The following is a 230,686-nucleotide window of genomic DNA, read 5'->3' as shown; positions in this document are numbered from 1 at the left end:
TGGACGCCCCCACACTTCTGGGCCTTAGCCCTATATCGTCGTGACGACTATGTGCAATCTGGATTGCCAATGTTGCCAGTGACACACGGTGAGCGTTTTACCCTGCTCAATATCCTCTTGTATACCCTGATATTGATTGCGGCAACTATGCTGCCTTATATTTATGGCATGAGCGGCATGGTGTATCTAGTTTCCGCAATTATTCTTGGCTTCATGTTCTTGGGCTATGCGATTGCTTTATTTATTTCTTATAGCGATGAGCTGGCTAAGAAAACTTTCCGCTTTTCAATTACCTATTTGTCTTTGCTCTTTGCAGCGTTGCTCATAGATCACTACTTCCTCTGAGATGAATATTACTTTTTTGCGTAACTGCTGTTTTGCTGCTTTTCTAATTGCATTAACCGCTTGCAGCCCAAAGCCAGAGTTTAAAAACATCGATATTACTGGTAGCACTGCCTTTGGTAAGGACTTTAGTTTGGTAGATCCAGATGGTAGAGAAAGAACGCTCGCAGACTTTAAGGGCAAGGTCGTGGTGATGTTCTTTGGCTATACACAGTGCCCAGATGTTTGCCCAACCACCCTCACTGAAATGCAGCAAGTCATGACCCTATTGGGGTCTCAATCGGATAAAGTGCAAGTGCTTTTTGTGACCGTTGATCCTGAGCGAGATACCGCTGCCATTTTGAAGCAGTATGTGCCAGCTTTTGATTCTCGTTTCTTGGGTTTACGTCCAGCCGATGAGGCTGCTTTAGAAAAAGTCGCCAAGGACTTCAAGATTTATTACAAGAAGGTTCCGGGAATTAGTCCGGGCTCCTACACAATAGATCATACGGCCGGCAGCTATGCATTTGACCCAGAGGGGCGCTTGCGTCTCTACATCAAGCATGCTCAAGGCCCTGAGACCTTGGCGCATGACTTGAAAGAGCTTTTAAAATAATTGTGTTTGGTATGGCTGAAGAAGCTTAGGCTGCTTCAGCTTGCAACATGCCGCGCATCTTTTTGAGGGCTGCCGTCTCAATTTGACGAACACGCTCTGCTGAGATGCCGTATTCAGCGGCGAGGTCATGCAATGTCTTCGTGCCGTTACCATCTGCATCCATTGCTAACCAACGTGACTGCACAATATTACGACTGCGCTCATCTAGAGCCATCAAGGCTTGATCTAGCTTGGGGCCTTGTAGTGCGTCAGTCTCATTGCTGGCAATTCGCTCCGTAGGCTCTTGGCTATTATCGGCAAGCCATTGAATCGGGGCATAGGCCGCATCTTCATCAGTGTCATCGCCTTCCAGAGCAACATCTCCGCCGGCAAGACGCATTTCCATTTCTTTAACGTCTGAACCTTTAACATCAAGTGCTTTAGCTAAAGCTTCTACTTCGCCCGGAGTAAGCGCGCTCAAAGTTGGTTTATTACTACGTAAGTTGAAGAACAACTTGCGTTGTGCTTTAGTCGTTGCCATTTTAACTAAGCGCCAGTTCTTGAGAATGTACTCATGAATCTCTGCCTTAATCCAATGAATTGCGTATGACACTAAGCGTGCACCATTATTTGGGTCGTAACGCTTAACGGCTTTCATCAAACCAATATTGCCTTCTTGAATCAAGTCGGCATGCGGAATGCCATAACCGAGATATTGACGAGCAACAGAAACAACGAGGCGTAAATGCGAAAGCACTAATGTCTTAGCGGCATCGACATTTTCAGTGCGGCGAAATTCCTGCGCAAGATGCAGCTCTTCTGCAGCGCTCAGCATGGGTACGCGATTCACGTACGCAATATAAGAATCAAGAGTGCCAACCCCAAGGGATGGCAGCATCGGAAATGCAGACGCCGCTGCAGCCTGCGCTACAGGCAGCCTTTGCATATTCGGTTTGTCAGATTTCTTTTGAACCATTTTTTAAAAAGATGTGGTGTTAATAAAGCTCTATTTTAGCACTCCTGTCAAGAGAGTGCTAATGGTTTTTAATAACTATAAGTCACTGATTTAATTGAATAATTCAGATGAATATCGCTTAGCTGTGAATGGCGCTAAATCATCAATTCCCTCGCCCTTGCCTAGGGCCAATATGGCTGGCTTTCCTCCTTCTTGGAGGGTATGTGCCAGGGCGCAGATAACGCCACCCTTAGCAGTGCCATCTAGCTTCGTAACGATGATTCCAGTAAGACCAAGGGCCGCATGGAAGGCCTTTACTTGACTCAAGCCGTTTTGACCAGTATTGCCATCCAGTATTAGCAGGGTATGGTGTGGTGCGCCAGGAAGGGCTTTGCCGATCACACGCTTTACCTTCTTGAGTTCTTCCATGAGGTGGTCTTGAGTGGCAAGGCGACCAGCAGTATCAATAATCAGGATATCGTTTTTACGAGAGATTGCTGAGTGGATGGCGTCATGAGCAACTGCAGCGGCATCACCGCCTTCCTGAGTAATGACGTCTACCTGATTGCGACTACCCCATTCTTGTAATTGATTCCGGGCAGCAGCTCTAAATGTATCTCCTGCAGCCAAGAGAACAGATTTTCCTTGAGATTGAAAGAGCTTACAAAGTTTGCCAATAGTGGTGGTCTTGCCAGCTCCATTGACTCCCACAACTAGCCATATCTCCGGGATATTGGCTTTGATAGATTCAAAAAGAGGGTTTGGGGAGGGCTCTAATGCTTTTAGTAGGGTGCTTACTTCTTCAATGAGAAGCGTTTGTAGCTCTTCAGGACTAGAAGCTTTTTCTGATTTAGCAGCTTTGCGAAGCTTACCTATCAATTGCTCAGTCGTAGGTAGGCCCACATCACTTTGAATTAGTGATTCTTCCAAAGTATCAAACCAAGCTTCATCTGTTTTGCTTGACTTGAAAAGGGATCCGAGGGTTTTACGTAAGCCGAACATAATCGATACAATTTAAACCTTGCATCTTATCAATTTAATTCTTGGGATATGGTGATTTAGCAGATGCGTAGCAATTTACTCCGAATTTCCTTTTTAATTTTACTGTTTACCCAAATGTCTTGGGCTGCCAGTAGTGATTCTGCGGATACTCATGAATTCACTCTCAATAATGGATTAAAGCTGATTATTCGCGAGGATCATCGGGCACCTACAGTCGCCCATATGGTTTGGTATCGCGCAGGCTCGATGGATGAGGTGAACGGCCGCACCGGAGTTGCACACGTACTGGAACATATGATGTTCAAGGGAACTCATCAAGTGAAGGCCGGAGAATTCTCTCGATTAGTGGCTGCTGTTGGGGGGCGCGAGAATGCATTTACTTCCCGTGATTACACAGCGTATTTTCAGCAAGTTGAAAAATCCAAGCTAAATGAAGTTATTAGGCTTGAAGCAGATCGCATGTCTAATCTTAACTTTGACGACGCAGAATTCTTAAAAGAAATTCAGGTAGTGATGGAAGAGCGCCGCCTGCGTACTGAAGATAATCCGAGCAGCCTCTTAAATGAATCCCTCATGGCAACTGCCTATATGAGTTCGCCTTATCGTCATCCGGTTATAGGCTGGATGAATGATCTACAAAACATGAAAGCTGCCGATGCACGCGATTGGTATCGTAGTTGGTATGCCCCCAATAATGCAACCGTTGTCATCAGCGGCGATGTGGATCCTAGGCAAATTTTGGCAGTAGTTGAAAAGTATTACGGTGCCATTGCTACGCATGATTTGCCGGTACGTAAGCCGCAAATTGAGCCGCCCCAAAAAGGGGTTAAACAATCACAGGTGAAAGCTCCAGCTGATAGCGCTCAATTATCTATGGCCTGGAAGGTCCCACGCCTGGAGCCCGGTAAGCTTGATGATCCTGAGCCTTATGCTCTTGAACTTCTAACCGCTGTGCTCGATGGTTATGACAATGCACGTCTCAATAGAAAACTGGTTAAGCAAGAAAAAGTCATAAATGATGTTGGGGTTTCTTATGACATGATTTCTCGGGGGCCGGAATTATTTCTCATTAGCGCCTCTATGGCAAAAGGAAGAACTGTTGCCCAGGCTCAAGCAAGTATTCATAAAGCATTAGATGAGTTAAAGCAAAAAGGAATTTTAGAGTCGGAACTTAAACGTATCAAAGTAAGAATTCTTTCCGATCAAATTTATAAGCGGGACTCTATTTTTGGTCAGGCAATGGAAATTGGTACCACCGAGATGGCAGGATTTTCTTGGCGAGATATTGATTACATATTAGAGAAGATGCAATCGATTACTCCAGAGCAGGTACAGGCGGTTGCTAAAAAATATTTAGTGGATGAAGGCCTAACGATTGCCGTACTCGATCCTCAAACCCGTAAATCTGAAGTTAGCAAGGGGGATAGATAATGAATTCCCTCAAAAAAAGCATTGCAGTTTTCTTCTTGGCATTTGGCTGCTTTGGTGTGGCCCACGCAATTTTACCGATTGAAAAGCTTGATAGCTTTAAGGGTGCTAAAGGGTTTTTAGTTCAAACTAAGACGCTACCGATGGTCGATATTGAGATCAGTACCGATGCTGGCGATCGCTATGACCCGGTTGGCAAGAGTGGCTTGGCAGATATGGTGGCGGGTCTGATGAATTATGGAGTAAAGGGCGATCAAGGTTTGTTGAGTGAAGCTCAGATTGCCGATGAGATTGCTGATTTGGGTGCCAATATTGGTTTATCAGTTAGTGGCGAGCGTGCGATCTTACGTATACGTAGCTTAAGTAGAAAGGATTTACGAGAGCGGGCGGTGAAATTAGCCGCGGCAATGTTGAGTTCCCCTACTTACGATGTAAAAATTCTTCAGCGAGAAAAGCAAAGGACGATTACCAGTTTGCTCGAAGCAGAAACCAAGCCAGAGTTTGTCTTAGAGCGGCGTTTTACGAAGTCGGTATATGGTGATTACCCACTTGGGAACACGCCAACGGTTAAAACAATTGCTGCGGTAAGTGCTAATGATTTAATGCAGTTTCATAAACAGTTTTACCGTAGTGATCGCATGATTGTAAGTATTGTGGGTGATGTCGATCGAGTGCAGGCAAATGAAATCATGCAGACTCTATTGCAAAAGATTCCACAATCTGGAGCTCCAATTGCCAAGTTGCCAGAGTTGCAGCGTTCCCCAGTAGAGCCCTTAGCACAGCGTGAGATTCAGATTCCCTTTGATTCACAGCAAGCACATATTGCGATGGGAATGACAGCAGTCACTCGCAGCAACCCAGATTACTTTCCTCTTTTGGTCGGTAATTACGTATTAGGCGGTGGTGGTTTTGTGTCTCGCTTGATGACTGAGGTGCGCGAGAAACGCGGGCTTGCTTACAGTGTCTTTAGTTATTTTGCCCCTGGCAAAGACACTGGTATTTTTCAGGCCGGCCTCCAGACTAAGGGTGATCAGGCTACGACAGCACTTGAGGTAATGAATTCAACCATTGCCAGATTTATTGCTGATGGACCAACTCCCTCCGAGCTCATTGCAGCTAAATCTAACTTGGTAAATGGCTATCCATTGCGAATTGATAATAATCGTAAATTATTGGATAACGTTTCATCAATTGCCTGGAATAATTTACCGCTCGACACGATGGAGATTTGGACCAAGCAAGTGGAAGCAGTTACTTTGGAGCAAGTGACTGCTGCTTTCCAAAAATATCTAGCGATGGATCGCATGAGGATTGTGGTCTTGGGAGCGCAAAATAAATAAGTCTGCAAAAGCTTTAAGGACAGAGCCGCCCAAGAAAGTGCGCATCATTGGTGGCGTGTGGAGAAGTCGTTTACTAACTGTTTTGGATTTGCCTGGTTTGCGCCCGACCACGGATCGGATTCGAGAAACCCTATTTAATTGGCTTGGTCAGGATTTAACAGATTTGTCTTGCTTAGATTTATTTGCTGGTACTGGTGCATTGGGTTTTGAGGCGGCTTCCCGGGGTGCTGATGTAGTAGTGCTGTTAGAAAAAGATAAAAAAGCCCATGCAAGCCTCATGAGTAATTTTTCTGCGCTGCAATCATCTCCAGTGACCGGTAAAGTAGAAATTCTGCAAAGGGATAGTTTGGAGTTTTTAAAGCAACAGGCCGATCGCTCCTGTAATTTGATTTTTATCGACCCCCCTTTTCAAGATTCGAGCTTATTGGATCGGACTGTGATGGAGGCAGGCCGGATTTGTGATGATGCTCGTGGGGGTGGCATTTATGTCGAATTTCCCTCCAATCGTCCCATAGAGGAGATAGAGGCCCTATTACCAGACTGGCATTGTGGAAAATACTTAGAGGCGGATCAGGTAAAAGCCTGTCTATTTCGGGGTGGAAGAGGCTAAACTCTTGCCTGTAGCTGATAAAGCCTTAGGAGCATTATGACTGTCGCTGTATACCCAGGAACATTTGATCCCTTTACTCGTGGGCACGAGGATTTGGTGCGTCGCGCATCCAGTATCTTTGATACGTTGATTGTCGGTGTTGCCTCAAGTCGTAGCAAGCACCCTTTCTTTTCATTAGAAGAGCGCCTCGATATTGCCACGGAAGTGCTTAGTCATTATTCCAATGTGAGGGTGGTTGGATTTGATGGCCTGTTAAAAGATTTTGCTCGTGAGCACAATGCTCGTGTGATTGTTCGAGGCTTGCGTGCGGTTTCTGATTTTGAATATGAATTTCAGATGGCCGGCATGAATCGCTATCTCTTGCCCGATGTTGAAACTCTCTTCTTAACGCCCTCTGATCAGTACCAGTTTATCTCGGGTACTTTTGTGCGTGAAATTGCATCTATGGGTGGTGATGTTAGCAAATTTGTTTTCCCATCTGTTGAAAAGTGGTTGGTTGAAAAAATGGCACGCAATAGCCAGATTAAAAAGTAAGCCCAGTAAGCATATATGGCCTTAATGATTACGGATGAGTGCATCAACTGTGATGTGTGTGAGCCTGAGTGCCCCAACGATGCAATTTATATGGGGCTTGAGATTTACGAGATCAATCCTGATAAATGCACAGAATGTGTTGGCCATTACGATGCACCTCAGTGTCGTCAGGTCTGCCCAGTAGACTGCATTCCTTTTAATCCACAACACACAGAGTCTCAAGAGCAGTTAATGGCGAAATTCAAGCTACTGACTGCAAGTAAAAAAGCAAACGCCACTTAGCCTTTGGAGTGCAGTTCCAGCATGGCAGTTTGAGTATCGCCTTTCATAAATAGCGGCAAGATTTGAAGGCTATTTTCAATGCTGGCATCAATCAGTTTTTGTTCTGCTGCTTGTGGTCTGCGCAATACATAATCTGCGACATCCATTGCGCGGCCATCGCCAGCTGTATCTCGAGGATGGCCAATGCCTAGGCGAAGACGCCAGTAGTCTGGCGTACTGAGGTGGGCTTGAATATCTTTTAGTCCATTATGGCCACCAGTACCACCACCTAATTTAATGCGTGCAGTTCCAGGCTTTAAATCGAGCTCGTCTTGTACAACCAAAATATCTGCAGGGCTGATCTTATGAAAGCGGCACAGTGCACCCACTGCTTGACCGCTGAGATTCATATAAGTGCTTGGCTTCAGTAGAAAAAGATCTTCAGCCTCCCATTTTGCTTTTGCTACTTTTCCATGAAAACGTTTTTCAGGCTCAAAGCGGATATTGAATTGTTTTGCCAGGGCATCAACAAACCAGAAGCCAGCGTTATGCCGATCTTCTTCGTGTTCGTCACCAGGGTTGCCAAGGCCAACAATTAATTTAGTCATGGTGGGAGTTTAAGGTCTAAGAAGCTTTTCTACAAAAAGGAAAAAAGAAAGCCCGCTTGCGCGGGCCTTCTTGATGCAAAGAATGCAGCTTAAGTGAATTAAGCCTTATCTTTACCAGCGTCAGATGCAGGAGCGGCAGCAGGAGCTGCGGCAGCAGGAGCAGCCTCTTCAGTCTCAGTAGATTTAACGGCTGGAATACGTGCGTTTGCAAGTACTGGGTTTTCTTGTTCAACATGCAACACCAAGCTAACCCCTTTTGGCAAAGTCAGATCTTTAGCGTGAATTGAATGACCTACTTCGATTTTGCTCAAGTCAACTTCGATGAACTCTGGTAAGTCTGCTGGTAAGCAAGAAATTTCGAGGTCATTGAGAATATGACTAACAACGGCACCTTGCAATTTCACGGCAGCTGAGGTGTCAGCATTAGTGAAGTGCAATGGAACGCGCATATGAACTTTTTCACTAGCTGATACGCGTTGGAAGTCGATGTGCAATACCAATGGCTTGAATGGATGCATTTGGTAATCACGTAACAACACCTTTTGTGCTGCCCCGCCGATTTCCAAATCTAGAATGGATGAGTGAAATGCTTCCTTGCGGAGAGCATGAAACAGTGCGTTATGGTCTAACTCAATAACAGCCACTGGATCTTTACCACCGTAAACGATTCCCGGAGTTTTCCCGGAATTGCGCAGACGGCGGCTCGCACCCGTTCCCTGTACGCTTCTTTCAAAGGCAACTACTTTCATATTAAATTCCCTAGTTAAGGTTAATTTCCGTTCGCGACCAAACAGAAAAGCCTTCGATTATATCTTGGGATAGGGGGTTTTTGCCTACAGATGATCAAAAAACGCTTAATAACTGCCAAAAAATGGGGTAAAGCGATACTTTTTGGCTTATTCGGCAAACATCGACATGACCGAGTCGCCCTTGCTGATGCGAGAAAGGGTTTCCGCCAGAATGGGGGCTACGCTTAATTGGCGTATTTTGGCCACTTTGGTGGCTTCAGGGGTCAGTGGGATGGTATCGGTAACTACCAATTCATCTAATTCAGAGGCGGCGATACGGGCTACTGCGCCGCCAGATAAAACCGCATGGGTACAGTAGGCGGTAACACCCTTAGCGCCACGCTCTTTAAGTGCTTCGGCAGCTTTACAAAGAGTTCCGCCGGTATCGATGATGTCATCCATGATGACGCAATGACGACCTTCAACTTCACCAATCAAATGCATTACTTCAGAAACATTTGCCTTAGGGCGGCGCTTATCAATAATGGCTAAATCAGTACCGAGTTGCTTGGCCATTGCGCGAGCACGCACAACACCGCCAATATCTGGTGAGACGATGATGAGGTCTTTTTGGGTCTTCTGTGCCTCGAGGTCCGCCAAGAGAACAGGTGAGGCATATATATTGTCTACCGGGATGTCAAAGAAACCCTGAATTTGGTCAGCATGTAGATCCATGGTTAGAACACGCTCAATACCGGCAACCGATTGGAGCATATTGGCCACGATGCGCGCTGAGATTGCCACACGTGCAGAACGTGGGCGACGGTCTTGGCGGGCATAACCAAAATAAGGAATGACTGCAGTGATGCGACCAGCTGACGCACGCTTGAGCGCATCAATCATGATCATCAGCTCCATCAAGCTGTCGTTGGTTGGCGCACACGTTGATTGAATGACAACAACATTTTTACCGCGCACGTTCTCTTGAATTTCTACTTGGATCTCGCCATCAGAAAAGCGGCCTACAAAAGCTTTTCCCATTGGGAGATGAAGTTCTTTGGCGACAGCCTCAGCCAAAACAGGATTTGCGTTGCCTGTGAATAGGGTCAGTAAATCTGAGTGAGTAGAGGCAGTCATAGGATTAAGGGCTTAGTCGGGTCAAAAGGTTATCTTTATCATTTCTACAGTATTTGGCAGGGGAAGAAGGATTCGAACCTTCGCATGCTGGAATCAAAATCCAGTGCCTTAACCAGCTTGGCGATTCCCCTACAGGTCAATCTGAAGAAACCAAATTGTAAGCGGGATTCTTATTTAAGCCCCGAACAATCCGACCTACCCATCCTTTTGGAAGATTTTGCAAAAGATTATCTAGTTTTGCGGTATCGGTCTTAGGGTCTAAGACGGCAAAAACGCTACTTCCAGAACCGGACATGCGGGGCTCTGATCCCGCTACTGCCTGGCTAATCCAATCCAAAGCTTGCTTCACTTCAGGACAAATCCGCACCGCTACTGTCTGACAATCGTTTGATAATTCCGACCATGGCGACGCAAGAAAGCCATCAATTGTAATCTGAGCATGGTTTCTGGTCAAATGTGGGTCTTGAAAAATGCTTGCTGTGGCGATGCTCTGCTGGGGAAAAATCACCAAAAAATCTCGATTTTCTAGCTCAAGCCCTTGGATTTTTTCGCCAACCCCTTCTACAAAAGCATTTTGACCATAGATAAAAAAGGGCACATCGGCGCCAAGCTGGAGGCCTAGCTTGGCTAAAGTTGCTCTATCGAGTTGAAGCTTCCAAAGGGTATTTAGCCCAATCAAAGTAGTTGCTGCATCAGAGGACCCGCCACCCAACCCTGCACCCATCGGAATTTCTTTCTGAAGATCGATTTCAACCCCGCCAGGGAAGCTACAAAACTCTTTTAATAATTTGGCTGCACGAACAACTAAATCTTGTTCTGGCGGCACCTCGGGTATTGGATTGATACGACGAACTTCATTCTCTGGAATTGCTTTGAGAGAGATGGTGTCGCACCAATCAATCAGCTGAAAAACAGATTGAAGTAAGTGATAGCCATCAGCTCGGCGTCCAACGAGGTGGAGAAAAAGATTCAGCTTTGCTGGTGAGCGAAGCACCAAAATGTTGTTACTCATTCGGGTGATCGAATACCAATCGAATATCAATCGACCCAATGTTGGAGCTGCGGGTCATTGTGAGCTTATCTAGGCGCTTGTTGTTGCCCCAGGTGTAAATCAACTCCCAACCATCTTGACTAATTTTGCTCACTTGGCCTTTAGGGTTTCTTTCAACGCTGGCCTCGCTACCTGGCCTTACTTCTCCGCTGAGCCAATTTGATAGACCCCTTGCAGGCAGTGGCAGTCCTAGCGTGTTTTGAACTAAGGTATCTGCATCAATTGCAGTAACTACTTGACCATCGCGCTCTAAGGTTGCTTCGCCAGGAGTGATTGTAATTTTTGCGATCGAGCCACCAACAGGATTGCGAATTTCTAAAATATCTTTAAGTGCATCTTGAGTTAAGGTAAAGCCACCCGAGCCGCCTTGATTTTGCGATTCAGTGATGCCGATTACTTTGACTGCGAAACGCCCATCCCATGAGCCCTGAGGAGCTTGTTCCGGGGTCGACCAGTCTGGTTTTAAACGCTTTAAAGTTTCCTTAAGGGTCGGGTTGTTGGCATCTAGCTTTTGACCTTGGCGCCATATATCTTCAGCCTCAGTACGGCGGTTCATGGCCCACAGGACCTCTCCAGCATGGGCTGCAATATCGGCCTCAGGTTTCATTGTAAAAGCTTGCTGTAGTTGCTCTAATGCCAGCGTATTTTTACCGAGTCTAAAGTTGACCCAGCCTAAGCTGTCTAAGATGAAGCTATCTTTTGGGGATAGTTGATGTGCTTTGCTGATGAGCGCCAATGCTTCAGGAAGTTTGATATTGCGATCAGCTAATGAATAGCCGAGCGCGTTTAAAGTATTCGCATCGTTTGGATGCTTGCGCAAAATATCACGCAAGGTTTTTTCCATGACATCATTGCGCCCCACTTTTTCTGCAGACATGGCGTAGGAGTAAAGTAGGCCAGGATCTTTTGGCGAGACCTTGACGGTTGATGCAATTTCGTAGAAGGCGCGCAAGGCTTCGTTTTCATCTTTAGCTTTAGCCAGCAGTGCTTGCAGTTGTAATAAGGTGTTTTCTTGTTGTGCAGGAGTTTGTTGTCGTAGCAAAGTGATGGCTGGTTTAACAGCATGAGACCATTGGTTATTTAAAACAAGGAGGGTGATCAGCACTTCTTTGGGTTTTGTTTCAGAAGATGGTGATAATTCATCCCAAGTTTTTGCGGCCTGCAGCGCTAACTCAGGTGAGCCGCCGCCGATGGCGATTTCCATCGCCCTTTGAGCCAGACGAGGATCTTTGTATTGGCGAGCCATTTCCAGATAGGTGTTGTAAGCCAGTCCAGCCTCACCTCGTTGAAGTGCAATTTCTGAAGCAAGTACCTCAAATACGCCCTCTCCGCTCTGCAAACCACTTGCTTGCGCCTGGGCTTGACTTGAAAAGACTGCTCCGCTAGATAGGGCCAAAAGGAATAAGCCCAGCAAATAGGGCTTGCGTGTAAATTTGCTCATAAGCACATTCTAATCTGCGAATCTACAATCCATTTATGCCAGAACTTCCAGAAGTAGAAGTCACCAGATTAGGAATTGCCCCCCACCTTGAGGGGCGGAAGATCAGCGCCGTCAAAGTGCTGGATGGGCGCTTACGCTGGCCTGTCCCTAGCAATTTGCCTAAGATTTTGACTGGTCAAAAGGTTCAGTCGATCAAGAGGCGTGGAAAATACCTGCTTCTCGAAATGGAGACGGGCCACTTACTCATTCATTTGGGCATGACTGGGACTTTGCGGGTCTTGCCGAGCTCCGATACCTTAAAGACGCATGATCGAGTTACCTTTGAGTTTGGTGATTTGAGTCTGCGATTGCATGACCCTCGAAAATTTGGCGCCGTGCTATGGCATGCCAACACAAAAGGCCCGCTGGAGAAAAATGCGCTTTTGCAAAAATTAGGCGTTGAGCCTTTTTCAGATGAGTTCTCGGGCGAGCTGGGGGCAGATATTCTTTATAGGACATCGCGCAAACGTACCGTTGCTGTTAAGCAATTTCTATTGGCAGGACAAGCTGTCGTTGGTGTTGGCAATATTTACTGTTCTGAAAGTTTGTTTGAGGCGGGAATTCATCCTGCGAAGGAAGCAGGTAAGCTGAGCAAACCACAATGTACTCGTTTGGCAAATGCCGTAAGACTGATTCTTAAAAAAGCCATAGCCGCTGGCGGAAGCAGTTTGAAAGATTTTGTAAATAGCGAAGGTGATCCAGGCCACTTCATGGTGCAAACCAAAGTCTATGACCGCAAAGACCTGCCCTGTAAGGTTTGCAAAACGCCGATCGCGCAAATTGTTCAGGGGCAACGCTCCACCTATTTCTGTCCCCAATGTCAAAAACGCTAATCAATACTTTTTCAAAAAAGCTTATTACTTGGCATGGTGTCAGCGGCCGTTCAGGATTGCCTTGGCAGGGGAATCAGGACCCTTACGCAGTTTGGGTTTCCGAAATCATGCTACAACAAACCCAAGTTGCGACAGTACTAGAGCGATATCCTCGTTTTATGAAACGCTTTCCAACGGTCAAGAAATTAGCTGCAGCTGATATCGATGAGGTGTTGGCTGAATGGGCGGGCCTAGGCTACTACTCTCGTGCTCGAAACTTGCATGTATGTGCAAAACAGGTGATGCAGGAATTTTCTGGCAAGTTTCCAAGCGACCCAATCTTGCTTGAGCGCTTAAAGGGTATTGGTCGATCAACAGCGGGCGCCATTGCTGCTTTTGCTTTCCGAGAGCGCGCAGCAATATTGGATGCCAATGTCAAAAGAATTTTTGCACGTTTGTTTGCGGTTGAAGGTGCGATACAGGATAAAGCGGTAAATGACCGTCTATGGCAATTAGCAACCGACTTATTGCCGAGTCAATCAGAAAACATGCCGGTCTATACGCAGGCCTTAATGGATTTTGGTGCTACTTGGTGCACTGCGCGTAAGCCAGTATGCATAGGTATCGAGAAAAAATGCCCATTTGCAAAAGATTGTCAGGCGAACTTGAGTGATCAGGTTCTTGCTTTGCCGCAAAAGACACTGAAGGCAAAGTCACCAGAGTTTGACTGCGACATGCTATTGGTGAGAGCGGGAAATTTTGTTCTCCTACAAAAGCGACCTAGTAAGGCGATTTGGGGCGGACTATGGTCTTTGCCTGAGTCGCCCTGGAGACCAAGGACTGAGAGGGCTCATAAGTCCGCTCAAGGGCTCAAAGCGCTGCTTTCTATCGCATTACTAGAAGAAAATATTTCTGGTTTGCTTAAATCTTTCAAGGGATTGAAGCAAGGTAATCAAATTAAACATATCTTTACCCATCGTCGTTTATGGATGCAGATATGGGAATTGAGCTCTTCAAATACCGTGGAATTTTCTAACTCTAATTTGAAGTGGGTATCTCTTAGCCAATTAGGGCGATATGGCTTGCCGCAACCAGTTAAAGTTTTGCTGTTGGGATTGAGTCCAGCTCGCGATGGCGATCTAAAAAATTAATCTGTAGAGCAGTCAAATCTTTTTGTGCACGGAAGTGTTCGCTTATACGATTGACTAGGTAGACTGAGCGATGTTGACCGCCAGTGCAACCAATAGCTACCGTTAAATAGCTACGACCATCTGCAATATAGTGGGGTAACCATTTATCAATGAATTGAATAATGTCGCTTTCCATGCTAACTACTTCGGGAATCTTTTCTAAAAATTCTTGTACAGGCTTGTCTTTGCCGGTGAGCGGTCGCAAGACTTTATCGTAGTGCGGATTGGGCAAACAGCGCACATCAAAGACTAGATCGGCTTCGCTGGGAACACCTTTTTTGAAGCCAAAGGATTCAAAAATTACGGAAAGTCCAAAGGGTTTCTCTTTGAGGAAATCTTGGATCCACGAGCGCAGAGCGTGTGCAGGTAAATTGCTTGTATCGATACTATGGGCCTGGGCGCGCAGGGGCTCAAGTAAGTTGCGCTCTCTATCAATCGCCTCAATCAGGGTTGCTGACTGTGATTGCTGAATATTAGTTGATAAGGGGTGGCGTCTACGGGTTTCTGAAAAGCGCTGTACTAATGTATTGGTATCAGCGTTTAAGAAAACGATTCTTACTTGATGATTCCGACGCAAATTCTCTAGAATTGAAGGTAAGTCAGCGATAGTTTGGCCGCGACGCGCATCAATTGCAACTGCTACTCGTTCGCTATTCTCTTTTTCGAGGGTGGTGATGAGACTCTCAAGGAGGGAGACTGGGAGATTGTCTACGCAGTCATAACCAGCGTCCTCAAAAGCCCTGAGGGCAACTGATTTACCCGAGCCAGAGATCCCGGTAATCAGATTAATTTGCATAGCTTAGAGCAATCGCCCTTGTGACTTCACTGAGTCTGCTTCGGCATTCATTTGCATGCGTTGACGCTCAATAAATTCTTTCAGGGTATCAATGCCACGTAATTGCAAAATCGTATTGCGTACAGCAGCTTCAACTAATACCGCCAAATTTCGTCCTGCAGCCACCTGAATTTTTACAGTCCGAATTGGAATACCCAAGACATTAATATGTTGGGCTTCCAGGGGCAATCTTTCAAACTCTCCATCCGTTCTTCGAACCAACTGAACAATGAGGCGTAATTTAAGTTTGCGACGCACTGCGGTTTCACCAAAGATGGTACGAATATCTAGCAGGCCTAAGCCGCGAACCTCAAGCAAGTTTCGCAGGATGACAGGGCAACGACCTTCAATGTAGTCTGGACCAAGACGGGCAAAGTCAACAGCATCATCAGCCACTAAACCATGTCCCCGAGAAATCAGCTCCAGACCCAATTCACTTTTACCTAAACCCGAATCGCCGGTCAGTAAGACACCTAAACCCAGGATGTCCATGAAAACGCCATGCATCGTGATTTGAGGTGCACCAATTTTGGTTAGGTAGGTACGAAGATGGTCAATCACCTCTGCCGCAGAGATTTGCGTTGTAAATAAGGGAGTGGAAGAGCGTTGACAAAAGAGTTGAAGATCTGCATCTGCAGTCTTGCCGTCGGCCACAATCACACATGGCGGTGTCCTGGAGATTAAGTTGGCGATCTGCTCTTGTCTTTGTTGGGCTTCTAGCGCAGCATGGTAGTCCACTTCTTGCTCACCAAAAATTTGGATACGACTTGGGTGAATCAGATTTAAGTGACCCACTAAGTCTGAGCTAGCTGCAGCTGCCTTGACTGCCTCAGCTGGGAAAGTGCGATCTGCGCCTTCTAGTCCGCCAATCCAGGAAAGCTTGAGATCTGAAACGTTGTCATCAAAAATCTGCTGCGCAGTTACTCCCTCAAGGAGCAAAGGTTGAATCATTTTGCTGTACCCCATTGTTGTAAAAGCTCGCACACTTTTAGTGGGTCATCTGTAGAAGATAGGAATTGACGGGTATCCGCATCAGACAATAGTTGTGCGATGGAGGACAAAATTTCTAAATGCTGTTGAGTTGCCTTTTCAGGAACCAATAAAAAAATCAGAATCGCTACTGGTTCGCCATCAGGAGCGGCAAATTCAATTGGATTTGTTAGCCTCATGAAGGCAGCGCTTGGTTGTTTTAAGCCCTTAACTCGTCCATGGGGGATTGCAACCCCAGCACCAAGTGCAGTGGATCCTAAATCCTCACGTGCATTCAGGAAAGCCACCACAGAGGCAGCATCAATTCCTACTTTTTGAGAGAACAGATCTCCGGCTGCTGCAAATGCATCAGCCCTGCTTGTAGCGGGGTTGCCTAATGCAATGCAGTCAGGAGTAAAAAGATTGGTCAGGGCATTCATTGAATTGATTATAGGTGTCCTGACGATAGGGATTACTCAAATCGTTTTTCGTGATGATGATCTTGGATCTTTTCTTTGTGTTTTACAACTTGGCGCTCTAGCTTATCTACCACGGCATCCATGGCGTGGTAGAGGTCGGCGTTATGAGCTTCGGCAAATAATTCTTTGCCCTTGAGATGAATAGTAATTTCGGCACTCTGACGCAGTTCTTTCTCTTTGGCGTTATCAACCACAAGAAAAGCAGAGGCATCGATTACATGGTCAAAGTGCTTACGAATTTTGGCCATCCCAGCCTCAAGGTGTGATCGCATTGCTGGGGTTACTTCCAGATGGCGGCTATTAATTTTCAGATTCATCAGCATCTCCTCTTATAAACGCGTGCGCATGCTCAAGCCTAGGGTGCGCCGCAAGCCCCTGAAATCGTTTGAGTGGTATTTTGGGAAAGAAACTTCATGAACCTCCAGCGTATCAGCGAATTTACTGAAAACCAAGAGGGAAAAGCATTTTTATTAGTTAAACAGCCCAGAAGGCCGCCTAGATTACATCCGGAAGTTTTCGCCTAGATAGACCCTGCGGACGGCATCGTTTCGGATAATTTCATCTGGCTTGCCTTCAGCCAAGACGCTACCTTCGCTGATGATGTAGGCGTGGTCGCAAATGCCTAGAGTTTCCCGAACGTTATGGTCGGTAATGAGTACGCCGATCTGGCGGTCTCTCAAGAATCGTACGATGCGCTGAATTTCCCCAACGGCAATCGGGTCAACACCAGCAAATGGCTCGTCTAGCAAGATGAACTTGGGCTGAGATGCTAAGGCTCTGGCAATCTCAACCCTGCGACGTTCTCCCCCAGAAAGGGAGAGGGCTGGGTTGTTTCGCAGGTGGCTAATTTGTAGTTCACCTAAGAGTTCATCTAGACGGCTCGCAATTTCAGCTTTAGTTAGCGGTTTGCCACCCTGTGCTTGCAGTTCGAGGACGGCTTGAATATTTTCAGCAACATTGAGTTTTCTGAAAACCGAAGCTTCTTGGGGGAGATAAGACAAACCCATGCGAGCTCGCTCATGAATGGGTAAATGCGTGATGTCAGCACCATCCAAAATAATATTGCCACCATCAAGGGGAACCAAGCCAACAATCATGTAAAACGAAGTTGTTTTACCTGCACCATTGGGCCCGAGCAAACCGACGACTTCGCCACATTTCACTTCTATGGAAACATCACGAACTACTGTTCTGGAGCCATATCGCTTTTGTAGCTTGTGAGCACTTAGGGTTGCTGGGCTATTGGTTTGAGCTGAATCCGTTGTCATTTCTCTAATGTAGCTTTTCGTCTTGGTGAAAGGATTGCTCTAGCTAAAGGCAAATCATCCGGCTTTGCATCTGCTGGAGGCGTCACCCGATAGTACTGCTTTACATCATCGTACTCAATTTTCCAGCCGCGTAATTGGTCTAGCATTTGCATATTCAGTAGGCGCTTGAGGCTAGCGTCTCCTGTTAGTGTCAGAAATTCGGTTTTAGCGTTGTAAGTAACCTGATGGGCAAGGCCCTGCATAAATTCATCTGCGGAACCTTCGCGACGCTGTCTGAAACTGGCCGTGTCATCTGGCGCTCCTTTAACGTCAACAAACTCATAGCCTTCGGGGTCAACTTGAATATGACCCTCTTCACCGGTTACAAGAATGCTGCCTTTGATCAGCAGCACTTGACCATTGAGATCATAGATTTGTTTGACGTCATTTACGGAAACTTTTTCCGCCTCAAGAATAATAGGTTTATCTTGATCCGCTTTTTCTGCATGGACAAATCCAGCAAGCCCTAAGCCAAGCACCAAAATAAAAGCAATTGAGTTGAGCGAAGTGCTGCCTCTAGCGATCATTTACTGATTCCCTCGCGGTGCTCGCTCAATGCGCCCCTTCACTTGACCGGAGAGTGTCATGCTTTGTTCGACATTATTAAAAACGCCGCCTTCAGTGGAATGCATCACAGACATACCTTGCTCAAGCGTAATAGGCCTATCGGTTTCGATAATGTCATCATTAATAAGCACCTTAAAATAGCTTGAAGATGCCAACATACGAAGGGTGGCTGGTTCCGTCACTGTAGCCGCCTGCGCAGGTCGAAAGATGGTGGCGTTATCGATAAGATCCAGAACTGTGAGATCTCCATCAAGATGACCGGTATCAGATTTGACTGTTACTGGTGCCTTATCGAGCTGAAAGAGGCGCATACGAGGAGTCAAAATATCGATTGAGGCGTCATCATCATAGTGAGTCACTTGTTTCCCCAAAATTCGATACTTAGTATTACCAAGTTCATTCAATGCAGAGAGAGCCCCATCATGAATGGTGTAATCGGGCTCGTGCAGTCTCGCGCGTTCAAGCGCAGACTTTTCAGGGGGCGTATTTTTTCGTACCAACCAAAAAGTTGCTAGGGTTAATGCGCTCATCAAAATCAAGGGCATCAGTCGCAATAGAGTGCGCCCAATGCCAAGTTTGATCTGTTGAGAATTCAATTGCATTGATTAGTTACGCGCTTTATTGAGCAGATCATCATAGCGGTTTTGTGACTTTAGGATGAGGTCACAAACTTCTCGTACAGCGCTATTACCACCACTATTGTTGGTTACAAAATGTGCGAATTCTTTAACCGCCTCATGACCTTGCGCTGGACAGATCCTCAATCCAGCACTTTTCATCATCTGCAAGTCTGGCCAATCATCGCCCATGACAGCGCAGTCTGAGGCAGAAAGATTCAGGGATTTAACAACCTGATCCAAGGCAAGGGCTTTATTTTCTACGCCCATATGCACCTGTTTAATCCCTAGCTCTTCACAGCGAGCTAAAACCATCTTTGTATTTCTGCCGGTGATGATGGCTGTTGGTATCCCGCATTGCTCTAACAATTTAATGCCCAGACCATCCTGAATATCAAATGCTTTGAGTGACTCTTTGCCATCGCTCCCAATCCATACTTGCCCGTTGGTTAAAACGCCATCGACATCTAAAACCAATAGCTTAACTTTGCTGGCACGATCCCACGCTTGCGGATATTGAGTGAGAGGATTGGTTTGATGGGTATTAAAAGCGCTAGGCATAGAGAATCAACTAGATTGGGGGCTAAATAACTTTTGCTGCAAATAAGTCATGGAGATTGAGCGCGCCTAATAGTTGGCCATTGCTGTCGGTAACCACTAAGTGGTTAATGCGATGCTTTTCCATCATCTCAATAGCCTCTTCTGCAAGCAACTCCGGTGGAATAGTACGCGGACCAGGTGTAGTGGCAGTTTTCAAGGTAATGCCATCTAGATTGGTTTTCTTCTCCAATAAGCGACGCAGATCACCATCAGTCAAAATTCCGAATACCTTTTTGTCTTTATCTAGGGCGACTACCATCCCCATCCGTTTAGCGGTCATCTCTAGCAAAGCATCTTGCAGCGAGGCTTCAACAGAAATTTTAGGAGTGTCATCAAAGCTACGCATCACCTCGCTAACGTGCATCAGTTGTTTGCGACCTAGTCTGCCACCTGGATGTGAGCGAATGAAATCTTCCGCTTCAAAACCTCTTGCATCTAAGAGTGCCACAGCCAGTGCATCACCCATTGCTAAAGCTGCAGTGGTGCTCGTTGTTGGTGCAAGGTTGAGTGGGCAAGCTTCTTTCTCGACACTAGTGTCGAGATGTGCGTCTGCTAATTTTGCAAGGGATGAGCTCGGCGCTCCAGTCAGGGCAATGAGTTTTGCCCCTGTGCGCTTAACGATCGGAACGATAGTTAATAGTTCCTCAGTCTCACCAGAGTTTGAGAGGGCAACAAAAACATCATCCCTTGTCACCATCCCTAAGTCACCATGACTTGCTTCGGCAGGGTGGACAAAAAAAGCAGGGGATCCAGTGGAAGCAAAGGTGGCAGCAATTTTGCGGGCGATATGCCCAGATTTGCCGATTCCAGAAACAACGATTCTGCCTTTGCAACCATGAAGCAGTTCAACTGCAAGAACTAGTGCATCAGCATTAGCCCCTTCAAGGCGGTCGCGCATGGTTTGCAGTGCAGCAGCCTCAATCGTGAGGGTGTCGCGCGCAAGCTTTAGGGTTCGTTCACGAGTCTTAGCTATCATCGAGTAAGTATATGCCGTCAGTCCTTCAGTTAACTCTCATTCTCTTGGCCTCTGGTGTGGCCGGAGTGGTTATTTTCCGCTATTTTGGCTTACCCCCTATTTTGGGCTATTTAGCCATTGGGGTGCTGATTGGTCCGAATGCCTTGGGCTTAGCGAGTGACTCGGCCACAGTCCATTATTTGGCTGAATTTGGGGTAGTTTTCTTGATGTTCTCGATTGGCCTGGAATTTAACCTGCATAAGCTGCGGGCGATGCGTAAGATCGTATTTGGCCTTGGAGCTAGTCAGGTGGCCTTGACAATGTTCTTGGCAGTCCCAGCCAGCCTCCTGATGAACTGGATTTACCCTATCTCTTGGTATGCAGCTATTGCCCTGGGTGGAGCTTTGGCCATGTCATCTACCGCGATTGTGACCAAACTTATTTCTGATCGCGCGGAATTAGAGACCGAGCACGGCCGTAATGTTGTTGGTATTTTGCTGTTCCAGGATTTGGCAGTGGTCTTCTTGTTGATTCTGTTGCCATCACTAGGCAAGAATTCGGCAGACTTATTTGTTGCTCTAACAACGGCAGCAATTAAGATTACTGTGGCATTAGTCCTGATTTTCTTTATTGGTCAAACGCTGATGAGTCGCTGGTTCAGGTTGGTAGCCAAGTTGCGCTCTCAAGAATTATTCATGCTCAATCTCCTATTGATTGTCTTGGGTATGGCAGGGCTAACCGAGCACTTTGGTTTGTCTTTGGCCTTAGGGGCTTTCTTGGCAGGTATGTTGATTTCAGAAACACCATATCGCCACCAGGTCGAAGAAGACGTTAAACCCTTCCGCGATGTGTTGCTTGGACTGTTCTTTATTACGATTGGCATGCTGCTGGATTTCAATGTGATTTACGAACAGTGGATGTTGGTTCTAGCCTTATTAATAGGCCCTCTGGTGTTTAAGTTTGGCTTGATCGCAGTGCTTTCTAAAGCCTTTGGCTCAAGCACGGGCATCTCAATCCGAACGGGCCTATGCCTGGCTCAAGCGGGTGAATTTGGATTCGTTTTACTCACTCAAATTGATGGCTTGGATTTAATTGATCCAACCTTAAGTCAAGCAGTATTGGCAGCAATGCTGTTATCGATGTTCTGCGCACCTTTCTTAATTGAATACAGCGATCGTATTGCCATGCGGTTTTCTAGTAATGAATGGTTATTGCAATCACTTGCTTTGACGCGCGTTGCAGCCAAGAGTGTACGTAATGAAAACCACGTAGTGATTTGTGGATTTGGGCGCTCAGGCCAAAGTTTGGCACGCATGCTCGATCAAGAAAAAATTCCTTACATTGCCTTGGATTTAGATCCTGATCGGGTCAAAGAAGCGGCCGCCGCTGGTGACAACGTTGTCTATGGCGATGCTAGTCGTGAAAATTATTTGATTGCCGCTGGTTTATCTAGAGCAAAAGCGGTAGTTATTACCTATGCCGATACTGGAGCAAGTTTGCGAGTATTGCGACAGGTTGAGCATCTGCGCCCGGGAATGACAGTATTGGTGCGCACTAGAGATGATGCCGATATTGCTAAATTGCAAGCGGCTGGTGCCACTGAAGTTATTCCTGAGTTGATTGAGGGTAGTCTCATGATTGCCTCCCATGTTTTGCTGATCATGGGCGTTCCGATGCGCAAGGTGGTTCGACGCATTACTACTGCTCGTGAAGAGCGTTACAGCCTATTGAGGGGTTACTTCCGCGGTTCGGCTGATAATGACTTTGGGTCCAATGAGTCTTGGCGTTTACATTCAATTACTTTGTTGCCGCACTCACAGGCAGTTGGCAAAACCCTGGGCGAGCTCGACCTTGAGAATGAAGGCGTTAGTGTTCAGGCAGTGCGTCGCAAAGGTCGAAATGCCGATTATGTGAAGTTAGATCCTAGTCCTGACTTGCAGTTGGAAGCCAATGATATTTTGGTGATCTCAGGTAATTCAGAGGCAACCGATTTAGCTGAGGCTAAGTTACTCTGAGATCAATCAATCGCGTTTATTACTGCGATTATTTTTTCTTCTTAGCGGCAACAAGTTTTCGGGTTAGTAATGGCGCCAAGTAGTGGCCAGTAAAGCTAGATTCATTTTTTGCGACATCTTCCGGTGTTCCAGTGGCAATAATTTGTCCACCACCGGCGCCTCCTTTAGGGCCTAGATCAATAATCCAGTCCGCAGTCTTAATGACATCTAAGTTGTGCTCAATGATGACGATAGTATTACCTTGTTTCTTCAATGTTTGAATCACCGTCAATAACAGTTGAATGTCATGGAAATGTAAGCCAGTGGTCGGCTCATCCAAAATGTATAGGGTTCTGCCCGTATCTCGTTTTGATAGCTCAAGAGAAAGCTTGACGCGTTGAGCCTCGCCGCCAGACAAAGTGGTAGCGCTTTGCCCAAGCTTCACATAACCAAGACCAACATCTAAGAGCGTTTTTAGTTTGCGTTTAACAACTGGAACCGCTTCAAAAAATTCATGGGCTTGCTCGATAGTCATCGAGAGTACTTCATGAATATTCTTGCCTTTGTAGCGAATGTCCAGAGTCTCACGGTTGTAACGTTTGCCATGACAAACGTCGCAAGGCACATAAACGTCAGGCAAGAAGTGCATTTCTACTTTGAGAACGCCATCACCCTCACAAGAATCGCAACGTCCACCTTTGACGTTAAAAGAAAAGCGGCCAGCCTCATAGCCACGCTCACGTGAAGCGGGAACACCGGCAAAGAGCTCACGGATAGGAGTAAATAGGCCAGTATAGGTAGCTGGATTAGAGCGCGGGGTTCTGCCAATCGGTGATTGATCAACGCTAATGACTTTGTCAAAATGCTCTAAACCTTTCATTGAATCATGCGCTGCAGGCTCTGCATTAGAGCCATAGAGGTGTTGAGCTACCGCATGGTGCAAGGTATCGTTGATGAGTGTAGATTTGCCAGAGCCTGAAACTCCAGTCACGCAAGTGAGTAATCCCACTGGAATCTTGGCATGCACTGATTGCAAGTTATTGCCACGTGCACCAATGATTTCTAGGAATCGGTCATTTGCTGGAATGCGTTTTTCTGGGACTGCAATCGCTTCACGACCCGCAAGATAGGCCCCGGTAAGTGAGTTTAGATTAGCCTCAACTTCAGCAGGGGTTCCTTGAGCAACGATCTCGCCTCCATGAACACCTGCACCTGGGCCAATATCGATCACCCAATCTGAAGCGCGAATCATGTCCTCGTCATGCTCAACCACTAAGACGCTATTGCCTAAATCACGCAAGTGTTTCAGGGTTCCAATTAAGCGATCGTTGTCGCGCTGATGCAGGCCAATCGAAGGTTCATCAAGAACGTACATGACTCCAGTTAAGCCTGAGCCAATTTGGCTGGCCAGGCGAATACGCTGTGCTTCGCCGCCAGAAAGAGTATCGGCACTTCGTTCGAGCGAGAGGTAGTCAAGGCCTACGTCATTTAAGAAGCGCAGACGTGCGCCAATCTCTTTAACAATCTTGTCAGCAATTTCGCGTTTGGCACCTTTGAGTTCGAGCGTTTCAAAATATTCTTTGGCTTCTTTAAGCGGCAGAGCGCTGATTTCATAAATAGCGCGTGATTGTTTCTTCTCGCCTACTTTGACAAAGCGAGCCTCCTTACGCAAACGACTACCGCTGCACTCAGGACAGGATTGTACATTTTGATAGCGTGATAGCTCTTCGCGTACCGTCATAGAGTCAGTTTCACGATAACGACGTTCAAAGTTGGCGACGATGCCTTCAAAAGCATGTTCACGAATACTGTTTTTGCCACGCTCATTGATGTACTCAAAGGGAATAGTGACATCACCAGAACCAAGCAAGATGAGGTCTTGTTGTTTCTTGGAAAGCGTTTCAAATGGCTTCTCAACATCAAAGCCACCATGTTTTGCAAGTGTTTGCAGCAGTTTGAAGTAGAACTGATTGCGGCGATCCCAGCCCTTAATGGCGCCAGAAGCGAGTGATAAATCAGGGTGTGCAACGATGCGCTTAGGATCAAAGAAGGATTGATGTCCAAGGCCATCGCAGGATGGACAAGCGCCCATTGGATTATTGAAAGAGAAAAGACGTGGCTCTAGTTCTTGCAGGGAATAAGAGCAAACAGGGCAAGCGAATTTGCTTGAGAAGATCATCTCCTTGCCACTATCCATATCCACAATCATGGCTTTGCCATCCGCGAGACGCAGTGCTGTCTCGAATGATTCTGCGAGACGCTGCTGAATATCTGGCCGCACTTTAATACGGTCTACCACTACCTCAATCGAGTGCTTATCGTTTTTCTTTAGTGTTGGCAATTGATCTACTTCAAAAATTTCTGCTTTAGCAGCATTTGCTGTGCCGCCGCCGGAGCGTACTCGGAAGCGCACAAAGCCTTGTGCCTGCAGGTCCTGGAAGAGGTCGACGAATTCACCTTTGCGCTCGCTCACTACGGGAGCAAGAATCATCAACTTGGTATCTTCTTTCATTGCCAGCACGGTGTCGACCATTTGTGAAACGCTTTGGGCTTCTAGTGGAAGATCGTGGTCTGGGCAATGGGGTGTGCCTGCGCGCGCAAATAACAGACGTAAGTAATCGTGAATTTCAGTCACAGTGCCGACGGTTGAACGTGGGTTGTGACTGGTTGCTTTTTGCTCAATGGAAATTGCAGGCGATAGACCTTCGATCGTATCGACGTCTGGTTTTTCCATCAGCTGTAAAAACTGGCGGGCATATGCTGAGAGTGACTCCACATAACGACGTTGACCTTCGGCATACAGGGTATCAAAAGCCAAGGAGCTCTTGCCTGAACCAGATAAGCCAGTCAAGACGACTAGTTTCTCTCTAGGAATGTCTAGATTGATGTTTTTGAGGTTGTGGGTGCGGGCACCGCGGATCTTGATTTCGTTATTCATGATTTTTTTGTGTAACTTGTTAATATAGCTCTTTCCCATGAATTCTTCTGAACTTCGCTCCACTCTGGCCTTAGCAGGCATCTTTGGCCTCCGCATGCTGGGCTTATTTTTGCTTTTGCCGGTCTTTAGTATTCATGCGCGCGGCTTGCCGGGCGGGGAGCATGCCCTTTGGGTGGGTTTGACCCTTGGGATCTTCAATATTATTCAAGCCTGTTTCTATATCCCCTTGGGCCGCCTATCCGATCGAATTGGGCGTAAGCCGGTTGTTTTATGGGGGCTTTCCTTATTTGTGGCAGGGGCTTTGATTTGCGCAGCCAAAGATGACCTGCTATGGATCGCCATTGGGCGCGGGGTCATGGGTGCTGGGGCTGTATCAGCAGCAATTTCTGCCTGGGTGGCGGATTTAACCCGCGAACAGGTGCGCACCCGAGCCATGGCCTTAGTAGGAGGCAGCATTGCCCTCTCATTCGCACTGTCGCTGGTAATCGCTGCACCAATTTATAAAGTTATCAGCCTTAGTGGAATATTTATCGTCCTCGCGATTTTGGGTGTACTTGCGATGTTTGTGACCTACTATGTATTACCAACCAGCAAGCCTGAAGCCAAGGTCCAGCAAGCCTCATTGAAAGAGGTTTTCTTTCGTCCAGAGTTGATGCGCTTGAATCTCGGAGTTTTTGTATTGCACGCTACTCAAGTAGCAATGTTCTTGGTAGTTCCGCGTTTATTAGTTCAGGCAGGATTGCCACTCTCATCTCATTGGGAAATTTATCTTCCAGTTGTACTCATCTCATTTGTATTGATGGCCCCTGCAATCATTTACGGCGAGAAGAAACAGCGCTTACGTTCTGTATTGCTGGCGGCTATCGTTCTATTATTTATTGCTGAATCATTATTTACTCAAGCTACATCGGTAATGATGATTGCTCTTGCGCTATTGATTTACTTTGTAGGATTTAACCTGTTAGAAGCTTTGCAACCCTCTTTGGTGTCGCGATTTGCAAAAGAATCTAAAGGTACTGCATTAGGTGTTTACAACACAACTCAGTCAATTGGCCTCTTTTCAGGGGCTGCTATTGGCGGCTATTTGATGGATAGCCATGGTGATTTATCGGTCTTTATGATGGGTGCGGCACTCTTAGTGTGCTGGCTTATAATTGCTTGGTCGATGGGTGAAATGCCAACGCGAGCAACAGATTCAAAGGACCTAGCCACAAAGACATAACCGCAGCTTCATCAATTAAAGCGAGCAGTTTATTTTTAGCAGCAATAACAGCAGTATTTTTCTTCGGGAGACAACATGGCTTCGGTAAATAAAGTCATCATCGTAGGTAACGTAGGACGCGATCCAGAAACGCGTTATATGCCAAGCGGCGACGCCGTTACAAACATTTCAGTAGCAACATCTGATCGCTACAAAGATAAGCAAACTGGCGAAATGAAAGAAACCACAGAATGGCATCGTGTTGCATTCTTTGGCAAGCTTGCAGAAATTGCGGGTCAGTACCTTAAAAAAGGTTCACAGGTTTATGTTGAAGGTCGTTTGCGTACTCGTAAATGGACTGATGCAAGTGGGCAAGAAAAGTATTCCACTGAGATCGTTGCAGAAACTATGCAAATGCTTGGTGGTAAGCCAGTAGGCGGAAGTGGTGATGGTGGTGAGAGCTATAGTCGCTCAAAGCCGGCTGAGCAGTCTGCTCCAGCATCATCAAATGCCGCATCGCTTGGTGCAATGGATGACGATATTCCATTTTGAGTAATGCCAACTAGCGCGGCAATTGCCGTAATAGCAAAAACCTCTTCTAGGATTTCCTACAAGGGGTTTTTATTTGCCTACTGTCTTGCGTGCCGAACGTTCTCGGGCCAAGGAGAATTGTGATCGGTGCGAAAAGGGTTGATATCTAAGCCACCTCGTCTTGTATAGCGGGCATATACCGATAACTTTTCTGGTTTGCACTCACGCTTGATGTCGGCAAAGATGGTCTCGACGCAATGTTCGTGAAACTCACCGAGTTGTCTAAAGCCAATGAGGTAGCGCAGTAAGCCTTCCTCGAGAATTGGCCTGCCTTGATAACGGATTTGTACACTTGCCCAGTCTGGCTGGCCCGTCACGGGACAATTCGATTTGAGCAGGTGTGAAACTAGGCATTGTTCGATGGGGCCAAAAGATTCGTTGACACCTAATAGTCTTGGATCTGCCGGCAAACTTGGGTCAATCTCAATATCAAGACGATCCATCAAAATGCCCCCCATCTCCTGCATTCCTTTTTTAGCAATGGTTTCGGTTGGATTCATCCGAGTGGTGATCTTGCTGCCGGCGACTGTCGATAAATCATTGATGAGTCGCTCTTTAACTTCATTCTCATCCTCAAAGTGCGCACTGTTGAGGCTATTCAGATAGAGCTTGAAGGATTTGGACTCAATCATATTGGGAGAATCTGCGGGGATCTGAAACTCCGCCAAGGCAATTTGTGGCTTACCTTTTTTATTTAGCCAGCTCAGCTCAAAGGCATTCCAAATATCAACGCCAACAAACGGTAAAGCTTGATTCTCTTTGAGGCCTAGCTTCTTGCGGTTCTCAGATCTCGGGATGGGAAATAGCAAACTGGGATCGTATTGATCTGGGTATTGAGTTGATTGTCCAAGTGGAAGTGTAGCCATTGCGGAAGCTTGCCTTGTTATTTGCTTTTTGGTTTATTGGATACACCAGATACAACATGACCGGTAGGCGCAACCGATGCAGCAGATTGGCAGTGACCAGTTTGATCATCAAAGAAAAAGTCTGGCTCGAATTCTCTTAAGAACTCGCTCTTCGATAAGCCGCCCAAGAACATAGCCTCATCAACATCAATACCCCATGCCATTAAGGTGCGAATGGCACGTTCGTGAGCAGGAGCAGAGCGTGCGGTTACTAGTGCAGTGCGAATGCGCATACCGTTCTCGCTGGTAGAGCGCTGTAATCTGTGTAACGCTTCGAGTAAGGGTTTAAAGGGGCCTGGAGGTAGTGGGATATCCACTTTCCTGCTTTCATGATCCACAAAAGCCTCTAACCCTTTTTTCTGGAACACTTGTTCAGCTTCATCGGAGAAAAGCACTGCGTCTCCGTCAAATGCAATGCGGATTTCATTTGGGTGGGACTCGGCAGTTTTACTGGATTCTGGATAGACGCGTGCTGCTGGAAAGCCTGCATCAATCGTGGCCCTCACATCATCTTCATTGGCAGACAAGAAAAGATTTGCATGCAGTGAGCGCAGATAATGATAAGGAGGGCGGCCTCTAGTGAATACACCGCGCTCGAGATGTAATCCATGGTGCTCAGCGGAGCGGAATACACGTAAGCCGCTAACTGGGTCATTGCGAGAAAGAATCACTACCTCAACACGTTGCTCACCTTCCTCATTAAAGGCTAAGAGTTTCTTTACCAGTGGGAATGCCACGCCTCTTTGAGCGGCCTCACTAAGACGCTCAAGCTGTAATTTCATGTAAGCGCTGTCATCCGTCGATTCGAAGATGCGATTTTCTTCCTCGAAATCAAACAGGGCGCGCGATGAAATCGCTACGACAAGTTTTCCGGTGAGCGTGTATGACATTGATAAATTGCGTTTTAGGTATCTAACATTATTTGAGGAAAAGGCGATATGCTGGGTTATGACTTTCATCCCAATGCGGGTAGCCCAATTTTGCTAAAAAGGTCTGAAATTTTTTCTGCTCATTCTCGGGAACTTGAATACCAACTAGGATGCGACCATAGTCCGCACCATGATTGCGGTAGTGAAACAGGCTGATGTTCCAGTTGGGCGCCATGCTGGTGAGGAATTTCATGAGCGCACCTGGACGCTCTGGGAATTCAAAGCGGTAGAGCAATTCATCTTTAGCGAGCGCAGAGTGGCCGCCAACCATATGGCGCAAGTGAGACTTGGCCAATTCATCATGCGTGAGGTCTATCGTTGCAAACTTGGCTTTACGAAAATGTTTTGCAATTGCTTCGCTATCTCCAGCCTTTTGGGTGCTGATACCAACGAAGATGTGGGCTTCACTTTGATCGCCAATGCGATAGTTAAATTCAGTCACATTACGCTTGCCAAGTAATTCACAGAAGCGCTTGAAAGAACCGCGCTCCTCGGGAATCGTTACTGCAAAGACCGCTTCACGGAATTCGCCCACGTCTGCGCGTTCTGCTACAAAGCGTAAACGGCTAAAATTCATATTGGCACCGCAAGCAACTGCTACAAGGGTTTTCTTCTTGATGCGCTTTTTTTCAACATACTTTTTCATGCCTGCAATGGCTAGGGCGCCAGCTGGCTCCAGGATGCTGCGGGTGTCAGTAAAGACATCATTAATGGCCGCACAGATTTCATCGGTATCAACGGTGATGATTTCATCAACCACTTTTTTGCAGATGCGGAAAGTTTCTTTACCAACGAGTTTGACTGCGGTGCCGTCAGAGAATAAGCCAACATCTTTCATCTCAATGCGTTTACCCGCTTTGAGGGATTGATTCATAGCGTCAGAGTCAGAAGCTTGAACGCCAATGACTTTGGTTTTTGGGCTCACCGCTTTGACATATTCGCCGATGCCAGCAATTAAACCGCCACCACCAATTGCTACAAATACTGCGTCGATTGATTCTTGGTATTGTGCAAAAATTTCTTGGGCGATTGTTCCTTGTCCCGCTATTACATCGGGATCATCAAATGGATGAACAAAAGTCAGACCCCGTTTTTTGCCTAGAATCTCTGAATGTTTGAAGGCGTCGCTATAGGACTCGCCATGGAGGATGATTTCTACCCAAGCACCACCCCTGGCTTTAACTGCATTAATTTTGACGCTTGGCGTCGTAATCGGCATCACAATGACAGCCTTACACTTCATTTTGGCGGCTGAAAGGGCTACCCCTTGAGCATGGTTGCCAGCAGAAGCAGCAATCACACCGCGTTTTAGGGCTTCTGGGGGTAAATGGGCCATCTTGTTATAGGCGCCTCGGAGTTTGAAGGAGAAAACCGGTTGGTTATCTTCCCTTTTTAGGAAGACCTGGTTGCCCAAACGTTTTGTTAGTTCGGGGGCGAGCTGGAGCTCGGTTTCCCTGGCTACGTCATAGACGCGAGCCGATAAAATTTTCTTTAAATAGTTCGTTGCCATCCAATGAGCGTACCACGGATGACCCCTAAGCCCTTAGATTTGCAAGGGTTTATCCCTTCGGGGAGCAGCTTTCACCTTTTCCTGCCACTATCAGGTTCGCTCAATTAAAATGCTTATTTATCAAATATGTTGCTATGAATGCTCCACTAGCTTTGAACCAGTTGTTGGACGCTGAGGCGGGTTCCCCCCGGCTGCGCGAAATTCCTTACAACTACACCTCCTTTTCTGATCGAGAGATTGTTATTCGCTTATTGGGCGAGGAGTCTTGGCGCGTTCTCAATGATTTGCGTGGGGTGCGGCGCACTGGCCGCTCGGCGCGGATGTTATTTGAAATCTTGGGCGATATTTGGGTGGTTCAACGCAACCCTTTTTTGCAGGATGATTTATTAGATAGCCCTGTTCGTCGCAAGCAATTGATTGATGCTTTATGGCATCGCTTGGGCGAAGTCAAAAAACGAAATAGTGGTGACTCAGCCGATCAAGTAGAGATTTTGTTGAATGCTGCTTACCGTGCCATCGACAGTTTTGAAAACGGCTTCAAAGAAGTGGAGCAAATTCGTAAGCGCGCTCGCAAAGAATTGGGCCGCCATACCGCTAGCGACAATATCTGTTTCGATGGTGTATCACGTGCTGCACACGTCACTGATGCAACTGACTGGCGTGTTGAGTTTCCACTCGTTGTTTTAAAGCCCGATTACGAATCTGAAATTCCGGGCCTAGTAAAAGCGTGTGTTGAATTAGGTCTGACGATTATTCCTCGTGGAGGTGGTACTGGTTATACCGGTGGCGCTATTCCTCTGTATGCCATGTCTGCGGTAATTAATACTGAAAAATTAGAAGATATCGGCGGGGTTAAATCCAAGCGGCTACCTGGCCTTGAGCATGAGGTGTCCACGATCTTCACAGGTGCTGGAGTTGTAACCCGTCGTGTATCCGATGCTGCTGAGCATGCTGGACTAGTGTTTGCGGTTGATCCTACATCCGCTGACGCAAGTTGTATCGGCGGCAATATTGCCATGAATGCTGGTGGCAAAAAAGCTGTTTTATGGGGCACTGCACTCGATAATTTGGCTAGCTGGCGCATGGTGGACCCTCAAGGTAACTGGTTAGATGTGGAGCGTCTTGAGCACAATCTTGGCAAGATTCATGATGTTGCAATCGTTCGTTTCCAGTTAACCTGGTCTGATGGCAATAGTGAGCCAGGCCAGCGCATTCTGAAAACAGAATTACTAGAAGTTGAAGGTAAGCGTTTCCGTAAAGAAGGTTTGGGTAAAGACGTTACAGATAAGTTTTTGTCTGGTTTGCCTGGCGTACAAAAAGAAGGTTGTGATGGATTAATTACCAGCGCAACTTGGATACTGCATCGCATGCCAAAGTATATGCGCACTGTATGCCTTGAGTTCTTTGGGCAAGCGCGAGAAGCAATTCCTAGCATTGTTGAAATCAAGGCTTATCTTGACGGCTTAAGTAAGCAGGGTGGCCCGATTTTGGCCGGCCTTGAGCACTTGGATGATCGTTACTTGCGGGCAGTTGGTTACTCAACAAAATCTAAGCGCAATAGCTTGCCTAAGATGGTCTTGATTGGCGATATTGCTGGTGACGATGAAGAGGCTGTTGCAGCTGCGACCAGCGAAGTGGTTCGTATGGCGAACTTACGCGTTGGCGAAGGCTTTGTGGCGGTTAGTGCAGAAGCTCGTAAGAAATTCTGGTTAGATCGCGCTCGTACAGCAGCAATTGCGCGCCATACCAATGCATTTAAGATCAACGAAGACGTCGTAATTCCTCTCCCGCGCATGGGCGAGTACACCGATGGCATTGAGCGCATCAATATTGAGTTGTCTCTCAAAAATAAATTACAAGTACTGGACGGCCTTGAATCCTTCTTGAAAAAGAGTGCTTTGCCACTGGGCAAAAGTGATGCGGAATATGAGATTCCCACAGCAGAGATTTTGGGAGATCGAGTTCAGCAGGCCCTGGAGCGGATTACTCAGGTGCGAAGTCGCTGGGCTGATTGGCTTACGCAGATGGATACTTATTTCCCGCAACTGCAAAACTATAGCTTGCGTGCCTCGTGGAAAGAAGAAGTGCGCACTGAGCTGCGTATCATTTTTGGCGGCTTAGCATTTGAGCCGATTCTCGCTGAGCTAGAAGCAATCCATAAAAATATTTTACGCAAACGCGTATTCGTGGCCTTGCATATGCATGCTGGTGACGGCAATGTACATACCAATATTCCAGTTAACTCTGACGACTATGAGATGTTGCAGGATGCCCATCGTGCAGTAGATCGCATCATGAAATTGGCGCGTTCCTTAGATGGAGTAATTTCTGGTGAGCACGGTATTGGAATTACTAAGCTTGAGTATTTAACAGAGTCTGAATTAAAAGACTTCCGTAGCTATAAGAATCGTGTGGACCCAGAGGGTCGCTTTAATAAGGGCAAGCTGATGCCACACGCGGATCTGAGTATGGCCTATACGCCGAGCTTTGGCTTAATGGGCCATGAGTCGATCATCATGCAGCAAAGTGATATCGGTGCAATTGCGGATAGCGTGAAAGATTGCTTGCGTTGTGGCAAGTGCAAACCTGTTTGCTCTACCCACGTCCCACGTGCAAATCTTTTGTATAGCCCACGGGACAAAATCCTGGCCACTTCCTTATTAATCGAGGCTTTCTTATACGAAGAGCAAACCCGCCGCGGAGTTTCGATTCGCCACTGGGAAATGTTTGATGACGTAGCAGCGCATTGCACGGTTTGCCATAAGTGTTTAACGCCTTGTCCAGTCAAGATTGACTTTGGTGATGTGACAATGAATATGCGCAATCTCCTACGCAAGATGGGTCAGCAACGTTTTAATCCTGGTACAGCGGCGTCGATGTTCTTCTTGAATGCGACCAGCCCAGAAACGATTCATTTAGCCCGCAAGACCATGATTGGTTGGGGTTACAAGTTACAGCGCTTAGGTAATGATGTATTGCGCAAGTTTGCTAAACAGCAAACAGCGCATCCACCAGCAACTGTTGGCAAGCCGAGCATCAAAGAGCAGGTGATTTTCTTTGTAAACAAGAAAATGCCTGGCAATTTGCCCAAGAAAACTGCTCGCGCCTTATTGGATATCGAGGACGCGAATTATGTGCCCATTATTCGTGATCCAAAAACAACTTCTGCAGATACTGAGGCAGTTTTTTATTTCCCTGGTTGCGGTTCTGAGCGTCTGTTCTCACAGGTGGGCTTGGCAACTCAAGCCATGCTTTGGAATGTTGGTGTGCAAACAGTATTGCCACCGGGTTACTTGTGCTGCGGCTATCCACAGCGTGGTAATGGTGACTTCGATAAAGCTGAGAAGATGATTACTGACAATCGCGTGTTATTTCACCGCGTTGCCAATACACTGAACTACCTGGACATCAAGACTGTAGTAGTTTCTTGTGGCACTTGTTATGACCAATTGGCTGGCTATCAATTTGAACAGATTTTCCCTGGTTGCCGCATTATCGATATCCACGAGTTCCTGGCAGAAAAAGGAGTCAAGCTCTCTGGAGTAAAGGGCGTGAAGTATATGTATCACGACCCCTGTCACTCACCAATGAAATTACAAGATCCTTTAAAGACTGTAAACGAGCTGATTCAATTGGAAGATGGTAAAGCGATTGCGAAGAATGATCGTTGCTGTGGTGAGTCCGGAACATTGGCCGTTACCCGTCCTGATATTTCTACTCAAGTGCGTTTCCGCAAGCAGATTGAAATGGAAAAGGCTGCAAATGATTTGCGTAAAGATAATTTCACTGGCGACGTCAAAGTATTAACAAGTTGCCCATCTTGCTTACAAGGCTTAACTCGCTTTGATGCCGATAGTGATACCACTGCGGATTACATCGTGGTTGAAATGGCTCAGAAATTACTTGGTGAAAACTGGATGCAAGATTATGTCGCCAAGGCAAATCAAGGCGGCATTGAAAGGGTATTGGTTTAATGATTCCTAGTAATATCGTCGTGCACCAGCAGTCTAAAGTGCTTGAACTCTCTTATGAAAACGGCAATACCTATCGCCTCCCATTCGAATTGTTGAGAGTGTTGTCACCGTCTGCTGAGGTTCAAGGCCATGGACCGGGACAGGAAACATTGCAAACCGGTAAACGAGATGTTTTGATTGCCAATATTGAGCCCGTTGGGCATTACGCATTAAAGCCGAGCTTTTCGGATGGGCATGATTCAGGCCTATATTCTTGGGATTATTTGCAATTCTTGTGCGAGAACCAGGAACAGTTGTGGAATGAGCATTTGGGAAAATTAGCAGCAGCAGGCCTTGATCGTGATGCACCGATGATTCAGGCTGGCCATTCTTGTGGAAGTCATTGATGAGTAAAACCCACTTCGGTTATCAAAGTGTTGATGAGACTGAAAAAGCTGGCAAGGTTGCTGAGGTTTTCCATTCGGTAGCCAGTAAATACGATGTGATGAATGACCTAATGTCATTTGGCCTGCACCGTATATGGAAAAAAATGACGATTGCTCGCGCAAATGTCCGCCCTGGACAAAAGGTCTTAGATATTGCAGGAGGCACTGGCGATCTTGCGGCAGCATTTGCAAAAGCGGCTGATTGGGGTTGTAATCCTGATGCACAAGTTTGGTTAAGCGATATCAATGCCTCCATGTTGGGGGTTGGTCGTGATCGTTTATTAGATCGCGGCATGGCTTTACCTTGTGTGCAATTTGATGCCGAGAAGATCCCGTTTCCGAATAATCATTTTGATGTCGTTACAGTGGCATTCGGCTTGCGCAATATGACCCATAAGGATATTGCTCTAGGTGAAATGCGTCGCGTGATTAAGCCGGGTGGAAGGGTCCTTGTATTGGAATTTTCAAAGCCGGATGCCTTCTTACAGCCCGTATATGACACTTATTCATTCAAGGTTTTACCTTGGCTTGGTGAGAAGATTGCACAAGATTCGGAAAGCTATCGCTACTTAGCAGAATCGATTCGGATGCACCCTGATGCCCAAACCCTCAAAGAAATGATGTTAGGCGTTGGTTTTGATGAGGTAGAAACCCACAGGATGACTGGGGGTATCGTTGCCTTACATATTGGTATTAAATACTAATAGTTGTATAGTTTTTAAGCTCTTAAAAACTAAAGAAGTTCAGCAGTTATAAGAAGGGGTAAATATAAATGAATCAACATTTTTTCAAAGCAGTTCTATTAAGCCTTACTTTGATATTCGCATCCGTTGGTCAAGTTGATGCTGCTCGTTTGGGTGGCGGTAAAAGCATGGGGCGCGCGCCTAGTGCGCCAATGCAACGACAAGCTACTCCGGCTCAAAAGCCAGCGCAACAGGCTCAGCCAACTGCTCCAGCCACAGCCCCGCAAGCACCTGCACCTAGTCGCTTTGGCGGCATGGGTGGCCTCTTGGGTGGCTTAGCCGCTGGCTTGGGTATCGGCTATCTCTTGTCTCATTTTGGCATGGGGGAAGCGGCATCCTCATTGATTACTGGCTTGTTGATTGCAGCCTTGGCAGGGTTTGTGATTATGTTCGTCATTCGCAAATTACTCCCTGCAATGTCTAGCCCTGGCACCACTGCTAATTTTCCTACTGGGATGCAGCGAACCAGTGTTGAGCAAGCTCCCATACAAGAGCCCGCCTTCACGCCTGCTGCAAATGCATTTGGCGGTATGAGTACTGAGCCACAAGCGTTTCAATCGACATTGCCACCGGGTTTTGATGAGCATGCTTTTTTAGAGAATGCGAAGCAATACTTTGCAACTTTGCAAAAAGCTTGGGATCAGGGTGATCTGGCCTCTTTGCGTGAATTTACAACGCCCGAGATGTTCTCCACAATCCAGCAAGATTTAGCGGGTCGCACAGACAGCACTAATCAAACGGATGTGGTTACTATTAATGCCCGACTCATTGGTATTGAGACCGCTGACGCGCATTATTTCTGCAGCGTTCAGTTCAGTGGCATGATTCGTGAGCAGCAAGGCGCTCCGGCAAGTGATTTCTCCGAAATCTGGAATCTAAGCAAGCCTGTTGAGGGTCCTGGGGGCTGGGTACTAGCGGGTATCTCCCAGTTGGTTTAAGCTCTAGGTACTTTCCATTGGAAAACCCGCACTAGTGCGGGTTTTTTACACTCATGAACACGCATTTATCTTCTGCCCATATGATTGCTGCCGGCGCTGCCTATCGCGGGATGAATCATGTATTGAGTAGTGAGTCTTGGGCATTATCTGAATTAGCTAAACATGCTGGTAAAACAATTTTGCTGAAGTTACCTTTGGGTAATTTTTGCTTTGAAATTGCTACAACTGGCTTATTAAATGCCTTGGAAGAGATTGATAGCCCTTCCTTAACCTTAGAAGTTTCAAGCAAGGCCTTAAGTGATTTAGTAGTGAGCTCAGGCAGTTTGCGTGAGCAAGCTTTTAAAGCCGTAAAGATTGGCGGCGATGCAGACTTAGCTCAATTAATAGGGCGTTTAGCTGGCCAACTCCGCTGGGAGTATGAGGAAGATTTGGCTCAATTAGTTGGTGATGCGCCTGCGAACTTTGCCGTCAAGCAAGGTAAGAAATGGGTTGCTGCATCTCGTTCTGCTGCCTCTGATTTGCTGGACAATGTTGTGGAGTATGTCAGTGAAGAGAGAAAAGTGCTTTTGAACAAACGAGACTTTATTACTTACAAAGCCGAATTAAGTGACTTGCGTGAATTTGTAGATCGCATGGAAAAACGTATTCAACTCTTAGAGCAAAAGGCTAAATAAATCGTGTGTCGAATTGCTCGTCTTTGTTTTATTTTCTTTACCGCTTGGCGTTATGGTCTATTGCCGCTCTTGCGCGATATTCTTAAACCAGGAATTGGTAGAGGCATACTCACGGTTGTCTGTTGGACCTCGCCGGGTGGCAACTTGCCTAGGGGTGAGCGTATTCGTTTGACGCTCGAAGCGCTTGGACCGATCTTTGTTAAATTTGGACAAGTCCTGTCAACACGTCGAGATTTATTGCCGGAAGATATTGCTAATGAATTAGCAAGGCTACAAGATCAAGTCCCCCCATTTTCCAATGAAGAATCGCGTCGCTTAATTGAGGAAGCGCTTGGCCGGCCGATTGAGGAAGTTTTTATTAGTTTTGACGCCACACCAGTAGCAAGTGCCTCAGTTGCGCAAGTGCACTTTGGGATCTTGCGCGCCACCCAAAAACATCCTGAGTGGGATCGTAAGGCTGTCGCAATCAAAGTTCTGCGTCCTGGTATTTTGCCGGTGATTGAGGGTGACTTGGCCTTAATGTATGACTTGGCTAGGATTATTGAAAAGAGTTCTGAAGACGGTCGTCGCTTAAAGCCCCGCGAGAACGTTGCTGAGTTCGATACTTACTTGCATGATGAATTAGATTTAATGCGTGAAGCTGCTAATGCGAGTCAGTTGCGCAGACAGTTTGCGGACTCGCGTCAGTTGATGATCCCTGAGATGTATTGGGACTTGTGTCATACCAACGTCATGGTGATGGAGAGAATGTATGGCATCTCTATTGGAAGAACTGTAGAGTTACGAGCGGCTGGGGTGGACTTTAAAAAATTAGCCGCCGATGGCGTGGAGATATTTTTCACGCAAGTGTTTGAATATGGATTTTTCCATGCAGACATGCATCCCGGAAATATTATGATTAGCTTGGAGCCAGAAACTTTTGGACGTTTTATCTCTTTAGACTTTGGTATTGTTGGTGCACTGAGTGAGTCTGATAAGAATTACCTGGCATTAAATTTCTTAGCCTTCTTTAATCGTGACTACCGTCGCGTTGCAGAGCTACATATTGAATCTGGATGGGTGCCCGCTAATACACGCGTTGAAGAATTAGAGGGCGCAGTGCGTTCAGTGTGCGAGCCTTACTTTGATCGGCCACTTAAAGAAATTTCTCTTGGCCTTGTATTAATGCGTTTATTCCAAACATCGCGCCGCTTTAAGGTAGAAATTCAGCCCCAGTTAACGCTGTTGCAAAAAACCCTTTTGAATGTTGAGGGTCTAGCACGTCAATTGGATCCCGATCTAGATCTATGGAAAACTGCTAAGCCGATTCTAGAAAAATGGATCAGCCAGCAATTGGGCTGGCGTGGACTAATAGATGGCTTAAAGGAAGAGGCACCCGCTTGGGCCAAGATTCTGCCAACTTTGCCTCGCTTAATTGCCGATAGTTTGACCCAAGGCAGAAATCAGACAAAAGACCAAAACGGTGAGTTAGAGGTTTTAAAGGCTCTTTTGCTCGAGGAAAGGCGCACTCATCGCCTAATCGTGGGGGCTTTGCTCTTTGCCGGTGGTTTTTTAGTCGGAATTTTGATCATCGGCTTAGGCATTTATTAGTCTTTCGCTCTTTACACTCTAAACCGCTAAAATAGCGGGCTAGGCAGAACACATGAAAAAATACTTTATCGCAGGCATCCTTGTTTGGGCACCACTAGCAGTCACCGTTTGGGTGATTGGCTGGGGATTAGGTTTGCTTGACGGTGTATTTGGTTCAGTGATGCACGCCATCATTGTGGTTCTTCCAAGCGATGCTGCATTGGATATGCAGCATTTTCGCGATCTTCCAGGCGTGGGAATATTGATTGTAATTGCGGTCATTATGTTTACCGGATTGCTTGCGATTAGTTTTGCAGGCCAATGGTGGTTGAAGATCTGGGATAAGCTTGTTAATCGCATTCCAATTGTGCGTTCGATCTACTCCAGCGTTCAACAAGTTTCGTCAACCTTATTTTCTGGAAGTGGCCAAGCCTTTAGTAAGGCTTTGTTAATTCGTTACCCCCATGCTGATTCTTGGGCGATTGCATTTCAAACCGGTGTACCCGCAAGAGAAGTGACCGCTAAATTGGGCGAGGATTATGTCAACGTATTCCTGCCAACCACCCCGAATCCCACCTCTGGTTTTTTCATGATCGTGCCGCGTGTACAAACGATCGAACTTGAGATGAGTGTAGAAGAGGCTTTGAAGCATATTGTTTCAATGGGCTCTGTGCCACCCAATAGTTCTAGTGGATTGACTACACCCCAGTCACCACACCATTTTTGATTTATAGGAAATTGTTATGTTGATGCGAAGCCATACCTGCGGACAGGTAACCGATTCACTGATTGGTAAAGAAGTCACCCTTGCTGGATGGGTTAATCGCCGTCGTGACCACGGGGGCGTGATCTTTATTGACTTACGCGACCGCGAAGGTTTTGTGCAGGTAGTCTGCGATCCAGATCGCCCTGAGATGTTTGCTTTAGCCGAGCAAGTACGCAGCGAGTTCTGCATTCAGATTAAAGGACTCGTGCGTGCGCGTCCTGCTGGTACTGAAAATAACGAACTCATTAGTGGAAAAGTAGAAATACTGTGTCATGAACTTGTGATTTTGAATGCATCCGTGACCCCGCCATTCCAGATCGATGATGAAAATTTATCCGAGACTACTCGCCTTACTCATCGCGTATTAGACTTGCGTCGTCCTCAGATGCAAAAGAATTTACGTTTGCGTTACAACGTTGCAATGGAGTGCCGTCGTTACTTAGATGATGCGGGCTTTATCGATATTGAAACCCCGATGTTGACTAAGAGTACACCAGAAGGTGCACGTGATTACTTGGTTCCTTCGCGAGTGCATGATGGTCAATTCTTTGCCTTGCCACAATCTCCGCAGTTATTTAAGCAGTTGTTGATGGTGGCTGGCTTTGACCGCTATTATCAAATTACCAAATGCTTCCGTGACGAAGATTTGCGCGCGGATCGTCAACCTGAATTCACGCAGATTGACTGTGAAACTGCATTCTTAAGCGAATTAGAAATTCGTGAACTCTTTGAAAACATGATTCGTCATATTTTTAAGAAAACGATGAATGTGGAATTGCCTAACCCATTCCCAACCATGCCTTATTCAGAGGGAATGGCACGTTTTGGCTCTGACAAGCCAGACTTGCGTGTGAATTTTGAGTTCACTGAGTTGACCGATTTGATGAAAGACGTTGATTTCAAGGTCTTCTCAGGAGCGGCCAACCAAGAGGGTGGCCGTGTAGTGGGTTTATGCGTACCGGGCGGCGCCGAGATTAGTCGTAGCGAAATTGATGACTACACCCAATTTGTCAGCATTTATGGTGCCAAAGGTTTAGCCTGGATTAAGGTGAACTCCATTGCTGAAGGTCGCAATGGTTTGCAGTCTCCGATTGTGAAGAATTTGCATGATGCAGCGATTGAGGGCATTTTGAAACGTACCGCTGCCAAAGATGGCGACATTATTTTCTTCGGTGCTGATAAAGAAAAAGTAGTGAATGATGCGATTGGTAACTTACGTCTGCGTATTGGCCACTCAGCTTGGGGGAGGGAGCATGGTCTCCTTACTGAAGGCTGGAAACCATTGTGGGTAATTGATTTCCCAATGTTTGATTACGACGAAGGTGAAGCGCGTTGGGTTGCTTGCCATCATCCGTTTACAAGCCCCAAAGATGAGCATATGAAGTATCTGGAATCTGATCCTGGTAAGTGCTTGGCCAAAGCCTATGACATGGTTCTAAATGGTAGCGAAATTGGTGGTGGCTCGGTACGTATTCACCAAGAAGCTGTTCAGAGTCAGGTATTCCGCGCCCTGAAGATTGGTGCCGAAGAGGCGCAGGCCAAGTTTGGGTTCTTATTGGATGCGCTGCAATACGGCGCTCCCCCTCACGGCGGTATTGCGTTCGGTTTAGATCGTATCGTGACGATGATGACTGGTGCTGAATCAATTCGTGACGTGATTGCCTTTCCTAAGACACAGCGTGCACAGTGCTTGTTAACACAAGCTCCTAGTGCTGTAGATGAGCGTCAACTGCGTGAATTGCATATCCGTTTGCGTCAAGCGGCACCAGCTGCATAAATAAGCCAATTAATACCTAGCCCCATTTTGAAAATCCCGATCTCGGTTTTAGTTGTTATCTACAAATCGAATAGGGATGTTTTATTAATAGAGCGTGCAGATCGCTTGGGGTTTTGGCAATCGGTTACTGGTAGCTTAGATGCGCCAGAGGAGGATCTCGCCTCCGCCGCAACCCGCGAGGTCTTTGAAGAAACTGGTATAGCCGTAGAAAAACTGCCTGCCGGCTCTCTTGTCAATATGCATCATCAGATTGAGTACACGATTTATCCAGAGTGGCGCTTTCGTTATGCGCCTGGCGTTACCCGTAATATCGAACATTGGTTTGCTCTTCAGGCTCCAGAAAATATTCAAATTCAGCTTGCTCCTAGAGAGCATGTGGCATATCAATGGCTACCATTTGAAGAGGCTGCTCAGAAATGTTTTTCTCCCAGCAATGGCGAGGCTATTCTGAAATTATTCTCAGGTAATAAGGAATAAGATAGGGCGATGAGACATTCATCGGGCCATCACAATAGCTTAGATTCAAAAACACCACAAAGGGGTGATTGGCGAGTCATAAGTGATCTGCTTCCTTATCTCTTGGAATACCGCTTTCGGGTCATCGTTGCGCTAAGTTGCCTTATCGCCGCAAAAGTTGCCAATCTTGGTATCCCCATTTTGATGAAAGAGTTAATTGACTCTTTAGATATCAAAGCGGACTCCCCTCAAGCTCTATTGGTTGTTCCCCTTGGCATCATCCTTGCTTATGGCTTATTAAGAATTTCCGCTTCTTTATTTACGGAACTACGTGAGGCGCTATTTGCCAAAGTAACTCAGAATGCAGTACGCAAAGTCGCGCTTCAAGTATTTGAACATCTACATTCATTAGCGCTGAGCTTTCATCTAGCTAGACAGACCGGTGGGGTAAGTCGCGATATCGAGCGCGGAACACGTGGTATTCAGTCACTCATTTCTTACTCGCTCTATAGCATACTGCCGACACTCATTGAATTCTGTTTGGTGCTGGGCTACCTTGCTTACTCCTACGATATTTGGTTTGCAGCGATTACCTTAATCGCGCTAGTGCTCTATATTATTTTTACTATCGTCGTCACTGAATGGCGCGCCCATTTTCGTCGCACCATGAACGATATGGATTCAAAGGCCAATCAAAAGGCAATTGATTCCTTATTAAACTTTGAGACTGTAAAGTATTTTGGAAACGAAGCTTTTGAAGCCAGTCGTTACGACGAGAATTTATTACGCTATCAAACGGCGGCAGTAAAGTCTCAGAAGACTTTGGCAGTTCTAAATTTAGGACAGCAAATCATTATTGCTGTTGGACTGATGTTGATTCTGTGGCGTGCCACAATTAGCGTCGTTAATGGAGCAATGACCCTGGGCGACTTGGTCTTGGTAAATACTTTGATGATTCAGTTATACATACCTTTGAACTTCTTAGGCGTGATTTACCGAGAGATCAAGCAGGCATTGACTGATATGGATCGGATGTTTTCTTTGCTCAATACCGATAAAGAAATTGCAGACTCACCAAATGCTAAGCCATTGCGAATTGAGCACCAAGATCATGGACCAGATGTATGTTTCGAGAACGTCTCGTTTCACTATGAAGCAAAACGTGAAATTCTGAATAATGTGAGTTTCAGCATACCAGCAGGTACTATTACTGCGGTAGTGGGTCAAAGCGGCGCTGGCAAGAGCACTTTGGCAAGACTGTTATTCCGTTTTTATGATGTGCAGTCTGGAAAAATCTTCATTGATCATCAAAATATCCAAGATGTAACGCAAGCTAGCTTGCGTAAAGCGATTGGTATCGTTCCGCAAGACACAGTTCTATTTAATGACACTATTGGCTATAACATTGCTTATGGCGATCCTTCTGCCTCGATTGAAGAGGTGCAAGAGGCTGCTAGAGCTGCACAAATTGATCGCTTTATTAAGCGTTTGCCAGATGGTTACGATACTCAGGTGGGCGAAAGAGGTTTAAAGCTCTCTGGTGGTGAGAAGCAGCGCGTGGCAATTGCTAGAACGCTCCTGAAGAGGCCTGCAATGTTGATATTTGATGAGGCCACCTCTGCTTTGGACTCCAAAACAGAAAGAGCATTTCAGGAAGAATTACTGAGTTTGGCTAAAAACCGCACTACCCTCATCATTGCGCATAGGCTGTCGACCATTATTCACGCAGATCAAATCTTGGTGATGGATCATGGGCAAATCGTGGAGCGGGGTACCCATCTTCAATTGCTAGCGGCTCAAGGTAGGTACGCTGAGATGTGGCAAATGCAAGAACGTGCTGCTCTTGATTAGAATAGTCTGATGAGACAGCAAAATATCTTAAAAAATGCTTTTGCAGCTGCTGTAGCTGTAGCTGACCCCCAAGTCATTGTTCCGCAATATTTAGCCGAGATATTTCCTGCTGGCCAAGAGCCTAGAGGGCGATGCTTAGTAGTCGGTGCTGGTAAGGCGAGTGCATCAATGGCTAGCGCTTTAGAGATCTATGCGCAAGCGCACTGGCCCCAAGTAAATCTAGAAGGGGTAGTGTTGACTCGTTATGGACATGCATCATCTACTAAACACATTCAAATTATTGAAGCGGGTCATCCGGTGCCCGATCAAGCGGGCATGGATGGCGCCAAGGCGATATACGCATTAGCCAAGCAACTTGAGCTGGGCGATGTATTGATTGCTTTAGTTTCCGGCGGGGGTTCAAGTCTGCTAACGCTGCCGCAAGAAGGTATCTCCATTGAGGATATGCGCCAGACTACTGAGGCGCTTTTGCGCAGCGGCGCTCCAATAGAGGAGATGAATATTGTCCGCAAACATTTATCTGCAATTTTGGGTGGTAATTTGGCAAGAGTTGCTATTGAGCGTGGCGCACGGGTAGAGGCACTACTGATCTCTGATGTGACAGGCGATTCACCTGCCGATATTGCTAGTGGTCCTTGTGCGGCTGATTACTCAACTTACCAAGATGCCTTTGCTATCTTTGAAAAATATCACTTAGGCAAAGACGACATTCCTGTTTCAGTATTAAATCATCTGCAACAAGGCCTTGCAGGAGAAAAGCCAGAGACCTTAAAAGAGGCTGATTTGGTAAATGCCCAAGTGGCAAACCATGTCATTGCAACAGCTTATAAAAGTTTAGAGGCTGCGGCTGATTATGTTCGTAGCCAAGGTTATGAACCCATTGTTCTGGGGGATACGATTACCGGTGAAGCTCAAGCAGTCGGCATCAGTCAGGCGCAATTGGCTAGAGAGCATTTATCTAAGTTGACTGATAAGCCTATTGCGATTATTTCTGGAGGCGAATGTACTGTCACTATTCCTGCGGGCGTTAAAGGTCGGGGTGGGCGTTGTAGCGAATACCTACTCTCACTCTTTGCGGCCTCAAAAGATCTGCCTAATTTGGCGGCTTTAGCTGCCGACACCGATGGTATTGACGGTAGCGAAAAGAATGCTGGTGCTTGGTTTACAGGCAATGTTCGCGCGGGGAGTATGGCCAAAGGGATTGCGCCGGAACCATTTTTAGCCATTCATGATTGTTATGGTTTTTTTGCAGAATTAGATGCTTTAGTGGAAACTGGCCCTACGCTAACGAATGTCAATGATTTCCGTATCATTTTGCTTAATACATCATATGTCTAATAGCCCTACTCAAATTCAACTGATTCAGCCTGACGATTGGCATTTGCACATTCGTGATGGTGAAGTCATGAAAGATGTTTTGGTTGATACTGCGCGCCAGTTTGCGCGCGCGATCATCATGCCGAATTTAAAGCCACCCGTCACTACCGTAGACTTGGCTAATGCTTATCGCGATCGGATTGAATCTAGTCTGAAATCTTTAGGCGTTAGCAGCTTTACTCCGTTGATGACTTTGTATCTCACGGATAATACTTCGCCTGACGAAGTGCGCAAAGCTAGAGTAGAAGGTATTGCTGGTTTTAAGTTGTATCCTGCAGGCGCTACCACCAATAGTGATGCGGGGGTTAGCGATATCAAGCGCTGCTATAAAGTTTTGGAGGCAATGCAAGCAGTGGGTATGCCGCTTTTAGTCCACGGTGAAGTGACGAGTTCCGAGATCGATATCTTCGACCGTGAAGCAGTCTTCATTGACACAGTGCTTGAACCATTGCGCAAAGATTTTCCGGCACTCAAAATAGTGTTTGAACACATTACAACTAAACAAGCTGCGCATTATGTGCGCGATGCTTCAGTTCCTGGTAATACTTTGGCAGCTACAATTACTCCACAGCATTTACTCATGAATCGCAATGCGATTTTTGCTGGCGGCATTCGTCCTCACAATTATTGTTTGCCTGTGCTTAAGCGTGAAGAGCATCGTGTAGCATTATTAGATGCTGCTACTAGTGCTAGCCCGCGTTTCTTCTTGGGTACCGATAGTGCTCCACATGCTAAGGGTGCCAAAGAAGCAGCCTGTGGTTGTGCTGGTTGCTATAGCGCATTCAATGCCCTCGGCTTATACGCTGAAGCATTCGAGAGTGTTGGCAAGTTGGATAAATTAGAAGGCTTTGCAAGCTTTTTTGGCCCCGATTTTTATACTTTGCCCCGTAATAGCAAAAAAATTACACTCACCAAACAAGCGCACAGTATTCCTGCTGAGTTGCCGTTAGGCGCTGAAACTATTGTTCCGCTGCGCGCTGGCGAAACCATTGCTTGGTCGTTAGCCTAATTCCACCACCATTCTTTTTGCAAGCCAATTTGCTCTGACTGCGTTAGACTGCAGGCGCAGAGTCAATTGGGCAATCGCCGCTTCTTTATTGAGGGGGAGGAAAGTCCGGACTCCATAGGGAAGGGTGATGGCTAACGGCCATCCACGGTGACGTGAGGAATAGGGCCACAGAGACGAGCGTATTTAGTTACGGTGAAACGCGGTAACCTCCACCCGGAGCAATCCCAAGTAAGCAGGCGATGAGGCGTCCCGCTGAGTCTGCGGGTAGGGAGCTTGAGCCGTCAGGTAACTGCCGGCCTAGAGGAATGATTGCCCCTAGATGAAAGTCTAGGCGACAGAATCCGGCTTATCGATTGACTCTGCACTTATTCTGAAATGACTTCGATGCTGTAAGTTAATTCAGCTGTTTTTGCCAACATCGCGGTGGCAGAGCAATATTTTTCATGCGACAGTTTGACGGCTCGATCCACTTTGGCCTGGTCAAGATCCTTGCCTTTAACTATGAAGTGCAAATTGATCTTAGTGAAGACTTTGGGGTCTTCTGTAGCCCGTTCAGCCTGAAGGGTGACATCGCAGGCGCTAATAGCCTGACGAGCTCTTTGTAGGATTAAAACCACATCAAACGCAGAGCAACCCCCTGTACCAGCCAAAAGCAGCTCCATTGGCCGAGGAGCTAGATTTCTGCCTCCCGCCTCAGGGGCGCCATCCATATTTAACAAGTGACCACTGCCGGTTTCTGCAGAAAAAGCCATCCCGCTGTTACCTAGCCAAGATACTCGACATTCCATATTAGTGATTCCTAACTTACTAAATTAATCAATATTATCAATAGTTTACCAATATTAATAGACCTCTGGTAGGCAGCTATTTTGGTTTAAAAGCATCAAAAAATTGATTTCGGTCAATTTTCTTGCATCGCACCATAATTATCTATACAATAACCATATTGGTAGTCAGTCTTATAGAAGACTTTGACTTTCCTCCCAGTGTCTCCTCCACCCAAACATCGGTGGATTCCAACCCAGGACTAGTTCCTGGGTTTTTTTTGGGTTACAATTCAAGGCTTTACTGAATTACCGAACCAGTCAGCGGTAATTGTTTTACCAATTAGATTGCAGAATCTGCGAGCTTGCAAACATAAGCAGGGCCAAGGTGGACGTAGTTTGGTTGGAGTAATTTTTTGACTATAACAATTTGAGAAATCATGAAAACTTTTTCTGCAAAATCCCATGAGGTAGTGCATGAATGGTTCGTGATTGACGCTACGGACAAAGTCCTCGGTCGTGTCGCCAGTGAAGTGGCACACCGTCTACGCGGCAAACACAAGCCTGAATACACCCCACACGTTGATACTGGCGACTTTATTGTCGTCATTAATTCTTCTAAGCTGCGTGTCACAGGCACAAAAGGCTTGAACAAGATCTATTACCGTCACAGCGGATACCCAGGCGGTATTAGCTCGACCAACTTCGATAAGATGCAAGACCGTTTCCCAGGCCGTGCTTTGGAGAAGGCTGTGAAAGGTATGTTGCCAAAAGGCCCACTAGGCTATGCCATGATCAAGAAATTGAAAGTTTATGGCGACGCTACTCATCCGCATGCGGCTCAACAGCCAAAAGCGCTAGAGATTTAAGGAAACCAAATGGCTATTAATTACGGAAATTGGAATTACGGTACTGGTCGTCGCAAGAGTTCTGTGGCGCGTGTTTTTATTAAATCTGGCAAAGGCGAAATCATTGTTAATGGTAAGCCTATCGATGCGTATTTTGCTCGTGAAACATCACGCATGATCGCACGTCAGCCTTTGGCTCTCACAGCCCACTTAACGACCTTTGATATCAAAGTAAACGTTTCTGGTGGCGGTGAAACTGGCCAAGCTGGTGCGGTTCGTCACGGTGTGACTCGTGCATTGATCGACTACGACAACGCTTTGAAGCCAACTCTGTCTAAAGCAGGTTTGGTAACCCGCGATGCTCGTGAGGTTGAGCGTAAAAAAGTTGGTCTGCATGGCGCACGTCGTCGTAAGCAGTTCAGCAAGCGCTAATTCTTTCAGTCGCTTAAGTTTTATCGAAAGGGTCGCGCAAGCGGCCCTTTTTGTTTCTACAATCTAGGTTTTAAAGCAATAAAACTCATCAGTCGGTATTTTGGAGAATGGCATGATTAAAGTTGGCATCGTTGGTGGCACTGGATATACCGGAGTGGAGTTATTGCGTTTATTGACGCAACATCCTGAGGTAAAAATTGTGGCTATTACATCTCGCACAGAAGCTGGTATGCCAGTTGCTGATATGTTTCCATCTTTGCGTGGGCGGGTTGATCTGAAATTTACAACTCCAGACGAAGCTAAATTAAACGAGTGTGATGTTGTGTTCTTTGCGACACCACATGGTGTTGCCATGGCGCAAGCAAAAGAATTGCTGGCGAACAATGTCAAGATCTTGGACCTTGCTGCAGACTTTAGATTGAAGGATGTCAAAGAGTTTGCCAACTGGTATGGCATGGAACATAGCTGCCCAGATATTTTGGCTGAAGCCGTTTATGGTTTGGCTGAAATTAATCGTGAAGCAATTAAAAAAGCACGTGTGGTGGGATTAGCTGGTTGCTACCCAACCTCAGTGCAGCTTGGTCTTGCACCACTACTCTCACCGAAATCTACTGGCGGAAAGCACTTGATCGATGGCACCCACATCATCTCTGATTCCAAATCAGGCACTTCTGGTGCTGGACGTAAGGCGGAGATTGGTACGCTGCTTTCAGAATCAAGCGATAACTTTAAGGCCTATGGCGTTAAAGGCCATCGTCACCTTCCGGAGATTGTGCAGGGCTTAAAGGCAATTGCTGGCCATGACGAAATTGGTCTGACATTTGTGCCACACCTAACCCCAATGATCAGGGGTATTCATTCAACTTTGTATGTACGTTTGACTGAGGCTGGCAAGGGCGTGGACTACCAAAATCTCTATGAAACCTTCTATAAAGATGAGCCTTTTGTGGATGTCATGCCCGCTGGCAGCCATCCAGAAACACGTTCTGTACGTGGTAGCAACGGCATTCGGATCGCTATTCATCGTCCTGGTGGCGGTGATACTTTGGTGATTTTGGTGGTGGAAGACAATTTAGTGAAAGGTGCTTCTGGCCAGGGCGTGCAGTGCATGAACCTCATGTTTGGCTTGCCTGAGACAACGGGTTTGACCCAGATTGCGGTTTCACCATAAAGACCCTTCAGCAAGCTAGGCATTAAAAGCCTAAAATAGGAAATCGCATTTTGAATTAGGAGTAAATCATGACTGAATTAGCTACGCAACCCGTACAAGATCTATCAGAGCCACCAACCCCTTTGGTGTTCACGGATAGTGCCGCTGCAAAAGTGGCAGACTTGATTGCTGAAGAAGGCAACCCTGAATTAAAACTGCGCGTGTTTGTTCAAGGTGGCGGTTGCTCTGGTTTTCAATACGGCTTCACATTTGATGACGCTGTGAATGAAGACGACACCTTGTTTGAAAAAAATGGCGTAACTCTTTTGGTTGACTCCATGAGCTTCCAATATTTAGTTGGCGCTGAGATTGATTACAAAGAAGATATCAACGGTTCGCAGTTTGTGATTAAGAATCCAAATGCTCAAACCACTTGCGGCTGCGGATCCTCTTTCTCTGCCTAAGTAATTAATAAATTACGCAGGATAGCAAGCACCTAGAATTCTAGGGCCCTTCGCTCCTGTAACGGCTGGCAAATTTGCTGGCCGTTTTTCTTTATGGGCCCACGCAAGCCATGCAAAAGCAAGACCTTCAACGAGTTGTGGGTCAATCCCAACAGCATCACTTGTGACAATTTCTAAAGGCACTGCAAAGAAGTGCTTCGCTTTAATTTTAAGTAAATTTATTAAGGCGTTATTTCTGGCGCCGCCTCCGCAGACAATTAGCTTCTGGGTTTGCGGGGCATGACGGACTAAAGCCTTTAGTGCCGAGTGAGCCGTTAGGTGTAAAAGTGTTGCTTGTACATCTTCAGCATGATGATTATCTCGGCCAATTTTCCCATGTAGCCAGTCAAGATGAAAATCGTCTCGCCCAGTGCTCTTGGGCGGAGATTTTTCAAAGAAAGGGTCAGCCAACATCTTTGTAAGTAATATTTCATTTGCTTCGCCTTGCAGTGCCCAGTTACCATTTTCATCAAATGCATTTCCTTGATGTTCACGTATCCAAGCATCCATCAACATATTTCCTGGGCCACAATCAAAGCCAGTCACTTCGCCATTCTTTGGAAGGAGCGTGAGATTGGCGATACCGCCGATATTGAGTACTGCTAAATTTTCTGCTGAAGAAAATTGCTGCGCATGAAAGGCTGGGACCAAAGGCGCGCCATGACCACCTGCTGCGAGGTCGCGACTTCTAAAGTCAGCAATGACATCAATGCCAGACTTTTCTGCCAAGAGCGCTGGATTGAGAGTCTGATGGGTATAGGCCATATCCCCAAGGTGAGGTTGGTGGCGAATCGTTTGTCCATGGGCACCAATTGCAGCAATATCTGAGGCCTGCAAATCCACTTTTTTTAATAGCTGGTTCACTGCCTCTGCATAGGCCATGGCTAAGGCGTTCCCTGCTTGCTTCTCCCGGTGGAGCTCATTGCTACCGGGGCTTTGAAGCTCAAACAGGGTTTTACGCAACTCTGGACTAAAAGGGGTAATGAAGGCTGCTTGGATGCTCGTTTCTCCGTTGGATTCGATCTTGGCTAGAACGGCATCGATCCCATCTAGGCTGGTTCCAGACATGAGGCCAATGTAGAGGGAATGCAGTTTGTTCATCTAGTTCTCAGGAATGCGACAATTATGCTTAACAATTTAAATACTAAATCACTGTATCAGCATCCGAATCAGTATGACGGCTAAACCAGAACAAAAATATCCTTTGACCCCTGAAGTCTTTGAGGCCCTTGAAGTCACCAAGCGTGGCTGTGATGAGCTATTGGTTGAGGCCGATTGGGTCCAGAAGTTGGCTCGTAGCCAGGCTACCAAGATCCCACTCAGAATTAAGTTGGGGTTAGATCCTACTGCGCCAGATATTCATTTGGGCCATACGGTTGTTTTAAATAAATTACGTCATCTACAAGATTTAGGGCATACCGTCATTTTCTTGATTGGTGACTTCACCAGTATGATTGGCGATCCATCTGGACGTAATGCTACTCGCCCACCATTGTCTGCGGAAGAGATCGCGGTCAATGCAGAAACTTACTATCGTCAGGCAAGCATGGTGCTTGATCCTGCGAAGACAGAGGTACGTTACAACAGTGAATGGTGTGATCCATTAGGCGCACGCGGCATGATCCAGTTGGCTGCCAAACATACAGTTGCTCGCATGCTAGAGCGTGATGACTTTACTAAGCGCTATCGCAACGGTGTACCTATTTCTATTCATGAATTTTTGTATCCATTAATGCAGGGTTACGACTCTGTCGCACTCAAGAGTGATTTAGAGCTTGGCGGTACTGACCAAAAATTTAATCTCTTGGTTGGACGTGAACTCCAGCGTGAATATGGCCAAGAGCCTCAGTGTATTTTGACGATGCCTCTCTTGGTTGGGCTGGATGGCGTTGAGAAGATGAGTAAGTCTAAAGGTAATTACATTGGCATTAGCGAACCTGCTAGAGAGATGTTCGGAAAACTCCTGAGTATCTCTGATGACTTGATGTGGGATTACTTCACATTGTTGTCGTTTAGACCAATGTCAGAAATTGATTTGATGAAACAAGAAGTTGCTACTGGTCGTAATCCAAAAGACTGCAAAGTGCTTCTCGCACAAGAAATCGTGGCGCGTTTTCATTCTCAGGCTGCAGCAGAAAAGGCATTAGAAGACTTTAATCATCGCGCTAAGGGCGGTTTACCTGACGATATTCCGGAAGTAAATCTCACTGGCACCCCTATGGCGATTGCAAATCTATTAAAGGCTGCAGGACTGGCGCCATCTACTTCAGAAGCCAATCGTAATATTGAGCAAGGTGGGGTGAAGATTGACGGCGCAACGGTTGCTGATAAGCAGTTAAAGATTGAGGCTGGAACTTATGTTGTGCAGGTAGGCAAACGCAAGTTTGCGAAAGTGACGCTAGCTTAAATATCTAGGCTAGCGCTGCCGCTGGGCGGCGTTAAGCCAAAGTGCTCATAGGCCTGACGTGTCGCTACTCGGCCACGCGAGGTTCTCTGTAAGTAGCCTTGCTGAATCAGATAGGGCTCTAGCACATCTTCAATGGTGTCCCGCTCTTCACCAATCGCAGCAGCCAAGTTATCAATCCCAACGGGACCACCATCAAATTTGTGCAAGATGGCTTCAAGCAATTTTCTGTCCATCACATCAAAGCCGCTTGGATCAACATCTAGCATCTTCAATGCAGCATCAGCCATTGCCTTCGTAATCGTTCCTGTACCTTTTACTTCTGCATAGTCTCTGACACGGCGTAGTAAACGATTTGCAATACGTGGAGTGCCGCGTGCACGCTTGGCGATTTCTACCGAGCCCTCTGGATCAATGTCTGCTTTGAGCAGGCTCGCTGAGCGATTAATGATCTTGGTGAGTTCTTCAGTGGTGTAGAACTCAAGCCTTGCCACAATACCAAAGCGGTCGCGTAATGGGTTGGTGAGCATGCCAGCACGGGTCGTTGCACCAATTAAAGTAAAAGGCTTCAGATCAATTTTGACACTGCGTGCGGCAGGGCCTTCACCAATCATGATGTCTAGACTGTAGTCTTCTAACGCAGGGTAAAGGATTTCTTCGACGATCGGGGAGAGGCGATGAATCTCATCAATGAAGAGCACATCATTTGCCTCTAAATTGGTGAGCAAAGCTGCAAGGTCTCCCGGTCTATCCAATACGGGACCACTGGTTTGACGTAAGTTGACGCCAAGCTCTCTAGCAATGATGTGGGCTAGGGTAGTTTTGCCAAGACCTGGAGGCCCAAATAAGAGGACATGATCCAATGCTTCTTGACGCGCTCTCGTAGCGCTAATAAATATTTCTAGCTGGGCGCGAGCTTTGGTTTGACCAACATACTCATCAAGTTGTTTTGGACGAAGCGCTCTTTCAAAAACGGCCTCAGTGTTTCCCGCGGCACCGCTCACAATACGATCACTGCCCTCTGGGAGATCTTCGGGAATAGAGCTAAGGTCGTCTGTATGAATTGCCATGCTGCCAGTTTAGTGGGGTTTAGCTTGTCAGGTCTTAGATAAATATTTTAAGCCGATCCGAATGCCGTCGGAAACTGAGGTGTCTGGGGGGATCTGCTTCAGTGCCAAGAGCGCTTCTTTTTCTGAGTAGCCTAAAGCTAGGAGCGCTTGCAAGACTTCGCTATTGGCATCCAATGCCTGAGGTTTGCCAGCAGTAATGCCAAGGTCCGGGGCTAGTTTTCCTTTGAGCTCAAGACACAGACGCTCAGCAGTTTTTTTACCAATACCGGGTACTTGAGTGAGGCGCCCCGCCTCTTGAAGGGCAATTGCTTGAGCTAGCTCATTAACACTCATGCCAGATAGAACTGCTAATGCGGTTCTTGAACCAACACCGCTAATTTTAATAAGCTGCCTAAATGCTTCCCGCTCGGTTTCAGTGGCGAAGCCAAAAAGTTGTTGTGCATCTTCACGCACCTGAAAGTGGGTAAGAAGCGTAATTTTTTGACCTGCTTGGGGTAATTGATACAAGGTGCTCATCGGCACATCTACTTCATAGCCAATACCCTGGCAGTCAACCAATAGGCGGGGCGGATGAACTGAAACGAGGATTCCTTGAATGCGACCAATCATATAAAGATACTAACCTGTAATGTATTTAGACAATTTTTATTTACTACGTTTTTTAGGGGTCAAAGCTGCAGTAATTGCGGGCGGAATTTGTGCATGATGCGCAGCGCAGATTGCAACTCCTAAGGCATCAGAAGCATCTGGCCCTGGGGCGCGATTGAGTTTGAGTAAGCGCTTCACCATCTCTTGAACTTGTGGTTTGGCAGCCCGGCCTGTCCCCACAATGGATTGCTTTACTCTTAAGGCGCTGTATTCAGCAACAGGCAGTTTTGCAGATACTAGCGCTGCAATCACGGCACCCCTAGCCTGACCAAGCATCAGAGTTGAGCGCGGATTGACATTCAAGAAAACTTCTTCAATCGCAGCAGATTGAGGTTTGTAGGTATCCAATACTTCTTTAACGCCAGCAAAGAGTACCCCAAGTCGCTCCGGCAATCCTTTAGCTGGATCGCCGCTCTCAATTGTGCCTGAAGCTACATAAGTGAGTTTTTGACCATCAACATCAATCACGCCAAAGCCAGTAGTGCGTAAACCAGGGTCGATTCCTATCCAGCGCATGGGAGCTAAATTCTTCCTAATCTTTGCTTGCTTAGTGACGGAAGTGACGTGTGCCAGTAAAGATCATAGCGATACCGTGCTCATTGGCTGCGGCAATGATTTCATCATCGCGCATACTGCCGCCTGGCTGAATAGCGCAGCTTGCACCACCATTCACTACAACATCTAAGCCATCGCGAAATGGGAAGAAGGCATCGCTCGCTACTGCTGAGCCCTTAAGGCTTAGACCTGCGTTTTCCGCTTTAATGCTTGCCATGCGTGCAGAGTCAACGCGACTCATTTGGCCGGCGCCAATTCCAAGGGTCATGCCATTGGCGCAATATACGATCGCATTGGATTTGACGAACTTAGCAACGCGCCAAGCGAACATCATATCGTTCAGCTCACTTGGAGTAGGCTGTCTTTGACTCACAACGCGCATTTCATTTTGAAGAACATTTTTAGCATCTGGAGATTGCACTAATAAGCCCCCACCAACGCGTTTGAAATCAAAGTGATTGAATGCGGTGCCTAGCGGGATCTCTAGTAGACGTACATTGTGTTTTACAGCAAAGATTGCCTTTGCCTCATCGCTAAAACAAGGGGCAATAAGCACTTCTACAAATTGCTTGGAGATGGCTTCAGCAGTAATGCCATCACACGGTACATTAAATGCAATGATTCCACCAAAGGCTGAACTTGGATCAGTTTTGAAGGCCTTTTGGTAAGCTTCGAGTGGAGTGGCACCAACGGCTACGCCACAAGGATTGGCATGCTTGATGATGACGCAGGCTGCCGCGCCACCAGTATTGCCTGTGAAGCTTTTAACGCACTCCCAGGCTGAGTCAGCGTCAGCAATGTTGTTATATGAAAGCTCTTTGCCTTGCAATTGCTTGTAGTTGGCAAGCGCGCCATCCACTGGGTGAATATCTTTATAGAAAGCTGCAGATTGGTGTGGGTTCTCGCCGTAACGCATCTCTTGAACCTTCTCAAAGGCAAGGTGTAGTGTTTCCGGATAAGCAGACCGTCCTTTGTGATCTAAATCATCACCCAACGCAGAAAGATAGTTAGCAATTGCACCATCGTATTGTGCGGTGTGTGCAAATACTTTCTTGGCTAAAGCTAAATTCGTTTTATAAGAAACCACATTCTGATTGGCTTTCATCTCAGCCAAGACGGAAGCGTAATCATCAGGAGAGATTAGGACGGTTACATCTTGATGATTTTTTGCTGCAGCACGCAACATGGCTGGTCCACCGATATCAATGTTTTCTACTGCATCTTCAAATAAACATGCTTCGTTGGCAACAGTTTCATTGAATGGGTACAGATTAATGACCAACATATCAATGGTATCGATACCGTGCTCTTTAAGGGCTGCCATGTGATCAGGAAAGTCTCTGCGTGCCAGTAGTCCACCATGCACCATTGGGTGCAGCGTCTTAACGCGTCCATCCAACATCTCCGGAAACTTAGTCAAAGAAGATACCTCTACTACTGGCAGATTATTTTCAGCCAACAGTTTTGCTGTTCCGCCGGTAGAAATTAACTGAATGCCCTGCTCATGGAGAGCTTTAGCAAAAGGCACGATGCCATTTTTATCAGAAACGGAAAGGAGGGCTGTACGGATCATATTTTCAGATAGGTCTTAATAGTAAATTGTGTAGCAAAGTTTTATTTATTTCAGCAGCTGGTGTTCAACGAGCTTTTTATGTAAGGTATTGCGGTTGATGCCAAGGTATTGCGCAGCCAAAGATTGGTTTTGTTTTGCATGCTGCATCACGAGCTCTAGCATCGGCTTTTCAACGACAGCCAGAACCATTTGGTAGATATCAGTCGGGGGCGTACCCTTGAGATCACTCAAATAGCTTTGTAACTGTGTTTCAATGCATTCTGTAATAGGGTGTTTATTGGTCATATATTAAATAAATACTAAAAACGAAAATAACTAGGCTGTGGTTAAGCCGCTTCTAAAAAAAGTAAACGATCCGAATGGGATTTCATCTCATCAAAATAATCATTGACCATCTGTAATTGAGTTCTGCAATCATCGGCAGTATTCATACGCTGGCGAAATGCATGCGAATCACGCAAACCTTTGCAATACCAGCCAATGTGCTTACGCGCTGTGCGTAAGCCAATGTGATCACCATAAAACTCATAGTGATCAAGCAGGTGCGCATTCATAATCGCCTGAATCTCATTAATTTCAGGAGTTGGTAACTTACCACCAGTCTCTAAGTAATGATTGATTTCACGGAAGATCCAGGGGCGACCTTGGGCGGCGCGTCCAATCATGATGGCATCTGCACCAGTGATCTTGAGAACGGCTTCTGCTTTTTCTGGGCTGTGAATATCCCCATTGGCAACGACTGGAATAGCTACACTATTTTTTACAGCAGTAATCGTTTCATATTCTGCTTCGCCGTGATACAGATCTGCTCTAGTCCGACCATGAACAGTCAGCATAGAAATTCCAGATCGCTCTGCCAGACGTGCAATCTCGATTGCATTTTTATGCTCTCGATCCCAGCCCGTACGAATTTTTAAAGTAACTGGTACGGCATCTGGTCCAATACCAACAGCTTTAACCACGGCTTCCAAAATTTGCTGCACTAAGGGTTCATCACGTAATAAGGCTGAACCTGCGGCTACATTGCAAACTTTTTTGGCTGGGCAGCCCATATTGATATCAATAATCTGCGCGCCATGATCCACATTAATTTTTGCTGCTGCAGCCATCATAGTGGGGTCTGCGCCTGCAATTTGCACGGCAATGGGTTTGAATTCGCCGACATGGTTAGCGCGACGCTGCGTCTTTTCACTTTTCCAAAGCAAGGCATTGGAAGCCACCATTTCTGAGACGGCATAACCTGCGCCTAATTGCTTGCAAAGCTGTCGAAATGGACGATCAGTAACCCCGGCCATAGGAGCAACAAATAGTCTGTTAGCGAGGAGGTGGGGGCCGATCTTCATTTATTGGGCTTGGTGTGAGCAGCGTCTTGCGGAAAGCATGACACTTTAGCACAAAGAGGCCTTAATCTGCCTAAAAATTAGGCAGATTAACTAATGCAGATCAAATTAGGTTTGCTCAACGCTAGGAGGCTATCTGAGCCCTTTAGCGCCTGCCAAACATCATCTGGCGAGCTAAGGCAGTCTTCACTGGTGGAAGCCACTGTAGGGCTGATAAAGCCAAACCTCGAGCCATAACAACAGGGACCAAATGGGAGGTAAACACTCTGGCCATGAAGTCTGTTAGTCCAATAGTTGTGGTGCGATCTGCTTTGCGACTTGCCGCATAACTTACTAATGCGTTGTGAACAGCTGCTGGAGTATGGCTTTCTGTTGATCCTGAAAATACCCCAACTAATTTTTCAGCAAGCAAAAAAGCATCACGTAATCCCAAATTCAATCCCTGTCCCGCAACGGGGTGCAAAGTTTGTGCAGCGTTGCCAATCCACACTGCGTTTTCTTTGATGATTTCTTTGCGGTAGTTCAGGCCAAGTTCATATAGGCGACGATCTTGAATTTTTAGAAAGCACCCAATGCGTGAACCAAATTCTTTTTGTAATGATTCCAGAAAATCATCATCACCTAATTGCAAGCGATGCCGTGAGGACTCTGGCGATCCACACCATACAAGATTCAAAATATTGGGACCATAGTGACTGGGAAGTACTGCTAGTGGACCTTCAGAGGTAAAGCGCTCCCAGGCCTGATAGGGCGCCGCATTTTCTACTTCAACCAAACCCACTAGGGCGGATTGTCCATAGTCTCGGCCCGACTCAACCCAATCTTGCTTCTTAAACAATCCACCCTCTGCATGCACAATGCATCCAGCATTGATATTTACCTGGGTATCTTCTTTGCTAAGGTGCTGCCACTCAAAATGAGGACTGGTACTTTGTATTTTTCTTAATGCCTGGCGTAGTGTGATGTGAATATCACGATAGCGGATGATGTGACCCAAGGCATCTTGATTGAGCTCTTCGCGCATCATGACTGCACGACCAAAGCGACCTGCTTGTGAAACATGTACGCGGTGAATATCAGTATATTCAGTAGGCCATGCATGAATTGTGTCGAGTAGCAGCTTGCTGCCATGTGAAAGAGCGATACCGCGACTATCGGCCGCCATTAGATCAACATCTTCTTTTGGGTTTCGATCAATGAGAATAAGTTTTGCATCTGGAAATTTTTGTAAAGTCCAAGCGGCGCAAGCAAGTCCAACTGGCCCGCCCCCATGAATCAAGATGTCACTACTAGATGCATTCATCATTAGATTTAGGCGTTCTTCATGATTGCTTCGATTTCATCGGCATTCACGGGAACTCCACGAGAAATCAGTTCACAGCCAGAATCATTAATGACTGCATCATCCTCAATCCGGATGCCAATATTCCAAAAGGCGGCATCTATATCATCGGCAGGTCTTATGTAAAGACCGGGTTCAATGGTGATGACCATATCTCTTTTGAGGATGCGCCAAGGTTTTTCTTCTTGAAGGGAATTTTCAGTGTGCTCACGATAAGAGCCAACATCATGCACATCCATGCCTAGCCAATGGGAAGTGCGGTGCATATAGAAACGACGATACGCACCAGTCTCAATGGCATTCTCAAGCGAACCCAATTCTGAAAGCTTCAGAAGATTTTCATCCAGCAGTCCTTGAGTCAGCACTGTGAGTGCCGCTTCATGAGGTTGCATAAACGTGTTGCCTGGCCTAGCCATGGCAATTGCCGCTTCTTGTGCGGCGAGCGTAATGTCATAGAGTGCTCGCTGAGGACCTGTAAATTTTCCATTGACGGGAAAAGTGCGGGTGATATCCGATGCATATCCATCTAGTTCGCAGCCTGCATCAATTAAGCAGAGTTCACCATTGCGTAACTCAGTTGAGCCGGCCCGGTAGTGCAAGATGCAAGAGTTTGCGCCACCAGCAACGATACTGTTATAGGCAACACTTTGGGCACCGCTATTGCGAAACTCATGGAGTAATTCTGCTTCAAGTTGGTACTCGCGCATACCCGGTCTGCATATTTGCATAGCTCTAATATGAGCACGCGCAGAAATGGCTGCAGCACGGCGCATGATGTCGATCTCATGCTCATCCTTAAAGAGACGCATCTCGTGAATAAGTGCTTCTACATCATGGAATTCAGAAGGTGGATTAATGCCAGAGCGTCCTTGTCCACGAACTTGCTTCATCCAGTGACGTAAACGACGATCCGCTTCAGCGCTTTCAGCTAGACGAATATAAATCGCATCTTGATTAGCGAGTAATTCACCGAGTTTATGATCGAGTTCTTGATTGCTGTGTGCGTATTCAATTCCAAGCATTGTTGGCGCTGCCTCCGGTCCGAGACGAATGCCATCCCAAATTTCACGCTCAGGATCTTTGGGTCTGCAAAATAAATGGGATTGAACTTGATGAGTCTTATCGCCACCCTTGACCACAATTACCAAGCTTGCCCCCGGCTCTTCAAAGCCAGTCAAGTAAAAGAAATCGCTGTCATGGCGATAGGGAAATTCGCTATCACGATTGCGGGCTAATTCAGGCGCAGTTGAGATGACAGCAATACCACCACCAGTTTTGGTATAGATGAGTTTCGCCAGTGCATTTCTGCGTTCTTGGTAGATAGTCTTATTCATAAGCTACATTGAGCTCTTGCAATCGTTGTGGGGTCCCTACATCGTGCCATGGACCGATATATTTTTCACCAAACACTTTATTTTGCTCCATTGCCACCCTCAGCAGAGGCGCTAGTTTGGCTGGTACATCTATTTCTAGGTCTTTAAAAAGGTCTTTATGGTAAATACCGATCCCTGAAAAAGTGAGCTTCTCTGCTTCCGCCGACCCATGATTGCTAACTACGGAGTCTTTGAGAAAAAAGTCACCTTCTGGGTGTTGAGCAGGGTTTGGAACCATTAAAAGGTAGGCCAAAGGTCTATTGGGTTTGCTGCGGAGTCTAGAGACAATTTCTAAGATCTTTGCGATTGGCAGATTTGGGCTGAATACATCCCCATTCATGACTAAAAAATAGTCATCAGGCGTAAGTAAGGGGAGCGCCTTGCGAATGCCGCCGGCAGTTTCAAGAGCAGTGATTTCAGGTGAGTACTGGATGTTTAAGCCAAAGTGATGACCATTCCCCAAGCTCTCTTCAATCTTTTCACCGAGCCATGCATGGTTGATAACAACATTTTGAATCTCTGTTTTAGAGATAGCTTCAAGGTGCCATGCTAATAAGGATTTATTTTGAATTGTTAGCAAGGGTTTGGGCAAGCTATCAGTGAGCGGTCGCATACGCTCACCCCTGCCAGCAGCAAGAAGAAAACAAGGAAGAGAGCTATTCATGTCTATCGTACTTTCCTAGTCATTCTTCATTTGGGCGGGTTGACTCCAAAATGCGCGCTAGTGGCTTTAATTCAATGTAGCGATTGGCAGTGGCAATGGCATATTTCAATACCAAAGGGATATCTTTCAGGTAACCATCTTTGCCATCGCGGTGAAAAAGTCTTGCAAAAATGCCTAGAACCTTCAAGTGACGCTGTAGCCCCGTCCACTCGAAATCACGATAGAACTGACCAAAGTCATCTGGCATTGGAAGACCGGCCTTACGACCCTCTTCCCAAAATTTAATCACCCAGTCAATCACACGCTCTTCAGGCCAGGCTATATATGCATCGCGCCACAAAGAGGCGGCATCGTAAGTAATGGGACCATAAACTGCATCTTGAAAGTCAATCACACCAGGATTATTTTTTTCGGCCACCATTAAATTGCGCGAATGGTAATCGCGATGAACATAAACTTTTGCTTGCGTGAGGTTATTTTCAATAATGAATTCAAAAGACTGATTGAGTTGGGCTTGCTGTTGAGCGTTTAATTGAATGTGGAGATGTTTCTTCAAATACCATTCAGGAAATAAATCTAACTCGCGTTTTAGTAACACTTCATCGTAGCTTGGTAGTACATTAGGTTTACTCGCCAATTGCATCTGCACTAAGGCATGAGTTGCATCTTGGTACAGATGATCTGCGCTTTCAGGAGTTAGCTCTGCAAGATAGGTTTTGGTACCCAAATCATTTAATAAAAGAAAGCCCTCGACAATATTTTTTTCGAGTATTTTTGGAACGTTTAGACCTGCATCAGACAGCAATAAATCGACTTTGATAAAAGCATCTAAAGGCTCATATTGGGGCGGCGCATCCATCACAATCAGGGTCCCAAAATCGGGGTTTTTGGACTCAATACGGAAATAGCGTCTAAAGCTGGCATCTGCTGAGGCCGGGGTCAAGGTGTGGAGATCTAATTGCCAGCTAGGCTGCAGGGCTTTTAGCCAACTGCGGAGGGTGTTTAAGCGAGAGTCAGTCATGGTCGATTCGTATAATAAGGCTGGTCTGGATCCATGAGTCATTATCGCCGTCGCGCCGGCCTTTGCGCCCCTCTTTTTTTGGCTATAACCCCGCGCGTAATCATGGGGGTGATATTGCTTCAATTCGCGCTCCCAATTCAGGCGCAGGCACCCGCTCCATTGCCCCCACTTTCACAGTCCAACACCAATACTGTTTTGTTACCAGATCGTGGCAATGTCACTATTTTAAAGTTGGATGATCAGCTGCGTGTAGGTAAGCCAATTGAGGATGGTAAAGCGCTGACCTTTACATCTAGTGATTCAATCGATGGCGTTGTAGAGCGTGATATGCATTTAAAAGGTCGCGCGCAAATTCGTCGTAATGGCGCAGTCCTCAAGGCCGATGAAATCACTTACAACCCAGATACTGATATTGCAGATTTGCTTGGTAATGCTGAGCTCTCAAAAGGGAACGTTACTTTCAAGGGCCCTAAGGGGCAATTTAAAGTTGATGCGCGTGAAGGCGCGATGGAGACTCCCACTTATGATCTGCGAGATAGTCGCGGAAGCGGCAAGGCAAAAAAATTAACAGTTGAGAGCCCAGATGTTTTTGTCTTTGATAAGGCAACCTACACCACTTGCACTCCGGAAAACATGGATTGGTATTTTACGGCGAGCACTTTAGAAATTGATAACGAGCAGAAGGAGATGGCTGGTACGCATGGCGTTATGCGATTCTTTGATGTACCGATTGCCTATGTTCCTTATTTCACTGCGCCAACGGGCGGTCAGCGCCGCACAGGCCTTTTAGCTCCAGTTGCAGGGTACAACTCAAACAATGGTCTAGATATTACGCAGCCATATTATGTAAATATTGCCCCTAATCGTGACTTGTTGTTGTTGCCTCGTTATATGAATCATCGTGGCACGATGTTGGGAGCCCAATACCGTTTTCTAGACAGTAAAGATTCTGGAACAGTGATGGGCGAGTTTCTGCCGTACGATAAACAGACTGGAACGGATCGATGGAAGTACGACTGGCAGCAGCGTCAAATTTTCAGTGGCGGAGTTGGGCCTGGTGGCGCTCCTTTGCCCGGCGCATGGTCAGGATATGCAAACGTTGCTAGGGTTTCAGATAATCTATATCCGACACAATTCTCGCAAAGTATTGCGGGGGCGGTAACCAATCAGTTTCGACAAGAAGTTGGAACCACCAAGGGCCTTACAGGAAGTTTAAGTAATTGGAATGTATCAGCAAGAGCGTTAACGTTTCAAACCCTTCAGCCTGATCCTACTGTCACAGTGCAGGCGCCTTATAACGTTTTGCCGAATATTACTGCAGCCTATAACAATCGCTTGACTCCAACAGCCTCAGATGCGAGCGGCAAATATGTCACCTTACCCACAGGCCCTGCTACTTCATTTTCTACAGATTTCACGCGATTTGCATACAACATTCAAGGGCATCTAGCGGCTACTGCCCCTGGCGTATATAGCCAAGCGGATAGAACGGTAGTCAAGGGTGCCATGTCTCTTCCGCAGGTGACACCTGGTTATTACATCACCCCTAAGGTGAGTTTTCAATCCAATAACTACAACGCCACTCCATTTAATAATGTTGGCGCATTACCAGCGCAGGGTTTCACTATTCCAACATTTAGTTTGGATTCTGGTTTGGCATTCGAACGAGATGCAGCTGAGCTCAAAGGTTTCTTTGGGCGTGACATGTTGCTTACTATGGAGCCAAGAGCTTTTTATGTGTATACGCCATATCAAAGTCAGGCGCAGACCCCAATTTTTGATACGGCGGATGCGGGCTTCGGCGTATCCCAAATCTTCGCTGAAAACACATACATTGGTAATGACCGTATTGCCGATAGAAATGCAGCAACGATAGGTATGACTAGTAGGATGATTGAGGCAAATACTGGTGCTGAGCGAGCTAATGTAACGCTGGCACAACAACAGCAATTCACCGGTCAAAAAGTTGGTTTAAACGGCAACGTCGTAAACCCTATGACCTATTCTGATACTTTGGGCTCTGGTTCTGTCCGTTTGCTTGGAAATTTCAGTGCCGATATGTTTGGTCAGTACAACACCCAACTCAATCGCTTTGTTCAGACTACCGTGGGTGGCAGTTGGCGCCCAACCCCTGGAAGGAGTTTGAACTTTGGCTGGCGCAACGTCTGGTCACCTCCGGTTGAGGCATCCTTACAAAATAATCAGGCTTATGTTCCCTCTGCAACCACAACTGATCAGTACAACGTATCTGGTCAATGGCCCCTGACCCGCGAGATATCGGTATTAGGTCGCTATGGTTATGATGCTTTAACTACTAAAACCTTGAATACCTTAGTCGGCTTGGAGTGGGCGCGAGATTGCTGGACCTTCCGTAGCGTATATTCACAAATGCTGAATACGTCTCAGATAACTACGACTCAGATACTCTTTCAAATAGAATTTAGGGGTTTTGCTAGCGCTGGTAGCAACCCAGTTGATATCATGAAGTTAAATGTGCCTGGATATATGCCAACTTCAAAGCCTATTCCACCTTCAATATATGAGAATTATCAATGATGCTTCGTAGGAATCGCTTGAAACAGATCCTAAACACTGCCCTTGTTTTTGGGGCAATTTCTTTTGCTGGCATTGCTAGTTCTCAAGACGCTTCTAAGGGCGGCATTACAGCAGATAGCAAGATTCGGAATATCGATGGCGTTGCTGCTGTAGTGAATACGGGTTACGTAACCCGCAAAGAAATTGATGACCGCATTGCCACTCTCCAGAAGCAGGGCGCCAAATTGCCTGAAGGGTCTGATTTAAGAAAGTTGGTTTTAGATCGCTTAATTATTGAAAAAATTCAATTACAAAATGCCGAGCAAGAAGGCATAACAGTGACCAATAAAGAGTTAGACAAAATTATTGGGGATATTGCTACTAAAAATAAATTAAGTTACGCTGAGTTCAAAGCAAAAGTAATTGCCACTGGAATGACATTTGAGCGCTACAAAGAGACTTTGCGGGATGACATTGTTGTCAGTCGCTTTCGCGAACGTTCTGTAGAGACGAAAATCAAGATTTCTGATGCGGAAATAGACAATTTCATTTCTGATCGCATGCGTGCTATGGCTGGTGGTGCCCAACGTTCTGCTCCTCCAGTGAAGGGCGCACCTGAAGAGATTGCTGTTGCGCAGATTTTTATTCCAGCGGATGCTGGAGCTGGGTCACAGGCTGAGGCAAAGAAGCAAGCAGAAGCTCTGTTACGTGATGCAAGAGGTGATGCGGATTTTTTACAACTCGGCGCTGCTGCTGCAAAAGAAAACCCCAAAATTAAATTTCAAGAATTGGGGTATCGCACTCCAGATCGCCTGCCACAATTATTCTATGAGGCTATCCGAAATACTGGTAGCGGCCAAGTTGCCAACGCTGTTGTTAAGAGCCCTGCGGGATATCACGTTCTAAAAGTATTGGATCGTCGCGCAATCAGTGCGGCTCCCGCACAGCAGCAGTCTACAACGCAAGAGCCTGCGTCAACAGCGCCTCAAAATATTCCCATTACACAGACAATGGCGCGCCATATTTTGTTGAAAAATAGACCGGGTCTGACTGATCAAGATGCTGAGAGGCGCTTACAAGGATATCGCGATCAGGTGCGCGCTAAGACAGCAGATTTTGGTGACTTAGCTAAAAAATTCTCTGAAGACGGGTCAGCCCCAAATGGTGGGAATCTAGGCTGGATGGGGCCTGGTGATTTGGTGCCTGAATTTGAGCAGGCAATGAATCGACTCCAAATTGGAGAAGTGAGTAATCCAGTTAAATCTGAATTTGGTTGGCACTTAATTCAGGTGCTTGAGCGTCGTGAAGCGCAACTGACGGTAGAAAAGCAGCGCGAGTTTGCTCGTGCAGCCATCCGCGAAAGAAAATTTGAACAAGCCTATCAGGATTGGCTGCGTGAGCTACGAGATACTGCAACAGTCAAAATCTTGAATGTGGATGATGCAGCCAGCGCCGCACCTCGTTAAATTAGTAATCACCACTGGCGATCCAGCCGGTGTGGGGCCTGAAGTTTCTCTTGCTGCCGCAAAAGATTTTTTGGGCGAACAAGCTCATGCGCAGATTACCTTATTGGGCGATGCCAGCTTATTTAAAGATTCTTCAGGTAAAACAGCAAATTTTTTCGATCGCTTGAAAATAGATTCAGTCCCGCTTGTATCGCCTGCCTTGCCGGGGGTACTTAATCCAGCAAATGCTCAATATGTCTTTAATCTTTTAGATCAAGCAACCGACGCTTGTATTCGTGGGGATTTTGATGGAATGGTTACTGCGCCCGTTCAAAAGAGTGTAATGAATATTGCGGGCATTCCTTTTACTGGCCATACAGAATATTTAGCACAACGTTGCAGCAGAAACCATGTTGTCATGATGCTATGTGCCCCCTTGCCACTTGGTTTCTTAGGTATTAAATCTCGGAAGGATTTAAGGGTTGCTTTGGCAAGTACACACATGCCATTGAAAGATGTTTCAGCCTACTTAAGTTATGAACTCTTGCTTGAAACGATTCAGATAGTAAACCAAGACCTAAAAGAAAAATTCGGCATAACTAGGCCGAGAATACGTGTTGCTGGCCTTAATCCCCATGCTGGAGAGGCTGGGTATTTGGGGGGCGAAGAGATTCAGGTGATTGCGCCTGCGATTGAGTCAGCTAAACAGCAGGGGATAGCAGTTTCTGGGCCATATCCCGGGGACACTATGTTTGATGCTCATTCGCTTGAGGAGGTTGATGCATTTATAGCCATGTATCACGATCAAGGATTAGCGCCATTCAAATTTGTGACATTTGGTGGTGGCGTGAACGTCACTTTAGGTTTGCCAATTATTCGGACCTCGGTTGATCATGGCACTGCTTTGGATATTGCCGGAAAAGGAATTGCTGATTCTGGCAGCATGTTGGAAGCCTTGCGTTTGGCTTATGAGCTTGCTTTAAATACAAGAACTCAAGCTAAGTAATGCATCGCGCACGTAAACGTTTTGGCCAAAATTTTTTGCAGGATGATGGGATTATTTATTCCATCATAGCCTTAATTAATCCCGGCCCTGATATGCATGTCATCGAGATTGGACCAGGTCTTGGTGCTTTAACCAGACCTTTACTCAGAAATCTTGATCAACTTGACCTGCTCGAAATTGATCGTGATTTGGTTGCTTATTGGAATCAGCAAAACCTTGAGAACTTGAAAGTCATTGAGGGTGATGCCCTTAAATTCGATTTCTTAGAATGGGCTCGAGACCGCTCTGACAAAAAAGGTTTTTGTAAAGTGGTGGGCAATTTACCTTACAACATTTCTTCGCCACTCCTATTCCATCTTGTTGCGGCGGCTACAGAAATTGATGAGCAGATATTTATGCTGCAAGCTGAAGTCGTTGAGCGAATGGTGGCAAAAGCAGGAAGCACTGATTTCAGTAGATTATCAGTAATGCTTCAAGCGCGTTACGATATGGAGCCTGTGCTTGAAGTGCCTCCCGAGGCTTTTGATCCACAGCCAAAGGTGAACTCTGCTGTAGTGCGCATGATTCCACGCAAGAACTTCAGCCTGAGTAATGCTCAGTGGCGCGCCCTAGAGCAGCTGGTGGCAGCTGCCTTCTCCCAAAGAAGAAAAATGTTACGCACCAACTTACAAGTTTTTGCAGAGAGGCTAAATTTGACTGAACTTGAACTTAAGGCGCGGGCTCAAGATATATCAGTTGATCGCTATATTGAGTGGGCTAAAGTTTTAGCTGCTTAACACTTTTTATTTATAGGCGCCTGGATCAATCACGCGCATCTCAGATTCGATCCAGCCTTCTACTTCTTGCTGTAGATCTTCCCCTGATTTACCTTCAGAAAGAATGGCTGGCCCAATCGAAAAAATCACAGTGCCAGGCTGCTTTAAAAAGCTGTTCTTAGGCCAGAAATTGCCTGCGTTATGAGCAATTGGAATGACCAATGCACCCGTAGCGCTTGCGAGACGGGCTCCGCCTTTACGATAGGGCTTAGTTGAGCCCCGTGGAGTTCTGGTGCCTTCCGGGAATAGCATGATCCATTTGCCTTCGCTAAGGCGTTTACGACCCTGGCTAGCGACTGAGAGTGCAGCTGTTTGCTTATTCGCTCGATTAATGTGAATCATTTTCAGCAAGGCTAAAGCCCAGCCAAAAAAAGGAATCCACAGTAGCTCACGTTTAAAGACAAAGCAGAGCTGTTTTGGAAGGAGTGCAATATAAGCAATCGTTTCATAGGCAGATTGATGCTTACTCAGAATGATGACAGGTTGATCAAGCACTGCATGCATATGTTTCATGCCGCGAATTTCATAACGAATACCGCACAGGTGCCGTAGAAGCCAAATAACCACTTTGTTCCAAAGGCCGATAAAACTATAACGGTTTTCTGGGGTGAGAAAAGGGAATGCCAGCATGCAGAGCACTGACCAAATTGGAGTAAAGATCAACAGAAATAAGGTAAATAGGGTGGAGCGAAGATAAATCATGTTTTCCTTAGATCTTGTCCACTAGAAGCGAGTTTGCAAACGCCATCAAATCTCTGTGAATTTGTGTGCCTTCCGGTAAATTACCCTTATCAAAAGTCTTTTGACCTTTACCAGTCAAAACTAGATGGGGCGTGGCCCCGAGGGCAATTCCAGCCTCTAGATCGCGTAAGGAGTCGCCGACGATGGGTACACCCAAGAGGGCTTGTGTGTTTCCAGATTTTTTGTAACGCAAAGCAATTTCTTTCATGAGTCCGGGCGCAGGCTTACGGCAATCACAGCCATGAGAATCAAGGTGTGGACAAAAAAAGATGCTATCAATATGACCACCTAGGGGTTGAAGGAGCTTATCCATCTTGTTATGCATAGCATGCAAATCATTGATTGAAAAATATCCCCTAGATAAGCCTGATTGATTGGTTGCAATTGCAATTTGGTAGCCCGCTTGATTCAGTAGCGCTATTGCTTCCAAGCTACCCGGTAGCGGAACCCATTCATCAACAGATTTCACATAATCATCACGATCTTCGTTGATCACGCCATCACGATCGAGAATGATGAGTTTAGAAGAGCTGATGCTCATGCTAATTTGCCGAGGTCGGCAACGAGATTCATTTTCTGGTGAAGTTGTTGCAGGAGAGCAAGGCGGTTATCGCGTAACTCGGGGTTTGGATCCATCACCATTACATCAGCAAAGAACTGGTCAATCGGTGCGCTTAAGGCAACAAGTGCCTTCAAGAGATCAACATACTGTCTTTGTTTATAGGCTTCATTTAGCGCAGGAGTAATTTCCTCTAAGGTCTTATTGAGGGTGGCTTCAGCCGGAATTTGCAATAACTTGCTAGAACATTTTGCCGGAATATCAGTCGTTGTCTTTTTTAGAATATTGCTAATGCGTTTATTTGCGGCAGCTAGCTGAGCTGCTTCAGGAAAAGCGTTAAATTCGCGCAAAGCAGTTAAGCGTTCGATTAAATCATTAATCTGTGCTGGTTCTTGGCTGAGAACGGCATCGATTTCAGCGCTAGTAAATGGTTTTCCAGAAACTGACTGATCGCGTAGATAAGCGCGTAAGCGATCAATAATGAATTCATAGATCGCTGCGGCATTTGCTTTCTCCTGTACATCTTTTTGCAGGAACTGTGCTCGAGCCAATTCAATTAACTCAGGCAAACTTAGAGAGAGATTCTTTTCTAAGAGCAAACGACAGATGCCTAAGGCATGGCGACGTAATGCATAGGGATCTTTATCGCCCGTAGGCGCAAGCCCAACGCCCCAAATGCCCACAAGGGTTTCAAGCTTGTCAGCAATAGCCAAGATTGTGCCGGTCTGGGTCTGGGGCAATGTGTCACCCGCAAAGCGTGGCATATAGTGTTCACTGCATGCTGCAGCTACTTCAGAATTTTCTCCATCGTACGTTGCGTAGTATCTTCCCATGATGCCTTGTAACTCAGGGAACTCGCCAACCATATCGCTTAGTAAGTCAGTCTTTGCAATTTCTGCGGCACGACTTGCCAGCTTTTCATCCGCATTGAGTTTTTTTGCAATATTAGATGCGAGGCTTTGAACGCGCTTAGTGCGCTCAAGCTGACTACCCAATTGATTGTGGTAAACCACCTTGCCAAGATCAGCAACGCGTGAAGCTAGGGGGCGCTTTTGATCTTGCTGGAAGAAGAAGCGGGCATCTGAAAGTCGAGGACGGACAACCCGCTCATTACCGGAGATGATGGCCTCTGGCTTGGCCGTTTCAATATTAGAAACAATCAAAAAGCGATTGCGCAACCTGCCTTGTTTGTCTGTCAACGCAAAGTACTTTTGATTGGTTTGCATTGTCAAAATCAAGCATTCTTGGGGAACCTCTAAAAATTCTTGATCAAAGTGGCATTCGTAGATAGCTGGCCATTCAACTAAAGCGGTCACTTCATCTAGCAGGCTATCAGGCATTAAAACCAAGTCAGTGCCAGCGGCTTTTAAGAGTGCTGCCTCAATTTGGGCTCTGCGCTGATGAAAGCTTGGAATTACCTTGGCTTTGGTTTGTAGATCATTTTCATATTGGTCTGCACTGGATATGGTCAGAGGGCCTGGAGCCAAGAAACGATGCCCCTCAGTCTGGTTGCCAGCATCAATACCTAAGCTGCTGATATTGAGGGTCTGATCACCATGTAAAGCAATAATCCGATGGGCTGGACGGGCAAATTCAACGTCTGCTAATTGACCATCTCTCTGAAGCACTTGATAGTGCATCATTTTAGCGACAGGCAATTTATTGAGTGTTTGCTCAAGTGCAGCTTGTGCAGTTTGTTCTAGCGATGCACCTTTAGCAATGACATTTAGGTAGAGAGCCTCGTTTTTGCCTTCGCCCGCCTTCTCAAGTGTGCTAAGGTCAACATCGTCATAACCAAGCGAGGCTAATTTTTTAAGTAAAGGCGGCGTCGCTTTTCCTTGCGCATCAAATGCAATACTGGTCGGCAATAGTTTTTCACGTATTGGATAGTCTGGTGCTTGATCAAGAACATTACTTACTTGAACTGCTAGGCGACGCGGCGTCGCAAAGCTGATTACTTTCGATGATTCGCTTGCTAGGCCAGCAACTTTTAATGCAGCAAAAATTCCATCGCTGAAAGCGTCACCTAAGCGACGTAGTGATTTTGGAGGCAATTCTTCAGTGAATACTTCAATCAATAAAGTAGCAGGCTGAGAAAGCCAAGTATTTGTGCTCATAAGTGAATTGCTTGACGATGACACATTGGAAAGCCTAGTTTTTCACGAGACTCAAAATAAGCTTGGGCTACTGCGCGAGAAAGGTTCCGAATACGGCCAATATAAGCTGCACGTTCAGTCACGGAGATCGCGCCACGTGCATCAAGCAAGTTAAAGGTATGCGCTGCTTTGAGAACCATTTCATAAGCGGGGAGGGCCAGCGGTACTTCCATCAAGCGTTTTGCCTCACTCTCATAGTTTGAAAAGTTTGCAAACAGCAAGTCAGTATTTGAGTGTTCAAAGTTATAGCAAGATTGCTCCACCTCGTTTTGGTGATAGACATCTCCATAAGAAATGCCATCTGCCCAAACGAGGTCATACACGTTTGAGCAATTCTGAATGTACATTGCTAAGCGTTCTATGCCGTAAGTAATTTCACCAAGAACAGGTTTGCAATCTAGGCCACCTACTTGTTGGAAATAAGTGAACTGAGTGACTTCCATGCCGTTTAACCAAACTTCCCAGCCCAAGCCCCAGGCTCCTAAAGTCGGGTTCTCCCAATCATCCTCTACAAAGCGCACATCGTTTTCTTTGAGGTCTAGGCCTAATGCCGCTAATGATCCAAGATAGAGCTCGAGTATATTTTCTGGGGCTGGCTTTAGAACAACTTGATATTGATAGTAGTGTTGTAGGCGGTTTGGGTTTTCACCATAACGACCATCTTTCGGTCGGCGGGATGGCTGAACATAAGCCGCCTTCCAGGGTTCTGGGCCGATAGCGCGCAGAAAGGTCGCAGTATGGGAAGTGCCTGCGCCAACCTCGAGGTCGATAGGTTGCAATAGGGCGCAACCTTGTTGGTCCCAATAATCTTGAAGTTTGAGAATGATTTGCTGAAAAGTAAGCATGATTAACCTGGCTAAGCCATTGATTTTACATGGCTAGTAGGGGGTAGAGTCAAAAATGACTAAAAACGTCTGTGACGAATCAGACCCCAGATCAACAGAAGGCAAGAAATACTCAAAATTGGGAAATTACCCCAAATTACGTATGGCGTTTTACCTGCGTAGGCCTGAACCTGGGCAATGAGACTTCCTTGAGTGAATTCCGGCAGCGCTTGCAGTACTTTTCCATTGGGTCCCAAGACTGCTGTAATCCCGGTATTGGTAGCCCGTAAGGCAGGTAGACCGGTTTCTAGTGAGCGCAATTGAGAAAGCCGTAATTGCTGTGTGGGCGCTTGTGAATCGCCAAACCAAGCAAGGTTGGTGAGATTGATTAGCAAATTGGTTGGCTTGGAGTTATTTCGAATACGGCTAGCTAGTTCACCACCAAAAACATCTTCGTAGCAAATGGTGATCGCCGCATAAATTGGATCCTGTTTTTTTCTGTGAATGATCAGATTTTCTTGCTCATCCCCGCCTCTCGCAAAGTCACTTAGTGGAACACTAAAGGCATTTACAAACCAACGAAACCCCGGTGGAATGAATTCTCCAAAAGGAACCAAATGATTCTTGTCATAACGATAAGAATCTGCAGATGGTGAGAGACCTAGAGCTCGATTGGAAAATTCTCTTCCATCACGCGGATTTGGATCTCGACCAATCACTCCAAAGAGTAAGTTGCTATAAGCAGTAGTAGCAAAGTTTTGTAAATTTGCTACTAGCCCAATTGGTAGATTACTTTCGGGCCAAGAGAATGCCGTCTCTGGGGCGACAACAAGCTCGGCTTGGGATTGCATCATGGTGGTGCTGTAAAAATGTATTTGTTTTAGCACGCCCTCAGGGTTAAAGAACATGCTTTGGGGAAAGTTGCCTTGAACCAGCTCAATCTTGAGTGGCTCACCGATTGGCTTGGTAAAGGTCCATAGGCCTGAAGAAGCAGTAATGAGTGCTACTACCGTAAGTGTCGAGATGCAAAGCATTGGATGTTTTTTGAGCTGAAGGATTTGCCAAGAGGCGTATACCGCTAGGAAAGTGCAAGCTAGTCCGCCAAAGAATGGGGCAATAGCTGCAAATGGTCCATTGACTTGTGCTTCAGCAAATCCCATCCATGGAAACCCTGTGAACAATTCTCCGCGAAGGTATTCGGTGACTGCCCAGCTTGAGGCAAGCAATAGGCCTGAAATAGAAGAAGACTTAAACAGTCGAATCGATAAACAGGCGATCGAAAAATATAAGGAGACATACGCAGACAGCAAAAAAACTGCCATACAGGAAAGCAGGCTATTGATGCCGCCTACGTCATGCAGGCTAATGTAGAGCCACCATAGGCCTATTACAAAGTAGCCAAGACCAAATGCGAGGCTAGAGAAAAAATAAGTTTTGAGACGGCAATGTTTTAGTAGGCTAAGTCGCCACCAAACAATACTCAGTAGCGGGATTTGAGCCCAACCTCCATAAGAAAGTTCGGCCGCTACAGCTATGAATGCGCCTAGGATAAAAAGCGTTAGGAGTACAAATGCATCGCCGCTCCGGATGGTCTTGCCAGAATGCAGATCTACCAAGGCAATTCTCAGTCAGCTGCTTTAGGTATTTGACGTGCAAGCAAAATATGAACTTGCCGTGGGTCAGCGCGTAGCACTTCGAACTCAATACCATCAATTGCAATACATTCCCCCATTTTGGGAACGCGACCTAAGTGCTGAACAACCAGGCCAGCAACAGTTTCGATATCTTCTACTGCAAATTCAGTGCCCAGCGTTTCATTTAATTGCTCGAGTTCAGTAATGCCTTTAACTCGAATATCACCATTATCTAGAGAGATAATGTTGTCAGCTTCTTCATCAATATCGTGCTCATCCTCGATATCACCAACGATTTGTTCCAGCACATCTTCAATGGTAATGATGCCTGCGATGCCGCTATATTCATCCACTACAACAGCTAAATGGTTGCGGTTATCCTTGAAATCACGCAATAAAACACTTAAGCGTTTTGATTCCGGGATGAAGACAGCTGGGCGGAGCCAGTCACGCACTTGAAAATCTTTTTCTGTGGCATGACGTAATAAGTCCTTGGCTAGCAAGATACCAATCACGTTGTCGCGACTACCTTCAAATACTGGAAAGCGAGAATGCGCAGCCTCAATGACTGTTTTGATTAAGTCGGCAAGGGGAAGGTTGATATCAATCCAGTCAATTTGGGCGCGAGGTAGCAAAATATCTCTTGCACATAGTTGACCCACCTGAAATACGCCTTCAATCATCGAGAGGGCATCAGCATCGATTAATCCTTCGGTTTGCGCTTCGCGCAAAGTGGTAATTAATTCTTGGCGGCGTTCGTTGGGGCTCGTTGGCTGTGGCGTTAAAAAATCAGCCAAGCGATTTAAAAGGGATTTGTTGGGGTCAGGCATGTTGCAAGAATAGCGTAGAAATAAGTTAAATCAATAAATGTGCTTAGGATATTGAATTACTGGGCAAGGTAGGGGTTTGTAAAGCCTAGTTTATGTAAGATTTTTACCTCCAAGGCCTCCATTTTCTCGGCCTCCTTTTTCACCTCATGATCGTAAGCTTGGGCGTGCAGACAGCCGTGTACGATTAAGTGCGCCAAATGAGCTTTGATAACTTTATTTTGTTCTTTAGCCTCTTTTTGAATCACGGGTAAGCAGAAAATAATATCTGCCACTAAAGTGTTTTTTGAGAGCTCATATGGGAAAGTTAAAACATTGGTTGCATACTCTTTTTTGCGAAAAGCCAAATTCAGTTTCTTGCCTTCGCCAGCGTTCACAAACCGCAGTGTCAATAAACCGCCATAACTTGTTGCAGCCTTCACCCACTTTTTGATTAAGGTAGCAGAGGCGGCCTTACTGACAGAAGCCTCAATCGCTGCACTAGCGTACTGAATATCAATTGTGAGTTTAGTGTGCATGGGCTTCGACTAATTCGCCTCTTAAGGTGTAGTTCAGCACTTCGGTAATTCGAATATCAACCATTTGCCCAACTAGCGCTTCAATGTCTTGCTCGGGTACTGTGAAATGAACAACACGATTATTCTCTGCGCGACCTTGGAGGTTGACGCCATCCTTAGCTAAACCCTCAATCAGCACTCTTTCGGTGCTACCTAACATTTTTTGGCTGATTTGATTTGCTTGACGTTCAACTAGCGCTAACAGTGTTTGCAAGCGCTTCAGTTTGATCTCATAAGGAGTGTCATCGCTGAGATTTGCAGCTGGTGTTCCTGGACGCGGGCTGAAAATGAAGCAGAAACTATTATCAAACTCAAGCTCTTGAACCATCTTGAGAAGCTTCTCAAAATCAGCCTCAGTCTCACCTGGAAAGCCCACAATGAAATCGCTCGACAAGGTTAGATTAGGCCGTACAGCACGCATTTTGCGAATAATGCTCTTGTATTCAAGTGCGGTATAGCCCCGCTTCATGGCCGACAGCACTGAGTCGGATCCATGTTGAACTGGCAAATGCAAGTGACTTACTAGCTGAGGTACTTTGGCGTATACATCGATCAGTCGTTGGGTAAATTCTTTAGGGTGGCTTGTAGTAAAACGAATACGCTCAACCCCAGGAATATCAGCGATGTATTCAATGAGTAAAGCAAAGTCAGCGATCTCATCAGTGCTGCCCATTTTACCAAGGTAGGCATTCACGTTTTGACCAAGTAGGACTATCTCTTTAACACCTTTACTTGCGAGACCTGCAACCTCAGTGAGAACATCCTCAAATGGCCTTGAAACCTCTTCACCGCGTGTATAAGGAACTACACAGTAGCTACAGTATTTAGAGCAGCCTTCCATAATCGATACATATGCAGAGCCACGGGTTTGACGAGATGCAGGCAGGTGATCAAACTTTTCAATTTCAGGAAAAGAAATATCTACTTGGGGGATGCCAGTCTTGCGACGCTGTGCAATCAGGTCTGATAGGCGGTGCAATGTTTGTGGCCCAAAGACAACATCAACATAGGGTGCGCGACTCACAATTTGCTGACCTTCTTGGCTAGCTACGCAACCACCAACACCAATCAATAAATTGGGTTTAGTTTTCTTCAGTTCACGCAAGCGTCCTAGATCGGAGAAGACTTTATCTTCCGCTTTTTCTCGAATGGAGCAAGTGTTAAGAAGAACAACATCCGCATCTTCCGGGGTGTCAGTCATGATCATGCCTTCATCAGCATGAAGGAGGTCTGCCATCTTGCCCGAGTCATACTCGTTCATTTGACAGCCAAAGGTTTTGATATAGAGCTTTTTCATAGGCCGTTCTCAGGTTTATAACTGGGGGGCGAAGCTCAGATTTTACTGTTTATATCAGTCGATAAGCCAGAATTGCTACTAGAGTGGGTGGAAGTGCCGCTATCAGTAGATAGAACGCCGATACAGCACCATTTGGAAAGTGTTGCCTCAGGATGGCAATTCCTGCGGGGTTGGGCGCATTAGCAATAACAGTTAACCCTCCGCCAGCAACTGCTCCACCCACTAATGCTAGCTTAAATTCTAAAGAAGTACCTGTGACCAATGATCCCAAATAAGTCAGCGCGGCATTATCGGTAATTGCCGTCAGAGCAAGGCTGCCATAAAAGACTGCTGTAGGACTCATCATTTCAAGAATGGGTTGCAACCACCATCCCTGCAGTGCACCTAAAACGACCAATCCAGCTAAGAAGAAGCCAACTAGCAAAGCTTCTTTCAGGATGAGTGGATTTTGATGTTTTGGATAAGCGGTGGTGTAACCAATAAAGAAGAGCAGCAGCCACATAAAGATAACGGGATCATGGGCAAACACCACAACACCCAACAAAAATAATAAGTGCATTACGATCACTGCGAATGGGATTTTACTTTGCTTCGTCGAGCCGTTTGGCTCAATGAGTTGGCGATTAAAGAGCAATGTAGCGCCGAGCGCATTCACAAAAATGGCAATACACGATTCAATGCCGAAGTTAGCAAACATGAATGCTGAGCTCCAGTCCCAGGTTGAAGCAACCATCAGTACTGGTGGGGCAGCAAAATTGGTTAAGGTACCACCGATTGAAATATTGACAAAGAGTACGCCCAAGGTCCCGAAGAGAAGCCCCTTGGAGCACTGGTGTCGATACACTAAGTCCCGCAATAAAAATGCCGCCAACGTCATGGCAGCGGGTTCAGTAATCAGAGAGCCCAGTAACGGCGTCATTGCAAGCGTTAAAAAATAAAGAGCGGGGGCGCTTCTTATGCGCAAGACAAACTGCAGCCCCTTTGCAAGCAGGTGCAAGATTTCAGTTGAAACAAACAGAATCGGCTTACTGCCAGCCACAATCATGATCGCAAATACAAATAAGGGTTCTGTAAAGTTGCGCCTTTCTAAAAAGGCCCTTGCAGTGCTCAAATCATCAATGAAGCACATGAAGACAATTAGAATGGCAGCCCAAAAGCCAAAGACAATCTCGACCTCGCCTAGCAGATGCCATAGGCCAGCATGGGTGGGAGATTTTTTAGCTAGCGACTCAAAATAACCAGTGCAAAAAGTATGCAAAACTGCAATAGCAAAAATAATGCTGGCGCCGAGTTCTGTGGGGGTAAAGTTCATAGCAGAATGGTAGCAGGTGATTCAGTATATTAAGACATTGTTACTTTTAGAGATTTTTAGGGCAGCATGAATTTGAGAGCAAGTAAATAATCAACCATATTGAATGAATGAGAGATAGCGATGAGAAAAGTAGAGTCACGGTTTGGCGAAGGCCCGCTCCAACAAAAACTGAGTGCAGGCGATTTGCATTTTTTATCTGATTCAGAGGTCAGCAAGGGAGGTGGTGGAACTGGGCCCAGTCCGCATGAGTACCTTGGCGCTGCTTTAGCAGCTTGTACAAGTATGACTTTAAAAATGTATGCTGGTCATAAAGCAATGAGCTTAGAGAATGCTATCGTGACTGTCGACATTGAACGCGCCGATGATATTGAAAAATTTACACGTGATATCCAGTTGATTGGAAATCTTAGCGTAGAAGAAAAAAATCGTTTGATTGAGATTGCAAATAAATGCCCTATTCATAAGGCATTAGCAGGACAAATCCAAATAAAAACCCAGCTTGTAAATTAATGCAAGCTGGATAATTTATTGAGGTAAGGCTAGTTTTAGTTGGGCGCTTTAGCTGGCTGATTATTTTTGCCTGCGTTATAGCCAGAATTGTATTCAGATGCTTGCTCTTTTTTGTAAGCATCGTATACATAGCCAGAAGCTGCGCCAACGGCTGCCCCACCAACTGCCCCCCAAATTGGATTGCCGTGGAAAATAGCTGTGCCTACCGCACCAGCGGCTGCGCCAATGCCTGCGCCGGATAGTGTGCGTTGTTCAGTATTGCTCATGTTTGAGCAGCCTGCAATAGAGAGAGTTGCTGCGGTAATCGCAATAATTTTTTTCATAACAACTGATCCTTTAAATATATTTTGAGTTCGCTAAGTTATCTAAATTATTTTCTGGCGCAAGGAAAGCGTGCAGCTAGAAAGCCTAAAAACACACCTGCGGCTGGCTTATCGGCTACTTGTTGATTTGATTGCACAAACTTTACAAAATCACCAATCACTTCATCGCGTGCTGGAGCAGGTTGCTTAACGCAAATAAATGGCTTAGCGCGCTGTGGGTGACGAGTTGCTAAATAGGTGTCATATACGGAAGTAGTAAAGCCAATACAGAAGCTTCGAGATTCAGGGCTGGCAGGCATCTTGCAAGTATTTGCCAATTCTTGGGTGCTGAGCACTTTGATGGTTTCTTGGGCCTGGGCCAGGCCAGAAAATGCTGCTAAAGCAGCCAAAACTATGAGGACTTTTTTCATGGGTTCTCCCTTGGGTATATGAAAATTCATCATAAACCATAAATTAGGCTAATTAATGCACTAAATAGGTGCATTCTGCACTTATTTGGGATTATTGTTTCCCCATAATGATGCAAAAAATAAGGGGGAGAAATTTCATGGAAATTTTGAAGACAGGTAGTGATGCTTTATTTATTTTGCTGGGCGCCATTATGGTTCTTGCGATGCATGCAGGTTTTGCATTTCTAGAACTGGGAACTGTTCGCAAGAAAAACCAAGTCAATGCCTTGGTTAAGATCTTGGTGGACTTTGCAGTTTCAACTATTGCGTATTTTTTCATTGGCTACAGCATTGCTTATGGCGTCAACTTTTTCTCTGGGGCGGAATTGCTGGCTGAGAAAAATGGTTACGAGTTAGTAAAATTTTTCTTCTTACTCACTTTTGCCGCAGCTATTCCTGCGATTGTTTCGGGTGGTATTGCCGAGCGCGCCAAATTTAATCCTCAATTGATTGCAACTTTTATTTTGGTGGGTTTTGTTTATCCCTTCTTCGAGGGGATTGCATGGAATCAACACTACGGTATTCAGGCTTGGATCAAAGGCTTGACTGGTGAAGAGTTTCATGACTTTGCTGGTTCGGTAGTGGTGCATGCGGTTGGCGGTTGGATTGCTTTACCTGCAGTAATTCTGTTGGGCGCGCGTCGTGGTCGTTACACCAAGGAAGGGCAAATTTCTGCGCATCCACCTTCAAGTATTCCATTCCTCGCCTTAGGAGCGTGGATCCTCGCAGTAGGTTGGTTTGGTTTTAATGTGATGAGCGCGCAGACAATCGATAAGATTAGTGGCTTGGTTGCCTTGAATTCCTTAATGGCAATGGTCGGTGGCACATTAGCTGCATGGGTTGTTGGTCGGAATGATCCGGGCTTTACATATAACGGCCCTCTTGCTGGCTTAGTTGCTGTTTGTGCTGGCTCCGATTTAATGCATCCGGTTGGAGCGCTGTTTGTTGGCTTAGTAGCGGGCGCATTATTTGTCTATATGTTTACCTTAGTACAAAACCGCTGGAAGATTGATGATGTTCTCGGCGTGTGGCCCTTACATGGCTTGTGTGGACTTTGGGGTGGTTTAGCTGCAGGTATTTTTGGGGCGAAAGCACTAGGTGGCATCGGCGGCGTTACTTTTCTAGGACAACTTATTGGTAGCACTATTGGCGTAGGTATCGCACTAATTGGCGGTTTTGCAGTCTACGGCGCCTTGAAAGCATTGCTCGGCATTCGAATGTCTCAAGAAGAAGAGTATGAAGGTGCCGACTTAAGTGTGCACCGTATTTCTTCTACTCCAGACCGCGAACCAAACTGGTAGATTTGCAGTCTTTCTCTATAGCCTGATTCATACCTATAATGAGTCATGGCTATATTTGAACTTGACGGAATTGCCCCTCAGCTATCTGAGGGCGCCTGGGTTGCTGAGAGTGCTGAGGTCATCGGCAAAGTAGAGCTCCATAAAAATGCAAGCATTTGGCCTGCAGTTGTTATTCGTGGTGATAACGACCTCATTCAAGTTGGCGAAGGTAGTAATGTACAAGACGCATCAGTTCTACACACCGATCTTGGTTACCCACTGATTGTTGGCAAGAACGTTACTGTTGGGCATAAAGTAATGCTTCATGGTTGCCATATTGGAGATGGCAGCTTAATCGGTATTGGCGCTGTGATTTTAAACGGCGCAAAGATCGGTAAAAATTGCTTAGTCGGTGCGGGTGCTCTTGTTACTGAGGGCAAAGAATTTCCTGAAGGCTCGATGATTATTGGCTCACCTGCTAAGGCAGTAAAAACATTAAGCCCAGAGCAGATTGCAGGTATCGAAGATATCGCAGGGCGCTATGTCAAGAACGCACAGCGTTATATCAAGACGCTTAAAAAAATTGCCTGAGCATGAGCTTACTCAACGCTCAGTTTTAGTTCTTTAGCCAAACTACTGTAGTCAACTATTTCTTTATTGATGCGCGTCCTTAGTTCTGCGGGGGCACTTGGCATCGGCTCGATCCCCAGTGCTTGCAATTGTTTTCGCATCTCAGGATCATTTAGCACAATCACAACCGCTCGATTTAGCTTGTCAATAATGGCTGGATCTGTGCCTGCGGGAGCCATTAACCCATTCCAGGTGCCAACATCTATAGCTACTCCAGATTCAATCAGGGTCGGAACGTTTGGAAGGGCGCTAGAGCGTTTTGCTGTTGTCACTGCTAGCGCTTTTGTTTTTCCATCTTTGATGTGAGGGAGAGCAGATGGAATCGTATCAAACATGACTGATACTTGGCCACCAAGCAAGTCAACAACAGCAGGGGCACTGCCACGATAAGGTATGTGGGTTAGGCTGGCCCCAGTTTTAATTTTGAACATCTCTCCAATCAGATGATGTGCAGATCCTGGGCCAACGGAAGCGTAATCATATTTATCGGGATTGGCTTTCGTTAGTGCGACCAGTTCTTTAATGTTATTGGCTGGAACGGATGCGTTTACTACGACAACATTCGGAATCATTCCCACGGTTCCTATCGGCACCAAGTCTTTATCAATACGGTAATTGAGTTTTGGAAAAACAGACTGCGCAATGGTGAGATGCAAGGTTCCCATCAGTAGCGTATATCCATCTGGTGCAGACTTTGCAACAAAGTCTGCACCTACCGTGCCGGATGCTCCAGACTTATTCTCAATCACAATCGATTGGCCAAGCACTTTGCTAAGGGCTGGGCCAAGGTTACGCGCCATGGCATCAGTACTGCCTCCAGCGGGAAATGGGATTACCAGTTTTATTGAGCGATTTGGGTAATCATTGTCCGGAGCAGAAATTGCATGAAAGCTTGGCAACAAGGCAGCGGCAAATGCTAGGCTAATGAAGTGACGACGTTGTGAGTTATTCATGATCTATCCCCGGCGACTCTGATTTGAGCTGAATTAATTTGAATTAACCTCTACCAACGAAAGGCATATTGGTAGCCATAATTGTCATTGAAAGAATATTGCTCTCCAGGGGTAGTTGAGCCATATGTAGTAAAGCTTCTCCCACGTGATCAACATCCATACGCGGTTCAACTTTAATAGATTGATCTGCTTGCATGATGCCAGCAGCCATGCGATCCGTCATTTCTGTGGCGGCATTACCAATGTCAATTTGGCCGCATGCAATGTTAAACGGACGACCATCTAGTGAAATGGTTTTTGTTAGACCGCTAATAGCATGCTTAGTGGCAGTATAGGGCGCTGACATTGGTCTTGGAGCATGCGCAGAAATTGAGCCATTATTAATAATTCTGCCACCTTGCGGGGATTGTGCCTTCATCATACGAATTGCCTCTTGGGAACATAAAAAAGCTCCGCAAAGATTTGCATTTACAACATTCATCCATTGCTCATAGGTGAGGTCTTCCATCGGAATGGCGGGAGCGCCAATGCCGGCGTTATTGAAGAGCACGTCAATGCGCCCAAAACGTTCCTTAAGGGCGGCAAATAATTTTTTCACTTGCTCTGGTTGACCAACATCACAAGCTACCGCAAGACAGTTGTCGCTTGTTCCACCAATATCGGTAATTGCTTTTTCTAGCTTCTCGAGGTTGCGGCCAGTGAGTACAACTTGATATCCGCCTTTTAGAAGAGCTTTAGCTGCCGCTCTTCCAATTCCAACTCCTGCTCCAGTGACGAGTGCTACTTTATTATTTTTTTGTGGCATCGCTTTCTTTCTATGTATAGTGTCTCGAATAAATTCTATATTGCTCTACATCTACTTTGGTAATGGTAAAGCAGTTTTATAGCGTACTTGCTTTAAAGCGAAGCTAGATCGAATTTTCTCAATCCCAGAGATTGGTGTTAGTTGTTCTAGGATAAATTTTTCGAGCGCACCCATATCAGCTACTGCAACGCGGATAAGGTAATCACTATCTCCGGTCATGAGATAACACTCCATGACTTCATCGTGCTCTGAGATGCGTTGTTCAAATTCCGCTAAGGCCTCTTTGGATTGCTCTTTAAGGCTAATGGAGATAAAGACGTTTAAGCCAAGACCCAACACTTTGGGATCTGCCAGCGCTACATAGTTTCTGATGACCCCTTTGTCTTTGAGTGCTTTCACCCGCATGAGACAAGGCGATGGCGAGAGATGAACCCGCTTTGCTAGCTCTACATTGCTATGGGAGCTATCATTTTGGAGTTCATTCAAAATTCTGATATCTATGGGGTCTAGCTTCATAAAGTTCCTTAAAAAGTCTATATATCAGCATTTTATGCTGAAAATTATGATTTATAGCCAATAGTTAGCATCCTATTTTGTAGATAATCTAACAAAATATAGCCATCAATACACCTGTTGTTCATTGGAGGGGTTGTGGGTCTTGAGTTTGCATTTCCTGAGGTTGGAGGTTTATTGCCCAGCGGCAATCAGGCCTCAACAAGCCAATCCATTTTGAGCCCTGACATTTGGGCCAGCCCTTCTGCAAGAAAGTTTGCCCGCGAATTTGGTGTTGACATTCAGCAGGTTCGCGGTAGCGGTCAAAGAGGCCGGATTACGAAAGAAGACATTCAGCAATTTATTAAGCGCTCAATGTCAGCCAGAGAAATCTCACCAGCCCTCAATGGCAAAGGTATTGCTGGCTTTGATCTGTTACCTTGGCCTAAGATTGACTTTACGAGGTTCGGAGAAATTGAGCGCCAAGCTCGCAGTCGAATTCAGAAGGTGTCTGCTGCAAATCTGGCGCGCAATTGGGTCATGATTCCAGCGGTGACCTATCACGACGATACGGATATTACTGATCTTGAAGAATTTCGCGCGTCATTAAACAAAGAAAATAAAAAAGACGATATTAAGGTTACATTGCTGGCATTTCTTATTAAGGCCGCAGTGGCTGCCCTTAAGAAATACCCAACATTCAATGCCTCCTTAGACGGTGAAGAGCTTATTTTGAAAAAATATTTTCACATTGGTTTTGCTGTTGATACCGAAGGTGGTTTGGTAGTGCCAGTGATCCGTAATGTTGATCAGAAGGGCATTATGGAGATTGCACAGGAGACCGCTGGCTTAGCAAAGTTGGCGCGTGAAGGAAAACTCAAGCCAGATCAGATGCAAGGCGCTAGCTTTACGATTTCTTCATTGGGTGGCATCGGCGGCACTTACTGTGCCCCAATTGTGAATGCACCCGAAGTGGCTATTTTGGCAGTGAATAAGTCTGCCATGAAGCCCATATGGAATGGTTCGCAATTCATTCCGCGTCTGATTTGTCCACTTTCTATGACGGCGGATCATCGCGTTATTGATGGGGCTTTAGCAACCCACTTCACCACTTATCTTGCCCAATTACTGGGCGATTTTCGTAAAGTTATGTTGTGATTATTAAAAGTAAAAAGTTACTGAGGAATTTTTCATGAATGCCCCCGACATTAAAAAATATCTAAATCTTGAGCACGTAGATACGGATCCTGCGGAAACTGCAGAGTGGAATGAGGCATTTATGGATTTGTTAGCCTCTGGTGATAGTGCGCGCGCCAAATTTATTTTGGATAATTTAGTAAAGCTGGCCAATAAAAATCAAATCAACTGGGTGCCTGACTTAGTTACTCCTTACATCAATTCGATCCCTGTGGATGAGCAACCTCCTTTCCCTGGAGACCTTGCAATCGAAGAAAAACTTGCATCTCTCATGAGGTGGAATGCGCTCGCGATGGTTGCTAAAGCAAATGAAGCCTATGGGGAATTGGGTGGCCACATTGCCAGCTATGCCAGCGCTGCTGATTTATTTGAAGTTGGCTTTAATCATTTTTTCCGTGCAAGAACTGAGGGTGGTGATGCAAAAGAGCGTGGCGACCTCGTTTTCTTTCAGCCGCATAGTGCACCAGGTGTATATGCGCGCGCTTACTTGGAGGGCAGATTGTCTGAGAATGACCTCGCACATTACAGGCGAGAAATTACTGCGCCTGAAGCTGGTGCAAGAGGCTTATCAAGCTATCCACATCCCTGGTTAATGCCAGAGTTTTGGCAGTTCCCAACAGGTTCAATGGGAATCGGCCCCATTAGTTCGATTTACCATGCGCGTTTTATGCGCTACCTGAGCGATCGCAAATTATTAGATTGCTCAACCAGAAAAGTTTGGGGTGTATTTGGCGATGGTGAGATGGATGAGCCAGAAAGCATGAGTGCCTTGACTTTAGCCTCCAGAGAAAAGCTGGATAACTTGGTTTGGGTAGTCAATTGCAACTTACAACGCTTAGATGGTCCGGTGCGTGGCAACGGCAGGATTATTGACGAGCTTGAAAAACTGTTTCGCGGCTCTGGTTGGAACGTTATTAAATTAGTGTGGGGCAGTGATTGGGACGGGCTGTTTGCTAGGGATACTACTGGTGCCTTAGTGAAGGCTTTTGCTCAAACGGTTGATGGACAGATGCAAACATTTGCTGCTAAAGACGGCAGTTTCAATCGCACCAATTTCTTTGGCCAAAATGAGGAGTTGACCCGTCTTGCGCAAGGCATGACAGATGAGCAAATCGATCGACTCAAAAGAGGTGGCCATGATCTCGTCAAAATTTATGCTGCTTATAAAGCTGCCGCCAATCATGTAGGTCAGCCAACAGTAATCTTGGCGCATACGAAGAAAGGTTATGGCATGGGTAATGCTGGTCAAGGAAAAATGACTACGCATAGCCAGAAGAAGCTCGATGACGAGGCGCTAATTGAATATCGCAATCGTTTTAACTTGCCATTAACAGATGAGCAGGCTACGAGCCTTACTTTCTTTAGGCCTGAGGAGAGCAGTGAAGAACTGAAATATTTAAAGGAGCAGCGTAATAAACTCGGCGGCCAATTGCCAAAGCGTTATTCAGATTGTGAGCAATTAAAAGTGCCCGATATCAACTCTTATGCGGCTTTTGCAATCAAGGCTGAAGATAAGGAGATGTCGACCACAATGGCTTTTGTTCGGATGCTTGGAAACTTGCTGAAAGATAAAGAGCTTGGGCCTAGAGTTGTGCCGATTGTTGCAGATGAAGCGCGCACATTTGGTATGGCCAATCTCTTTAAACAGGTTGGTATTTACTCCAGCGTTGGTCAGCGCTATGAGCCAGAGGATATTGGCTCCGTACTGAGCTATCGTGAGGCATTGGACGGACAAATTCTGGAAGAGGGTATTAGTGAGGCGGGCGCGATTGCAAGTTGGACTGCGGCAGCAACGAGTTATAGCGTGCACGGAATAGCAATGCTTCCCTTCTATATCTATTACTCGATGTTTGGATTTCAGAGAATTGGCGATGCTATCTGGGCAGCCGCTGATCAACGGGCAAGAGGCTTCTTATTGGGAGCTACTTCAGGCAGGACTACTTTAGGTGGTGAAGGTTTGCAGCATCAGGACGGCAGTAGTCAGTTGGTAGCTGGAACCATTCCAAACTGCAAGGCCTACGACCCTGCATTTGCAGGTGAGTTAGCTGTAATTGTCGACCAAGGTATGCGCGATATGCTAATAGATCAAAAAGATTTGTTCTATTACATCACCCTCATGAACGAGAACTATGCCCAGCCTGATTTGCCTGAGAATGCTGCCGATGGTGTAATTCGTGGTTGCTACAAACTAAAAACTGTGAAGGCTAGCAATGGCGATAGCAAATCTTACGTAAGCCTCATGGGTTCCGGCGCCATCATGACTGAAGTATTAAAAGCGGCCGACTTACTAGCTCATGTAGGGATCAATGTGGACGTCTTTAGCGTGACCAGCTGGAGCGAATTATCAAGAGATGGCAAGGCAAAAGAGCAGGACAGACTCTCAGGCAATACTGGCGCTGAGCAAGCATTTATTAGTCAAGTGCTCGCTCAAGGTCGTGGCCCGATTGTGGCTGCTACAGACTATGTGCATGCGCTTCCCGAAAGTATTCGAGCTTACATTCCAGATAGCAGGGGGTATATTACGCTCGGTACCGATGGTTTTGGTCGGAGCGATACACGGGCTGCGTTGAGAGAATATTTTGGTGTTAACGCAGACAGTATCAGCAAAGTAGCGAAAGAGTCCTTAAAGCAATAATTCTTTTGACCCCTCTTTGATGATGACCTCATTATTTTTTATTCCCAAATTAACTGGAGATTTTTAGATGTCCCTTATTCAAAAGCTCAAGGCACGTGCTGCTAACAACAGTCCAGTGCGGGTGGGTATTATTGGCGCAGGTAAATTTGGTTCTATGTATCTCTCGCAAGCGCCGCGGACTCCAGGTATTCATTTGGTGGCAGTTGCTGATTTATCTCCCGCACGTGCAAAAGAATCTCTAGCTCGTGTAGGTTGGGATGCTTCTCGTTATAGCGCTACTTCATTGCAGGATGCGGCCAAGTCAGGTGCTACCTTTGTCACTGATGATGCTGAAAAAATGATCGCTAGTGAGTACATCGATATTGTGATTGACTCTACCGGTAGTCCAGCTGCGGGTATTCGTCATGCTTTACTTTGTTTTGATCATCGCAAGCACATCATTATGGTCAATGTAGAAGCAGATGTTTTAGCTGGACCTTTGCTTGCACGTAAAGCAGCGGAGGCCGGTGTAATTTACTCCATGGCTTCTGGGGATCAACCCGCTCTCATTGCTGAATTAGTCGATTGGGCTAGAACGATTGGCTTGGAAGTGGTGTGCGCGGGCAAGGGTACTAAATATTTACCTATCTATCATCAGTCCACGCCGGATACCGTCTGGGGTCATTATGGTTTTTCTGAAGAGATGGTGGCTGGCGGTGACTTTAATGCGCAAATGTTTAATTCATTCTTGGATGGGACAAAGTCGGCGCTTGAAATGGCTGCAGTATCAAATGCTTGTGACTTGACGCCACCAAGCAATGGCCTTGAGTTCCCGCCTTGTGGTGTGGATGACTTGCCCCACATCTTTCGACCACTAGCTGAGGGTGGTCTGCTGACTCAAAAAGGCACTGTCGAAGTAGTTTCTTCGGTTGAAAGAGATGGGCGGCCAGTATTTAGAGATTTACGTTGGGGCGTGTTTGCAGTTTTTGAGGCTCCTAGTCAATATGTCATTGATTGCTTCGCACAATATGGTTTAAAAACAGATAGCACCGGTAAATATGCAGCGATGTACAAGCCTTACCATCTGATAGGCTTGGAGCTCGGCATTTCTGTTGCCAGTATTGCTGTGCGTGGTGAGGCTACGGGGGCGACTGGGGAATGGAAGGGTGATGTAGTTGCTACCGCCAAGCGTACGCTGAAGGCTGGTGAGAAATTAGATGGTGAGGGTGGCTTCACTGTCTATGGAAAACTCATGACTGCTACCGACTCACTTAAGCTTGGCGCTCTGCCGATTGGGCTGGCACATAACATGGTCTTGAACAAAGACATTTCAGCAGGAAAGCCAGTGTGTTGGAGTGATGTAGATTACGACGCCACTAAGCAAGCAATTCAATTCCGTCGCGAAATGGAAAAAGTATTTCGCCAATAGAATTTATTTTTCTAAGCTAGGGGTGATGTCATTTCTAGCTTAGAAGTGTTTGTTGTTCTTGTATTCCCCGCATTATTTATTTCATTAAGGAGACATTTTGAAGATTCGTCATCATATTTATGCAGCCGCAGTGGCTGCAATGCTGGTAAGTACCTCATATGCAGCTGATATTAAACTTGGCGTTATTGGCCCATTTACTGGTGGTTCATCCCCAATGGGCGTCAGTAACCGCGGCGGTATTCGTCTGGCAGTAAAAGAAATTAATGCTGCAGGCGGTATTAATGGGAACAAGATTGTTTTGATTGAGCGCGATGATGAGGCAAAAAATGAGCGCGGAGTTCAAATATCTCAGGAATACATCAATAATGAGAAGGTTGCGGGTGTATTAGGCTTTATTAATACTGGAGTTGTGCTGGCTTCTTCCCGTTTTTATCAAGACGCTAAAATTCCAGTGATTACGATGGCTTCCGGCTCTATCGTGACCAAGCAGTTCCCTAATGCTCCAGAGAATTATATTTTCCGTATTTCTGCTGCTGACAGTATTCAGGCTCCGTTGATTGCTAAAGAGGCCGTTGAGAAACGTGGCTTCAAGAAGGTGGCTATTTTGGCTGACTCTACTAACTATGGTCAGTTAGGCCGTGAAGATATGGAGAAGGCATTAAAGGCTTATGGCGTTACTGCTGTAGCGGTAGAAAAATTCAATATCGGCGACGTTGATATGACTTCTCAAATTCTGTCTGCAAAAAATGCTGGTGCTGAAGTCATTTTGACTTATGCAATTGGGCCTGAGTTGGCTCAAATTGCTAATGGTATGGCAAAGTTGGGCTGGAAAAAACCAATGATTGGCAGCTGGACTTTATCGCTTTCTAACTTTATTGATACAGCTGGTAAAAATGGTAACGGCGCTGTGATGCCGCAAACCTTTATTCAATTAGGCAATACACCAAAACGTAAGGCATTTATTGATGCGTACTTAAAAGAGTACAACCCAAAGAACGGTTTGATTCCTTCTGCAGTGTCAGCAGCTCAAGGATATGACTCTGTGTACTTGATGGCTGCCGCTATTAAACAGGCTAACAGTACAGAGGGGCCAAAAATCTTGGCTGCATTGAATGATTTGAATGCTCCAGTAGAGGGTGTAATAACAACCTATGTCAAGCCATATATAGCCGGTGATCATGAAGCAATTAAGCCTAAGAATGTAGTGATGGGCGTAGTTGAAAATGGTCGCGTTGAATATCTGAACGCAGAAGATGCAGCCGGTCCCATCGCAGCAAAGAAGAAATAATTTCCTTAAATAGGAATTTATAGTTGAGCAGACGCCGCCCAAAAAGCGGCGTCTTGCTTTGTACAACCCTTATTACTCTAAATCATGACTCTCAAATATATCAACGCTAACAACCTGAAGTTTGCCTATCATGAGGAAGGTCAGGGACCCTTAGTCATGTTATTGCATGGCTTCCCGGATATTGCTACAACATGGAGCCATCAAATACCTGCGCTTGTTGCACAAGGCTATCGAGTGGTTACCCCCTACCTGCGCGGTTATAGGCCTACTGAAATTCCTATTGGTGGGTTTTATGACAAAGCAACGCTAGTAGAAGATATTGCTGGATTAATTAAAGTGTTTTCTGAGGATCAGCCCGTTCATCTTGTTGGTCAAGATTGGGGTGCCATTATTTCTTATGCCGTACTGGCTGCATATCCAGTGCTAATTTCTCGTGCCGTTGTTATGGCAGTGCCTCATCCAGGTCAAGTGACCGAAAGCCTAGTAAATCCCAAACATATTCATCGATCTTTCCATTGGTGGTTCTTTCAATTGCCGGATCTACCAGAGAAGGCCATTCTTGCAAACAACCAAGCTTTCATTGATTATCTTTGGTCCTATTGGACCATTCCTAGTCATCGCGATGAGGCGCATATTCAAGCCGTCAAAGACACCCTAGAAAAGCCAGGGGTTTTGGCTGCAACACTGGCTTACTATCGCGCAATGTTTGATGTGACTAAAGCAGACCCTAATTTAATATCTGTTCGGGAAAAAATGGCTCGCCCTATTGAGGTCCCTACACTTGCGCTATGCGGCAAAGAAGATTTGCGAGCTGAACTCATGCTGGAGCAGTCACAGTATTTCAATAAAGAGTATGAATTTAAGCTAGTAGATAACGCTGGCCATTTCTTGCATCGTGAGCAACCTGAGCAAGTAACCAAACTCATTATTGATTGGTTGAAAAAATAGATTGGGGGATCATTCTGCAGCCACCCCAGCTTTAATGCAAATCCACTCTTTGAAGAGTTTTATTTTTTTACTGTTTTTTGCATTGGACCGATAGGATAAAAAGTGTGTTCTGTCGGTAGTGGGTAAGAAGGTCCCTTTGCCAAGTTCTACAAGCTCGCCACGCAAGAGCTCTCTTTCAGCAAATCGCACGCTCTCAAGTACAGCGCCAATTCCATCAACTGCTGCTGATACAGAGAGGGCTGCGCGATCAAATGACATTTTGCGAGTCGATGGGTTTTTAAGATGATTTATCTCAAACCATTGTTCCCAGGTATGGTGATTGAGAGACGACTCAATTAAGGTGAGTCTACTCATCAATTCGTCTATAGGAACCTTAGGGTCAATTAAATGAGGGGCACAGAGGGGAACAATGTTTTCTTCGCCCAAGGAGATTGAGGTAATGCCAGGTCCTTCGTGAATGGATTGATAAGAGATGGCGATATCCACTTCTTGGTTGCGCAGAAGATCAATTGGCTCTGCTCCCGATGTCAGTCGAATAGTAATGTCGGGATTGTCCTTAATGAATTCCGGCAGTCTTGGACTAAGCCACTTGGCTGCAAAGCTAGGCGAGCAATGTAGGGCAAGAACTTGCGAGCTTGGAGCAAGAGTGACTTCATTACATGCCGCTTCAATGACATCAAAGACCCTGGAGAGGGAATCTAATAGGCGACGTCCTTCAGCGGTGGGCTCCACTTTACGATTCTTGCGTAAAAAAAGCGGCTTACCAAAATAATCCTCAAGCTCTCTTATTTGATGGCTAATTGCCGACTGAGTGAGGTGTAATTCTTTTGCGGCCAAGGTAAAGCTCTCAAGGCGTGCAGCGGCCTCAAAAGCGCGCAATAGTACATAATTTGGCATTTTTCTCATGTAAGTAGAATATACATGATTTACATTCATCTATCCATGAACAGTTATCGTTTGTCAAAACCCTCTCGAAAGCCCATGATTACAGTCTAGTTGTGCTGTTGGTGGCGCGTTTATCTGTATATAAAAAGGAATTCACATGGCTGAAGTAATGGAGAGAGAGCGTAAGTTGGACTTGGGTGGTAGAGAGTCTATCTATCAACCAGAAGACAAATCCCAGATTTTTCCTTACCTGCCAAAATTTAAGAACTTTGCCGAGGAGCGTCAGCACCTCAAAGAGCGATTAGTCGCTGCATGCAGAGCGTTCGCTTTAGAAAAGTTTGACTATGGATTTGCAGGACATTTAACTGTTCGTGATCCTGAGCATCCAAATCTATATTGGACAAATCCAATGGCCGTACATTTTGATCAAGTCAAAGTTTCTAATTTAATTTTGGCAGATCATGAAGGTAATATTTTGGAAGGCAAGCATGCATTGAATCGTGCTGGTTTTGTATTGCATGCGGCAGTTCATGAAAAACATCCAGACATTGTTGCTATGTGTCATGCCCATACAGTTTATGGAACAGCATTTGCAGCCTTAGGAAAACCTTTAGATCCAATCTCTCAAGATGCTGCTGCATTCTTTGAAGACCATATGGTTCTAGCAGAACAAGCAGGCCAAGTAGCAGTTGAAGATAATGCAGGTTACAACGTAGCAGGATCATTGAAGAAGGTGAAGGCCATTATTCATCGCAATCATGGTTTGCTTACGGTGAGTCGCCATAGTATTGAAGCTGCAGCATTTTGGTTTATTGCTTTGGAGCGTTGCTGCAAGCAGCAGATGTTGGTTGAGGCAACTGGCATCAAGCCTAACTTGCTCTCTCCCGAGGTTGCCCGTTACAGTCGTGAGCACGTAGGTAGCGAGTATATTGGCTGGTTACACTTCCAACCAATCTGGGGTTATTTAAAAGAAAATCAACCAGATATGTTTGCGTAATCTTAAAAGAAGTGCAGAAAGAAAAATCCCAGCATGCTGGGATTTTTTAATTACTCGATAGCACTTGCTCAAGCTGTCTGATAAGATTTTTTCTGGCTCGCATTGCATGTAGCTCAGAGAGTTCAGCAGCTTTTCTCTCATCCCCATTTTTAATGGCATCTGCAATTGCCTGATGTTCATCCCAAATAGTTGAGCCTTGGGTAGATTGCAGTACAGCACCCATCACTCGGCGAAGATGCACCCAATGTAAGTGAGCGCTTTTGGCAATGAGTGGATTTTCTGAAGCCTCATAGATTGCACTATGAAAAGCCATATCTGCATCAATCAATGCCTTGACATCGCTCTTTTCAGATACAGCACGACCATGTTTGATTAGTGCGGGATTAATCACACATTTCTTTTGGGCGGCTAGTTTTGCCGCCAAAGAATCCAATGCGCCGCGTACTTCATACAGTTTATCGATCCACTCAATATTTAATGCAGTGACTTGCAGGCCTCTACCGGGGGCGTCTTCAACAAAGCCATCATTCTTCAACATGCGCAGTGCCTGAAGCACTGGCAAGCGAGAAACATTCATTTGTTCAGCAATGTCTTCCTGGGTAATGCGTGTTCCGGGCGGAAGAGAGCCATCACTAATTGCATCTAATAGGGCGGTGTAAACCGCTTGGACATAATCAGTTCTAGCTGGCAGTTTATTAAGTTGTGAAAGCATCTTTTGGGGTTCTGGAAGCCTGAAATCGTGTTTTGGGGTTTGCACCCATTTAAAAAATATTATATACTCTGTATACAGTATACAGAGTAAAAAGACCAGTCAATTAATAGGAGACCCCAGTAATGACAAGCAAACAGGAGCAGGCAGAAAAGAAAGTTGGCGCCTCAGCTGGAGCAAGTGGCACACCTAAGAAATTAGTACCCTACGGTGGCTACTACACCAATAAAGTTCCTGGTCATGAGCCAGAACTCACCGAAGTGGGTCCAGGCACTCCAATGGGTGAATACATGCGTGGCTTTTGGCATCCAGTTTGTATGTCAATTGAGCTCACTGACACGCCAAAGTTTTTAACAATCTTGGGCGAAGAGTTAGTCGCGTTTCGTGATGGCAGCGGAAGAGTTGGTTTGCTGCATGCGCATTGCGTACATCGTGGCGCTTCACTTGAGTATGGCTTGATTCAAGAACATGGAATTAAGTGTTGTTATCACGGCATGGTGTTCGATGTGGATGGGACGTGTTTGAATGCACCTTTTCCTAAGGGCGAAGAAGCTGAAGCAGAAAAATATGCATGCTCCATTCAACAGGGCGCCTATAAGGCATTCGAAAGAAACGGTTTGGTATTTGCGTATATGGGCGCTCCAGATAAAGAGCCACCATTTCCTGAATGGGAGTCAGATTTTACGGTAGCACCTGGAGATGAGTTAGTTCCTTACAGTAATTTTCAGCATTGCAATTGGTTGCAAGTACAAGATAACGCTGCAGATAATTTCCACACAGCTGAATTGCATGCTGCCAAGAACGTGGTTGGTGGTCACTACCAGGGCACTACATTTGATGAGGTGGGAGCCCCTACGATGGAAGTTCATCCTGATATGCAGTTTGTCCCCATTCATGGCGGTAGAGGTTTGGCCTGTTCTGGCGCTCGTCGTGTAAATAACGAAAAATTATTTATACGAGTTCAACATCAGGTATTACCAAATCTGAGTTTGCATGCTTACACATCGGAAGATGGTTCTAATAAGAAATTATTTAGTCGCTTTCATATCATCCGCTGGACAGTTCCAGTCGATGATATTAATAGCAAGATGATTGGTTGGCGTGTGATGGGCCCTGGTATTGATACTCGAGGCATCGGACAAAAAGAGTTGGTTGGATATGAGTCAATTGATTTCTTAGATGGTCAGGTTGCCTTAAGGAGAAATGAGCGTTTTGGCAATCACACGATTAACGATCTTGTGGAGATTCCATCTGATCACAGAGCACGCCCTAACTACAAAATGGCCCAGTACGCCCCTGGTGACTATGAAGCCATTATTAGCCAAAGACCAATTGCTATTCATGCATTAGAGAACCCCACAAAGTTTGATGCCGGCCCCTATTTATTTAGAAAGATGTTGCGTGATGCAGTGCGTGGATCTAATCCTGCAGCGAGTGCGGAAGCATTTTCTGAGTGGCTCAAAGAAATTAATGGCGCACCTAACAGCTATTGCTCTGGCAACGTTTTTGAATTGCCAATCGGCACTAGCACTGAAGAAGAGGTGGCTCAAAGACGCTTTGTCGCTAAGGGTGTGATCGCTATTCTGACGGAGAGTGAGCAGTACAAGGGCAAAGAACGTAACGACTTTGTAAAAGCAAAAATGGAAGAGCTTGAGCAAACTGCAAAGGCACAATTCAAGCATTAATCAATCAATTGGAAGGGATGGGCTGCTATTGCAGCCCATTCTTTTTGTGGAGAGAGACAAAAAAAGTGAATAAAATTTCCAGCGTGGACTCTGAAGGGTTAGTGATTGAGGTTCAGAGCACTGGCCAAAAAATAAGCATCACGAGAGCCGAATCAATCATTGATGCTCTAGCTAAGATCGGCATTGAAGTTCCAACCTCATGCCAATCCGGGCTTTGCGGCACCTGTAAGACAAGATACATCAGTGGTGATGTAGAGCATGGCGATTGCATTTTGAGTGAAACTGAGCACCAGGAGTATTTAACTCCCTGTATCTCCCATATTAAGAGCGGAACACTGGTACTTGATTTATAAAAAGATATACGTATTAGGTGCAGGTGCAGTTGGCTGCTATTTCGGCGGTATGTTGGCTCGTGGGCATCATGACGTCACTTTTATCGCTAGGCCAGAGCGTACCGCAGCTCTGAATGAGTCTGGTTTGGAGATGGATTGCAAAGCATTTCATGAAACAGTTCAGGTTAAAGCAAGCGCTGACCCTTCCATTCTGAGTGATGCGGATTTAGTATTACTGAGTGTGAAGTCTCTCGATACAGAGCGCATGCTAGCTGAGGTGAAATCTATTCTGCCAAGTAAGGCGGTCATTCTGAGCTTGCAAAATGGTGTGGCTAATATTGGTCTTGCTTCCAAAATCATTGCTAATCCGATTTATGCGGCGGTTGTGTATGTTGCTGCAGAGATGATTGGTCCAAGAACTATGAAGCATCATGGTAGAGGAGAGTTGCTGATTGGCAATCTAGGGCAGGACACCTCTGTTGGCGATCAAAATCTCAAACAGATCGCCAGGCTATTTGAAGAGGCAGGTGTTCCATGCTCGCTTGCGCCCCAGATTAAAAGAGATATGTGGCTCAAGTTTATGGTGAACTGTTCTTTTAATGCTATCTCGGGTATTGGCCAAATACCCTATGGTGAAATGATGAAGTCCCCTGGTATTGTCAAGCTGATCGAGGAAATTACTAATGAGTTTTTGGTAATTGCTGCGCATGAAAAGGTTGACATTAGTATGTCGGAGGCGCTTGCGGTAAATAAATCTATAGCAACCACGATGCTTACCCAAGTTTCCTCAACTGCTCAAGATTTGGCTAGAGGAAAAATGACGGAAATTGATTTCTTGAATGGCTATATTGTGGAGCTAGGTAAGCGATATAAGGTCGCTACTCCGTATAACGAGTCAGTTTATGCATTAGTCAAAATGTTGGAATCTCAAATTAAATAGAAGGGTTTAAACCTTCTGCATCAATTTGTTTTTCCCAAGAGGCGTCAATAAATGCGGGTAACTTCATACACTCATTAAAGATCTTCATTAGAGTGGGGTAAGGACTCATATCCATTTTCGTACTTACAGCATTAAAGAGTTGGGGCACTAGACAAATATCAATGAGACCAGGCTGATCACGAAAGGCAAAACGTCCAACGCGGGGATCGGCGCCTAATTGTTTTTCAAGGCTGTCCAGTCCCACCTTAATCCAATGTTGGTACCAAGTATCTTTGGCCTCATTACTTGCCCCAACCTGTTTTATTAGGTAACGAAGCACTCGTAAATTACTGATGGGATGAATATCAATAGCGATATCCATTGCTAATGAGCGCACCCAAGCGCGATCGATCGGTGAACTTGGGAGTAGTGCTGGCGTGGATTGAATCTCATCTAAGTACTCAATGATGGCGAGCGATTGATGAATGCAATTTTTTCCATCATCCAATAGCGGTACGAGGCGAGTTGGATTTTTGCTTATATAGGCCTCAGATAGTTGTTCGCCACCATTTTTACTAAGGTGGATAGGAATCACTTCATAGTCCATACCCTTGAGATTAAGTGCAATACGAACACGAAAAGCTGCCGAGCTGCGCCAGTAGCTATAAAGCTTGGGTTTCATATAAGTACTTTCCTTGGACTCATGGCTAACAGTATATTAAGGAAGCGAATTCGAGTGAAGGGCTTTTCAATTCCTTTAGACTGTTTGTTATGGATGAAATTAATTTTTGGATTGGCATCATTGCAACCATGGCCTTTGCGGTCACTGGCGTCCTTGCGATTGCTGATCGTGGCGTTGATCTGTTTGGTGTTTTAGTGCTCGGTTTAATTACCGCAATTGGCGGGGGTACTATTCGGGACATTATTTTGGAAGCCCCCATCTTTTGGTCTGAGGGCCAGATTTATGTTTGGCTTGCATTGGGCGCTAGCGTCCTAACATTTTTTGCCGAATCTTTTTTTACTCAACCTCAGATATACCGATGGATGCTATATATCGATGCTTTTGGTGCCGCACTGTTTGCTATTCAGGGAGCAGACAAGGCCTGGGGCATGAATTTCGGTTTGCCGGTAGCCCCGGTTATATTAGGCGTAATTACTGCAATTGGCGGGGGTTTATTGCGGGATATTTTGGCAGGCCGGAAAACACTTTTAATGTCTCATGAGTTGTATGCAATTCCGGTAACGCTAGGATGTTGTGCTTATGTATTGGTATTGAACTTCATTCCTCAATATGCGATTGAGGGTTCCGTACTTTGCATGTTAGGAATTTTTGGATTACGCGCAGCCGCCATTTATTGGGATCTGCGCGTACCAAAAATGTTTATTACTAAAACGCGCTAACAGCCCCGTCACTACGCGGGTCCCAGCCTCCCCGTAAGGTGCCGGATGGATCTCGAATGATGCAGCCAGCATGACCTACTGTCTCATCAAAAGCATCCAGCATCTCAATTTCATGACCCATGGCATGTAATTCTTTTGCAACCCATGGACTAAAGCGAGATTCTAATTTCAGGCTATCACTGGTTTGACCCCAGGTACGACCAAGCAACCAGCGTGGGCGACTAATGGCATCCTGTGGATCAAGCCCATAGGTAGCGGTACGGGTGAAGACGGCACATTGCGTTTGAGGTTGGCCATCACCACCCATTGTTCCGTAAACCATAGAGCGACCATCTTTAAATAAGGCCATGGCGGGATTAAGTGTATGGAAAGGTTTGCGATAAGGCTCAAGATGATTGAGCGTCTTAGGATCTAAGGAGAAGCTACAACCGCGATTCTGCCAATTCACGCCTGACTTCGGTAAAACAATGCCAGCACCAAACTCGTGATAGATGCTTTGAATGAAGGAGACGCAGTTGCCATCACCATCAATCACCCCCATCCAGATGGTATCTGCGGGACCTTTGCCCTGGCCCCATGGTAAGGCCTTGTTGGAATCAATATTCTTGGCAAGTTTTTTCAAGAACGCAGGAGATAAAAATGACTGCGCATTTTTACTCATGTAGGCGGGATCGGTTACAAATTGATCCCGAATCTTAAATGCTTGTTTGGTAGCTTCAACGCAATGATGCACATACTCTGTACTATCCACCTTAAAGCGTTTTAAGTTCAATTGATCCAAGATGCCAATGATCATTAATGACACTACGCCTTGGGTAGGCGGCACCATGTTGTACACATTACCCAGACTATGTTTCAGTTCAAGCGGATCAATGAGTTTTGCATGGTGACGATGGAGATCGCTTAAACGCAAGGGACTACCAATATCGGTAAGCTCCTTTGCCAATAAATTAGCAAGGTCACCACGATAAAAATCCTCAGTACCTTTGCTTGCAATCTGACGCAGTGTTTTAGCTAGCCGCTCTTGCTTGAAGATGCTTCCAACAGCTGGTGCTTTGCCGTTGACTAGGAAGGTTTGGGAAAAACCAGGAATAGAACTGAGCTCTTCACGCTTTTTGGCGGTAAGGCTCGATTGGCTGTAGGTGACTGGAACGCCTGCTTCAGCATAATGAATCGCATCAGCTAATAAGCGAGATAAAGGAATCTTCCCGCCTAGACCTTGCTTAGAGAGTTTGTGTGCCGCACCCCAACCAGAGATCGTGCCTGCAACGGTATTTGCTGCAACTGGACCGCGAAACGGAATTGCTTTTGTGATACCCCGCTCTGCGTACCATTGTTTGCTGGCTAAACCAGCTGCTGCGCCACAGGCATCAATACCGCCCATTGCCTTGCCAGGCGAGTGAATGACCCAGAACGAGTCTCCGCCAATTGAGTTCATGTGAGGATAAACGACAGCAATGGTAGCTGCTGCAGCCACCATTGCTTCTAATGCGTTACCACCTTCTCTCAGAACCGCTAATGCCGATTCAGAAGCAAGGGAGTGCGGTGCAACCGCCATCCCTTGAATACCCCACTTTGCTTGCATTGCAAAACCCCTCTAATTTTTTATCCTACTATTTTTATATTATTTATTTTCTCGCAATTGCCGCTCGATATCTGAACTAGAGTCGACCGTGATCTCATTTTGCTCGACACCAGCTAATGGATCAACGGATGGCCCACTAGCATCAAAAGCAACAGTTGGCTTATCCACAAAGTAGGTCACTGTTTCTGGGATGAAGATGATGATGGCTACCAGAATTAGTTGCAGACCAACCCACGGCAGGGCTCCGTAATAAATATCCGAGCTCTTTAGTGATTTTGGTGCAACGCCTCGCAGATAAAACAATGCAAATCCAAACGGGGGATGCATGAATGAGGTCTGCATATTGGCACCGAGAAGCACGCCAAACCAAATCAGATCAATGCCGAGCTTGTCTGCAACCGGAGCTAATAATGGAATGATGATGAAAGCGATTTCAAAATAGTCTAAGAAGAAGGCCAAGAAGAACACAAACAAGTTCACCACAATTAAGAAGCCGACTTGACCGCCTGGTAGGCCAGACAAGAGGTGCTCAATCCAAAGGTCGCCGTCCACACCGCGGAATGCCAAACCAAACACTGTAGAGCCAATCAGAATGAAAATCACCATGGCATTGATGCGCATAGTGGAAGTCATTGCTTCCCAGACCAAAGGCTTTTCTAAGCGCTTATTCATAGCAGCGAGAAGTAATGCTCCCACGGAGCCCATTGCGCCGCCTTCAGTTGGAGTAGCAAGGCCCATCAAGATGGTTCCTAGTACCAAGAAGATCAGTGCGATGGATGGAACAATGCCCCATAAGATTCGCTTGAACAATTTCCAGTCGATTTTTGGACGAGCTTCTGGCGGAAGTGCTGGTACGTCTTGAGGTCTGAAAATCGATAAGAAGAAAATAAACAAGCAGAACAGCACTACCTGAATGATGGATGGTCCAATGGCGCCGGCATACATATCGCCAACAGACTTACCTAACTGGTCAGCCAGCACAATTAACACGAGTGATGGTGGTATGAGTTGAGTGATAGTTCCAGATGCAGCAATCACACCAGTCGCTACGCGCGGGTTGTAACCGTAGCGCAACATGATTGGCAGAGAAATTAATCCCATTGCAATCACTGAAGCAGCAACGGTTCCAGTAATGGCTCCCAGAATCGCACCAACAATAATGACGGCATAAGCTAAACCACCGCGGATTGGGCCAAATAGCTGACCCAAGCCTTCGAGCATGTCTTCCGCCAAGCCGCACTTCTCAAGAATCGCACCCATGAAGGTGAAGAAGGGAATTGAGAGCAATAAGTCATTCGAAAGAATGCCAAACACTCGATCTGGTAGGGCTTGCAAGAATGTGGGCTGGAACATGCCCATTTCAATGCCGATGAAGGAAAAGAATAAGCCTACAGCGCCAAGAGAAAACGCGGCAGGATATCCGAGCAATAAAAATACAATCAAGCCCCCAAACATGATGGGGGCCATTAAATCTTGGCTAATCATTGGAGAGGTCTTTCGTACTTAGGATCGATTTGAATCATGCCAATAATGGCTGCGTAGCGTTTGATAATTTCAGAAATACCTTGGAGCGTTAATAAGAAAAAGCCCAAAGTAATCACGCCGCGCACTGGCCAACGAATGAGGCCGCCGGGGTTGCTCGAGGTCTCATTTTGAATCACCGAAGTGATAAAAAATTCCCAGGAGTAAAAGCCGATGATGATCGTTACGGGTAAGAAGAAGACAATGCCACCCCAAAAATCCAACCAAAGTCGAACTTTATTGGGGTACATTGCATAAAGGACATCTACTCGCACATGTTCATTGAGGCGGAAAGTAGTCGCGGCACCAAACATCACCATGCCGGCAAATAAGTACCACTGGGCTTCCAGCCAACCATTGGAGCTGATATTGAAGCCGTACCGAATCAGCGCATTTGCTGTGCTGACCAGTACGGCAATTAATACCATCCAACTCGCTAATACACCAAAACGGTCATTTAAACGATCAACGAAACTTGCGAAAACTAAAAATTGTTTTGGCATATCAGATTCTCAGTAAGGTTTTATTTGACCGGATTTGTCAACATGAAGCTCATGAGAGTTTGCTCAGCAACTTTATTCCACAACATTTGATCATTGCGGAATTTTTTCCAAGGCTCATAAATCTTCTTAAATGATGGATTCTTGGCCGCTTCTTCTTCATACATTTCGAAAGCTGCAGTAGATGCGGCTTTCATAATTTCTGTTGAATAAGATTGCAGCTTGACGCCATTCTTAATTAAGCTTTGCAAAGCGATTGGGTTTTTGTAGTCGTACTCAGCCATCATGTCAATGTTGCATTCTGCGCAAGCTGAGGTCAAAGCTTCTTGATATTGCTTTGGTAACTTTTCCCATTCTTTGATGTTGACGTACATGGAGTACATCGAGCAAGCTTCCCACCATCCTGGGTAGTAGTAGTAAGGGGCAATTTTGTAAAAGCCTAATTTTTCATCATCGTACGGGCCTACCCATTCAGCCGCATCAATTACGCCTTTTTCAAGAGCTGGGTAAATATCGCCACCGGCGATTTGTTGTGGGATTGCGCCTAAGCGGGACATTACTTCTCCGCCGAGTCCGGCAATACGCATTTTCAAACCTTTAAGGTCTGCAACAGTTTTTACTGGCTTTTTAAACCAGCCGCCCATCTGAGTTCCAGTGTTACCTGCTGGGAAAGAAATAATGTTGTAGTCACGTAAGAACTCACGTTGCAGTTTCAAGCCGCCACCCCAATACATCCAGGCATTTTGTTGGCGCTGATTCATGCCAAATGGGACGGTTGTGTCAAAGGCAAAAGTTTTGTTTTTGCCTACAAAGTAATAGCCAGCAGTGTGAGTGCACTCTACAGTTCCTTGTTGCACTGCATCAACAGTACCGAAGGCTGGAACGATTTCACCTGCGCCAAAAATCCGGATTTGGAATTTGCCGTCCGTGAGAGCGGCAACGCGTTTGGAGATGAACTCGCCACCGCCATAAATCGTATCTAAGCTCTTTGGAAAACTAGAGGCACAGCGCCATTTCACTTCCGGCATGGATTGTGCAATCGCCGGTGCAGCCAATACGCCCGCGGCAGCGCCAAGTGCGGTCTTACCTAAAAAGTCACGTCTTTTCATTTGGAATGCTCCTTGTTTAACATTTTCGAAATAGCATTTTTTGATAATGCCTTTTTTATTAACTTCTCAGACTATTAGAGCGAAGTGCGGTCATATTACTTTCCAAGTTTGCACCTAGATGCACGAATATGCACCCCAATTGTGCATCTAGGTTTAGAGGCGCTCCATTTCATATTGAGATGATGGTTTAAGTGCATTGCATCAAATCCATATTTCTCGGGAAAACCCCGAGTCAAATCGATGAGGAATTACCCTAAGTAATGGATTTCTTTGATTTTTTTCAAAGCATAATCAATCCGTTGTTTTTTATTTAATAAAAATAGTTAGGAGCTACTGATGTCAACATCAACTAAAGCAGCCCCAATGACCGCCGCAGAGCGCAAAGTTATTTTTGCTTCCTCTTTGGGTACGGTTTTTGAGTGGTACGACTTTTATCTTTACGGTTCTTTGGCTGCCGTTATCGCCAAGCAGTTCTTCTCAGGCCTAGATGCTGGCTCTGCCTTTATTTTCGCCTTATTGGCTTTTGCTGCTGGTTTCATCGTGCGCCCATTCGGTGCATTGGTGTTTGGCCGCTTAGGCGATTTGATTGGTCGTAAGTACACCTTCTTGGTCACCATCCTCTTGATGGGTGGCGCAACCTTCATTGTGGGGATTTTGCCTAACTATGCAACTATTGGCGTTGCTGCCCCAGTGATCTTGATCGCATTGCGTATGCTTCAAGGCTTGGCTTTAGGTGGCGAGTACGGCGGCGCGGCTACATATGTTGCGGAACATGCTCCTCATGGCAAACGTGGCGCATACACAGCATGGATTCAGACTACAGCTACTCTTGGCTTATTTCTCTCCCTGCTCGTGATTTTGTTCACACGTGAATTTACTGGCCCAGACTTTGATGTTTGGGGCTGGCGTGTTCCTTTCATCGCTTCTATCGCATTGTTAGCAATTTCTGTATGGATTCGTTTGTCCATGAATGAATCACCAGCTTTCAAGAAGATGAAAGACGAAGGCAAGTTGTCTAAGTCTCCTTTGGGCGAATCATTTGGCCAGTGGAAAAACTTGAAGATTGTGATCTTGGCATTGTTTGGCCTGGTTGCAGGTCAAGCGGTAGTTTGGTACACAGGTCAGTTCTATGCTTTGTTCTACCTCACCCAAGTATTGAAGGTAGATGCGAAGACTGCAAACTTATTGATTGCTGCTTCGTTGGTCATCGGTACACCATTCTTCGTAGTATTTGGAGCTTGGTCAGACAAGATTGGCCGTAAAGTGATCATCATGAGTGGTTTGTTATTGGCTGTAATTACTTACATCCCTAATACTCCTGTTTCTGTGTTCAATGCTTTAACTCACTTTGCTAACCCAGCGTTAGAAAAAGCAATGGCAACCGCACCAGCAACAATCACCGTTGATCCAACTGAATGTACCTTCCAGTTCAACCCAACTGGTACAGCGAAATTCACAAGTTCTTGCGATATTGCAAAACAAGTGATGGCTTCCAACTCTGCGAGCTACAGCACTGTTGCTGGCGCACCTGGTTCTACCGCAATTGTGAAAATTGGCGATATTGAAATCAATGGCTACACTTCAAAGGGTGTTGATCCTGCTGAAGCTAAAGCCAAGGATGCTGAATTCAAGAAAGCCATTCGCGAAGCGTTGAATAAAGAAGGTTATCCAGCCAAAGCTGATCCAGCACAAATCAACTATGTTGCTGTGTTGTGCTTGTTGGTGTACTTGGTGATTTTGGTAACCATGGTTTATGGCCCAATCGCTGCGATGTTGGTTGAGATGTTCCCAACTCGTATTCGTTACACATCGATGTCCTTGCCATACCATATTGGTAACGGCTGGTTCGGCGGCCTGTTGCCAACGATCTCCTTCGCCTTGGTAGCGCAAAACGGTAACATTTACTACGGTCTCTGGTACCCAATCATCATCGCTGCGATGACATTGGTAATCGGTGTATTGTTTGTTCGTGAAACCAAAGATGTAGATATCTATGCACGTGACTAAGCTTTTTTAGTCTGCAGTAAATTAAAAGCCCGATCACAAAATGATCGGGCTTTTTTATTCCCATAAATCTTTTTGATTGCGATTGTGTAGTAGCTTTTGATTTTGATCGGCAATCGAAATATCTCTTGTCCCTGGAACAATGCCGATCTCTGCGCCAGCAGTCAAAGTACCAGTCTTGAGGACTCGCAGATACCAGCCACTAAAACCGGATTGCAGCATGGCCTTGCTCGCGCCCTTATAGCCCAATTTGGCATTGAATTTAAAGCAGGGCTCGCGTAACTTGACAACAGCAAACTCTAGTTTGCCAATAAATAACTTATCCCCAACAAAAACTTCAGTCTCTAGCAGGCCTTCGATGGTGAAGTTCTCACCAATTGCACCATGTTGTAGATCAATAGGTTTTTTAGTTTCTCGGGTGAGTAGCTGATTCCAAAAAGCGTAATGCTCTGAGGGGTAAACATAAATTGCTTTTTCTAATCCACCATGCACGCTGAGATCGGCTTGCTCATCACCCTTAACACCAAGGGTAGTAATTTCAATGGCGTTGGGGTTTTGTAGATTGCTAATGCTCTGTTTATGAATTGCAGAGCCAACCGATTTGTAATTGGGATGGTGGTTGCTAAACAGCGGCAGAACTTTGCCTGCCGATATAGACAGTAGTCTCATAGACGAAGAGCTCATTAGTAGCGACAGCGCGCATCGCTTTTGTATTTTGTGAAATACACAATCAAGTCTGCTTCTGATTTGTATTGGGTGTAGTAGATCACCGCACGGGCATCACTTTTATATTTTGTATAGAACCACACTCCAGGTTCGTTATCGCTGGAGTATTGGGTGTCGTAAACAATGCAGTTGGCTTCCGACTGGTATTTACTTACAAAGACCTTGGCATTCGCTTCAGACGGGTAATTAGTGATGAAAATTTGAGCTGCAGACGCACTCAGAGCCATAAAAGCACTTAAAACAGCCAAGATCAAGAATTTGAGGGGATGTTTTCTCATTGCCCTATATTACTTTCCGCCGTCCATTGCGGGTAGTGTTGGTATTGTCAGGGTACGAGAAAGCTTAACTATGCCGCTTCCTGATTCATTAATTGATGGGCTTTTGGCATTGACCAATAAATTCTGCCCTAGCAATAGTGCGCTCGTTGGCGTTTATTTGTTCACCAACAGCCCAAATGGCGTCAATTTCCGCTAATGAATGCGTGCTTACGTTGTAAATAATGCGTTTACGTTGTCTAGTGCCGTTTTCTTCTTTAATAAAATTGCAGCTAATGATATTGGCCTGGTGGGTGCAGTCATAATCATCGATTTTATAATCTTGGAACTTATAGGTTCGCGTGACTTGAGGTGTAACGGATTCTTGCTTTGCTTTGGTCTTAATGGCAGGCCCGTAACAGCTTAATGTTAAGTTATCAGCATTTTGGGAGCAAGCTAGCAGTGCGCTAATCAGCATCAGCGTTATAAATAGTTTCACGACAACCCCTTGTATTTTTAATAACTATAAGTGATTTCTCCCCCCGCTACTTTTGAGTCTCCATAATCTATCTAATGGGCTCTAAGTGGGTGCTGTGGGCCATATTTAGACAGTAGCACTTAATTACGCTAAAATAGTCAGTTCGGCGAATTAGCTCAGCTGGTTAGAGCGACGGAATCATAATCCGCAGGTCCGGGGTTCAAATCCCTGATTCGCCACCAAATCTCAAGGCCATTGCCCACCGGCAGTGGCCTTTTTCTTAGGTTGGCTAGAATCATCTGATGGCTAAATTTTGGAACTTTGTTCTTTTTCAGGCGGGTTGGTTTGCCTGCGTATTGGGCGCGGCTAACCAGCAGGTGTTGTGGCCTGTTCTTGGCACTCTGGCCTATATCGCTTTTCATGCTTGGCGTTCACCATCCCCCAAAACTGAATTAAGCCTCTTATTTAAGGCCCTTATTTTTGGGGTGGTTACTGATACCCTCATTATGCGTTTGGGGTATTTGGATTTTCGAGATAGCTGGCCATCCCCCTTTCTATCGCCCATATGGATGTGGACTCTTTGGGTGTTAGTGGCCACTACTATTAATGGCTCCTTATCTTGGTTGCGGGGTAGGCCTATCGTGGGGGCTGTATTGGGAGCCATTGCTGGCCCTATGTCCTATGAGGCTGGTATTCGGATGGGGGCTGGAGAATGGGGTCCTGGGGGTCAAATTATCGGTTTCATCTTATTGGGACTGGTTTGGGTCGTGGCAATACCCCTGTTTTTCTATTGGGATCGAACCCCTATCGAGCAGGGCTTAGTAAAAAATCTGTAAATTCCTGTAAAAAGTATCTTGCAAATACTACTGTTTTTATATACAGTAACTTCTAAGTTGTGAAACAGTAGATAAAACTTCGGGAAAAAGCCCAATACAAAGCGAAAAGGAATCAAAAATGGCCTTGGATGACAAAAGAAAATCAGCCTCCTCAGAATTTGAGGGAATGAGCGGAGACAAGCAAAAAGCATTAACAGCAGCCTTAGCGCAAATTGAGAAGCAATTTGGCAAGGGTTCAATCATGAGATTGGGCGATGCTGAAATTAGTCAAGATATTCAAGTGGTATCCAGTGGATCACTCGGTCTTGATATTGCCCTTGGAGTTGGCGGTCTAGCACGTGGTCGAGTGATTGAGATCTACGGACCAGAATCATCCGGAAAAACAACATTGACTCTGCATGCGATTGCAGAAATGCAAAAGCTCGGTGGTACTTGCGCCTTTATTGATGCTGAGCATGCTTTAGATGTTCAGTACGCATCACGTTTAGGCGTTGATGTAAATAACTTGTTGATCTCTCAACCTGATACTGGTGAACAAGCTTTAGAAATCGCTGATGCGTTAGTGCGCTCAGGCTCTATTGATTTGATCGTAATTGATTCGGTTGCTGCATTGGTTCCAAAGGCTGAGATTGAAGGTGATATGGGAGATTCATTGCCAGGCCTGCAGGCTCGTTTAATGAGTCAAGCGTTGCGTAAGTTGACTGGCGCGATCAAGCGTACAAATACAACCGTAATCTTTATTAACCAAATTCGCATGAAGATTGGCGTGATGTTTGGTTCGCCGGAGACTACAACTGGTGGTAATGCACTGAAGTTCTATGCCTCTATGCGTTTGGATATTCGTCGCATCGGTAGTATCAAAAAAGGTGATGAAGTGGTTGGTAATGAAACCCGTGTGAAGGTTGTAAAGAACAAGGTTTCTCCTCCATTCCGCGAGGCGATTTTTGACATCATGTACGGCGCTGGTATCTCTAGAGAAGGCGAAATCATTGATATGGGCGTTGAGGCTGACCTCGTTGAAAAATCCGGTTCTTGGTATAGCTACAACGGCGATCGTATTGGTCAAGGTAAGGATAATGTGCGCGAGTTCTTAAAAGAGAACCCAGCAATTGCCAAGGATATCGAGGCAAAGATTCGCGAAAAGTTGGGTGTTAAATCTGGCTCAGCGGTGGTTACTGATGTGCTGAGCGAAGAAGAGGAAGTCGAATAGTTCGATGTCTGAGCTAGATAGCAAAAGCAAAGAAAGAACCAAACAAAGCCCGAGTCTCAAAGCTCGGGCTTTGCGTCTTTTATCGCTCCGAGAATATAGTCGTAAAGGTTTGGCCGCAAAGCTTGCAGAATCAGAGGCGCGGTGGGCAAAGTTGGGGGGTGAGCAGGCTGACCAGAACCCAGAATCTATCGATTTAAATATTGAGGCTGTTTTAGACGAATTTGAGGGCAGGGGCTGGCTCTCGGATGAGCGTTTTGCAGAGGCATTGGTTCGCAGGCGTAGCGAGCGGTATGGAATGCGAAAAATACAGGGTGAATTAGAGCGAGCTGGGATTGATTCGAAACAATCGGCGAAACTCTTGGCCGGCCTCAAGGAAACAGAGTATCAACGCGCCTATGAGCTTTGGACTCGAAAGTATGGAGAGCGAGCCTTGGATCAAAAAGAGCGTGCCCGGCAGTATCGCTTTTTAGCCTCAAAGGGTTTTAGCTCTGAAGTGGTGGCAAAGGTCATTGGCGGGCAACAGCCTGATTAGGGCAATTACGGATCGGAGATGGGTAATTGCCGCGTTGCAGCATGCTAGACTTATGAAGTCGGTCAAGCCATTCACATTTATTCAAATTTAGCTAATTTAGCTATTTCCAGGGTAAGTTTGGGATCAAGGCAACATCGGTTTAACTAATCCTCATCGCTTGCTAAAAAAGATACCGTTTCGGAGTAATTATGAAAATTCACGAGTACCAAGGCAAAGAACTTCTGCGCCAATTTAATGTGCCAGTTCCAAACGGCATCCCTGCATTTAGTGTAGATGAAGCGATGTCAGCTGCTGAAAAACTTGGCGGCCCTGTATGGGTTGTTAAGGCGCAGATTCATGCAGGTGGTCGCGGTAAAGGTGGTGGCGTAAAGTTGGCTAGAAGCATGGACGAAGTGAAGAAATACGCATCTGAAATTTTGGGCATGCAGCTTAAGACACACCAAACAGGCCCTGAAGGTCAAAAAGTAAATCGCCTCTTAATTGAAGACGGCGCTGATATCAAAAAAGAGTACTACTTCAGTATTGTTACAGATCGTGGCACACAAAAAAATGTGATCATGGCCTCTAGTGAGGGCGGCATGGATATCGAGGAAGTTGCTGAATCTCATCCAGAAAAAATCATCAAAGTATTTGTTGATCCATTAATTGGCTTGACAGATGCAGACTGTGACATCGTTGCGAAGGGTATTGGGGTTCCGGAAGCCTCCATTCCAATGGCTCGCGATGTATTCAAAAACTTGTATAAGACCTACTGGGATACCGATGCCTCCTTAGTAGAGATTAATCCATTGATTCTTGAAGGTAATGGCAAGATCAAGGCTCTTGATGCGAAGTTCAACTTTGATCCAAACGCTTTATTTCGCCATCCAGAAATCGTTGCTTATCGCGATATCGATGAAGAAGATGCTGCAGAGATCGAAGCTTCTAAGTTTGACCTTGCTTATATTTCTTTAGATGGCAATATCGGTTGCTTAGTGAATGGCGCTGGTTTAGCGATGGCAACCATGGATACCATTAAGCTATTTGGCGGTGAGCCAGCAAATTTCTTGGATGTTGGCGGTGGTGCTACAGCTGAAAAAGTAACTGAAGCATTCAAAATCATGCTCAAGAACAAGAGTGTTGAAGCAATTTTGGTAAACATCTTCGGCGGCATTATGCGTTGCGATGTGATTGCCGATGGTGTGGTTACAGCCTGTAAAGCAGTCAATCTCACGGTACCTTTGGTTGTGCGCATGAAGGGTACAAACGAAGAGTTGGGCAAGAAGATTCTTGCAGACTCTGGTTTGCCAATTATTAGCGCCGATTCAATGGCTGAAGCAGCTACGAAGGTAGTTGCTGCTGTTGCCAAAAACAAATAATCCAGGAATTTTGAAATGTCTATATTAGTTAATAAAAACACCAAAGTTATTACACAGGGTATTACTGGTAAGACCGGTCAGTTTCATACTGAGAAGTGTCAAGAGTATGCAAACGGCAAAAATTGCTTTGTTGCTGGAGTAAATCCTAAAAAAGCTGGCGAGTCTATTTTTAATATTCCGATTTATGCAACCGTTAAAGAAGCTGCTCAGCAAACTGGCGCAACAGCTTCCGTAATTTACGTTCCGCCCCCTGGTGCTGCTGCTGCGATCTGGGAAGCCGTTGAGGCTGACCTTGATTTCGTGATCTGTATTACTGAAGGTATTCCAGTACGCGACATGCTAGAAGTGCGCAACAAGATGAGGGCAAAAGAAGCTAAAGGCGGCAAGAAGACTTTGTTACTAGGCCCAAACTGCCCAGGAATTATTACTCCTGACGAAATTAAGATTGGTATCATGCCCGGCCACATTCACAAAAAGGGCCGCATCGGTGTTGTAAGTCGTTCTGGTACCTTAACTTACGAAGCAGTGGGTCAATTGACTGCAATCGGCTTAGGTCAGTCCACTGCAGTTGGTATTGGCGGAGACCCAATCAATGGCTTGAAGCATATCGACGTCATGCGCATGTTTAACGAAGATCCAGAAACTGATGCGGTCATCATGATCGGTGAAATTGGTGGTCCAGATGAAGCTGAAGCTGCCCGCTGGTGTAAAGATCATATGAAAAAGCCTGTAGTTGGCTTTATTGCTGGGGTTACAGCACCTCCTGGAAAGCGCATGGGTCATGCCGGCGCATTGATTTCTGGTGGTGCTGATACTGCTGATGCCAAACTCGCCGTAATGGAAGAGTGTGGCTTCAAAGTAACAAAGAATCCATCGGAAATGGCTGCTTTATTGAAAGCCATGTTGTAATTAGTGACAAAGAAAGGGTGCTGCTATACCAATAGCGTTCGGCAGCATCTTTTTTGTAGTAATGGGTAGTTTAAAAAAGTAGTTAAAACATAAAAATGTAGGAGACATTATGGATTTTTCAGCATTTTCAGGCCCAGCATTCTGGGCAGCGCTTTTATCAATCATTATTGCCAATATTTTGCTGTCAGGCGATAACGCGGTTGTGATTGCCTTAGCTTCACGCAATCTGCCGCCCAATCAACAAAAGAAAGCAATCTTCTGGGGAAGTGCCGCCGCAATTATTTTGCGCGTAGTGCTTACAGTAACTGCCGTGCAGTTATTGGCTTTGCCGTACCTCAAGATTATTGGCGCTATTTTGCTGGTCTATATTGGGGTTCAGCTACTTGCTGACAGCGGCGAAGAAGAAGAGATGCATGGCCATTCCAATATCTGGGGCGCTATTCGGACGATTTTGGTTGCTGACTTGGTGATGAGCTTGGATAACGTTCTTGCTGTAGCTGCTGCAGCACAAAAGGGGCCTGAGGAAACTCGCTTAGCCTTGCTCATTATTGGCCTTGGACTTTCTATTCCATTGATCATTTTTGGCAGCACTATGCTCCTCAAGGTTATGGATCGCTTTCCAGTCATTATTACTTTGGGTGCGGGCCTCTTAGGTCTCTTGGCTGGTGGTATGTTAGTTGAAGATCCAGCAATCAAGGAATCGATGCAAGCTGCATTTGAAGATGCGCATATGATCTTCGAGGGCATTGGCGTTGCTATCGTGATCCTGTTGGGCACTTATCTTAAGAAAAAGAATAATAAGAAGGCTAAAGCTTAATTTGCTCTCACCAGAATCAGTAAAAGCCGGCCTCAAAAGCCGGTTTTTTTACGTGTAGATTTCTTGAACAGAAGCGGTATAGACTGGATGATGAGGAATTTCACCTCAGGAGTTAGAAGATATGCAAAGCCTAAGTAAAGAAGTAGAGAGCCAAAGCCAGGAGGCAGGATTTACATTAATCGAGGTAATGGTGGTGGTGGCCATCATTGGAATTTTGGTAGCAGTTGCAGTGCCGCAGTATCAAGATTACATTGCCCGAAGTCGGGTTGTAGAGGGTATGAATTTATCTTCAAGCGCAAAACTTGCTGTTACAGAAGCATTTGCAAGTCGTGGAACAGTCCCTATGGATGAGGCAACAAGCGGATCATTTACTTTTGGACCAACTCGTAGCGTTAAGTTAATAGAAATTACACCCTCAGGGGCAATCGCTATTGACTACCAAGTCAGTGTTGCGCCAGAGGGTAAAAATACATTACATCTTATTCCGACAAATGAGCCGGATCTTAACGCACCTAGACCAATTGATTTATCCAAGCTAGAGGGGGCAACGTGGGCAGGTGGTTGGTCTTGTAGATCTACTGAAACAAATCTGTTATCTCAGCTGCTGCCGTCTGAGTGCAGAATCAATAAATAGATTATTTATAACTAGTTAATTTTGTCTCTTAGTCGCCTTAGGGCGACTAATTTTTTAATTAAAAATTCCTAGGGTAATATTTAATTATGAATCCACAAATAGGCTTCCTTTTAAATAAATCGCTTGAATGTATTAGATATTCAAACTTAGAGCCTGCGGAGATGTACTTAAAGCAGGCAATCAGATTGGAATCCAATAATCCTCACGTCCTTAGACTTCTTGGAGTTATTTCTGCTCAAAGAGGGCAATATTTAGAGGCTCTAAAATACCTTAATAATTCCTTAAAGGCTCTTCCAAAGAATGCTTTGGCTTTAAGTAACCTAGGTAATGTTTTCCTAGGGCTTAAGGAGTATGAAAATGCTCTTGATGCCTATGATAAATCGCTAAAAATAGACCCAAAATATGAGGAAGCATGGTCAAACAAAGGCAATGCTCTCTATGAACTTAATCGTTATGATGAGGCTATTGCTCACTACGATAGAGCGCTCACTATACAGCCTCGGTATGCAGAAGGTTGGTCCAATAAAGGCAATACCCTTAAAGAGCTCAAGCGTTATGACGATGCCATCACTCACTTTGATAAAGCATTAAGTCTTAGATCTGACTATCACGAGGCTTGGACCAATAAAGGGGTGACATTGCATGAGCTGGGACGTTATGACGATGCCATCACTCACTTTGATAAAGCATTAAGTCTTAGATCTGACTATCACGAGGCTTGGACCAATAAAGGGGTGACATTGCATGAGCTGGGACGTTGTGACGAGGCGATTGCTCACTATGATAAAGCGTTGAATCATAGGTCAGACTATCACGAGGCATCCTGGAATAAAGGCTTATCCTTGCTTTTGCGGGGCGATTTTGAAAATGGTTTGCCACTTTATGAGGGTAGATGGGATTCAAAGAGTGTTAGTGAAAAAGCAGGCAAACGTATCTTTGACAAGCCCACTTGGCTTGGGGTTGAATCGCTTCAGGGAAAAATAATTCTGATTTATGGGGAGCAGGGAGTTGGTGATTTCATTCAGTTTTGCAGATACGTAAAATTAGTGGCTGATTTGGGGGCCAAAATTATCTTAGAGACCCCTAAGTCGCTTGCTACTTTGATGGAGGGTTTTGAGGGTGTTTCGCAGTTAGTCATCAAGGGTGAAGAGCTGCCTTATTTTGATTATCAATGCCCGCTCTTGAGCATCCCGCTGGCTCTTAATACAAACATTTCCACCATTCCTGCGCATAACCTTTATTTAACTGTGAGCTCAAATAAAGTAGAGGAGTGGAGGCTTAGACTAGGAGAAAAGAGAAAAAAGCGAGTTGGTTTAGTTTGGAGTAGTATGTCTAATTTTAAGGAGGACTCTAAAAGAAGTTTGAAGCTTCTCGATTTTATTAAAGCACTTCCCGATGATAGGTTTGAATACATTTGCTTGCAAAAAGAGTTAAAAAACTGCGATAAGGAATTCTTTGAAAATTATAAAAAGATTAGGTTCTTTGGCGATCAATTAGTCGATTTTTCAGATACAGCAGCACTTATTGAAAATCTTGATTTAGTAATTAGCAGTTGCACTAGCGTTCCTCATTTAAGCGGGGCATTGGGTAAAGAGACATGGATTCTTTTATCTCATGTGCCTGATTGGCGATGGTTGCTAGATAGAGTGGACAGTCCATGGTACCCATCGGTGAAGTTATATAGACAACCAGTCATTGGCGATTGGGGTAGCGTACTAGATAGGGTTAAGGGCGACTTGAGCTGCAGCTAGCGGGTTTTTTCTGGGTGTCTATGCCATCTGGCCAAACTAAGCAGTATTGAGCTTTTCTTAAAGAGACTTCATCAGACTCCATTTTCGCGCTATTACAGGGCTGGCTGCACTCCTTGGCACGATATCTATTCTAGAGCGCATAAAGGAAATGCAAACTTAGTTTAGTGTTTAGTAATGATAATAAAATAATTCATTGCTACCATCTCGGCATAACAGGCCGATAAAATCATGGCCCATTAAAGATTTGTATTATCAATTTTGAAAACTAGCTGACTATGTTTGATATCAAAGTAATCTCCCTTGAGCGCACCCCAGAGCGGCTTGATGTATTTCGAAAACAAAATAGCCATATAAAGTATTCCGTATTCCCGGCCATTGAAGGCAACCTAGTTTCTGAGTCTGATCGTAAAAAATTTATTGATGCTAGCTACAGTTATAGGGCTGGAGCCCTTGGGAATGCTTTATCGCACCAAAAATTATGGAATGAAGTGATTTCGAAGGGGCGGCCCCTAACGATATGCGAGGATGATGCAATTTTTCATCAAAACTTTGAATGCTTATCCGGCAAAGTCCTAACCTCGTTGGGGGTGGATTGGGATATTTGTCTATGGGGGTGGAATTTTGATTCAATTCTCTTGTGCAATCTGCCACAAGGGTTGAGCAATTGCTCGATGACTTTTGACCAAAATACTTTGAGAACCAATTTTGTTGGTTATATGGCTGAGGATCTAAATCCTTTACCCTTAAAACTTCTCCAATGTTTTGGCACAATCTGCTACTCTATTTCCCCTAAGGGTGCCCAAAATTTTCTTGCGCAAACGCAACCAATAAAAAAGATGAATGTCTTTTTTCCAACCTTAAACATGAAACTTGAAAATGTCGCGCTTGATATTTCAATGAATGCCTTTTATGCGATCAATCAAAGTTATGCCTCGTTTCCTCCCTTAGTTATTACTAAGAATGAAGTCGAGATAAGTACTGTTCAGCAGACTGAGTTTAAACAAATTCGTTTATATATCTAAGGAAAGAAGTTAGCATTTATTCCCGCGCTTTCCACCCCACACTCTTACCACCACTCTTCTCAAGTAGTTTGACATCACTCATCACCATGCCACGGTCTACTGCTTTGCACATGTCATAAATTGTGAGGAGGGCTACTTGGACTGCGGTGAGGGATTCCATTTCGACGCCGGTTGGCCCGGTTGTTTCTGCTTTTACTTGGCAACTGATACTACTAGTTTTTTGATCGAGCTGAAAGTCTAAGCTAACGTGGGTTAAGGCTAGTGGATGGCACAGCGGAATAAGATCTGCCGTTTTCTTTGATGCCTGAATCCCTGCGATTCTGGCAATGCCTAATACATCCCCCTTTTTGTGGGTCCCTGCCTCAACCATCTTGAAGGTTTCCACAAGCATACTGATCGTGCCTGTAGCAATGGCGACTCTGTGGGTGGAGGCCTTATCACCCACATTCACCATATGGGCTTGGCCACTTTCATCAAAATGAGTTAGTTTGTTCATGGGATAAGTTTTACCATATGGGGATGCAGGAAATAAAGATCATCAGAAAAACCTCATTTTTGGAGCGCATTTTGGCTACTCAGCTGATAGCCGCTTTGGCATTCTCGGGAATCGTGCCTGCTTATGCTGCCGCCCCTGTTGGAGATGTTTCGGTAGACGGTAATTCTGCAGCCATCCAAAATATTGGCAGGGCCATGCAGTCTCCTGATGCCAAATCGTCCAAGCTGCCCGCTCGTAGCGCTCTACAAAGTCAGCCCAATATTATTTTGCCCGACATGGGAGATCCTGGTGGAGACTCTTTAAGCCGGATTGATGAGCGTAAATATGGCGAAATGATCATGCGTCAGATTCGTCCTGATCCCGATTTTTCTAATGATTTACCCATTTATGATTTCTTAAATCAAATGGAACGCCGCCTATTACAGGCTGCGAAAAGATTACAACTTGGTGGAGCTAATGAACAGGGTAGTGGCGCCTATAACTTTGAAGTATTTGCAGTTAAAGATAGTAGCATCAATGCGTTTGCCTTACCTGGCGGCTTTATTGGTTTTCATACGGGGTTGCTAGTCAGCGCAGAGACGGATTCAGAAGTGGCCTCAGTAATGGGCCATGAGACTGGGCACGTATTACAGCGTCATCTCGCTCGTCAGATGGATAAGCAATCTACTAACACCATGATTGCAATTGCAGGTATGGTGCTTGGTGCACTTGCAATGTCGCGCAACCCTTCAGCTGCTGCGGGCTTAATGCAAGGTGGTCAGGCAGTCGCCATTGACAATCAACTTTCCTATTCAAGGGATGCTGAACGTGAGGCTGATCGCGTTGGCTTTCAGATTTTGGATGCTGGTGGATATGATGTTAATGGCGCCCCTGGATTTTTCCAGCGCCTACAAAGGGCTACAAGTGTTATGGATAAAGGGGTCCCTGCTTATGTCAGGACTCACCCCTTAACCACTGATCGTATTGCTGATATGCAAGATAGAGCAAGAAGAGTTGATGCACGCAATGTTCCAACATCAGTCGAGTTTTATTTCATCAAGGCTAGAGCGCGTATGGAGCAGTCAGGAACTTCAAGCGGTTTATACGATCTTAAAAATACTTTTGAAAGCTTGAGTAAGCAGTCTCAGGCAGGAAAACAAATGGAGGGCTTTTATGGCTTAGCTCTCATTGCACAACGGCAAGGCAAAGTGGATCAAGCTGAAATGTATTTGCAGCAAGCTCGCAATTTGGCTCAGGCTGCTAGTGCTCCAGGCTCGCCGATTCAGAGGCAAAGTTTGTCTTTAGATATCACGGCATCCGAGTTAGCTCTGGCTAAAGGCAGGGGAGAAGAGGCCTTACAGATTGCGCAAGCGACTTTGCGTGCTTACCCTCAGTCATATGCTGCTGGTGCTGCAATGATCAATGCGGATTTGGCGCTTGGCCGTACCAATGATGCGATTACTTGGCTTAAATCTCGAACTCGCTTGCAGCCTAATGAAATTGTCTGGTGGAGTTTGTTATCAAAAGCATATGATCAGGCTAAGAATGTATCCATGCGTCATTACGCTCTCGGTGAAAAGTATGCTCTTGAAGGTGCGTGGCCATCAGCAATTGAGCAATTAAAGATTGCCCGTTCTGCCGGTGGCTCCGATTACTATCAGGGCTCTAGTATTGATGCGCGTTTGCGCGAGATGCAAAGACAGTATCAGGATGAGCTCAAAGAGCAAGGAAAGCTGCCGAGTTAAGAGCTAACCTTCTCGCTCGGTTTAGCAACAAAATTAAAGCGTGCAGCGAGCTCTTCTGAGAGAATGGGATCTAGAGGTAATTGTTTACCTTGCCAAATCCAGGATCCGCCAAAACTACAAGCTTCTTCATGAAGCTTTGCTAATTGGGAAAAATGATCTAAGTCATGATCATGCAAAAGCGCTACGGTCTGGGAATCTTCTTTAGAAAATTGAACTTGATTTACTATTCCGACAATATAAATATTGCCGTTTTCATCGCTTAAGGCGCTACTTGGTTTGATTGGGTTTTTGCATTGAGTAAGAAGTTCTGAGCCATTTTCGCTTGGGGTTATACGCGCTATCCAAGGGGTGATGTCGAGTGTAATGAAGACGCGCTGTGGGCCGTTCTGAAAAAAGTATCTTCCTAAAGTATCGCAGGCATAGTTTCTGGAGATAAATTCATTTAATGCTGTATGGGTAATTACTTGGCCAGGTAATTTATTTTGCTGGGTGAATTCATCGCGCATGCGCCATTGCCCACGTCGATCTAAAGCAAGCCAACCAAAGCAATCTGGCACATTGGGCCACTTGATGAGCGACCGTAATACTTGCTCATCCATATTGATATTTAATGCAGCCCGTGGGGTGTAGAGGGAGCATCAAAGGTTTCTTCGGTAGAGCGGCTTGCATGCAGATGCGCTATCCGCCAGCCCTGACTATCCTGTAATAAGACCAGGGTGATATTTAAGAAAAATTCAGCCTCTACTTGATCAGGTCTTAGATGTACTGCTTCCGTAGTGTCATAAATAGCGGCCCCTAGGATGGAGTGACTAATGCAAGCAACGGGCTCAAGGAACAAGGGTTGTTTAGATAACAACCTCTCTAAGCCTTTACGAATTTCAGCATGCCCACTGAGGCGATGACCTTCAGGTAGAACACAGGTAATGGAGTCGTCATCAAGCCAGATATCGAGAGCACTCTTAACATCACGATGGCGCAGTGCATCTCGCCAAGCATCTACGACTTCATCAGCATTTTGAAAGAGTCTTGCAAGTTTGGTCATGACTTACCGTTTCCGAGTAATTATTTCAATGTATTGAGTGTAGCCAATACTTGTTCCGGCAGGATGTCTTTTAGGCATCGTAGGTGACCCAAAGGACACACTCTTTTGTGGCATGGGCTACAGGACATATTTAGCCAAATAATCTTAGCTTTATCAGACAAGGGCGGTGTATGGGCGGGGTCGCTAGAGCCAAAGATGGCAACTTGGGGGGTCTTTAGGGCTGCCGCAACATGCATCAGCCCTGAATCGTTGCTGATGACTGCTTTACTCATTCCAATTAAGGCAATCGCTTCATCTAATGAAGTGTTGCCACACCAGTTGTGAATGTTGCTGACTTGTTTTGCTAGGGAGCTAATTTCTTCGCCAAGAGCATGATCGCTTTTGCTGCCGAGCAGAATGATCTGGTTACTGAGATTTTGTGCGATGAGATTTTGTGCGAGTACTGCAAAGTGCTCAGTAGGCCAGCGTTTGGTGGGCCCGTATTCCGCGCCCGGGCACATCACATAGATCAAGTCTCGATTGATATTGGCACTTTGTAATTTGTTTTGTACAGATTGCTTTGCTGCGGGGGATACATTGAGCTTCGGAACGCTTGGGTCAAGCGGAAGAGACTCATCATCCTCCAGAAGTTGACTCAGGGCTAAGTAGTGCTCAACCATTGGCGGGCGATTAATTTTTCTTGGATTATCCAAAGATAAATTCATCAGACCAAAACGTAACTCGCCGCGGTAGCCTATCCGAAAAGGTATATTCGCTAGCCACGGAATGAGGGCAGACTTGAAGCTATTAGGCAATACAAAACAAACTTGATAATGCTTGGCTTCAATCACTTTGGCTAATTGCTTTCGTAGGCCCCATTGCAACTTCTTGTGCTCAAAATTTGCTTCAATGACTTCGTGCACTTCAGTGCAGGCACGATAGATTGGCGCCACCCAATTGCTTGCAAGAACATCAATTTTAGAATCTGGATAGAGTGCCTTGAGATTGGCTAGTAAAGGCTGTGTTGTTACGGCATCCCCAATCCAGTTTGGGGCAATGATCAGAATACTTTGCATGTGTTGTATCCCGAGTCAGCACCCCATGGCGGGGCACTGATATCGCTTAATGTCCGTGTGGCTCGGTACCAGGAATGAGTTTGTAGTCAGCGCCACAGTATGGACACTTTGCTTCCCCGGTTTTCGTGATGTCCAAGAAAACCCGTGGATGAGAGTTCCAGGCTGGAGTTTGGTTGGTTGGGCAATGCAATGGCAGGTCCTTGCCATCCACCATAACCACTTGAGCTTGAGTCATGTTTCTATTCCTAATTACTTGACGTAGGTGAGCCAAGATTTGTATTTATCGCTTCTACCGTATACCGCATCAAAATAAGTCTTCTGAATTTTTTCGGTAATTGGCCCGCGCTTGCCATCACCAATAGTGCGGTCATCAAGCTCGCGGATCGGAGTAACTTCAGCAGCTGTACCGGTGAAGAAGGCTTCATCTGCAGAGTAAATCTCATCACGAGTAATCCGTTTTTCGCGCAACTCAAGACCGAGGTCTTTCACGATATCGATAATTGAATCACGTGTAATGCCGTCTAGGCATGATGCTAAATCTGGCGTGTAAACAATGCCATCGCTCACCATAAAAATATTTTCGCCAGAACCTTCAGAAACATAGCCTTCGGTATCTAACAACAAAGCTTCGTCATATCCATTGGCGGTGACTTCTTGATTTGCCAAAATAGAGTTAATGTAATAGCCGGATGCTTTGGCGCGAACGAGTGAGGAGTTCACAAAATGGCGGGTAAATGAAGAGGTCTTTACCCGAATCCCTTTATTAAGGCCATCTTCACCTAAATAAGCACCCCATTCCCAGGCGGCAATTGCGGTGTGGATCGTATTTCCTTTGGGGGAAATGCCGAGCTTTTGGGATCCAATAAAGATAATAGGGCGAATGTAGCAAGATTCCAGCTTGTTGCTATTCACCACATCAATAATTGCCTTGCTAATCACTTCTGGGCTATAGGGCATGTTCATTTGGAAAATCTTGGTGCCATTAAAGAGGCGCTTTACGTGCTCTGGTAGGCGGAAAATGGCCGTGCCTTGGGGGGTTTTATAGGCGCGGATGCCCTCGAATACCCCCATGCCGTAGTGCAGACTATGGGTTAGGACGTGAATATTGGCCTCACGCCAGGGAATCAGCTTCCCATCGGACCAAATAAAGCCATCGCGGTCGGACATCGACATTTTCTCTACCTTTTTGTATCTGGTTAATCGGGGCGCCGAGGGAGGGTTGGTGGCCCTAGACCCAAAATGCGTCCAAGCACCCTATTGTAGAGCAGGCAGGGCGGTATGTTGGCTTAGATCCTTTGGGGTAGTTGGGCTAGACGATTTAGAATGGAGCAATCCCCACAAACCACCTTATTTGCCCAATCTCATGCCGGAATCCTTATTTAAAGTTAAACGTTTAAGTGAATTAGCTCAAACAGGTCAATTAAAGGGAAAGCGGGTTTTTATCCGTGCCGATCTCAATGTGCCTCAGGATGAAGCGGGCAATATTACTGAAGACACTCGGATTCGGGCCTCTATGCCGGCAGTGCAGATGTGTTTGGATGCTGGTGCTGCCGTGATGGTCACCTCTCACTTGGGCCGCCCCACCGAAGGCCAATTTAAATCCGAAGATAGCTTGGCCCCTGTAGCAGATCGCATTGCCACTTTGTTACATCGCAAAGTTCCGCTCATTAGCGATTGGGTGGATGGTGGCTTTGAAGTAAATCCAGGCGAAGTAGTTCTCTTAGAAAACTGCCGCTTAAATGTGGGCGAGAAAAAGAACAATGATGAGCTGGCCAAAAAGATTGCCGCTCTATGTGATATTTACGTAAATGACGCATTTGGTACTGCTCATCGTGCTGAGGCAACGACTTATGGTGTTGCTAAGTTTGCACCAGTTGCTTGTGCCGGCCCATTAATGGCGGCCGAGTTAGACGCATTAAGTCGCGCATTGGCAAGTCCAAAGCGCCCGCTTGTAGCAATCGTTGCGGGCTCTAAAGTCTCCTCCAAGCTCACAATCCTCAAAGCACTTTCCGAAAAAGTGGATGAATTAATTGTTGGCGGTGGTATTGCGAATACCTTCATGCTTGCTAAAGGCTTGCCTATTGGTAAATCGCTTGCAGAACCAGACTTGGTCAATGAGGCTAGAGAGATTATGGATCTCATGGAAAAGCGCGGCGCACATGTCCCCATTCCTGAGGATGTTGTAGTTGCTAACGAACTCTCTCCTTTGGCTCGTGCGAATAGAGTGTCTGCAGACCAAGTGGCGGAAGATGACATGATTTTGGATATTGGCCCTAAGACTGCGGCGCGTCTTTCCATCATGCTGGCACACGCCGGCACCATTGTTTGGAATGGCCCATTAGGTGTATTCGAAATTGATCAATTTGGCGGTGGCACAAAAATGCTAGCTGCAGCAATTGCGCACTCACCAGCATTCTCGATTGCTGGGGGTGGCGATACGTTGGCTGCAATTGCAAAATACGGTATTGAAAATCAAGTGGATTACATCTCAACTGGTGGTGGTGCTTTCTTGGAATTTCTCGAGGGTAAAACTTTGCCAGCCTTTGCAGTACTTGCTGAAAGAGCGAAAGACTAAATATGCTTCGAGCCACAAAAATCATTGCAACTCTAGGGCCATCCTCAGAAAAACCTGAGGTATTGCGAGACATGATTCGCGCAGGTGTTGATGTAGTACGCATGAACTTCTCACACGGGACCGTGGCAGATCACAAAGCACGTCATGATTTAGTGAGAAGTATTTCTGCTGAAGCGGGCAAGGAAGTTGGCATCATGGCCGACCTGCAGGGCCCTAAGATTCGTGTGGGTAAATTTGCAGATGGCAAGATTCTTCTCAAAGAGGGCGAGAAGTTTATTTTGGATGTTGCTTGTGAGCTTGGCGATCAAGGTCGCGTAGGACTCGATTACAAGGAGCTGCCCAGTGACGTGAAGCCTGGAGATCGTCTCCTGTTAAATGATGGTCTCGTTGTTCTCCGTGTTGAGAGCGTTAAGGGCGGAGAAATTTATACGCTCGTAGAACAGGGTGGCCCGCTTTCGAATAACAAGGGTATTAATCGCGCTGGTGGTGGTTTGACTGCGCCAGCGCTCACTGAAAAAGATATCTCTGATTTGGATGCTGCAATTGCTATGGGTGTTGATTTCTTGGCGATCAGCTTTCCAAAAGATGGCGCTGATATGGCATATGCCCGCAAGTTAGCTGATGCTGCTAGTGCTAAATACGGCGTTGGCAAGGTAAGAACGATTGCTAAGGTAGAGCGTGCTGAAGCTATTGAACCTGAGGCGCTCAAAAGTATTATTGCGGAGAGTGATGGCATCATGGTTGCCCGCGGCGATCTCGCTATTGAAGTGGGTAATGCTGCAGTACCAGCGTTACAAAAGCGCATGATTGCTTGGGCACGTGAGGCAGATAAATTTACGATTACTGCAACGCAAATGATGGAGTCCATGATTAATGCTCCAGTGCCAACGCGTGCCGAAGTCAGTGATGTAGCGAATGCCGTATTGGACGGTACTGATGCTGTCATGCTTTCAGCTGAGTCTGCTGCCGGCTCTTATCCCGTGCAAACAATTAAAGCGATGGCGGAGATTTGTGTCGAAGCGGAAAAATCAGACCCTGTGAAATTAGATACGGATTTTTTGGATCAAACATTTACCCGTATTGATCAAACCATTGCTTTGGGCGCTTTGTTTACTGCTCATCATTTAAACGCAAATGCGATTGCAGCGCTGACCGATTCTGGCTCTACAGCAATATGGATGAGCCGTCATAACATTCATGTCCCCATCTTTGCTTTAACTTCAAAGATTGCAACCCAAAGAGCATTGAGCACTTATCGCAATGTGACGCCAATTGGTCTGGATTACACCAAGGATCGTGATACCGCTTTGCAAGAAGTTGAGGCTTGCTTAAAAAAAGCAGGTGCCGTTAAAAAGGGCGATACAGTGGTGCTGACCTCAGGAGAGCCAATGGGTGAACCTGGCGGTACTAATACCCTCAAAATTATTCATGTGAAGTAATTCACATTTTATTGAATTCAATTATTAACACTTTATAAATTAAGAGAACATCATGGCTTTAGTATCTTTACGACAACTCTTGGATCATGCTGCTGAAAACGGTTATGGTCTCCCAGCATTTAACGTTAACAACCTAGAGCAAGTCACTGCGATTATGGAAGCGGCTAGTGAAGCTGATTCCCCGGTCATCATGCAGGCCTCTGCGGGTGCGCGTAAGTATGCTGGCGAAGCATTCCTGCGCCACTTGATCTCTGCTGCTGTCGAGGCATATCCTCATATTCCCGTTGTGATGCATCAAGACCATGGTCAAAGTCCAGCAGTCTGTATGGCAGCAATTAAGAGTGGTTTTACTAGCGTAATGATGGATGGTTCGCTTGAGGCTGACGGTAAAACAGTTGCTAGCTATGAGTACAACATTGATGTTTCCAAGGAAGTCGTGAAGTTTTCCCACTCTATTGGAGTTACTGTGGAGGCAGAACTTGGTGTGCTGGGTTCTTTAGAGACCATGAAAGGCGATAAGGAAGACGGTCATGGGGCTGACGGCACGATGACACGTGAGCAGTTATTGACCGATGTGGAGCAAGCTGCTGACTTTGTAAAAGCAACGCAATGCGATGCCTTGGCAATTGCGATTGGTACAAGTCACGGCGCATATAAGTTCACAAAAAAACCGACTGGCGATATTTTGGCAATTGACCGTATTAAAGAAATTCATGCGCGTATTCCAAATACGCACCTAGTGATGCATGGTTCATCCAGTGTTCCACAAGAGTTGCTTGCTGAAATTCGTGAGTTTGGTGGGGATATGAAAGAAACCTACGGCGTGCCTGTTGAGGAGATTCAGGAGGGTATCAAGAATGGTGTCCGTAAGATCAATATTGATACCGATATTCGTTTAGCAATGACTGGTGCTATTCGCCGTTATTTATTTGAGAACCCAAGCAAATTTGATCCGCGTGATTATTTGAAGCCAGCACGTGAAGCTGCCAAGAAGGTTTGTATTGCGCGCTTTCAAGCTTTCGGATCTGCTGGACAAGCATCCAAAATCACACCTATTCCCTTGGAAAAAATGGCTGAACTCTATAAGAGCGGCAAGCTAACTCAGATCGTGAAGTGAATTAAAAATGCCAGCTTTGTACGCCACCACCATTCAGTCTTTACCTTTGCTGTCTAAGGGTAAGGTACGTGATGTCTACGCCTTGGGCGATGACAAGCTATTAATGATCACTACTGATCGTTTATCCGCATTTGATGTAGTGATGGGTGAGCCGATCCCAGAGAAGGGCATTGTATTAAATCAGATGGCTAATTTTTGGTTTGATAAATTGGCCGCAGTTATTCCAAATCACTTGACTGGAATTGATCCAACTACGGTAGTGAGTCCTGATGAAGTTGCCCAGGTGAAAGGTCGCGCAGTGGTCGCAAAACGCTTAAAGCCAATTTTGGTAGAAGCAGTTGTGCGCGGCTATCTCGCTGGAAGCGGTTGGAATGACTACAAAGAGACTGGGAAAGTTTGTGGCATTACATTGCCTGCTGGTCTAGAGAATGCCCAAAAATTACCTGAGCCGATTTTTACACCGGCTGCTAAAGCAGAGCTTGGTCAGCATGACGAAAACATTTCTTTTGAGAAAGTGGTTGAGCTCATTGGTGAAAAATTAGCCAATCAAATTCGTGAAGTCAGCATTCGACTTTATAAAGCTGCCTCAGAATATGCTGTAACACGCGGAATCATCATTGCTGATACCAAGTTTGAGTTTGGCTTAGACGAATCTGGCCAATTGGTTCTAATGGATGAAATCCTCACGGCGGATTCCTCTCGCTTCTGGCCAGCGGAAACCTACTATGTGGGCTCAAACCCACCTTCTTATGACAAACAATTTGTGCGTGATTGGCTGGAAACTGCTGCGGTAAATGGTAAGCCTTGGCCTAAAACTGCGCCAGCACCTCAATTGCCCGCTGACGTGATTGAAAAGACAGCAGAAAAGTACCGCGAAGCCCTGAATCGTTTAACTCGGGGATAATAGGGTCTCTTGAGAAATATTTAGGGCATTTGGAGAAGTAAATGAGCAAGAAGCCAGTAGTCGGAATAGTGATGGGTTCCAATTCAGATTGGGATACGATGCAGCACGCCGCCCAGATGCTGGAGCAATTTGGTATTGCACACGAGGCTAAAGTACTGTCTGCTCATCGCATGCCTGATGATATGTTTCAATATGCAGAAAGTGCCCAAGCCAATGGCTTGCAAGCTATTATTGCGGGCGCAGGTGGCGCTGCTCACTTGCCAGGCATGCTTGCCTCTAAAACCATTGTCCCCATTTATGGCGTTCCTGTTGCAAGTAAGTACTTGCGCGGTGAAGATTCTCTGTACTCCATTGTTCAAATGCCCAAGGGTATTCCGGTGGCTACTTTTGCCATCGGTGAAGCTGGCGCAGCCAATGCTGCCTTGCATGTTATTGCGGGCCTTGCATTACATGATCCAGACCTTGCTAAGCGTCTCGCAGAGTTTCGTGCAAAGCAATCAGATGCTGCACGCTCCATGAATTTGCCGGGATATTAATTACATGGCGGATCGTATGGGGCCCATTTTGCCGGGTTCATATTTGGGAATATTGGGCGGTGGTCAGCTGGGGCGTATGTTTACCCAGGCTGCCCAAGCGATGGGATATAAAGTTTGTGTTTTAGATCCCGGCTCTGATAGCCCTGCTGGTTCTGTTGCAGAAAAATTTATTCAAGCCGATTACACCGACTCTGCTGCCTTAAAAGAAATGGCAGCCTTGTGCGCATCTGTTAGCACTGAGTTTGAGAACGTTCCCGCTCAGGCTTTAGATGAACTGGAGTCCTTGGGTGTTTTTGTGGCCCCACGAAGTAGCTGCGTATCTTTAGCGCAAAACCGTATTGCTGAGAAAAAATTCTTGGCCGCCTGGAAGTCAGAAACCAATATTGGCCCAGCGCCTCATTGCATTATTGAGCATGCTGCAGACATTACTCATACTCCAGCCGACCTCCTTCCTGGAATTTTAAAAACCGCTCGGATGGGTTATGACGGTAAAGGTCAAGAAACTGTTCATACTCTAGAAGAATTGACTGCTGCCTGGAATGATTTTGGGCGCGTGCCATGTGTGCTCGAAAAGCGTATGGAGCTCGATTTTGAGGTTTCTGCTTTAGTCGTGCGCGGATATGATGATGTGGTTGTAGCTTATCCTGTGTCCCAAAACATTCATCGCGATGGGATTTTGCATACTTCCACCGTACCAGCCCCATCACTGAAGCCTGCACAAGAAAAGAAAATTATTGAAGCGGCAAAAGCACTCATACGTAAGATTGAGTATGTCGGAGTTCTCTGCGTTGAGTTTTTTGTACTCAAGAATGGCGATATCGTTGCCAACGAAATCGCACCTCGTCCACATAACTCTGGTCACTACACCATGGATGCTTGTGTAACTAGTCAATTTGAGCAACAGGTAAGGGCAATGGCTCGTCTCCCTCTAGGCGATACCCGCCAACTTGCTCCGGTCTCTATGTTGAATTTACTAGGGGATCTTTGGTTTGAGGGAAGCGAAGAAAAAGCAAAAGAACCTGCCTGGAATAAAGTACTTGCCCATCCTGATGCAAAGTTGCACCTCTATGGTAAATCTGCTCCACGCATAGGTAGAAAGATGGGTCACATCAATTGTCTAGGCGAGGCACTAAATGAAGCTCGTCAAAATTGTGCTGCCGTAGCTATTGAATTAGGCATTGAGCCCTAAAAATGTTCGCTGATAGTACCCCACTGCAATCTTCTGCGGTGATCAACGAGGCGGTCCAGACCTTACGCGATGGTGGTTTAGTCGCTTTTCCAACGGAGACTGTATATGGCCTTGGTGCAGATGCCAAGAATCCCGAGGCCATCAAAAAAGTCTTTAGCACTAAAGGCCGACCTACTAGTCATCCCTTGATTGTGCATCTAGCGGCACCTGATAAATTTGATCAGACTCAAGTGGATTGGGTATCAGTGCTGGCGCCGTGGGTAAGGGATCTATCCGAAGATGCGCTAACACTGGTGAATACTTTTTGGCCCGGCCCTCTCACTTTGGTCTTTAAAAAAGACAAGAGTGTTCTGAATGAATTAACCGGTGGTCAGGATACGGTAGCCATACGCGCGCCTGCGCATCCGATTGCTCAAGAGTTATTGCGAAAGTTCAAAGGTGGCGTAGTTGCTCCATCTGCTAATCGTTTTGGCAAAGTATCTCCTACTAGTGCAGCTGACGTCCGAAATGAATTTGAAGGCATTCTGGATTTGATGATCTTAGATGGCGGCAATTGTGAAGTCGGTATTGAATCAACCATTATTGATATGTCCTCCGGCGATAAAGCTGTTTTACTCCGTCCTGGTGTAATTACGCCAAAAGAAATTTTTGCGATGACTGGAGTTAAGGTCTATCAAGATGGCGGGGTAAAGCGCGAGGGCGATGATGTCAATTTAGCAGACCTCTCACCAAGAGTCTCTGGAAGTCTCAAGGCCCATTACGCTCCAACCACACCCTTGCGCTTGTATGCTCCAGGTCGAGTATTGGATGCCTTAAGTGAATTTCCGGATACAAAATCTCGTGTTGCAGTAGTGGTGTGGGATTCAGAATCCTCTTTAGTTTTAGAGGACCATCCCTCAATTGATGCTGAAGAAGTAGTGATATCGAGCGATGCCACTACTTTTGCTAGTCGCCTATATCGTTCATTACGGGATTTGGATCAACAGGGCTGGGATCTCATCCTATTCCCAGAGCCGCCATCTGGTGAGGAATGGGATGGCGTCAGAGATCGGCTTCAGCGTGCGTGTTTTGGTTCTGGGCCATCTTCCATTAGCCACGACAGTAATTGATCGTGTGCCTCTAAGCCTCTCCAAGCATTTGGATGGTTGATAAATGAGCTTACTGCGTACATCTTTCCCGATTTGCTGATCACATAGCCAGAGATGGCGCGTACATCGACCAATGAACCGGTTTTCATTCTGACTTCTGGCTTTTTCTTGAGATGGAGAAATTTACGCAACTGAGCCATGAGGCGATTTTTCATCGTGCCATCGGTACCAGCTATCGGCAGACTGTTATAAAAAATATTCCCTACTGGCAGATTGCGCGCAGTGAACAAGAGTTGGTTCATTTGTTCTGTTGAGATGGCTTCATTGCGAGATAGGCCTGAACCGTTTTCAATGACGAGACCAGGAAAATCTAAGCCATTTTGCTTAAGCCAACTCTGAATGACTAACTCACCATTAGAGGTCGTAGCCGGCTTCCCCATTTTTTCTAGCGCTAAGGTCAAAAGAACTTGGCGTGCCATGACATTATTTGAATACTTATTGATATCTAACACATCATCAGCGAGGTTGATGCCTTCAAACTGCAGAAGTAACCTTGCTGCAAGAGGTACATTGCCATTTTTTCCGACGGGAGGATGCCGCCATGTGCCACCGGATAACTCCCAGGCCGCGGCAAAGCCTTGTGTAAGAAAAGTATTGGCATCTAGCGCAACGACGTTGTAGTTTACGTCTCTGCAAGTATTTGGAAAGGCTCCTGAAAACTGTGCCACTACCAATTGATCTGTTTTGTTTGAGGCCTCAGGATCTAAGTTGAAGAGGATATTGCTTTTCCAGTTATCACAGGCTCGATCCACTAGCTGCATTTGATTGTCAACCTTCAGTCGCGATAGTGCTGGCGTATAGCTGATATCGATAAAGTCAGCTGTGCGAGATTTGCTTAACTGAAATGAGAGTGTTCTGAACGCATAGAGCAGTGGATCAGGCGGAACGTTATACGCGCGCAGGGCCTCGCCGTCGATCGTGTTGTGCTCCATCACGCTAGGCGCATAGGCGCTTCGATCAAAAAATAAATTGCCATCTATCTTTTGAATTCCAAGGGCTTGGAGGGATTTCATTAGTTTGGCTAGCTCTTCGGGGATCAACTTCGGATCACCTGTGCCTTGTAGATACAAATTCCCTTTCAGAGTTCCCTGGCGAATAACGCCATCAGTATAGATATTCGTTCGCCAACGATATTGCGGCCCTAGAATATCTAAGCCTGCAAGTGTTGTTAGGATCTTCATTGTTGAAGCCGGGTTCATGGACGCAGCGGCGCGCCAACTCAGAATATCTTTAGATACATGCTTGCCAGGATAAGCTGGCTCGATCTCGATGACCGAGACACTCACAGCCTCAATGGGAATTTGATTTCGGTCTAAGCTGCTGGAAACTGACCGAGGCAGCGTCTTAATAACTTCCTTAGCTTCTGCGTCAATTGCAAAGAGAGGACCCCCAATCCAGAGGATTGCCAAAGCTACCGAGAGAGATCGATTCAAAAGATGCAGCATAGCCAATAGGATAAACCTAGGAGGTCTGAAGGCAAAGCCATGCCTTCAATTAATGCTTGGCATGCTTTGCTTTATAACGCTCGATAATCTGATTTTGTTCTTCTAGTAACTGGATGAATGATCTGATCCTATCGGTTAAGGGTCCCTTTGCCTCTAATAATTCACAGCACTCTACAAAACGCCTGGCATTTAAGAGCTGGGCCCCACCCTTCACCTTGTGAATCATGTGTGCCAGAACATCTTCATCTAGCTTTTCTGTTTTCAGTGTAATAAGACTATTGTCATGAACCTTTTTAATTTCATCTAGTATGACCAAAATATGGTTTGGACTTTGTTTTAAGAGCTTGGAGAAAATATCAAAGGAATACTCTTCTGAAGTATTCCTCGCCTCTTTTTGCTCTGTGATTTTTTGAGAGGTGAAATAGCGGCTTAGCTCATTTTCTAAGGTCATAAGACTCACAGGTTTAATCAGAACGCCATTCATACCAGCGGCAAGAAATTGATGCCTAGAGTCTAAAGCGTAGATATCTGCAGTAACACCAATGATGACTATTTCACGATGACCTAAAGAGCGTAGGCGTTTTGCTAACTCTGAACCCTGCATCCCCGGAATGGACTGGTCCGTGAGAAGAAGGTCAAAATGCTGTTGAGATATCAATTCAAGAGCTTCATTTGCATTTTCACAAATACTGACTTCAATACCCAAGGCTTGCAATTGCAAAGAAATAATCTGTCGACTTGCAGGATGGTCTTCAACTACTAATGCTTGAAGTGAGCTATTTGGACCCTGAGGGCATTTGGATAGCAGTTTGCGCGAGATCGTGGTTTGGTCTGCAGAGACATTCCTAGATGCGGCAATGCTAGTCCGTGGGAAGGCGACGCAAAAATGTATATTGCTGCCAAAGCCAGGGGTACTTTCAAAGTAGAGCTGGCTGTTCATAGAGTTAACTAAATGATTGGTAATGGTTAGGCCAAGCCCGGTACCATTTTGCTGATCTGTTTTACCTGGGACTTGTTCGAAAGCTTGCAGCGCTAGCTTGATATCTTCGGTATCCATGCCAATTCCAGTATCGATGACTCTAAATTCAACTAACTGGCCCGCGTGATCATCTGCTAGCACGTTGATAGAAAAGTAGATTTCACCTCTATCGGTAAATTTAATGGCATTACTTAGAAGGTTTTGCAGAATTTGACGGAGCCGTAAAGTATCGATCATTAAGACGGTAGCAATACGTGGATCTTTAGATGTATGCAAGATCAGGCCCTGCTTCTTTGCCATCGCTGAAAATGTTGAGTGAATATTGTCAACAAGAGTATTTAGACAACAAGGCTCTAAATTGAGAGTGAGCTTGCCCGCCTCAATCTTTGAAAGGTCCAATACCTGATTAAGTATGCCCAGCAAAGACTCGGCCGATGAATGGGCGCTCTTTAGTAATGTTTTTTCATTATCAGGAAATTGCTTGCTTGTCAGAAGCAGCTCTTGCACCCCTAATATGGCATTCATCGGAGTCCGAATTTCATGACTCATCGTTGCAAGAAAGGCAGATTTGGCTGCATTCGCTTTTTCAGCCAACTCTTTAGAGGCAATAAGGGTTAAAGATATTTTCTCTTGGAGAGATTGTCTTTTTAGCTGGCGCCAAAATATGAAACTACCAAGTATTAAGAGTGCGAAACTTGATAGCCACGGAAGAACTTTCCAGTGGGGACTTCTTTTTGGGGCAGGGCTCAACTCTCCAAGTGCAAATAGATGGCGTGATTCAATGGGATCTAAACTATTTAAAAATTGACTTAATAGGCTATGCAAAGCACCATCTTGATTTGAAATTAGCCAGCGATATGCAAAGGGCTCTCGGCTGTATAGGCCATCAAGTTGTAGCTCTGGCGCATCAAGTCTATTGACTAGCTGATGGGCCAGTCGAATAGGCAAGACTAAGGCTTCAATATCATTTTTGAGTAGGTCGACAATGAGCTTCCCAGAATTGGTGGAGATATGGGTTTGAGGGTGTTCGGGTATGGGTGGATTCTCATATCCACGATCAAAGTAAGCAATATTGGCAGGGGAAATACCTTCAATGCTTTTAGAGTTTCTTGTCAGGATGGCGTCATGCCCCCAAAAGATCGCCTTAGACAGAGATCCAAATTTGAGGAATCCATTATTAAGAGCTGGCGGATCGATCATAAAATCGACCTCCCCATTGACTAGCTGCTGTAATCCTTCTTGATCTGTCTTTCTCCATTTGGGTAAAAATTCTTGACCAGTAAATTCCCCCAGTTGTTTCAGGAGTGCATAAAAGACACCAGCCTGCTTGCCGCCAATTTCTTCTTGTAAATAGGGCTCATATTTTTCATGAATACTGAAGTGCACTATGGGGTGGGCATCGATCCATTGCTGTTCTGCCGAATTCATTGGGTTGGCGTATGTCATCCCACTTACACCATGAAATAATGGGTAAAACAGTAGTGATGTGCAGACGATGAATCGATGCATACCGTTTAGCTTTCGATGATTTTATTCATCCGACAAAATAAGATTAAGTCAGCAATATTGTTGATGCCAAGCTTGTCAAATACCCTAGTCTTATAAGTTGCTACAGTCTTATTGCTGATATGCAGTATGTCTGAAATTTGCTGATTAGTATTTCCTTTTCCTAGGTACTTCATAACCTGTAATTCGCGATCAGAAATCAGCGCTAACTTATCGTTGTCACTTAATGAGCTATTACCGTTTTTTCCGTGAGTGAAAAAGTTATAACCTTGTGAAATAGCAACACAGGCTGCTAGGATGACATCAGCCCCCGCAGTTTTATTGACAAAACCATGCCCACCTAGCGATCTAACTCTGCCACCATAGACTGCTTCATCCATGCTAGATAAGACTAGAACTCGGACATCGGGGTACATGAGGCCTATTCGTCGAATGACATCAAAGCCATCAGTCTTAGGCATATCCAGATCCAGAATCACCATATTGGGATTAACCTCCTTAATAGATCGGAGGCACTCCTCGCCATTTTGGGCTTGTCCTACTATTTCAAATAACAGCTGATCTTGCAACATACTTTTGAGAGCCATCAGCATAGCTGGATGATCATCTACCAACATCACGCGTTTTCTCATTACTTGTCTCCATTTTGGTTTGGTTGTGGATGAGGGTGCAGCGAAAAAATGGCTTTAGCGATTCGGCTGTCATTAATCTGGAGCATCTGATGGCGACTTAGTGGCGACATCATTAAGCCGCCATAGCAATGATCGGCTTGTAAGATAGCTGCATTTTCTAAGTCTTTGACAAGGCCTACATTGCTTGCATAAACTTTTGTGGTCGAATAGGGCGAATGTCTGAGTTGCTTAATTACACCTGTAGACAATGTTGCATTACGAAGCTGACTCATATCAATATGAATTCCATCAACCTCTATTTCTGAGGTTAAGTGCAATTGTTCGACACTCCCCGAGAAGTTCATCAAGTGCAACAAGACGCCTAGCCTGCGCATTCGTAATAAACCTTCCTTAAATGCATCAGTAACATTGGATTCTGGAAGCGCGGGAATACCCAGTGCAATAAGACCTACCGGTAGACGTGAGTTCAGAATCAGATCGCTTAATGCATCTATGTAGCCGCTTGAGGCAATCGCATGTGTGGGCACTGGCAAAATGCCAGGAATGAAACGCCCACTGCGATACCAGTAGGAAATCGTATCGAGGCCTTCCATGAATAAACGCAGTAATTGCATATCTGAGGCTGTTAATAGTGGTCTAAATAATGAGCCGCTCAGTTTTGTTCCCTTGCAGTTAAAAATAGGTTCATGGCTAATCGCTTGTCGCTTGGACCAGGATTGGTGTTCTTCTAGTGCTTGGCTGCTAATACCAAGCCAGGGCGCGCCACAGGCGTCGCGGACTTCTTGGAAGGGTTTGTTCTTCCATGCCTTTACAAGCGTGTACAGCCGGGATTTCGGGCTCATCAGCAATCTCCAATCGGTGACTGTCCAGTCTAGGCAGGACGGATTGGAGCGGTAAGGGCTTAAGGCTGATTTCTCTGTAGGAAACACCCTACCAGCCTGTCCATATTATAAATAGAGCCGAAATTTGCCCGAATTTATGGTCTTCCCCTTGAAATCCTGGGAATCGCACCTATATAATCAGCACTCCCTACACACGAGTGCTAAAAATAGCTGATTTTTAAGTAAATCACCTTTGCAGTTCGTGTGAAGAGATTATAAGCAATTGATTTATATATAGATATTTAATTAGTTAACAATTACTAACATAGGAGAAGAGATGAATTTGCGTCCCTTACATGATCGCGTAATCATCAAGCGTTTAGATCAAGAATCAAAAACTGCTTCCGGAATCATCATTCCTGACGCTGCTGCAGAAAAGCCTGATCAAGGCGAAGTTTTGGCAGTGGGTCCAGGTAAACGCGATGACAGCGGTAAATTAAATGCACCCGACGTCAAAGTAGGCGATCGCGTGTTGTTTGGTAAATACGCAGGTCAAACAGTTAAGGTCGACGGCGATGAGCTTCTCGTAATGCGCGAAGAAGACATCATGGCTGTTGTACAGAAGTAATTTCGGTATTTAAGAGAGGAATTCAATCATGGCAGCAAAAGACGTTGTATTTGGAGATAGCGCCCGTACCAAAATGGTAGAAGGCGTCAACATTCTCGCAAACGCAGTAAAAACAACCTTGGGACCAAAAGGCCGCAACGTTGTTATGGAGCGTTCATTTGGCGGTCCTACGATTACTAAAGATGGCGTATCTGTAGCAAAAGAAATTGAGCTCAAAGATAAGTTGCAAAACATGGGTGCGCAGATGGTTAAGGAAGTTGCTTCCAAAACTGCTGACATCGCTGGTGACGGCACAACTACCGCCACTGTCTTGGCCCAGTCCATCGTTCGCGAAGGTATGAAATACGTTGTTTCAGGCCATAACCCAATGGACCTCAAACGCGGTATTGATAAAGCAGTAACTGCCGCTCTTGAAGAACTCAAGAAAATCAGCAAGCCTTGTACAACTACTAAAGAAATCGCTCAAGTTGGCTCTATTTCAGCTAACAGTGATCACAGCATTGGTCAGCGCATTGCTGAAGCAATGGAAAAAGTAGGTAAAGAAGGCGTGATTACCGTTGAAGATGGCAAGTCTTTAGAGGACGAGCTTGAAGTAGTAGAAGGTATGCAGTTTGATCGTGGCTACCTCTCCCCATACTTCATCAATCAGCCTGAAAAGCAGGTTGCCGTATTGGAATCACCATACGTTCTCTTGTTTGACAAAAAAGTAAGCAACATCCGTGACTTGCTCCCAGTACTCGAGCAAGTAGCCAAATCTGGCCGTCCATTGCTCATCATTGCGGAAGATGTTGAAGGTGAAGCCTTGGCAACTTTGGTGGTGAATAATATTCGCGGCATTATCAAGACCTGTGCTGTTAAGGCTCCTGGCTTTGGAGATCGCCGGAAAGCAATGCTGGAAGATATCGCGATTTTGACTGGTGGCACTGTCATTGCGGAAGAAATTGGCCTCACGCTCGAGAAAACAACTCTTGAGCACTTAGGTCAAGCTAAACGAATTGAAATTGGCAAAGAAAACACCATCATTATTGACGGTGCTGGTGATGCTAAAGCGATCGAGGCTCGCGTGAAGAATATTCGCGTGCAGATTGATGAAGCTACTAGCGACTACGACAAAGAAAAATTGCAAGAGCGCGTTGCCAAGTTGGCAGGCGGTGTTGCAGTGATTCGTGTTGGAGCTGCTACTGAAGTGGAGATGAAAGAAAAGAAAGCCCGTGTTGATGATGCATTGCATGCAACCCGTGCGGCCGTGGAAGAAGGTATTGTTCCTGGCGGTGGCGTGGCTTTGATTCGTGCAATGCAGGGTATCAAAGGTCTGAAAGGTGATAACGCTGATCAGGACGCTGGTATCAGCATCGTATTGCGTGCTATGGAAGAGCCACTCCGCATCATCGTATCGAACGCTGGTGATGAGGCAAGTGTAGTTGTCAATGCAGTATTGGCCAGCAAGGGCAACAACGGTTATAACGCAGCCACTGGCGAGTACGGTGATCTCGTAGCTCAAGGTGTGATTGACCCAACTAAAGTAACTAAAACTGCTTTGGTAAATGCAGCTTCTGTTGCAGCCCTGTTGTTGACAACTGATTGTGCTATCTGCGAAGCGCCAAAAGATGAATCTGCTGGCGGCGGCATGCCTGATATGGGTGGTATGGGCGGTATGGGTGGTATGGGCGGTATGATGTAACTCGCCACACCAGCTAGTCAGCTGTAGAAAAATGCGCCTGGTTCAAAAGACCGGGCGTTTTTTATTGACATTCTTTTGATGCTGGGAAATGAAAAGGCTGCCATTGGCAGCCTTTTGGGTCTTGAAAATAGAGTGACTTACTCAACTGCTTTAACCATTTCTTCAACCACCTTCTTCGCATCACCGAAGACCATCATGGTTTTGTCCATGTAGAAGAGTTCATTATCGAGACCGGCATAACCAGCAGCCATTGAGCGCTTGTTGACAATGATGGTTTTAGCTTTAAATGCCTCCAAAATTGGCATCCCAAAGATCGGGCTACCTGGTGTACGTGCAGCCGGGTTCACCACGTCATTTGCACCAAGCACTAGCACTACGTCAGCCTGCCCAAAGTCGCTGTTGATATCTTCCATCTCAAATACCTGATCGTAAGGAACTTCAGCTTCAGCTAAGAGTACGTTCATGTGGCCAGGCATGCGACCTGCTACTGGATGAATTGCATACTTTACGGTAACACCATGGTGCGTCAACTTTTCAGTTAACTCTTTAAGGGCATGTTGTGCACGTGCAACCGCCAATCCGTAGCCCGGAACAATGATCACAGTGTCGGCATTTTCCATCAGGAAGGCCGCATCTTCTGGAGAGCCAGTTTTGTAGTTTTTAGGACTGCCATCGTCAGCGCCGCCAGCAGTAGCTTCAGCCCCGAAACCGCCGAGCAATACTGCGAGGATTGAGCGATTCATCGCCTTACACATAATGTAGGACAGAATTGCGCCTGAAGATCCTACGCAAGCACCCGCAATGATCAACACAGGGTTGTTCAAAGTAAAGCCAATACCTGCCGCTGCCCATCCTGAATAACTGTTCAGCATGGATACCACTACCGGCATATCAGCGCCACCGATAGGAATAATTAAGGTCACACCCAATACCAGCGCAATTGCACACATTGCCAAGAAGGCGGCATGGCTATCGCCCATGTAATAAGCAATGCCTGCGCCAACCATAGAGATGGCAAGAACAAGGTTTAGAAGATGTTGACCAGAAAAGGTTACTGGTTTTCCGCTGACCTTGCCAGATAATTTCCCGAAAGCAATTACGGAGGCAGTAAAGGTGATTGCGCCAATAAATGCACCAATAAATAATTCAATCTTTTGTGCGCCAGTATGGTCATGGGCCGGATTAAATACAGCAGCAATTGCGATCAAGACTGCTGACAAACCAACAAAAGAGTGCATCAAAGCAACAAGCTCTGGCATTTTGGTCATCTGTACACGTTTAGCCGCAATCGTTCCGATGATTGCACCACCCACAATCGCCACGGCGATCAGTGAGAGAACAGGTTTGAAATCAGGAATCAAGAAAGTGGTGATCACTGCCAGCAACATACCAATCATGCCAAAAGTATTGCCTTGGCGTGATGTGGTTGGTGAGGACAGTCCACGCAATGCGAGGATGAACAACACCGAGGAAATGAGATAAGAAATAGCGGTTATGTTTGACATTGTTTTGGTCTCTATAGATCTTGTTCTATTTATTTGGCTGCTGCATCAGCTTTAGGAGCTTTTTTCTTAAACATCTCCAGCATGCGGCGGGTGACCATAAAACCACCAAAAATATTGATGGAGGCCAGGAATACTGCAACGGCACCAATAATGCTGGTGAGAGTAATTTCATCTCCGCCGATAACTTCAGTCTGCAAGAGTGCGCCGACAATAATAATTCCGGAGATGGCATTTGTAACCGCCATCAATGGAGTATGCAATGCTGGGGTAACGTTCCACACCACGTGGTAGCCAACAAAAATGGCCAACACAAATACAGTGATGTTTTGGACTGTGAGGATGCTTTGAAAAACAGCGAGATCCATGATATTTCCTTAGTCTAAATTTGTTCTATTAGTTTTTGCGGACAGCTTGGCCATCACGACACATTAAGCAGGCGGTAACGATATCGTCGTCAGTAGGAATGACCAATTTCGCCTCCTTATCAACAATGAGTTTCATGAAGTCGATCAAGTTACGTGCATAGAGCGCTGATGCATCTGCTGCAACCATGCTTGCTAGATTTGTGTAGCCAACAATCTTGACGCCGTTGACTTCAACAATCTTGTCGGCCTGGGTAAGTGGACAGTTGCCAGAGCCGTTATCACCACGACCAGCGGCAATATCAATGACGATAGAGCCTGGCTTCATATTGGCAACGGTATCGCTGTGCAATAAGACTGGCGGCTTACGTCCTGGAATCAATGCAGTAGTAATGACGATGTCAGCTTGTTGAGCGCGCTCAGCAACTAAAGCTGCTTGACGTTTCATCCACGCTTCTGGCATTGGGCGGGCATAGCCACCAACGCCTTGAGCAATTTCACGCTCTTCATCAGTTTCATAAGGTACATCAACAAACTTAGCGCCTAAAGATTCAATTTGTTCTTTAGCAGCTGGGCGTACATCTGATGCCTCAATAACGGCGCCTAGACGTTTTGCAGTAGCAATCGCTTGCAAGCCAGCAACACCAGCACCCAAAATAAGTACGCGAGCAGCTTTTACAGTGCCTGCTGCTGTCATGAGCATAGGCATGAAACGTTGATATTCATTTGCAGCAATCATGACTGATTTGTAGCCCGCAATATTTGCTTGTGATGACAACACATCCATACTTTGTGCGCGAGTGGTGCGCGGAGCAGCTTCTAATGAAAACGCTGTTACACCTTGCGCAGCCATTGCAGCAATATTGTCGTTATCAAATGGATCGAGCATGCCGATGAGTACGCTGCCAGATTTAATCTGCTTAAGCTCAGCAGCTTCAGGAGCGCGCACCTTAAGCACAATTTCTGCGCCAAATACATCGGCTGCGCTACCAATAGTGGCGCCTACGGCTACGTACGCAGCGTCTGGTTGACTAGCCTGAACGCCAGCGTCTCTTTGAATGACAACACTATGACCTTGGCCGATCAGTTTTTTTACGGTTTCTGGTGTTGCGGCTACTCGAGTTTCCCCGGGCCTTGTTTCCAGCGGCACTCCTATGCGCATGGCATGTCTCCAAAAGCAAAATTTATAAAAAATCTATTTTAGTTAAATAGGCTCAATTTCACCTATTTATTCAACTCTAAGTCTAAATGCTTGGTTTTTGCCTAAATTTCTGTGAAATCAGACTAAGACTTCTACAATATGGACTCCCAGCTTATATTGAATTCTCGCATTTTTTGATGATCCCGCTCAATTCTTCCTCAATCCCGCCCACAAAGCCCAAGAAAGTCGTCATTGGCATGTCTGGAGGGGTGGATTCATCAGTTGCTGCCTGGATGCTCAAGGAGCAGGGTTATGAGGTTATTGGCCTTTTCATGAAGAATTGGGAGGACGACGATAACGATGAGTATTGCTCTTCCCGTCAGGATTGGCTCGATGTTGTGTCTGTAGCCGATTTGATCGGAATCGATGTTGAAGCGGTTAATTTTGCCGCTGAATACCGAGAGCGCGTATTTGCTGAATTTTTACGTGAATATGCTGCAGGGCGCACCCCTAATCCGGATGTTCTTTGTAATGCCGAGATTAAATTCAAGGCTTTCTTAGATCACGCTATGAGTTTGGGCGCTGATGCTATTGCTACTGGGCACTATGCCAGGGTGCGTCACGAGGGCGGCAAAGTGCAATTGTTAAAAGCACTTGATGCGAGCAAAGACCAAAGTTATTTTTTACATCGTTTAACGCAACAGCAATTGGCGAATGTTTTGTTTCCTCTAGGGGAAATTCCAAAAACTGAAGTGCGCAAGATTGCCGAAAAAATTGGCTTACACAACGCGCGCAAAAAAGATAGTACTGGAATTTGTTTTATTGGTGAGCGTCCTTTTAGGGAATTCTTAAATCGCTACTTACCATGTACACCGGGCCCAATTAAAACACCAGATGGCAAGACTGTTGGCGAGCATATGGGCTTAGCCTTTTTCACTTTGGGCCAGCGTAAAGGGATTGGCTTGGGCGGCAGTCAGGATGGTAATGGTGATGCTTGGTATGTAGCGCGTAAGGATATGGCGAATAACACGCTGTATGTAGCGCAGGGTCATGAACACCCATGGCTTTTGGCTAAGACCCTAGAAGCTATTGATGCGAGTTGGATTGCCGGTGCCGCCCCAGCCTCTGGAAGTTACTCTGCCAAGACTCGCTATCGTCAAGCGGACTCCGCATGCACTTTAACTGCTGGTACAGCAGATCTTAGTTTTGAGCTGGGATTTCCGGATGCGCAATGGGCAGTAACACCCGGGCAATCAGCGGTTTTATATGACGGCGATATTTGTTTGGGTGGCGGAATTATTTCCGCCTCATCCCAATGAGGAATGCAAATTTGACTTACGCTGCTGGTGGTTCAGTTTCCATAAAAGAAGGTCGCTGCAATAATTTTTGGTAGAGACGATCTAAGTTTGGATATTGAGCTTGCCATTGAATGTTTGGAAAGCGCAGTAACAGCCAACCAAGCGCACATCCTGTTGCAATATCTGCCAGTGTCATTTGATTGCCATGGCACCATGCATTTTCTCCTAAGATCTCAGACATTTGACGCAGAGAATTTTGAATCTTACCCATTTGGCGATCAACCCAAGCTGAGCTTTGCTCTTCAGCTGGGCGCCATGTGCGCTCGAGTCGCGCCAAAATGCCAGCATCCGTGATTCCGTCAGCCAGGGCTTCCCAGGTTTTGACGGTCGCACGCTCGCGGTTGTCAGTGGGAATGAGCTTGCTTACGGGGCTAAGGCCATCGGCATATTCGGCGATCACGCGAGAGTCATAGATAGCCTCGCCGTCGTCCAGAATAAGGCAGGGAACCTTCCCCAGGGGGTTGGAATTGGCTATTTTGGTGTCTGCAGCCCAAACATTCTCCAATTCAAGGTCAACATCGACCTTTTTCTCAGAAAATACGATACGTACTTTACGTACATAGGGGCTAGTGAGGGATCCGATTAGTTTCATAGGGCACAGTATAGCCATCCTCATGGAGGCCTGCTTGATCCTGGAACGCATTAAAATCAGGTTTTATTGACATATTCAATGCAAAGGCAATATTCGTGAGTCAGCCGTTTTCTACCCTTAATGCCCTTTCCCCCTTAGACGGTCGTTATGCCAGCAAGCTCGATTCCTTGCGCCCCTGGCTTTCGGAAGCAGCCTTTATGCGTCAGCGGGTATTTGTGGAAATTCATTGGTTGTTGGCATTGGCTGCCGCAGATCTTCCTGACGTGCCAAAAATCAACGCAGCCGATGAAGCTTTCTTGCTCTCGCTCCCTGAAAACTTCTCTGATGCGGATGCGCAGCGCATCAAAGATATTGAGGCTGTTACCAATCATGATGTGAAAGCGGTTGAGTATTTCTTAAAAGAAAAGGTAGCAGATCGTCCAGACCTATTAAAGGCGAGTGAGTTCATCCACTTTGCTTGTACTTCTGAGGATATCAACAATACATCGCATGGTTTGATGCTACGTGGGGCGCGTGATGAAGTTCTCTTGCCGCAACTCAGAAAAGTACTCTCGGTATTAACGGATCTCGCTCTTGAAAACGCTAAAGTACCTTTGTTATCTCGCACTCATGGTCAGCCTGCATCACCAAGTACGCTTGGTAAAGAGATTGCCAATATCGCAAAACGTTTAGAGCGCGCTATTGAATCAATTGCCGTAGTTCCATTGCTCGGCAAGATGAATGGAGCAGTAGGTAATTACAACGCGCATTTATCTGCTTATCCAGATTTTGATTGGGAGAATTTCTCTAAGAACGTAGTTGAGAAACGTCTTGGTTTAACTTTTAATCCTTACACCATTCAGATTGAGCCGCATGATGGTATGGCCCAATTGTTTGATGCGATTGCCCGTGCCAATACGATCCTCTTGGATATGGATCGAGACTTCTGGGCTTACATCTCTGTGGGTTATTTCAAGCAGCGCACTAAGGCTGGCGAAATTGGCTCCTCAACCATGCCGCATAAAGTGAATCCGATTGATTTTGAAAACTCTGAAGGTAACTTAGGGGTTGCAAACGCTCTACTGCATCACCTTGCAGAAAAGTTGCCAATCTCTCGTTGGCAGCGTGATCTTACCGACTCAACCGTTTTGCGTAATCTCGGTCCAGCATTCGGTCATAGCGTATTAGCTTATGACAGCGCTTTGCGTGGCCTTGGTAAGTTGGAGGTAAATCATGCAGCTATTGCTGCAGATTTAGATTCCTGTTGGGAAGTGCTGGCAGAGCCAGTGCAAACTGTGATGCGCCGTTACGGTATTGAGAATCCCTACGAGCAGCTAAAAGAATTAACTCGTGGCAAAGGTATTAATCAGGCTGATTTGCAAGCCTTTATTCGCGGATTGAAGATTCCAGAAGATGCAAAAGCACGTTTGCTGGAAATGACACCATCTTCTTACCTAGGTAAGGCGGTTGAATTGACCGAACGTCTCAAAAAGTGAGTGTGAGCTCCAGTGCAGAATACGGGGCGCGCCCCCGAGTCTGGTTTGCTGTTTATCAATTGCTATGGCATCTCTTGTTGCCATTGGCTTTTATCCGCCTAGCTTGGCGCGCACGCCATTCTTTTGCTTATTTGCACCATATTCCAGAGCGTCTTGGCTTTGGTTATGACAAACCGATCAAGCAAGAATCAATTTGGATTCATGCAGTTTCAGTAGGTGAGACCCGTGCTGCTCAGCCATTAATTGACGCCTACCTTGCTCGTGGTGAAACCATTTTGTTAACACACATGACTTTAAATGGTCGTCGTACAGGTAAGCAATTGTTTGCTAATCAAATTGCTTCTGGGCAGATTCGCCAGGTTTACTTGCCATATGATCTTTGCTGGTCGGTTGAACATTTTTTGAATATTTTCAAGCCTAAGCTTGGGCTCTTTATGGAAACTGAGGCATGGCCAACGGTCGTTTTTCGTTGCGCAGAGATCGGCCCACCTTTGTTCTTGGTGAATGCCCGCCTCTCCGAGAGAAGTGCACGTCGTGTCAATCGATTTGGTAAAGCTGGACGTTCATTGTTTCAAGCCTTTGCTGGCATCTTAGCGCAAACCGAATTTGATGCGCAGCGATATCGCAGTCTTGGTGTGAAGAATATCAGCATCGTAGGCAATCTCAAGTTTGATGTGCCTCTTGATCCACTGTTGATCCAGCAGGGAAAACAATGGCAACAGGAGCTGCATGCTAGTAAACGTTTGATGGTCTGCGCTGCTAGTACCCGCGATGGTGAAGAGGAAATTCTTCTGAAAGCTTGGAAAGATTTAATGCTCAGCAATTCCTTTGTGATTGCTCCTTTGCTCTGTTTGGTGCCGCGCCACCCAGAAAGATTTGCTGAGGTTGCTGATCTAATGTATTCGGCTGGTTTGAAGTTTCGTCGTCGCACCGAGTGGTCAGGAATTCCAACGGAGTGTGCTGGCTTAGATGTAGTCTTAGGCGACTCTATGGGGGAGATGCCAATGTATTACAGCGCGGCTGATTTGGTGGTTATGGGCGGTAGTCTACTGCCATTCGGTGGTCAGAATCTTATTGAAGCCTGTGCTGCAGGCTGCCCCGTTCTTTTGGGTGAGCACACTTACAACTTTCAGCAGGCCTCCTTAGATGCAATCCAAGCAGGCGCTGCAAAGCGTATTGAGGGTGACTTATTGTTGAGCGAACTAACTGCTTTGATGGAAGCTCTGAAGGTTTTGCTCTTGAATACTGCTGAGCTTGGCAAGATGAGTCAAGCGGCAAAGACTTACTCAATTGAGCATCAAGGCGCAACTAAGCGAATACTAGCTGCCCTTGATCAACAAAACTTCTCTTTAAATTAAGCCAAGTTTGGCTTAAACACGTGCCCCAAAATTAGGATCATCGTTGCGGGCATTATCATCCGGCTTCTTGTCGCCCTTTGCCAAATCTTCACGCGTTACTCCAAGCCACATGGCTAAAGCAGCAGCGACGAACACTGAAGAGTAAATACCAAACAAAATGCCAATAGTCAGTGCGAGAGCAAAGTAAAAGAGTGTTGGGCCGCCAAAGACCAGCATGGCCAAAACCATCATTTCAGTACTGCCGTGAGTAATGACGGTACGACTGATTGTGCTGGTAATCGCATTGTCAATAATCTCGCGGGTATTCATCTTGCGGTATTTGCGGAAGTTCTCGCGAATACGGTCGAAGATCACTACAGATTCATTCACGGAGTAACCCAGAACCGCAAGGACTGCCGCCAAGACAGAGAGTGAGAATTCCCACTGGAAGAACGCAAAGAAGCCTAGGATGATAACTACGTCATGTAAGTTTGCAATGATGCCTGCGACCGCAAACTTCCACTCAAAGCGGAAGGAGAGGTACACCACAATGCCGATGATCACAAAGACCAGAGCCTTCAAGCCATCCATGGCCAGCTCTTGGCCAACTTGTGGTCCAACGAACTCTACGCGCTGTAACTTGGCGCCGCTGCTTGCGGGCTCAAGTGCTTGCATAACAGCTGCACTCTGGTCTGCGGAAGAGATGAGTTTGCCTTCAGCATCTTTTTGCAATGGCAAACGAATCATGACATCACGTGAGCTACCAAAGTTCTGAATTTGGGTATCAGCATAACCAAGCTTTTCAACCTTAGTGCGAATGGAATCTAGTGGAGCAGTTTGAGGATAGCTCACCTCCATCACCGTGCCACCAGTAAATTCAATTGAGAGATGAAGGCCGTTATGCCATAAGAAAAAGACTGCTGCTAAAAAGGTGATTAAAGAAATTGCATTAAGCACCAATGCATGGCGCATGAAGGGAATATCTTTTTTGATCCGGAAAAATTCCATGACTTATTTCTCCTGTGGGCGCCAAACTTGGCCGATAGCGAGTTTTTGAACCTTCTTATGTCTGCCATACCAAAGGTTGACAAGACCACGCGAGAAGAAGACGGCCGAGAACATTGAAGTCAAAATGCCTAAGCAGTGAACCACCGCAAAGCCTTTGATTGGGCCAGAGCCAAATGCTAAAAGGGCAAGACCAGCAATTAAGGTTGTCACGTTGGAGTCTAAAATCGTTGCCCAAGCTTTATCAAAGCCAACTGCAATAGCGGTTTGTGGCGCAGCGCCATTACGTAGCTCTTCACGTATACGTTCGTTAATCAATACGTTGGAGTCAATTGCCATACCAAGTGCCAGGGCCATCGCGGCAATGCCGGGTAAGGTGAGAGTGGCTTGCAACATTGATAAGACGGAAATCAGCAGGAGCAAGTTCACTGCCAAGGCAACTACCGAGAATGTGCCAAAGAGTAAGTAGTAAGCCATCATAAAGATAGCAATTGCGCCAAAGCCGATTAAAAGTGACTTGAAGCCTTTCTCGATATTTTCGGCGCCTAAGCTTGGTCCAATGGTTCGCTCTTCAATGATTTCCATTGGGGCAGCCAAAGAGCCAGCGCGCAGCAAGAGTGCTAAGTCATTTGCGCTCGCAGTAGTTGGTTGGCCCGTGATTTGAAACTTGGATCCAAATTCACCTTGAATGGTGGCGATTGTCAGAACCTCGCCTTTGCCTTTTTCAAACAGAATCATGCCCATTGGTTTGCCAATGTTTTCGCGAGTGACTTCTTGCATTACGCGGCCACCAGCGGCATCCAGTGAGATATTGACGGCGGGACGCTGGTTTTGATCAAAACCAGCGCTTGCATCAGTAATGCGATCGCCACTGAAAATGACAGATTTCTTAAATACGCCTAAACGGTTTTCTCCGAAGCGGAAGGTATCCATGCCTGGAGGCGGCGTTTCACCAATACCAATAGTGGAGACCAATGGGTCGGCCAAGCGAGACTCTAGGGTTGCTGTACGACCAATAATGTCTTTGGCACGCGCAGTATCTTGAACGCCTGGCAATTGCACCACAATGCGCTCTGCACCTTGTTGCTGAATAACGGGTTCCTTAACGGCTAACTCATTTACGCGCTTATTCAGGGTGATGATGTTTTGCTTGACTGCGTTATCTTGTATTTCTTTTAAAGCTGTTGGTTTGAATTCGCCAACTAACTTTGGGGAGAGGCCGGTAGGCTTGACTTGCCAAATCAGTTCAGGCTGAGTAGATAACAGAACTGTACGAGCAGCCTCAGCATCAGTAGTGCTGCCAAAATTAATAGTAATGCTATCTGCGCCACGCTCAATACCTTGATGGCGAATATTCTTGTCTCGTAGTTGGGTGCGGATATCAGTTGCCAAAGAGGTAACCTTCTTCTGAACTGCACCCTTCATATCTACCTGTAAAAGGAAGTAGACACCGCCGCGCAAGTCAAGCCCCAGTGGCATAGGTAGGGCGTTAATTGCATTTAACCAGCCCGGTGTATTGGATAGGAGATTAAGGGCAACTGTGAAATTGGGATCATTTGGATCGATATTCATTTTCTGCTGCAAGAGATCTCGTGCGCGCAGTTGGATGTCAGTGCTGTTAAACCGAATTTTGATTGAACCTACATTGGTGGCGTTCTCAAAGAAAATGCCAGTGTTGCTGATGTCAGCCTCAGTCATAATCTTTTCAACGCGAGCTTGTGTCGCCAAATCAACCTTGATGGTTGGTTTGGCGGACGAGATTTGAACCGCTGGAGCCTCACCATAAAAATTTGGTAATGAATATAGCCCGCCAATTAATAAAGCAACGGCGATAACTAGATACTTCCAGAGAGGGTAGCGATTCATAGTGGGATACTTTTAAACAAAGGTATTAAGCAGACTTCAGCGTGCCCTTTGGCAAAACGGTAGTGATAGCACCTTTTTGCAACTGCACTTCAGTGCCGGCAGAAATTTCAACGGTGACAACTTGATCTTTCAGCGCTGTTACTTTGCCCATAATGCCGCCAACAGTAACGACTTCGTCGCCAACTGCTAATGATTCGAGCATAGCTTTAGTTTCTTTTTGACGCTTCATTTGTGGGCGAATCATGATGAAGTACAAAACTGCAAACATCAAAACCAATGGAAGGAAGCTCATTAAGCCACCAGAATCTGGACCCGCAGCTGTAGCTTGGGCAAAAGCGTTACTAATCCACATACAAAACCTCCGTTAAAGACTATTTGGAAACTGCTTCGGTTTTAGGCTTTTAAGCAAAGCCGTAAACCCGCAATTCTAAACTGTGTGGGGCTTTGGGGGTGATTTAGAGGGGCGTGCGCCCTGCAGGGCTATTAATCCTGCCCAGGCTCAACGCCACGCTGACGATTCTGATGAAATTCTTCGCGATAGGCGCTAAAACGATCTTTGCTCAAGGCCTCCCTGACTTCCGTCATCAACTGGAGGTAATAGGAGAGATTGTGAATGGTGTTGAGCTGCGATCCGAGAATCTCATTGGCTTTTTGGAGGTGATTTAAATAGGATCTGGTGAAGTTCTGGCAGGTGTAACAGCTACAAGTAGGGTCGAGTGGTCGATCATCGTCCTTGTAGCCAGAATTGCGTAATTTGAGGTCTCCAAAGCGGGTAAATAGCCAGCCATTGCGGGCATTTCGGGTGGGCATTACGCAATCAAACATATCAATACCTAGGCTAACTCCAAGAATTAGGTCCTCGGGCGTCCCAACGCCCATAAGGTAGTGCGGCATATGCTCGGGAAGCTTGGGTGCCGTGAAATTCAAGATTCGCTCAAATTCAGGCTTAGGCTCTCCAACGGAGAGTCCGCCAATGGCAATTCCATCAAAACCTTGCTGACTGACGGCATCTAAGGAAAACTCGCGCAGATTCTCAAACATGCCGCCCTGGACGATGCCAAATAAACCATTGCCAGTATTGAGTTCTCGAAAACGTTTGAGCGACCGATCGCCCCAGCGAAGTGACATTTCAAGCGAGGCTCGGGCAGTTTTTTCTGAAGTAGGTTGACCTTTGATTTCGTAAGGGGTGCACTCATCAAATTGCATGGCAATATCGCTGTTCAATACCGCCTGAATCTCCATTGATACCTCTGGAGACATGAACAATTTGTCGCCGTTAATCGGGGAGGCAAAAGTGACGCCCTCTTCGGAGATCTTGCGAAGTGCCCCCAGGCTAAACACCTGAAAGCCGCCTGAGTCAGTCAGAATAGGTTTATCCCAAGCCATGAAGCGATGTAAGCCACCATGTTTCTTGATGACATCTAGACCTGGGCGCAACCAAAGATGAAAGGTGTTGCCTAAAATAATCTGCGCTTTTGCTTCATTCAGGTCGCGCGGTGTCATTGCCTTTACGGTGCCATAAGTTCCGACTGGCATAAAAATGGGCGTTTGCACGCTGCCATGGGGAAGATCAAGTTGACCAAGGCGAGCAGGACTTTGCGAGTCGCGCGCCAAAATATTAAAGTGAACAGGCTTGGTCATGGATTTGTATTCTCAAGTCGGCAAAGAAACATTGCATCTCCATAGCTGAAGAAGCGATATCTCTGATCAATGGCATGTTGGTAGGCGGCGCGGATATTGCCCATGCCCGCAAAAGCGCTCACCAACATTAATAAGGTAGATTTTGGCAGATGAAAGTTTGTTAACAAGCAATCTACGGCTTTGAACTGAAAGCCCGGGGTAATAAAGAGGTTGGTCTCACCACTGCTTTGTCGGCTAAGAGCCTGGCTCTCTAGGGCTCTGAGGCTGGTTGTACCTACTGCAACTACTCGCCCGCCTTTTTTCTTGGTGTCTTCAATCGCTTGCAAAGTTTCTTCTGGAATGGAGAACCACTCATGATGCATCTTGTGTTTCGAGAGGTCTTCTTCACGAACAGGGGTAAAGGTGCCCGCCCCTACGTGTAGGGTAACAGTGGCTTGATGCACTCCAAAATCTTTTAATTGCTGCAAAATGTTTTCGTCAAAATGAAGTCCGGCGGTAGGTGCAGCTACTGCACCTGGATTTTTCGCCACTACAGTTTGGTAGCGCTGTGCATCTTCACCATCGGGTTGATGTTCGATATAGGGTGGTAGCGGTAATTCACCGAAACGCTCGAGCAGAGAAAATACATTTTCCGGAAAGCGGACTTCGTAAAAGCGACCATCATATCCAATCATCTCTACTGGAAAAGTTTCTCCAGCTTGATTATGGATATGCACAATCGAGCCTGTTTTAGGAACTTTGGATGCCCTGATTTGGACCCAAGCTTGCATGTCACCACTAATTCGCTCGATGAGAAGCTCAACATTACCGTCAGTCTCTTTTTTGCCATGCAGTCTTGCGGGAATGACTTTGGTGTCATTGAATACCAATAAATCCCCTGGCTTGATAAGGCTAAGAATATCCTTAAACTGACGGTCTATAAGCTGGGCGTCATTCTTCCCGTCAGCATTGACCTCTAGGAGGCGGCTATCGGTTCTATTTGCCAAAGGGTGTTGGGCAATTAGATTGGCGGGAAGTTCGTAATTAAAGTCGGAAAGTTGCATAGCATTACCATCAGGTATTAGATTTTAACGATGACTACTAAACAAGCGCCAAGCACACTCCAAAAGATGGGTTTAGACAGCCCTATGGCCCTTGCTTTGCATCTTCCCTCACGTTATGAAGACGAGACCGAGTTATTGACGATTGAAGACGCCTTAAATCAAGGCAGATTTAGTTCGGCGCAGACCCAAGGGGTGGTAATTCGTAATCAGGTCTTATTTAGACCCAGAAGGCAGATGCTAGTCACCATTGAAGACGATACTGCGACTTTGCAACTGCGCTTCCTGAATTTCTATCCGAGTCAGCAAAAGCAAATGGCAGTGGGTGCGCATGTCCGAGTCCGCGGAGAGGTGCGCGAAGGGTTTCAGGGATCGGAAATGGTCCATCCTACTGTTAGGGCTCTAGCCGCAGATGCTCCTTTGCCAACTAGTCTTACCCCAGTCTATCCGGCAAGCGCTGGTGTTTCGCAAACGGTCATTCGCAAAGCAGTTGCACAGGCATTACGTGATCCTCGCTTGCAAGATAGCTTGGCTGAGTTCTTGCCTAAGAAGTTAATGACAGAGTTGCTCCCCAGTAATGACTGGCCAAATCTGCAATCTGCCATTACTTATTTGCACCAACCACCTGCGGATGCTGATACGCAAGCATTGTTTGAGCGTACCGACCCTGCATGGCGACGAGTACAGTTCGAAGAATTGCTTGCACAACAAATTTCTTTAAAGCGTGCCCATGCCATTCGTAGAGATAGACATGCTCCGAGTTTTGCAAAGCTTTCCCAAGAACAAAGTCTTGAGAGGGGTTTATGCAAAGCGCTACCTTTTAAATTCACTGCAGCACAAGATCGCGTCTGGTCGGAAATTGGCAATGATCTAGAAAAATCGTTTCCCATGAATCGTCTTTTGCAGGGTGACGTAGGCAGCGGTAAGACTGTTGTTGCTGCCTTAGCGGCGGCGAGGGTTATGGATCATGGTTATCAGGCTGCGATCATGGCGCCTACAGAGATCTTGGCTGAGCAGCACTATCTAAAGATGAAGGAATGGTTTGGGCCGTTAGGTGTTCGAATTGCCTGGCTCTCTGGCAGCTTGAAGGCCAAAGAAAAAAGACTGGCCCAAGAAATGATTGAGAGCGGGCAGGCTCAGCTCATTATCGGTACCCATGCACTTATTCAGGAGAGCGTCAGTTTTTCTAAATTGGGCTTGGCGGTCATAGATGAGCAACATCGTTTTGGAGTGAGGCAGCGTCTCGAAATTCAGCAAAGACTTGGATCCGAATTGTTCTACTGCCATCAATTAATGATGTCCGCCACGCCAATTCCGCGTACTTTAGCAATGACCTATTACGCAGATCTTGATGTTTCTGTGATTGATGAGTTGCCTCCCGGTCGAAAACCGATTGCCACTAGGGTGGTGAAGGCCAGTCGCCGCGATGAGGTGATTGGAGGTTTACAGAGTTGGCTATTTAAAGGATTACAAGCTTATTGGGTTTGTCCTTTGATTGAAGAGTCTGAAGCGCTGCAATTGCAAACAGCGGTTGAGAGTTATGAGCAATTAACACAGGCCTTGCCTGATTTTAAGGTTGGCCTAGTACATGGCCGCTTAAAGGCCGAAGAAAAAGCGGCGGTGATGGCCGCCTTCAAGGCCAATGAAATCCAACTCTTAGTTGCTACAACTGTTATTGAAGTCGGGGTGGATGTGCCCAATGCTGCGCTGATGGTGATTGAGCATGCTGAACGCTTTGGTTATGCGCAAATTCATCAACTGCGTGGGCGCGTGGGCCGTGGCTCTGCCGATTCAGTTTGTATCTTGATGTACGCTGAGCCTTTATCAATGGCCGCTAAAGAGCGTTTGCAAACTTTACGTGAAGTATCTGACGGCTTTGTTATCGCAGAGCGGGATCTTTCTTTACGTGGTCCTGGTGAATTGCTTGGAGCGAAGCAGTCCGGAGATGCCATGTTGCGATTTGTTGATTTACAGCGTGATGCTTGGCTCATTGAGCTGGCTCAACAAGCGGCTGAGCGATTATTAGCAGAGCATGCTGATGTAGTGGAGCGTCATCTTGAGCGTTGGCTTGGGTCTCGTGCTGATTTTCTAAAGGCGTGATAATTACAGAATGTTTCTGAACGACCGCCTGATTTCATATGCTTATCTGATTCGCCTGGATAAGCCGATTGGCATCTTATTGCTTTTATGGCCAACCCTGTGGGCCTTATGGCTTGCTAGTGGTGGCGTGCCAGATTTAAAAATCTTATTGATATTCGTGGCAGGTACTTTCTTGATGCGCAGCGCGGGATGTGCGATTAACGATTACGCTGATCGCAACTTTGATCGTCATGTGCAGAGAACACAAGCGCGTCCAGTCACTAGTGGCAAGATTTCTGGCAAAGAGGCGGTATTGATTGCCGCTATTTTGGCTTTGATTGCCTTCTTGCTAATTCAAACCCTGAATGGGTATACCAAGAAACTCTCAGTACTTGCATTGGCGGTGGCGTTTATTTACCCCTTTACCAAGCGCTTTTTTGCCATGCCCCAAGCTGTTCTGGGGATTGCTTTTGGTTTTGGCATCCCAATGGCTTATGCTGCCATTCTCAACACCATCCCCTTAGAGGCCTGGATCTTATTTATAGGAAATATTTTTTGGGCCATAGCCTATGACACCGCCTATGCCATGGTCGATCGAGAGGATGATTTACGATTGGGCTTACGTACCTCGGCAATCACCTTTGGGCAATTTGAGGTGCTGGCAATAGCGATTAGCTATGCCATCTTATTTATTAGTCAAATTTGGGTCGCCCAGTTGACTGACTTGAGTAATTACTTTTTAGTTGGATGGTTTGCGGCTCTCGCTTGTGCCGTCTACCACTTAAAACTCATCTCTACGCGCAAACGTGAAGAATGCTTTCGGGCATTTCGCCACAATAATTATTTGGGCGGATTTTTATTTCTAGGAGTTGTGCTCGGTCTTAGCCTTCGCTAAGAGTTGCTTGGGTAATTAACTCTTCCCCAGTTCATCGCCCATTACTTTGCCACGTTGGCTTGCCGCATCAATCGCTTTTTCTAAGATCTCGTGCCATCCCTGCTGTTGCATCACATCAAGAGCGGCTGCTGTGGTGCCGCCTTTAGAGGTGACGCGCTCACGTAGGACGCCAGCATGTTCGTCAGAGTTGTGGGCGAGTTGCGTTGCGCCTTCAAGTGTTGCGTAGGCTAGCTTGCGAGCGCTTATGGCATCTAAACCTAATTTTTCACCAGCTGATTGCATCGCCTCCAGAAACGCAAAGACATAGGCGGGGCCGCTACCAGATACAGCGGTAACAGCATCCATTAGCTTTTCTTCAGAAACCCAAATGCTTTGGCCAACCGCATTGCAGATAGTCTGCGCTAAATTACGATCAGATTCATTTACCGCTGAATCGGCAAATAGGCCAGTAATGCCTTTGCCAATCAACGCTGGAGTATTGGGCATAGCACGAACACAGCGGGTATGGTCTAGCCAGCGACTCATATCTTTTAAGCGAATACCAGCGGCAATACTCAAGATCAGCGGGCCATAGGCTGAATTATGTTTGAGTTTTGTTGCTATGCCCTTAGCAACAACATTAAAGTCTTGTGGCTTGATGGCCATCACCACGACATTATTTTTTGAGAAGTTAAAAGCTATTTGTTCCAAGGCTGCAATACCTTGAACGCCAAAGTCTTCATGTAACTTTAGGGCGGTTGCCGCATTTGATTCGACTACAGAGATTTGATTAGAGCTAAATCCGTTGGCGAGTAAGCCACTAATTAAAGCGCGTCCCATATTGCCACCACCGATAAAGGTAATGTGAACATTGCTATTGTTTGGCTTATTCCGATTTTCGCTCATTGGCTAATCTTATCGCGCTTCCCAAAAATGGCTGTCCCAACACGAACAATCGTACTGCCTTGAGCAATGGCGGCCTCAAGATCATCTGACATTCCCATAGATAGGGTGTCAAAGAATTGATATTTGGGATCTATTAATCTGGTAGTTTGAATATGTTTAAAGCAATCTTGAACCTGCGAAAAGGCCTTGCGCTGTTCAGCTAAATCCGAGCTAGGAGCCGGAATGGCCATTAATCCCCTAAGAATGATATTGGGTAATTGAGTAATGGAATCACAAAGTGCCTCAGCCTCAGAAAGGGGTATGCCGCTTTTACTATCCTCGTCACTCACATTGACTTGAACGCATAGCTGCAATTCTGGAAGATTAGGAAATTCACCCCGTTGAGCAGAAAGTCGCTCCGCAATCTTCAGGCGATCAACGCTGTGAACCCAATCAAAATGTTCTGCGACTTCTCTAGTCTTATTACTTTGAAGTGGGCCTATAAAGTGCCATATAAGCCATGGACGTAATTTGGCTAACTGAGTAATTTTTTCAACAGCCTCTTGAACATAATTTTCGCCAAAAGCAGACTGTCCGGCATGCATAGCTTCTTCAATTGCCGAGGCCGGAAAGGTTTTACTGACTGCTAAGAGCTCAATTTCTTCGGGCTCTCGTTTTGCTGCTAGGGCGGCAAGTTCAATCCGCTGACGTACCTGCATTAAATTAACAACGATTGAATTCATTGGGCCTTAAAGGATTTGCTGATTAATTGGTCTACGAGTTCAATCCAATGTAGCACTGGCTTATCTTCTTGCTGAAGATGCGTAATACAGCCAATATTGCCGGACACAATGACTTCTGCCCCTGATGCTTCACAAGCTGCATGTAAATGATCCAACTTATTCTTGCGAAGCTGCTCCGATAGCTCAGGCTGGGTTATTGAATAAGTACCCGCAGATCCACAGCACAAATGACTATCAGCGCACAGGCGGACGCCAATACCAAGGCTTGATAACAAGCCTTCCACCTTGCCACGGATTTGTTGACCATGTTGCAACGTGCAGGGTGGGTGATAAACCACGCCCGGCTTTTGATCTATGCCAACGAGTTGAATTAATTCATTCTGAAAGCTTGGCAATATCTCGGAGATATCTTTAGTCAAGTGAGAAATCTTTTTAGCCTTAGTTGCATAGGCGGGGTCATTGGCAAATAGATGACCATAATCCTTGACCATAACACCACAGCCGGAGGCGGTCATGACGATCGCCTCAACACCGCTTTCAACTAAAGGCCACCAAGCATCCATGTTTTGCTTGGCGTTCTCTAGACCACCTGCTTGATCATTTAAGTGGTAGCGCAAGGCACCACAACAGGTAGCATTTGGAGCGCTAATCAATTGGATCTTTAGCGCATCTAAAACGCGTGCAGTTGCTGAATTGATATTTGGCAACATCCCCGGTTGAACACAGCCCTCCAGAATGAGCATTTTGCGAGCGTGTCCAGTTGTCGGTCTGGCATAAGGATCAGTTGAGTTGCTCAAAGCCTTATTTCTGGCTTCTGGAATTTTGCGTTTAATGCCGCTTGGCATGAGTGGGCGTACTAGACGACCTAGGGCCATTGCCGAATTAAATAATGCTGGTTTAGTCAGACCTTCTTTTAGCGCCCAACGAGTAAGACGCTCACCAAGTGGGCGCAATGGACTATTGTCTTCTGCCCATTTACGACCAATATCGACTAAGTTGCCGTATTGCACACCACTAGGGCAGGTGCTTTCGCAATTGCGACAAGTAAGACAGCGATCTAAGTGGGTACGGGTTTTTTCTGTGGGTGCTAAACCTTCGGCCATTTGCTTGATGAGGTAGATGCGACCACGTGGGCCATCGAGCTCATCACCCAGTATCTGGTAAGTTGGGCAAGTAGCAGTGCAAAAACCGCAGTGAACACATTTACCCAGAATACTAGCCGCTTCTATTCCCTCTGGAGTATTGGCAAATTGGGGAGCAAGTTGAGTGTACATAGAGTTACTTATGGAAGACGTTTGGTTGCAAATACGCCGGCAGGATCAAATGCAGATCTTAGGCGCTCTTGTACAAGTTCGAGGGCTTGAGAGTGGGCTTGCTCACTAAGCAACGTAAAGCGCTGAAACGCAGGATTAACATCAGCGCCCTGTTTAAAGCGCATTGCATGTCCGCCATGGCTTGATGCGAGTTGTTTCATTAATCTGAATGTAGCTTCATCACCAGGCGCTTTAATCCAGCGCTGTTGGCCATGCCATTCCAAGACAACTTCATTATTTACACCTGGAATAGAAAGAGGTCCACAGGCTGCAGGTAAAGCTAAGCGATAAAGCGTTTGATCGGCAGCGAGATTTTCAAATTCCGACAGCCGATGTTCGCGCAAGCTATTCCAGAATATTTCTGCAGATTGAGGATCTATTTCACTTGCATTTACCAAGGAGCTCATCAAAGGAATAGCCGCCTTGATGGCTGCTGCTGCGCCTGCTAAACGAATGGTTAATTGACCTTCGTCAGTAGCATTGCCAATCCAGCAACTTGCAGAGAGCGGCAGTGGTTGACCGGCCCACTCATTTAAAGTGCGCAATGCTTTTTCTTGAGAGATGTGGCAACGTAGTGTTGCAGTCGCAGCTGGTTTGGGTAGCACCTTTACAGACGCCTCTAGTAACAGTGACAGGGTGCCCATAGAGCCCGGCATCAAGCGTGATACGTCATAGCCTGCTACGTTTTTCATCACCTGTCCGCCAAAAGTTAAATCCTGACCTTTGCCATCAAGAATGCGCGCACCCAAAACAAAATCTCGCAAGTTGCCAGCGCTAATACGACCCGGACCAGACAAGCCAGCTGCAATGGCGCCACCAAAAGTGGCATGTTCACCAAAGTGTGGCGGATCAAACGCGAGCATCTGATTTTTTTCGTGAAGAGCCGCCTCAATTTCTTTTAATGGCGTACCTGCACAGGCCGTGATGACTAATTCTTCTGGTTGATATTCCAGAATGCCTGAGTAAGAGCGGGTATCTAGCTTGGTATGCGTATTGGTATTTCCATACCAAGATTTTGTACTGCCACCCTCAATGGAGAGTTGTGTTTTATTTTTTGCTGCATTCAGGATTTGCTCGCGAAATGCCTCAATGATGGGATTGGTAGCATTCATTAAAAACGTTCCAATTCTGGGTGCGGCAATTTGCCGCCACTAATGCGCATGCGGCCATATTCAGCACAGCGACTTAATGTTGGAATAGCTTTATCGGGATTGAGGAGTTTTTCTGGGTCAAATGCGGCTTTAACGCCCCAGAAAGATTCGCGTTCACCCTCGCCAAACTGCACACACATAGTGTTAATCTTTTCGATACCAACCCCATGTTCGCCAGTAATTGTGCCTCCAAGCTCAACGCAGGCTTCTAAAATCTCAGTGCCAAATTCTTCAGCACGATGCCATTCTTCTTCATCGGCACCATTAAACAAAATTAAAGGATGCATATTGCCATCACCAGCATGGAATACATTCAAGCAGCCTAAGCCATACTTTTTTTCCATGCCCTGAATACGCTTCAGCAAGGTTGCAATATGACGGCGCGGAATGGTGCCATCCATGCAGTAGTAGTCAGGCGCTATGCGTCCTGCGGCCGGGAAGGCATTTTTGCGACCACTCCAAAACTTCAGTCGTTCAGTTTCGTCTCTAGAAATACGAATACCGCTAGCGCCAGATTGTTCAAGCACTTTAGTCATGCGCTCGATTTCTTCGGCAACTTCTTCGGGTGTGCCATCCGATTCGCAAAGCAAAATAGCTGCCGCCTCTAGGTCATAGCCTGCATTTACAAATTCCTCTACAGCTCTTGTAGTGGCTTGATCCATCATCTCTAAGCCTGCAGGAATAATGCCGGCAGCGATGATTGCGGCAACTGCATTCCCACCTTTTTCAATATCGTCAAAACTAGCCATAATGACGCGCGCTAGTTTTGGCTTGGCAACCAACTTCACTGTAACTTCAGTGACGACCGCAAGCATGCCTTCGCTGCCTAGAACAATGGCGAGCAAATCTAAACCAGGAGAATCTGGTGCCAGGCTGCCGAATTCAACAATTTCACCATTCATTAAGATCCCGCGTACGCGTAGAACATTGTGCAGGGTGAGGCCGTATTTGAGGCAGTGCACGCCGCCCGAGTTTTCATTGACGTTACCGCCAATAGAACAAGCAATTTGTGATGAGGGGTCGGGAGCGTAGTAAAGACCTAGGTGGGCAACGGCTTCAGAGATAGCTAAGTTGCGAACTCCAGGCTGAACCACTGCAGTGCGAGTAAATGGGTCAATACTCAGAATTTTCTTGAGCTTTGCAAGCGATAGCACCAAACCTTGTGAGATTGGCATGGCCCCACCTGCTAGCCCCGTTCCAGATCCTCTTGGAACCACTGGGATTTGCATTGCAAAGCAAATTTTAAGGATTTGGGCAACTTGCTCTTCTGTTTCTGGGAGGGCTACCGCCAAAGGCATACGCTTATAGGCAGCTAAACCATCACATTCATAGGGAATCGTGTCTTCAGGCTCCCAAAGCAGGGCGTGCTCAGGAAGGATTGGACGCAAGGCCGAAACCAGTTTTGACTGAAGCGCGCTAATAGCGGCCAGATCGGGGGGCGGGGTCACCATATTCATATGAATCATTTTAGCCATTTACCTATAATTAAGCTCATGGGAAATCGACTATCAAAAATCGCCACTAGAACTGGTGATGCTGGAATGACTGGCTTGGGTGATGGAAGTCGCGTTGAGAAGGATCATTTGCGGATTTGCGCCATGGGCGACGTCGATGAATTGAACTCAGAAATCGGTGTTTTGATGACTGAGGAGATCCCAGAGGGCATTGCCCTTGAGCTAAAAGAGCTTTTTTTGCAGGTGCAGCATGATTTATTCGACTTGGGTGGCGAGCTTTGTATTCCTAATTACAAGCTACTAAATCCAGACCATGTTGCTCAATTGGATATTTGGCTAGAAAAGTACAACAAACAGCTCCCCCCGTTAACTGAATTTATTTTGCCCGGTGGCACTCGTGCTGCTGCACAAGCGCACGTATGTCGCACGGTTTGCAGAAGAGCAGAGCGCTCAATTGTCCGCTTAGGATGGGCCGAGCCTTTATATGACTCACCTCGTCAGTACGTCAATCGTTTATCTGATTTATTGTTTGTACTGTCACGCATTCTCAATCGTGCGGCTGGTGGTACAGATGTACTTTGGAAGCACGAAAAAAAAGAGACCAAATAAATTAGCCTCTTTTAGTATTGTCATGATTGCTGCTCGTATTATTTTTTCTTACTTCGGCGTTTCTTTACAGCACTCGCTAAACGCTCAAGCACTTTCAATGAATCATCCCAGTCAATACAGGCATCAGTAATGCTCTTGCCATATTCCAGTTTGCTTGGATCATCTTTTCCAGGTGTAAATTTCTGCGCGCCGTCATTCAGATGACTTTCCACCATCACACCAAAAATCTGATGTGAACCAGACTCAATTTGCTGGGCAATATCGTCAGCAACAATAATTTGGCGCTCATGCTTCTTGCTAGAGTTGGCGTGCGATAAGTCAACCATCAAGCTAGCTGGAAGCTTTGCTGCTGCTAGCTCAGCGCAGGCTGCCTGCACATGCTGAGCTTCGTAGTTGGGCTCTTTGCCGCCACGCAAAATGACATGACAGTCTTTGTTGCCCTTGGTTTCTACAACCGCTACTTGGCCGTTCTTGTGGACGGACAGGAAGTGGTGTGGACGACTCGCCGCTTGAATAGCATCTGTAGCAATCTTGATATTGCCATCAGTGCCGTTCTTAAATCCGATAGGTGCAGACAAACCAGAGGCAAGCTCACGGTGAACTTGACTTTCAGTGGTACGCGCCCCAATTGCACCCCAAGAGATGAGGTCGGCAATATATTGCGGGGAAATAACATCAAGGAACTCGCTACCTGCTGGCATACCAAGGCGATTGATTTCCATTAGGACTTGACGTGCAAGACGCAGACCTTCTTCAATACGGTAGCTCTCATCCAAGTAAGGGTCGTTAATGAGGCCTTTCCATCCAACTGTAGTGCGAGGTTTCTCAAAATAGACGCGCATCACAATTTCTAATTCGCCAGCAAAGCGTTCACGCTCGACTAAAAGGCGTTGACAATATTCGAGCGCTGCACGTGGATCATGAATTGAGCAGGGCCCAATGATGACGAGCAAGCGGTCATCTTTGCCATGAATAATGTCGCGAATCTTTTTACGCGTTTTGCTAATCAAAGCTTCAGTTGGGGTTCCCGAAATTGGGAAAAAGCGAATCAAGTGCTCTGGCGGGGGCAGAACGGCAATCTTATCAATGCGTTGATCGTCGGTATCCGACGTTTTGTCAACGGCGGAGTACCAATTGGTGGAATTAGTGGTTTGTTGGCTCATACAACTATTTTAAGCCGTAATTCAGCAATCTTAGGCAGTTCCGCCGACCGTGAGGCTATCTATGCGTAAAGTAGGTTGCCCAACCCCGACAGGAACACTTTGCCCTTCCTTGCCGCAAACCCCGATACCGCCGTCTAATTTGAGGTCATTACCAATCATAGAGACCTGTTTTAAGGACTCTGGACCACTGCCAATAATAGTGGCGCCCTTTACGGGGTATTGGATTTTGCCGTTTTCTACCCAATAGGCTTCTGATGCCGAGAATACGAATTTGCCGCTAGTAATGTCGACTTGGCCCCCGCCAAAATTGACTGCATATAAGCCACGTTTGATGCTAGCAACAATTTCTTGGGGGTCATCTTTACCGGCCAACATATAAGTGTTGGTCATGCGCGGCATTGGTAGCGACGCAAAACTTTCCCGGCGACCATTGCCGGTCAGCGGCATTTTCATAAGGCGCGCATTCAGACTGTCCTGAATATAGCCCTTCAAAATCCCATCTTCAATTAAGGTGGTGCATTGAGTGGGCGTACCTTCGTCATCGATATTAAGAGAGCCCCTGCGTCCAGAAAGAGTGCCGTCATCAACAACAGTCACTCCTTTTGCAGCTACGCGTTGTCCAATGCGACCAGCAAATGCTGAGGATCCTTTGCGATTAAAGTCGCCTTCGAGGCCATGTCCTACGGCCTCGTGTAATAGAACGCCAGGCCAACCCGGACCCATGACAACCGTCATTGGGCCGGCAGGCGCAGGGCGTGATTCGAGATTTACCAAAGCGCCATCCACTGCTTCATCTACATATTGATTGATAAGGGCAGTATCAAAATAATGGTAATCATGTCGTGCGCCACCACCTGAAGATCCAGATTCACGTCGACCATTTTGTTCTGCAATGACATGAACTGAAACGCGTACTAACGGTCGCACATCCGCAGCCAGCAAGCCATCGGCACGCACAACCAAGACAACATCAAATTCACCTGCAAGACTTGCCATTACCTGAATGATGCGAGGATCACGTGCTTTGGCGCGAAGCTCAATACTTTCTAGGAGGGCAATCTTTTCTTTGGGCTGTAATGAGTCCAAGGGATTGACATCAGAGTAAAGCTTATTCGATAGTGGATTGAATAGTTTGCTAGCAACAGCCTGTTTGCCACCTTCTGGGCCAATCACGCGTGTAGCTTTAGCGGCCTTACTCAGTGCTTCTAAATTAATTTCGTCTGAGTATGCAAAGGCAGTTTTATCGCCGTAAATTGCTCGCACTCCAACGCCCTGATCAATGTTAAAGCTGCCTGATTTCACAATGCCTTCTTCAAGGCTCCAGCTTTCACTTCGGGTATGCTGGAAGTACAAGTCAGCATCATCTAGGCGATGTGCGAACATGCTGCCAAATGTCTTATGAAGATCTTGCTCTGAGAGTCCGGTAGGCTCAAGCAGAATAGATTTAGCTAATTTAAGAAGATCTCCCTGCTTTTTGGCTTTGGTCCAATTGATTGGAAATAGTGCTTCAGGTGCATTCATGTGATTCGGTAGATCTCTCTTTAAAGCTTGCGGTGCGCAAGCGCGGGTAACTTAGAGCGTACCTCGTTTAATTTATCTTTGCTCAAAACCCCTGAAATAAATCCTTCTCCTTCAGGGAGTGCGCTCAAGACCGTGCCCCAGGGATCAATTAGCATGGTGTTGCCCCAGGTACGTCTTTGATTTTGATGTGTGCCGCCTTGCGCTGAAGCTAAAACGTAGCATTGATTTTCAATGGCGCGAGCACGTAATAGAATTTCCCAATGATCTTTGCCAGTAGTGTATGTGAATGCTGCAGGGATGATGTGGCAATCCACTTGCCCGAGGGTGCGATAGAGTTCTGGGAAGCGCAAGTCATAGCAAATACTCAGACCAAGCTTCCACTCCACGCCGTCGATGGTAATTTTGACCATGCTAGGCTCTTCACCGGCCTCAATGGTTTCTGATTCCTGGTAACGCTCTGCGCTAGTCTGAAACCCGAACAAATGAATCTTGTCATAGCGTCCAACCCTTTGACCATCTGGGTTAAACACCAGCGTTGTGTTAAGTACTTTGTTTGGATTTTTTGCTTCGAGTGGAATTGTCCCTGCGACTAAATAAATACCATTTTCTTTAGCAATCGCCGCGAGCCTTTCTTGCATCGGCCCGCTTCCAAATACTTCTCTGGCAGATACCTTATCAGTGTCTTTTAGTCCCATGATGCAAAAGTACTCCGGCAGAACGGCAACTTGCGCACCATTAAGAGCTGCCGTTTTAATCAGCCTACTGGCCGTTTCTAGATTCTCTTGTAGCCCGGGAGTGGACACCATTTGAATCCCGGCAATTTTGAGTTCTAGGGGGTTTGCGTTACTCATAAAGTTTACGTTTGCGGTTTCGGTGTAGGGGTGCTGTTAGTGCCGGGCTTGGTTTGCTCTTTTAGCAAATCTTTGCTTCGTATCGTATCTAAGGTTTTAGCATCAATTGGCTGGCCTTTTTGATCCAGCGGAATAACCTCTGGCTTATCCCAAGACCCCTGCACCAAATAATCAGATTGTAGATTTCGGTTGATTTGGTTGGTGATGAGGTACTGTCCAACCAATGCACCTAATCCAACAATAGGATTGATTGCGAACGCCGCCAAGGAGCCGGCGGTAGCATCAATCGTCGGGAAAATGGTGACCCGCAGATCTTGAGTTTGTTTTGGGATGTTGATTTGTCCTGTCATAGCTACTCTAGCTTGATCTAGGCTCATGGTGAATTGCTTGGTCTGGGCAATTCCGTTGCTGATATCAAAATTTGCATTGATAGTATTAAAGGGAGTGCCTTTGCTAACGATATTGCCGAGACTACCTTGAAGGTCTAGGGTGGCAAACCTAAATAAACTTTGAAGGCTAAGTACGTCCAGAATTTGAGCGCCACTGGTATTTACTTCTAGCAAGCGTCCTTTTTCAAGATTTAAATTGACCTTGCCAGTGAGAGTCTCATATTTGGGATTAAAAGGTGAGCCATCCCACTCTGCAATAGCAGTTATTTTTCCTTGGCCACCTTCAACCGATTTTTGTGAGCTCCAGTTGGCAATAATATTGCCGGCATCTTTAACATCTAAGTCAATGTTGATGTTGCTGTGTTCTTGTTGATTTGCACTAGCACCAATCCATTGGCCGGAGGTGGTGGAGCTTCCCTGTGGATTATTAAATTGAATAGACTCAATACTAAGTAGATTGTTACTGGTTTTTGTTTTGAGTTTGGTTTGCCCGAGATGCGCTTTTGCCCAATTAAAATCATCGATGGTTAAATCAAGACTCGGAATGGCATTGGGTGAAAGCTTGTTTTTGCCAGCACTATTCCGTTGGGCGGGCTTGAGGGAATCTGAATTGAGGTTCTTAGAATCTGTCGCAAGGGTGGACTCATCTGGCACCTTCAGTCTACTCAAATGACCGCTGATTAAGCCGCTGGTATAGGTTTTATCGGGAGCTTGATACTGAGCTTGACCGGTAATCAGTGGCGAATTAATGCGCAGCCTCCAGGCAATATTTTTATTGTTTGCAGATAAGTTTATGTCCTGCCAAATACGGTCAAACAAGGTGAGCTTCTTCACTTGTGCAGTCACATAGATACCATTTGGGTTAATATCATTTCCCTCGGTGGCATCACTCTTTTGCTTTTGTTTTTTTAAGAAATCTAACCAAGCATCTAAATTCAGGTCATTGCTGGCAAGGTTTAGCTGGAATCCAGGTTGAGTGAGATTGGCTGGTGCACCGATACCTAGGGCATAGCGCAATTCATCATCGGCATTTATGTCGCCTTGAACGGAATACACATCACCAATTTTGCCGGTCCAACTCAAGCGATTTGCCCCGGGTTGAGCGCTGAGCGCAGTTTTAAAGGTAACTTGACCGGTCATGGGTGCACCCATCAACTTCTTGGCAGGTGCGGGTGCGGCGCTTGCCCAGTCGCGTAAATCAAATTTAAGATTGGTTTCGCTACCCGTTTTATTGAAGCTGAGAGTGCCTTCATACTTTGCGGAGCCGCTCATGGCCTCTAAGATGGAGGTGGATTCTGTTTTGAGTGTATTAACAAGATAGTCTTTAATAAATCCCGCAGTAATGTCCCCCGCAATCGTAAAGTTTTGTTTGCCTATCGCTGATGGGGAGCTGCTAATTTTCAAAGAGCCGCCTAGGAAATTGGCGGTGACATCTTCAAATTCAGGGTTAATTTCAGTGATCCGAATCTTGCCCTTGAGATTTTCGAGCGGAGGTAAGTTAGCCCACTGCGCTTTATTGCCAGGCAAAGTAAGGTTGAGATCAACGTTGGTATCGTCATTACCAGACAGGGGAACCTTTAAGCCTAGATCTAAATTGAGCGGACCGTTAACTCGTAAATTCTTTTCTAGCTTATTTTGTTTTTTGCCAAACGGAGAAGCGAATAAATACTCCAGCATCTGAGGCGCATCACCCTGAGCATTGCCATGCGCTGTTAGAACTAATTGCTTTGCACTGACATTGGGAATTGCCGCATGAAATTTACTGAGCCCAACGCCTTTGTAATTGGCTTGAGAAACATCAACTGTCAAGCTAGAGTTTTGCATGGCAAGCACCCCATTGACATTACTAAAGGCAGACCAAACTCCTTGATTGCTTGGTAGTAATGGAACAGGGCTATATGTGGCTCCAATAATTGGCAGATTTAGGGTGAACTCTCCATCGCCGCTATTGGGAAAGGGAACTTGATTGGGGTCGCCCTTAATATGCAGCTTGCCTTTTTGTGTGGTGCCCGCAGAAAATGCTTTGCTTAAGTAAAGCCTTGCCTCCTTACCCATCCCAAGTGGTAAGTAGCGGTATGCGGAAGTTAGATTGGCTGTTGCAAAATCCATATCGAGTGTCATCAGATCGGGTTTTTTGGGATCGCCAATCAGATAGCTGATATCAAGCGTTGTATTGATCTCTGGATTGCTTAGTGCAAGTTTTTTAGCGTTGACAACCCAGTTACCTCTTTTTTTTGACCAGCTAACCTCTCCATTTGCGTGGTCTAATTTAATTTTGGGGTCGGCTAACAGGTCATTGATATCAAGCTCAAGATCGCTTGAGTTAATGAAGAAGCTTCCTTGATTTTGATCGCCAGCAATAAATCCGGAGAGGTTTGAAACGGACGGCATGGATTTATCAATACCAACAAAGCTCAGATTGATTAGTTTGGCGCTAACAGAAAAATCAAGCTTGTTTGATTTGAACCAGCCACCAGGGATATTTAGGGTTGATAAGGAGGACTTGCTCTCAGACCAGCGGATATCCAGATCTTGTAGTTCGCCATCTGCATGAGAGGCTTTAATCCATTTGTGAACTTTTTTGGATAGAGGAAGATTTAGTGCGAATAGCGCGACATCCTCAACCAGAATTTTTGGAGAGGAAAATCCAAACTCTTTGATTTCACCATCAGCTCCAGGCGGCCTCCAGCTAAAAGTCATAGGGCTTAAATTTTCTAATGGCTCAGTATGTGAGCCTCCCATCTCTCGCCAAGCAAATGTTTTGGTGGTAACAGAAATCAAGCCGCTATCATTTTCTTGGGTAAGGTTTGTTTCTAGCCTTCCCAGGGCAATCGCATCTTCATTTTTTGCCAGTTGAATAGTGAGGTTGTCGGCAACAATATAGGCATCACCACCATCGGCTTGTCCATTGTCAATTTTTAATTTTCCTTTAGAGCTCAGCATGCCCTCCAAGGTGTCGAGGGGGAGCGAAAATTCTTTTGAAATTTGATTGAGATTGAGGTCTGCTAGATCCCAGTAAATGGTTCCAATCCAGTCGCGCCAGTTTCCAGCCTGACCGCCAAGACGATGAACAAAATCTGCTTTGATTTCAATGGGGCCATTAGTCCATGGGGTTATCGTTTTAAGTGAGGCTTGATGTCTGCGAATACCGTTGCTCAGTTCTAGATTTTGAATCTCAATAGACGTAAGTGATTTTTTTTCTAATTCATCAGTCCAAAACAATTTGACATTGTTAACTTCAATCTTGTCTTGAGAGAGTAGCCAATCTTCAAACCCATAATCATTTGAGTTCCCGTGAATGGGAATTCCTGCGATGCTAGTGATGCCTTTGCTACTGCGCTGACCATATATTTCAGCACCCTCAAAGTACAACTCATGAAAGTATGGCGCCAGGTGATAAAAAGAAGTCCAGCTGAGTTCACCACGAATTTTTTGAATCTGCAACAAGGGTTTAGAGTGTTCGGGGCCATTGAAACGTAGGCCATCGATTTCGAAATCGGGTCTGATACCAGTCCAGGCAACTCTCAAGTTATCCATGGTGACGTCTGCGCCAACGCGAGCGCTAATGAGCTTTTCAATTGATGCTTTGGATTTCTCGATTTGGGGCCAAACAATGAAGCGAATGCCAAAGTGGCCAACTACCAAAAGGGTTAAAACAAGACTAAAGAGCATTAGGGCGCGTTTGCGCCAAGGTCCGCCAGAACTTTTAAGACGTTTAGCAAGCAGGCTCTTGAGGCGAGGCGGAATGATGTTTTGCAGCATGTCCTCTATTATCCGTCAGCCTTTGGTCCCTCGCCAAGCTTCTGTCATGAGGCTCTAGGTACCGATTAAGATGGTGGGATGGATGAATTTTCAAGGCAAATTGCATTTTTAGAGCAGCATTCTACGTATGCGCGACGCTGGCTCAATGCTCGACCCGAGTGGATTGACTGGTTAAGGTCTTATGGGCAGACAAAGGTCGATTTGCGCGGTATCCAAGATTTACTGAAAACTGGTGGCATTTCTCGGCAGGGGCTTGCGCTAGATGAGGCGCAATTTATGGCCAATTTAAGAATTGCTAGACAGCGCTTAATGATTTGGATTGCGTTCAGAGACCTCAATGGAATGGCGAGTCTGGGTGAGGTTACCCAGGGTTTAAGTCATTTTGCCGAGTTGGCTGTGGCGGATTCTGTTGCCTTTATTCGCGAAGACTTAAAAAACCGATTTGGGCTTCCATGGAGCAAGCAAAACAACATGGAGATGCCGCTGCTGGTTGTGGGTATGGGCAAGTTGGGCGGTCTCGAACTCAACCTTTCATCTGATATTGACCTGATTTTTTTGTATGAGCATGAGGGCGAAACGGTGGGTGGGCCAAAAAGCCTTTCCAACCATGAATGGTTTTCTCGCATGGGCAAAAGTTTAATTAGATTTCTGTCTGAGCACGATGAAAATGGTTTTGTCTTTCGGGTGGATATGCGGCTTCGTCCCAATGGGGATTCTGGCCCATTGGTATGCAGCTTGGAAATGCTCGAAGAGTATCTCCTGGTTCAAGGTAGGGAGTGGGAGCGCTACGCCTGGATTAAAGGCCGCTTGATTGCGCCCTTAACTGGATCTCCGGGTCACGTCTATTGTGCAAAAGAATTAGATCAGTTGATCCGCCCATTTGTGTTTAGGCGCCACCTGGATTATGGCGTGATTGCTTCTATACGCGATTTGCATGCACAGATTCAGCGTGAGGCGGATAAGAGATCATCTGGGCATGAGGGCCGCTCGCGGGATATTAAGCTTGGTCGTGGGGGTATTCGAGAAATTGAATTTCTAGCACAAATGTTTCAATTGATGCGAGGTGGTACCGATCCGCGCTTTAGAGTCAGACCTACTTTAGAAGTTCTTGATCTCATCAAGCAGCAAGGCATCTTAGCCACAGAAGAAGTGGGCGCTCTAGAAGCGGCATATGTTTTTTTAAGGCGCTTAGAACATCGCATTCAAGTTTGGGATGATCAACAGACCCATTACCTTCCTGATGACGAGGCAGCTCGAGCGCGTTTGGCATTATCAATGGGAGAAGGTCTTGGTGAAGATGGCAAATCTTTCATGGCCGAGTTAGATCGTCATCAAAATAATGTTACCCGCCTCTTTGAAAAGGCTTTTTTGCTTGACGATAGCACTAGGCTAGAACTCGCCCCTTTAGATTTAAGTTGGGAGCCGGATGAGCAATATTTTCCACAAACTCTTGTGCGATGGCAGGGATGGGTTGATAGCCCCAAGCAAAGACAGCTTCCCGAGAAGAGTCGACTTGTCTTTGATAATTTAATGCGTAAGGCTGCAGAAAGTATGCAGTTTGGTAGTGGCGATCAAACCCAGGCCGATCAAACCCTGCTTCGTTTTTTTGATTTGCTTGAGGCGGTCGTAAGACGGAGTGCATATCTGTCAATTTTGGCCGAATATCCTAGGGCGCTGTTGAATGTGTTGGATTTGCTTAAAGCATCGCAATGGGGCGCTCAGTACCTCACGCGGCACCCCCATTTACTGGATCACTTGCTCAACTCTGGAACAGAGAAAGCTTTAATCGATCAGCCAGAAAAATATTGGCAAGAAGTAAAAGCGAATTTAAATATGCGTCTCGATGATGTCATGGCTGATAGCGATGGTTCAGAGCAGGCAATGGATATTTTGCGTGTGACTCACCACACTGAGACATTTATCACGCTTTTAGCGGATCTTGGCATCGGTGTTGGGGAGCCCCTTTCGGTCGAGAAGGTAAGCGATCATTTGTCGACATTGGCGGATCTAATACTGCAGATTACATTTGAACGTGTGTGGCCTGGTATTGCGCAGAAGTTTAATTTACCTAAAGATTTTGTTGCCCCATTTGCAATTATTTCCTATGGCAAATTGGGGGGCAAGGAGCTGGGTTATGCCTCGGATCTAGACTTGGTGTTTTTATATCAATCAGAGGAGTCAGACTATGCCGCCCAAGAAATCTATGCGCTTTTAGCAAAGCGAATGATCAATTGGTTGACTGCTTTTACATCTACTGGGAGTTTGTTTGAGATTGATACACGTCTTCGCCCCAATGGTTCAGCTGGCTTTTTAGTTACCAATATAGAGGCATTCAAAAAGTATCAATTGCGTGAAGGGGACAATACTGCCTGGGTATGGGAGCATCAAGCCTTAACCAGAGCACGGTTCTCCGCTGGTGATCCAGCCGTAGGTTTGAAGTTCGCTCTAGTGCGCTCGCAGGTATTGAGTCAGAAGCAAAATATTGATCAGCTCCGTAATGAAATTTTAGAGATGCGCCGCAAAGTTCATGCGGGCCACCCCAATCCAAGCGGTGAGTTCGACTTGAAGCATGACTCTGGTGGAATGGTGGATATTGAATTTATTGTGCAGTTCTTGGTGCTGGCTTACTCGCATCAATACCAGCAACTGATTGACAATCTTGGTAATATTGCTTTGCTCCGCATTGCGGGAGAGGTAGGTTTGATTAAGCAAAAAACTGCTGCCTCTGTTGGGGATGCTTATCGTCTCCTGAGGTCACGCCAGCATCGCTTGCGTTTAGATGGGGCTGAAAAAACGCGCATTAAGCTCGAAAAGGAATCTGAACTTAGTGCTGCTAGAACCGCTGTTATGGCGCTCTGGCTAGAAATTTTCCAAGCATCATCCGAGGCTTAAGCGGGGTTAGTTTTGCTCGAGTAACTCACGAGCATGGCGACGGGTGGTATCAGTGATTGTTGTGCCACCCAACATGCGTGCTACTTCCTCGACCCGCTCAACCCTGCCCAAGGGCTGTACTTGAGAAATTGTTTTGTCGCCTGTTTGTGATTTGCTGACTTTGAGGTGATAGTTTCCTTGCGCAGCAACCTGAGGCAAATGCGTGACGCATAGGATCTGATGGGATTCACCAAGCTGGTGTAATAGCTTGCCAACAGTTTCTGCAACTGCGCCGCCGATCCCCGCATCCACTTCATCAAAGATTAAGGTGGGTGTAAATGATGCTTTGCTGGTGATGACACTAATCGCTAGGCTGATACGTGCAAGCTCGCCACCGGACGCAACTTTAGCCAAAGAGCGCGGCGTACTACCTGCATGACCTGCAACCAAGAATTCGATTTGTTCTAAGCCGTGTGAGCCACCCTCGCTCAGTGGGGTCAAGGCTATTTCTAGTCGTCCGCCTGCCATGGATAGGTTCTGCATTGCATTGGTTACTAGTGTGCCTAGTTCAACTGCAGCCAGCCCACGTTTTTGTGAAAGTTGTTTTGCAAGTTTGAGATAAGCCGACTCCTCTTGCTTTACTTGTTCACGTAAGGCTTCAATATTTTGGGATGCAGTTAAGGCATCTAGGCGCTCAGTAGTCTTTAGGAGGAGTGCTGGCAGTGCATCTACCTCTACTCGATATTTGCGAGCGGTGCTGTGAAGTGCTTGCATGCGTTCTTCAACTTGTGCCAGCCTTGTCGGATCAAGATCTACTTTTTGCAAGTATCGATTAAGGCTATGAATGGCTTCATCCAATTGGATTTGTGCAGATTCAAGCGCTTGGCTAATATTGCTTAGCACTGGATCATGTTCGGCCAATGTGCTAATAGTTCCGCATACCTTGGAGAGGCTGGATTCAATGGAGTTATCAGCATCGCTTAAGACTTCAATGGCTTCTTGACAGCCGCCAATAATTTTGGCGCCATTAGCTAGTCGTGCGTGCTCACCCTGAATACTTGCCCACTCACCCTCTTGAGGTGAAAGCTCAGTGAGCTCTTCGAGTTGCCACTCTAGGCGTTCACGTTCACGTTCAATATCTTGCCCTGCATTTTCTGCTTGCTCTAGGCGACGACGAGAATCATTGAGGGTTTTAAAAGATTGCCCTACCTCGGCAGCGAGTGGTAATAATCCGGCATGACGATCTAGTAGTACACGCTGTGCACCACCCTTTAGTAATAGTTGGTGCGCATGTTGCCCATGAATATCTACGAGTTGATCGCCTGCTTCACGCAGTTGTAGCAATGTGGCAACGCTGCCATTAATGAAAGCACGACTTCGACCATTGGCTTCTACTGTTCTTTTCAGTAAGAGGCTTTGACCATCATCTTCAATAGGAAAGCCTTGCTCATCTAGCCATTGACCAAAAGATTGCAAGAGCTCGGGATTGATTCGGAAGAGGGCAGAGATTTCTGCGCGATTACTACCTTCACGAATTTGACTGCTGTCGGCGCGCTCACCTAGAACAAGACTAAGCGCATCGAGAAGAATGGACTTGCCGGCGCCAGTTTCACCGGTGAGGACGGTAAACCCAGCCGAAAAGTCTAACTCAAGCTGATCAACAATGACAAAGTCACGAAGCGAGATAGTTTGAAGCATGTCTTAGGGTAGCCAAGAACTCGACATCAGAATGTCGATGGATATTCATTCCAATGCAGCTTCTCACGCAGAGTTTTGTAGTCACTGTGATTGCTGGGGTGTAAAAGGGCGATTGTTTTATCAGATTGACGTACTTCAACCATGTCGCCGCTCTGAAGGTTGGTTTGGGATTGCATGTCAAAATTTACAATCACCTCAAGTCCATTAACCACTTCAATGACGGTAACGCTATCTTGCGGCAAAACAATCGGCCTGTTAGAGAGTGAATGGGGTGCAATCGGTGCTAGCAAAATGCCTGCAACGTGGGGGTGCAAAATGGGGCCGCCAGCAGACAGGGCGTATGCAGTTGACCCAGTCGGAGTGGAAATTATCAAGCCATCGGATCGTTGGTTGTACATGAAGGAACCATTAACGCGTACAGCCAGTTCCACCATTCCAGAAATACCAGAGCGATTTACGACAACATCATTTAGCGCCAAGGCATGATTAATTTCTTTGCCATCACGAATTACGACAGCATTTAGCAAGGTTCTGGTATCGGCTTCATAGTCGCCGGCAATGATTTTGGGCAGGGTATCTTTTACAGACTGAATGGGAATGTCTGTCATGTAACCAAGACGACCCATATTGATTCCAACGAGTGGAACATTGCTGCCAGCTAATTGACGGGCAATGCCCAGCATTGTTCCATCACCCCCCAAGACAACTACCAGGTCAATTGCGCCTGCAAAATCATGGGCAGTTTTAGTGGGGTAGTTGTTTAAGCCAAGATTGGCGGCAGTGTCAGCCTCAATAAAAACCTCGCACCCTAAGCCTGAGACCAGTTTGGCAAGGTCTTTAAGGTGCTCCTCAATGCCATCGGCCTGAAATTTGCCGACAAGCGCCACCCGGCTAAATGCCTTCTTGGTGGAATTTGGGGATGGGCTTAACATATAACGATTAAACCATAGGCATAAAATCCCTTCCACCATGGATGAACGTTCCCGCGCTTTACTAAAAACCCTCATTGAGCGTTACATCGAGGAGGGCCAGCCCATTGGCTCTCGCACCCTATCTAGATTCTCGGGTTTAGACCTCTCTGCCGCCACTATCCGCAATGTCATGGCTGATTTAGAGGATATGGGGTTGGTAACTAGTCCGCATACCTCAGCAGGCCGAATTCCGACCCCTAGGGGCTACCGCTTGTTTGTAGACACAATGGTGACGGTTCGCCCTCTAGAAGAAATCGCTACTCGCGAGCTTGAAAAAGGCCTTTTGCCAGATTCTCCCCAGAGGGTTTTGAGTTCTGCGGCCCAGATTTTGTCGAACTTGAGTCATTTTGCAGGGGTTGTGATGACCCCCAAGCGGGCTCAGGTTTTTAAGCATATCGAGTTTTTGCGCTTAGGTGAAGGCAAGATCTTGTTGATTATGGTGACCCCAGAGGGGGATGTACAAAATCGAATTTTGCCAACAACTCAGGATTACACGCCAAGTCAATTAATAGAGGCTGGCAACTACATCAACGCCCAATTTGCGGGAAAAAGTTTTGATCAAGTGCGTCTGCATCTTAAAGCTGACTTGGATAACTTAAGGGCGGATATTTCTGGGTTGATGGCTTTGGCACTTCAAAGTGGTGTTGCTGATTACGATATGGGTCGCGGCGATATGGTGCTCTCAGGTGAAAGGCGTTTACTGAATGTAGGGGACTTAAGTTCTAACCTGGATAAGCTGCGCAAGATGTTTGATATGTTGGAGCAAAAATCCGTCCTCATGCAATTGCTTGACGTGTCGAGTCATGCCGATGGCATCCAAATCTTCATTGGTGGCGAGAGCGATTTATTACCTTACGAGGACTTAGCGGTGATTAGTGCGCCTTATAGTGTAGACGGCCAGATTGTTGGCACTTTAGGTGTGATTGGTCCAACCCGCATGGCTTATGACAGGGTGATTCCTATAGTAGATATCACCTCCAAGTTATTGTCAGGCGCGTTGAGTTCCTAACAAGCAATTTCAAGCATTTATCAATACATCCATCAGAGACAAATTATCTTGAATCAGAATCCACACTTACGAGCAAGCAAGACTGCAGTTCTTCTATTGAACTTGGGCACGCCATCCGCACCAACTTCAAAAGCGGTGAGAGCATATTTAAAAGAATTTCTTTCCGATCCACGTGTAGTAGAAATTCCACGCATTATTTGGTGGTGCATTTTGAACGGCATTATTTTGCCGATTCGCAGTAGTACATCAGCAAAAAAATATGCATCGATTTGGTTGCCACAATTGGGGTCGCCTTTAATGCACTACTCTCGTTTACAAGCGAAAGAGCTAGGTGAGAAGTTTGCGAATGAGGGTCACTCCGTCTTAGTTGATCTGGCAATGCGCTATGGCAAGCCTTCTACCCAGGAGGTCTTGAATAGCCTAAAGGCCCAGGGCATGGAGCGCTTGCTACTGCTGCCTTTATATCCGCAATATTCTGCAACCACTACGGCATCTAGTTTTGATGAAGTCTTTCGGGTGCTGGGTACTTGGAGAGATCAACCTGAGCTCCGTTTAGTTAAGCATTACCACGATGATCCTGCATACATTAACGCATTGCGTGATCAAGTGCTTAGTGCTTGGGACCAAAATGGCCGCCCTGAATTTGATCGAGGCGATCGTTTTGTGATGTCTTTCCATGGATTGCCTAAACGCAATTTAATGAAGGGCGACCCCTATCACTGTGAGTGCCTTAAAACAGGTCGCTTGCTTGGAGAGTCTTTGGGTTTAGAGCCGGGCCAATACATCGTTACATTCCAATCGCGTTTTGGCAAGGCCGAATGGTTAAAACCGTATACCGCTCCAACTATTGAGAAGTTAGCAAAAGAAGGTTGCCAGCGTCTTGACATTTTTTGCCCAGGGTTTCCGGCCGACTGTTTGGAGACCTTAGAGGAAATTGCGATGGAAGCTAAAGAAATATTTTTAGACCACGGTGGTAAGGATTACCGCTATATTCCTTGCTTGAATAGCAATTCCAAGTGGATTGATGCCCTAAGTGATATAGCCTATCAGCACTTACTAGGCTGGACCTTGGGGACTGAATCCAAAGCGGAGTTAACCCTACGAGCCGAGAGGGCTGAACTGGCTGAAAAGGCTAAGCCTTGAAATTGAATAGAATGCCCCAATATTCATTTGCACTAGCCTTACGTAAAACAAATACAGAAAAGTGAATGAGCATCCATGACACAAGAAAACACTAATCCAGAGCAAGAGAATCCAGCAGCGGATGCTCCAGCTGAAGCAGCTCCTGAAGTTGCTGCTGTCAAAACTCCCGAGCAAGAGATTGCAGAGCTTAATCAAAAAATTGGCGAGTTAGAAGATAACTTCTTAAGAGCCAAAGCGGAAGGTGAGAATATTCGTCGTCGTGCAGTTGAAGATATTGCCAAGGCGCATAAGTTTGCGATTGAAAGTTTTGCCGAGCACTTAGTGCCAGTTACTGATAGCCTGTATGCAGCATTGAGTACTGATGCTGGCGATGCTAAGGCTTTTAAAGAAGGATTAGAAATCACGCTCAAGCAGCTCTTATCTGCGTTTGATAAAGGCCGCATGACTGAAATTAACCCTGCGGTCGGCGATAAGTTCGACCCCCATCATCACCAAGCAATTGCCTCGGTCCCCTCTGAGCAAGACGCCAATACTGTGGTTTCAGTCCTTCAAAGGGGCTATACCGTAGCTGATCGGGTGCTTAGACCTGCTTTGGTGACGGTTAGCGCCCCTAAATAAACCCAATCAGTAGGGCTAAAAATCTTATAAAAGCATAAAAAAGGCAGATTTCTGCCTTTTTTGCTGTTTCTACCCTTGAATTCGACTTTTTAGCCCCCATTTACTCAATATTGGAATATTTGCGGTAGTTCTGGGAATCGCCGCTTACACATTAGAAGTACAACAAAGTAACTTAATTTTTTGGAGCAATTATGGGAAAGATTATCGGAATCGACTTGGGAACCACTAACTCGTGCGTTTCAGTCGTTGAAAACAATGCACCTAAGGTTGTCGAGAATGCAGAAGGCGGTCGCACAACTCCATCCATCATCGCTTACGTTGAAGATGGTGAGGTATTGGTTGGTGCACCAGCTAAGCGTCAGTCAGTAACCAATCCTAAAAACACAATCTATGCGGTGAAGCGTTTGATGGGTCGTAAATTCACCGATCCTGAGGTGCAAAAAGATATTGGTCTAATGCCTTACGCAATTGTCCAGGCAGAGAACGGCGATGCTTGGGTTTCAGCACGCGATAAGAAAATGGCGCCACAGCAAGTTTCTGCAGAAATCTTGCGCAAGATGAAAAAAACTGCTGAAGATTATTTGGGTGAAGAGGTAACGGAAGCGGTGATTACTGTTCCCGCCTACTTTAATGATAGCCAACGCCAAGCAACTAAAGATGCTGGTCGTATTGCTGGCCTAGATGTGAAACGCATTATTAATGAGCCAACTGCTGCTGCATTAGCATTTGGCTTGGACAAGCAAGACAAAGTAGATCGCAAGATCGCTGTGTATGACTTGGGTGGCGGTACATTCGACGTATCCATCATTGAGATTGCTAACGTTGATGGTGAAAAGCAATTTGAAGTGCTCTCAACTAACGGTGATACATTCTTGGGTGGTGAAGATTTTGACCAGCGCATTATTGACTGGATCATTGCTGAGTTCAAGAAAGAGCAAGGCGTTGATTTGAGTAAAGATGTCTTGGCATTGCAACGTCTAAAAGACGCTGCCGAAAAAGCCAAGATCGAATTGTCATCTGCGCAACAAACTGAAATCAATTTGCCTTACGTGACTGCTGACGCTAGTGGCCCTAAGCATTTGAACTTGAAGTTGACCCGAGCCAAGTTGGAGTCTTTGGTTGAAGAATTGATCAATCGTACGGCTGGCCCTTGCTTAACTGCCATTAAAGATGCTGGTGTAAACGTGGCGGATATCGATGACGTGATCTTGGTCGGCGGTCAAACTCGTATGCCGGCTGTTCAAGATAAAGTTAAAGAGATCTTTGGCAAAGAACCACGTAAAGACGTAAACCCAGATGAGGCAGTTGCTGTTGGTGCTGCAATTCAAGGCTCTGTATTGTCTGGCGATCGTAAAGACGTATTGCTCTTGGACGTTACTCCATTGTCATTGGGTATCGAAACTCTTGGCGGCGTAATGACCAAGATGATTCCAAAGAACACAACGATCCCTACCAAGCATTCACAGGTTTACTCCACAGCGGAAGATAATCAGCCTGCTGTAACCATCAAATGCTTCCAAGGTGAGCGCGAGATGGCTGCTGCAAATAAATTGCTCGGTGAATTCAACCTCGAAGGTATCGCACCAGCCCAACGCGGTATGCCACAAATTGAAGTGACTTTTGATATTGATGCTAACGGCATTTTGCATGTAACAGCAAAAGACAAGACTACTGGCAAAGAGAACAAGATCACTATTAAGGCGAACTCTGGTTTGACTGAAGAAGAAATTCAACGCATGGTGAAAGATGCTGAAGCCAATGCTGCTGAAGATAAGAAAGCATTAGAGTTGGTAACGGCTCGCAATACTGCTGATGCCTTGGCTCACTCTACCAAGAAGGCTTTAGAAGAGCATGGTGCCAGCTTAGAAGCGTCTGAAAAAGAAGTCATTGAAGTGGCCCTCAAAGAACTAGATGAAGCAATCAAGGGCAGCGATAAAGAAGCCATTGAAACGAAGACCGAAGCTTTGGGTAAGGCAAGTCAGAAACTTGGTGAAAAGGTCATGGCTGCTGAGCAGGCTAAAGCTGGTGCAGCTGCAGGCGCAGCCCCTGGTGGTGCAGCTCCTGGCGCTGCGCCAGATGCTGACGTAGTGGATGCTGACTTTAAAGAGGTTGATGACAAGAAGTAATCAAGTCATTGGATATCTATTAACGTAGTTTTGATGTGCTTAAACAACAAGTCGGCCTCGTGCCGACTTGTGTCATTCAGGTTGTTGAGAGGAATAGGCCGTGCCTAAAAGTAAACGCGATTTTTATGAAGTGCTTGGTGTAGCAAAAGGTGCCAATGAAGAAGAGCTCAAAAAGGCTTATCGCAAACTGGCAATGAAGTATCACCCCGATCGCAATCCCGATAGTAAAACAGCTGAAGCGCAATTTAAAGAAGCTAAAGAAGCTTACGAAACACTCTCCGACCCCAATAAACGTGCCGCTTATGACCAGTATGGGCACGCGGGCGTTGATCCCTCAATGGGTGGCGGTGGTTTCGGCGGCAGCGGTTTCGGCGGCGGCGGATTTGCTGATGCCTTTGGGGATATTTTTGGCGATATCTTTGGCCAAGGTGGTGGGCGCCATGCTGGTCCGCAGGTTTATAAGGGTTCCGATCTGCGCTACAACATGGATATCACTCTCGAGCAAGCGGCCGAGGGGTACACCACACAGATTCGTATACCCAGCTGGAGCAATTGCAAGCCATGTCATGGTACTGGCGCAGAGCCTGGTACAAAAGCAGAAAAATGTTCTACCTGTGATGGCCATGGTCAAGTGCGTGTCCAGCAGGGTTTCTTCTCTATGCAGCAGACATGTCCAAAGTGCCGCGGTACTGGTGAGTACATTCCCAAGCCTTGTAAAACCTGTCATGGCACAGGCAAGCACAAAGAGCAAAAAACCCTGGAGATTAAAATTCCAGCAGGCATTGATGATGGCATGCGCGTGCGCTCAGTTGGTAATGGTGAGCCCGGTATTAACGGCGGCCCATCAGGCGATCTCTACGTAGAAGTTCGTGTAAAGCCGCATCCAGTATTTGAGCGTGACGGCAGCGACTTGCATGTACAAATGCCGATTTCATTTGCAACGGCAACCATTGGTGGTGAAATCGAGGTTCCAACCTTATCAGGTCGTGTGGAATTTCCGATTCCAGAGGGCACTCAAACAGGTAAGACTTTCCGTTTGCGTAATAAAGGCATTAAAGGACTACGTTCAGCTTTGGTGGGCGATCTCTTTGTGCATGTTTTAGTTGAGACGCCAGTCAAGTTAACTGATGAGCAGAAAAAACTACTTCAAAAGTTTGATGAAAGCCTCACATCCGGTGGCGATAAACATAACCCACAGCAAAAGGGCTGGTTTGAAGGCGTTAAGAGCTTCTTTAATTAGAGGCTAATTAGCCAGCAAAACCGTGCTCGAGTCCGGGGAATTTTCCGGACTTCACGTCGCGCACGTAAGCTTTAATCGCTGCCTCAACTGACTGGTGACCATCCATAAAGTTTTTAACAAACTTAGGTGGTTTTCCTGGGCTGATACCCAACATATCTTGTAAGACCAAGACCTGGCCGGAGCAATCTGGTCCTGCACCAATTCCGATGGTTGGGATATGAAGTTCGGCAGTAATCTTTTCTCCGAGTGACGAAGGAATTGCTTCAAGTACGACCATCTGCGCACCGGCTTCCTGGCAAGCTAGCGCTTGTTCAAGCATATGACTTGCAGCATCTTTAGATTTGCCTTGTACCTTATAGCCACCCAAAAGATGGACTGATTGTGGAAGCAAGCCAAGGTGTGCGCAAACAGGAACGCTGCGTTCAACCAGATATTGAATGATGTCTACTTGCCAGTCCCCGCCCTCAAGTTTGACCATGTCGGCACCAGCGCGCATCAGCTCTGCTGCAGAATCTAGTGCTTGGGCTGGATCGCCGTAACTTGCAAATGGAAGGTCTGCTATTAGGAATGCATGGGTATTGACGCGCGCCACACATTCAGTGTGATAGGCCATTTGCTCAACAGTCACTGGCGTGGTGCTGGAGTGACCTTGAATGACGTTGCCCAATGAGTCACCAATTAAAATAGTCTCTACTCCGCAGCGATTGAGTAGCGCAGACATAGTCGAGTCATATGCGGTGAGCATCGTAATTTTCTCTCGCTCAGCATGCATAGCGAGGAGCTTGGTAATGGTGATTGGCTTATCGCCTTGTAAGTAACCCATGGCGAGAGTTTAATGAATTAATGCGCCGATTGGCTATAAACGTCTTTTTCCCCACAATTGCAGTTCCTGCAGGGTAGTTTTTCAATTCTTTGGTGGGCAACTTGGGGTAAATAGGCCTTGAGTTCGCCGAGATCTGGCAAAAAGAAATTAGGTGCGATTTCCAGAAGAGGGAGGAGGACAAACGAACGCTCAATCATTCTTGGGTGAGGCAAAATCAGCGCAGTATCGTTTTGGGTAACACCTTCAAAAGACAGGATATCGAGATCAAGTGTACGAGGCGCATTGGAGTAGGGGCGCTCTCTGCCAAACTCTTGTTCAATCGCTTGACAGACATACAGCAGTCCATAGGGTGTAAGTTCGGTTTCAATTTCGATTACAGCATTGATATAGTCGCCACCGCTTGCTTCTACGGGCGCACTTTGATAAAAACAGCTTTTGGCAAGAATTTGTAATTCAGCACGCAGCGCAAGGCAAACAATTGCGTCAGTAATGAGCTGCCGTGTGTCGCCGATATTGCCACCAAATCCAATAAATGCTCGTGCCATACGATTCCAAACTTGAGATAAAACTACTTTACTGAAATTTCTCTAAGTTTGCTTAGCTTGCTTCAGGTTCGGGAGTTGAGGCAGATTTAGGTTTTCGGCGCCGCCGCCGTTTAGTTGGAGAGCTCACACTGTTCCCCGGGTCACTTTTGGCGCTAGCCATCAAGGCTTCTTGCCCTGCTGGATCGGAGGCAATGAAATTGGTCCACCATTCGCCAATAGCAGGGTTTTGCTCACCAGTTGCGCAGCGCAGGAGCATGAAGTCATAGCCAGCCCTAAAGCGTGGGGATTCAATGAGGCGGTAGGGATAGCGGCCAACCCGTTTTTCAAAGCGGGGCTGCATTGACCAGATCTCGCGCATATCACTCTCAAAGCGCCGTTGAATCGTCATACCGCTACTTTGAGTGGCAATCGTATCATCCATGGCATCGTGTAGCGCAGGGATATTGGATATACCTTTGGCAATATTGGCTTTCCAGTTTTTCAGCAGATCAGGCCAAAGTAAGGTGGCAAAGAGGAATCCAGCAGAAACACTTTTTCCGGACTGAATTCGTTCGTCGGTATTGGCTAATGCTAATTTAACGAAATTATTTGCACCCTTAGAATCTTCGCCACTATCCAGAATGTGATCAAGTAATGGCAATAAACCATGATGAAGACCTGCATCTCTCAAGCCCTGAATCGCAGCCCAAGAATAGCCAGACATGAGTAACTTGAGGATTTCATCAAAAAGTCTAGCCGATGGAACATCCTGCAAAAGATTGCTTAGCTTAGCAATGGGCTCGCGGGTAGCAGCGTCTAAAGTAAATTCGGTCTTTGCAGCAAAACGTATGGCTCTCAACATACGAATGGGATCTTCGCGATAGCGTTTTGCTGGGTCACCGATCATACGCAAAGTTTTCTTTTGCATATCTGCCATGCCGCCGTGATAGTCGAGCACTGTTTCGCTAGACGGATCGTAATACATAGCGTTGATAGTGAAGTCTCTTCTTGCAGCATCTTCGCCTTGTGAGCCCCAGACGTTATCGCGCAATATGCGACCGCTTTCGGCAACATGGTCACCAGCGTTATCCAACAAGGCTCTGAAGGTGGAAACTTCAATGATTTCAGGGTGACCTTTGCCAAAGAAAGTTACGTGCACAATCTGAAAGCGACGGCCAATTAGGCGCGCCTTGCGAAACAGTCTTTGGACTTGGTCTGGGGTGGCGTTAGTAGCAACGTCAAAATCTTTTGGGCCAATGCCTAAAACGAGATCGCGTACTGCCCCGCCAACAATGAAGGCTTCAAAGCCGGCTTGCTGAAGGGTGTGCGTTACTTTGACAGCATTTTTTGAGAGTAAATGGGGATCAATGCGGTGTGCTTTTTTAGAAATGCGTTTTGGCGCCCCACTTTTGTTGGCTTGCGTATGCTTTGCCATGGGGTCGCGACGCAGGATGCGTTTGATGAACTTAGTAATCATGTAAACAGTTCAAGAATAGGCCAATGACGTTTGCTAGCTTCTTGGCGCAAGCGATCATCTGGATTTGTGGCAATAGGATTGCTGACCTCTTCTAATAAAGGAAGGTCATTTATCGAGTCGGAATAGAAATAACTCCGCGGCATCTGATCAAAAGAGAGTTTTTGCGCTGCCAGCCAGTCATGCAGATTTTGAATTTTGCCCTCGCGGAAATTCGGTATGCCCTTCACTTCGCCGGTGTAATTAGCGACAGGATTGTTGTCCACGGTGGCGGGTTCAGTTGCAATTAGGTGTGCGATGCCAAAACTTTCCACAATCGGGCGTGTGACAAAGCTATTGGTTGCCGTGATGACACAGCAAAGATCACCGGCATCTTGATGGCGCTTTACTAGGTCAATCGCTTCTTGGCGTAGTTGACTATTAATGACTTCTTTCATGAAAGCATCGTGCCAATCTTTGAGTTGGGCGCGCGAATGTTCTGAAAGAGGCTTTAAGGCGAAGCGTAAAAATTCATGAATATTGAGCTTGCCATCTTTATAGTCTTGATAGAAGCGCTCATTTTGTTTGGCGTAATACTCACTGTCGACCACGCCGATGCGCGCTAGAAATTGACCCCACTCATAATCGCTGTCGCAAGGTAGGAGGGTGTGATCTAAATCGAAGAGGGCTAGCTGGGTCACAAATTGAATATCAGGTAAATTATTTTGACTGTAAGAGCTCGCGAACGAGGGGCAAGGTTACGGCACGTTTTGTTTCTAATGAATACGCATCCAAAGCATCAATTAAGGCCATTAAATTGGGCATGTCCCGATAAAAGCGATTTAATAACCAAGGCAATACATCTGGGGACAAAACCAATCCTCGAGCCTTAGCTGCTTGCTCTAAAGCTTGTATTTTCTCACCATCATCCAAAAGTTGCGTTTGAAAGACCAAACCCCATCCAAGGCGGGTGCGCAGGTCTTCGCGTATTTCTAAATTGGCTGGAGCAGCCTTGCCGACCATAAAAATATGAATGTTTTTGCTGGCTTGAACGCCGTTGAGAATGCGAAATAAAGCGCCCATCAGGCGCTCGTCTAAGGCATCCACATCGTCAACGGTAATAACTGATGGCGTATCACTTTGTGCAAGAGAGCCCATTTTTTCTTCAACACGCACCCAGGAGATGGGCTCTCTCGGATTGAGAGAAAAAGATTGAATCTTCGCATTCTCTGCGGCGTTTGTCATGGCATCTAGTAAATGACTGCGCCCAGATCCTTCTGGGCCCCACCAATAAATCCAGCGATTGTTCAGTGGATTGCTAGATTGTGTATGAGCAAGATCTTGCCAAGATTCTGAAAGATTCTGTAATGCGGAAACTAAAGCCAGGTCTTTGCTAGGCAGATAGTTATCTAGACTAGCTTTGGGTGTGTGGCTAAGGTCTAAAGCGAATTGTCTTGGAAGTGAGGGTGTATTCATTACTGCGAAATTATTTTTGATACCAAGAGCTTTGCGTATAAACAGACCAAAGGTATTGAACTAACACCAAGCTCACAGCACTAATCGGCAGCGCAAGTAGTACTCCGAAAAAGCCAAAGAGATTGCCAAAAAGTAGCAAGGCAAATAGTACTGCAACGGGGTGCAAGCCGATTCGTTCACCGATGAGTCGGGGTGTTAAGAAAAAGCCTTCAAGGAGTTGACCGATGCCAAATATCACTAAAACCCCAAGCAACTCAGTGCCAATGCCGAATTGTAGAATTGCGGAGAGGACTGCAAGACTTAAGCCGAGGGCAATACCAATATAGGGAATCACAATCATCAGGGCCGTGAATACACCTAAGGCCACAGAACCTTTGATGCCAATCAAGCTTAGACCAATGCTATAAAAAACAGACATGATGGAAATGACGATGACCATCCCGCGTAAATATTGTGAGAGCAAACCATCCGTGTGCATTGCTAAGTGATGAACGGTTTCTTGAGCGCGCAGCGGTACCATTTTTTTGACAAGTCCAAAGAAGTGATCCCAGTCGATGAGTAAATAGAACATGACAAAGATAATCAAAACAGAATTTACAAACCCAGCGATTACAGAGCTGCCAGACATGAGCACAGTTTCAAAAGTAGTGGTCATGAGAGCATCAGCATTGTCGCTAATATGATCTGAGATTTTTTGAGATGCGGTAGTTTTTAAGGTACCCCAATCGACATCAATATGGAATTCAGATAGCTTTGGGCCTAACCATGCTTGAGTATTTTGAATCCAGCCGGGCAATTGGGTCTTAATCAAAGGCAACTCAGTTCTAAGAAGGCTAATAAATAGACTCAAAATTGCAATCAAGACTCCTAAGCCAAGGACTACAGTCAGTAGAGCCCCCAAAGAAGTTGGCACTCGTCGTCTCTCCAGCCATAGAAAGGCAGGCCTAAGGATGTAAGCCAGAATGAAAGCAGCCAGAAAAGGGGTAAAAATTTCAGCCATTACAAGTAATCCTCTAGAATTCAATGATTCTACTGACCAAGTGACATTTTTCACCAATATTCCGACTCTAATATGACTTCATCTACTAATTCCCCATCAAAAGGCCTTTCCTACCGTGATGCTGGCGTCGATATTGACGCTGGGGATGATTTGGTTGATCGCATCAAACCTTTGGCCAAGAAAACCATGCGGGAAGGTGTTTTGGCTGGAATTGGTGGCTTTGGAGCCCTTTTTGAGGTGCCCAAGCGTTACAAGGAGCCTGTTTTAGTTTCGGGTACTGATGGTGTGGGCACAAAGCTTCGCCTAGCATTTGAATGGAATCGCCACGACACCATTGGTCAGGATTTGGTGGCAATGAGTGTCAACGATATTTTGGTCCAAGGTGCAGAACCTCTTTTCTTTTTAGACTACTTTGCTTGCGGCAAACTTAGTGTGGATACTGCAGCAACTGTTGTTGGCGGTATTGCTAAAGGATGCGAACTCGCTGGCTGCGCTTTAATTGGTGGTGAAACTGCCGAGATGCCGGGCATGTATCCGCCGGGTGAATATGACCTAGCTGGATTTGCAGTTGGCGCGGTTGAAAAATCCAAAATTATTACTGGCAATACTATTGTTCCTGGCGATGTTGTGCTAGCAATTGGTTCAAGTGGTGCGCATTCCAATGGGTATTCTTTGGTACGCAAAATTATCGAACGCGCAGGCGCAAAACCTACTGACGATTTAGGCGGTCAATTACTCGGCGATGTGGTGATGGCGCCAACCGAAATATATGTGAAGCCTCTCCTGAAGCTCATTTCTGAAATTGATGTGAAGGGTATGGCGCACATTACCGGTGGCGGTTTAGTAGATAACGTACCACGCGTTCTTCCAGAGAATACTCAAGCAGTCTTGCATCGTGATAGCTGGCAGATGCCTGAGCTCTTCCGTTGGTTGCAGATGAAGGGTGGCGTTGCAGATGCAGAGATGGTTCGCGTATTCAATTGCGGCATTGGCATGGTGGTCATTGTTTCTTCTAACCAAGCAGATGCTGCGATCAAGTCATTAACTGCTCAAGGCTTAAAGGCTTGGGCCGTTGGCGAGGTGCTTGCGCGTCCAAAGGGCGCGCCACAAACTATTGTTGTCTAGACAGCGCTTACTACAATCGCTTTTTATTTCTTTAAGTTACTTTTGCAGTAATCTAGAGCAGCCTTCAGATCTCCTGGGTTGAAGGGGTCAAAAGTATTTCTGCCTGCGATTGCTCTGAGCCAAGTAAGTTGGCGTTTCCCAAGCTGTCTCGTAGCTGCTAATGCTTTATAGCGCATTTGTTCAGCGTCAATTTCGCCATTCAAAAATTCCCAAGCTTGGCGATAACCTACGGAGCGAATAGCTGGTAGATCAGCGTGTAAATCTGGATTTTTCCGCAAAGCCCTGACTTCATCTAAAAACCCAGCAAGCAGCATTTCATCAAAACGTTTTTCTAAATTCTGATGGAGTCGTTTGCGGTCACTGGGTTCAAGTGAAACCAACCGAATCCACTCTGGAATACTTGATCCTTCCCTGCCATCCTCGCTAGGAGCATCGGCAAGCAATACAGACATTGGCTTGCCAGTAATTTCAAATACCTCAAGTGCACGCTGCACGCGTTGTGAATCATTGGGCTTTAAGCGTGCTGCAGTTTCTGGATCCAGTCTTGCAAGCTTTGTATGCATCGCGGGCCAGCCAAGTACTTTACCTGCTTCATCAAGTCGTGCACGAATCTCTGGGTTAGCTGGCGGTAGCGAAGAGAGTCCGTATGCCCATGCCCGCCAATACAACATCGTCCCACCAACAATGACTGGAATATTTCCTCTGCAACGGATTTCTTCGCAGAGACGTTTTGCATCTTGCGCAAAGCGTGCGGCGGAATAGACTTCTGTGGGCTCAAGAATATCGATTAGATGATGAACGACCGCAGCTTGTTCTGCTTTCGTAGGTTTCGCGCTACCAATATCTAAACCACGATAGACCAATGCTGAATCCATGCTGATGAGTTCTATGGTTAAGCTGCTGGATTTGGCATGCTCGGCAAGTTGCATGGCGAGATGAGTTTTGCCTGCACCAGTTGGGCCAACGATACAAAGAACGGGCACAGCCTCTGGAGCATGCACAGGCTGAATGTAGGGTTCAGATTGCATGCCTGATTATAGGAGCCTGTTAATATCCGCATCAAGCCAATATTTGGAGTGCAAGTGAATGGATGCCCTTTTACAACTCAGTGATTTATTTCTGCATATCGATCGCCACTTAGATGTAGTGATCGCGCAATATGGCCCCTGGGCTTATGGGCTGCTATTTGCAATCGTATTTGCTGAAACCGGCTTAGTGGTTGCTCCATTCCTACCGGGCGATTCCCTCTTATTTATAGCAGGAGCTTATTGCGCTACTGAGCATTTCAATATCTGGACCTTATGTTTGGGTTTATTGGCTGCTGCAGTAGCGGGCAACACCGTGAATTACTTTATTGGACGCTGGATCGGCAAACGGGTTTTTAGCAGCCAGTCGCGCTGGATTGATCGGCGAGCCCTGTTAAAGACGCATGCGTTTTATGAAAAGCATGGCGGCAAGACCATCATCTTAGCGCGCTTCCTGCCTATCATTCGTACCTTTGCACCCTTTATTGCAGGGGTATCAGAAATGAACTTTTCACGCTTTCAGTTTTTTAATATTACTGGCGCGGCATTATGGGTATTTGGTTTAGTCATTGCCGGATACTTCTTTGGCAATATTCCGATCATTCGCCAAAACCTCAATGTGATTGTTTTGATAGGCGTTGGTGCTGCAGCTATTCCAGTTGTCTTAGCTGCCCTTTACAAAATATTTCAGGGCAAAGAAAAGTAGGGTTAAACATCATCCCTGGATTTAAGCTGGGCTTTAATGAAACTTCGCTTGACTCTCCAGTGTGGCGATATGTTCACGAATATCGCTGGCATCTTCCGCCTCTGGCGATTCACTAAGGTAGTGATGCATATCCTCTAATGCAGGACGCAAATATTCTAGTTGGGCAAAGATTAGCCCGCGGTCACGAATCTCTTCAATGGAGTCTGGCAACAAAATGACTAAGCGCTCCTGAATTCCCAGTAAGCGCTCCCAGCGTTCGTGCTCTGAGTAAATCATTTTGAGGTTTCTCAGGAAGCGAGACAAGATTTCACGTGGGTTGGAGGCTCGCAAGAAGACGTTGAGTGGCAAACTCAATTCACCACGATAGCCCTTGGCATCTAAATAGGGATCTAGCATCTCTTGTAATTGATTTTTAGAGAGTGATTCTCCAGTGAGTGGATCCATGATCACTTCACCTTGCGCCAAGGAGATGCGCATCATGAAGTGGTTGGGAAATGAAACGCCACGAATTTTTAAGCCAATTTGATTTCCCAATTCCATCATGAGAATGGCCAATGAAATCGGAATGCCCCGGCGATTCTCAAGCACATAGTGCAAATACGAATTTTCGGGCGCGTAGAAATCATTTGGGTTAGGGCCAAATCCTAGCTCGGTATAAAAGAAGTGCTTCAGAATTTGTAAGCGCTGAATTGGTGATGTGTCAGGAGTAATTCGTGACTTCAACTTGTTACCCAGTTGATCGAGTTGATCGAGCACGCCTTGAACATCTAAATCTGGATATGCATGTTGCGCTACGGCGATTGCTGCCTCCGTTAATGGAAGATGTTCGTCCTCAGCAACTAAGGAGGTGAAATAGTCGAGTTGTTGTGTTGGCATAAGTCCTATTTTGCATGACGTAAGAATTTTTGCCAGCGAATTCCAACTAGACCTAGGGTTCCAAAGTAAACAAGGGCAGCAAGTGCTAACCATGCTGCCAGCAGACTAATGCGCGTCCAGGGTTCTGCTTGCAGCGCGATCCAGTTATGGGCTCCCGCGGCATAAAAAAGTACCGCAGAAAAGGGGATTAAGGCAAAAAATAGCTGCCCAAGGTATTTCGCCCACGCCGAGCTTGGTAGGGCACCACGCTGATGCAGACCTATCCAAAGGAGGGCGGCATTGAGGCAGGCGCCAGCGCCAACAGAAAGGGCGAGACCTGCATGCCCTAGCCAGGGTACAAAAACAAAGTTGGCTAGCTGAGTTGCAACTAGCACCAGCAAACCAATTTTTACGGGAGTGCGAATATCTTGGCGTGAATAAAAACCAGGCGCCAAAATTTTTACCAAAATTAATCCAATGAGGCCGACACCATAGGCTGCTAATGCACGTTGTGTCATCAAGACATCTAGCGCATTAAATTTTCCATAGTGGTAGAGCACTGCCGCTAAGGGCTCACCAAAAATAAAGAGTGCAATTGCGCAAGGTGCGGCTAATAAGAACGTGAGTTGTAATCCCCAGATGAGTAGTTCACCGGCGTGAACTAGGTCATTCTTAGCATTGGCTTTACTTAGGCTTGGAAGAAGAACGGTCCCTAAGGCGACGCCTAACAACGCTGTCGGAAACTCCATCAAGCGATCCGCGTAGGACAACCAGGACACGCTACCTGCTTGTAAGCGTGAAGCAATGTTGGTATTGATGATGAGGGAAATTTGGGCAACTGAGACTGCAAAGACTGCTGGCCCCATGAGTTTTAAAACTCGTCTTGCCTCGGGATTGGTGAGGGCAGATTTAATGGCGCCTGGAAACAAGCCAATGCGGGGCAAAAGACCCAAGCGAGATAGCGCCGGAATTTGAATGACTAATTGCAGGACCCCGCCCAAGAGCACTCCAAGACTGAGTGCATAGATTGGCTGTTCTAAATGCGGCGCAAGAAACAGCGCGCTTCCGATTAAAGCTAGGTTTAATAAAACGGGAGTAAAAGCTGGAATGGCAAAGCGCTGAAAAGTGTTGAGAATTCCGGCTGATAGTGAAACTAGGGAAATGAGGCCAATATAGGGAAACATAATGCGGGTCATGACGACGCTGGCTTCATATGCTGGGCCACCGCAAAACCCTGTAGCAATCACCAGGATGAGCAAGGGGGCACCAATTACACCTAGGAGTACCGTGAGCAGCAGCGCCCAAAATAAGAGGGTGGCGACAGCATTAACGAGGATTTGAGCCTGTTTTTGATCCCCATCCTTAGAGATTTCACCCAAAATTGGGACAAAAGCCTGCGAAAAGGCCCCTTCGGCGAATAATCGACGCAGTAAATTGGGTATCCTAAAAGCCACATTAAAGGCATCTGTCCACTCAGAAGCCCCGAAACTTCGAGCGATTAAAGTCTCCCGGAGCAGTCCAGTAATGCGGGACAGCATCGTGAGGGAGCTAACCTTGGCGGCGGCAGAAAGCAGGTTCATGAGCCGATTTTCACCTATTTATAGGTTGACTGGGCTTTTTTGCCCCTTTAAGGTAAAATCTTGGGTTTTGGCGAGCTTGCTTATGAATCTGGCAAGTCCGCAGGATTTTTAACTAATCGCATTTTGCAATTTATAGAGGCAAGGTTTAAAGATGGCCAATACAGCACAAGCGCGTAAGCGCGCACGCCAGGCAGTAAAACAGAACGAACACAACTCCAGTTTGCGTTCAAAGCTTCGCACTTCCATCAAGGCAGTTCGTAAAGCGATCGAAACTGGTGACAAAGCATCTGCAGCGAAAGTATTTGCAGCAACTCAAGCAACGATCGACAAGATCGCTGACAAAAAGATTGCTCACAAAAATACTGCAGCACGTCAGAAGTCACGTTTGTCTGCAGCTATCAAGGCGATGGCAGCGTAATACAGTATTTGTTTTAGGCTGGTCGAAGTAATTTCGACCTAAGCCCGCTCCTCATCAGAGCGGGTTTTTGTTTTTAGGACTGGGTTTGGGGTTTGGGTTCGAACTCGCATGCCTCTTCGATCGGTAGACCGTTGTCTTTGGCAAAGTTCGTAACAAAGTCCAACGCTCTTGGATCAAGATCGCCTAGTCTGGTATCAATAACAACGCATTTCACTGCAGCAATCACGACCGGAATGACATAGGGTGAATAAGTGAAGCGCGGGTCTCCAGAATCTCCTGGAGGGCGAAAGCTAGCCATTACCCCGCACAGACGCTCCGCCCAATCACTGGGTCGAAATGGTTTGCCAGAAGTGGTAATGCCTTGAATGAAAAGCTTTTTGTGGTTCAAGTTCGCGTAATGAGGGTGGTGGGATCAGTATTGGTAAGTCATCTAGCTTAACAGCCTGAGTTGGCCGTAAGATGACTTTAGGTTCTATTTTCGTGCAGTCGAATGGTTTAAGAAAAATGCAAGCCAAAACTTTAGTAGAAAGCTCAACTATGACATCTATGGCGAAGCCTCAAGTGCCTGGTCAGGTCAAGCACTACCTGCAGTTTGCTGACCTTACCCGTGAAGAATATGACTATTTGTTAAAAAGATCCGCATGGCTGAAGTCTAAGTTCAAGAGCTATGAGACTTGGCACCCACTTCACGACCGCACCTTGGCAATGATTTTTGAGAAGCATTCCACACGTACTCGCCTCTCTTTCGAGGCAGGCATCCATCAGCTTGGTGGGCATGCTGTATACCTAAATACCCGTGATACCCAGTTAGGCCGTGGTGAGCCTGTGGAGGACGCTGCACAGGTGATCTCTCGGATGACTGACATCATCATGATCCGCACTTTTGGCCAAGACATCATTGAGCGTTTTGCCGCCAATTCTAGGGTGCCAGTCATTAATGGGCTTACCAATGAATATCACCCCTGCCAAGTATTGGCCGATATCTTTACATTCGTAGAGGCTCGCGGTCCGATTCAAGGTAAAACGGTGGCATGGGTTGGCGATGCCAACAATATGGCCTACACCTGGATAGAAGCCGCAGAATGCTTAGACTTTCAGATTCGTTTCTCGGCACCAGAGGGTTATCAGTTGGACGCCTCTCGTTTAACCCAGGCTGTCGCGAAGCACTTAACCATTTGCACTGATCCAAAAGATGCGTGCAAAGGCGCCGATTTGGTGACGACAGATGTTTGGACTAGCATGGGCTATGAAGCTGAAAATACTTCGCGTATGAATGCTTTCCAAGACTGGATGGTTGACGAAGAGTTAATGTCACTCGCTAAGCCTGACGCATTGTTTATGCATTGCTTGCCAGCCCATCGCGGAGAAGAAGTTTCTGCAGGGGTGATTGATGGCCCTCAAAGCATCGTGTGGGAAGAGGCAGAAAATCGTTTGCATGTTCAAAAGGCTTTAATGGAGTATTTACTCTGTGGCCGTTTGGACTAAGTTCTTTGTTAATTAATTTTGATTGAATAAAAAAACATGTCTGATATTAAAAAAGCAGTCTTAGCTTACTCCGGTGGTTTGGATACTAGCGTGATCTTGAAGTGGCTTCAAGATACTTATGGCTGTGAGATCGTTACCTTTACAGCTGACCTTGGTCAGGGCGAGGAGCTTGAGCCAGCACGTGCTAAGGCATTGCAGTTTGGTATCAAGCCAGAAAACATTTTTATAGATGACTTGCGTGAAGAGTTTGTACGTGATTTTGTATTTCCGATGTTCCGCGCTAATACGATCTACGAAGGCGAGTATCTTTTGGGTACATCGATTGCGCGCCCATTAATTGCAAAGCGCCAAATCGAAATTGCTCGCTTGACGGGGGCAGACGCCGTGTCGCATGGTGCAACTGGCAAGGGCAACGACCAGGTTCGCTTTGAGTTGGGCTACTACGCTCTTGAGCCAGGAATTAAAGTGATTGCTCCTTGGCGTGAATGGGATTTGCTCTCCCGTGAGAAGTTAATGGCCTATGCAGAAAAGCATGGCATTCCGGTTGAGATGAAACATAAGCAGGGCGGCTCACCTTATTCGATGGATGCCAACCTCTTGCACATCAGCTATGAAGGTCGCCATCTAGAGAATCCCAATGCTGAAGCTGAAGAGTCTATGTGGCGTTGGACAGTTGCTCCTGAAAAAGCGCCAGATGCTCCAGAGATTATCGAAATTGAATTTAAGGCCGGCGATCCAGTTGCCATCAACGGCAAAGCGTATAAACCACATGAACTGCTTGCTGAGTTAAATCGTATTGGCGGTAAGCATGGTATTGGTCGTCTTGATTTAGTTGAAAATCGTTTCGTTGGCATGAAGAGTCGTGGTTGCTATGAAACTCCTGGAGGAACGATTCTCCTAAAAGCCCACCGTGGCATAGAGAGTATTACCCTCGATCGCGAAGTGGCTCACTTGAAAGATGACTTGATGCCACGCTATGCCAGCTTGATTTACAACGGTTTGTGGTGGGCGCCAGAACGTATCGCTTTGCAAACCTTAATTGATCATACCCAGCAGATGGTAAATGGTGTTGTTCGTCTCAAGCTCTACAAAGGATCTGTATCTGTAATTTCACGTGACTCAGCGAATACCTTGTTCGATCAAAATATCGCAACCTTTGATGATGACGGTGGCGCCTATAACCAGGCTGATGCTGGTGGATTTATCAAACTCAATGCCTTGCGTATGCGAATTGCTGAAATAGCGAAACGTAAACGTGCAAAGAAGTAATTAGTAATCACTAGATTAGAAAGAACCAAGATGCAATTTGATCAAGTTTCAGTAGGAAAAAAAGCCAATGTGTTTTTTGATGGCAAGTGCGTATCTCACACGGTGACCTTATCTAATGGCGTACGTAAGTCCGTTGGTGTGGTTTTGCCAAGCACTTTACGTTTTGACCTAAGTACTAGAGAGGTGATGGAGGTAGTAGATGGGAATGCTTTTGTGAGTATCAACGGCGCTCCAGAGCAAAAGTTTAAGGCTGGCCAGAGCTGGGAAGTGGAAAAAGGTGGTTACTTTATTATTCGTGCTGAGCAGCCAGTGCACTATGTTTGTCACTTTGAATGAATAAACTACCGTAGGAAAAAACGCAGACCTTGGTCTGCGTTTTTTATTTCCCGATCAGGATTTCTCGCTACTTCTTCGGTAAACCACTCATCACCGACCCAGGCGCAATGACTCGATCGGAGAACCAGCGCTTATTCATCTCGAGGGCGTAGCGAATGGGAGCTTTAGGGCAGTGGTTATTCGTTGTGCCCGCCTGCATCTCTTCAATATTCACAATCTTGCCATCGTCAGAAATGAAAGCGATTGCAAGAGGAATCTTGGTGCTGAACATCCAAAAGCAATGCCCAGCTTTTTCTTCAAAGATAAATAGCATTCCAGAATTCGTTGGCATGCTGGTGCGATTCATTAAGCCCGTTTGCCTTGATTCTGGAGTGTCGGCTATTTCTGCTTGAATGCGGTAGATCCCAGTTCTTAATTCGACTGTTGGCAATCCAGTATTCACTTGCGCGAAGGCCAGGCTTGAGCTGATGAAAAGACCGCAGGGAAAAAGATTGCGCAAGGCTTTTGATAATGTGTGCATATTGAAGATTTTAAATTGAGCAAATTGTGGACGAAAAAAAACCCAGGAACGAATCCTGGGTTTTCCATAATGATCTAAGGACTATTAAGCCGCTTGGATATTGGTAGCTTGCTTGCCTTTAGGGCCTTGGGTAATATCAAACGTTACCTTTTGGTTTTCCTTAAGGGTTTTGAACCCAGGCATAGTAATTGCGCTGAAATGCGCGAACAACTCTTCTTCACCATCATCAGGTTTGATAAAGCCAAAACCTTTTGCATCATTGAACCACTTAACAATTCCGGTCGCCATGCGAACTCCATTACATAAACTTAAAACAACCGTGATGAGGGTAAATACTTTTTAATCAGTCTCGCTCCACAACACGCCTAAATAGAACCTCTTTTGAAGCCTACCCCCCGATTGTTTGCCCTTTTTGTAGGGGTGTCAAGGAGTTATATGTACTTACCCCCCAGTAAATACCCCTTTTTTTAAGGAAAAATGCTCCAATATGGGTTAAAAAGGGGTTTTTGAAGGTTTTTTAGCAATAAGACCCTAGTAAATTAGAGTTTGAATATCTGTGTTTAGAATGTTTCTCATGAGCCGCACACCAAAAAATCCCACTACTGGCGTACCAGCCAATCCCTATGTTGAGGACACCATTCTTCTCGAAAAGCAGGCCGAGAAAGTTAAGGCGCCTTCAATGTATAAAGTTTTACTATTGAATGACGATTACACGCCAATGGAATTTGTGGTGATGGTAATTCAGGAGTATTTTAATAGGGATCATGAAACAGCTACACGCATCATGTTGCAAGTTCATTTAGTTGGCAAAGGTATTTGCGGGGTATTTACTCGTGATGTCGCTGCCACCAAGGTGCACCAAGTTATCGAACTCTCCCGCGAAGCGGGTCACCCACTACAGTGCACTATGGAGGAAGCATGATTGCCCAAGAATTAGAAGTGAGTTTGCATATGGCGTTTGTTGACGCAAGGGCATCACGACACGAGTTCATTACAGTCGAACATTTATTGGCTGCGTTATTAGATAATGCAACCGCAGTTGAGGTGCTGAAGGCCTGCGCAGTTAATATTGCAGAGTTGCGTTCACAGCTTAAAAACTTTATCAATGACAACACACCAGTAGTTCCTGGCAACGATGAGGTGGATACACAACCAACGCTTGGATTTCAGCGCGTGATTCAACGCGCCATCATGCACGTGCAATCTACGTCTAATGGCAAGAAAGAGGTAACTGGTGCAAATGTCTTGGTTGCCATCTTTGGTGAAAAAGATTCGCATGCGGTGTACTTCTTGCAACAGCAAGGGGTCACTCGTTTAGATGTTGTGAACTTTATTAGTCACGGTGTTCGGAAAGATCAAACTGAGCACGTTAAGCCTGTGGATGCAACTCAAGAAACTGAGGAGGCGGCCTCATCTGGTAAGGAGAGCCCGCTTGACCAGTACACACAAAATCTCAATGCCTTGGCTCGTCAAGGCAAGATTGATCCACTCATTGGGCGCGATAGTGAGGTGGAGCGCGTTATTCAGGTGCTTTGCCGTCGTCGTAAGAACAACCCTCTGTTGGTTGGCGAAGCCGGTGTTGGTAAAACTGCTATTGCGGAGGGCTTGGCTTGGCGCATTGTGAAGGGTGATGTGCCTGACATCTTGGCTAATGCCACTGTTTATTCTTTGGATATGGGTGCATTGCTTGCTGGTACCAAATATCGTGGTGACTTTGAGCAGCGACTGAAGAGTGTTCTTAAGTCGCTCAAGGATCATGCTCATGGTGTTTTGTTTATCGATGAAATTCATACGTTGATTGGTGCAGGTGCTGCATCAGGCGGAACATTGGATGCCAGCAATCTTTTAAAGCCTGCTTTATCTAATGGCCAACTTAAATGCATTGGTGCAACGACATTTACTGAGTACCGTGGAATCTTTGAAAAAGATGCTGCTTTGTCTCGTCGCTTCCAGAAAGTGGATGTAGTTGAGCCAACTGTAGATCAGACTGTACAAATCTTGCGTGGTTTGAAGTCTCGGTTTGAAGAGCACCATAGCGTGAAGTATGCGGCTGGTGCCTTAGTGGCTGCGGCAGAGCTTTCTGCTCGTTATATCAATGACCGCCATTTGCCGGATAAAGCAATCGATGTAATCGATGAGGCTGGTGCTGCACAACGTATTTTGCCGAAGTCTAAACAGAAGAAAACCATCGGCCGCCCAGAGATCGAAGAGATTGTTGCCAAGATTGCCCGTATACCGCCTCAGTCAGTCACGGTTGACGATCGCAGTAAATTGCAAACTTTGGATCGCGATATTAAGAGCGTAGTCTTCGGTCAGGATCCTGCGATTGAAGCTCTGGCAAGTGCGATTAAGATGACGCGCGCTGGTCTTGGCAAGATTGATCGTCCCATTGGTTCATTCTTATTTTCTGGTCCTACGGGCGTTGGCAAAACTGAGGTTGCCAAGCAGCTTGCCTATATCTTGGGTATTGAATTGCTCCGTTTTGATATGTCTGAGTACATGGAGCGTCACGCCGTAAGCCGTTTGATTGGTGCGCCTCCGGGGTACGTGGGCTTTGATCAGGGCGGACTATTAACTGAAGCGGTGAATAAGAAACCGCATTGCGTGCTTTTGCTTGATGAAATAGAAAAAGCGCATCCAGATATTTTCAATATCCTCTTGCAGGTGATGGATCATGGCACCTTGACGGATAACAATGGTCGCAAGACTGATTTCCGTAACGTCATCATCATCATGACCACCAATGCTGGTGCTGAGGCGATGCAGAAATCAACCATCGGCTTTACCAATGCACGTGAGTCTGGTGATGAGATGGCAGATATTAAGAAGTTCTTTACGCCAGAGTTCCGCAATCGCCTAGATGCGATCGTATCCTTCAGGGCTCTTGATGAAACGATCATCATGCGAGTCGTTGACAAGTTCTTGATGCAGTTGGAAGAGCAATTACATGAGAAGAAAGTTGACGCTACCTTTAGTCCAGCATTACGCGCTCACTTAGCGAAGCATGGCTTTGATCCTTTGATGGGGGCGCGTCCAATGCAGCGGATTATTCAAGATACTGTGCGCAAGGCCCTTGCTGATGAATTACTTTTTGGCAAGTTGGCACAGGGCGGACATGTGGCGGTTGATGTTGATGCTGAGGGCAAGGTGCAGTTAGATTTTGATGCTCCGATGCCACCCAGAAAGACGCTCAAGGCTGACATAGCTCCGGCGGAAGAAATCTAAGCTATTTCTTATTGTGCCAACAGGTTTGTATTGAAATAAGGCCACCTTCGGGTGGCTTTATTTACTTCTGCTGTCAACTCCCTAATTTAAATCCGCGTTAAATAGATAAGAGAAGAAGAATTCCAATCATTATCTAGGAGGTCAATATGAAAAAGATCCTCATTTATCTGTTCACAGTAACGGCATTATTTAGTGCCGTGGGTCCTGCAAGCGCGCATGGTTGGCGAGGTGGGCATGGGGCTTACGCAGGCGCATGGCGTGGAGGAGAGCGGAACTACGGTTGGGCGCCTTATGCTGTGGGTGCTGTAGCGGGTGCGGTGGTGACTAATGCTTATTACCGCTCAGGCCCTGTGTACTATCAGACTCAATATTACCCGGCCCAAAGAACTGCTGCTTACTGTCCTGAAAATGGCTTGTATTATCCTCAGACACAGGCGTGCCCAAGCGGTTGGCAAATGGTGGTGTACTAGGCTCGCCCAGTGCTACCAAAGCCGCCGGCGCCACGACTGCTCTCGGTAAACTCTTCAACCACTTTGAGCTCCACTTGCTGAACCGGCATCACTACCAATTGAGCTAAGCGCTCCATCGGTTCCAGCTTGAAAGGGGTTGAGCCACGATTCCAGGTGCTCACCATTAATTGACCTTGGTAATCAGAATCAATGAGGCCTACTAGGTTGCCTAAGACGATTCCGTGCTTATGGCCAAGACCTGAACGCGGAAGAATGAATGCAGCATAACGTGGATCTTCAACATAGATAGCCAAGCCCGTTGGCACCAAAACAGTTTGGCCTGGTCCAATCTCAATGGTTTCATCAATGCAGGCGCGCAAATCTAATCCAGCGCTACCTGGTGTGCCATACGTCGGCAATTGATTGCGCATACGTTCATCGAGAATTTTGACTTGAAGGGATTGCATGGAATTTCCTAAAACAGGGAATGTAAGTAAAGAGCTTACTGCTTAATTTTCTTGGCAACTATCTGAATGAGTTGGCGAGCAAGCTCAAGCTTTTCAGCTTTAGCAATTTTCTTGTTGCCAGTTTCATCAATGATGAGTAATTGATTAAGGTCGCTACCAAAGGTTTCCGGGCCGATGTTGCCGACAACCATTGGAATCCCTTTGCGTTGACGTTTTTCAGTTGCATTCGCCTGGAGATCGGTAGATTCTGCTGCAAAGCCAACGCAGTAGGGGGATGGCTTACCATCTTTAGTTTTAACTGTCTTGGCAACATCCAGAAGAATATCTGGGTTAGCAATAAATTCAATTCCAGGCGCTCCTTTGCCTTGGCGCTTGATTTTTTCTTTAGAGGGTTTCGCAATACCCCAGTCAGCGACTGCAGCCACAGCAAAAAAGATGTCGCAATCAGCGGCCCTTAGTGTTGCCGCATGCATTTCTTTTGCGCTAGTAACATTGGTGCGGGAAATCTTTCCAGTGGCTTCTAGTGGCGTTGATAAATCACAAGGGCCTGCGACAAGCTGTACTTGCGCGCCAGCCTCTATTGCAGCACGTGCGATTGCAAAACCCATTTTTCCGGAGCTGTGATTGGTAATCCCGCGCACTGGATCGATAGCTTCAAAAGTAGGCCCGGCAGTAATTAATACATTTTTACCGGCTAAAGTTTTTTTCTGAAAGAAAGCAATCACTTGCTCTGCAATTTCAGCAGGCTCTAACATTCTACCCATGCCAACTTCACCACAAGCCTGAAAGCCGCTTGCTGGACCCAGAAGAGAAACTCTATCTTCATTGAGACGCTTAACGCTTCTTTGGGTCGCTGCGTGCTCCCACATTTGTTTATTCATCGCTGGGGCTAGTAACAGTGGGCAATCTCTTGCCAGGCAAAGCGTACTAAGTAAATCATCAGCTAAGCCTAAAGATAATTTAGCCATCAAATCAGCACTAGCAGGGGCAATCACAATAGCATCAGCAGAGCGAGATAGCTCAATGTGAGCCATATTATTGCCAATGCTGTTGTCCCATTGGCTGGTGTAAACCGGATTGCCTGTGAGTGCTTGCATAGTGACGGGCGTTACGAATTGGGTTGCAGCGTCAGTCATCACCACCTGTACCGAAGCGCCCTCTTGCATTAACTGACGAGCAAGTTCGGGGCTCTTGTAGGCTGCAATGCCACCAGAGATTCCCAGGACAATTTTCTTGTTTAAAAGTGATTGCATGGCGCCAGCTTAATGGGATTGAGGGGATTTGCCAAATGACTTGTGCAATTCGCCAAAAATGATGAGTACTGCAGCAATACAAATAGCGCTATCGGCAATATTGAAGGCTGGCCAGTGCCAAGTGGCATAGTGCACATCGATGAAGTCCACCACAGCGCCATACATTAATCGATCCAATATATTACCTATGGCCCCGCCCAAAATTAGGCTGAGTGCTACGCCAAGTAATTGATCATTTTGGTTTTTACGCAGTAGCCAAACAATATAGATGCAGGCGACTAAGCCAATAATGGTGAAGAACCAGCGTTGCCAACCAGAGCCCTGTGCCAAAAAGGAAAATGCTGCACCTGGATTGAAGAGCAGGAGCCAATTTAGAAAAGGCAGTACCTGTTCTGGTATTCCCAATTTCAAATTGCTCAAAGCTAGCCATTTACTAGCCTGATCAAGCAGTAAAGTAATGGTGGCAATAGCCAGGTAGCGTAGAAAAGGCAGGCTCATGTTGTTTTGGAGTTTAGGCAAATAAACGATGATCACCATCGCCAAAGAGGTTGCTGATGCAGCGACCACAGAGTTCAGGATAATCGGCATTGCTACCAACGTCTTTGGTGTGATGCCAGCAACGACCACACTTCTTATATTGGCTGCCGCGTACGAGTACTTCCAAGCCATCGTTGCTGAGTTCTATATTGGCGCTGGAGGTAATGGTCACAAAGCGTAAATCATTTTCTAATGAATGCAAGATTGCAAAGTCAACATCACCTAATTTAATGGTGAGCTCTGCTTGCAGGGATGACCCAACATGTCCAGCTTCGCGTTCAAGTTCAATTGCTTTGGTTACTTCAGAGCGAATTTCACGAATACGACCCCACTTAGCAAGTAACTCATTTGCGTTTGCAATTTCTGGGAAGTTGCCAAACTCCTCCATGAAGATCGATTCTACTTTATTGCCTGCACCATGAGGAAATGCTTGCCAAGCTTCTTCTGCCGTGAAAGAAAGAAAGGGTGCCAACCATTTTAGGAGGTTGCGAGTGATATGGAATAAGGCATTTTGTGCGGCACGACGATCTGGTGAATCAGGCGCACTGGTGTAGAGGCGGTCTTTGAGAATGTCTAAGTAAAACCCGCCCAAATCTTCCGAGCAGAATGACAGCATACGAGTTACCGCTGGATGAAATTCATATGTCTTGTAATGTGCTTCAACATCACTTTGGATTTGATTGGCTAGCGCAACAGCATAGCGATCGATTTCTAACCATTGATCAGCAGGAATAGAGCGCTTGCTTGGATCAAAGTCAGAAAGATTGGCAAGCAAGAAGCGTAAGGTATTGCGAATGCGGCGATAGCTCTCAGTAACGCGTTTCAGAATCTCATCAGAGATCGTCATCTCACCAGAGTAATCAGTAGAGGCTACCCAAAGACGAATAATTTCAGCACCGAGTTTGTCAGCAACTTGTTGAGGGGCAATGACGTTGCCTACAGACTTACTCATCTTGCGACCTTGCCCATCAACTGTAAATCCGTGCGTGAGAAGTGCTTTGTACGGCGGCTTGCCATCAAGCATTGCGCCAGTGAGCAATGAGGAGTGGAACCAGCCACGATGTTGATCTGAACCCTCCAGATACAAATCCGCTAAACGGCCGCTAGGTGTTCCTGCTTCAGCAGTCAGCAACTCATTGCGATGTGATCCACGAATCACATGCCAGTGCGTTGTTCCTGAATCGAACCATACATCCAGTGTGTCACGATTCTTTTCGTATTGAGCGGCTTCATCGCCAAGCAGTTCGGAAACTTCTAATTTTTGCCAGGCTTCGATACCCTCTTTTTCTACGCGCTTTGCCACTTCTTCGAGCAACTCAATAGTGCGTGGATGTGGTTCACCACTTTCTTTATGTACTAAGAAAGCCATTGGTACACCCCATTGGCGCTGGCGTGACAGAGTCCAGTCAGGGCGATTGACAATCATGCTGTGTAAACGCTGCTTGCCCCAGGCGGGGAAGAATTCGGTGCTATTAATGCCTTCTAATGCGGTTTCACGTAAGCTTGCTTTACCATCGGAGGGCTTTTTATCCATACTCGCAAACCATTGTGAGGTAGCGCGATAGATGATTGGTGACTTATGGCGCCAGCAATGCATATAGGAATGGGTATAGGTTTTATCGCGAAGCAGGCTACCTGCTTCGCGCATTGCTTCCACAATCTTGGGGTTTGCTTTCCAAATATATTCATTGGCAAATAGCGGTAACCATGATGCGTAGACGCCATTACCCATAACGGGATTAAGAATATCGTTGTCAGCTAGCTTATTAGCTTTACAGGATTTAAAGTCTTCCTCACCATAAGCGGGTGCGGAGTGCACAATACCAGTACCGGTATCGAGGGTAACGTACTCTGCTGGATAGATTGGTGAGAGACGTTTGTAGCCATCGTGCAGTGGCGCAAGCGGATGCCAGAAAGAAATATTTGCTAATTGAGCGCCCTGGCAAGTAGCAATCACTTTGCCTTCAAGGCCATAGTCTTGCAAGCAAGTTTCTACACGGTCTTTTGCCAGAATCAACAACTTGTCGCCAATATCTACTAATGCATAAGTAAGCTCTGGATGAACGTTCATTGCTTGATTAGCAGGAATGGTCCAAGGCGTCGTTGTCCAGATCACAATCTGACCTGGTTTATTTGGTAACTCAGAAAGTCCAAAGGCTTTTGCAAGTTGTGGACGCTGTGCGTCATCGAAGGCAAAGCCAACATCTACCGTTGGGTCCGTTTTATCTTGGTATTCCACTTCGGCTTCTGCAAGGGCAGAACCACAGTCAAAGCACCAGTTCACTGGTTTTAAGCCACGGAAGACGTAACCACTTTCCCAGATCTTGCCCAAGGCACGAATCTCATCAGCCTCATTACGATAGTTCATAGTGAGGTATGGGTTATTCCAGTCACCCAGAACGCCTAAGCGCTCGAAGTCTTTTTTCTGCTTATCCACCTGCACTTGTGCATAGGCGCGCGCCTTAGATTGCACCTCAGCAGTAGGTAGATTTTTACCAAATTGTTTTTCAATCTGAATCTCAATTGGCATGCCATGGCAATCCCAGCCGGGTACGTAAACAGAATCAAAACCCATCAACCAACGGGACTTCACGATCATATCTTTGAGGATTTTATTTACCGCGTGACCAATATGAATGTCACCATTTGCATAGGGAGGCCCATCGTGCAAAATAAACTTTGGCTGATTGGCATGTGCAGCACGAATCTTTTCATAAAGCTTATTTTTTTGCCATTGAGAGACCCATTGCGGTTCACGCTTGGCTAGATCTCCTCGCATTGGGAAAGGTGTATCAAGAAGATTGACGGGATAAGAGTTTTCTTTTTCAGACATATGCTTTTTTCTGGAAATAATTTCTGGCATGCATTGCATCTGCTGCAATTGCTTTGGTAAGGGCGTCGAGGCCATCATACTTGGCCTCGTCACGAATTTTTTCTAAGAGTTCCACGGTAATAATTTTTCCATAGACATCTTCTTGGTAATCAAAGATGTGCGTCTCCAGTAGCACGCGACCTTCATCTTCCACTGTAGGTCTAACGCCCAGGCTGGCCACAGCCGGCAGGGGCTTATCGCTTAAACCGATAACTTGAGCAGTAAAAATGCCAGTAGTGGCAGGCTTGCGATGGTGTAAGTGATTGGCCACTGCAAGATTCAAAGTTGGGAATCCGAGTTTGCGACCCAATTGTTGACCATGAATCACATGACCAGAAATTCCATAAGGACGGCCTAATAATTTTTCCGCCTGATGCATGTCACCATTCGCTAGTGCGGTACGCAAAGCAGAGCTGGAGATACGTTCTCCATCCTCTAAGATGGTTTGAATACTAGAGACTTCAAAGCCATATCTTTCGCCAGCAGCTTTCAGGCTCGCAAAATTACCCGCACGTTTTGCGCCGTAACAAAAATCATCGCCAATCAAAATCCATTTGGCATTAAGGCGCTTCACAATAATTTCAGAAACAAATTCGTCTGGTGTAAGACGGGCAAATGCTATGTTGAAATGTTCCACCACGACGCGATCAATTCCAAGCTCCGATAGGGCGGCTAATTTATCGCGCAGATTGAGAATGCGGGGCGGAGCTTGCTCTGGAGAAAAGAATTCTTTTGGGTGCGGCTCAAAGGTCATGACGCAGCTAACTAGACTGCGCTCCTTGGCTCCGTCAACGAGCTGCTTGAGAAGGGCGCGATGACCCCTGTGCACGCCATCGAAATTACCGATGCTTAGGGCACAAGCGGGTCCTGCAGAAAACTGGGTCGGGCCACGGAATACGTTCACAAAATCGCTTTCAGGGTAGCCATCAATTATATTGTGGGCATGCTTTCTATCGTTACCTTAATCTCTGGCCGCGGATCCAATTTCGAGGCGATCGTCAAAATGGCTCAAAAAGAGCAATGGCCAGTCAAATTTGCAGGGGTCATAGCAAATCACTCAGCGGCTAAGGGCCTTGATTTTGCTCGCTCCCAGGGTATTCCAGCCTTTGTGGTGGAGCACAAGGAGCACGCTAGCCGTGAATCCTTTGATGCTGCCTTAACCCAGCAAATTGATGCCTTAAGGGCGGATTTGGTGGTGCTAGCCGGTTTTATGAGAATTCTCACCCCAGGCTTTATTCGTCATTTTGAGGGTCGCCTAATGAATATCCATCCAGCGCTCCTGCCGGCTTTCCCCGGTTTACATACCCATGAGCGGGCTTTAGGCGCGGGCGTTCAGGAGCACGGTGCCACTGTGCACTTTGTCACCGAGGGTGTGGATGAGGGGCCAATTATTTGTCAGGCCTCTGTTCCAGTGTTGGAAGGCGACGATGCTGAGGCCTTGGCAGCCCGTGTTTTGACTGCTGAGCATCAGATTTACCCGCGGGCCGTAAAATGGTTCCTTGATGGACGATTGCGAATAGAAGGTAATCAAGTGAAGCTACAACCCCCGGAGTCGCAATTTTTTAAATTATGAGTGCAGAACGTCCACCCCGCAAATCTGGAAACAGACTTTCCCCGCATAAAAGTTACGCCGCTAAATCTAAAGATCCCCTGCGCCACGCAGAGCGACGTAATGCTAGTGGAAATTTAATTGCACCTGAAGGCCAAAAGAATTTTTCCAACGCCAAGGCATTGCCTCAGCATGCAATTCATTTAGAGAGATTGTTACCAGAGTTGCTTAGTTTTGAGCAGCCATCCGATCGTGTTGTGAGTCGATATTTTCGTGCTGAACCCCAACTTGGAAATCGCGATCGCGCCCTGATTGCAGAAAGTGCATTTGCAATCTTGCGTCGTAAAAATGAGTTCTCACAATTTGCTTCTAGTGGTGAGGGTTCTCAGGCAAGACGCTTAGCCCTATTGGGTTTGCTGTCTGCTCTATCTGAGGGTGGTTTAGGTTCTGCCAACCGCGCTGAAAGTGCTATTGCAGATTTAGCGCATGTGCTAAAACCTGGTGAATATGAATGGTTGCAACGTTTTGCCACAGTAGATCCCGCCGCATTAAATCCTCTCGTTCGCAATAATTTGCCGGAGTGGTTGTGGGATGCGTTTGGACAATATCCAGGTGAAGAAACACGCGAAGAGTTGGCCAAGTCATTAATGCATCCGGCACTTTTAGATTTGCGTGCGAACACCATGAAAACGAATCGCGAAGAATTACTTGCGCAGATGAATGTATTGGGTGGTCGCTACCAAGCAATTCCAACTCCTTATGCGCCAGATGGTGTGCGCATTATGGGTAAGCCTGCTTTACAAAATACCGCTGGATTTAAAGCGGGCATGTTTGAAGTGCAGGATGAGGGCAGTCAGCTTCTGGCTTATCTCCTTGCTCCTAAGCGTGGCGAGATGGTTGTGGACTTCTGCGCCGGTGCAGGCGGCAAGACTTTAGCGATTGGTGCCTTAATGCGCTCTACGGGGCGCCTCTATGCATTTGATACATCCGAGCGTCGTTTAGCGAATTTGAAGCCACGGCAAGCCCGTAGTGGACTCTCAAACGTTCATCCAGTATGGATTGATAGTGAGAATGACGCCAAGATCAAACGTTTGGCTGGAAAGATAGATCGAGTCTTGGTTGATGCCCCTTGTAGTGGAATGGGCACTTTGCGCCGTAATCCAGACCTCAAATGGCGTCAAACCCCTACTGGGGTATTGGAGTTGAATCAAAAACAAATGAATATTTTGGCTTCTGCCGCCCGTTTACTAAAGCCGGGCGGACGCTTGGTTTATGCCACTTGCAGCTTATTGCCTCAAGAAAATCAAGGGGTTGCAGAGGATTTTCTAGCTAAGCATCCTGAATTTGAGGCAGTGCCAGCAGCTGAAGTTCTTAAGCCATTGTTTCCAAAAGATAAAATTCCGTTAGGCTGCAGTTCTGATAATCCTTGGTGGCAGTTGTGGCCCCACATTCATGGAACTGATGGCTTTTTTGGGGCTGTTTTTCAGAAAAAGGGCAGCAAGCCTGAGAAGGCTGAAAAGTCAAAATCGGAAGAGTTAACGAAAGATAAGGCCAAAAAGGCCTAAAAAGCTCTAAAATAGAGGTATTCATTCATTTTAGGAATATCTTTTGAATACAGCTTCAAGTTCAGGCTTTGATCTATTTCTTCACTGGCTAGCTAATGGCTACCTAGATTGGTCTTGGTGGCAAATTAGCGTTTTCACGCTGATTGCTACCCATATCACCATCGCCGCCGTAACAATTTTTTTGCATCGCTGCCAAGCCCACCGCGCTTTGGATTTACATCCAATCGCTTCTCATTTCTTCCGTTTTTGGCTCTGGCTAACAACCGGAATGGTTACTAAAGAGTGGGCATCCATTCATCGCAAGCATCACGCCAAGTGCGAGACTGTCGATGATCCACATAGCCCACAAATTTTAGGTATTGGCACTGTCCTTTCTCGTGGTGCTGAGCTCTATAAAAATGAAGCCAAGAATCAAGAGACGATGGAAAAATTTGGCCACGGCACTCCGGATGACTGGCTAGAGCGCAATATTTACTCCAAGTTTTCTTGGCAGGGCGTTGCCCTGATGCTCATCATTGATGTGTTTTTGTTTGGCGGCATTGGCTTAACTGTTTGGGCTGTGCAAATGTTGTGGATTCCAATTACTGCAGCCGGTGTAATTAACGGTATTGGCCACTTCTGGGGCTACCGTAATTTTGATTGTGAAGATGCCTCTACCAATATTCTTCCTTGGGGAATTTTAATTGGTGGCGAAGAGCTTCACAACAATCACCACACCTTTGCGACCAGCGCTAAGCTTTCCAATAAATGGTACGAGTTTGATATTGGTTGGCTCTATATTCAAATGATGAGCGCTGTTGGTTTGGCCACGGTCAAGAAGACTCCCCCTAAACCGGTGCTGAGTGATTTGCGTCCTGCTGATCAAAATACATTAGAGGCCATCATCGCAAATCGCTATGAAATCATGGCGCGCTATAGCAAAACATTGCGTAATTTCTTTAGCAATGAAGTGCAGCATATGCAAGTCCTCGCATCGCATTTGGGTGATGCTCGAGCCTGGCTAGTCAAAGACGAGTCACGGCTGAGCAAGGAAGAGAAAGCAAAGTTAGAAGAGCTTATGGCTAGTAATGCACAGCTTCGCAAGATGATTGAGATGCGGCGTGACTTACAGGCTATCTGGGGCCGTTCTAGTGCTACTAGAGAACAGTTGGTGGCCCAGTTGCACGCGTGGTGTCAGCGTGCTGAAGATAGTGGCTTAACCAGTTTGCGTGAGTTCTCATTAAGATTGCGTCGTTACGCTTAAGTGATTAAGAGTAAGCGTATAAGGCCAAAAGATTTGGGCAATAAAAAACCCGCTACTTAAGCGGGTTTTTTATTTACTGAAAGTAATTACTTCAGCTTTGTTTCTTTGTAAGCAACGTGCTTGCGAATAGTCGGATCGAACTTCATGATCTCCATTTTCTCAGGCTTAGTACGCTTGTTTTTTGAAGTTGTATAGAAGTGACCAGTACCAGCTGATGACTCTAATTTGATTTTCTCTCTGCCGCCTTTAGCCATTTCTGCGCTCCTTAAATTTCGCCACGTGCGCGGAGATCAGACAACACGGCATCTATGCCGTTCTTGTCGATAACGCGCAAACCAGCATTGGTTAAGCGCAAGCTAATCCAACGGTTTTCAGATTCAACCCAGAAACGACGGTTTTGCAAATTCGGCAAAAAGCGACGCTTCGTTTTATTGTTTGCATGGGATACATTGTTGCCAACCATCGGCTTCTTCCCAGTGACTTGGCAAACTTTTGCCATGACATAACTCCATTAATTGCGAAAAAAGAAGATTGTATCAGTCCTAGCCTATTTTGGGCTAGCCCTAAATGACTTTGGCTTCTAGCTTTAATCAATAAAAATGGCGGGGGCAGCATTCAATGTGAGATAAGTTAGTAATTACTACTATTAATTGCCAATATTCATAAGGCCCGAATCAGAAAAAGAGAAAAAACCACTGCCACTGACGATGCAATGGTCTAAAAGTGAAATATCAACCAATTGCAGGGCATTTTGGAGTGTTTTAGTGAGTTCTTGATCTGAAACGCTTGGTAGGGGGTTCCCACTGGGGTGGTTATGGGCCACGATTAGGGCGCTGGCATTTCTAGCCAGGGCCTCCTTGAGAATTTCTCTTGGATAGACCGCTGTGTGAGTGATTGACCCCCTAAAAAGCTCTTGGCATTCAATAAGATGAAGGCGTGAGTCCAAATACAGGCAGAGAAAGACCTCATGGGGCAGACGGCCAATTTTGGCCTGTAAAAACTCTCTGACATGACTCGGTGAGGAGAAGATAGAGTCCTGCGCTAGACCTTCCTCCAGACTTCGCTTAACTAGCTCGTAGGCCGCTTGGATCTGCGACCATTTGGAGAGGCCCATCCCATGGATGCTCGTAAGTTCCTGACGGCTACATCTTAATAGACGGGGTAGACTCCCAAAATGATGCAGCAGATCTTTTGCTAAGGCCACTGCGCTTTTGCCCTTGACGCCTACCCGCAAAAAAATAGCAAGCAGCTCTGCATCAGAAAGTGCGGCCGCGCCATGAATGCGCAATTTCTCGCGGGGTTGCTCATTTTTGGGCCAGTTGGTAATCGGGGAGTTCACAGCTGTCGCAGGCCTAGATACAATCACCTTATGACTAAGCTTACTGTTTTGCCCAATTCTTACTTGACCCTCAACTATCGACTCACCTTGCCCAACGGGGAGGATTACATCAATACTTTTGCCGATCGTCCTGCGACGGTTCTGATGGGTTCCGGACAATTTGCGCCTTGTTTTGAAAAGGTGTTGTTAGGGCTTGAGGTTGGTGAAAAAAAGAGTTCCTTACTTCCAGTGGAAGAAAGTTTTGGCGAGCGCAAAGAAGATTTGGTGCAATGGGTTTCTTTGAAGGCGCTCAAAGAAGGGCGTGATGAAGATGTGGAATTTAATCCCGGTGATGTGATTGAATTCAATGCACCAGGTGGCGCTCAATATGCAGGTGTTTTGCAATCGATTAATGATGAGGGTGCGTGGTTCGACTTCAACCATCCTCTGGCTGGAAGGCCCGTTACCTTTGAAGCAGAAATCGTTGCGATTCTCTAGGTGATGAGCAACCCAGACAGCCCCGAAATTTTGATGGCGCAGCCTCGCGGTTTTTGTGCGGGCGTCGATCGTGCTATCAATATCGTCAATGAAGCGCTGACTCGTTTTGGCGCCCCGATTTATGTTCGTCATGAAATTGTTCATAACGCTTACGTGGTGAATGAATTGCGCGAGAAGGGTGCGGTGTTTGTGGAAGAACTGCATGAGGTTCCTAAGGGCGGAATTGTCGTGTTCAGTGCCCATGGTGTATCTCAAGAGGTCCGACAAGATGCTCAAGATCGTGGCTTGCAGGTTTATGACGCTACCTGCCCATTGGTGACAAAAGTGCATCTTGAGGTTATCAAAATGTGTAAAGAGGGTTTCACGGTTTTGATGATTGGTCATGCAGGGCACCCTGAGGTTGAGGGAACCATGGGGCAGGTCAAGCAAGGGGTCTTTTTGATTGAAAAAGTGGGCGATATAGCTTCATTATCTTTCCCAGACAATGAAAAGATTGCTTTCGTTACCCAAACTACTTTATCGGTAGATGAGACTAAGGAAATTGTTGAGGCACTCACAAAGAAGTTTCCTAATATTGTGCAACCACGTAAACAAGATATTTGTTATGCCACTCAGAACCGTCAAGATGCTGTGAAATTTATGGCCCCACAAGTTGAGGTAGTTATTGTGGTGGGCAGCGCTACGAGTTCAAACTCTAATCGCTTGCGAGAATTATCAGAAAAATTAGGCGTTCCTTCTTACATGGTTGATGCCCCAGAGCAGCTTCAGCCGGAATGGTTTGTAGGCAAGAAGCGTATTGGTCTTACTGCTGGTGCATCGGCCCCTGAAAGTTTGGCGCAATCTATTGTGGCCCGCATTCAAGAATTTGGGCCGCGGCATGTTCGCGCTTTGGATGGTGTGGTCGAGGATGTCACATTTTCATTGCCTAAAAATTTAGTTGACTGAAGTATCCATATCAGAGGAGCTGTAGATGATGAATTCAAAAGCGTCAAAAGTCATTTTTATAAAGAGCGCTATTGCGATAGCGACAGCCAGTGTCATCTTGGCTGGCTGTGGCAAGGGTGGCGATAGAGGGGCTGCGATTCCGGCTGATGCTGTAGAAGTTAAGATCGGACATGTTGCCCCTTTGACTGGTCATATTGCCCACTTGGGTAAAGATAATGAAAATGGCGCACGTCTAGCAGTGGAGGAGATCAACAAATCTGGGCTCACTATCGATGGCAAAAAAGTTGTTTTAACGTTGGTGCCTGAGGATGATGCTGAAGATCCCAAAACTGCCACGCAGGTTGCGCAGAAATTGGTAGATGCAAAGGTCGCCGGTGTGGTGGGGCATTTAAATTCTGGAACCAGTATTCCTGCCTCAAAAATTTATAGCGATGCTGGGATTACTCAGATCTCCCCATCGGCCACCAATCCCGATTACACCAAGCAAGGCTTTAAAACGACCTATCGAGTAGTGGCTACCGATGCTCAGCAAGGCCCAGCATTAGCTAACTATGTTGTTAATACCTTGAAGGCCAAAACCGTAGCCATTATTGACGACTCTACCCAGTATGGCAAAGGCTTGGCAGATGAGTTCGAGAAGGCTGTTCAAGCCGCTGGTGTTAAGGTGGTAACGCGTGAAGCTAGCCATAACAAGGCAACCGACTTCAAGGCAATTTTGACCAAGGTCAAGGGTAGTAAGCCTGACGTCATCATGTATGGTGGCATGGATGCTACTGGCGGGCCATTAACTAAGCAGGCAGCTGAACTCGGTATTCCAGCTAAGGTAGTTGGCGGCGATGGTATGTGCACAGAGAAGCTATCTGAACTGGCTGGTGATGCAGTGATGAATGTGACCTGTTCTGAGGCCGGTATGGCCCTCTCTAAGATGGCTCAAGGAGCTGACTTCCAAAAGCGATACAAAGAGCGCTTTAATCTAGAGGTTCAAAACTATGCGCCGTTTACCTATGATGCAGTCTATGTGTTGGTAGATGCGATGAAGCGCGCTAATTCTACTGATCCAGCAAAAATCTTAGTTGTCATGCCAGATACCAAGCTGAATGGCTTAGTGGGCAATATCGCTTTCGATAGCAAGGGCGACTTGAAAGAGGGTGTTATTACTTTGTATGATTTCAAGACCAAGAAGAAAACGGTTCTTGATGTCATTAAGCTGTAAAGACTGTAAGGAAAGGGTGCCGCAAATGCGGCGCTCTTTTTTTGCACCCAATCAAAAGGCTTCATGGATATTTTTCTTCAGCAAATCATTAATGGCTTAGTGCTTGGCAGCATCTATGCTTTGATTGCTTTGGGTTACACCATGGTTTACGGGGTCTTAGGCATTATCAATTTCGCCCATGGCGAAGTGCTCATGATTGGTGCCATGGTATCTCTTTCGTTGTTGCGCCTGATGCTGGATTTAACGAGCGGCTTGCCTACTTGGCTCATCCTCTTGATTGTTTTGCCATTCACGATGGCTGTTTGCGCTGGCGTCAGTTATGCGATTGAGCGGATTGCCTATCGCCCGCTACGTAATGCTCCACGTCTGGCCCCTTTGATTTCTGCGATTGGTATGTCGATCCTTTTGCAAACAATCGCCATGATGATTTGGTCTCGTAATCCGATGACTTATCCGCAATTATTACCTTCGAGCCCCATTGATGTATGGGGTAGCGGCGCCACGATTACTGGTAAAGAAATCGTGATCATTGTTGTTGCTTTAATGGTAATGTCTGGATTATTGTTTTTGGTAGAAAAGACAAAATTAGGCAGAGCAATGCGTGCCACTGCTGAGAATACTCAAATTGCTGCGCTGATGGGTGTTAATCCCAATCGCGTCATTTCGATTACTTTCATGTTAGGTGGTGCACTGGCCGGCTTGGCTGGCGTAATGATTGCAAGCAACTACGGCAATGTCCATTTTTATATGGGTTTCATTCCAGGTCTAAAAGCTTTTACTGCAGCTGTTCTTGGCGGCATAGGAAATCTGCAAGGCGCTATGCTGGGCGGTCTTCTCTTGGGCTTGATTGAATCACTGGGCGCTGGATATATTGGTGAGTTAACGGGCGGCGTTTTTGGTTCTAACTATCAAGATATTTTTGCTTTCCTAGTATTAATTTTGGTTTTAGTATTCCGCCCCACCGGTCTGCTGGGCGAAAAGGTTTCAGACCGTGCTTAAGGTGATCGCTTTTAACCGTCTCAGTCAAACTGCTTATTTGTACTTAGGTTTGCTTGCTTTAATACTCTTGCCTTGGCTTGTTGGTTTTACTGGAGGCAACTATTGGGTGCGAGTACTCGATTTTGCCTTGCTTTATATCGTTCTTGCCCTAGGGCTTAATGTAGTCGTGGGCTTTGCTGGTCTTTTGGATTTGGGTTACATTGCTTTTTATGCTTTGGGTGCTTACAGCTTTGCATTGCTTGCATCACCCCATCTACCTCAGCAGTTTGAAAGTGTTGCCGCTATCTTTCCGGAGGGAATGCACTTTTCACCATGGATGGTGGCGGTATTCTCCATTATTTTAGCTGCTTTATTTGGAATAATTTTAGGCTTACCCACATTGCAATTGCGGGGTGATTACTTGGCGATTGTGACTTTAGGTTTTGGAGAAATTATTCGCATCTTTATGAATAATCTCGATCGTCCTTTAAACCTGACTAATGGACCAAAGGGCATTACCGCCATTGACCCAATCCAGTTCTTGGGGATTTCATTTGCAAAACCTTTGGATCTCGGTTTTGTGCAAATCCCCGGTTTATATTTAGTGTTTTATTTATTTCTACTCCTCGCTATTGCAGTTGCGATTATTTGTACGCATCTTCAAAATTCACGCATTGGGCGAGCTTGGGTCGCTATACGCGAAGATGAGATTGCTGCGAAGGCTATGGGTATCAATACGCGCAATATGAAGTTACTAGCTTTTGCAATTGGGGCATCCTTTGCGGGAGTGGCAGGTGTTCTCTTTTCTGCTTTCCAGGGATTCGTATCGCCAGAGTCATTTACGCTGTGGGAATCCATCGTCATTCTTGCAATGGTTGTGCTTGGTGGCATTGGTCATATTCCTGGAGTCATTCTGGGTGCGGTCGTGTTGGCGGTTTTTCCGGAAGTCTTACGCGCCATCGTTCAGCCTCTACAAAATGTAATCTTCGGGCACGTACTGATTGATGTGGAAGTCATTCGACAGCTCATTTATGGCCTAGCGTTGATTTTGATCATGCTCTATCGCCCAGGTGGTATTTGGCAAAAGAGCGGTACTAAGTGATGTCAGATCATTTACTCCTTGATGTTGCTAATGTGTCCAAGCGTTTTGGCGGAGTCCAGGCTTTGGATTCGGTTGGATTACAGGTTCCTCATGGGTCAATAGTTGGTTTGATTGGACCCAATGGCGCTGGCAAGACCACTTTCTTTAACGTCATTACTGGTTTATATCCAGCAGATTCCGGAATTTTTTTATTCGATGGAACGTCTTATTTTCCGGAGTCTGTTTCTGAAGTCACTAAATCGGGGCTGGCAAGAACTTTCCAGAATATTCGGCTCTTTGGTGAAATGACTGTTTTAGAGAATGTGATGGTAGGTTGTCATTGCCGCTCAAAGACTGGAGTTTTAGGGGCAATCTTTCGCCTTCCAGCCAGCAAGCGTGAAGAACAATCGATTCGAGAAAAATCACTCGAGCTACTAGCCTATGTTGGCCTTACTGAGTTTGCCAATATGCAGGCACGTAATCTCTCCTATGGGCATCAACGTCGTCTAGAGATTGCGAGGGCTTTGGCTACTGAACCGAAGCTATTGGCCTTGGATGAGCCGGCGGCGGGTATGAATGCTACTGAAAAGTTGGAGCTGCGTGAGTTATTGTTGCGCATTCGGGCAGATGGTAAAACCATCCTTTTGATTGAGCATGATGTAAGTCTGGTGATGGGTATTTGCGATGGCTTGACTGTGCTGGATTATGGCAAGGTGATCGCTTCGGGTAAGCCTGCGGATGTGCGCGTACATCCAGAGGTCATTCGGGCCTATCTTGGGCAGGGGGCGGTGTAATGAGTGCTTTACTCAATGTGAAAAATCTCAAGGTTTCTTATGGGGGCATTAATGCCGTTAAAGGAATTGATTTGCATGTTGACCAAGGCGAGCTAGTGGCTTTGATTGGTGCGAACGGAGCTGGTAAGAGTTCCAGTCTAAAGGCTATCTCTGGTTTATTGATCCCGTCGGCAGGTGCGATCTATTTTGCGGGCCACAGTACTGAAAAATTACCGGCATATGAGTTGGTAGAGTTGGGTATGGGCATGGTTCCCGAAGGTCGTGGCGTCTTTAAGCGTATGACCATCTTAGAAAATTTGCAGATGGGCGCTTTTCTGAAAAAAGACGCCAAGGCTATTCAGAAAAAGTTAGAGCAGGTTTACTCTTATTTCCCAAGATTAAAAGAGCGCCTATCCCAATTGGCAGGAACGCTTTCTGGTGGAGAGCAGCAAATGGTGGCTATGGGTAGGGCGATGATGGCGGAGCCTAAGCTATTGCTATTAGATGAACCATCGATGGGTTTATCTCCCATCATGGTGGAAACCATTTTTGATGTTATTCGTAATCTGGCGGCGAGTGGCATGACGATTCTTTTGGTGGAGCAAAATGCTCGCCTAGCATTGCAGATGGCTGACCGCGCTTATGTCATGGAGAGTGGATTAATTACTCTGAGTGGCTCAGGCCAAGAATTATTAGAAGACTCTAGGGTGCGAACAGCCTATTTAGGTGAATAGGCATTTAAAAAAACTGCTTTAAGCAGTTTGTTTTAGTAGCTCACGCAGCATGCTGCACATCTGACGAATCTCGTCATCGCTGACATTGAGGGCGGGCATAAAGCGTAATAAGTTCGGTCTTGGTGAATTAATCAATAAACCTTCAGGACTACGTTCACGAGCTAACTCAACCAACTTTGGACCAATATCCTTGCCGAGCATGAGGGCGCGCAATAAACCTTCACCACGTTCACCCTCGAGATTAAATTCTGTGGCCAGCTTGAGTAGTTCTGACTTGAGTAGTTCGCCCTTGGCTTTGACGCTATCTAAAAATCCAGGGGCTAATAACTGCTCAATCACGCTAATGCCTACGGCAGTCATGAGCGGGTTGCCGTTATAAGTACCCCCTTGATCGCCCGGCACAAAGCAAGCTACCGCATTAGTTGCCATCAGGGCTGCTAGTGGGACGCCACCACCAATGCCTTTGCCCAAGGTCATGATGTCTGGCTCGATCCCATATTGCTGATGGGCAAAGAGGCTGCCAGTTCGACCGCAGCCAGCCTGCACTTCATCGGCAATGAGGAGGATGTTATTTTCTTTAGTGAACATGCGCAGTTCACGCATAAATTCTTTGGTTGCAGGAATAACGCCACCTTCACCTTGAACAGGCTCAAGCATTACTGCAACGGTTTTATCGGTCACCAGTTTTTTGACTGAATCTAAATCATTTAAATCTGCTTTAGGGAAGCCGGCTACTTGTGGCGCAAACATCGTATCCCAACCTGGTTTCCCAGAGGCGCTCATGGTTGCTATGGTGCGGCCGTGAAAGCTGTGATCAAAGGTGATGATTTCAAAAGCACCATTTTTGTTGAGCTGACCCCATTTGCGCGCAAGCTTGATTACACCTTCGTTTGCTTCGGCACCACTGTTAGCAAAGAACACTTTATCAAAGCAGCTATTAGCGGTCAGTAGATTCGATAATCCAATCATCGGCTCGTTATAAAAAGCAGGACTTGGATTGATCAGCTTTTTGGCTTGTGAATTCAGCGCTTCAATCATTCCAGGATTGCTATGTCCTAAGCAATTGACTGCCCAGCCTTGCAGGAAATCTAAGTAAGGCTTGCCATTGTTATCGGTCAGCCATGAGCCCTTACCTTCGACCATGATGACCTCTGGGCGCTGGGTAATGAACATGACTGAATGTGTATCGATGGCTTGGTCTGGCTTATTCATACTCGGTTTTGGTAATAAGGGCTAAACAGGTTTCTATTATCTAACTTTATCGGAGTTTAGTTGACGGCTAAATCAGCAGCACTGGTAAATGAGTCAGCGAAGAATTCTTCCTCAGGCAAATGACATTTCGATGAAAAGTCGTCTCGTGCGGCATTGACCATCACTGGTGCACCACAAGCATAGACCTGGAACCCTTTCATGTCAGGATGGTCTGCCATGGCTGCTTGGTGGACAAAGCCAGTGCGACCGCTCCAAGCATCGACAGGCAATGCATCTGAGATTACTGGAATATATTGGAATTCTGAAATCTCTTGTTCCCAGGTTTTACAGAGCTGATCTAGGTAGAGATCGCTTGGTCGACGTCCGCCCCAGTATAGACAAATGGGACGTTGAATCTTTTTGGCCTGCATTTGTTCGATGATGGATTTGATTGGAGCAAAGCCGGTACCAGCGGCAACGAAGATGATGGGTTTCTTGGAATCTTCTCTCAAGAAGAAACTTCCCAAAGGCCCTTCAAAGCGCAGAATATCTTTTTCTTTCAATGCTGGAGTAGTGACTCCGAAGACAAAATCAGTAAATAGACCGCCGGGTAAATGGCGGATATGTAACTCAAGCGGGCCCTCTTGATCTGGTGCATTGGCAATCGAGTAGGCGCGGCGCTGTCCATCTTTCAATAGAAACTCTAGGTACTGGCCAGCCAGAAACTGAAAGCGCTCAGCAGCAGGAAGTTGGAGTTTCAGAATGGCCACATCACTACTGGGTTTATCAATCAAGTTCACTCGACAAGGCACCTTACGAATGGCAATATCACCAGCACCCTGAACTTCACGTGCTTCAATAACAAGATCAGATTGGGGGTGGGCACAGCAAAATAAAGTGCTGCCAGCGGTCTCTTCAGCCTTACTCATGGCGCTCGCGCTATGTTGACCATGGATTACCTGACCTTCTATCACCTTGCCTTTGCAGGAGCCGCATGCGCCGTTTTTGCAGCCATAGGGAAGGTTCATGTTTTGACGCAGGGCGGCTTCCAGGAGAGTTTCATCCTGGGTAACAGTAAATTGTTTGCCGCTCGCTTTGAGCGTGACCTGATAAGACACTCTCATTCCTTTCAATAAATCGTTACGATGTCACTTATGCAATCTTTTGGTAAACCTTCAATCCTGATTATTGGCTGCGGTGACATTGGTCTTCGGGTGGCTAAGCAGTTTTCCCGCAGTCATCGAGTTTTTGCTTTAACTTCTCAACAAAGTCGTTTTCAGGAGTTGAGGGAGGTTGGCGCGACTCCAATTTTGGGTAATCTGGACCAGCCAGAAACTTTATGGCGTCTCTCCGGTTTAGCTCAAACCGTCATTCATCTAGCGCCGCCCCAAAACCAAGGAAATCGTGATTGCCGAACCCGCAACCTAGTTCGAATTTTAGCCCAAGGATCCAATACCGTCAGGCGCTTGATCTATATTAGTACTACAGGCGTCTACGGCGACCATAGGGGCGCTAAAGTCAGCGAGGCAACCCCAGTCACCCCTCAGAGTGAGCGCGCTCAAAGAAGGGTGGATGCTGAGCGTGTTTTGCGTTTGTGGGGTCCGGCGCATGGTGTCGCCGTAACGATTTTGCGTGTACCAGGAATTTATGCTGCCAACCGTCTGCCGATTGAGCGCTTGCAGTGCCAGACGCCAGCATTGCTACCGGAGGAGGATGCATATTCCAACCATATTCATAGCGATGATTTAGCAAGTTTAATTTGTGCAGCGATTTATCACGGCAAGCCACAGCGCATTATTAATACTTGTGATGGTGGTGAAACCAAGATGGGCGATTATTTTGATGAGGTTGCGGATGCTTTTGGTCTCGACCGACCGACCAGAATGCCGGGTGCTGAGTTGCAAAAAATAGTCAGCCCAATGCTGTGGTCGTTTATGCGCGAGTCAAGAAGAGTGGCCAATACGCGCTTGCATGAATTAAAAAGGCCGCTACGCTATCCCAGCGTTGCACACTTTCTGAAAACTATTTCCAAGAATCCTTAAGGCCAACTGTACGGTTAAATACCGGCTTGCCGGGTTTCGAGTCAGATTCATCAGCAATAAAGTAGCCATGGCGTTCGAACTGGAAACGTTCCCCTGCTTTAACATCTTTCATGCAAGGTTCTATATAAGCTGCAATAGTTTGCTTAGAGTTTGGATTAATTGCATCTAAGAAGTTCTTATCGCCACTATCAGGATGTGGATCGCTAAAGAGGTGATCGTATAAGCGTACTTCAGTAGGAATAGCTTCAGCGGCACTAATCCAATGAATATTGCCCTTCACCTTGTAGTTGTTTGAGCCTGGAGTGCCGCTCTTACTATCGGAGAAGTGAGTCGCATTGACTTGAATAATATTGCCATTGGCATCGGTCTCAAATCCGGTGCATTCAATTACAAAACCATGACGGAGACGAACGCGGCTACCAGGCTGATCGCCAATGGGCGGATACAGCCTAAAGAAGCCTTTGACGGGATCTTTCATAAAGTCATCTTCTTCAATCCACAACTCGCGTGTGAAATGAAACTCACGATTACCCCATTCGGGATGCTGTGGATGACGTGGTGCTGAGCAAGACTCTTTAGCGCTAGCGTCAAAGTTTTCCACTACAAGTTTGAGTGGCTTGAGTACTGCGGTAGCCCGAGGTGCCCTTATTTCAAGATCATCACGTAGTGCTTGATCCAGCGTGCTCATATCAATCCAGCTATCCGCTTTAGAGACACCAATGCGCTCACAGAACAAGCGAATACTTTCTGGGGTGTATCCGCGACGACGAATACCCACGATGGTTGGCATGCGAGGGTCATCCCAGCCATCAACATGCTTTTCTTCAACAAGTTGTAGCAACTTGCGTTTGCTGGTGATGGTGTAAGTCAAATTCAGGCGGGCAAATTCGTACTGATGGGGTACAGGGTCCTTAAATACACCCAATTCTTTGAGGGAGTTCACAATCCAGTCATACAGTGGGCGATTGTTCTCGAACTCAAGGGTGCAAATGGAGTGAGAGACATTCTCCAGGGCATCAGAAATGCAGTGCGTGAAGTCGTAGAGAGGGTAGATACACCATTTGCTGCCAGTGCGATGGTGATCAGTATGGCGAATGCGGTAGACCACTGGATCACGCATCACAATATTTGGGTGCGCCATATCGATTTTCAAGCGCAGAACATGTTCGCCATCTTTGAATTTGCCATTACGCATCTCGCGGAAGAGGGAAAGATTTTCTTCAGGGCTGCGATCACGATGAGGGCTGTTTTTGCCAGCTTGACCAAAGTTGCCTCGATTCGTATGAATATCATCAGCGCTTTGACTATCCACATAAGCTTTGCCGTTCTGAATCAGAATTTCAGCAAATTCGTATAGACGATCAAAGTAGTCGCTAGCATGGTAAAGATGGACTCCCCAATCAAAGCCTAGCCATTTGACTGCATCCAAAATACTGTCTGCATACTCAATATCCTCTTTGACTGGGTTGGTGTCATCCAAGCGCATATTGCAGCGCGCGCCACCCGGCTGATTGTTGTAGTCAGCAGCTAGGCCAAAGTTTAGACAAATACTCTTGGCATGACCAATATGTAAGTAGCCGTTGGGTTCAGGAGGAAAGCGAGTGATGATCGAAGGAATTGCTTCGCCTGCTAAGTTGCTACGTTGGGCAAAAGCGCCGCTTGCTAGGTCATGATCAATGATCTGACGTAAAAAGTTAGAGGGCTCAGCTACGGGACCACTGTTTGCTTTGGAGAGTTTGCTATCTTGTGACATAGCCTCATTGTAGAGAAAACCCCTGACCCATAAAGAAAAAGCCCGCAAACTGCTGCGGGCTCGTTTCTGTGGAGGCAGGAGGAATTACTCTTCTACAAAAGCCTCTTCGCGAGTCTTCTTCACTGCTGGTAATGCCACGATCACTACCAAAAGGGCTGCTGCAATCAGCAATCCCAAGGAAAGTGGGCGAGTCACAAAGGTGGAGAAGTCGCCGCGGGACAGTAATAGGGCGCGACGGAAATTCTCTTCCATCATTGGCCCGAGCACGAAGCCTAAGAGCAATGGAGGGGGTTCGCAACCGAGTTTGAAGAAGAGGTAACCAATCAAACCAAAACCAGCGGTTACATAGACATCAAATACAGTGTTGTTCACGGTATATACGCCGATACAGCAGAACACCAAAATCGCTGGGTAGAGGAAGCGATAAGGAATCTTCAAGAGCTTCACCCAAATGCCAATGAGTGGCAAGTTCAAGAGAATCAACATCACATTACCAATCCACATGGAGGCAATCAAACCCCAGAACAATGCAGGGTTGCTGGTCATTACTTGTGGGCCTGGCTGAATATTATGAATAGTCATTGCACCAACCATCAAAGCCATCACAGCATTTGGTGGGATACCTAAAGTGAGCAATGGGATAAATGAGGTTTGAGCTGCAGCATTGTTCGCCGCCTCAGGACCTGCAACACCTTCAATAGCGCCTTTACCAAACTCGTGGCTGTACTTGGAGGATTTCTTCTCAACAGAGTAAGCGCCGAATGCGGCTAACGCAGCACCACCGCCAGGCAGAATGCCCAAGATAGACCCAATGGTTGTGCCGCGCAAGATCGATGGAATCATGCGCTTCACATCCGTCTTGCTTGGGATCATGCTGGTGAGTTTATTGAGGAAGCCCTCGTCTTCACCCGTTTTTTCGAGGTTGCCCATGATTTCAGCGAAGCCGAACACGCCCATCGCAACCGCAACGAAGCCGATGCCATCACTTAGCTCTGGAATGTCAAATGCATAGCGAGATACACCAGAGTTCACGTCGGTGCCAATTAAGCCCATCAATAGGCCTAAGATGATCATGCCAATCGCTTTGATCAAAGAGCCGGATGCCAACACTACTGCGCCGATTAAGCCCAAGACCATGAGTGAGAAATACTCAGCAGGTCCAAACTTAAATGCCAGCTGTGAAAGTGGGGCAGCAAATGCGGCCAGAACTAAAGTTGCTACGCAACCAGCAAAGAATGAGCCCATACCTGCAGTAAACAAGGCAACACCAGCTCGACCATTTCTGGCCATCTGATAGCCGTCAATTGCCGTCACCACCGACGACGTCTCCCCTGGAATATTCAGCAGAATTGCAGTGGTAGATCCGCCGTACTGTGAGCCGTAGTAAATACCTGCCAACATGATTAAAGCAGCAATTGGAGGTAATGCATATGTTGCTGGCAGCAACATTGCAATGGTAGCAATTGGGCCCAAGCCAGGCAATACGCCGATCAAAGTTCCCAAGATACAGCCGATCAGGCAGTACAGGAGATTCTGTAAGGTAAATGCGGTTTCAAAACCGAGACCTAAGTTAGCGAATAAATCCATTTTGTAGTGTCCCGGTTCTTTATTGTTGTAGGAATACTGGCAGAAGTGGGAACTGAAGTTTCAGACCCAACACAAAAACTGAGTAAGTGAATGCCACAAGGAAGCCGGCGTTAATCAATGAGCCCTTCCAAGTAAATTCTTTACTTGCGCTTGCTGACACCAATACCAAAACAACAACAGCAACTAAAAAGCCCAAGCGAGGGAGTAGTAAACCGTAAAGGACTACTGAACCAGTGATTTGCGCAATGATTCGCCAATTAAATTTTGGGATACTTTCAATCGCTGCTTTCGCGTTGAATGACTGTAATAAAACCAGCAAGCCCAACACACACATGAGGATGCCCAGGAAGAATGGGAAATAGCCAGGACCCATTTTGGCGGCAGTCCCCATTGGATATTGGGTTGCCATAATGGCAAAAAAGAGACCAATGACCATGTACATGATCCCGGCTCCAAAATCCCGTTGATTGCGAATTTTCAAGATGCGCTCCTTATTTATCGACTTAAGTGCCGATCTATTTATTGATGTTGTGCGATTGTAAGGCACCTGGGGGGTATCTTGTCTAGGGTTTGCCCTAGAGGGGTGCCAATGCGATAATTATTGCCATGAAAGTCTCCCAAATTCGCCAGGCGTACCTGGACTTCTTTGCCCAAAAAGGCCACCAAATCGTTCCATCTAGCCCGGTAGTCCCTGGTGATGATCCAACCCTGCTCTTTACGAATGCGGGTATGAATCAGTTCAAAGATGTGTTTTTGGGGTTTGATAAGCGTCCCTATAACCGCGCTACAAGTGCTCAAAAGTGCATTCGGGCAGGGGGTAAACACAATGACTTAGACAATGTTGGTTATACCGCACGTCACCATACTTTTTTCGAGATGTTGGGCAATTTCTCATTTGGGGACTATTTCAAAAAAGATGCGATTCAATTTGCTTGGGATTTATTGACGCAAATATTTAATTTACCCAAAGAAAAACTGTTGGTCACCGTATATGCCGAAGATGATGAGGCATATGAAATTTGGAACAAACAAATCGGCATCCCAACCGATCGCATTATTCGGATTGGAGATAACAAGGGCGCACGTTACGCCTCAGATAATTTCTGGATGATGGGTGACACCGGTCCTTGTGGCCCTTGTACAGAAATTTTTTATGACCACGGAGAGCATATTCCCGGCGGCCCTCCTGGTAGCCCAGATGAAGATGGCGATCGTTTCATTGAAATATGGAACAACGTATTTATGCAATTCAACCGCGATGAAGCAGGCGTAATGCATCCACTGCCAAAGCCAAGTGTTGATACCGGTATGGGTCTTGAGCGTATTGCTGCTGTTTTACAGCACGTGCACTCTAATTATGAGATTGATCTCTTCGTCAATCTGCTGAAGGCTTCCAAGAATGCAGTAGATTCTGCTGGTGGCGACAACTGTGATGCGCAGAGCCCTTCCCTAAAGGTGATTGCAGATCATATTCGCGCTTGTAGCTTCATCGTTGTCGATGGCGTGATACCAGGTAACGCAGGGCGTGGTTACGTATTACGTCGCATTGCACGTCGCGCAATTCGTCATGGCTATAAGCTCGGCGCTCGCAAACCATTCTTCTATCAATTGGTTCCCGCCCTTGTTCAAGAGATGGGCGATGCTTATCCAGAGTTGCGCGCTGCTCAAGATAAAGTTGGCGAAGTGCTGAGGCAAGAAGAAGAACGTTTCTTCCAAACGATTGCGAATGGCATGGAAATTTTGGATAGTGCTTTAGCGGGTGGTGCCAGAGTGGTGGATGGTGAAACTGCCTTCCGCTTACATGACACATTCGGTTTTCCATTAGATTTAACTGCTGACGTCTGTCGTGAGCGTGGTGTTACGGTTGATGCCGAAGGTTTTGAATTGGCAATGCAAAAGCAGCGTGATCAAGCCAGAGCAGCCGGCAAGTTCAAAGTAGCTCAAGGCTTAGATTACAAAGGTCAGCCAACCCAATTCCATGGCTATGACACCTTAAAACATGAGGGCGCCAAGGTCACCGCCCTGTATGTAGATGGATCTGCAGTGACTTCAGTAAAAGCTGGTGAAGCTGCGGTGATTGTTTTGGACAACACACCTTTCTATGCCGAATCTGGCGGTCAGGTGGGCGACAAGGGCGAGCTACGCAATGAGTCTGTTCGTTTTGCGGTGGAAGATACCTTCAAGATTCAAGCGGATGTATTTGGTCATCAAGGCGAGTTGCTCGAGGGTGAGCTCAAAGTGGGCGATGCACTCAATGCTTTGGTAGATATTCAGCAAAGAATGGACATCATGCGCAATCACAGCGCTACCCATATCTTGCATAAAGCTTTGCGTGAAGTACTCGGTGACCATGTGCAGCAAAAAGGTTCGCTCGTGGATGCTACGAAGACCCGTTTTGACTTTACCCACAATGCACCCATTACGGCTGAGCAAATTCGTAAAATAGAAGGCATTGTTAATCAAGAGATTCTTGAGAACACTGCCACCTCGGGCAAGGTGATGTCTTTGGATGATGCTCAAAAGACTGGCGCTATGATGCTCTTTGGTGAAAAGTATGGCGATGAAGTTCGTGTTTTAGAAGTCGGTAGCTCCAAAGAGTTATGTGGCGGCACACACGTATCACGCACTGGTGATATTGGTAGTCTTAAGATTGTCTCTGAAGGTGGCGTCGCTGCCGGCATACGTCGGGTTGAGGCAGTTACTGGTAATAATGCTCTCCAGTTCTTGCAGAGCATGGAGGATAAGATTAATGAAGCCGCAGCGATTCTCAAAACCCATCCAGGAGATTTGGTAAGTCGGGTTACGCAATTGCAAGATAGCTTGCGTCAAGTAGAGCGTGAACTAGAAAAAGTAAACTCTAAGTTGGCAGCAAGCCAAGGCGATGAGTTAGCTAGTCAAGCAATCGATATCAATGGACTCAAAGTTTTGGCTGCTCGTTTGGATGGTGCTGATGCTGGCGTTTTGCGTGAGACTATGGACGCCCTTAAAGCAAAACTCAAAACGGCTGCAATCGTCTTGGCATCCGTGCAAGGCGATAAGGTCAGCGTGATCGCTGGTGTGACTGCCGACTCGATTGGCAAAGTAAAAGCGGGCGATCTCGTCAACTTTGTAGCCCAGCAAGTGGGCGGCAAGGGTGGCGGCAAGCCAGAGATGGCGATGGCTGGTGGCAATGACCCAAGCAAATTAAGTGTGGCATTAGAGGGTGTTAAAGATTGGGTGGCCAGTAAATGAGTGAGCAAATGATGGCATTTAATGCAGAGGTAGATGCGATTGGCATGAACTGCCCTCTACCTATTTTGCGAACTAAGAAAGCTTTGGCCACGATGCAGTCAGGCGAAGTTCTGAAGGTGAAGGCAACCGATGCAGGCGCTGCTCATGATTTTCCTGCGTTTGCCAAGCAAACTGGTAATGAATTAATTTCCAGTACTACTGAAGGCGATGTCTTGGTTTTCTTCCTAAAAAGAAGATAAGCAAGAACATGAGCAAGAAGACAGGCGAGAAGCGAAGCGACTTAGGTTAAAGAGCGACTCTTTAAGTAGGCCGCAAAATCAGTGGCTACTTCTGGGTGGCGTAAGGCAAATTCAACTGAGGCCTTCAGGTAGCCAAGCTTGCTACCGCAGTCATAACGAACCCCATCATATTCATATGCAAAGACAGGCTCTTGCTTAAGCAAGGAAGCAATCGCATCCGTTAACTGAATCTCGCCACCAGCACCTGGCTTGAGATTGCGAATATGACTGAAAATATCTGAAGACAAAACATAGCGCCCAACAACAGCTAGGTTGGATGGAGCATCTTTTGGTTGCGGCTTTTCAACAATGCCATTTAAGCGATAAATCCCTTTGGTGACTTCATCACCCGATACGATGCCATACGAACCGCTCTTGGCGGGATCGATCTTTTCTACTGCAATCACAGAACCATTTTGCTCATCAAATACCTTAAGCATCTGCTTGAGCACTGGCGGCTGTCCATCCAATAAGTCATCTGCCAAGATGATGGCAAAGGGCTCATCGCGAACCAATTTCTCGGCGCACAAAACGGCATGTCCCAAACCGAGCGCTTCAGGCTGGCGCACATAGACGCAATCTACGTGACTTGGTTTAACGCTGCGAACGATTTCTAATAGGGCAGTTTTATTTTTGGCCTCAAGTTCAGCCTCAAGTTCATAGGCTTTATCGAAGTGATCTTCAATTGCGCGTTTGCTACGACCGGTAACGAAAATCATTTCAGTAATACCCGCTGCAATAGCTTCTTCGACCGCATACTGAATCAGTGGTTTATCCACTACATTGAGCATTTCTTTTGGACTTGCTTTAGTGGCAGGTAAAAAACGCGTTCCTAAGCCGGCTACTGGAAAGACGGCTTTAGTAACGGATTTAGTGGCTAATGGCATAAGTATTCCGATCGCTCTAGATTTGCTGCTGTTTTATTTCAGACGCTCTAATTGTGCAACAAGCTTCTCATGATTTTGCTCAAAACCCGTAAGACGCTGTTTTTCTTGGGCAACAACCTCTGCTGGAGCTCTGGCGACAAAGCTCTCATTGGTCAATTTGCTACGGGCTTTATTGATTTCATTGGCTAGGCGCTCAATTTCTTTGCCCAGACGAATGCGTTCTGCAGCGACATCTACCTCTATCTTGAGTAGTAACTTCAGATGGCCAACAAGCGCCATCGGGGCGTCTGGGGCATCTTTTTCCAAGCCAGCTTCATCGCTATAGATTTTGACTTCAGAAAGCTTAGCTAGAGCAAGTAAGTAAGGCGTTGCTTTTTGTAAGAAAGTTTCAGGACCGCTAATCCACAGAGGTACTTTTTGACCAGGCGGCACTTGCATTTCACCGCGGAGATTCCTGCAGGCATCCACAATCGCTTTGATCTGCGCTACCCAGGCTTCACTTTTCTCATCAATTTTTTCTGCTTGAGAAACAGGATAAGGTTGGAGTGCAATCGTTTGCTTTGCTTGTTTTGCTAAATCTTTACCAGATTTTGGCCCAACGGTTTGCCAAAGCGTCTCGGTGATAAATGGAATCAGTGGATGCGCCATGCGCAAGATAGTCTCGAGTACCCGCAACAAAGTCCGGCGAGTGGCACGCTGCTGTGCTGGGGTGCCTGTTTGTAGCTGTACCTTAGCGAGCTCTAAGTACCAATCACAATACTCATCCCAAACAAATTGATAAATGCTACTAGCGATATTGTCAAAGCGATAGTTCTCAAAACCTTTGGCAACTTCCGCTTCAGTTCTTTGTAACTGCGAAACAATCCATTTATCTGCTGGTGAGAAATCTAAATAGCCATCAGGACCACATTGATTATCGCAAGGCGCCAGGCCATTATCTTCATCGCCGCCAGGGCAGTTCATTAGAACGAAGCGGCTTGCATTCCAAAGCTTGTTGCAGAAGTTGCGATACCCTTCACAACGCTTCTGGTCAAAATTAATATTGCGGCCAAGCGAGGCTAGCGATGCAAAAGTAAAGCGCAAGGCATCCGTGCCAAATGCCGGGATGCCATCCGGAAACTCTTTCTTGGTTTTCTTGCTGATGCTCTCCGCTTGCTTAGGATTCATTAAGCCGGTAGTGCGTTTGCCTACTAAGTCATCAATCTTAATGCCATCGATCAAATCAATTGGATCCAAGGTATTGCCCTTGGATTTACTCATTTTCTGACCTTCGGCATCGCGTACCAAGCCGTGTACGTAGACAGTATGAAACGGCACCTTACCAGTAAAGTGGCAGGTCATCATGACCATGCGCGCTACCCAGAAGAAAATGATGTCAAAGCCGGTTACCAATACTGATGATGGTAAGAAGTGATTTAAGGCAGGCGTCTCTTCTGGCCAACCAAGGGAGCTAAAAGGCACAAGGGCTGAGCTGAACCAAGTATCCAGAACATCAGGATCGCGACTCAGTTTGCCGGCGTAGCCAGCTGTAGCAGCTTTCGCTTTAGCCTCTTCTTCAGAGCGAGCCACAAAAATCTGGCCATCGTCACCATACCAGGCTGGGATTTGATGGCCCCACCAGAGTTGGCGTGAGATACACCAATCTTGAATATTTGCTAGCCACTGGGTGTAAGTGTTGATCCAATTTTCTGGAACGAGCTTGATGTCACCTTTGGTGACCGCATCCAATGCCGCACCGGCGATAGATGAGCCAGGTTGATATTGGTTATCAGGACTTGGTTTAGACATTGCCACAAACCATTGATCGGTGAGCATCGGCTCAATAATCGTTTGGGTACGATCACCGCGTGGCACCATCAATTTATGTGGCTGCACTTTTTCTAATAGACCTGCTGCATCTAAATCAGCGACCACTTGTTTGCGCGCAGCAAAACGTTCCATGCCTTGATAAGCAGCTGGCGCATTTTCATTAATCTTGGCATCCAATGTCAGGATATTAATTAATGCTAGCTGATGTCGTTGCCCCACTGCGTAGTCATTGAAGTCATGCGCTGGTGTCACTTTTACTACACCAGTACCAAAGTTCAAATCAACATAGTCGTCTGCAATGATCGGAATTTGACGATTGCATAAAGGCAGATTGACTGACTTACCAATGAGATGCTTATAACGCTCGTCTTCTGGGTTCACCATGACGGCAACGTCGCCCAGCAAGGTTTCGGGACGGGTCGTAGCTACGGTGAGGGAGCCTGAGCCGTCTGCTAATGGATAGCGGATATGCCACATCGAACCATCTTCTTCTTCGCTGACTACTTCAAGATCTGAAACTGCGGTCCCCAAAACAGGGTCCCAATTCACTAAGCGTTTACCGCGATAAATGAGGCCTTGTTCATGTAAGCGGACAAAGACTTCAACTACCGCTTTGGACATCTTGTGGTCCATCGTGAAATATTCTTTACTCCAATCAATTGAAGCGCCTAAGCGACGAATCTGGCGAGTAATAGTGCTGCCGGAAGTTTCTTTCCACTCCCAAACTTTTTCTAAGAATTTTTCGCGACCCAAGTCATGGCGAGATACTTTTTGCGCATCCAGTTGGCGCTCAACAACGATTTGAGTAGCAATACCAGCGTGATCGGTACCAGGTACCCATAAAGTATTTTTGCCAGACATACGCGCGTGTCGAACCAGGCCATCCATGATGGTTTGATTGAAAGCGTGACCCATATGCAGTGTGCCGGTGACATTGGGTGGTGGCATTTGAATGGAAAAATCATCGCTACCCTCGAGCATCGTGGCATCAGCAATACCCCTGCGTTCCCACTCAGGACCCCAGTAGGCTTCGATCGGGGCGGGTTCGTAGGATTTGGCGAGTTCGTCTGCTGAGCTGGCCGCTGGTGAATTAGGGGTATTTGAGGCATTTGGCATAAGAGGCAAATTATAATTGGGGCGATGTACTCTGACTTGCTCGCGAACCTCAATCCAGAACAGCGCGAGGCAGTAACCCTCCCGCCTGTCAATGAAAACGGCCAAGCCCAATCCGCCTTGATTCTGGCTGGGGCTGGTAGTGGTAAGACCCGCGTCCTCACCACCCGTATAGCCTGGTTGATTCAGACCGGTCAGGTGTCCCCTATTGGCGTTCTTGCGGTAACTTTTACCAATAAAGCGGCTAAAGAGATGATGGTGCGCTTAAGTGCCATGTTGCCTATTAATACCCGAGGCATGTGGATTGGCACTTTTCATGGCCTTTGCAATCGTTTATTGCGGGCCCACCATAAAGAGGCTGGCTTGCCATCAACATTCCAGATCCTGGATACCCAAGATCAGCTTTCGGCTATCAAACGTCTTTTGAAGGGTTTGAAGGTTGATGATGAAAAGTACCCTCCAAAACAACTGCAGTACTTTATTGCGCACGCAAAAGAGCGGGGGCAACGTGCCAAAGATTTATCGGTAGGGGATGATTTTCAGGCGAAGATGGCGCAACTGTACGCGGCCTATGATGAGCAGTGTCAGCGCGAAGGCGTAGTAGATTTTGCCGAGCTCCTCTTGCGCAGTTATGAATTACTAAAGCATAGTGAAGCGATTCGTACACATTATCAAGAGCGTTTTCGTCATATCTTGATTGACGAGTTTCAGGACACCAATGCCTTGCAGTATGCTTGGCTCAAATTATTATCAGGCCATGATGCAAGTCGCATCAACGTCAGCGGCGCTGGAAGTAGTGCCGTCTTTGCGGTGGGCGATGATGATCAAAGTATTTATGCTTTCCGCGGCGCTGATGTTGAAAACATGCGTCTTTATGAAAAGCAGTTTCACCCCATGATGGTCAAGTTAGAGCAAAACTATCGCTCACACGGCCATATCTTGGATACTGCAAATCATTTGATTGCGAATAACTCAGAACGACTTGGTAAAAATCTGCGAACCGATGCAGGCCATGGCGAGCCGGTCCGCATTTATGAGGCACCTAGCGATCACGCTGAAGCCGCTTGGCTGGTTGATGAGATTAAAGCATTGATCAGTAGTGGCATCAAACGTACTGAAGTGGCATTGCTTTATAGAAGTAATGCTCAGTCTCGCATTATTGAGCACGCTTTGTTTTCAGCGGCTATTCCGTATCGTGTATATGGTGGTTTGCGATTCTTCGAACGCGCTGAAATTAAGCATGCTCTTGCGTACTTGCGTTTGCTTGAAAATCCCAACGATGACACCTCCTTCTCGCGTGTCGTGAATTTCCCAACCCGCGGTATCGGCGCAAGATCAATTGAGGCTTTGCAAGATGCCGCTAGAAGTCAGCAATCTTCTTTATATACCGCCGCAGCCTCCTTGGAGGGCAAAGCTGGCGCTGCGCTTGGTGGTTTCGTACGCTTAGTAGATCATATGCGTGAAGCTACGCGTCACAATACCCTTCCGGAAACTGTTGAATTTGTGATTCAACACAGTGGCTTGATTCAGCATTACCTTTCCGAGCGCGAAGGTCAGGATCGTGTAGAGAACTTACAAGAATTGATTAACGCTGCAACTGCATTTATTGCAGAAGAGGGCTATGGGCAAGATGCCGCTGCCGCCATGCTTCCTGGTGAAAATGCGCCTGGCGTTGTTGAGGTGTCCCCCTTGGCTGCATTTTTATCTCATGCTTCTTTGGAGGCAGGTGATAACCAAGCGCAGGCTGGGCAAGATGCCGTGCAGTTAATGACGGTGCATTCTGCAAAAGGCTTAGAGTTCACTGCTGTGTTTATTACCGGACTTGAGGAGGGCCTATTTCCTCATGAAAATAGTATTAATGAGCAAAATGGTTTAGAAGAAGAGCGGCGCCTGATGTATGTTGCAATTACCCGCGCCAAAGAGCGTTTGTATTTGTCGTATACGCAGTCAAGGATGCTGCATGGTCAAGTACGCTACAACATGCCATCACGTTTCCTAGAAGAGTTGCCTTCTGAATCTTTGAAGTGGTTAACGCCTAAGGCAAAAGATGCGCGTTGGGGCGGTAGCTCTAAATCGGGCTCTACATGGCAAGATGGTTATACCCGGCAACGCGAGTATGAATCTAATGATTTCTTTGATTCTGGCAGTGAACGTCAAAGACCTGCTAAACGCGTAGGCTCTGCCTCGATGGAGGTAAAGCGATTGGCTTCGCCCCCGCGCGGAAATTATCCATTCACAATTGGTCAGAATGTGTTTCACACCAAGTTTGGTGAAGGGCGCGTTACAGGCTTAGAGGGTGTTGATGCTGATGCACGTGCACAAGTGAGCTTCAAGCGTCACGGTGTGAAGTGGTTGCAACTCAGTATTGCCAAGCTTGCTGCAATAGACTGAAAAAACAGAAAAGTTTAAGGCGTCAGAACTATTTCGTCTTCAGTAAAACAGGCTTTCCAAGTGGCATAAAAAGAGCAGTGCATGACTGTTAAGCCGGCCATGGAGATTGGTGCAATGATGAAAGAAGCTGCTTGGCCAAAATCCATTGCATCAAAAACTATGCCTACTGTTAGCGGAATTGCAATCAGAATCACGCTCCAAATAGAGAGATAAAAAAAGAATGCTCCCTTATTGGTCCAGCACGCTAAGCAGCTTGAAAAGAGCGCTTGAGCAACTGACATATCTGCCCAGGCTACCAGCACCGGAGAGAACCACATCAACATCGCTATTGGAATATATAGAGCCGCTCCAAAGAAAAGGACTAAATAAATTTCACGTAGTGCTTCAGGTGTAATTGGCTTATCGCTCATCATCAAGGGAATGAGTAATTCAAAATCAACCAAAAGGCTCAAGGCGAAGCTGAGAAGCAAAATCAGCGCGGCATACACTAAGCCCAACTGCAAGATACGCCTACGCACAAGGGTGCCAGACTTTAGTGCGATTAAATACACCATTGGACTGATACGCTCTTTCTGAATGGCTTGACGACAAGCCGTCATAAAACCAAGCGCTAGTGTTGGCGTTAGTAGTAGCACGGCAAATACACCAATCACGGGAATAATGACTGCCAATTGAGCGGCAAAGACATAGATAAAGACCAGCATTAAAAAGCCCAGTGGGTTTTGTTTGAAGAGCCAAATACCCTGTCTTATCCAGGTATAGCCTTCTTTGGGTGCAATGGAGTTCAGTTTCATAGAGATCGACGACTTAATAGAATGTGTTCAAAGTGAGTCGGGTCATGTGGTGTCAACATTTGCGCATCCCTGGGTAGATAAAAGTCCCAAAGGCGGGATACCCAGAAACGTAGAGCTGCCGCTCTCAGCATGAGGGGCCAACTTGCTTGCTCTTCCTTAGTGAGGGGGCGCACTGTTTGATACGCCTGCAAAAGAGCATCTAGACGCGCAGGATCTAAATCCTGTTTGTTCTCAGCAAGGCACCAATCATTTGCAGTGACCGCTAGATCAAATAACCACTTGTCAGTACCTGCAAAATAAAAGTCAAAGAAACCACCTAATTGATCTTTTGAGGCATCAGTTGTACCTTGTGGATCAAACAAGACATTGTCGCGAAATAGATCGCAGTGGCTGGCGCCTTGTGGAATTGCATCATAAGCGGCAGAGCTGAAAAATGCTTCTTGGGTAGTCAGTTCATGAGTGAGTAAATCTTTTTGTGATGTATTGAGATGTGGCAATACCAGCGGAATTGTTTTTTGCCACCACGCAAGACTGCGTAAATTCTCTTGCGTCTTGGAAAAATCTTTTCCAGCTAAATGCATCTTAGCCAACATCTCGCCGACCATAGCACAGTGTTTTGTCTCTGGCTGCAACCTGGATAAGCCTGGAAGCTTAGTAACAATGGCCGCGGGTTTGCCTTTTAGTGAAAACAGAATTTCACCTTTGTGATTCTCAATTGGCTTTGGAACCGAGATTCCTTTGTTTGCCAAGTGGCGCATTAACTCAAGGTAGTAGGGTAGTTGCTGCGCAGTTAACCGCTCAAAGATGGTTAAAACGTACTCTTGTTTTTTGCCATCTTTGATGGTGTCTAAGAAAAAATTAGAGTTTTCAATACCACCATGGATGCCACGAAGTTCCCTGGCTTGGCCAATATTGAAGTCTTCAGAAATCCAATAGGAAATATCTTCGAGTTCAATGGGGGTAAAAACAGCCATAAAGCGGTAACGATTTTTATTGAATGGGAATGCTAATGCTAGGTACGCTTAGCAAGCCACCTTCGCCAGATGGAGGGCCAGGCTTCACTGAGTCTGGTGGCGACATTTCGTAGCTGGTGTACTTTGTTTTGACCTGA

216 protein-coding genes, 2 tRNA genes, 1 other RNA gene and 1 pseudogene (2 of these 220 only partly in view) are annotated in these 230,686 nt (G+C 46.2%); 103 read left to right on the top strand and 117 right to left on the bottom strand.

The window, feature by feature from the left end; all coding sequences use genetic code 11:
- On the top strand, positions 1–345 hold the end of the coding sequence (gene cyoE / locus AOC07_RS08585; protein ID WP_215293245.1) for a heme o synthase. It extends 549 nt beyond the left edge of the window; only the last 345 of its 894 coding nucleotides appear in the window; its start codon lies beyond the left edge, outside the window; the stop codon is at positions 343–345.
- Between the two features lies 1 nt (position 346).
- Entirely contained in the window at positions 347–937 is a 591-nt protein-coding gene (locus AOC07_RS08580; RefSeq protein WP_215293243.1) for an SCO family protein, read from the top strand.
- Positions 938–962: 25 nt separating this feature from the next.
- On the opposite strand, the gene rpoH is transcribed toward AOC07_RS08580, so the two are convergent.
- Both rpoH and ftsY read right to left on the bottom strand, forming a co-directional pair.
- Positions 963–1,892: an RNA polymerase sigma factor RpoH gene (gene rpoH, locus AOC07_RS08575; protein ID WP_215293241.1), complete on the bottom strand. Its 930-nt coding sequence runs from the start codon at positions 1,890–1,892 to the stop codon at positions 963–965.
- Between the two features lie 90 nt (positions 1,893–1,982).
- Positions 1,983–2,873, bottom strand: a complete 891-nt coding sequence (ftsY, locus tag AOC07_RS08570) for a signal recognition particle-docking protein FtsY (RefSeq protein WP_215293240.1) — start codon at positions 2,871–2,873, stop codon at positions 1,983–1,985.
- A gap of 63 nt (positions 2,874–2,936) precedes the next feature.
- Here ftsY and AOC07_RS08565 point away from each other — a divergent pair, with 63 nt between their 5' ends.
- From AOC07_RS08565 to AOC07_RS08545, 5 genes are read left to right on the top strand one after another with little or no spacing between them, the layout of a single operon-like run.
- On the top strand, positions 2,937–4,304 hold the full coding sequence (locus AOC07_RS08565) for a pitrilysin family protein (protein WP_215357536.1): 1,368 nt from the start codon (positions 2,937–2,939) through the stop codon (positions 4,302–4,304).
- The gene (locus tag AOC07_RS08560) at positions 4,304–5,641 is read left to right on the top strand and encodes a pitrilysin family protein (RefSeq protein ID WP_215357535.1); all 1,338 of its coding nucleotides are present in this window, start codon (positions 4,304–4,306) and stop codon (positions 5,639–5,641) included. The genes AOC07_RS08565 and AOC07_RS08560 overlap by 1 nt, the downstream gene beginning before the upstream one ends.
- Entirely contained in the window at positions 5,613–6,251 is a 639-nt protein-coding gene (gene rsmD / locus AOC07_RS08555; protein WP_251371670.1) for a 16S rRNA (guanine(966)-N(2))-methyltransferase RsmD, read from the top strand. The genes AOC07_RS08560 and rsmD overlap by 29 nt, the downstream gene beginning before the upstream one ends.
- 36 nt (positions 6,252–6,287) lie before the next feature.
- Complete coding sequence (gene coaD, locus AOC07_RS08550) at positions 6,288–6,785, top strand: pantetheine-phosphate adenylyltransferase (RefSeq protein ID WP_215293235.1); 498 nt, start codon at positions 6,288–6,290, stop codon at positions 6,783–6,785.
- Between the two features lie 15 nt (positions 6,786–6,800).
- The gene (locus AOC07_RS08545) at positions 6,801–7,067 is read left to right on the top strand and encodes a YfhL family 4Fe-4S dicluster ferredoxin (protein WP_215293233.1); all 267 of its coding nucleotides are present in this window, start codon (positions 6,801–6,803) and stop codon (positions 7,065–7,067) included.
- Here the strand turns inward: AOC07_RS08545 and pth are convergent.
- The 6 genes from pth to AOC07_RS08515 all read right to left on the bottom strand — a co-directional run bounded on the left by pth (position 7,064) and on the right by AOC07_RS08515 (position 12,011).
- Positions 7,064–7,654 (bottom strand): aminoacyl-tRNA hydrolase, encoded by a 591-nt coding sequence (pth, locus tag AOC07_RS08540; RefSeq protein WP_215357534.1) that lies wholly within the window; start codon positions 7,652–7,654, stop codon positions 7,064–7,066. The genes AOC07_RS08545 and pth overlap by 4 nt on opposite strands.
- A gap of 98 nt (positions 7,655–7,752) precedes the next feature.
- A complete protein-coding gene (locus tag AOC07_RS08535) occupies positions 7,753–8,403 on the bottom strand; it encodes a 50S ribosomal protein L25/general stress protein Ctc (protein ID WP_215357533.1) in 651 nt (216 codons plus the stop codon).
- A gap of 147 nt (positions 8,404–8,550) precedes the next feature.
- A complete protein-coding gene (locus tag AOC07_RS08530) occupies positions 8,551–9,519 on the bottom strand; it encodes a ribose-phosphate pyrophosphokinase (protein WP_215293227.1) in 969 nt (322 codons plus the stop codon).
- 54 nt (positions 9,520–9,573) lie between these two features.
- Positions 9,574–9,650: transfer RNA gene (locus tag AOC07_RS08525), tRNA-Gln, on the bottom strand.
- A gap of 5 nt (positions 9,651–9,655) precedes the next feature.
- Complete coding sequence (gene ispE, locus AOC07_RS08520) at positions 9,656–10,531, bottom strand: 4-(cytidine 5'-diphospho)-2-C-methyl-D-erythritol kinase (protein WP_215357532.1); 876 nt, start codon at positions 10,529–10,531, stop codon at positions 9,656–9,658.
- Complete coding sequence (locus AOC07_RS08515; protein WP_215357531.1) at positions 10,524–12,011, bottom strand: lipoprotein insertase outer membrane protein LolB; 1,488 nt, start codon at positions 12,009–12,011, stop codon at positions 10,524–10,526. Before AOC07_RS08515 ends, ispE begins: the two co-directional genes overlap by 8 nt.
- A 35-nt stretch (positions 12,012–12,046) precedes the next feature.
- On the opposite strand from AOC07_RS08515, the gene mutM reads away from it, so the two are divergent.
- Positions 12,047–12,883: a bifunctional DNA-formamidopyrimidine glycosylase/DNA-(apurinic or apyrimidinic site) lyase gene (gene mutM / locus AOC07_RS08510; RefSeq protein ID WP_215357530.1), complete on the top strand. Its 837-nt coding sequence runs from the start codon at positions 12,047–12,049 to the stop codon at positions 12,881–12,883.
- On the top strand, positions 12,868–14,013 hold the full coding sequence (gene mutY / locus AOC07_RS08505; RefSeq protein ID WP_215357529.1) for an A/G-specific adenine glycosylase: 1,146 nt from the start codon (positions 12,868–12,870) through the stop codon (positions 14,011–14,013). Before mutM ends, mutY begins: the two co-directional genes overlap by 16 nt.
- On the opposite strand, the gene rapZ is transcribed toward mutY, so the two are convergent.
- The 9 genes from rapZ to AOC07_RS08460 form a co-directional block, all read right to left on the bottom strand.
- Positions 13,958–14,848, bottom strand: coding sequence for an RNase adapter RapZ (gene rapZ, locus AOC07_RS08500; RefSeq protein WP_215357527.1), 891 nt, complete (start codon positions 14,846–14,848; stop codon positions 13,958–13,960). The genes mutY and rapZ overlap by 56 nt on opposite strands.
- A 3-nt stretch (positions 14,849–14,851) precedes the next feature.
- Complete coding sequence (gene hprK / locus AOC07_RS08495) at positions 14,852–15,826, bottom strand: HPr(Ser) kinase/phosphatase (protein ID WP_215294367.1); 975 nt, start codon at positions 15,824–15,826, stop codon at positions 14,852–14,854.
- Between the two features lie 8 nt (positions 15,827–15,834).
- Positions 15,835–16,296, bottom strand: coding sequence for a PTS sugar transporter subunit IIA (locus tag AOC07_RS08490; protein ID WP_215293215.1), 462 nt, complete (start codon positions 16,294–16,296; stop codon positions 15,835–15,837).
- Positions 16,297–16,328: 32 nt separating this feature from the next.
- Positions 16,329–16,652 (bottom strand): ribosome hibernation-promoting factor, HPF/YfiA family, encoded by a 324-nt coding sequence (gene hpf / locus AOC07_RS08485; protein ID WP_215293213.1) that lies wholly within the window; start codon positions 16,650–16,652, stop codon positions 16,329–16,331.
- Between the two features lie 183 nt (positions 16,653–16,835).
- Entirely contained in the window at positions 16,836–17,603 is a 768-nt protein-coding gene (gene lptB / locus AOC07_RS08480) for an LPS export ABC transporter ATP-binding protein (RefSeq protein ID WP_215293211.1), read from the bottom strand.
- On the bottom strand, positions 17,600–18,169 hold the full coding sequence (gene lptA, locus AOC07_RS08475; RefSeq protein WP_215293209.1) for a lipopolysaccharide transport periplasmic protein LptA: 570 nt from the start codon (positions 18,167–18,169) through the stop codon (positions 17,600–17,602). Before lptA ends, lptB begins: the two co-directional genes overlap by 4 nt.
- The gene (gene lptC, locus AOC07_RS08470; RefSeq protein WP_215357525.1) at positions 18,170–18,811 is read right to left on the bottom strand and encodes an LPS export ABC transporter periplasmic protein LptC; all 642 of its coding nucleotides are present in this window, start codon (positions 18,809–18,811) and stop codon (positions 18,170–18,172) included.
- 3 nt (positions 18,812–18,814) lie between these two features.
- Positions 18,815–19,387, bottom strand: a complete 573-nt coding sequence (locus AOC07_RS08465) for an HAD family hydrolase (protein WP_215357524.1) — start codon at positions 19,385–19,387, stop codon at positions 18,815–18,817.
- 22 nt (positions 19,388–19,409) lie between these two features.
- Positions 19,410–20,402, bottom strand: a complete 993-nt coding sequence (locus AOC07_RS08460; RefSeq protein ID WP_215293203.1) for an SIS domain-containing protein — start codon at positions 20,400–20,402, stop codon at positions 19,410–19,412.
- Between the two features lie 11 nt (positions 20,403–20,413).
- Between AOC07_RS08460 and AOC07_RS08455 the strand changes: the two genes are divergently transcribed.
- On the top strand, positions 20,414–22,396 hold the full coding sequence (locus tag AOC07_RS08455; RefSeq protein WP_215357523.1) for a monovalent cation:proton antiporter family protein: 1,983 nt from the start codon (positions 20,414–20,416) through the stop codon (positions 22,394–22,396).
- Positions 22,397–22,424: 28 nt separating this feature from the next.
- Here AOC07_RS08455 and uvrA read toward each other — a convergent pair whose 3' ends face one another.
- The gene (gene uvrA / locus AOC07_RS08450) at positions 22,425–25,313 is read right to left on the bottom strand and encodes an excinuclease ABC subunit UvrA (RefSeq protein ID WP_215357522.1); all 2,889 of its coding nucleotides are present in this window, start codon (positions 25,311–25,313) and stop codon (positions 22,425–22,427) included.
- A gap of 37 nt (positions 25,314–25,350) precedes the next feature.
- Here uvrA and AOC07_RS08445 point away from each other — a divergent pair, with 37 nt between their 5' ends.
- Both AOC07_RS08445 and ssb read left to right on the top strand, forming a co-directional pair.
- The gene (locus AOC07_RS08445; protein WP_215293197.1) at positions 25,351–26,535 is read left to right on the top strand and encodes an MFS transporter; all 1,185 of its coding nucleotides are present in this window, start codon (positions 25,351–25,353) and stop codon (positions 26,533–26,535) included.
- Positions 26,536–26,610: 75 nt separating this feature from the next.
- A complete protein-coding gene (gene ssb, locus AOC07_RS08440; RefSeq protein ID WP_215357521.1) occupies positions 26,611–27,066 on the top strand; it encodes a single-stranded DNA-binding protein in 456 nt (151 codons plus the stop codon).
- A 77-nt stretch (positions 27,067–27,143) separates the two neighbouring features.
- Here ssb and queF read toward each other — a convergent pair whose 3' ends face one another.
- The 3 genes from queF to ilvA are packed head-to-tail and all read right to left on the bottom strand — an operon-like array spanning position 27,144 to position 30,449.
- Positions 27,144–27,971 carry an NADPH-dependent 7-cyano-7-deazaguanine reductase QueF gene (queF, locus tag AOC07_RS08435; protein WP_215357520.1) on the bottom strand — a complete coding sequence of 276 codons (828 nt, stop codon included), beginning with the start codon at positions 27,969–27,971 and terminating at the stop codon, positions 27,144–27,146.
- Positions 27,972–27,988: 17 nt separating this feature from the next.
- Complete coding sequence (locus AOC07_RS08430) at positions 27,989–28,900, bottom strand: 5'-nucleotidase (RefSeq protein ID WP_215293191.1); 912 nt, start codon at positions 28,898–28,900, stop codon at positions 27,989–27,991.
- Positions 28,901–28,928: 28 nt separating this feature from the next.
- Positions 28,929–30,449 carry a threonine ammonia-lyase, biosynthetic gene (gene ilvA / locus AOC07_RS08425; protein WP_215293189.1) on the bottom strand — a complete coding sequence of 507 codons (1,521 nt, stop codon included), beginning with the start codon at positions 30,447–30,449 and terminating at the stop codon, positions 28,929–28,931.
- A gap of 134 nt (positions 30,450–30,583) precedes the next feature.
- Here ilvA and AOC07_RS08420 point away from each other — a divergent pair, with 134 nt between their 5' ends.
- From AOC07_RS08420 to rnpB, 13 genes are all read left to right on the top strand, one after another.
- Positions 30,584–34,423: an FAD/FMN-binding oxidoreductase gene (locus AOC07_RS08420; protein ID WP_215293187.1), complete on the top strand. Its 3,840-nt coding sequence runs from the start codon at positions 30,584–30,586 to the stop codon at positions 34,421–34,423.
- Positions 34,423–34,809 (top strand): gamma-butyrobetaine hydroxylase-like domain-containing protein, encoded by a 387-nt coding sequence (locus AOC07_RS08415; protein WP_215293186.1) that lies wholly within the window; start codon positions 34,423–34,425, stop codon positions 34,807–34,809. The genes AOC07_RS08420 and AOC07_RS08415 overlap by 1 nt, the downstream gene beginning before the upstream one ends.
- Entirely contained in the window at positions 34,809–35,552 is a 744-nt protein-coding gene (gene ubiE, locus AOC07_RS08410; protein ID WP_215357519.1) for a bifunctional demethylmenaquinone methyltransferase/2-methoxy-6-polyprenyl-1,4-benzoquinol methylase UbiE, read from the top strand. The genes AOC07_RS08415 and ubiE overlap by 1 nt, the downstream gene beginning before the upstream one ends.
- 68 nt (positions 35,553–35,620) lie before the next feature.
- Positions 35,621–36,529, top strand: coding sequence for a Tim44 domain-containing protein (locus AOC07_RS08405; protein WP_215357517.1), 909 nt, complete (start codon positions 35,621–35,623; stop codon positions 36,527–36,529).
- Between the two features lie 53 nt (positions 36,530–36,582).
- Positions 36,583–37,203, top strand: coding sequence for an SCP2 domain-containing protein (locus AOC07_RS08400; RefSeq protein ID WP_215357515.1), 621 nt, complete (start codon positions 36,583–36,585; stop codon positions 37,201–37,203).
- Positions 37,204–37,206: 3 nt separating this feature from the next.
- Positions 37,207–38,793 carry a ubiquinone biosynthesis regulatory protein kinase UbiB gene (gene ubiB, locus AOC07_RS08395; protein WP_215357514.1) on the top strand — a complete coding sequence of 529 codons (1,587 nt, stop codon included), beginning with the start codon at positions 37,207–37,209 and terminating at the stop codon, positions 38,791–38,793.
- 52 nt (positions 38,794–38,845) lie between these two features.
- The gene (locus AOC07_RS08390) at positions 38,846–39,499 is read left to right on the top strand and encodes a DUF502 domain-containing protein (RefSeq protein WP_215293176.1); all 654 of its coding nucleotides are present in this window, start codon (positions 38,846–38,848) and stop codon (positions 39,497–39,499) included.
- 16 nt (positions 39,500–39,515) lie between these two features.
- A complete protein-coding gene (gene aspS / locus AOC07_RS08385; RefSeq protein ID WP_215357513.1) occupies positions 39,516–41,315 on the top strand; it encodes an aspartate--tRNA ligase in 1,800 nt (599 codons plus the stop codon).
- 27 nt (positions 41,316–41,342) lie between these two features.
- The gene (gene nudB / locus AOC07_RS08380) at positions 41,343–41,792 is read left to right on the top strand and encodes a dihydroneopterin triphosphate diphosphatase (protein WP_215357512.1); all 450 of its coding nucleotides are present in this window, start codon (positions 41,343–41,345) and stop codon (positions 41,790–41,792) included.
- Between the two features lie 9 nt (positions 41,793–41,801).
- Positions 41,802–43,622 (top strand): ABC transporter ATP-binding protein/permease, encoded by a 1,821-nt coding sequence (locus AOC07_RS08375; RefSeq protein WP_215357511.1) that lies wholly within the window; start codon positions 41,802–41,804, stop codon positions 43,620–43,622.
- A 9-nt stretch (positions 43,623–43,631) separates the two neighbouring features.
- Positions 43,632–44,960 (top strand): glycerate kinase, encoded by a 1,329-nt coding sequence (locus AOC07_RS08370; RefSeq protein WP_215357510.1) that lies wholly within the window; start codon positions 43,632–43,634, stop codon positions 44,958–44,960.
- Complete coding sequence (gene pyrC, locus AOC07_RS08365) at positions 44,953–46,008, top strand: dihydroorotase (RefSeq protein ID WP_215357509.1); 1,056 nt, start codon at positions 44,953–44,955, stop codon at positions 46,006–46,008. The genes AOC07_RS08370 and pyrC overlap by 8 nt, the downstream gene beginning before the upstream one ends.
- Positions 46,009–46,066: 58 nt before the next feature.
- Positions 46,067–46,373, top strand: an RNA gene (gene rnpB / locus AOC07_RS08360) — RNase P RNA component class A.
- On the opposite strand, the gene AOC07_RS08355 is transcribed toward rnpB, so the two are convergent.
- Positions 46,374–46,796 (bottom strand): OsmC family protein, encoded by a 423-nt coding sequence (locus tag AOC07_RS08355; protein WP_215293164.1) that lies wholly within the window; start codon positions 46,794–46,796, stop codon positions 46,374–46,376.
- Positions 46,797–47,212: 416 nt separating this feature from the next.
- On the opposite strand from AOC07_RS08355, the gene rplM reads away from it, so the two are divergent.
- From rplM to erpA, 4 genes are all read left to right on the top strand, one after another.
- Positions 47,213–47,641 carry a 50S ribosomal protein L13 gene (gene rplM, locus AOC07_RS08350; RefSeq protein ID WP_215293162.1) on the top strand — a complete coding sequence of 143 codons (429 nt, stop codon included), beginning with the start codon at positions 47,213–47,215 and terminating at the stop codon, positions 47,639–47,641.
- Between the two features lie 9 nt (positions 47,642–47,650).
- Positions 47,651–48,052 (top strand): 30S ribosomal protein S9, encoded by a 402-nt coding sequence (gene rpsI / locus AOC07_RS08345; RefSeq protein WP_071466175.1) that lies wholly within the window; start codon positions 47,651–47,653, stop codon positions 48,050–48,052.
- Between the two features lie 112 nt (positions 48,053–48,164).
- Positions 48,165–49,223 carry an N-acetyl-gamma-glutamyl-phosphate reductase gene (gene argC, locus AOC07_RS08340; RefSeq protein WP_215357508.1) on the top strand — a complete coding sequence of 353 codons (1,059 nt, stop codon included), beginning with the start codon at positions 48,165–48,167 and terminating at the stop codon, positions 49,221–49,223.
- A gap of 68 nt (positions 49,224–49,291) precedes the next feature.
- On the top strand, positions 49,292–49,666 hold the full coding sequence (gene erpA / locus AOC07_RS08335) for an iron-sulfur cluster insertion protein ErpA (protein WP_215293158.1): 375 nt from the start codon (positions 49,292–49,294) through the stop codon (positions 49,664–49,666).
- Positions 49,667–49,678: 12 nt separating this feature from the next.
- Here erpA and AOC07_RS08330 read toward each other — a convergent pair whose 3' ends face one another.
- Positions 49,679–50,806 (bottom strand): anhydro-N-acetylmuramic acid kinase, encoded by a 1,128-nt coding sequence (locus AOC07_RS08330; RefSeq protein WP_215357506.1) that lies wholly within the window; start codon positions 50,804–50,806, stop codon positions 49,679–49,681.
- Positions 50,807–50,879: 73 nt separating this feature from the next.
- On the opposite strand from AOC07_RS08330, the gene tyrS reads away from it, so the two are divergent.
- Entirely contained in the window at positions 50,880–52,112 is a 1,233-nt protein-coding gene (tyrS, locus tag AOC07_RS08325) for a tyrosine--tRNA ligase (protein WP_215357504.1), read from the top strand.
- On the opposite strand, the gene ruvB is transcribed toward tyrS, so the two are convergent.
- The 10 genes from ruvB to AOC07_RS08275 form a co-directional block, all read right to left on the bottom strand.
- On the bottom strand, positions 52,109–53,179 hold the full coding sequence (ruvB, locus tag AOC07_RS08320; RefSeq protein ID WP_215293152.1) for a Holliday junction branch migration DNA helicase RuvB: 1,071 nt from the start codon (positions 53,177–53,179) through the stop codon (positions 52,109–52,111). The two genes, tyrS and ruvB, sit on opposite strands and share 4 nt — an antisense overlap.
- 27 nt (positions 53,180–53,206) lie before the next feature.
- Positions 53,207–53,788 carry a Holliday junction branch migration protein RuvA gene (gene ruvA, locus AOC07_RS08315; RefSeq protein WP_215293150.1) on the bottom strand — a complete coding sequence of 194 codons (582 nt, stop codon included), beginning with the start codon at positions 53,786–53,788 and terminating at the stop codon, positions 53,207–53,209.
- Positions 53,789–53,824: 36 nt separating this feature from the next.
- Positions 53,825–54,343, bottom strand: a complete 519-nt coding sequence (gene ruvC / locus AOC07_RS08310; RefSeq protein ID WP_215293148.1) for a crossover junction endodeoxyribonuclease RuvC — start codon at positions 54,341–54,343, stop codon at positions 53,825–53,827.
- 31 nt (positions 54,344–54,374) lie between these two features.
- Positions 54,375–55,955 carry a bifunctional phosphoribosylaminoimidazolecarboxamide formyltransferase/IMP cyclohydrolase gene (gene purH, locus AOC07_RS08305; protein WP_215357502.1) on the bottom strand — a complete coding sequence of 527 codons (1,581 nt, stop codon included), beginning with the start codon at positions 55,953–55,955 and terminating at the stop codon, positions 54,375–54,377.
- A 45-nt stretch (positions 55,956–56,000) separates the two neighbouring features.
- Positions 56,001–56,240, bottom strand: coding sequence for a helix-turn-helix domain-containing protein (locus AOC07_RS08300; protein ID WP_215293144.1), 240 nt, complete (start codon positions 56,238–56,240; stop codon positions 56,001–56,003).
- Between the two features lie 41 nt (positions 56,241–56,281).
- Complete coding sequence (dusB, locus tag AOC07_RS08295; protein ID WP_215357500.1) at positions 56,282–57,298, bottom strand: tRNA dihydrouridine synthase DusB; 1,017 nt, start codon at positions 57,296–57,298, stop codon at positions 56,282–56,284.
- Positions 57,299–57,440: 142 nt separating this feature from the next.
- Positions 57,441–58,601: an FAD-dependent monooxygenase gene (locus tag AOC07_RS08290; protein ID WP_251371669.1), complete on the bottom strand. Its 1,161-nt coding sequence runs from the start codon at positions 58,599–58,601 to the stop codon at positions 57,441–57,443.
- A gap of 5 nt (positions 58,602–58,606) precedes the next feature.
- A complete protein-coding gene (locus AOC07_RS08285; RefSeq protein ID WP_215357498.1) occupies positions 58,607–59,971 on the bottom strand; it encodes an aminopeptidase P N-terminal domain-containing protein in 1,365 nt (454 codons plus the stop codon).
- Entirely contained in the window at positions 59,964–60,674 is a 711-nt protein-coding gene (murU, locus tag AOC07_RS08280) for an N-acetylmuramate alpha-1-phosphate uridylyltransferase MurU (protein WP_215357496.1), read from the bottom strand. The genes AOC07_RS08285 and murU overlap by 8 nt, the downstream gene beginning before the upstream one ends.
- 19 nt (positions 60,675–60,693) lie before the next feature.
- Entirely contained in the window at positions 60,694–61,695 is a 1,002-nt protein-coding gene (locus tag AOC07_RS08275) for an aminoglycoside phosphotransferase family protein (RefSeq protein WP_215357494.1), read from the bottom strand.
- 33 nt (positions 61,696–61,728) lie between these two features.
- On the opposite strand from AOC07_RS08275, the gene AOC07_RS08270 reads away from it, so the two are divergent.
- The 4 genes from AOC07_RS08270 to rsmA are packed head-to-tail and all read left to right on the top strand — an operon-like array spanning position 61,729 to position 67,457.
- Entirely contained in the window at positions 61,729–64,251 is a 2,523-nt protein-coding gene (locus AOC07_RS08270) for an LPS-assembly protein LptD (RefSeq protein WP_215357493.1), read from the top strand.
- Entirely contained in the window at positions 64,248–65,696 is a 1,449-nt protein-coding gene (locus AOC07_RS08265; protein WP_371816715.1) for a peptidylprolyl isomerase, read from the top strand. The genes AOC07_RS08270 and AOC07_RS08265 overlap by 4 nt, the downstream gene beginning before the upstream one ends.
- Positions 65,668–66,681, top strand: coding sequence for a 4-hydroxythreonine-4-phosphate dehydrogenase PdxA (gene pdxA / locus AOC07_RS08260; protein WP_215357491.1), 1,014 nt, complete (start codon positions 65,668–65,670; stop codon positions 66,679–66,681). The genes AOC07_RS08265 and pdxA overlap by 29 nt, the downstream gene beginning before the upstream one ends.
- On the top strand, positions 66,681–67,457 hold the full coding sequence (gene rsmA / locus AOC07_RS08255) for a 16S rRNA (adenine(1518)-N(6)/adenine(1519)-N(6))-dimethyltransferase RsmA (RefSeq protein WP_215357489.1): 777 nt from the start codon (positions 66,681–66,683) through the stop codon (positions 67,455–67,457). The genes pdxA and rsmA overlap by 1 nt, the downstream gene beginning before the upstream one ends.
- Before the next feature lie 6 nt (positions 67,458–67,463).
- On the opposite strand, the gene AOC07_RS08250 is transcribed toward rsmA, so the two are convergent.
- The 9 genes from AOC07_RS08250 to AOC07_RS08210 are packed head-to-tail and all read right to left on the bottom strand — an operon-like array spanning position 67,464 to position 77,403.
- Positions 67,464–68,198 carry a 1-acyl-sn-glycerol-3-phosphate acyltransferase gene (locus AOC07_RS08250; RefSeq protein ID WP_215357487.1) on the bottom strand — a complete coding sequence of 245 codons (735 nt, stop codon included), beginning with the start codon at positions 68,196–68,198 and terminating at the stop codon, positions 67,464–67,466.
- A 7-nt stretch (positions 68,199–68,205) separates the two neighbouring features.
- Entirely contained in the window at positions 68,206–68,778 is a 573-nt protein-coding gene (gmhB, locus tag AOC07_RS08245; protein ID WP_215293121.1) for a D-glycero-beta-D-manno-heptose 1,7-bisphosphate 7-phosphatase, read from the bottom strand.
- A complete protein-coding gene (gene glyS, locus AOC07_RS08240) occupies positions 68,775–70,913 on the bottom strand; it encodes a glycine--tRNA ligase subunit beta (RefSeq protein WP_215357485.1) in 2,139 nt (712 codons plus the stop codon). Before glyS ends, gmhB begins: the two co-directional genes overlap by 4 nt.
- On the bottom strand, positions 70,910–71,797 hold the full coding sequence (gene glyQ / locus AOC07_RS08235; protein WP_215357483.1) for a glycine--tRNA ligase subunit alpha: 888 nt from the start codon (positions 71,795–71,797) through the stop codon (positions 70,910–70,912). The genes glyS and glyQ overlap by 4 nt, the downstream gene beginning before the upstream one ends.
- Positions 71,798–71,856: 59 nt before the next feature.
- A complete protein-coding gene (lnt, locus tag AOC07_RS08230; protein WP_251371667.1) occupies positions 71,857–73,392 on the bottom strand; it encodes an apolipoprotein N-acyltransferase in 1,536 nt (511 codons plus the stop codon).
- Between the two features lie 8 nt (positions 73,393–73,400).
- Positions 73,401–74,240 (bottom strand): HlyC/CorC family transporter, encoded by an 840-nt coding sequence (locus AOC07_RS08225; RefSeq protein ID WP_215357481.1) that lies wholly within the window; start codon positions 74,238–74,240, stop codon positions 73,401–73,403.
- Positions 74,241–74,296: 56 nt separating this feature from the next.
- Positions 74,297–74,755: an rRNA maturation RNase YbeY gene (gene ybeY, locus AOC07_RS08220; protein ID WP_215293098.1), complete on the bottom strand. Its 459-nt coding sequence runs from the start codon at positions 74,753–74,755 to the stop codon at positions 74,297–74,299.
- Positions 74,745–76,091 carry a tRNA (N6-isopentenyl adenosine(37)-C2)-methylthiotransferase MiaB gene (gene miaB, locus AOC07_RS08215; RefSeq protein ID WP_215357479.1) on the bottom strand — a complete coding sequence of 449 codons (1,347 nt, stop codon included), beginning with the start codon at positions 76,089–76,091 and terminating at the stop codon, positions 74,745–74,747. The genes ybeY and miaB overlap by 11 nt, the downstream gene beginning before the upstream one ends.
- 49 nt (positions 76,092–76,140) lie before the next feature.
- On the bottom strand, positions 76,141–77,403 hold the full coding sequence (locus AOC07_RS08210) for a putative Na+/H+ antiporter (protein ID WP_215357477.1): 1,263 nt from the start codon (positions 77,401–77,403) through the stop codon (positions 76,141–76,143).
- Positions 77,404–77,523: 120 nt separating this feature from the next.
- Between AOC07_RS08210 and AOC07_RS08205 the strand changes: the two genes are divergently transcribed.
- Positions 77,524–77,913: an OsmC family protein gene (locus AOC07_RS08205; RefSeq protein ID WP_215357476.1), complete on the top strand. Its 390-nt coding sequence runs from the start codon at positions 77,524–77,526 to the stop codon at positions 77,911–77,913.
- A 35-nt stretch (positions 77,914–77,948) separates the two neighbouring features.
- Here the strand turns inward: AOC07_RS08205 and AOC07_RS08200 are convergent, their stop codons facing one another.
- Together AOC07_RS08200 and AOC07_RS08195 are read right to left on the bottom strand one after the other, a co-directional pair.
- Positions 77,949–78,236 carry a glycine zipper domain-containing protein gene (locus AOC07_RS08200; RefSeq protein ID WP_251369630.1) on the bottom strand — a complete coding sequence of 96 codons (288 nt, stop codon included), beginning with the start codon at positions 78,234–78,236 and terminating at the stop codon, positions 77,949–77,951.
- A gap of 47 nt (positions 78,237–78,283) precedes the next feature.
- Complete coding sequence (locus tag AOC07_RS08195; RefSeq protein WP_215293084.1) at positions 78,284–78,646, bottom strand: Rap1a/Tai family immunity protein; 363 nt, start codon at positions 78,644–78,646, stop codon at positions 78,284–78,286.
- A gap of 137 nt (positions 78,647–78,783) precedes the next feature.
- On the opposite strand from AOC07_RS08195, the gene AOC07_RS08190 reads away from it, so the two are divergent.
- Positions 78,784–79,986, top strand: a complete 1,203-nt coding sequence (locus AOC07_RS08190) for an ammonium transporter (protein ID WP_215293082.1) — start codon at positions 78,784–78,786, stop codon at positions 79,984–79,986.
- A gap of 45 nt (positions 79,987–80,031) precedes the next feature.
- The gene (locus tag AOC07_RS08185; protein WP_215357475.1) at positions 80,032–80,556 is read left to right on the top strand and encodes a gamma carbonic anhydrase family protein; all 525 of its coding nucleotides are present in this window, start codon (positions 80,032–80,034) and stop codon (positions 80,554–80,556) included.
- An 8-nt stretch (positions 80,557–80,564) separates the two neighbouring features.
- On the opposite strand, the gene AOC07_RS08180 is transcribed toward AOC07_RS08185, so the two are convergent.
- Genes AOC07_RS08180 through AOC07_RS08170 form a run of 3 tightly spaced genes read right to left on the bottom strand, consistent with a single transcriptional unit; the run spans position 80,565 to position 82,869 of the window.
- Positions 80,565–81,548, bottom strand: coding sequence for a tripartite tricarboxylate transporter substrate binding protein (locus tag AOC07_RS08180; RefSeq protein WP_215357474.1), 984 nt, complete (start codon positions 81,546–81,548; stop codon positions 80,565–80,567).
- Positions 81,549–81,591: 43 nt separating this feature from the next.
- Positions 81,592–82,353: an SDR family oxidoreductase gene (locus tag AOC07_RS08175; RefSeq protein WP_215357473.1), complete on the bottom strand. Its 762-nt coding sequence runs from the start codon at positions 82,351–82,353 to the stop codon at positions 81,592–81,594.
- Between the two features lie 51 nt (positions 82,354–82,404).
- Complete coding sequence (locus AOC07_RS08170) at positions 82,405–82,869, bottom strand: Lrp/AsnC family transcriptional regulator (RefSeq protein ID WP_215293074.1); 465 nt, start codon at positions 82,867–82,869, stop codon at positions 82,405–82,407.
- 228 nt (positions 82,870–83,097) lie between these two features.
- Between AOC07_RS08170 and AOC07_RS08165 the strand changes: the two are divergent.
- The 5 genes and pseudogenes from AOC07_RS08165 to AOC07_RS08145 form a co-directional block, all read left to right on the top strand.
- Positions 83,098–84,003, top strand: a pseudogene (locus AOC07_RS08165) (2-oxo acid dehydrogenase subunit E2); the annotation flags it as partial.
- A 34-nt stretch (positions 84,004–84,037) separates the two neighbouring features.
- Positions 84,038–86,677, top strand: a complete 2,640-nt coding sequence (gene mdeB, locus AOC07_RS08160) for an alpha-ketoglutarate dehydrogenase (RefSeq protein ID WP_215357472.1) — start codon at positions 84,038–84,040, stop codon at positions 86,675–86,677.
- A gap of 67 nt (positions 86,678–86,744) precedes the next feature.
- Entirely contained in the window at positions 86,745–88,085 is a 1,341-nt protein-coding gene (locus AOC07_RS08155; RefSeq protein WP_215357471.1) for an NAD(P)H-dependent oxidoreductase, read from the top strand.
- A gap of 97 nt (positions 88,086–88,182) precedes the next feature.
- Positions 88,183–89,373, top strand: a complete 1,191-nt coding sequence (locus AOC07_RS08150) for an ABC transporter substrate-binding protein (RefSeq protein ID WP_251371666.1) — start codon at positions 88,183–88,185, stop codon at positions 89,371–89,373.
- Positions 89,374–89,457: 84 nt separating this feature from the next.
- On the top strand, positions 89,458–90,321 hold the full coding sequence (locus tag AOC07_RS08145) for an alpha/beta fold hydrolase (protein ID WP_215357470.1): 864 nt from the start codon (positions 89,458–89,460) through the stop codon (positions 90,319–90,321).
- Positions 90,322–90,330: 9 nt separating this feature from the next.
- Here the strand turns inward: AOC07_RS08145 and AOC07_RS08140 are convergent, their stop codons facing one another.
- Positions 90,331–91,227 carry a LysR substrate-binding domain-containing protein gene (locus AOC07_RS08140; RefSeq protein WP_251371665.1) on the bottom strand — a complete coding sequence of 299 codons (897 nt, stop codon included), beginning with the start codon at positions 91,225–91,227 and terminating at the stop codon, positions 90,331–90,333.
- A 136-nt stretch (positions 91,228–91,363) separates the two neighbouring features.
- On the opposite strand from AOC07_RS08140, the gene AOC07_RS08135 reads away from it, so the two are divergent.
- Complete coding sequence (locus AOC07_RS08135) at positions 91,364–92,203, top strand: class II aldolase/adducin family protein (protein ID WP_215293064.1); 840 nt, start codon at positions 91,364–91,366, stop codon at positions 92,201–92,203.
- 46 nt (positions 92,204–92,249) lie between these two features.
- Here AOC07_RS08135 and AOC07_RS08130 read toward each other — a convergent pair whose 3' ends face one another.
- On the bottom strand, positions 92,250–92,915 hold the full coding sequence (locus AOC07_RS08130) for a GntR family transcriptional regulator (RefSeq protein WP_215357468.1): 666 nt from the start codon (positions 92,913–92,915) through the stop codon (positions 92,250–92,252).
- A 122-nt stretch (positions 92,916–93,037) separates the two neighbouring features.
- On the opposite strand from AOC07_RS08130, the gene AOC07_RS08125 reads away from it, so the two are divergent.
- The 3 genes from AOC07_RS08125 to AOC07_RS08115 all read left to right on the top strand — a co-directional run bounded on the left by AOC07_RS08125 (position 93,038) and on the right by AOC07_RS08115 (position 95,869).
- Entirely contained in the window at positions 93,038–94,597 is a 1,560-nt protein-coding gene (locus tag AOC07_RS08125) for a Rieske 2Fe-2S domain-containing protein (RefSeq protein WP_215357467.1), read from the top strand.
- Between the two features lie 65 nt (positions 94,598–94,662).
- Positions 94,663–94,950 carry a 2Fe-2S iron-sulfur cluster binding domain-containing protein gene (locus tag AOC07_RS08120; protein WP_251369627.1) on the top strand — a complete coding sequence of 96 codons (288 nt, stop codon included), beginning with the start codon at positions 94,663–94,665 and terminating at the stop codon, positions 94,948–94,950.
- On the top strand, positions 94,940–95,869 hold the full coding sequence (locus AOC07_RS08115) for a ketopantoate reductase family protein (protein ID WP_215357466.1): 930 nt from the start codon (positions 94,940–94,942) through the stop codon (positions 95,867–95,869). Before AOC07_RS08120 ends, AOC07_RS08115 begins: the two co-directional genes overlap by 11 nt.
- Here AOC07_RS08115 and maiA read toward each other — a convergent pair.
- Positions 95,862–96,530 (bottom strand): maleylacetoacetate isomerase, encoded by a 669-nt coding sequence (gene maiA / locus AOC07_RS08110; RefSeq protein ID WP_215357465.1) that lies wholly within the window; start codon positions 96,528–96,530, stop codon positions 95,862–95,864. The genes AOC07_RS08115 and maiA overlap by 8 nt on opposite strands.
- Before the next feature lie 89 nt (positions 96,531–96,619).
- Here maiA and AOC07_RS08105 point away from each other — a divergent pair, with 89 nt between their 5' ends.
- Positions 96,620–97,249, top strand: coding sequence for a trimeric intracellular cation channel family protein (locus AOC07_RS08105; protein ID WP_215357464.1), 630 nt, complete (start codon positions 96,620–96,622; stop codon positions 97,247–97,249).
- On the opposite strand, the gene ggt is transcribed toward AOC07_RS08105, so the two are convergent.
- Genes ggt through AOC07_RS08085 form a run of 4 tightly spaced genes read right to left on the bottom strand, consistent with a single transcriptional unit; the run spans position 97,236 to position 101,964 of the window.
- On the bottom strand, positions 97,236–98,834 hold the full coding sequence (gene ggt, locus AOC07_RS08100; RefSeq protein ID WP_215357462.1) for a gamma-glutamyltransferase: 1,599 nt from the start codon (positions 98,832–98,834) through the stop codon (positions 97,236–97,238). The two genes, AOC07_RS08105 and ggt, sit on opposite strands and share 14 nt — an antisense overlap.
- A 39-nt stretch (positions 98,835–98,873) precedes the next feature.
- Positions 98,874–100,319: a TRAP transporter large permease subunit gene (locus tag AOC07_RS08095; protein ID WP_215293050.1), complete on the bottom strand. Its 1,446-nt coding sequence runs from the start codon at positions 100,317–100,319 to the stop codon at positions 98,874–98,876.
- Positions 100,316–100,858: a TRAP transporter small permease subunit gene (locus AOC07_RS08090; RefSeq protein ID WP_215293048.1), complete on the bottom strand. Its 543-nt coding sequence runs from the start codon at positions 100,856–100,858 to the stop codon at positions 100,316–100,318. Before AOC07_RS08090 ends, AOC07_RS08095 begins: the two co-directional genes overlap by 4 nt.
- 20 nt (positions 100,859–100,878) lie before the next feature.
- Complete coding sequence (locus AOC07_RS08085; protein WP_215293047.1) at positions 100,879–101,964, bottom strand: TRAP transporter substrate-binding protein; 1,086 nt, start codon at positions 101,962–101,964, stop codon at positions 100,879–100,881.
- A gap of 336 nt (positions 101,965–102,300) precedes the next feature.
- On the opposite strand from AOC07_RS08085, the gene AOC07_RS08080 reads away from it, so the two are divergent.
- Positions 102,301–103,971, top strand: coding sequence for an MFS transporter (locus AOC07_RS08080; RefSeq protein ID WP_215293045.1), 1,671 nt, complete (start codon positions 102,301–102,303; stop codon positions 103,969–103,971).
- Positions 103,972–104,025: 54 nt separating this feature from the next.
- Here the strand turns inward: AOC07_RS08080 and AOC07_RS08075 are convergent, their stop codons facing one another.
- From AOC07_RS08075 to AOC07_RS08065, 3 genes are all read right to left on the bottom strand, one after another.
- Positions 104,026–104,637, bottom strand: a complete 612-nt coding sequence (locus tag AOC07_RS08075; RefSeq protein WP_215357460.1) for an MOSC domain-containing protein — start codon at positions 104,635–104,637, stop codon at positions 104,026–104,028.
- A 14-nt stretch (positions 104,638–104,651) separates the two neighbouring features.
- On the bottom strand, positions 104,652–104,972 hold the full coding sequence (locus AOC07_RS08070) for a DUF6150 family protein (protein WP_215357459.1): 321 nt from the start codon (positions 104,970–104,972) through the stop codon (positions 104,652–104,654).
- 88 nt (positions 104,973–105,060) lie between these two features.
- Positions 105,061–105,447 (bottom strand): hypothetical protein, encoded by a 387-nt coding sequence (locus AOC07_RS08065; RefSeq protein ID WP_215357458.1) that lies wholly within the window; start codon positions 105,445–105,447, stop codon positions 105,061–105,063.
- A gap of 144 nt (positions 105,448–105,591) precedes the next feature.
- Here AOC07_RS08065 and AOC07_RS08060 point away from each other — a divergent pair.
- The 10 genes from AOC07_RS08060 (at position 105,592) to AOC07_RS08015 (ending at position 114,495) form a co-directional block, all read left to right on the top strand.
- Positions 105,592–105,668: transfer RNA gene (locus AOC07_RS08060), tRNA-Met, on the top strand.
- Positions 105,669–105,728: 60 nt separating this feature from the next.
- Positions 105,729–106,262 carry a DUF2878 domain-containing protein gene (locus AOC07_RS08055; RefSeq protein ID WP_215357457.1) on the top strand — a complete coding sequence of 178 codons (534 nt, stop codon included), beginning with the start codon at positions 105,729–105,731 and terminating at the stop codon, positions 106,260–106,262.
- 166 nt (positions 106,263–106,428) lie between these two features.
- Complete coding sequence (gene recA / locus AOC07_RS08050; RefSeq protein ID WP_251369725.1) at positions 106,429–107,472, top strand: recombinase RecA; 1,044 nt, start codon at positions 106,429–106,431, stop codon at positions 107,470–107,472.
- Positions 107,473–107,476: 4 nt separating this feature from the next.
- On the top strand, positions 107,477–108,004 hold the full coding sequence (recX, locus tag AOC07_RS08045; RefSeq protein WP_215357456.1) for a recombination regulator RecX: 528 nt from the start codon (positions 107,477–107,479) through the stop codon (positions 108,002–108,004).
- Between the two features lie 188 nt (positions 108,005–108,192).
- Positions 108,193–109,362 (top strand): ADP-forming succinate--CoA ligase subunit beta, encoded by a 1,170-nt coding sequence (sucC, locus tag AOC07_RS08040; protein ID WP_215293032.1) that lies wholly within the window; start codon positions 108,193–108,195, stop codon positions 109,360–109,362.
- Between the two features lie 15 nt (positions 109,363–109,377).
- The gene (gene sucD, locus AOC07_RS08035; protein WP_215293030.1) at positions 109,378–110,271 is read left to right on the top strand and encodes a succinate--CoA ligase subunit alpha; all 894 of its coding nucleotides are present in this window, start codon (positions 109,378–109,380) and stop codon (positions 110,269–110,271) included.
- A gap of 109 nt (positions 110,272–110,380) precedes the next feature.
- Complete coding sequence (locus AOC07_RS08030) at positions 110,381–111,088, top strand: TerC family protein (RefSeq protein ID WP_215293028.1); 708 nt, start codon at positions 110,381–110,383, stop codon at positions 111,086–111,088.
- A 121-nt stretch (positions 111,089–111,209) separates the two neighbouring features.
- The gene (locus tag AOC07_RS08025; RefSeq protein WP_215357455.1) at positions 111,210–111,722 is read left to right on the top strand and encodes a pilin; all 513 of its coding nucleotides are present in this window, start codon (positions 111,210–111,212) and stop codon (positions 111,720–111,722) included.
- 86 nt (positions 111,723–111,808) lie between these two features.
- On the top strand, positions 111,809–113,473 hold the full coding sequence (locus AOC07_RS08020) for a tetratricopeptide repeat protein (protein WP_215357454.1): 1,665 nt from the start codon (positions 111,809–111,811) through the stop codon (positions 113,471–113,473).
- 275 nt (positions 113,474–113,748) lie between these two features.
- On the top strand, positions 113,749–114,495 hold the full coding sequence (locus AOC07_RS08015) for a glycosyltransferase family 25 protein (protein ID WP_215357453.1): 747 nt from the start codon (positions 113,749–113,751) through the stop codon (positions 114,493–114,495).
- Positions 114,496–114,511: 16 nt separating this feature from the next.
- Here AOC07_RS08015 and moaC read toward each other — a convergent pair whose 3' ends face one another.
- The gene (moaC, locus tag AOC07_RS08010; protein WP_215357452.1) at positions 114,512–114,991 is read right to left on the bottom strand and encodes a cyclic pyranopterin monophosphate synthase MoaC; all 480 of its coding nucleotides are present in this window, start codon (positions 114,989–114,991) and stop codon (positions 114,512–114,514) included.
- 23 nt (positions 114,992–115,014) lie between these two features.
- On the opposite strand from moaC, the gene AOC07_RS08005 reads away from it, so the two are divergent.
- The gene (locus tag AOC07_RS08005) at positions 115,015–116,715 is read left to right on the top strand and encodes a M48 family metalloprotease (RefSeq protein WP_215357451.1); all 1,701 of its coding nucleotides are present in this window, start codon (positions 115,015–115,017) and stop codon (positions 116,713–116,715) included.
- On the opposite strand, the gene AOC07_RS08000 is transcribed toward AOC07_RS08005, so the two are convergent.
- Genes AOC07_RS08000 through AOC07_RS07980 form a run of 5 tightly spaced genes read right to left on the bottom strand, consistent with a single transcriptional unit; the run spans position 116,712 to position 119,985 of the window.
- Positions 116,712–117,314, bottom strand: a complete 603-nt coding sequence (locus tag AOC07_RS08000; RefSeq protein WP_215357450.1) for a DUF2946 family protein — start codon at positions 117,312–117,314, stop codon at positions 116,712–116,714. The two genes, AOC07_RS08005 and AOC07_RS08000, sit on opposite strands and share 4 nt — an antisense overlap.
- Before the next feature lie 8 nt (positions 117,315–117,322).
- Positions 117,323–117,757: a nuclear transport factor 2 family protein gene (locus AOC07_RS07995; RefSeq protein WP_215293013.1), complete on the bottom strand. Its 435-nt coding sequence runs from the start codon at positions 117,755–117,757 to the stop codon at positions 117,323–117,325.
- Positions 117,758–117,777: 20 nt separating this feature from the next.
- Positions 117,778–118,812, bottom strand: a complete 1,035-nt coding sequence (gene waaF, locus AOC07_RS07990; protein ID WP_215293011.1) for a lipopolysaccharide heptosyltransferase II — start codon at positions 118,810–118,812, stop codon at positions 117,778–117,780.
- A gap of 46 nt (positions 118,813–118,858) precedes the next feature.
- Positions 118,859–119,047, bottom strand: a complete 189-nt coding sequence (locus tag AOC07_RS07985; protein ID WP_215293009.1) for a zinc-finger domain-containing protein — start codon at positions 119,045–119,047, stop codon at positions 118,859–118,861.
- Positions 119,048–119,061: 14 nt separating this feature from the next.
- Positions 119,062–119,985, bottom strand: a complete 924-nt coding sequence (locus tag AOC07_RS07980; protein WP_215293007.1) for a branched-chain amino acid transaminase — start codon at positions 119,983–119,985, stop codon at positions 119,062–119,064.
- Between the two features lie 190 nt (positions 119,986–120,175).
- Between AOC07_RS07980 and AOC07_RS07975 the strand changes: the two genes are divergently transcribed.
- The 7 genes from AOC07_RS07975 to AOC07_RS07945 are packed head-to-tail and all read left to right on the top strand — an operon-like array spanning position 120,176 to position 127,681.
- Positions 120,176–121,387 carry a phosphoglycerate kinase gene (locus AOC07_RS07975; protein ID WP_215293005.1) on the top strand — a complete coding sequence of 404 codons (1,212 nt, stop codon included), beginning with the start codon at positions 120,176–120,178 and terminating at the stop codon, positions 121,385–121,387.
- A 2-nt stretch (positions 121,388–121,389) separates the two neighbouring features.
- Positions 121,390–122,826 carry a pyruvate kinase gene (gene pyk / locus AOC07_RS07970; RefSeq protein WP_215293003.1) on the top strand — a complete coding sequence of 479 codons (1,437 nt, stop codon included), beginning with the start codon at positions 121,390–121,392 and terminating at the stop codon, positions 122,824–122,826.
- 52 nt (positions 122,827–122,878) lie between these two features.
- Positions 122,879–123,943, top strand: a complete 1,065-nt coding sequence (gene fba, locus AOC07_RS07965; protein ID WP_215357448.1) for a class II fructose-bisphosphate aldolase — start codon at positions 122,879–122,881, stop codon at positions 123,941–123,943.
- A gap of 7 nt (positions 123,944–123,950) precedes the next feature.
- Complete coding sequence (locus tag AOC07_RS07960) at positions 123,951–124,847, top strand: phosphoribosylaminoimidazolesuccinocarboxamide synthase (RefSeq protein ID WP_215357446.1); 897 nt, start codon at positions 123,951–123,953, stop codon at positions 124,845–124,847.
- Positions 124,848–124,888: 41 nt separating this feature from the next.
- Positions 124,889–125,383, top strand: coding sequence for a 5-(carboxyamino)imidazole ribonucleotide mutase (gene purE, locus AOC07_RS07955; protein ID WP_215357444.1), 495 nt, complete (start codon positions 124,889–124,891; stop codon positions 125,381–125,383).
- Between the two features lie 4 nt (positions 125,384–125,387).
- The gene (locus AOC07_RS07950; RefSeq protein ID WP_215357443.1) at positions 125,388–126,572 is read left to right on the top strand and encodes a 5-(carboxyamino)imidazole ribonucleotide synthase; all 1,185 of its coding nucleotides are present in this window, start codon (positions 125,388–125,390) and stop codon (positions 126,570–126,572) included.
- Positions 126,573–126,574: 2 nt separating this feature from the next.
- On the top strand, positions 126,575–127,681 hold the full coding sequence (locus AOC07_RS07945; protein WP_215292993.1) for an L-threonylcarbamoyladenylate synthase: 1,107 nt from the start codon (positions 126,575–126,577) through the stop codon (positions 127,679–127,681).
- Here the strand turns inward: AOC07_RS07945 and dacB are convergent.
- The 4 genes from dacB to AOC07_RS07925 all read right to left on the bottom strand — a co-directional run bounded on the left by dacB (position 127,627) and on the right by AOC07_RS07925 (position 133,124).
- Positions 127,627–129,165 (bottom strand): D-alanyl-D-alanine carboxypeptidase/D-alanyl-D-alanine-endopeptidase, encoded by a 1,539-nt coding sequence (gene dacB / locus AOC07_RS07940; RefSeq protein ID WP_215357442.1) that lies wholly within the window; start codon positions 129,163–129,165, stop codon positions 127,627–127,629. The genes AOC07_RS07945 and dacB overlap by 55 nt on opposite strands.
- 49 nt (positions 129,166–129,214) lie before the next feature.
- Entirely contained in the window at positions 129,215–131,590 is a 2,376-nt protein-coding gene (locus AOC07_RS07935) for an ATP-binding protein (protein WP_251371664.1), read from the bottom strand.
- A 68-nt stretch (positions 131,591–131,658) separates the two neighbouring features.
- A complete protein-coding gene (locus AOC07_RS07930; RefSeq protein WP_215357440.1) occupies positions 131,659–132,282 on the bottom strand; it encodes a response regulator transcription factor in 624 nt (207 codons plus the stop codon).
- Positions 132,282–133,124, bottom strand: coding sequence for a diguanylate phosphodiesterase (locus AOC07_RS07925; protein WP_215292985.1), 843 nt, complete (start codon positions 133,122–133,124; stop codon positions 132,282–132,284). Before AOC07_RS07925 ends, AOC07_RS07930 begins: the two co-directional genes overlap by 1 nt.
- Positions 133,125–133,440: 316 nt before the next feature.
- Between AOC07_RS07925 and AOC07_RS07920 the strand changes: the two genes are divergently transcribed.
- Positions 133,441–133,731, top strand: a complete 291-nt coding sequence (locus AOC07_RS07920; protein ID WP_087909492.1) for a co-chaperone GroES — start codon at positions 133,441–133,443, stop codon at positions 133,729–133,731.
- 28 nt (positions 133,732–133,759) lie between these two features.
- Positions 133,760–135,412 carry a chaperonin GroEL gene (gene groL / locus AOC07_RS07915; protein WP_215357439.1) on the top strand — a complete coding sequence of 551 codons (1,653 nt, stop codon included), beginning with the start codon at positions 133,760–133,762 and terminating at the stop codon, positions 135,410–135,412.
- A 137-nt stretch (positions 135,413–135,549) separates the two neighbouring features.
- Here the strand turns inward: groL and AOC07_RS07910 are convergent, their stop codons facing one another.
- From AOC07_RS07910 to AOC07_RS07900, 3 genes are read right to left on the bottom strand one after another with little or no spacing between them, the layout of a single operon-like run.
- Positions 135,550–136,917 (bottom strand): NAD(P)(+) transhydrogenase (Re/Si-specific) subunit beta, encoded by a 1,368-nt coding sequence (locus AOC07_RS07910; RefSeq protein ID WP_215292973.1) that lies wholly within the window; start codon positions 136,915–136,917, stop codon positions 135,550–135,552.
- 29 nt (positions 136,918–136,946) lie between these two features.
- Complete coding sequence (locus AOC07_RS07905) at positions 136,947–137,282, bottom strand: proton-translocating transhydrogenase family protein (RefSeq protein WP_215357438.1); 336 nt, start codon at positions 137,280–137,282, stop codon at positions 136,947–136,949.
- A gap of 28 nt (positions 137,283–137,310) precedes the next feature.
- Positions 137,311–138,441 carry a Re/Si-specific NAD(P)(+) transhydrogenase subunit alpha gene (locus tag AOC07_RS07900; protein WP_215357437.1) on the bottom strand — a complete coding sequence of 377 codons (1,131 nt, stop codon included), beginning with the start codon at positions 138,439–138,441 and terminating at the stop codon, positions 137,311–137,313.
- Positions 138,442–138,617: 176 nt separating this feature from the next.
- Between AOC07_RS07900 and mnmA the strand changes: the two genes are divergently transcribed.
- Positions 138,618–139,739, top strand: coding sequence for a tRNA 2-thiouridine(34) synthase MnmA (gene mnmA, locus AOC07_RS07895; protein ID WP_215357435.1), 1,122 nt, complete (start codon positions 138,618–138,620; stop codon positions 139,737–139,739).
- Between the two features lie 16 nt (positions 139,740–139,755).
- On the opposite strand, the gene AOC07_RS07890 is transcribed toward mnmA, so the two are convergent.
- On the bottom strand, positions 139,756–140,370 hold the full coding sequence (locus tag AOC07_RS07890; protein WP_215357433.1) for a glutathione S-transferase N-terminal domain-containing protein: 615 nt from the start codon (positions 140,368–140,370) through the stop codon (positions 139,756–139,758).
- A 95-nt stretch (positions 140,371–140,465) separates the two neighbouring features.
- Here AOC07_RS07890 and purB point away from each other — a divergent pair, with 95 nt between their 5' ends.
- A complete protein-coding gene (gene purB, locus AOC07_RS07885) occupies positions 140,466–141,845 on the top strand; it encodes an adenylosuccinate lyase (RefSeq protein ID WP_215357431.1) in 1,380 nt (459 codons plus the stop codon).
- Between the two features lie 2 nt (positions 141,846–141,847).
- The gene (locus AOC07_RS07880; RefSeq protein ID WP_371816714.1) at positions 141,848–143,203 is read left to right on the top strand and encodes a 3-deoxy-D-manno-octulosonic acid transferase; all 1,356 of its coding nucleotides are present in this window, start codon (positions 141,848–141,850) and stop codon (positions 143,201–143,203) included.
- Between the two features lie 12 nt (positions 143,204–143,215).
- On the opposite strand, the gene secF is transcribed toward AOC07_RS07880, so the two are convergent.
- From secF to queA, 5 genes are all read right to left on the bottom strand, one after another.
- Positions 143,216–144,190: a protein translocase subunit SecF gene (gene secF / locus AOC07_RS07875; RefSeq protein ID WP_215292959.1), complete on the bottom strand. Its 975-nt coding sequence runs from the start codon at positions 144,188–144,190 to the stop codon at positions 143,216–143,218.
- A gap of 3 nt (positions 144,191–144,193) precedes the next feature.
- On the bottom strand, positions 144,194–146,053 hold the full coding sequence (secD, locus tag AOC07_RS07870) for a protein translocase subunit SecD (protein WP_215357427.1): 1,860 nt from the start codon (positions 146,051–146,053) through the stop codon (positions 144,194–144,196).
- A 25-nt stretch (positions 146,054–146,078) separates the two neighbouring features.
- Entirely contained in the window at positions 146,079–146,405 is a 327-nt protein-coding gene (gene yajC, locus AOC07_RS07865; RefSeq protein WP_215292955.1) for a preprotein translocase subunit YajC, read from the bottom strand.
- Between the two features lie 131 nt (positions 146,406–146,536).
- On the bottom strand, positions 146,537–147,694 hold the full coding sequence (gene tgt, locus AOC07_RS07860; protein WP_215292953.1) for a tRNA guanosine(34) transglycosylase Tgt: 1,158 nt from the start codon (positions 147,692–147,694) through the stop codon (positions 146,537–146,539).
- Positions 147,691–148,737: a tRNA preQ1(34) S-adenosylmethionine ribosyltransferase-isomerase QueA gene (gene queA, locus AOC07_RS07855; RefSeq protein ID WP_215357425.1), complete on the bottom strand. Its 1,047-nt coding sequence runs from the start codon at positions 148,735–148,737 to the stop codon at positions 147,691–147,693. The genes tgt and queA overlap by 4 nt, the downstream gene beginning before the upstream one ends.
- A 30-nt stretch (positions 148,738–148,767) precedes the next feature.
- Here queA and recG point away from each other — a divergent pair, with 30 nt between their 5' ends.
- Together recG and ubiA are read left to right on the top strand one after the other, a co-directional pair.
- On the top strand, positions 148,768–150,834 hold the full coding sequence (recG, locus tag AOC07_RS07850; RefSeq protein WP_215357423.1) for an ATP-dependent DNA helicase RecG: 2,067 nt from the start codon (positions 148,768–148,770) through the stop codon (positions 150,832–150,834).
- A 10-nt stretch (positions 150,835–150,844) separates the two neighbouring features.
- On the top strand, positions 150,845–151,708 hold the full coding sequence (gene ubiA, locus AOC07_RS07845; protein ID WP_215292947.1) for a 4-hydroxybenzoate octaprenyltransferase: 864 nt from the start codon (positions 150,845–150,847) through the stop codon (positions 151,706–151,708).
- Between the two features lie 15 nt (positions 151,709–151,723).
- Here ubiA and proC read toward each other — a convergent pair whose 3' ends face one another.
- The 5 genes from proC to AOC07_RS07820 are packed head-to-tail and all read right to left on the bottom strand — an operon-like array spanning position 151,724 to position 157,245.
- Complete coding sequence (gene proC, locus AOC07_RS07840) at positions 151,724–152,593, bottom strand: pyrroline-5-carboxylate reductase (RefSeq protein ID WP_215292945.1); 870 nt, start codon at positions 152,591–152,593, stop codon at positions 151,724–151,726.
- Positions 152,590–153,315 (bottom strand): YggS family pyridoxal phosphate-dependent enzyme, encoded by a 726-nt coding sequence (locus AOC07_RS07835; protein WP_215357421.1) that lies wholly within the window; start codon positions 153,313–153,315, stop codon positions 152,590–152,592. The genes proC and AOC07_RS07835 overlap by 4 nt, the downstream gene beginning before the upstream one ends.
- Complete coding sequence (gene glcF, locus AOC07_RS07830; RefSeq protein WP_215357419.1) at positions 153,312–154,589, bottom strand: glycolate oxidase subunit GlcF; 1,278 nt, start codon at positions 154,587–154,589, stop codon at positions 153,312–153,314. Before glcF ends, AOC07_RS07835 begins: the two co-directional genes overlap by 4 nt.
- An 8-nt stretch (positions 154,590–154,597) precedes the next feature.
- Positions 154,598–155,740, bottom strand: coding sequence for a glycolate oxidase subunit GlcE (glcE, locus tag AOC07_RS07825; protein WP_215357417.1), 1,143 nt, complete (start codon positions 155,738–155,740; stop codon positions 154,598–154,600).
- Positions 155,740–157,245 carry an FAD-linked oxidase C-terminal domain-containing protein gene (locus tag AOC07_RS07820; protein WP_251371747.1) on the bottom strand — a complete coding sequence of 502 codons (1,506 nt, stop codon included), beginning with the start codon at positions 157,243–157,245 and terminating at the stop codon, positions 155,740–155,742. Before AOC07_RS07820 ends, glcE begins: the two co-directional genes overlap by 1 nt.
- Positions 157,246–157,272: 27 nt before the next feature.
- On the opposite strand from AOC07_RS07820, the gene AOC07_RS07815 reads away from it, so the two are divergent.
- Positions 157,273–157,842 carry a cob(I)yrinic acid a,c-diamide adenosyltransferase gene (locus AOC07_RS07815; protein WP_215292931.1) on the top strand — a complete coding sequence of 190 codons (570 nt, stop codon included), beginning with the start codon at positions 157,273–157,275 and terminating at the stop codon, positions 157,840–157,842.
- 38 nt (positions 157,843–157,880) lie between these two features.
- On the opposite strand, the gene AOC07_RS07810 is transcribed toward AOC07_RS07815, so the two are convergent.
- From AOC07_RS07810 to AOC07_RS07795, 4 genes are read right to left on the bottom strand one after another with little or no spacing between them, the layout of a single operon-like run.
- The gene (locus AOC07_RS07810; RefSeq protein ID WP_215357415.1) at positions 157,881–159,005 is read right to left on the bottom strand and encodes a 3-deoxy-7-phosphoheptulonate synthase; all 1,125 of its coding nucleotides are present in this window, start codon (positions 159,003–159,005) and stop codon (positions 157,881–157,883) included.
- A 30-nt stretch (positions 159,006–159,035) separates the two neighbouring features.
- Complete coding sequence (gene tldD / locus AOC07_RS07805; protein ID WP_251371663.1) at positions 159,036–160,526, bottom strand: metalloprotease TldD; 1,491 nt, start codon at positions 160,524–160,526, stop codon at positions 159,036–159,038.
- 20 nt (positions 160,527–160,546) lie between these two features.
- On the bottom strand, positions 160,547–161,377 hold the full coding sequence (locus tag AOC07_RS07800) for a carbon-nitrogen hydrolase family protein (RefSeq protein ID WP_215357413.1): 831 nt from the start codon (positions 161,375–161,377) through the stop codon (positions 160,547–160,549).
- Positions 161,378–161,382: 5 nt separating this feature from the next.
- Complete coding sequence (locus tag AOC07_RS07795) at positions 161,383–165,528, bottom strand: YhdP family protein (protein ID WP_215357411.1); 4,146 nt, start codon at positions 165,526–165,528, stop codon at positions 161,383–161,385.
- 78 nt (positions 165,529–165,606) lie between these two features.
- On the opposite strand from AOC07_RS07795, the gene glnE reads away from it, so the two are divergent.
- On the top strand, positions 165,607–168,420 hold the full coding sequence (gene glnE, locus AOC07_RS07790) for a bifunctional [glutamate--ammonia ligase]-adenylyl-L-tyrosine phosphorylase/[glutamate--ammonia-ligase] adenylyltransferase (protein ID WP_215357409.1): 2,814 nt from the start codon (positions 165,607–165,609) through the stop codon (positions 168,418–168,420).
- Between the two features lie 6 nt (positions 168,421–168,426).
- Here the strand turns inward: glnE and recN are convergent, their stop codons facing one another.
- Positions 168,427–170,097: a DNA repair protein RecN gene (recN, locus tag AOC07_RS07785; protein ID WP_215357407.1), complete on the bottom strand. Its 1,671-nt coding sequence runs from the start codon at positions 170,095–170,097 to the stop codon at positions 168,427–168,429.
- A 26-nt stretch (positions 170,098–170,123) separates the two neighbouring features.
- A complete protein-coding gene (locus AOC07_RS07780) occupies positions 170,124–171,029 on the bottom strand; it encodes an NAD kinase (RefSeq protein WP_215292919.1) in 906 nt (301 codons plus the stop codon).
- A gap of 37 nt (positions 171,030–171,066) precedes the next feature.
- On the opposite strand from AOC07_RS07780, the gene hrcA reads away from it, so the two are divergent.
- From hrcA to dnaJ, 5 genes are all read left to right on the top strand, one after another.
- Positions 171,067–172,077: a heat-inducible transcriptional repressor HrcA gene (hrcA, locus tag AOC07_RS07775; protein WP_215292917.1), complete on the top strand. Its 1,011-nt coding sequence runs from the start codon at positions 171,067–171,069 to the stop codon at positions 172,075–172,077.
- Positions 172,078–172,125: 48 nt separating this feature from the next.
- Positions 172,126–173,220 (top strand): ferrochelatase, encoded by a 1,095-nt coding sequence (hemH, locus tag AOC07_RS07770; RefSeq protein WP_215357406.1) that lies wholly within the window; start codon positions 172,126–172,128, stop codon positions 173,218–173,220.
- A 75-nt stretch (positions 173,221–173,295) separates the two neighbouring features.
- Complete coding sequence (gene grpE, locus AOC07_RS07765) at positions 173,296–173,838, top strand: nucleotide exchange factor GrpE (RefSeq protein ID WP_215292913.1); 543 nt, start codon at positions 173,296–173,298, stop codon at positions 173,836–173,838.
- 191 nt (positions 173,839–174,029) lie between these two features.
- Complete coding sequence (dnaK, locus tag AOC07_RS07760; protein WP_215292911.1) at positions 174,030–175,964, top strand: molecular chaperone DnaK; 1,935 nt, start codon at positions 174,030–174,032, stop codon at positions 175,962–175,964.
- Positions 175,965–176,064: 100 nt separating this feature from the next.
- Positions 176,065–177,204, top strand: coding sequence for a molecular chaperone DnaJ (dnaJ, locus tag AOC07_RS07755; RefSeq protein ID WP_215357405.1), 1,140 nt, complete (start codon positions 176,065–176,067; stop codon positions 177,202–177,204).
- A gap of 7 nt (positions 177,205–177,211) precedes the next feature.
- Here the strand turns inward: dnaJ and panB are convergent, their stop codons facing one another.
- The 6 genes from panB to AOC07_RS07725 are packed head-to-tail and all read right to left on the bottom strand — an operon-like array spanning position 177,212 to position 182,480.
- Positions 177,212–178,027: a 3-methyl-2-oxobutanoate hydroxymethyltransferase gene (panB, locus tag AOC07_RS07750; protein WP_215357404.1), complete on the bottom strand. Its 816-nt coding sequence runs from the start codon at positions 178,025–178,027 to the stop codon at positions 177,212–177,214.
- Positions 178,028–178,044: 17 nt separating this feature from the next.
- On the bottom strand, positions 178,045–178,572 hold the full coding sequence (gene folK / locus AOC07_RS07745) for a 2-amino-4-hydroxy-6-hydroxymethyldihydropteridine diphosphokinase (RefSeq protein ID WP_215292905.1): 528 nt from the start codon (positions 178,570–178,572) through the stop codon (positions 178,045–178,047).
- A gap of 52 nt (positions 178,573–178,624) precedes the next feature.
- Positions 178,625–180,028, bottom strand: coding sequence for a polynucleotide adenylyltransferase PcnB (gene pcnB, locus AOC07_RS07740; RefSeq protein ID WP_215292903.1), 1,404 nt, complete (start codon positions 180,026–180,028; stop codon positions 178,625–178,627).
- Complete coding sequence (locus tag AOC07_RS07735) at positions 180,025–180,705, bottom strand: HAD family phosphatase (protein WP_215357403.1); 681 nt, start codon at positions 180,703–180,705, stop codon at positions 180,025–180,027. The genes pcnB and AOC07_RS07735 overlap by 4 nt, the downstream gene beginning before the upstream one ends.
- A 19-nt stretch (positions 180,706–180,724) precedes the next feature.
- Positions 180,725–181,480, bottom strand: coding sequence for a DnaA regulatory inactivator Hda (gene hda / locus AOC07_RS07730; RefSeq protein WP_215357402.1), 756 nt, complete (start codon positions 181,478–181,480; stop codon positions 180,725–180,727).
- A 10-nt stretch (positions 181,481–181,490) separates the two neighbouring features.
- Positions 181,491–182,480, bottom strand: a complete 990-nt coding sequence (locus AOC07_RS07725; protein ID WP_215292897.1) for an AI-2E family transporter — start codon at positions 182,478–182,480, stop codon at positions 181,491–181,493.
- A gap of 72 nt (positions 182,481–182,552) precedes the next feature.
- On the opposite strand from AOC07_RS07725, the gene purM reads away from it, so the two are divergent.
- Positions 182,553–183,605, top strand: coding sequence for a phosphoribosylformylglycinamidine cyclo-ligase (gene purM / locus AOC07_RS07720; RefSeq protein WP_215357401.1), 1,053 nt, complete (start codon positions 182,553–182,555; stop codon positions 183,603–183,605).
- A 23-nt stretch (positions 183,606–183,628) separates the two neighbouring features.
- On the opposite strand, the gene miaA is transcribed toward purM, so the two are convergent.
- Entirely contained in the window at positions 183,629–184,633 is a 1,005-nt protein-coding gene (gene miaA / locus AOC07_RS07715; RefSeq protein ID WP_215357399.1) for a tRNA (adenosine(37)-N6)-dimethylallyltransferase MiaA, read from the bottom strand.
- Positions 184,634–184,691: 58 nt separating this feature from the next.
- Here miaA and AOC07_RS07710 point away from each other — a divergent pair, with 58 nt between their 5' ends.
- Positions 184,692–185,336: a VTT domain-containing protein gene (locus AOC07_RS07710; RefSeq protein WP_215357397.1), complete on the top strand. Its 645-nt coding sequence runs from the start codon at positions 184,692–184,694 to the stop codon at positions 185,334–185,336.
- 33 nt (positions 185,337–185,369) lie between these two features.
- Here the strand turns inward: AOC07_RS07710 and AOC07_RS07705 are convergent, their stop codons facing one another.
- Both AOC07_RS07705 and murJ read right to left on the bottom strand, forming a co-directional pair.
- Complete coding sequence (locus AOC07_RS07705; protein ID WP_215292889.1) at positions 185,370–186,212, bottom strand: SirB1 family protein; 843 nt, start codon at positions 186,210–186,212, stop codon at positions 185,370–185,372.
- Positions 186,213–186,217: 5 nt separating this feature from the next.
- Complete coding sequence (gene murJ, locus AOC07_RS07700; RefSeq protein ID WP_215357395.1) at positions 186,218–187,771, bottom strand: murein biosynthesis integral membrane protein MurJ; 1,554 nt, start codon at positions 187,769–187,771, stop codon at positions 186,218–186,220.
- 151 nt (positions 187,772–187,922) lie between these two features.
- Between murJ and rpsT the strand changes: the two genes are divergently transcribed.
- Entirely contained in the window at positions 187,923–188,189 is a 267-nt protein-coding gene (gene rpsT, locus AOC07_RS07695) for a 30S ribosomal protein S20 (RefSeq protein ID WP_071466054.1), read from the top strand.
- 73 nt (positions 188,190–188,262) lie between these two features.
- On the opposite strand, the gene AOC07_RS07690 is transcribed toward rpsT, so the two are convergent.
- On the bottom strand, positions 188,263–188,577 hold the full coding sequence (locus AOC07_RS07690; protein WP_215292879.1) for a DUF3579 domain-containing protein: 315 nt from the start codon (positions 188,575–188,577) through the stop codon (positions 188,263–188,265).
- Between the two features lie 158 nt (positions 188,578–188,735).
- Between AOC07_RS07690 and argF the strand changes: the two genes are divergently transcribed.
- Genes argF through AOC07_RS07675 form a run of 3 tightly spaced genes read left to right on the top strand, consistent with a single transcriptional unit; the run spans position 188,736 to position 191,279 of the window.
- Positions 188,736–189,674, top strand: coding sequence for an ornithine carbamoyltransferase (argF, locus tag AOC07_RS07685; RefSeq protein ID WP_215358527.1), 939 nt, complete (start codon positions 188,736–188,738; stop codon positions 189,672–189,674).
- Between the two features lie 36 nt (positions 189,675–189,710).
- Complete coding sequence (locus AOC07_RS07680; protein WP_215357392.1) at positions 189,711–190,943, top strand: argininosuccinate synthase; 1,233 nt, start codon at positions 189,711–189,713, stop codon at positions 190,941–190,943.
- Positions 190,944–190,973: 30 nt separating this feature from the next.
- Positions 190,974–191,279 carry a pyrimidine/purine nucleoside phosphorylase gene (locus tag AOC07_RS07675; protein WP_215357391.1) on the top strand — a complete coding sequence of 102 codons (306 nt, stop codon included), beginning with the start codon at positions 190,974–190,976 and terminating at the stop codon, positions 191,277–191,279.
- Between the two features lie 67 nt (positions 191,280–191,346).
- On the opposite strand, the gene AOC07_RS07670 is transcribed toward AOC07_RS07675, so the two are convergent.
- Both AOC07_RS07670 and AOC07_RS07665 read right to left on the bottom strand, forming a co-directional pair.
- Positions 191,347–191,799 carry a DUF192 domain-containing protein gene (locus tag AOC07_RS07670; protein WP_215357390.1) on the bottom strand — a complete coding sequence of 151 codons (453 nt, stop codon included), beginning with the start codon at positions 191,797–191,799 and terminating at the stop codon, positions 191,347–191,349.
- A gap of 84 nt (positions 191,800–191,883) precedes the next feature.
- The gene (locus AOC07_RS07665) at positions 191,884–192,087 is read right to left on the bottom strand and encodes a cold-shock protein (protein ID WP_011903586.1); all 204 of its coding nucleotides are present in this window, start codon (positions 192,085–192,087) and stop codon (positions 191,884–191,886) included.
- 277 nt (positions 192,088–192,364) lie between these two features.
- On the opposite strand from AOC07_RS07665, the gene clpS reads away from it, so the two are divergent.
- From clpS to AOC07_RS07650, 3 genes are all read left to right on the top strand, one after another.
- Positions 192,365–192,721, top strand: coding sequence for an ATP-dependent Clp protease adapter ClpS (gene clpS / locus AOC07_RS07660; RefSeq protein ID WP_251371662.1), 357 nt, complete (start codon positions 192,365–192,367; stop codon positions 192,719–192,721).
- On the top strand, positions 192,718–195,024 hold the full coding sequence (gene clpA / locus AOC07_RS07655; RefSeq protein WP_215292869.1) for an ATP-dependent Clp protease ATP-binding subunit ClpA: 2,307 nt from the start codon (positions 192,718–192,720) through the stop codon (positions 195,022–195,024). Before clpS ends, clpA begins: the two co-directional genes overlap by 4 nt.
- A 146-nt stretch (positions 195,025–195,170) precedes the next feature.
- Positions 195,171–195,494: a hypothetical protein gene (locus AOC07_RS07650; RefSeq protein ID WP_215292867.1), complete on the top strand. Its 324-nt coding sequence runs from the start codon at positions 195,171–195,173 to the stop codon at positions 195,492–195,494.
- Here AOC07_RS07650 and dut read toward each other — a convergent pair.
- The 5 genes from dut to AOC07_RS07625 are packed head-to-tail and all read right to left on the bottom strand — an operon-like array spanning position 195,491 to position 201,506.
- Positions 195,491–195,940, bottom strand: coding sequence for a dUTP diphosphatase (dut, locus tag AOC07_RS07645; RefSeq protein WP_215292865.1), 450 nt, complete (start codon positions 195,938–195,940; stop codon positions 195,491–195,493). The two genes, AOC07_RS07650 and dut, sit on opposite strands and share 4 nt — an antisense overlap.
- Before the next feature lie 35 nt (positions 195,941–195,975).
- On the bottom strand, positions 195,976–197,193 hold the full coding sequence (gene coaBC / locus AOC07_RS07640; protein WP_215357389.1) for a bifunctional phosphopantothenoylcysteine decarboxylase/phosphopantothenate--cysteine ligase CoaBC: 1,218 nt from the start codon (positions 197,191–197,193) through the stop codon (positions 195,976–195,978).
- Between the two features lie 9 nt (positions 197,194–197,202).
- Positions 197,203–197,691: a signal peptidase II gene (gene lspA / locus AOC07_RS07635; RefSeq protein WP_215292861.1), complete on the bottom strand. Its 489-nt coding sequence runs from the start codon at positions 197,689–197,691 to the stop codon at positions 197,203–197,205.
- A 13-nt stretch (positions 197,692–197,704) separates the two neighbouring features.
- Positions 197,705–200,581 (bottom strand): isoleucine--tRNA ligase, encoded by a 2,877-nt coding sequence (gene ileS / locus AOC07_RS07630; RefSeq protein ID WP_371816731.1) that lies wholly within the window; start codon positions 200,579–200,581, stop codon positions 197,705–197,707.
- Positions 200,556–201,506, bottom strand: coding sequence for a bifunctional riboflavin kinase/FAD synthetase (locus AOC07_RS07625; RefSeq protein ID WP_215357387.1), 951 nt, complete (start codon positions 201,504–201,506; stop codon positions 200,556–200,558). Before AOC07_RS07625 ends, ileS begins: the two co-directional genes overlap by 26 nt.
- A 39-nt stretch (positions 201,507–201,545) precedes the next feature.
- Here AOC07_RS07625 and purN point away from each other — a divergent pair, with 39 nt between their 5' ends.
- The 3 genes from purN to AOC07_RS07610 are packed head-to-tail and all read left to right on the top strand — an operon-like array spanning position 201,546 to position 204,959.
- Complete coding sequence (gene purN / locus AOC07_RS07620; protein ID WP_215357386.1) at positions 201,546–202,175, top strand: phosphoribosylglycinamide formyltransferase; 630 nt, start codon at positions 201,546–201,548, stop codon at positions 202,173–202,175.
- The gene (locus AOC07_RS07615) at positions 202,172–203,716 is read left to right on the top strand and encodes an RsmB/NOP family class I SAM-dependent RNA methyltransferase (protein WP_215357385.1); all 1,545 of its coding nucleotides are present in this window, start codon (positions 202,172–202,174) and stop codon (positions 203,714–203,716) included. The genes purN and AOC07_RS07615 overlap by 4 nt, the downstream gene beginning before the upstream one ends.
- Before the next feature lie 43 nt (positions 203,717–203,759).
- Positions 203,760–204,959 (top strand): acyl-CoA desaturase, encoded by a 1,200-nt coding sequence (locus AOC07_RS07610; protein WP_215357383.1) that lies wholly within the window; start codon positions 203,760–203,762, stop codon positions 204,957–204,959.
- An 86-nt stretch (positions 204,960–205,045) separates the two neighbouring features.
- Here AOC07_RS07610 and rpmG read toward each other — a convergent pair whose 3' ends face one another.
- From rpmG to radC, 3 genes are all read right to left on the bottom strand, one after another.
- Complete coding sequence (gene rpmG / locus AOC07_RS07605) at positions 205,046–205,213, bottom strand: 50S ribosomal protein L33 (RefSeq protein WP_015421876.1); 168 nt, start codon at positions 205,211–205,213, stop codon at positions 205,046–205,048.
- Positions 205,214–205,224: 11 nt separating this feature from the next.
- A complete protein-coding gene (gene rpmB / locus AOC07_RS07600; RefSeq protein WP_011903570.1) occupies positions 205,225–205,458 on the bottom strand; it encodes a 50S ribosomal protein L28 in 234 nt (77 codons plus the stop codon).
- A gap of 147 nt (positions 205,459–205,605) precedes the next feature.
- Complete coding sequence (radC, locus tag AOC07_RS07595) at positions 205,606–206,298, bottom strand: DNA repair protein RadC (protein ID WP_251371661.1); 693 nt, start codon at positions 206,296–206,298, stop codon at positions 205,606–205,608.
- Between the two features lie 30 nt (positions 206,299–206,328).
- On the opposite strand from radC, the gene AOC07_RS07590 reads away from it, so the two are divergent.
- From AOC07_RS07590 to AOC07_RS07560, 7 genes are all read left to right on the top strand, one after another.
- Positions 206,329–206,775 (top strand): peptidylprolyl isomerase, encoded by a 447-nt coding sequence (locus AOC07_RS07590; protein WP_215357379.1) that lies wholly within the window; start codon positions 206,329–206,331, stop codon positions 206,773–206,775.
- Positions 206,776–206,778: 3 nt separating this feature from the next.
- The gene (gene ispH / locus AOC07_RS07585; protein ID WP_215292846.1) at positions 206,779–207,720 is read left to right on the top strand and encodes a 4-hydroxy-3-methylbut-2-enyl diphosphate reductase; all 942 of its coding nucleotides are present in this window, start codon (positions 206,779–206,781) and stop codon (positions 207,718–207,720) included.
- 28 nt (positions 207,721–207,748) lie between these two features.
- Positions 207,749–208,933, top strand: a complete 1,185-nt coding sequence (locus AOC07_RS07580; RefSeq protein WP_215294357.1) for a branched-chain amino acid ABC transporter substrate-binding protein — start codon at positions 207,749–207,751, stop codon at positions 208,931–208,933.
- Between the two features lie 63 nt (positions 208,934–208,996).
- Entirely contained in the window at positions 208,997–209,932 is a 936-nt protein-coding gene (locus AOC07_RS07575) for a branched-chain amino acid ABC transporter permease (protein ID WP_215292845.1), read from the top strand.
- A 1-nt stretch (position 209,933) separates the two neighbouring features.
- Positions 209,934–211,013, top strand: coding sequence for a branched-chain amino acid ABC transporter permease (locus AOC07_RS07570; protein WP_371816713.1), 1,080 nt, complete (start codon positions 209,934–209,936; stop codon positions 211,011–211,013).
- On the top strand, positions 211,013–211,786 hold the full coding sequence (locus tag AOC07_RS07565) for an ABC transporter ATP-binding protein (protein WP_215358523.1): 774 nt from the start codon (positions 211,013–211,015) through the stop codon (positions 211,784–211,786). The genes AOC07_RS07570 and AOC07_RS07565 overlap by 1 nt, the downstream gene beginning before the upstream one ends.
- Positions 211,786–212,499, top strand: coding sequence for an ABC transporter ATP-binding protein (locus AOC07_RS07560; protein ID WP_215357376.1), 714 nt, complete (start codon positions 211,786–211,788; stop codon positions 212,497–212,499). Before AOC07_RS07565 ends, AOC07_RS07560 begins: the two co-directional genes overlap by 1 nt.
- A gap of 18 nt (positions 212,500–212,517) precedes the next feature.
- On the opposite strand, the gene AOC07_RS07555 is transcribed toward AOC07_RS07560, so the two are convergent.
- The gene (locus tag AOC07_RS07555; protein WP_215357375.1) at positions 212,518–213,711 is read right to left on the bottom strand and encodes an acetylornithine transaminase; all 1,194 of its coding nucleotides are present in this window, start codon (positions 213,709–213,711) and stop codon (positions 212,518–212,520) included.
- A 56-nt stretch (positions 213,712–213,767) separates the two neighbouring features.
- Positions 213,768–214,808, bottom strand: a complete 1,041-nt coding sequence (locus tag AOC07_RS07550) for a CDP-6-deoxy-delta-3,4-glucoseen reductase (protein ID WP_215358521.1) — start codon at positions 214,806–214,808, stop codon at positions 213,768–213,770.
- 27 nt (positions 214,809–214,835) lie between these two features.
- Here AOC07_RS07550 and AOC07_RS07545 point away from each other — a divergent pair, with 27 nt between their 5' ends.
- Positions 214,836–215,732 carry an SDR family oxidoreductase gene (locus AOC07_RS07545; RefSeq protein WP_215357374.1) on the top strand — a complete coding sequence of 299 codons (897 nt, stop codon included), beginning with the start codon at positions 214,836–214,838 and terminating at the stop codon, positions 215,730–215,732.
- On the opposite strand, the gene AOC07_RS07540 is transcribed toward AOC07_RS07545, so the two are convergent.
- The 3 genes from AOC07_RS07540 to AOC07_RS07530 form a co-directional block, all read right to left on the bottom strand.
- Positions 215,713–217,485 carry a glutamine--tRNA ligase/YqeY domain fusion protein gene (locus AOC07_RS07540; protein WP_215357373.1) on the bottom strand — a complete coding sequence of 591 codons (1,773 nt, stop codon included), beginning with the start codon at positions 217,483–217,485 and terminating at the stop codon, positions 215,713–215,715. The two genes, AOC07_RS07545 and AOC07_RS07540, sit on opposite strands and share 20 nt — an antisense overlap.
- A gap of 84 nt (positions 217,486–217,569) precedes the next feature.
- Positions 217,570–219,072, bottom strand: a complete 1,503-nt coding sequence (locus AOC07_RS07535; protein WP_215292831.1) for a tripartite tricarboxylate transporter permease — start codon at positions 219,070–219,072, stop codon at positions 217,570–217,572.
- 19 nt (positions 219,073–219,091) lie between these two features.
- Positions 219,092–219,553, bottom strand: a complete 462-nt coding sequence (locus AOC07_RS07530) for a tripartite tricarboxylate transporter TctB family protein (RefSeq protein ID WP_215292829.1) — start codon at positions 219,551–219,553, stop codon at positions 219,092–219,094.
- Positions 219,554–219,678: 125 nt separating this feature from the next.
- Between AOC07_RS07530 and alaS the strand changes: the two genes are divergently transcribed.
- Together alaS and AOC07_RS07520 are read left to right on the top strand one after the other, a co-directional pair.
- Positions 219,679–222,303, top strand: coding sequence for an alanine--tRNA ligase (gene alaS / locus AOC07_RS07525; protein WP_215357372.1), 2,625 nt, complete (start codon positions 219,679–219,681; stop codon positions 222,301–222,303).
- A gap of 11 nt (positions 222,304–222,314) precedes the next feature.
- Positions 222,315–222,542 (top strand): sulfurtransferase TusA family protein, encoded by a 228-nt coding sequence (locus tag AOC07_RS07520; RefSeq protein WP_215294355.1) that lies wholly within the window; start codon positions 222,315–222,317, stop codon positions 222,540–222,542.
- 41 nt (positions 222,543–222,583) lie between these two features.
- On the opposite strand, the gene galU is transcribed toward AOC07_RS07520, so the two are convergent.
- A complete protein-coding gene (gene galU, locus AOC07_RS07515) occupies positions 222,584–223,468 on the bottom strand; it encodes a UTP--glucose-1-phosphate uridylyltransferase GalU (RefSeq protein ID WP_215292825.1) in 885 nt (294 codons plus the stop codon).
- A gap of 33 nt (positions 223,469–223,501) precedes the next feature.
- Positions 223,502–226,393, bottom strand: a complete 2,892-nt coding sequence (locus tag AOC07_RS07510; protein WP_215357371.1) for a valine--tRNA ligase — start codon at positions 226,391–226,393, stop codon at positions 223,502–223,504.
- Positions 226,394–226,417: 24 nt separating this feature from the next.
- Between AOC07_RS07510 and AOC07_RS07505 the strand changes: the two genes are divergently transcribed.
- Complete coding sequence (locus AOC07_RS07505) at positions 226,418–228,781, top strand: UvrD-helicase domain-containing protein (RefSeq protein WP_215357369.1); 2,364 nt, start codon at positions 226,418–226,420, stop codon at positions 228,779–228,781.
- Positions 228,782–228,795: 14 nt separating this feature from the next.
- Here the strand turns inward: AOC07_RS07505 and AOC07_RS07500 are convergent, their stop codons facing one another.
- The 3 genes in view from AOC07_RS07500 to AOC07_RS07490 are tightly spaced (at most 16 nt apart) and all read right to left on the bottom strand, a layout consistent with a single transcriptional unit that may run on beyond the window.
- Complete coding sequence (locus tag AOC07_RS07500; RefSeq protein ID WP_215357367.1) at positions 228,796–229,575, bottom strand: BPSS1780 family membrane protein; 780 nt, start codon at positions 229,573–229,575, stop codon at positions 228,796–228,798.
- Complete coding sequence (locus AOC07_RS07495; protein ID WP_215357366.1) at positions 229,572–230,549, bottom strand: homoserine kinase; 978 nt, start codon at positions 230,547–230,549, stop codon at positions 229,572–229,574. Before AOC07_RS07495 ends, AOC07_RS07500 begins: the two co-directional genes overlap by 4 nt.
- 16 nt (positions 230,550–230,565) lie before the next feature.
- Positions 230,566–230,686, bottom strand: partial view of a hypothetical protein gene (locus AOC07_RS07490; RefSeq protein WP_215292809.1) — the 3' portion only. The gene runs 290 nt beyond the window's last position; the window shows 121 of its 411 coding nt (coding positions 291–411); its start codon lies beyond the right edge, outside the window; it ends in the stop codon at positions 230,566–230,568.

The sequence above is a fragment of the Polynucleobacter sp. UB-Raua-W9 genome, assembly GCF_018687435.1.
GTDB lineage: Bacteria > Pseudomonadota > Gammaproteobacteria > Burkholderiales > Burkholderiaceae > Polynucleobacter.
Note: the sequence above shows the minus strand (reverse complement) of the source record. Positions and strands in the feature narration are given on the sequence as shown.

Coding starts and splice junctions, on each gene's coding strand:
- coaBC (WP_215357389.1), bottom strand. CDS start 197,193: ATGCAATCACTTTTAAACAAGAAAATTGTCCTGGGAATCTCTGGTGGC.
- AOC07_RS08005 (WP_215357451.1), top strand. CDS start 115,015: ATGCAGGAAATAAAGATCATCAGAAAAACCTCATTTTTGGAGCGCATT.
- AOC07_RS08465 (WP_215357524.1), bottom strand. CDS start 19,387: ATGCCTAGCGCTTTTAATACCCATCAAACCAATCCTCTCACTCAATAT.
- AOC07_RS07650 (WP_215292867.1), top strand. CDS start 195,171: ATGAAAAAGATCCTCATTTATCTGTTCACAGTAACGGCATTATTTAGT.
- AOC07_RS08070 (WP_215357459.1), bottom strand. CDS start 104,972: ATGAGAAAACATCCCCTCAAATTCTTGATCTTGGCTGTTTTAAGTGCT.
- AOC07_RS07505 (WP_215357369.1), top strand. CDS start 226,418: ATGTACTCTGACTTGCTCGCGAACCTCAATCCAGAACAGCGCGAGGCA.
- AOC07_RS07540 (WP_215357373.1), bottom strand. CDS start 217,485: ATGTCACAAGATAGCAAACTCTCCAAAGCAAACAGTGGTCCCGTAGCT.
- AOC07_RS08095 (WP_215293050.1), bottom strand. CDS start 100,319: ATGATTAGCCAAGATTTAATGGCCCCCATCATGTTTGGGGGCTTGATT.
- queF (WP_215357520.1), bottom strand. CDS start 27,971: ATGGCTACACTTCCACTTGGACAATCAACTCAATACCCAGATCAATAC.
- AOC07_RS07725 (WP_215292897.1), bottom strand. CDS start 182,480: ATGGCTGAAATTTTTACCCCTTTTCTGGCTGCTTTCATTCTGGCTTAC.
- AOC07_RS07670 (WP_215357390.1), bottom strand. CDS start 191,799: ATGCACACATTATCAAAAGCCTTGCGCAATCTTTTTCCCTGCGGTCTT.
- fba (WP_215357448.1), top strand. CDS start 122,879: ATGGCTTTAGTATCTTTACGACAACTCTTGGATCATGCTGCTGAAAAC.
- ubiE (WP_215357519.1), top strand. CDS start 34,809: ATGAGTAAAACCCACTTCGGTTATCAAAGTGTTGATGAGACTGAAAAA.
- AOC07_RS08455 (WP_215357523.1), top strand. CDS start 20,414: ATGCCGTCAGTCCTTCAGTTAACTCTCATTCTCTTGGCCTCTGGTGTG.
- AOC07_RS07835 (WP_215357421.1), bottom strand. CDS start 153,315: ATGAATTCAATCGTTGTTAATTTAATGCAGGTACGTCAGCGGATTGAA.
- AOC07_RS07960 (WP_215357446.1), top strand. CDS start 123,951: ATGCCAGCTTTGTACGCCACCACCATTCAGTCTTTACCTTTGCTGTCT.
- glcF (WP_215357419.1), bottom strand. CDS start 154,589: ATGTACACTCAACTTGCTCCCCAATTTGCCAATACTCCAGAGGGAATA.
- rpsI (WP_071466175.1), top strand. CDS start 47,651: ATGGCTATTAATTACGGAAATTGGAATTACGGTACTGGTCGTCGCAAG.
- rsmA (WP_215357489.1), top strand. CDS start 66,681: ATGCATCGCGCACGTAAACGTTTTGGCCAAAATTTTTTGCAGGATGAT.
- ubiA (WP_215292947.1), top strand. CDS start 150,845: ATGTTTCTGAACGACCGCCTGATTTCATATGCTTATCTGATTCGCCTG.
- AOC07_RS07890 (WP_215357433.1), bottom strand. CDS start 140,370: ATGAAACTAATCGGATCCCTCACTAGCCCCTATGTACGTAAAGTACGT.
- AOC07_RS08565 (WP_215357536.1), top strand. CDS start 2,937: ATGCGTAGCAATTTACTCCGAATTTCCTTTTTAATTTTACTGTTTACC.
- AOC07_RS08190 (WP_215293082.1), top strand. CDS start 78,784: ATGGAAATTTTGAAGACAGGTAGTGATGCTTTATTTATTTTGCTGGGC.
- AOC07_RS08090 (WP_215293048.1), bottom strand. CDS start 100,858: ATGCCAAAACAATTTTTAGTTTTCGCAAGTTTCGTTGATCGTTTAAAT.
- rpsT (WP_071466054.1), top strand. CDS start 187,923: ATGGCCAATACAGCACAAGCGCGTAAGCGCGCACGCCAGGCAGTAAAA.
- AOC07_RS07580 (WP_215294357.1), top strand. CDS start 207,749: ATGAATTCAAAAGCGTCAAAAGTCATTTTTATAAAGAGCGCTATTGCG.
- purE (WP_215357444.1), top strand. CDS start 124,889: ATGAGCAAGAAGCCAGTAGTCGGAATAGTGATGGGTTCCAATTCAGAT.
- recA (WP_251369725.1), top strand. CDS start 106,429: ATGAGCGGAGACAAGCAAAAAGCATTAACAGCAGCCTTAGCGCAAATT.
- mnmA (WP_215357435.1), top strand. CDS start 138,618: ATGATCCCGCTCAATTCTTCCTCAATCCCGCCCACAAAGCCCAAGAAA.
- AOC07_RS08185 (WP_215357475.1), top strand. CDS start 80,032: ATGGCTATATTTGAACTTGACGGAATTGCCCCTCAGCTATCTGAGGGC.
- AOC07_RS07945 (WP_215292993.1), top strand. CDS start 126,575: ATGTTCGCTGATAGTACCCCACTGCAATCTTCTGCGGTGATCAACGAG.
- AOC07_RS08135 (WP_215293064.1), top strand. CDS start 91,364: ATGGCTGAAGTAATGGAGAGAGAGCGTAAGTTGGACTTGGGTGGTAGA.
- AOC07_RS07800 (WP_215357413.1), bottom strand. CDS start 161,377: ATGAGTAACGCAAACCCCCTAGAACTCAAAATTGCCGGGATTCAAATG.
- AOC07_RS08225 (WP_215357481.1), bottom strand. CDS start 74,240: ATGCCTGACCCCAACAAATCCCTTTTAAATCGCTTGGCTGATTTTTTA.
- AOC07_RS08200 (WP_251369630.1), bottom strand. CDS start 78,236: ATGAAAAAAATTATTGCGATTACCGCAGCAACTCTCTCTATTGCAGGC.
- glyS (WP_215357485.1), bottom strand. CDS start 70,913: ATGAGCACAAATACTTGGCTTTCTCAGCCTGCTACTTTATTGATTGAA.
- ruvA (WP_215293150.1), bottom strand. CDS start 53,788: ATGATTGGTCGCATTCAAGGAATCCTCGTTTCAGTTCATCCGCCCCGC.
- argC (WP_215357508.1), top strand. CDS start 48,165: ATGATTAAAGTTGGCATCGTTGGTGGCACTGGATATACCGGAGTGGAG.
- moaC (WP_215357452.1), bottom strand. CDS start 114,991: ATGAACAAACTAACTCATTTTGATGAAAGTGGCCAAGCCCATATGGTG.
- dut (WP_215292865.1), bottom strand. CDS start 195,940: ATGCAATCCCTTCAAGTCAAAATTCTCGATGAACGTATGCGCAATCAA.
- AOC07_RS08375 (WP_215357511.1), top strand. CDS start 41,802: ATGAGACATTCATCGGGCCATCACAATAGCTTAGATTCAAAAACACCA.
- AOC07_RS08025 (WP_215357455.1), top strand. CDS start 111,210: ATGCAAAGCCTAAGTAAAGAAGTAGAGAGCCAAAGCCAGGAGGCAGGA.
- AOC07_RS07665 (WP_011903586.1), bottom strand. CDS start 192,087: ATGGCGACCGGAATTGTTAAGTGGTTCAATGATGCAAAAGGTTTTGGC.
- AOC07_RS08275 (WP_215357494.1), bottom strand. CDS start 61,695: ATGACTGACTCTCGCTTAAACACCCTCCGCAGTTGGCTAAAAGCCCTG.
- mutY (WP_215357529.1), top strand. CDS start 12,868: ATGTCAAAAACGCTAATCAATACTTTTTCAAAAAAGCTTATTACTTGG.
- dacB (WP_215357442.1), bottom strand. CDS start 129,165: ATGCTGCATCTTTTGAATCGATCTCTCTCGGTAGCTTTGGCAATCCTC.
- AOC07_RS08285 (WP_215357498.1), bottom strand. CDS start 59,971: ATGAATAAGACTATCTACCAAGAACGCAGAAATGCACTGGCGAAACTC.
- dnaK (WP_215292911.1), top strand. CDS start 174,030: ATGGGAAAGATTATCGGAATCGACTTGGGAACCACTAACTCGTGCGTT.
- AOC07_RS07615 (WP_215357385.1), top strand. CDS start 202,172: ATGAGTGCAGAACGTCCACCCCGCAAATCTGGAAACAGACTTTCCCCG.
- AOC07_RS07545 (WP_215357374.1), top strand. CDS start 214,836: ATGTCACTTATGCAATCTTTTGGTAAACCTTCAATCCTGATTATTGGC.
- miaB (WP_215357479.1), bottom strand. CDS start 76,091: ATGAAAAAGCTCTATATCAAAACCTTTGGCTGTCAAATGAACGAGTAT.
- ispH (WP_215292846.1), top strand. CDS start 206,779: ATGAGCAACCCAGACAGCCCCGAAATTTTGATGGCGCAGCCTCGCGGT.
- AOC07_RS07930 (WP_215357440.1), bottom strand. CDS start 132,282: ATGAGAAAACGCGTGATGTTGGTAGATGATCATCCAGCTATGCTGATG.
- AOC07_RS07950 (WP_215357443.1), top strand. CDS start 125,388: ATGGCGGATCGTATGGGGCCCATTTTGCCGGGTTCATATTTGGGAATA.
- rpoH (WP_215293241.1), bottom strand. CDS start 1,892: ATGGTTCAAAAGAAATCTGACAAACCGAATATGCAAAGGCTGCCTGTA.
- galU (WP_215292825.1), bottom strand. CDS start 223,468: ATGCCATTAGCCACTAAATCCGTTACTAAAGCCGTCTTTCCAGTAGCC.
- coaD (WP_215293235.1), top strand. CDS start 6,288: ATGACTGTCGCTGTATACCCAGGAACATTTGATCCCTTTACTCGTGGG.
- AOC07_RS08400 (WP_215357515.1), top strand. CDS start 36,583: ATGAACACGCATTTATCTTCTGCCCATATGATTGCTGCCGGCGCTGCC.
- AOC07_RS07705 (WP_215292889.1), bottom strand. CDS start 186,212: ATGCCAACACAACAACTCGACTATTTCACCTCCTTAGTTGCTGAGGAC.
- glyQ (WP_215357483.1), bottom strand. CDS start 71,797: ATGCTTACTTTTCAGCAAATCATTCTCAAACTTCAAGATTATTGGGAC.
- AOC07_RS07520 (WP_215294355.1), top strand. CDS start 222,315: ATGGCATTTAATGCAGAGGTAGATGCGATTGGCATGAACTGCCCTCTA.
- AOC07_RS08130 (WP_215357468.1), bottom strand. CDS start 92,915: ATGCTTTCACAACTTAATAAACTGCCAGCTAGAACTGATTATGTCCAA.
- AOC07_RS07535 (WP_215292831.1), bottom strand. CDS start 219,072: ATGGATTTATTCGCTAACTTAGGTCTCGGTTTTGAAACCGCATTTACC.
- AOC07_RS08000 (WP_215357450.1), bottom strand. CDS start 117,314: ATGGATGAGCAAGTATTACGGTCGCTCATCAAGTGGCCCAATGTGCCA.
- AOC07_RS07680 (WP_215357392.1), top strand. CDS start 189,711: ATGTCTGATATTAAAAAAGCAGTCTTAGCTTACTCCGGTGGTTTGGAT.
- AOC07_RS08370 (WP_215357510.1), top strand. CDS start 43,632: ATGAGACAGCAAAATATCTTAAAAAATGCTTTTGCAGCTGCTGTAGCT.
- rpmG (WP_015421876.1), bottom strand. CDS start 205,213: ATGGCTAAAGGCGGCAGAGAGAAAATCAAATTAGAGTCATCAGCTGGT.
- AOC07_RS08170 (WP_215293074.1), bottom strand. CDS start 82,869: ATGAAGCTAGACCCCATAGATATCAGAATTTTGAATGAACTCCAAAAT.
- AOC07_RS07910 (WP_215292973.1), bottom strand. CDS start 136,917: ATGTCAAACATAACCGCTATTTCTTATCTCATTTCCTCGGTGTTGTTC.
- recG (WP_215357423.1), top strand. CDS start 148,768: ATGACTACTAAACAAGCGCCAAGCACACTCCAAAAGATGGGTTTAGAC.
- AOC07_RS08075 (WP_215357460.1), bottom strand. CDS start 104,637: ATGAGACTACTGTCTATATCGGCAGGCAAAGTTCTGCCGCTGTTTAGC.
- secD (WP_215357427.1), bottom strand. CDS start 146,053: ATGAATCGCTACCCTCTCTGGAAGTATCTAGTTATCGCCGTTGCTTTA.
- AOC07_RS07905 (WP_215357438.1), bottom strand. CDS start 137,282: ATGGATCTCGCTGTTTTTCAAAGCATCCTCACAGTCCAAAACATCACT.
- argF (WP_215358527.1), top strand. CDS start 188,736: ATGGCGAAGCCTCAAGTGCCTGGTCAGGTCAAGCACTACCTGCAGTTT.
- AOC07_RS08355 (WP_215293164.1), bottom strand. CDS start 46,796: ATGGAATGTCGAGTATCTTGGCTAGGTAACAGCGGGATGGCTTTTTCT.
- AOC07_RS08580 (WP_215293243.1), top strand. CDS start 347: ATGAATATTACTTTTTTGCGTAACTGCTGTTTTGCTGCTTTTCTAATT.
- AOC07_RS07510 (WP_215357371.1), bottom strand. CDS start 226,393: ATGCCAAATGCCTCAAATACCCCTAATTCACCAGCGGCCAGCTCAGCA.
- ruvB (WP_215293152.1), bottom strand. CDS start 53,179: ATGGCAATTCATACAGACGACCTTAGCTCTATTCCCGAAGATCTCCCA.
- proC (WP_215292945.1), bottom strand. CDS start 152,593: ATGAGCGAAAATCGGAATAAGCCAAACAATAGCAATGTTCACATTACC.
- ruvC (WP_215293148.1), bottom strand. CDS start 54,343: ATGCGCTGGATAGGAATCGACCCTGGTTTACGCACTACTGGCTTTGGC.
- ybeY (WP_215293098.1), bottom strand. CDS start 74,755: ATGCACACTAAACTCACAATTGATATTCAGTACGCTAGTGCAGCGATT.
- groL (WP_215357439.1), top strand. CDS start 133,760: ATGGCAGCAAAAGACGTTGTATTTGGAGATAGCGCCCGTACCAAAATG.
- ftsY (WP_215293240.1), bottom strand. CDS start 2,873: ATGTTCGGCTTACGTAAAACCCTCGGATCCCTTTTCAAGTCAAGCAAA.
- pyk (WP_215293003.1), top strand. CDS start 121,390: ATGCTTCGAGCCACAAAAATCATTGCAACTCTAGGGCCATCCTCAGAA.
- AOC07_RS08020 (WP_215357454.1), top strand. CDS start 111,809: ATGAATCCACAAATAGGCTTCCTTTTAAATAAATCGCTTGAATGTATT.
- AOC07_RS07985 (WP_215293009.1), bottom strand. CDS start 119,047: ATGACTCAAGCTCAAGTGGTTATGGTGGATGGCAAGGACCTGCCATTG.
- rpmB (WP_011903570.1), bottom strand. CDS start 205,458: ATGGCAAAAGTTTGCCAAGTCACTGGGAAGAAGCCGATGGTTGGCAAC.
- AOC07_RS07555 (WP_215357375.1), bottom strand. CDS start 213,711: ATGAATAAGCCAGACCAAGCCATCGATACACATTCAGTCATGTTCATT.
- ispE (WP_215357532.1), bottom strand. CDS start 10,531: ATGAGTAACAACATTTTGGTGCTTCGCTCACCAGCAAAGCTGAATCTT.
- AOC07_RS07710 (WP_215357397.1), top strand. CDS start 184,692: ATGGATGCCCTTTTACAACTCAGTGATTTATTTCTGCATATCGATCGC.
- sucC (WP_215293032.1), top strand. CDS start 108,193: ATGAAAATTCACGAGTACCAAGGCAAAGAACTTCTGCGCCAATTTAAT.
- dusB (WP_215357500.1), bottom strand. CDS start 57,298: ATGAAGATCGGCCCCCACCTCCTCGCTAACAGACTATTTGTTGCTCCT.
- AOC07_RS08205 (WP_215357476.1), top strand. CDS start 77,524: ATGAGAAAAGTAGAGTCACGGTTTGGCGAAGGCCCGCTCCAACAAAAA.
- pth (WP_215357534.1), bottom strand. CDS start 7,654: ATGACTAAATTAATTGTTGGCCTTGGCAACCCTGGTGACGAACACGAA.
- AOC07_RS08140 (WP_251371665.1), bottom strand. CDS start 91,227: ATGAGAAAAATGCCAAATTATGTACTATTGCGCGCTTTTGAGGCCGCT.
- murU (WP_215357496.1), bottom strand. CDS start 60,674: ATGAATAGCTCTCTTCCTTGTTTTCTTCTTGCTGCTGGCAGGGGTGAG.
- lspA (WP_215292861.1), bottom strand. CDS start 197,691: ATGAGCCTGCCTTTTCTACGCTACCTGGCTATTGCCACCATTACTTTA.
- clpS (WP_251371662.1), top strand. CDS start 192,365: ATGTTTCTCATGAGCCGCACACCAAAAAATCCCACTACTGGCGTACCA.
- AOC07_RS08145 (WP_215357470.1), top strand. CDS start 89,458: ATGACTCTCAAATATATCAACGCTAACAACCTGAAGTTTGCCTATCAT.
- AOC07_RS08420 (WP_215293187.1), top strand. CDS start 30,584: ATGAATGCTCCACTAGCTTTGAACCAGTTGTTGGACGCTGAGGCGGGT.
- lptC (WP_215357525.1), bottom strand. CDS start 18,811: ATGCAATTGAATTCTCAACAGATCAAACTTGGCATTGGGCGCACTCTA.
- AOC07_RS07925 (WP_215292985.1), bottom strand. CDS start 133,124: ATGAGCCCGAAATCCCGGCTGTACACGCTTGTAAAGGCATGGAAGAAC.
- recX (WP_215357456.1), top strand. CDS start 107,477: ATGTCTGAGCTAGATAGCAAAAGCAAAGAAAGAACCAAACAAAGCCCG.
- AOC07_RS08085 (WP_215293047.1), bottom strand. CDS start 101,964: ATGAAAAGACGTGACTTTTTAGGTAAGACCGCACTTGGCGCTGCCGCG.
- recN (WP_215357407.1), bottom strand. CDS start 170,097: ATGCTTCAAACTATCTCGCTTCGTGACTTTGTCATTGTTGATCAGCTT.
- AOC07_RS07900 (WP_215357437.1), bottom strand. CDS start 138,441: ATGCGCATAGGAGTGCCGCTGGAAACAAGGCCCGGGGAAACTCGAGTA.
- AOC07_RS07560 (WP_215357376.1), top strand. CDS start 211,786: ATGAGTGCTTTACTCAATGTGAAAAATCTCAAGGTTTCTTATGGGGGC.
- aspS (WP_215357513.1), top strand. CDS start 39,516: ATGTTGATGCGAAGCCATACCTGCGGACAGGTAACCGATTCACTGATT.
- hrcA (WP_215292917.1), top strand. CDS start 171,067: ATGGATGAACGTTCCCGCGCTTTACTAAAAACCCTCATTGAGCGTTAC.
- AOC07_RS07575 (WP_215292845.1), top strand. CDS start 208,997: ATGGATATTTTTCTTCAGCAAATCATTAATGGCTTAGTGCTTGGCAGC.
- AOC07_RS07565 (WP_215358523.1), top strand. CDS start 211,013: ATGTCAGATCATTTACTCCTTGATGTTGCTAATGTGTCCAAGCGTTTT.
- AOC07_RS08405 (WP_215357517.1), top strand. CDS start 35,621: ATGAATCAACATTTTTTCAAAGCAGTTCTATTAAGCCTTACTTTGATA.
- secF (WP_215292959.1), bottom strand. CDS start 144,190: ATGGAATTTTTCCGGATCAAAAAAGATATTCCCTTCATGCGCCATGCA.
- AOC07_RS08125 (WP_215357467.1), top strand. CDS start 93,038: ATGACAAGCAAACAGGAGCAGGCAGAAAAGAAAGTTGGCGCCTCAGCT.
- AOC07_RS08015 (WP_215357453.1), top strand. CDS start 113,749: ATGTTTGATATCAAAGTAATCTCCCTTGAGCGCACCCCAGAGCGGCTT.
- AOC07_RS08530 (WP_215293227.1), bottom strand. CDS start 9,519: ATGACTGCCTCTACTCACTCAGATTTACTGACCCTATTCACAGGCAAC.
- AOC07_RS08300 (WP_215293144.1), bottom strand. CDS start 56,240: ATGACCAATAAACACCCTATTACAGAATGCATTGAAACACAGTTACAA.
- AOC07_RS08080 (WP_215293045.1), top strand. CDS start 102,301: ATGTCAACATCAACTAAAGCAGCCCCAATGACCGCCGCAGAGCGCAAA.
- AOC07_RS07975 (WP_215293005.1), top strand. CDS start 120,176: ATGCCGGAATCCTTATTTAAAGTTAAACGTTTAAGTGAATTAGCTCAA.
- AOC07_RS08535 (WP_215357533.1), bottom strand. CDS start 8,403: ATGAAAGTAGTTGCCTTTGAAAGAAGCGTACAGGGAACGGGTGCGAGC.
- AOC07_RS07495 (WP_215357366.1), bottom strand. CDS start 230,549: ATGGCTGTTTTTACCCCCATTGAACTCGAAGATATTTCCTATTGGATT.
- AOC07_RS08055 (WP_215357457.1), top strand. CDS start 105,729: ATGGCTAAATTTTGGAACTTTGTTCTTTTTCAGGCGGGTTGGTTTGCC.
- AOC07_RS07675 (WP_215357391.1), top strand. CDS start 190,974: ATGCAATTTGATCAAGTTTCAGTAGGAAAAAAAGCCAATGTGTTTTTT.
- ggt (WP_215357462.1), bottom strand. CDS start 98,834: ATGCAAGCAAAGTGGGGTATTCAAGGGATGGCGGTTGCACCGCACTCC.
- AOC07_RS08560 (WP_215357535.1), top strand. CDS start 4,304: ATGAATTCCCTCAAAAAAAGCATTGCAGTTTTCTTCTTGGCATTTGGC.
- purM (WP_215357401.1), top strand. CDS start 182,553: ATGACTTCATCTACTAATTCCCCATCAAAAGGCCTTTCCTACCGTGAT.
- AOC07_RS08270 (WP_215357493.1), top strand. CDS start 61,729: ATGAGTCATTATCGCCGTCGCGCCGGCCTTTGCGCCCCTCTTTTTTTG.
- miaA (WP_215357399.1), bottom strand. CDS start 184,633: ATGCAATCTGAACCCTACATTCAGCCTGTGCATGCTCCAGAGGCTGTG.
- maiA (WP_215357465.1), bottom strand. CDS start 96,530: ATGAAACCCAAGCTTTATAGCTACTGGCGCAGCTCGGCAGCTTTTCGT.
- grpE (WP_215292913.1), top strand. CDS start 173,296: ATGACACAAGAAAACACTAATCCAGAGCAAGAGAATCCAGCAGCGGAT.
- gmhB (WP_215293121.1), bottom strand. CDS start 68,778: ATGAGCATCAGCTCTTCTAAACTCATCATTCTCGATCGTGATGGCGTG.
- AOC07_RS08180 (WP_215357474.1), bottom strand. CDS start 81,548: ATGAATAACTCACAACGTCGTCACTTCATTAGCCTAGCATTTGCCGCT.
- lptB (WP_215293211.1), bottom strand. CDS start 17,603: ATGACAACGGATTCAGCTCAAACCAATAGCCCAGCAACCCTAAGTGCT.
- mutM (WP_215357530.1), top strand. CDS start 12,047: ATGCCAGAACTTCCAGAAGTAGAAGTCACCAGATTAGGAATTGCCCCC.
- AOC07_RS07980 (WP_215293007.1), bottom strand. CDS start 119,985: ATGTCGATGTCCGACCGCGATGGCTTTATTTGGTCCGATGGGAAGCTG.
- AOC07_RS08330 (WP_215357506.1), bottom strand. CDS start 50,806: ATGAACAAACTGCATTCCCTCTACATTGGCCTCATGTCTGGAACCAGC.
- AOC07_RS07820 (WP_251371747.1), bottom strand. CDS start 157,245: ATGATTCATATGAATATGGTGACCCCGCCCCCCGATCTGGCCGCTATT.
- AOC07_RS07920 (WP_087909492.1), top strand. CDS start 133,441: ATGAATTTGCGTCCCTTACATGATCGCGTAATCATCAAGCGTTTAGAT.
- tgt (WP_215292953.1), bottom strand. CDS start 147,694: ATGACCAAGCCTGTTCACTTTAATATTTTGGCGCGCGACTCGCAAAGT.
- mdeB (WP_215357472.1), top strand. CDS start 84,038: ATGAATGCCCCCGACATTAAAAAATATCTAAATCTTGAGCACGTAGAT.
- purN (WP_215357386.1), top strand. CDS start 201,546: ATGCTTTCTATCGTTACCTTAATCTCTGGCCGCGGATCCAATTTCGAG.
- glnE (WP_215357409.1), top strand. CDS start 165,607: ATGGATGAATTTTCAAGGCAAATTGCATTTTTAGAGCAGCATTCTACG.
- AOC07_RS07815 (WP_215292931.1), top strand. CDS start 157,273: ATGGGAAATCGACTATCAAAAATCGCCACTAGAACTGGTGATGCTGGA.
- clpA (WP_215292869.1), top strand. CDS start 192,718: ATGATTGCCCAAGAATTAGAAGTGAGTTTGCATATGGCGTTTGTTGAC.
- AOC07_RS08490 (WP_215293215.1), bottom strand. CDS start 16,296: ATGAATGCCCTGACCAATCTTTTTACTCCTGACTGCATTGCATTAGGC.
- rapZ (WP_215357527.1), bottom strand. CDS start 14,848: ATGCAAATTAATCTGATTACCGGGATCTCTGGCTCGGGTAAATCAGTT.
- AOC07_RS08290 (WP_251371669.1), bottom strand. CDS start 58,601: ATGATGAATGCATCTAGTAGTGACATCTTGATTCATGGGGGCGGGCCA.
- pcnB (WP_215292903.1), bottom strand. CDS start 180,028: ATGATTACTAAGTTCATCAAACGCATCCTGCGTCGCGACCCCATGGCA.
- AOC07_RS07795 (WP_215357411.1), bottom strand. CDS start 165,528: ATGCTGCAAAACATCATTCCGCCTCGCCTCAAGAGCCTGCTTGCTAAA.
- alaS (WP_215357372.1), top strand. CDS start 219,679: ATGAAAGTCTCCCAAATTCGCCAGGCGTACCTGGACTTCTTTGCCCAA.
- AOC07_RS07995 (WP_215293013.1), bottom strand. CDS start 117,757: ATGACCAAACTTGCAAGACTCTTTCAAAATGCTGATGAAGTCGTAGAT.
- pyrC (WP_215357509.1), top strand. CDS start 44,953: ATGTCTAATAGCCCTACTCAAATTCAACTGATTCAGCCTGACGATTGG.
- AOC07_RS08105 (WP_215357464.1), top strand. CDS start 96,620: ATGGATGAAATTAATTTTTGGATTGGCATCATTGCAACCATGGCCTTT.
- AOC07_RS07500 (WP_215357367.1), bottom strand. CDS start 229,575: ATGAAACTGAACTCCATTGCACCCAAAGAAGGCTATACCTGGATAAGA.
- lptA (WP_215293209.1), bottom strand. CDS start 18,169: ATGATCGCTAGAGGCAGCACTTCGCTCAACTCAATTGCTTTTATTTTG.
- glcE (WP_215357417.1), bottom strand. CDS start 155,740: ATGAATGCTACCAATCCCATCATTGAGGCATTTCGCGAGCAAATCCTG.
- hda (WP_215357402.1), bottom strand. CDS start 181,480: ATGAATACACCCTCACTTCCAAGACAATTCGCTTTAGACCTTAGCCAC.
- AOC07_RS08390 (WP_215293176.1), top strand. CDS start 38,846: ATGAAAAAATACTTTATCGCAGGCATCCTTGTTTGGGCACCACTAGCA.
- AOC07_RS08250 (WP_215357487.1), bottom strand. CDS start 68,198: ATGATTTATCTTCGCTCCACCCTATTTACCTTATTTCTGTTGATCTTT.
- sucD (WP_215293030.1), top strand. CDS start 109,378: ATGTCTATATTAGTTAATAAAAACACCAAAGTTATTACACAGGGTATT.
- tyrS (WP_215357504.1), top strand. CDS start 50,880: ATGACGGCTAAACCAGAACAAAAATATCCTTTGACCCCTGAAGTCTTT.
- AOC07_RS08545 (WP_215293233.1), top strand. CDS start 6,801: ATGGCCTTAATGATTACGGATGAGTGCATCAACTGTGATGTGTGTGAG.
- AOC07_RS08155 (WP_215357471.1), top strand. CDS start 86,745: ATGTCCCTTATTCAAAAGCTCAAGGCACGTGCTGCTAACAACAGTCCA.
- ssb (WP_215357521.1), top strand. CDS start 26,611: ATGGCTTCGGTAAATAAAGTCATCATCGTAGGTAACGTAGGACGCGAT.
- AOC07_RS07810 (WP_215357415.1), bottom strand. CDS start 159,005: ATGAGCCAACAAACCACTAATTCCACCAATTGGTACTCCGCCGTTGAC.
- AOC07_RS08195 (WP_215293084.1), bottom strand. CDS start 78,646: ATGAAAAAAGTCCTCATAGTTTTGGCTGCTTTAGCAGCATTTTCTGGC.
- AOC07_RS08175 (WP_215357473.1), bottom strand. CDS start 82,353: ATGCCACAAAAAAATAATAAAGTAGCACTCGTCACTGGAGCAGGAGTT.
- AOC07_RS07935 (WP_251371664.1), bottom strand. CDS start 131,590: ATGACATACGCCAACCCAATGAATTCGGCAGAACAGCAATGGATCGAT.
- ilvA (WP_215293189.1), bottom strand. CDS start 30,449: ATGGCAACGAACTATTTAAAGAAAATTTTATCGGCTCGCGTCTATGAC.
- erpA (WP_215293158.1), top strand. CDS start 49,292: ATGACTGAATTAGCTACGCAACCCGTACAAGATCTATCAGAGCCACCA.
- pdxA (WP_215357491.1), top strand. CDS start 65,668: ATGATGCAGCCAGCGCCGCACCTCGTTAAATTAGTAATCACCACTGGC.
- yajC (WP_215292955.1), bottom strand. CDS start 146,405: ATGTGGATTAGTAACGCTTTTGCCCAAGCTACAGCTGCGGGTCCAGAT.
- rplM (WP_215293162.1), top strand. CDS start 47,213: ATGAAAACTTTTTCTGCAAAATCCCATGAGGTAGTGCATGAATGGTTC.
- waaF (WP_215293011.1), bottom strand. CDS start 118,812: ATGCAAAGTATTCTGATCATTGCCCCAAACTGGATTGGGGATGCCGTA.
- AOC07_RS08515 (WP_215357531.1), bottom strand. CDS start 12,011: ATGAGCAAATTTACACGCAAGCCCTATTTGCTGGGCTTATTCCTTTTG.
- AOC07_RS07780 (WP_215292919.1), bottom strand. CDS start 171,029: ATGTTAAGCCCATCCCCAAATTCCACCAAGAAGGCATTTAGCCGGGTG.
- hpf (WP_215293213.1), bottom strand. CDS start 16,652: ATGAATCTGAAAATTAATAGCCGCCATCTGGAAGTAACCCCAGCAATG.
- uvrA (WP_215357522.1), bottom strand. CDS start 25,313: ATGAATAACGAAATCAAGATCCGCGGTGCCCGCACCCACAACCTCAAA.
- AOC07_RS08415 (WP_215293186.1), top strand. CDS start 34,423: ATGATTCCTAGTAATATCGTCGTGCACCAGCAGTCTAAAGTGCTTGAA.
- AOC07_RS08210 (WP_215357477.1), bottom strand. CDS start 77,403: ATGAACTTTACCCCCACAGAACTCGGCGCCAGCATTATTTTTGCTATT.
- AOC07_RS08430 (WP_215293191.1), bottom strand. CDS start 28,900: ATGTCATACACGCTCACCGGAAAACTTGTCGTAGCGATTTCATCGCGC.
- panB (WP_215357404.1), bottom strand. CDS start 178,027: ATGGGTTACTTACAAGGCGATAAGCCAATCACCATTACCAAGCTCCTC.
- AOC07_RS08445 (WP_215293197.1), top strand. CDS start 25,351: ATGAATTCTTCTGAACTTCGCTCCACTCTGGCCTTAGCAGGCATCTTT.
- queA (WP_215357425.1), bottom strand. CDS start 148,737: ATGCAACTTTCCGACTTTAATTACGAACTTCCCGCCAATCTAATTGCC.
- murJ (WP_215357395.1), bottom strand. CDS start 187,771: ATGAACCTGCTTTCTGCCGCCGCCAAGGTTAGCTCCCTCACGATGCTG.
- AOC07_RS08460 (WP_215293203.1), bottom strand. CDS start 20,402: ATGATAGCTAAGACTCGTGAACGAACCCTAAAGCTTGCGCGCGACACC.
- AOC07_RS08030 (WP_215293028.1), top strand. CDS start 110,381: ATGGATTTTTCAGCATTTTCAGGCCCAGCATTCTGGGCAGCGCTTTTA.
- tldD (WP_251371663.1), bottom strand. CDS start 160,526: ATGAATGCACCTGAAGCACTATTTCCAATCAATTGGACCAAAGCCAAA.
- AOC07_RS08265 (WP_371816715.1), top strand. CDS start 64,248: ATGATGCTTCGTAGGAATCGCTTGAAACAGATCCTAAACACTGCCCTT.
- AOC07_RS07590 (WP_215357379.1), top strand. CDS start 206,329: ATGACTAAGCTTACTGTTTTGCCCAATTCTTACTTGACCCTCAACTAT.
- folK (WP_215292905.1), bottom strand. CDS start 178,572: ATGGCACGAGCATTTATTGGATTTGGTGGCAATATCGGCGACACACGG.
- purH (WP_215357502.1), bottom strand. CDS start 55,955: ATGATCCGTACAGCCCTCCTTTCCGTTTCTGATAAAAATGGCATCGTG.